The organism is Nonomuraea sp. NPDC050022 (assembly GCF_044460705.1).
GTDB lineage: Bacteria > Actinomycetota > Actinomycetes > Streptosporangiales > Streptosporangiaceae > Nonomuraea.
Genome location: NZ_JBITKE010000008.1, coordinates 328,404 through 559,089, shown reverse-complemented (window position 1 = coordinate 559,089; position 230,686 = coordinate 328,404). Strand labels below are relative to the sequence as shown.

The following is a 230,686-nucleotide window of genomic DNA, read 5'->3' as shown; positions in this document are numbered from 1 at the left end:
GCAGGGAGATCACGCTCATAGTGGAGCGGCTGCGGCGCGAGGACGAGCTGCGGCAGGTCGGCAGCATCCACGAGACGTCACTGCACACGCTGACCATGGTCGGCCTGGGCACCTACGACCAGCCCTCGTCCACCTTGCGCGGTCAGGCGGCGAGCGACCTGTCGGCGCTGGAGAAACTGCGGGACACCCCGCGCGCCGCCGCCGGTTCCATCGCCCTGGACGCACTGCTGGACGAGGTGGCCGAGCGGGTGACGGGCCTGGAGGTCCATCGGAGCCTGACGCCGGAGACGGTGCCGGGGGAGGTCGCGGAGAGCTTCGCCCGCGCCGTCACCGAGGCCCTGGCGAACGTCGCCCGGCACTCCGGCGTACACCAGGCGGAACTGCTCTCCAGCAGGCGCGACGGCGAGATTCGCGTGGAGGTCGCCGACGAGGGCCGCGGGTTCGACCAGGACCGGCTGCCGCCCGACCGGTTCGGCGTGCGCGGCTCGATCCTCGACACGATGCGGTCCCTGCCGAACGGCGGCGCTGAGATCTCCTCCGGCGGCCAGGGCACCAGGGTGAGCCTGTGGTGGCGGCCGTGACCGAAGAGATCGAGCAGGTCGCGCAGCGCTACGCCCGCTACACCGCGATCGGCGCCGTGATGATCGCCATGCTCTGGCACACCGGCTACGACCTCACGGTCACGATCACCGGCTGGTACGACTTCCGCTGGCCGGTGGTCGCGGCGGCGGCCTGGCTCCTGTACACCGCGATCGCCGTGCTGGCCGCGGTGGCCCTGCTGCGTACCTCCAGCGGCCCGGCCCGGGGACGCGAGCTAACCGTGCCCGTGCTGGCCCTGGACATCGCGGTGATCGTGGCCTGCTACCCCAAGGACCTGATCGGCCCCATCAACTGGGGCTGGGGCTCGGTGGGCTGGCTCGGCGTCATGCTCCTGTGGAACCGGCCGCGCGGGCGGGGCGAGCTGTTCGTCTTCCTCGCCGCCAACGCCGGCATCATGCTGGCGGCGATGGCCGCGACCGGGACGCTCGACCGCGTCTCCATCGCCAAGTACCTGATGGTCGAGGTCGGCAGCATCACCCTCCAGCTCGGTTACCTGGCCGGCTGCCACACGCTGCGCGTGCGCGCCGAGGACGCGGTGCTGCTGGCCCGCCGGCTCGCCGCCGACGACGCCTGGCGGGTCTCCGCCCAGCGCATCCACACCGACCGGCTGCGCAGGTACGACGCCATCCGCGACGTGGCCGAGTCGCTGCTGAAGCAGCTGGCCGACGGCGCCGATCCCGGCGATCCCCGCGTCCGAGCGGACTGTACGGCCGGCGCCATGCGGCTGCGCCGCCTCATCACCGAGCGCGAGGACGTACCCGACGCGCTGGTGTCGGCGTTGCGCGAGCGCATCGACGCGGCCGAGCGGCGCCAGGTCCTGGTGACGGCGCCGCCGTTCGGCGAGAACCTGCCCGACCTGCCGGAGGGCGTACGCGAGGACCTGCTCAGAGCGCCGATCCGGGCATTGGACGGCGCCAGGTCGCGGGCCAGGGTCACCGTGTCCGCGATGTCCACGATGATGAGTGTGGCGGTCGTGGCCGACAATGATGATCTGCCCATCAGCACCACCCCGGTGCACGAGCCGAGCGGCGTCGTCGTCACCTATCAGCGGCAGGGAGGGGAGTTATGGGTCAACAGCATCTGGCAGGGCCCGTGACCGTCGCCCTGGTGGAGGATCACCAGGTCGTGGTGGACGGCGTCAGGTCGTGGTTCAGCCCGCCGGGCCCGGTGCGCCTGGTCGCGCAGGGGTCCACGATCGAGTCCGTCCGCGGGGTGGCCGCCGACGTGCTGATGCTCGATCTCAACCTCAACGGCACCTTGGTCGTCGACCGGGTCGCCGAGTTATGCGGGGGCGGGCAGCGGGTCATCGTCTTCTCCGAGCACGAGGAGCCGGAGATCGTGCGCGCCGTGCTGGACGCCGGGGCCTCGGCGTTCATCGGCAAGGGACGGGCCACGCGGGAGTCCTGCCTGGAGACCATCTTGGAGGTGGCCGCCGACAAACCGAGCATGACGCCGCCGATGGCGCAGGCGATCGCGACCGACGAGGGCCCGCACCGGCCGCAGCTGTCGGACAAGGAGCGGGCCGCGCTGCTGTTCTGGTTCCAGTCGATGTCCAAGGCGTCGGTGGCCGCGCGGATGGGGATCAAGGAACGGACCGTACGCCAGTACATCGACCGGGCCCGCGTCAAGTACGCGGCGGCGGGACGGCCCGCGCCCACCAAGGAAAAACTGCTCATCTGCGCCATCCAGGACGGCCTCGTCCGTCCTGACGAGGTGACCGTCTACACCTCCCTGGCCGCGCGGTCAGGAGGGGAACCGCGCGGCCAGGAGAGGTGACCTAGGAGAGCCGTTCGGGACCCCTTCTCGATGGGATGATGCCGTTGCACCATCGAGAACATGCCCGCCCTTGTTCCCGGCGACCCGCGCCAGCTCGGTGAATACTGGCTCGCGGGCCGGCTGGGGGAGGGCGGCCAGGGTGTGGTCTATGAGGCTTACGACCCCGCCGGGCAGCGGGTGGCGATCAAGGTGCTGCATCCCGGCGCCGGGGCCGAGCTGCGGGACCGGTTCGCCAAGGAGGCCGCGGCGACCCGGCAGGTGTCGGCGTTCTGTACGGCCCGGGTGCTGTCGGTCGAGCTCGACGACCCCCGCCCGTACATCGTCAGCGAGTACGTCGGCGGCCCCAGCCTGCGCCGGGCGGTCACGACCGCCGGGCCGTACCGGCCGGACGACCTGCACCGGCTGGCCACCGGCATCGCCACCGCGCTGACCGCGATCCACGAGGCCGGGGTGATCCACCGCGACCTGAAACCCGACAACGTCCTGATCGGCCCCGACGGCCCGCGGGTGATCGACTTCGGGATCGCCAGAACGTCGGAGATGTCGCTCACCCCGACCGGCCAGGTCGCCGGGACACCGGCGTTCATGGCCCCGGAGAGTGTCATCGGCCAGCGCGCGAGCCCGGCCGTGGACATCTGGGCGTGGGGCGCCGTCGTCCTGTACGCGGCGACCGGCCGGGACCCGTTCACCGGCGAGAACCTGGCGGGGCTGCTGCACCAGATCCTCGCCGCCGCCCCCGACGTGTCCGGGCTGGCCGAGCCGCTGCGCGCCCTGGTCACGGCGGCCCTCGCCAAGGACCCGGGCGAGCGCCCCAGCTCCCGGAGCCTGCTGCTGGCCCTGGTCGGCGGCCGGGACGTCGTCTCACGCGACGGTGGCCGGGATGTCGTCTCGCGTGAAGGTGGCGGGGATGTCGTCTCGCGTGAAGGTGGCGGGGATGTCGTCTCGCGTGAAGGCGGCGGGGGTGTCGTCCCGCGCGACGACGACGGTGGGACGCGGGCGTTGCTGGCCGAGGGCAGCCGGGCCGCCGACGTGATCAGGCCGCCCGCCCTGCTCGCGCAGCCCCCCTTGGAGCTGGTGGCCGAGCAGATCTACCGGCGGCTGCGCGGCACCGACCAGGCGGTGGTGCCGCAGATCATGCTGCGCCTGGTCACACCCGGCGAGGGCGCCGAGGACATGCTGCGCAAGGTGCCGGCCGGCGAGCTCGACGACGGGGTCGTCGACCCGCCCAGGCTGGACCGGGTGCTGCTCGGGTTCACCCGGGCCGAGCTGGTGGTACGCGACGGCGACACGGTGTCGCTGGCCAACGCGGCCCTCCTGCGCGCCTGGCCGAGGATGCGCGGGTGGATCGACGCCGACCGGGCGGGCCTGCGCATCCACCGCAGACTCGGCGAGGCGGCCCAGCGGTGGGACGCGCACGGCCGCCGTACCGGCGACCTCTACCAGGGCGGCTCCCTGGAGGCCGCGCTGAGCTGGGCCGCGACAGGCCGCCAGCACGTGACGCTGAACCTCCTCGAGAACGCCTTCCTGGAGGCGGGCCTGGCCTACAGCCGGGTCCGGGCCCGTCGCAGACGGCAGGTCATGGCGGCGCTGGCCGCCATGCTGGTCGTCGCGCTGGCCGCCACGGGCGTGGCCGCCGGACAGCGGGCGGCGGCCGTACGGGAACGGGACATCGCGGTGGCCCGCAAGACCGCGATGCTCGCCGAGTCGCTCCAGACCTCCGACCCCGTCAAGGCCATGCTGCTGAGCGTGGCGGCCTGGCGGATCGCGCCGGTCCAGGAGGCGCGGGCCGTGCTGTACAGCGCGCTGGCGCAGCGCGAGCTGACCGTGCTGCCACCTCCCGCCGCCGGGGCGGACGCGCGCTTCGACCTCAGCGCCGACGGCCGCGTGCTGGCCGTCGCCGACGCGGGCCGGGTGACCCTGCGCGAGGCCGGCCGGACGATCCGCACGCTCGACGGCGTGGGTACGGGCGTCCGCGTGATCGCGCTGAGCGGCGACCAGACGAAGGTCGCCGTGTGCGGCCCCGATGGCGTCCGCGTCTGGGACGTGGCGACGGGCCGGGCGGGCCCACGCATCGCCGGGACCGCGCTCGGCGCGATGCTCAGCCGCGACGGGCGGCTGCTGGGCCTGGCGACGGCTGAGGGCAGGGGCGAGGTCCGGGACGCCCGTACCGGCAAGCTGGTCATGGGCACGCGGGACGAACGGATCGACCGGATCACCCTGTCCGACGACGGCCGCTACGCCGCCGCCACCTTCACCGACGCCCGCTACGAGCTGTGGGAGCTCGGCTCGGGACGCCGGATCGGGGGAACGGGCGGCGCGGTCGCCTTCGGGCCCGGCACGGCCGCGATCGCCACGGGCGGCGAGATCCGGCTGTGGAACCTGGCCACCAGACGGTTCCGTCCGGACTCGCTCGTCGACGGCATCACGGCCGCCTGGCTGTCCTTCAGCGCGGACGGGCGGCTGCTCATCTCCTACGACCGTACGGCCATCGCCGTCTGGGACGTCGCGACCGGCGAGCCGACGCTGCACTACCCGCTGACCGACACCTCCGGCATGCCCTCGGCCCGGCTCGACGCCGGGCACACGCGGCTCAGCTACCTGCTGGGCAGGGGCGCGATGGCGGTGCTCGACCTCACGGCGGGTTTCCATGCGGTCGGCGCGGCCGCCGCCGCGGCGTTCGACCCCGCCGGACGGCTCGCCGCGCTCCAGACCCCCGGCGGCCTGGTGCTGTGGGACGTCGCCGCCGGCCGGTCACTGGGCACACTCGGCCATCACCATCCCACCGCCGACGCCTCCGACCACACAGAGGGCACCGACGCCGCCGCCGACCACAGCGGCCACACCGACCACGCCGAGGACACTGACGCAGCCGCCGACCACGGCGAGAACGCTGACGACGCCGACGGCGCGTACGCCCTGGCGTTCAGTCCCGACGGCCGGACACTAGCGGCCGGATCGGCCGGGACGACCACGGTGACCTTGTGGGACGTGGCGAGCCGGACCGAGATCGCGCGGCTGCCGGTCGGCGGCCGCCAGTACATCGACGGCCTGGCCTTCAGCCCCGACGGACGGACCCTGGCCGTGTCCCCCGCCGAGGGCCGGGCCGAGCTGTGGGACCTTAGCGGTCACCGGCGGCTCGCGGACCTGCCGAGGGACGGGTTCGACGCGATGGCCTTCCGGCCCGACGGCAAGACCCTGGCGATCGGCGGCAGCGACGCCGCCCTCATCGACCTCACCGCCGGGAACGTCCTGCGCGATCGGCCGTTCGGCGGCAGCGTCGACGGGGCGAGGTCGCTGGCCTACTCCCCGGACGGCGCGACGATCGCGGTCGGCTTCCGGCAGCTCGGCGTCGACCTGTGGGACGGGCTCGGCCGCCGTCAGCTGGGGCGGCTGGCGCCGGGGCGCGGCGAGTTCGACACGGTCATGGCGATCGCCTTCCAGCCGGGCGGCGCCATCCTGGCCACCGGTGGGAGCAGCGGCCGCGTCCAGCTGTGGGACGTGGCGGCCCGTACCTCTCTGGGCGATCCGTTCAAGGCCCACGCCGGCGGGGTGCTGGCCCTGGGATTCTCCGCCGACGGCCGGCAACTGCACAGCATCGCGGCGGACGGCACCATCTACGCCATCCCCGTCGACCCGGCCTTGGCCGTGGCCCGGATCTGCGCCCGCGCGGACGCCGACCTGACCCCGGCCGAGTGGGACAGGTTCATACCCGAGATCCCCTTCAGAGAGGTGTGCTGATCATGGCGACCCCGAGGACCACCCCGCGGACGATCCTGTGGAAGCTGCTGCGCGACGACGGGATCATCGAGTCGATGGACATCACGCCGGCCCCGGTGATCTCCAGAGCGCCGCTGGTCGTCGAGGTCGCGACCGCCGGCGTACGCCGCCTCGACGGCCTCCTGTACGGCCCCGGCGGGGAGCGGGAGAGGCTCGCGTTCGAACACGTCGAGAGCGGCGAGTTCGGCGACCTGTGGCGGGCGGAGGCCGTGGTGAAGACCGTGGGGGTCTGGCGGGCGCGGGCCGGCGCGCGCGGTGACGCCGTGGAGGACACCTTCACGGTGGCGACCGACGACCAGGCGGGCGCGGTGACGCGGATCGACGCGTTCAGCCTGGCGCCCGATCCGGTGCCCGAGGGCGACGAGCTGACCTTCACCGGGGTCCTGCGAGCAGACGACGCGAGACCCGGCGGTCGGCTGATCCTGCTGGAGTTCCGCGCCGACCAGGAGTTCGCGTGGACCGAGATCACCCGTACGGAAACAGGGGAGGACGGGGAGTTCAGGGCGGTCGTCATCGCCCAGAACTCCGGCTTCTGGCGGGCGGAATTCCCCGGCTCCGGCACACCCAGCTCCGGGAGGCCCGGCACGGGGAGCGGTCTGTCCGCCGACGCCGAGGCGCTGCGCGGCTCGCGCAGCGCCCAGCAGCACTCGGAGGTGGAGAAGAAGGGTCTCTACCAGGTATCTCACACGGTCAGCGGCCAGTCGGTCCCGAAGAACACCACCGTCCGGCACACCGGCACGGTACAGAAGCGCGACAGCGTCAACGACCCCTGGAGCACGCTCAACAACGAGACGGCCGAGCTGCTCTTCAAGGGATCCGGCACCAACCGCAAGAGCGTCACCAAGGGCAAGGGCAGATACCTGATCAAGGCCAAGGCGGTGAGCAGCGGTGCGTGGGGGGTGAAGATCTCCAGCTCCGCCAACGAGTTCGCGGAGATCAGGGTGACCGTCAACTGAGTCCGCCCCTCGCCTGATGAACCCGCACGGCGCCCTGCGGCTCGTCGAGGTGATGAGGGTCGGACACAACGATCCGGTCATGCTGAACGGGCACGAGCTGATCCGGGCCGTGGTGGAGCTGGCTGAGCGGGCCTAGCAGGCAGGGCCCGGTGCAGCCCCATCGGCTGCACCGGGCCCGTACCGGTTGAGTGGGATCAGTCGCGATAAGTCCTGACGTAGTCGAACCGGGCCACGGCACCTGACTTGTTCATCGAGACCAGCCCGATCTTGAGCCGCTCCTTGGCCGGCAGCGTCCACACGCCGTTGTGGACCCAGTGCTCGCCGTCCCTGCTGGTCGCCGCGCGCACCTCGGTCTCGCCGTGCGTGGTGTCGGCGTGGTGGGACAGCCGCAGCCACATCGTGTCAGCGGTCGGGCCACCGAACATCGGGCCGTTGAAGACCGCGGTCGGCGGGATGGTCGTCGGCCGCTCCCCTTCCTTGGCGAACTCGCTGAGCTGGACCACCGCCCCGTTGCCCCGCTGTAGCGGGACCACCGAGTGCACCATCTTGAAGTACCGGTCGTCATTCTCGTACAGCAGGATCCCGGCCTGCTGGCCCGCTTGCGCAGGCGCGAAGTCGATCTTCGTCTCCACCGTGTAGTCGCCCTCCGGCGCGTCCCGCAGCAGCACCGAGGCGGTGTTGGTGCCTTGGTACAGCTCGGCGTTCTGGGTCGGCCAGGACAGCGCGCCGCCAGTCATGGTGACGCCGGCCGCCGGGCCGCGTACCCACTGCCACGGCGAGCCGGGGACGGCGTCGCCGTCGAAATCGTCGCTGTAGGCGGGCAGCAACGGGCCCGGCTCGGGGTCGGGCACCCGCTCGGTGACGGGGGTGTACAGCTTCGCGGCACCGACGTTGTCGGCATCGGCGCCGCCGCCGCGCGCGACCGCGCCGACCGAGCCGTGACGGGCCGCGGCCTCCGGCAGGCGGCGGGTCTGCTCGGCGGCCGGGTCACCGAGCTGGTCGGCGCTCACCTTGACCCTCAGTTCGGTACCGCGCAGCTCGGCCACCACGTTGTGCCAGGTGCCGAAGTCGAACCCGGCCGGCAGCGCCGTCACCGACCTGCCGCGGCTCCTGCCGCCGATCACCACGTCGGTGACCAGCGCGCGGCTGTCCCGGTCCAGCCAGGCCACGACGTTGTTCTCGCGGTTGGCATAGGCGAGGGTGAGGCCGACGGCGCCGGCGGTGACGCGCAGGTCCGCCTGCGCCCGTACGTCGGCGGTGGGGGCCTTCTTCGCAGAGACCAGGTACGCGGTGGCGCTTCCGGCGTGGCTCGCGTACCCCCGCGCGTCCTGATCGGTCCGCACCGACCAGCCGCCCTCGGCCCGCCAGCCGGTCAGGGAGCCGTCGTTGAACGTGCCGCCGGCGGCGAAGGAGGCCACCGGCGCGGGCTGGGCGCCTTCGGACGGTCCGGCTCCGGCGCGTACCACCGGCCAGCCGTCGATCCAGTCCAGCCGGTCGATCAGCAGCGGGCGCTTGCTCAGGCCCGCGAGCCGCCCGCCGCCGATCGGCGGGAAGTCGGGGTCGGCCGTCGAGATGCCGTGGTAGACGAGCCAGTCCTGGCCGGACAGGTCGGTCTGGAAGCCGCTGTGTCCCGGGCCGGCCCAGCGGTTGCCGTTGGCGCCGACCACGATGGCGCCCTTGCTGGTCAGGTCCATCAGGTTGACGCCCTCGTCGTCCACGAACGGGCCCGACGGGGTGGTGGCCCGGCCGACCTTGACCTGGTAACCGCTGTAGGCGCCCTGGCAGCAGCCGGCGTCGGAGTAGAAGAGGTAGTAGAAGGCGTCATGCCGGACGACGTACGCGCCCTCCATCCGGCGCCCCCTGGCCACCTGGGTCGCCGCGCCTTCGACGCGGGTGGCGTCGGCGTTCATCTTCGCGACGCAGATGACGTCGTAGCTTCCCCAGTACATGTACGGGGTGCCGTCGATGTCGGTGAACTGCGCCTGGTCGATGTTGCCTGTGGGGCAGGTGGTCGAGGAGGGCAACACGTCACCCGCGTCGGTCCACGGCCCGGCCGGGGTCGGTGCCGTCGCCAGCCCGAGATCACCCCCGTTGGAGGACACCGAATAGTAGAGGTAGTACTTGCCGTTGATGTACCTGACGTCCGGCGCCCAGAGTCGCGCCGAGTTGTGCCAGGCGGGCTGGGTCTCCGGGGTGAAGACCTGCCCGGCGTACTCCCAGCGCACCATGTCCTTGGACCGCAGGATCGGCAGGATCCGCTCGCCGTCCTCGCCCTTGCTGTTGAACACCGGGTTCTGGGTGCCGTAGGCGTACCAGAACCCGTCCTTGCCGTGGATCATCGTCGGGTCGGGGAAGGTGTCGACCACACCCGCCGACACCGGGTTGGCGTACGTGCTCGGCGCTTGCGCCGCCGCCGGCGGGCCGATGACCAGGCCGGACAGCAGGACGGTGAGGCCGAGGGCCCGGCTGAGCCGCGACAAACGATCATGGGGTTGGGGCATGCCGCAGAGTCTGTCGGCGCCCTATTTTTCCGTCAATAAACCGGAAAAATACGCAAGACGCGGGCCGTGGTGGCGTGCAAGGCCGCCGGAGCGGAAACGTGATCCCGCCCCGCTCAGGGTTCTATCTGGTCGGCCACACAGGCCAGGTACAGGGCCAGGCGGGCTCGGTGATCGTCCGCCGGCCGGCCTGACAGCTGGGAGATCTTGTCCAGGCGGTAGAGCAGTGTGTTGCGGTGGATGTTCAGGACGGCCGCGGCCCGGACCAGGTTGAAGCCGCTCTCGCAGTACGCGATGACGGTCTGGCGCAGCATCGGCCAGTCGGGGCGGGCTCTCAGCCCGGCGGTGGAGACGCCGGCGAAGCGCGAGCGCGCCCTGCGCGGCGCGGCGGCCAGCAACTGGTGGACGCGCAGGTCGCCGATGGAGTGGACCTGGGCGTCGGCGTGGACGCGCGGCCCGAGGCGCAGCGCCGTGGCCGCGTCCTCGTAGGAGTCGTGCAGTCCGGGGACCGAGTCGGCGGCGACGCCGAGGCCGATCCCGACCCGCAGCCCGATCCGCTGGCGGATGTGGCCGGCGAGCGGCAGGCAGAGAGATCGGAGGCCGGTGCCGGCGGGCCGGCGGGGGAGCGCGGCGAAACGGCTGGAGGTCATCGCGGCGACGAGGTCCTGGGAGCCGGAGAACGTCTCGCGGATGGCACGGAGCAGCATCGAGCGGACGCCTGATCCGTCGTGGCTCGGCGCTCCCTCCCCGACGTCGACGATCACCGCGGTCCGCTCGGCCCGCAGGTCGTAGCCGAGTTCGCCGGCCCGCGCGACGAGATCTTCGGGGTTGACCACATCCGGGTCGAACCGCGCGATGTCGCGGAGCAGGTCCTCCACCGTCCGCTCCAGCAACAACCTGGAGCGCAGCCGCATCGACTCCTGCAGCATGATCTCCGTCTGCCGCTTGACCACCAGCCCGAAGCGCTGGACCCGGGCCGGTGATGCCGACCGTGCCCAGCGCCCTGCCGTCGATGATGATCGGCAGCGTGATGCCGGGCCGTACCCCCTGCAACCGGCGGGCCTGTTCCGCGGAGTGCGCCGCGGACTTCAGGGTCCGCATGACCTCCACCGACGCCTCATGGAAGGAGCCGATGCGGCGGGTGTCGCCGCTGCCGATGACCAGGCCGTCCGGATCGGTGATCAGCACGTTGAAGCCGATGATCTCGCTGGTGTCGCCGGCGATCCCCTGGGCGAGGGTGGGCGTGAGGACCGGTGGCCAGGGTTGTGACATGCGCGCCACCTCCATCGTGCGAATCGTACGACAAAGAACCGAAATATCCCGCTAACTATGAATTTATCGTCCAATGACGCTCGAATGAAGCTCGTCTACGGTGGGCGCAATACGAGTTCTGGGGGACATATCGGAAAGAGGTCGCCATGAGTCGGAAAAGCGGCGTTATAGTCGCATTGATCGCGATTAACATCCTTGTAGGGTGTGGATCCGACAAACCTTCCGCTAACTCCTACAACACTCTCGAACCGGGCGTGCTCAAGGTCGCCGTCCAGCCGTACATGCCCTACACCGCGGTCCGCGGCCAGGACCTCGTGGGCATCGACAGCGAGATCCTCCAGGCCGTCGCGAAGAAGCTGAACCTGAGGCTCGAACCTCAGGTCACCGACTTCAGCGGGATGCTCGGCAACGTGCAGGCCCGCAGGGTCGACATCTCCATCGGCGGTATCGCGTGGACGAAGGAGCGGCAGACCCAGGGCCTGTTCACCGACCCGCCCTACTACTCGCCGCCGGCGATGGCGGTGCACGGCGACCAGCAGTACGCCACGGTCGCGAACCTCGAAGGACTCCCGCTCGGCACCGTGACCGGCTACGTCTGGGTGAAGTCGATCCAGGCCATCCCCGGCGCCAAGCTGCACGCCTACCCCGACGCGCAGGGCGTGTTCAACGACCTGTCCGCCGGCCGTATCCAGGTGGGCTTCCTCGATCCGCTGCTGATCATCTATACCCAGCAGAAGCGCCCTGACATGCGGTTCAGCACCCGATACCTCACCGCCCCGACCGATGAGGAGGTCAAGAAGCAGGCGGCGTACGAGTATCTGCGGCCGTACATGACCAGTTTCTACATCCCCAAGGAGGAGCCCAAGCTGGAGCAGGCCGTCTCCCAGGCGATCAGAGGCATGTACGCCAGCGGCGAGATGGCCGCGCTGATCAAGAAGTACGGCGGCGACGCCCAGCAGTTCCTCAAGCCCTCACCGTGGATGGCCCAGCAGCGGCGCGGCGTCGATCGCCCGGCCGACTGGCAGCCGCCCAGCCTGTAACGGAGGCGCGACGTGTTCAAGGTTCCCTGGTCCGACTACACCGACGCGCTCCTGCAGGGGTTGCTGCGCACCGTGGAGTACGCGGTGCTGGGCTTCGCGGGAGCGGTCGTGCTCGGGCTGCTTCTCGCGCTCATGCGGCTGAGCGGATCGCGCCTGGTGCGGCTGCCCGCCTCGATCTATACCGAAGTCTTTAAGAACGTCCCGCTGCTGGCGATCATCTTCGTCACCTACTTCGGGCTGACCTCGATCGGCGTGCGGCTGGGCGCGATCGAGGCGGGCGCGCTCAGCCTGGTGGTCTTCTACGCCGCCTACCTGTCGGAGATCTTCCGGTCCGCGCTGGCCGGGGTGGACGGCGGCCAGCGGGAGAGCGCCCAGGCTCTGGGCATGAGCACGCTCGGCACGTTCGCCCACGTGATCTTCCCGCAGGCGCTCAGGCTCGCCCTGCCCGGCACCAACACGATGCTGGTGGACCTGCTGAAGTCCACCTCGCTGCTGGTGACGATCTCGGCGGCCGAGCTCATGACCCAGGCGCAGCTCATCACGTCGGACACCTTCAGGGCGCTGGAGGTCTACCTCGTCATCGCGGCGATCTACTTCGCGCTCTGCTATCCGCTGTCGCAGGCGTTGCTCTGGCTGGAACGGCGGGTCAGGGCGGGATCGCCGCTGCTCATGGGCAGGCGTCGCCGCCTGCGCAAGGCCCGCGCGCTGCTGGAGGGTTCATGACACCGCTCGTGAGGATCGACGGGCTGATCAAGTCCTTCGACGACCGCCGGGTGCTCGATGAGGTCAGCCTGGAGGTACGGCCGGGCGACATCGTGAGCATCCTGGGCCAGAGCGGCGGTGGCAAGAGCACCCTGCTGCGCTGCGTCAACCTGCTGGAACGGCCCGACGGCGGCATCATCGAGCTGGCCGGCGAACGGGTCCACCCGGCGGGCGGCGACCTGGCCAGGCTGCGCCAGCGCGTCGGCATGGTCTTCCAGCGCTTCCATCTCTTCCCGCACCTGACAGCGGTGGAGAACGTGGTGCTCGCGCAGATGAAGGCGGCCGGCGTCGGCGAGGACGAGGCGGTGGCGACGGCCGTACAGCTCCTGCGCAGGGTAGGACTGTCGCACCGCGCGCTCGCCTTCCCCGAGCAGATGTCCGGCGGCGAGCAGCAGCGGGTCGCCATCGCCAGGGCGCTCGCGCTCAAGCCCGCGGTGCTGCTGTTCGACGAACCCACCTCGGCCCTCGACCCCGAGTCGACCGGCGAGGTGCTGCGCGTCATGCGCACCCTGGCCGACGACGGCATGACCATGCTGATCGTCACCCACGAGGTGCCCTTCGCCAGGGAGATCTCCGACTGGGTGGCCTTCCTCGACCGGGGCCGCGTCGTGGAGGAAGGACCGCCGCAGAAGGTGCTCGACGACCCGCGCGAGGCGCGGACGAAAGCCTTCCTCGCCTCCTATGGGCCGGTACGGTGAGCGCGCCGCCCGTGGTCGTGATCGGCGGCGGCGCCGTCGGCCTCTGCACGGCCTTCTACCTGCGGCGGCAGGGCGCGGAGGTGCACGTCGTCGACCGGGGCCCCGTCGGCGGCGGCTCCTCACGGGGCAACGCGGGCTGGGTCTGCCTGAGCCACTCCGCGCCGGTGCCCGCGCCCGGTGTCGTCCGGTACGCCGTCGCCTCGATCGGCCGCCCTGACTCTCCGCTGTACGTACGGCCACAGCCGACGCTGGCGTTCGCCCGCTGGCTGCTGAAGTTCCGGCGGAGCAGCACCAAGGAGGCGTTCGAGCGGGGCTACGCCGCCGTCGCCCGTTTCGCCGAGCCCGCCTTCGAGCGCTACGGAGAGCTGGCGGCGGCCGGGGTCGACACGACCCTGACCAGACCCGGCCTGGTACACGCGTTCCTCTCGATGGAGGAGGCCACGCGCTTCCACCGCACCCAGCGTGCCATGACATGGGCGGGGTACGACGTACCCGACGAGATCCTCACCGGCCGGGACCTGCTGGACCTCGATCCCGCGCTCGGTGGCAAGGTCACGTCGGGCTACCGCGTGCGGGGGGAGGGCGTGCTCGACCCGACGGCCTTCGTCGAGTCGCTCGCCGCCCACCTGCGCAAGTCCGGGGTGAGCATCACCGAGCACGCGGCCGTGCGGGGATTCCGCAGGCGCGGCGGTCAGGTGGCCGCGCTGCGCCTGCCCGAGGGCGATCTCGACTGCTCCGCCGTGGTGGTGGCCGCCGGGTCCTGGTCGGCGGACCTGCTGCGCGGCCTCGGAATGCGGATGCCGCTCCAGGCGGGCAAGGGCTACAGCTTCTCGGTCGACCTCGACCCCGCCCCGGAGCACCCCATGTACCTCGGGGACAAGCACGTCGCGGTCTCACCCATCGCGGGCAGCACCCGCATCGCCGGGACGATGGAGCTCAGCGGCAACAACCGGCGCCTCGACTGGCGGCGCGTGGTGGCCATCGCCCGCGCCAGCCGCGACTACCTCGGCCCGTGGTACGACACCCCCGACGACCTGATGGCGCTCATCCGCGACCCCTGGGTGGGCGGGCGGCCCATGCTTCCTGACGGTTTGCCGGTGCTCGACCGGGTCCCCGGCACCCCCAACGCCTACGCGGCCACCGGGCACGGGATGCTCGGCATCACACTCGCTCCGGCGAGCGGCCGGGCGATGGCCGACTACGTCGTCACCGGCCGCCGCCCGGCCGAGCTCGGGGCCTTCCGCGGCGACCGACGCCGCGTCTAGGAGCCGCGGACGTTCCACCACCCGCGCGTGCATCGCCAGGACCTGCCGCGGTGAGCCCGGCTACCGGGCGGGCGACGTCGAGCCGTTGTGCGAAGGCCGGGCGCGAATCTGCAGCATGGAGCCCACGTGGTCCAATTCCAGGTGGACGATCTCGTTGGTGCCCGTTTCGAGGAGAGGTGCCGGGACGTACAGGGTCTGCTGAGGTCCTTGCTTCCAGTAGCGGCCCAGCAGGACGCCGTTGATCCAGACGTATCCCTTGCCCCAGCCGGGCAGCGCCAGGAACGCGTCCGCGGGCTCGGCCACCTCGAGCGTGGTGCGGAAGAACGAGAGCGGCTCGCTCGTCGCTCCCGGCTGGAATCTCAGCCGTGATATGTCCTCCAGCGGGATCGGCCGCGCCGTATATCCGTGCACGTATTGGTGGTGGTGCAGGACACCGCCGAGGATGCCCTTGCGCTCGCCGAGCAGCGGACCGTAGTTGGTCCGTCCCATCGATTCCACGAGGATCTCCAGGGCGGCGTGCCCGGCCGCGAGCAGCGCGGGAGGATCGGCGTCCCGCTCGACGACGCCCGCGAGGCGGCCGTCGACGAAGACGTGCGCGCGGTCGCGTACCTCGCGCAGGGTGAGCGGGTACGGTCCGCGCGGACCGGGAACGGTCGCCCGGTACAGGACCAAGCCGTGCTCCAACCCCAGGTCCTCGAACGTCGGCGGCATCGGCGCGGTGGTCTCCGGCCGCGCGATGGCCTCCAGTGCCTCGCGCAGCGGCACCGAATGGGCGGGGCGTAGCGTGGCGGGCGGCAGCGTGGCGGGTACGGGTGGCACGTCGGGGAGCTCGCCGCTGTAGCGGGAGAGCACGTCCCGGAGCCGCCAGTACTTCTCGGTGGGCGCGCCGCGCTCGTCGATGGGCGCGTCGTAGTCGTAGGAGGTCACCGTGGGCCGCCATGGGCCGGCGCTGTCGTCCCCGGTGCGGTTGGCGCCCGCCCAGGTGCCGAAGCTGGTGCCGCCGTGCGCCATGTACAGGTTCACCGACGCTCCCGCGGCCAGGATCCGTTCCAGGACGTCCGCGACGTCCCGCGGGTCACGGGTGACGTGTTCGTGCCCCCAGTGGTCGAACCAGCCGCACCAGAACTCCATGCAGAACAGCGGGTCGCCCGGCCGGTGGGCGCGCAGCGTGGCGAAGGCCCGCTCGGGCTCGGAGCCGAAGTTCACCGTGGCCAGCACGCCGTCGATCGTGCCACCGGTCAAGTAGTGGTCGGCCGGCCCGTCGGACGTACACAGGGGCACTTCGATGCCGCGGCTGATCAGGCCGTCCGCCAGGTGGCGCAGGTAGGCGTGGTCGCTGCCGTAGGAGCCGTACTCGTTCTCCACCTGGAGCATGATCACGTTGCCGCCCCGGGTGACCTGGCGCTCGGCCACCCGCGGGATCAGCCGGTCGAAGTAGCGGTCGACGTGGGCCAGGTAGCCGGGGTCGCTGGTGCGAAGGGCACCGGTCAGCCAGGTGGGCAGCCCACCGTTGTCCCATTCGGCGCAGATGTACGGCCCGGGCCGCACGATCGCCAGGAGTCCTTCGGCCGCCGCCGCGTCGAGGAACGCGCCGAGATCGTCCAGGCGGCGGAAGTCTCCCGGCCGCGGCTCGTGCAGGTTCCACGGCACGTAGGTCTCGACCGTGTTGAGGCCCATCGCGTGCACCATGGCCAGCCGGTGCTTCCACTGCTCGGGGTGCACGCGGAAGTAGTGCACCGCGCCCGACAGCACCCTGTACTCCGCGCCGTCCAGCCGGAATGAGCCGCCATCGACGGAGAAGTCACGCATCTCGCCGATCACCTGCTGATTCCGGCGGTCATGCCGTCGACGATGCGGCGGCCCAGCCAGAGGTAGAGCACGATCATGGGGTAGACCAGGATCACGATGCCCGCGAACATGCCGCCCCAGTCGGAGCTGTACTGCATGCTGCTGTACAGACCGAGGAGCGCGGCGGGCAGGTTGCGTTCCTCGGGGAGAGGAGCGATCAGCAGGGCCAGCAGGGTCTCGTTCCACAGGCCCATGACGTTGAGCACGAACACGGTCGTCAAGCCCGGCTTGGCCACGGGCATGATGACCTGAACGAACGCGCGGAGCGGGCCGGCGCCGTCGATCTCGGCCGCCTCCTCGATCTCGTGCGGCAGCGAGCGCATGTACCCGGTGAGCACGAACACCGCGAAGGGCACCGACAGCGCCACCTGGAAGACCAGCAAGGTGATGCGGTTGTCCCACCAGCCGGTGACCCAATCCTCCATGAAGGTGTAGACCGACAGCTTGATCACCACGATCGGCACCAGGATCGTCTGGATCGGGATGCTCAGCCCTATCGCGAAGTAGCTGATCGCGGGGCCGGCGACGCGCCGGCTTGAGCGGGCCAGCACATAGGCGGCGGGGGCGGACACCACCACGATCAGCACGGACCCGAGAAGGGTCAGCACCACGCTGTTCATGGCCGCGGCGGAGAATTCCGCCGCCTGCCACGCCGAACTGAAGTTGTCCCAGCGCAGGCTCTTCGGCAGGCCGAACGGATGCAGCCACACCTCGCCCGAGTCCTTCAGCGACTGGATGCCCACCCACCCGATCAGGGCGAGGTTGAAGGCCACCCAGACCCACAACGCGATCGCCGTGGCCCGGGGCAGCAGGATGTCCCCGATCAGACGTCTCATGACAGCTCCACTCGCTCACGTCTGGTGATGCGCCGGGTCAGCACGATCAGTACGGCCGTCACGAGGAGCGTCATCACGCCCATGGCGGCCGCGCTTCCCAGATCCGGCAGGCCGGCGCCCTTCACCACGATGTACTGCTGCACCGCGATCGTGCGGGCGGGGATCGGCGGCGCGGCGGCGGTTCCCGCGGTGGTGAAGGCCAGCACGATGTCGAAGATCTTCAGGCTGCCGACCACCCAGAGTACGGCGGCCACGGCGAGGACGTCCCAGGTCAACGGCAGCGTGATGTGCCGGAACTGCTCCCATTTGGTGGCCCCGATGAGCTGGGCGTCCTCGTACACATGCGTCGGGATGGCGTCGGCCGCCGACATCATCAGCGCGACGTAGAAGCCGGTGCTCGACCAGACCAGCCCGCCCACGACGCAGCGGAACACCATGTCGGGGCCGAGCCAGGGCCGCGGGTCCAGGCCGATCCACTCCAGCACGGTGTTGACCGCGCCCTCGGGGTTGAGCAGGAAGCCCACCGCCGCGCCGATCGCGATGATCGAAATGACCATCGGCAGGAAGACGACGGCCCGGATGAAGGCCCGCCCCTTGAGCTGCCTGAGCACGACCATGGCGAGGAACGTGGCGCCGAAGATCAGGACGCCGCCGACGACCGCCATCACGAAGGTGTTGGTGAAGGCCGTGACGAAGACGTCGTTGTGCAGCAGCGCCATGTAGTTGTCCAGCCCGCGCCAGGTCATCTCCGAGCCGGGCCCCGACCATTTGGTGAAGCCGACCCAGATCCCGAACAGCGAGGGTGCGACGAACAGCAACGTGTAGATCAGGAGCGCGGGCAGCAGAAAGGGCCAGAAGGCCCGTTCATAGGTTTTCATCCAGTCGCCAGGTGCTCGGCGGTGCGCTTCTTGCCCTCGCGGACGAACGTGGTCGCGTCGATCTTGCCGGAGAGGAGCTTGTCGTTCAGCGGCAGGAACATGTCGCCCCACCAGGTCTTGTCGGCGCCCGCGTAGTCGTAGCTCAGGTGCGTCTCCTTGGCCTCCAGCACCGCCTTCTGCACGTTGGCCATGTTCGCGGGCGCGGGCACGTCGCCGCGCGAGGAGATGTTCAGCGCCACGGTCGAGAACTGCTCCATGTACTTCTTCTGCAGCGCGAAGGCCAGGAACCTCTTGGCCGTGGCGACGTTCTTGCCCTTGGCGTTCACGCCCCAGCCGAGGGTGCCCACCTCGATGGACTTCTTGCCGCCGGTGGGTACCTGGAACGAGGCGACCTTGAAGCCGGGAGCCAGCTGGGGCTGGACCTCGCTGGCCAGCCAGGTGCCGTTGAGGTTCAGGTCGTACGTGCCCGCCGCCCAGGCGTTCTGCGCGGCGGGGAACTTGGTCGCCATGAAGTCCCGCTGGAAGTAGCCGCCCTTGGCGAGTTGTTCGACCTTCTTCGCGGTGTCGAGCACCTGGGGCTTGTCCCAGTTGGCCGGGTCCTTGGCCAGCTCGGCGAGGCTCCCGGCGCCGTTGGCGCCCACCAGCAGGCTGTAGAACCAGAAGACGTTGTAGAAGGCGATGGTGCCGTCCTGGCCGATCGGGGTGCGGCCGGACTTCTTGGACTCGTCGAGGAAGGCGATGAACTCCTCCCAGGTCTGCGGGTTCAGCCCGGGGTGCTTGGCCGCGTCGTACCAGATGGCGGTGGAGATGATCGTGTGCGGGAGGTAGGCCAGGCCGTTCTTGCCGGAGGAGGCCCGCCGTACCGGCTCGGGGAGCACGTCCTTGACCGTCTTACCCTCGCCGGGGACCTGCGCGTTCTCCACGTCGTCCATGGGGCCGATGATCTGCTGGGCGGTCAGCGTGTCGATGTCGCCGGTGGTGGTGTCGAACAGGTCGGGGCCTTGGCCGGAGGCCATCTCGGCGTTGAGGTTCTCGTTGCCGGTGCGGCCGACGAACTTCACGTCGACCTTGGTGCCCGTCTCCTTGGCGAAGTCGTCGAAGATCGCCTTGATGATCTTCGACTGGGGTTCCGCCGCGCCCCAGGACGAGCGGTACGACAGCGACTGCTGGGCGGGTTCGCCGCTGTTCTTCTTGCCACAGGCGGCCAGGCCGAGGGCGCCGATCAGGAGGACGGCCGTCAATTTACGCATGGTGGGGGGCCTTTTCTATCGAGACGACGGTACGGGTGTGCCTGGCCTGTTCCGCGGCCCAGACCACCCGGTGGGTGGCGAGGCTGGTTTGCGCGTTGGTCGAGACCAAGGCCGGGTCGTTGTCGCGGACGGCGGCGAAGAACGCCTTCAGCAGCGCCCCGTCACCCCCTCCGTGCCCGGAGGCGGCCGAGGCGTCCGCTCCGGCGAGGGCGTCGATCACCGACACCTCATTGGTGAGGAAGTCGTGCACGCGCAGCGTCTCGCCGTCGCACTCGATCGAGCCGCGCGTGCCGAAGATCCTGGTCTTCCTGTGCTCGAGCGCGCCGAAGGCGGTCATGGTGCAGGTGGCACTCGTGCCGTCGGCGAACTCCATGATCACCACCTGGCTGTCGACGACGTCGTTGTCGCAGGCGTAGACGCATCTGCCGTACGGGCCCTCGCGCAGGGCCGTGAGCACGCCCTCCTCGGTGAAGTCCCTGGTGATCGCGCCGAGTGGCCAGATGTGCCGGTTCGGATCGGCGAGGGAGTCCATGTAGAGCCGCTTGGCCGAGTAGGGGCAGGTGGGTTCGATGGAGCAGTCCAGGCATCGCTCGGCGGCCTTCGCGGGCTGGTTCTCCTTGGTGAAGTGGGCCAGCTTGCCGAAGGAGGAGACCCGCTCGGGCACTTCGCCCTTGATGTGCACGAGCCAGTCAAGATCATGGCAGGCTTTGGCGAGGAGCATCGGGGCCGACTCGGCCTCGTTCCGCCAATTCCCGCGCACGAAGGAGTGTGCCTGGTGCCACCAGCCGACCTGCTCCAGGTGCTGGATGTTCATGATCTGGCCGATCCTGCCCGCGTCCAGGAGCTCCTTGAGCCTGGTGGTGTAGGGCGTGTAGCGCAGCACATGGCAGACCGCCAGGATCACGCCGTTGCGGTCGGCGGCCGCGGCGATGGCCGCGGCGTCCTCTTCCGTCGGGGCCATCGGCTTCTCCAGCAGGATGTGGTAGCCCAGATCGGCCGCGCGTACGGCGGGCTCAAGGTGCAGGCGGTCCTGCGTGGCCACGATCACCGCGTCGGCCAGCCGCTCTCCGGCCAGCAGGTCCCGCCAGTCGGCGAAGACGCGTTCGGCCGCGATGCCGTGCTCGGCCGCGAACTCCGCCCGCCTGGCCGGGTCGGGCTCGGCGACGGCCACGACCTCGGCCGACCCGGCTTCGCGCGCCAGCCTCGCGTAACCTGCGCCGCGCAGGCCCGCTCCAATCACGGCAAGAGTGACCATTCGCATCCCCTATAGTGAGACTTACTAATGAAGGATGTTTTTATTTCTGCCGCATAGCATCTGTCAAGGGGGCAAGCATGACTATCCGCGGCGGCGACACCTCGCGGCTTCGCCGGATCAATCTCGTGACGACGCTCCGCACGGTCCGGGCGCGGGGGCCGCTCGGGCTGACCGACCTCGCCAAGGAGGCCGCGCTGTCCAGGCCGACCGTGGAGGGCCTGGTCGAGGAGTTGCTGGGCGCGGGCTGGCTCAGGGAACTGCCGCCGGAGAGCGGCCAGATGGGGCGGCCGGCCAGGTTGTTCGCCTTCCACGCGACGGGTGGTCACGTGCTCGGGATCGACATCGGCTCCTACACGCTCAGGGCCTGCGTCGCCGATCTGGACGGCACGGTCGTGGCCGCGCACGACGAGCGGACCGCCGCCGCCGCCGGTCGTGCCGAGCGCCTGGCCGGCCTCAGGAGGGCGATCGCGGGCGCCTTGGCGGCCGCCGGGCTGACCGCCGACAGCGTCGCCGCCGTCTGCGCGGGCACCACTGGCGTGGTGACCCCCGAGGGCGTGGTGAAACTGTCGGTCGGCCTGCCCGAGTGGACCGGCCTCGATCTGGCGGGTGAGTTGCGGGCGAGCTTCGACTGCCCCGTACTGGTGGAGAACGACTGCAACCTGGCCGCGCTCGCCGAGCGTTGGCGCGGCCAGGCCCGCGACATCGACGACCTGGTGTTCGTGCTGTCCGGCGTGCGCACCGGCGCGGGCATCCTGGTGGACGGCAAGCTGCTCAAAGGAGCCAAGGGCGGCGCGGGCGAGATCGGCGCGCTGCCGCTGATCGGCTGGCACCGCGCGCCCGTCCATCTGACCGGTTTTCAGGGTCTGCCGCCCGGCACGGCGCCACAGGACGCCGCCGCCCAGGTCTTCGCCGTGGCCAGGTCCGGCGACCCGGCCGCTCAGTGGGCGGTCGATCAGTACGCGCGCGACCTGGCCGAAGGCATCGCCGCGTTGGTGCTGACCGTGGATCCCGAACTGGTGGTGATCGGTGGCGGCGTCTCGCGCTCGGGCAACGTGCTGCTTGAGCCGGTGCGCCGGCACCTGGACCCGTTCTGCCTCGAACCCCCCGTGGTGGTGATCTCCGACCTGGGGGAGCAGGCCGTGGTCCTGGGTGCGGTACGGCGCGCGCTCGATCACGTCGACGCCCGCCTCTACGACTTCGACGCTCCCCTGCCCAAGCCATCCGCTTGAGGATCATCGCTGTCGCGGTGCCGCGGATGGCGCCCGTCGCCTGACCAAGGCGACGGGCGCGAATCTGCTTGCTCACCGGCGTGCTAGACGGCGGCTACCTGGGCTGACCGTTCGTCGCCGAACGGATGGCCGGCAGGTTGTAGAGCTCCAGCTCATAGACGGCGTACATGCTCCAGCGGGTGTAGTTCGCATCGTTGATCTTCAGGCGTAGCTTCCTGACGCCTTGCAGGTCGGGAAGATCGGCGGCCGAATACTCCATGACTCCGTCGTCATCGTCGTGCGTCCACCGGAACGCGGCGCCCCGCACCGCGGTCGTCCAGTCGGTGCCGTTGGCCGAGACCTCGACGTCCACATCGGTCAGGCCCTGCGGAATGCCACCACGGGTCGCGACGACGAGCGTGTTGAACGCCTTCGGCTCCTTCCAGTCCAGCACGATCTCGTGCGGGAACGGATTCGCGTCGGTGTAGCCCTGCTTGGCGGCGAACATCGTGCCGTATTCGCCGTCGACCATCTTCTGCGGGCCGTATTGCACGCCGCCGTCGCCATCGCGGGCGGCCGAAGCGGATACCGCCGAATAGCTTCGGGCGATGTTGGCCTCCGCCGTGTTCACCGCGCCCTTCACCAGCGTGAGCGCATAGGTCTTCGCGGTCTTGCCATCGCTTGCCAGCGTGCGGATCTCGACCTTGTTCTTGCCGTTCGCCACGTTGACGTCGACGCTCGCACCGTTGGCGACCGGGCTGCCGTCGACGGTGATCGTGCCGCCGGCGTCGGTCAGCGTCGGGGTCAGGCCGACTGTGCTCTTGCCCTCGTTGACGAGCAGCGTGTAGTCACCGCGATATCCCTCGAAGGAGAATTCCGAGACGTTGGTGAGCTTGAGATCCTTCAACGTCGCGTCGAAGTGCTGCTGCCCGGGCGCGAGTCGCACACGGAATCCGTCGAGCCGCACCTCTCTGTTCTCCAGGTTGGTGAGCTGGATCTGGTGCTTGCCCGGTCTCAACCCGGTCTTCTGATACGCGGTGAAGCGGTCGTACTGGACCGCCTCGTAGAGATCGAGCACCGTGGCCGGCCCACCGTCGACCGACACGGACACCTTTCCGGTCGTCGTGTTCTTCTCGAAGAACGCGTCGATACCGGTGCCCTCGAACTCGTAGGTCGCCTTGTCACCGGCGCTCTTGCCGATGTGCACGCTGCCGAGGTACGCGGACTGCCGCTGCCGCGGCGCCCAGCCGGCGGAGTAGCCGATGCCGCTGTCGGTGTTGTCGACCAGGAAGGTGTTCGGGACGTCCTGGCCCTCGTAGGGGCTGGTCGGCTGGGGAACGGCGCCGACAGGCTCGCCCGCGGCCGCCCGCACGAGGTAGCCGTGCAGAGCGTCGAGATAGGCCGGGTCGAGCGTGTAGCGCCGCGGGTCCTCCGGGCTGATCGCGCTGTCGACGATCCGCTGGGCCAAGGCCGGGTCGCGCTTCTTCAGGATGTAGAGCAGCTCGTAGTCCTCAAGACCGTCGCGCTGCGCCTCGAGGCGCACGCTGCTCTTCACCGTCAAGTTGGCCTTGTCGGGATAGACGATATAGGAGTCGCCCTTCCAGGGACCCACGTACCACGCGTTCCACGCCCAGTGCAGATGACCCTGCACGCCCTCACGCTCGAGGTCCCAGAACAGCATGCGGCCGGTCATCGTCGGCTGCGTCCAGAAGCGGTTGAGCCACGGGGGAGTGTTGACCTCGCACGTGTAGACCCACAGGTCCTGACCCGCGGCCTGTTGTGCCTTGTAGCCGGCCTTCTTGCGCTCGAACGCCGGTGTCAGCGGAACCCAGGTGTCGACATAGGGCTTGGTCCTGTCGTCGAGCAGGATGCCATCGGGATCGGCGTCCATGGTGCGGAAATCGGCGCCGATATCGGCATTGATCTGCTTGATCTTGCGCGCGACATAGGTCCAGAGGTTGCGCTGGTTGGCGGTGATGGGCTCGTCACTGATGTGCTGATACCACGTCAGGCCGTTCGTGTAGCCCTTGCTCTTCAGGTGCTTGTACAGCGCGGTCAGATAGTTCGTCAGGAAGGCGTCGGTGACCGGCAGACTGTCCGGCAGCTTGGTGTTCCAGCTGTCGTCAGGCTTCTCGTTGTCCGGCATCTTGTTCAGCGCGTGAACGAGATGCTGGTTGGCGAAGTTGGTGATCCCGCGCCGCTTGAACGTCTCGACGTAGCGGTCGAAGTTCGTCCAGTCGATGTCGCCCGGGATTCCCTTGACGAAGTCCGACAGCTCCGTGCCGGTGGACTGCAGGAACAGGTCGGTGCGGAGCCAGACCATGTTGGTGCGATATTCGGCGAGCTTGCGGGCGAACTCGTCCATGAGGCGGAACCACGCGTCGCTGTAGGTCTCGACACCGTAGTAATACTTGCCGACGTCGTAGGCCTGGCTGGCCGCACCGTTCCAGCTCAAGCCGTCCCAGGTGAAGCCGTTCGTCATCGTCCAGTGGTAATTGGTGAACGGTGACTTGTCGATCGTGGGGACCTCGACGTTGCTCACATTGACCTGGATCGGGACCGGGTAGGTGCCGCGAGTCGTCTCGACCGTCGCCGTACCGCGATAGGTGCCGGGCGCCGTGCCGCGGGGCACGAAGCCGGTCACGAAGACGGGCTGAGTCTGGCCGGCCTCGACCCAGGTCGCCTGGTCGTTGGACAGCGGGTCCGGCATGGCCGACTCGGGATAGAGCAGGTTGCCCTCACGGTCGGGGAAGAACGGGTTCGCCGCGACCTTGCTGTCGTCCTTGTAGGCGACGAAGTGGTAGCTCAGGTTGGCTCCCGCGATCGGCCGCTTGCCGCCCGCGGTCAGGTTGCCGAACCGTACGCGCTCGATACACAGCCGTTCTTTCGCGCGCACGGCGATCTGCGCGCTCTCGTACTCACCGCGGGCGGCCACGAGATCGATGGAGGTGCTCGGAATCTGCGGGACCGTCGTCGTGCGGTAGACGGTCTTCTGTGGACTCTCGACCCAGAGCTGTGCGGCCTTCGCACCGGCCATGGCGGCTGGAACGAAGGGGGTGAACGGTGCGAGCAGCAGGGTGGCGCAGAGTAACGGGATGGTTCTACGTCGCATGGCCACTTATCATGGGTTCTTGTGTAAGTCTGGGTCAAGAGGGAAAAATCTCCCCCGGCATGAGATTTGTCACCTCCCGTCCGGAAAGCCAGGAATTGGGGGATGCGAATGTGGGAACGCGATCGGGAATGGCACTGTGTCGAGAGCCTGCTGCGCACGATAGAGGGGGGCGCGGCCGGGACGCTGCTGGTGGACGGCGAACCGGGGGCAGGCCGGACCCGCCTACTCACCGAAGCCGCCCGCGCCGCGGGCGAGCGCCACATCAGCGTGCTCCAGGGCGGCCCGGGGGAGCTGGGCGAGCTGATCCCTTGCGGAATGCTGTACCAGGCTCTCGACCTGCGCTTCGAGCCCGCCGCCGGCGGTGATCCCGGCGACTCGCGGGCGCGTACCCTCGAACGCCTGAGATCCGGCCTCGAGGAACGGGCCACGGGACCGGTGCTGGTCGTGCTCGACGACCTGCACTGGGCGGACCCGATGACGCTGATGGTGCTGCGCGCCCTGCACCACGTGCTCGCGTCCCGGCCCATCGGCTGGCTGCTGAGCCGATCCACCGCAGTGGAACAGGGCCAGGCCGCCTTCCTGTTCGATCTCCTGGAGCGAGAAGGAGCCGCCAGAGTCGAGCTCACGCCGCTCTCGCCGGAGGCGGTCGTCGGGCTGATGACGCAGACGCTCGGGGCGTCACCCGAGCCGGCCCTGCTGGCACTGGCGGACGGCGCCGGCGGCAATCCGCTGCTGATCAGCGAGCTGCTCGCCGGTCTCCGGGACGAAGGGCGGCTGGGAGCCGGAGCCGTCCTGCCGCATGGATACGTTCCCCACCGGCTGCGCATGGTCGTCCGCCACTGGATCGAGGCGCTCAGCACGGGTGCCAGGAATCTGGTGGAGACCGTCGCCGTGCTGGGCCGGTCCTTCTCGCCGGAACAGGCCACGTCACTGCTGGGCACCACACCGGCCGCCCTGCTTCCGCTGGTCGAGGAGTGCATGGCGGCGGGCATCCTGGCCGCCACCCCACAGGGCCTCACCTTCCGCCACGAACTGGTCAGGTTCGTGGTCGCCACGCGAGTCCCGCAACCGGTACGGCACGCGCTGCTGGACCAACTCGGCGTCCGCACCCACGCCGAACCGGCGAGCCGGCCTCCGGATGTCCACGCCGGACCTTCGAGTCGGCCATCGGATGTCAACGCCGGGCCGGCAAGCCTGCCACCGGGCATCTACGCCGGACCGGCGAGTCGGTCGCCGGACGTCTCCGGCCCCGGCCCCGGCCCCGGCCACAGTTCCAGCCATGGCCCCGACCCTGGCCGCAGCCCCGGCCACCTGGTCGCCGTCATCGACACGGCGATCGCGGGGGGGCGGCTGCAGGAGGCCGAGCGGCTGGTCAACGAGGGCCTGGCCGATCGCGACCCGGCGGACGACGCGGCCGAACTGCGCTGCCTCCTGTCGGACATCATGTATCTGACCGGCCGGATCGAGGAAGCCCTGCGGCTGGCCGAGACGGTGCTGGCCGTGCCCGATCTGCCCGGCCACGTGCGCGACCGGGCGGTCCTGGTCCGGCTGTACGCCCTGACGCGCCTGCGGGGGTCGGGCACATCCGCCCAGGAGTACGCGTACGAGGTCCTGGAAGGCGGCGCCCGGCACGGTCCGGTGGCCACGGTCGCGGCCTTGGTCACGCTCGCGGTCGCCGAGTGGGAGGAGGGCCGGCTCTCCGAGGCACTGGCGTTCGCCGAGGATGCCCGGCGGCTGGCCGTCACGGACGAGCGGCCGGCCGGGACGGACGACTCGCCCGTGCATCGCTACGAATCCCTGCTCGTCTCCGCCGCGCTGCTCATGGACATCCACCGGCTCGACGAGGCCCGCGCCATCCTCCGGGAGGCCCGTGCGGACATGTCCGCCGACGGCCACCTGACCTGGACCGCGTACGCCTCCGCTCTGGAGGCGCGGGCCGAGCTCGCCGCGGGCCGTTTCGCCGACGCCGTCACCGAGGCGGAGAGAGCCCTGGACCTGGCCACCACCTTGGGCACCCCACTGCCCGCCACGGTGGCCAACGCCGTCCTCGCCACCGTCGCGCTACGGCGCGGCGACCTGCGCGCGGCGTCACGGTACGTCGCGGACGCAACAGGCGGCCCACTCGACGGCCATCCACGCCACACCCTGCTGACGGCACAGGTCGCCGAGGTACGCGACGGACCGCTGAGCGCGATGACGCTGCTCACGGCCCTTCCCGCTGCACGCGGGCAGGCGGATCTTCGCGCGCCACGCGGACTCGCGGACTCTCCCGTCCCGCGTGGGCAGGACTCTCCCGCCCCACCCGGGCTCGCGGACCTCCCCACGCCACTCGGCCGGCTGCGTTCGATGCTCGCCGTGGACCCTACGGCGGGTGCGTGGATGGTCCGCGTCGCCCTGGCCGCCGACGACCGTCCGGCAGCCGAGGCGGTCGTGGCCACCGTGGAGGCGCTCAGCAAGGGCAACCCGGAGTTCGCCGCGCTGGTCGCCTCGGCCGCGCACGCCCGTGGCCTGCTCGACGGCGACTGCGACGCCCTCACCCAGGCCGCCGAGCGGACGGACGACACGTGGGGGCGGGCCTCGGCCGTGGAGGACCTCGGCATGGCGCTCGTCGCGGCCGGGCGGCACGAGGAAGCGGCCGGCAACCTGGATCGCGCCCTCGAGATCTACCAGGACCTCGGCTCCGTCAGGGATTCGGCGCGCGTCCGTAAGCGGCTGCGCGGCATGGGCGTCCGTCACCGCCACTGGAGCTACGCCGAGCGGCCGGTCTCCGGCTGGGACAGCCTCACCGAGACCGAGCGGAACATCTCACTGCTCGTCGCCGACGGATGGACCAACCGGCGGATCGCCGAGCAGACCTTCATCAGCGTGCACACGGTGGCCTTCCACCTGCGGCACGTCTACCGCAAGCTGCAGATCAACTCCCGCATCGAGCTCGTACGCCTCGTGGTGTCGCAGGAAAAGATCGAGACCGGCCCGTCCGGCGTGGCAGGAGCCTGAGCCCGTATGACCGCGCAGACGGTGATGACTACACATCTGGGGGATGTGGCGGACGGATGCCCGGTGAAGCCTCGAAAGCGTACGCACTCGTAAGCGTACGCAGAGATATCCCGCCTGAACGCGAGGAGGAGCCGTGTCTCTAGCATCCCCGGGCCCGATCACCGCGAACCGGGTCCCGGTCGCCAGTTATCCGACGTACGCCGAGGCCGAGAAGGCCGTGGACTTCCTGTCCGACCACGGGTTCCCCGTACAGGGAACGCTCATCGTAGGCGTGGGACTGCGCTCGATCGAGCGGGTGGTCTCGCGCATGACGTACCTGCGCGCCGCCGGGTTGGGCGCCGCGTCCGGAGCCTGGTTCGGTGTGCTCATCGGCCTGTTCCTGGGGATCTTCTTCGCGCCCAGGCCCTCGGCCATGGTCGGCCTGCTGCTGTGGGGCCTGCTGTGGGGGCTGATCGCCGGAGCGATCTACGGCCTGATCTCGCACTCGGTGCACGGCGGCCGCCGGGACTTCGTCTCGGAGAGCGGGCTGGTAGCCGACAAGTACGACGTCCTCGTCGAATCCGAACACGTGGCCAGGGCCCAGGAACTGCTCGGCAAGACAAGCGGCTAGCAAAAAGAAAAAAGCGGCCAGCGAAAAAAGCGGCCGGCGAAAAAAGCGGCTAGGGGGAGCTCGCCATGGCGAAAGCAGTCGGTATCGATCTCGGTACGACCAACTCGGTGATCGCCGCCACGGAGGACGGTCAGCCCACGGTCATTCCCAACGCGGAGGGGTCCCGGACGACACCGTCGGTGGTGGCGTTCACCGACCAGGGCGAACGGCTGGTCGGCCAGCTGGCCCGCCGACAGGCCATACTCAACCCTAAGGGGACGATCTACTCCGCCAAGCGGTTCATCGGCCGCCGCTACAACGAGGTCGAGAGCGAGATCCACGCGGTCTCCTTCGACGTGGTGGAAGGGCCGGACGGATCGGTACGCTTCCAGGTCGGCGACAAGCAGTACGCGCCGGAGGAGGTCTCGGCCCTGGTGCTGCGAAAGCTCGCCGCCGACGCGGCGAAGTACCTCGGCGAGAAGGTGACCGAGGCCGTCATCACCGTCCCGGCCTACTTCAACGACGCCCAGCGCCAGGCGACCAAGGACGCGGGCCGCATCGCCGGGCTGGAGGTCCTGCGGATCATCAACGAGCCGACCGCCGCCGCGCTGGCCTATGGGCTGGACAAGAAGTCCAACGAGACCGTGCTGGTCTTCGACCTGGGCGGCGGCACCTTCGACGTCAGCATCCTGGACATCGGTGAGGGGGTCGTCGAGGTACGTTCGACCTCCGGCGACGGGCACCTCGGCGGCGACGACTTCGACCGGCGGATCGTCGACTACCTGGCCGATGAGTTCCAGAAGGACCAGGGCATCGACCTGCGCCGCGACCCGCAGGCCCTGCAGCGGCTGTTCGAGGCGGCGGAGAAGGCCAAGGTCGAGCTGTCGGCGGTGACCCAGACCACGATCAGCCTGCCGTTCATCACGGCGGACGCCGCGGGGCCGAAGCACCTCAACACCACGCTCATGCGCTCCACGTTCGAGCAGATCACCGCCGACCTGGTCGAGCGCTGTGTCCATCCTGTGGAGCAGGCGATGGAGGACGCCAAGCTCAGGCCGTCGGACATCGACGAGGTGATCCTCGTCGGCGGGTCGACCCGCATGCCCGCCGTGCAGAATCTCGTACGCAGGCTCACCGGCGGCAAGGACCCCAACATGACGGTGAACCCGGACGAGGTCGTGGCCATCGGCGCGGCGATCCAGGCGGGCATCCTCAAGGGCGAGGTCGAGGACGTCGTCCTGCTCGACGTCACGCCTCTCTCGCTGGGCGTCGAGACGCTCGGCGGCGTCATGACCAAGGTCATCGAACGCAACACCACGATCCCGGCCCGCCGGACCGAGACCTTCAGCACGGCCGACGACAACCAGAACGCCGTCGACATCGTGATCCTGCAAGGGGAGCGGGAGCGCGCGGCCGACAACCGGGTGCTCGGACGCTTCCGGCTGGAGAACATCCGTCCCGCGTCCCGGGGAGAGCCGCAGATCGAGGTCACCTTCGACATCGACGCCAACGGCATTCTCAACGTCACCGCCCGCGACAAGGACACCGGTGCCGAGCAGAAGATCACCATCACCGAGAGCTCCAACCTGGACAAGCAGGACATTGAGCGGATGGTCAAGGACGCCGAGCAGCACCGTGACGAGGACGCCCGGCTCCGGGAGGCGATCGACGCCCGCAACGAGCTGGACTCGGTCGCCTACCAGGTGGAACGCCGCCTGCAGGAGCTCGGCGACGGTGTCCCCGTCCACGAGAAGGCGCGTGCCGAGCAACTCGTCCAGGACGCCCGGCAGGCGGTCAAGGAAGAGGCGCCGCTCGACCGGCTGCGCGGCCTCAGCGGCGAACTCCAGCAGGTCTATCACGGGCTCGCGGTCAGCGGCCGGCCGGAGGGCCAGGCCGGCGTACCGCCGCAGGGCAGGACGGAGGCCGCTGCCGGCCGGGACGAGGACGTGATCGACGCCGAGTTCACCACATCCGACTCGGAGTGACATGAACGGCCACGAAGACCGGACGAACCGGACGGACCAGGCCGAAGCGCCGGCTCGGCAGGCACCGGGCGCGCCCGCGAAGGCGGACGCGCCCAGGTCCACGCCCGCGAAGGCGGACGCGCCCAGGCCCACGCCCGCCGACATGCCCGTGAAGGCGCCTGCGGAACCGCCTGCCGGGGCGCCTGCGGAGACATCCGCCGACGCCTCCGCGGAGACCGACGCGAAGCTCGCCGAACTGGAGGACCGCTGGCTGCGTTCGGTCGCCGAACTGGACAACGTGCGCAAACGCATCGCCCGCGACGCCGAACGGCTGCGGGCCGAGGAACGGGACAGGGTGGCGGCCGAGTGGCTGCCCATCCTGGACAACCTGGAGCTCGCCCTGGGCCACGCGGCCGGTCAGAAAGGCGAGGCGCGAGCCATCGCCGAGGGGGTGCGGGCCGTACGGGACCAGGCCCTGGCGGTGCTGTCCCGCCTCGGGTACGCCCGCCACGACGAGAGGGACGTGCCCTTCGACCCGGTCCACCACGAGGCGGTGGCCACCGTCGAACGGGACGACGTCGCGCCCGGCACCGTCGTCGAGGTGGTGCGTCCCGGTTACGGCGACGGCCAGCGGCAGCTGCGCCCCGCGGTGGTGGTCGTGTCGAAGAAGGCGGAGTGATGGTCGTCCGGCGGGACTTCTACGAAGTGCTGGGCGTCGACCGCAAGGCCGACCAGGACGAGATCCAGCGGGCCTACCGCAAGCTCGTACGCGCCAACCATCCCGACGTCAACAAGGATCCCGGGGCGGAGGACCGGTTCAAGGAGATCTCGGAGGCGTACTCCGTACTGTCCGATCCCCAAACGCGCCGCAGGTACGACGCGTTCGGTCCTGATTTCCGCCAGGTGCCGCCCGACATGGACCCCGAGCAGTACGCCCGCGCCCGCGCCGGGGGCGGCCGCCAGTGGCGTCCGGCGGGGGGAGAGGGCTTCGAGGGCGGCATCGACATCGAGGACCTGCTCGGCGGCATGTTCGGCGGCCGAGGTGGCCGAGGCAGCCGAGGCGGGCGCGGCTGGGGGCCGGTGCCCGGTGCCGACCAGGAGGCCGAGCTGACGCTGACGGTCGAGGAGGCGTACAAGGGCGGCAGCCGCACCATCACGCTGCCCGGCGGCCGGCGGCTGGACGTCACGATCCCTCCGGGTGTCACGAACGGCCGGCGCGTCAGACTCGCCGGTGAGGGCGGCCACGGAAGCGGCGACGCGCCGCGGGGCGATCTCTACCTCATCGTCCGGATCGCCGACCATCCCCGATACCGCGTCGAGGGACGCGACATCCACGCCGTCCTGCCGCTGGCGCCCTGGGAGGCCGCGCTGGGCGCCACGGTCGCCATCGACACGCCGGGCGGCGAGGCGAAGCTCAAGGTGCCGCCGGGCACCCCGACCGGCCGCCGCCTGCGGCTGCGCGGGCGCGGCATGCCCGACCCGCGCGGCGGCGGCGCCGGCGACTTCTTCGCCGAGGTCCGCGTCATGGTGCCGCCCCGGCTCACCGAGGAGGAGCGGCGGCTGTTCGAGCAGCTCGCCGCCGTCTCGGCCTTCGACCCGAGGGGGCGTTCATGACCTACGCACTCGTACGGCCGGCGCGCCTGGACCTGAACTCCTACGCGCGCGCCACCGGCCTGCACCCGGAGGCCATCCGCCGGCTCGTGGCGCTCGGCCTGCTCGAACCGGTCAGGGACGCCAGAGGGGAGCTGTGCTTCCCGCCCGCCCAGGTGGCCGTGGCCGCCCGGATCCAGCGGCTGCACCACGGCCTGTCGATCAACTACGCCGCCATCGGCCTGGTGATCGACCTGCTCGACCGGATCGAGGAGCTGGAAGCAAACCTGCGGCGCTTGTCTGAACGACACTAAAAGGGGGCTGGAGTGGACCCGAACCGGATGACGCAGAAATCGCAGGAGGCCCTGCACGACGCCCAGACCAAGGCCATACGCCACGGGCACACCGAGGTCGACGCCGAGCACCTCCTGCTGGCCCTGCTCGAACAACCGGAAGGGCTGGCACCCCGGCTGCTGGCGGCGGCGGGGGCGAACACGGACAGCCTGATCACCGACCTGGAGGCGGAGCTTTCGCGCCGGCCCAAGGTCAGCGGGCCGGGCACGACACCCGGCCAGGTCTTCGTCACCCAGCGGCTGTCCCGGCTGCTCGACAGCGCGGAGCGGGAGGCGAAGCGGCTCAAGGATGAGTACGTCTCCGTCGAGCACCTTCTCCTGGCCATGATCGAGGAGGGGACCTCGGGCGCCTCGGGACGGCTGCTGCACGGCCAGGGACTGACCCGCGACCGCTTCCTGGAGTCGCTCACCGCCGTCCGGGGCAACCAGCGGGTCACCTCCGCCATGCCCGAAGTGGCCTACGAGGCACTGGAGAAGTACGGGCGCGACCTGGTCGCCGAGGCCCGCGCGGACAAGCTCGACCCGGTCATCGGCCGCGACTCCGAGATCCGCCGGGTGATCCAGATCCTCTCCCGCAAGACCAAGAACAACCCTGTCCTGATCGGTGACCCCGGTGTCGGCAAGACGGCCATCGTCGAAGGGCTCGCCCAGCGGATCGTGCGCGGTGACGTCCCCGAGGGACTGCGCGACAAGACGATCTTCAGTCTGGACATGGGCTCGCTGGTGGCCGGCGCCAAGTACCGCGGGGAGTTCGAGGAACGCCTCAAGGCCGTGCTGAACGAGGTGAAGGCGGCCGAGGGCCGGATCCTGCTGTTCGTCGACGAGCTCCACACGGTGGTGGGCGCCGGGGCGACCGAAGGCGCCATGGACGCCGGCAACATGCTCAAGCCGATGCTCGCGCGCGGCGAACTGCACATGATCGGCGCGACCACGGTCGAGGAGTACCGCCGGCACATCGAGAAGGACGCGGCCCTGGAGCGGCGCTTCCAGCCGGTGCTGGTCGAGGAGCCCTCCGTGGAGGACGCCATCTCGATCCTGCGCGGACTGCGCGAGCGGCTGGAGGTCTTCCACGGGGTGAAGATCCAGGACAGCGCGCTCGTCGCCGCGGTGAATCTGAGCCACCGCTACATCGCCGACCGGTTCCTGCCGGACAAGGCGATCGACCTGGTCGACGAGGCGTGCGCGATGCTCCGTACCGAGATCGACTCCATGCCCGCCGAGCTCGACGAGCTGACCAGGCGGGTGATGCGGCTGGAGATCGAGGAGGCCGCGCTGGCCAAGGAGGACGACGCGGCGAGCCGGACCCGCCTCACCGATCTGCGCAAGGAGCTGGCCGACCTGCGCGCAGAAGCCGACGCGATGCGGGCGCAGTGGGAGGCCGAGCGCTCGGCCCTGCGCAAGGTCCAGGCCCTGCGGCAGGAGATCGAGTCCGTACGGCGGGAGGCGGAGCTGGCCGAGCGTAACTACGACCTCAACCGCGCCGCCGAGCTGCGCCACGGCAAGCTCCCCGAGCTGGAACGGCGGCTGCGTGGCGAGGAGGAGCGGCTGGACACCCGGCAGCACGGGCACCGGCTGCTGCGCGAGGTCGTGACCGAGGAGGAGATCGCCTCCATCGTCTCGCGCTGGACCGGCATCCCGGTGAGCCGGCTGAAGGAGGCGGAGCGCGAGAAGCTGCTGCGGCTGGACGAGATCCTGCACGAGCGCGTCATCGGCCAGGAGGAGGCGGTGCGGCTGGTGGCCGACGCCGTCATCCGCGCCCGCGCCGGCATCAAGGACCCCAGACGCCCCATCGGATCCTTCCTCTTCCTCGGGCCGACCGGTGTCGGCAAGACCGAGCTGGCCAAATCGCTCGCGGCGGCGCTGTTCGACACCGAGGACAACATGATCCGCATCGACATGAGCGAGTACCAGGAGCGCCACACGGTCAGCCGCCTCGTCGGCGCCCCTCCGGGCTACATCGGGTACGAGGAGGGCGGCCAGCTGACGGAGGCGGTGCGGCGCAAGCCGTACTCGGTGGTGCTGTTCGACGAGATCGAGAAGGCCCACGCGGACGTGTTCAACACGCTGCTGCAGGTCCTCGACGACGGGCGGCTGACCGACGCTCAGGGCCGTACGGTCGACTTCCGCAACACCGTGGTCATCATGACCTCCAACATCGGCTCCCAGTACCTGCTCGACGGGGTCACCTCCGACGGCGAGATCAAGCCCGAGGCGCGCGAGCGGGTGATGGGGGAGCTGCGCCGCCACTTCCGGCCCGAGTTTCTCAACAGGGTCGACGACATCGTGCTGTTCAAGCCGCTGACCGAGAACGAGATCGAGCAGATCGTCGACCTGATGTTCGACGACATCCGGTCGCGGCTGGCGGACCGGCGGCTCACCCTGGAGGTCACGGAGGCGGCGCGGCGGCTGATCGCCAACCAGGGATACGACCCGGTCTACGGCGCCCGGCCGCTGCGGCGCTTCATCGCCCGCGAGGTCGAGACCAGGATCGGCCGCGCGCTGCTCAGCGGCGACATCCCCGAGGGCTCGACCGTCACGGTCGACGTCGACAAGGGCGAGCTGACCGTCACCTTCCACGGGTCAGGGGGTTGAGCTTGCCGTGTGGTCCTCGTCGTAGATGTCGGACGCCGACCTGACGATGAGCGGGTCCGGGGTGCCGACCACCTCGTGGTCCTTGTTGTCGTAGTCGAAGCGGCTCAGCACGTGGCGCATCGCCTCCAGGCGTCCCCGCTTCTTGTCGTTGCTCTTGATGACCGTCCACGGCGCCTCGCGGATGTCGGTGTTGAGGAACATCTCCTCCTTGGCACTGGTGTAGTCGTCCCAGCGATCCAGCGAGGCCAGGTCCATCGGCGACAGCTTCCACTGCCGGACCGGATCGACCTGCCGGATGATGAACCGGGTGCGCTGCTCCGAGCGCGTCACCGAGAACCAGAGCTTGACCAGGTGGATGCCGTCGCGCACCAGCGCCCGCTCGAACTGCGGCACCTGCACCATGAACTCCCGGCACTCGGCCTCGGTGCAGAACCCCATCACCCGCTCGACCCCGGCGCGGTTGTACCAGGACCGGTCGAACAGCACGATCTCCCCGGCCGCGGGCAGATGGGCGATGTAGCGCTGCAGGTACCACTGGGTACGCTCCCGCTCGGACGGCTTCTCCAGCGCCACCACGGTGGCCCCGCGCGGGTTGAGATGCTCCATGAACCGCTTGATCGTGCCGCCCTTGCCCGCCGCGTCACGCCCCTCGAACAGGATCACCAGGCGCTGCCCGTTGGCCTTGACCCAGTACTGCAGCTTCAGCAGTTCGATCTGCAACAGCCGCTTGTCGTGGTCGTACTTCTCCCGCGGCAGCCGCTCGGGATAGGGATAGTGCTCACGCCAGGTGTCGACCCGGCTGCCGTCCGGCCGCAGCAGCACCGGATCGTCGTCGTCGCTGTCGTCCACCAGCAGCCCTGGGGTGGAGTCCAGCAGAGAAACCCGCTCCATAACAACCGACTTGCCCAAAAAACGCCCGGTAAAGCGGTATGTGCGAGGCGGACAGTTGAACGCTTGATGTCCGTCCGAGGTCGTCCATTCGACCGCCGGGGCGGCGCTGTCAGGGGCGTCAATCGCGCTGGCCGACACGCTCGGCGCAGTCAGGGGCGCTGATCGCCCTGGTCGACGCGGCGAGCGCTCAGGCGGTCGGGGTCCGGCCAGTGCACGCCGTAGGCCCAGCCCGCCAGCTCGAACCATCGGATCAGCCGGGCGCTGGGGTCGAGTTGCCCGCTGAGCACCCCGTGCCGCGCGCAGGTCGGCTCCACGTGGTGCCAGTTGTGCCAGCCCTCGCCGAGCGTCAGCAACGCCACCCACCGGACGTTCGACGAGCGGTCCCGGGTACGGAACGGGCGATCACCGAAGGTGTGCGCGATGGAGTTCACCGACCACGTGACATGGTGTACCACGGCGTAGCGGACCAGCCCGCCCCAGAACAACGCCGTCCACGCGCCCGCCCACGACATCGACCACAGCCCGCCCACCGCCGCCGGCAGCGCGAACGACAACGCCGCCACGGCCGGATAGGCGGCGTCGAACCGCCGCACGTCCGGGTCGGCCAGCAGGTCGGGCACCCAGTGCCGGCGGCTGGAGCGGTCGCGTGCGGTGTAGAACCAGCCGATGTGGGCGTGCGCCATGCCGCGCAGCAGGGCCAGGCCGCTGTCGCCGTAACGCCACGGCGAGTGCGGGTCGCCCTCGCGGTCGGCGTACTTGTGGTGCCGGCGGTGCTCGGCCGTCCACAGGGTGACCGGGCCCTCGACCGCCATGCCGCCGGCCAGCATGAGCGCGACCCGCAGCGGCCGGTTGCACCTGAAGGCGCGGTGGGTGAAGAGCCGGTGGTAGCCGATGGCGATCCCGAAGATGCTGACCAGGTACATCACCACCGCGATCACCACGTCATGCGGGCCGACGCCCCATCCCCAGGCGGCGGGCACGGCCAGGACGGGAAGCAGCACGGGCAGCACCACCAGGACGATCAGATAGACGGTCCGGCGGCCGGTGGTGGCCGTCACCGTCTCCGTCCTGCCCGAATCCGTCCTGCCCGAATCCGTGGCGTCCGAGCCCGCCCTGCCCGAATCCGGCTGCGGGATGGATGACGAGCTCACACTGCCTCCCATGATCGGCGAGGACGATTGGGCTCCTCATTCAACGGCCGCGTCCCCAGCGCACGGCAATGACCTGGAAGTGATGAACCCGTCACTCAGGGGAATCAAAACACTCCATAGGGTAGTCACCAAGAAATGGGTATCGCATGCCTAGTTGCGGCTACAGACCGTAATGATCTTTGTTCGCTCCGGCGTCGGACAGAAGGGCCATACGGCATGGGTGCTGTCGATCAGACAACCACGGGCGGCCATCTGGAGAGATACGACGAGGCGCTGGCGCGTGATCCGATCTCCGCGTTCGGCCTGGTCCGGGAGTGGTTGCGCAGCGACTGGCGGGCCCTGTTCGCCGAGCTGCGCGAGCGCCGCCCCATCTTCGTCACGCCCGCCTTCACGGTCGTGACCCGCTTCGCCGACGTCACCGAGGTGCTCTCCCGCGAGACGGTCTTCTCCGTACGCGCCTTCGGTCCCCGTCTCGACGCCGCCCTGGGCGGCCCCTTCATGCTGGGCCGGGACGCCACCCCGATGAACTGGCGGGACAAAGGGCTGATGCAGGTCATGCTCGACCCGCGCGACGTGGCCGGGGTGCGCGAGCTGGCCGGGCGCCTGGCCGACGAGCGGCTCGACATCGCCTGGCCGTCCGGCGGCGTCGAAGCGGTCCACGGGCTGTTCCGCCCCGTCGCCCTGGGCGTGTCCGCGACCTACTTCGGCTTCCCCGGCCCCGACGCGCAGACCCTGTCGCGGTGGACGCGGGCCATCGTCACCGACGGCTTCGCCAACTTCCTGGGCGATCCGAAGATCCAGGCCGCGTCGGTCCGCGCGGGTTCGGAGATGATCGCCTACCTGCGCGAGCGGCTCACCGAACGCCGGGCCGCGCTGCGGGCGGGACGGCGCCTGCCCGACGACGTCTTCACCCGGCTCGCCGCCACCGCCCTGCCCGCCGAGATCGGCGTGGACGACGAACGCATCCTGATCAACATGGCCGGCCTGCCGCTGGGGTTCGTGGAGAGCGCGCCCGGAGCCATGGTCGAGGCGGTCGAGCAGCTTCTGCTGCGCCCGGAGGTGCTGGCTCAGGCCATCGAGGCCGCCGGCGACCCCGACCCCGCCCCCTTCGACCGTCATGTCTGGGAGGCGCTGCGGTTCAACCCGTTCTTCAAGCTGCTGCCCCGGCTGTGCGAGCGCGACTACGTCCTGGCCGCCGGCACCCCCCGCGCCACGATGATCCCGGCGGGCACGCTCGTGCTCGCCGCGCCGGCCTCGGCCATGTTCGACGCGGACGTGGTGGCCGAGCCCGAGGAGTTCCGCCTCGACCGGCCGGGCCACCATCAGCTGTTCTTCGGTTTCGGTCAGCACGCCTGCCTGGGCGTGCATCCGGCCAGGGCCGTCATCTGCGAGGCCGTACGCCGGCTGCTGCTGCGTCCCGGGGTGCGCCTGCTCCCGCCGCCGGAGGGGCGGGTCGTCCGGGCCGGCGGGATCTTCCCCGACCGGTTCGTCCTCGGGCTCGGCGCCGAAGGCCAGGAACAATGACGATGGCCAAGCGCCGGACCACGGCGAAGAGCCGGACGACGGCGCGGAGCATCGCCACCGACGGGGCGGTCAACCGGCTTAGGTTCCTGGCGCTGACCAACGGCCGGCCATTCTGGGATCTCGTCCAGTCCATCCAGCCCGTACGGCGGCGCCTCAACGCCCTGCTGATCGACCAGGCGGTCCGCGAGATGCCGCCACGGCCGGAGCCGCTGAGCACGATGGCCGACTACACCTCATGGGCCTCGCTGACCGACCGCACCTACAGCGGCAGGCACCTGCCCCCGCTCGCGGTGCCCGAGAGCGCCCGGCCCACCCCCGAGAAGGCCGCAGACCTGTTCACCCGTGGCGAGAGCATGATCCCGTGCCCGCGCTCCACGGTGCTGTTCGCCTACTTCGCCCAGTGGTTCACCGACGGCTTCCTGCGCGGTGACGTCCACCTCCCGCGCGACCCCCGCAAGAACAGCTCCAATCACCACATCGACCTCAACCAGGTCTACGGCCTGCACGAGACGGCGACGGCGGCGCTCCGTACCTTCCAGGGCGGGCTGCTCAAGAGCCAGTTCATCAACGGCGGGGAGTTCCCGCCCTACCTGTGCGAGAACGGCAAGATCAAACCGGAGTTCGCCGCCCTGAGCGTCATCCGCTTCGCCGAGCTCACCGACCAGCAGCGCGACACCCTGTTCGCGACCGGGAGCGACCGGGGCAACATCCAGCTCGGCTTCACCATGCTGACGGTGCTGTTCCTGCGCGAGCACAACAGGGTGGCCCGCCTGCTCGGCCAGCTCTGCCCGCGCTGGGACGACGAGCGCCTGTTCCAGACGGCGCGCAACATCCTCATCGTGCTGCTGATCAAGCTGGTCGTCGAGGAGTACATCAACCACATCACGCCCTACCACTTCCGCTTCACCCTGGACTCGCGCCTGTCGGCGAAGCTGGCCCACGTGCCCTGGCACCGCGAGAACTGGGCCTCGGTGGAGTTCAACCTCGTCTACCGCTGGCACAGCCTGATCCCCTCCCAGCTGTCGGTGGGCGGCCACGACCTGCCGATGGCGCGGACCCTTCTCGGCGGCGCGCTGATCCCCGAGCACGGCCTCGGCCGGCTCTTCGAGGACGCCTCCCGCCAGCGCGCCGGCCGCGTCGGCCTGTTCAACACCGACCCCCTCCTGAGGGAGGTGGACGTGGCCAGCATCGCCGACTCGCGCACGCTCGGCCTGGCCCCCTACAACAGCTACCGCGAACACTGCAGGTTCCCCCGGGTGCGCGGTTTCGACCAGGTCTCCGGCGACGAGCGGGTCAGCGGCGCGCTGCGGGAGCTCTACCGAAGCGTCGACGACCTCGACCTTTACGTCGGCCTGTTCGCCGAGGAGCCCGGCAACCCGGACGCCATCCTGCCGCCGCTGCTCACGAAGATCATCGCCATCGACGCTTTCTCCCAGGCGCTGACCAATCCGCTGCTGGCCCCGCGGGTGTCCAACGCGGCGACCTTCTCCCCGCACGGCATGCGGATCATCGCGAGCACGCGGACGCTGTCGGACGTGCTGCACCGCAACGTCCCGGAGGATCCGAGCCCCCGCTTCGTCAGCATGACGCGACGGACGGCCCGATGAGCGGCCCTTCGGACGGCTCGATGAGCGGCCCTCCGGTCGGCCCAACGGGCGGCCCGTCGAGTGCCTCGGTGAGTGGTTGGGCGGGAGGCTCGGTGAGAGGTGGGAGCGACCCGGCCGCCGGGTCGATGCGTGCCGCGGCCCGTGAGCTGGTCGACATCGGGGTCACGATCCGGGAGGCGGCGGGCCACGCCACGGCCGCGCTCACCGACGGCGCCCTGCTGCGCGCCCTGCCGCACGCCCCCTCAGCGGGTTACCTGGCCCACCGCGCGCTGCTGCGCGCCATCACCAACGGCGCGGGGCTGGGCTACGCGCTCACCGGCGGCCCGCTGGGCACCCTGGCGGCCAAGCTCGGCGGCATGGCGGGCACGGAGAGCCTGGCCGTACGCGTGCTGGCCACCTCGCTGCGGCTGCGGATCGCCGCCGTCGCCCTCGACCACCCCGAGCTGAGCACCGACCCCATGCTCGGCCGGCTCATCGAGGCCGCCGCCGCCGACCGCGACCTGGAGGCCGTCCGCGCGCTGCGCGCCCTGCTCAAGGACCGCGGCGCCGTACGCGCGCTCAGCGCCCTCGCCCCGGTCTTCGGCGAGGTCCTCGCCCTGCGGGCGCTGCTCGACGAGAATCCGCTCAACGACGACACCGCCTGGCTGATCGCGACGGGCAAGGGCTACGCCACCGCCGACCCGATCACCGGCATGAGCAACAGGATGGTCGCCGTCCTCGACACGGGGGAGGGGGCGGCGCGCCGGGTCGAGCTGTCCGCGGCCGAATCCGCGCGGCTGAGCCCGCAGGGCTCGCTGCTCGGGTTCCTGCGCAACATCAGCGTGGTCGGTACGACGGGACGGGTGCTCATCCAGAGCGTGGCGGGCCTCGACGGAGCGGTGCGTCACGTCGTCCAGGCGCCCGGCATGCGGGCGGGACGGCTCGACGGCGAATCGCCCCAGGACCTGCTCGGCGCCTTCAGCAGCGCCGTGCTGGACAGCAGCCCCTACAGCCGCGCGCTGGCCAAGGCCATCGACGACTACGGTCTGCCCCAAGGCGCCGAGCTGGCACTCATCGGCCACAGCGCGGGCGGCGCGGCCATCATGAACCTGGCCCAGGACGCGGAGTTCTGCGCCCGCTACACCGTCACGCACGCCGTCGCGGTCGGCTCGCCCGTCGACTTCAAGCGGCCCGCCGACCCGCGCACCTGGGTCGCCAGCGTCACCAACCAGCACGACATCGTCCCCACCCTCGACGGGCAGGGCGCGGGCACCTGCTTCGACCTGCATCCCGACTGGTACGTCGTGGCCTACTTCGACGCCACCCACCTGTTCCCGCTCTGCCACAGCATCGAGCACTACATCGCCAACATCGCCGACGACCTGCCCGAGGCGCGTCGCCGGATCGACGGGCGGCTCGGGCCGTTCCGGGGGCAGGTCGTCCGCTCGCAGGCGTACCGGCTGTCCGACCGAGCCCCCCGCCCCGCCGGCTCGCCCTTCCTCACGGTGCCCACGTATGCCATGAACGGGATCGAGCTGCCGATCAGGTGCCACAACGGCAGCGGCCTCACGGCCTACTTCGCCGCGGACCCGGCCGGGGCGGCGGCACTGCTGGAGGGGACCGGGTTCGGGCCCGCCGTACGGGTCGGCGGGCGCGCCTTGGTCGCCGTGCACGCCTCCTGGGACCGGCGTACCAGCGCGGGCGGCGGCTACCGCGAGCTCCACCTCGGGATCGTCGTACCCGGCCCGTGGCGGTCGAGGTCGCCGCGCGTCTGGCTCGATCTGCCGCGCGGGGCCGACCGTCGGCGCTCCGGCAGCTTCCTGGCCGGCTCCGTGATCGACGCCGCCGCCCTCGGCGCCGTGGCGCCACAGCTGTGGGGCGGCGAGCCGTACCTGGTGCCGCTGGAGTTCGAGCTCACCTCCGGTTACGCGCGCATCGCCGTCGGCGGCCTCGACGACCGGCTGCTCACGCTGAGCGGGGTCCTCGGCCCCTGGCTGCTCGTGAGCGACCGCGACCTGGTCGGCTACGCGCGGGGGGCGGAGGGCGGCGCGCTGCGCTCCTGCGTACGGACTCGCGGCCTGGGCCGCCTGCATCCCGTGCCACGGCTCCGGCTGGCCGTGGCGCCGGGGTCGGCGCACCCGCTGGCCCGCCAGCTTCGGGAGCTGGGCCTCGACGGCGCCCGCCCGCTGCTGTGCCTGTCGGCCACCGCCCGCCAGACGCTCCGCGACGCCGCCGCCCCGCTTCCGACCCCCTGAGCGGCCGACCTCCCCTGAGCTGCCGCCCCGCTGCGCTATCGCCCCACGAGCGTTATCCGACCCCCGAACCGCCAGGTACCTGCGCTCCCGACTCCCTGAGCGGCCGACCCCCCGACCGGAGGACCGATGACAGCCGATCCCGCGGCGATCGCCGCCCACGCCGCACTCCTGCAGGCCGACATCCGCGCGCTGGCCGACTGCGCCGTACGTCTGCGCGAGATCGAGGCCAAGCTGGCCGGCGGGACGCCGCCATGGCTGCGCGAGGCGATCGACGCCCACGTCGCCGCCTGCGCGGCGGCCGCCGCCGACCTGACCACGGCGGCGGCGCACCTGCGCCACTACGCCGGGCGGGCGCGCCACTGACGCGCCCGCCCGCCGACTGTGCTCAGCCCGCCTCGTGTACGGCTCGGGCCGCGCTGAGCCCCGACTCCAGGGCGCCCTCGATCCACGCGTGCCACAGTGAGCAGTGCTCGCCGGCGAAGTGCACGCGGCCCTCCGGCGCCATGATCGCGTCATGCAGACTGCTCTGCTGGTGCGGCTCGAACAGGGCGAAGGCGCCGGCCGCGTAGGGGTCGTTGTACCAGGCGTGCGTGACGCCGAACTCGAAGTGGTCGTAGATGTGGGGATGGATCTTGGCGACGTCCTCGAGCGCCTGGTCGATCCGCTTCTGCGAGGACATCGCGCCCCAGCGCAGCGCGTCCTGGCCCCAGGTGTAGCTGGCCAGCATGATCGAGCGTTCGTCGGGGACGGGATGCGAGGGATAGCAGATGCGCCGGATCGGCAGGTCGGTGACCGTGGTGCCGCCGATGATGCCGTCGGTCTGCTCCCAGAACGGCCGCCGCACCTGGAAGAGGATCTTGGTGGAGGCGTTGTAGTTGAGTTCGCGGATGGCGCGCTGCTTGCGGCGGGAGAAGGCGGGCCGGGTCTCGACGTCGCGCAGCACCGAGAACGGGATCGTGCAGATGGCGTAGTCGCCGGTGAGCGTCGTCCGGCCCGATCCGGTCTTGAGGTGCAGGGTGACCGAGTGGTCGTCCTGCTCGATGGCGGAGACCTCGTGACCGAACCGGATGTGGTTCCTGAGCTCGTGGTAGAAGGCGGTCGGCAACCGGTCGGCGCCGCCCTCGATCTCCTGCATGTCCTCGAACGCGCGCCCGATGATCTCGCGGAACTGCTCGATGACCGCCGCGTTGAGGTTGGCCTCCCGGAAGCTCATGACGCCGTAGAGCTCGATGGCCCCCTCGGAGAATCCACGCTCGCGAAGGAAGCTGCGGATGGAGTAGCGGTCATATTCCGCGCAGATGCGGTCGAGCGCGTTCTCGCCCTCCTGCGCGTAGAGGTCGTGGATCTCCTGGGTGGCGGTGCGCCACAGGTCCTCGTAGGTGCGGCCATGCTCGTGCTCGGCCAGGCCGAAGTCGATGATGTCGGGGTTGTCGTTGAGCTCCTTGATCGTGGTCCTGATGCCCTGGATGTAGGCCAGGGCGCGGGGGTTGCCCATGACGAACGGCCGCAGGGTCAGCCCGAACCTCTCGCAGTAGGCGAGTGTGAGGTCGTGCACGCGTGGGATCCGCATCGCGCCCGCCTCGGCGTAGAGGCCGGGCGCGAATCCGCGCAGGGTGAGCACGCGCCCGCCGACCCGCTGCTGGGCTTCCAGGACGATGGGCTCGTGCCCCTGTCGCATCAGCTCGTAGGCGGCGACCAGACCGGCCATTCCGCCACCGATGATCAGTACGCGTTTGTGCGGCCGGCCGCCGGCGGCCAGTCCGTGCTCGGCCGCCGCGACCAGGTCCGCGGGCACTCTGAGGTCGTGACTCGGTCGTGGCGCTCCGGCGGCCATGAGCTCCGCGGGCATGGCCGTACCGAGCGCTGTCGACGGGTTCTCTTCCAGGGGGTCACACTCCTTCGTCGTCACCTAAAGCACATTTATGATCGCTCTAAGTGACGATGAGCGCCAGGGGTGAGCTCGTACGGACTGCGACCCGCGCGTTGTGGTCAGGGGCGGATGGCGCCGAGGAGGCGGGCACGCCAGTAGTCGTCGAGGTCGACCACCTTGACGACGTCCCCGGTCTGCGGCGCGTGGACCATCTTGCCGTTGCCCACGTACATCCCCATGTGGCCCAGCCCTCTGCTGAAGAGCAGGTCGCCGGGCCGCAGCTTGTCGAGTGACACGCGACGGCTCGCGCCCCAGCTCCACTGGGTGTACGTCGTGCGGGGGATCCCGACCCCCGCGGCCCGCCAGGCGGCCTGGGTGAGACCGGAGCAGTCGTAGGAGCCGGGACCCGTGGCGCCGTACCGGTACGGCTTGCCGACCTGGGCGAAGGCGAACTGGAGCGCGGCGAGGGCGTTGCCGGAGGCCGGCCCGGTGTACTTGATGCCGGTGCTGTTGGGGTTGCCGGTCTGGAAGGCACCCAGCTTGCGCAAGATCTTGGTCTGCTCGGCGATGAGCTTCTCGACCTCCGTCTTCTGCCCGCGCACCTTGTCGCGCGCCGCGTCGGTCTCGGCCAGGACGGTCTTGGCGTCGTCGCGCCGATCGCGCAGGTCCTTGGTGGTCGCCTCGTAGGCGCGGAGTTTCGCCGCCCTGTCCTGCGCCATCTGATCGAGGGCGGCCATGCCGCCCAGGGTCGCCTCGGGGGTGCCCTCGACGACGAAGCGTTGCCAGCCAGCGAACTCGCCGAACTGATAGTTGCTCACCGCCACCGCGGCGAGGTCTCTGCGCAGGGCGTCGGCCTGTACGCCCTTGCGGCCGACTTCGGCGTTGAGGGCGTCGTACTTCGTCTTGGCCTTCTGGTAGCTCTCGGTGGCCTGGTTGTACTCCTCGACCACCTTGTCGGCCTGCTCGTTCAGCTTGACCAGCTTGGCTCTGGCCTTGGCCTTGGCCTGCGGGGTGGGCGCCGGCTCGGCGACGGCGCTCCCCGGGGCGGTGGCGGCCCATGCGAGCGACGCCAGCGCCGCGGCCATAGCCATCCGCCCAAGCCTTGTCGGCACGGCCACTACGATGCCTCCTCGTAACAGTCCACCGTTGGCCGGAACCGTACAGAAGTGATGGCCTGTTCGGCGCGGGGACGGCCTGCGCGGTTCCGTACTAACGGCGATAGGGGTGTGGTGCGCCGACCCATGAGGAGATACGCGCACGAACCCCGGGACGTTCAGTGGGCAACCGAGCGGACATGAATGCGCCCCGGCATCGCGGGTGCGATGCCGGGGCGCCAGGTACTGCTATCAGCTTCGTGTCGCTGTCAGCTTCATGCTGCGGTCAGAAGTGGGACTTGACCCGGAAGGTGTCCTCGATGCCGCAGGACGGTCCGTTCTGTCCGTCGAAGCGGACGGAGTCGAAGAAGTCGCGGTAGGTGGAGAAGAAGTTGCCCTTGCCGCCCGGAGACGTCACCGCCGAGCAGCCGCCGTAATTGGCTTCGGAGTAGAGGTGGATCCAGGAGCTCGTCCGGTTCCAGTCGGACTTGCCCCGGTCGGCCATGTTCAAGGTGGCCAGATCCGGCGTGTCGCTCTGGATCTCGATGATGTCGCCCGTGCCGTCGAGGCCGGAGAACATGCAGTAGTTGCCGTCATGGCACCGGTCGTAGCCCGTGGCGGCCTGGGCGGGAATGGTCGGCAGGATGGCCAGCGCGGCGGCTGCGATCGGTAGCGCGAGCATCTGAAGCTTCTTGCCCATTGCCCCTCTTCACGTGAAACTTTCCTTCGATGATGGGTCGAACATACATGATGCGATCTTCCCGACGGAAGAGTTGTGATCGAGGGAAAGGCCGTGTCACACGGGCATGCGCGGCTCCGGCGTCACGGGCCGGGGTGCCTCCGGGGCCGCGAGGTCGGCCAGCCGACCGGCCAGCAGCGCGGCCAGGATCACCCCTCCCGTGACGAGCATGAACACCCAGAACGGCGTGCCCCAGATCGCCAGCTGCGCCTGGACCAGCGACAGGAACAGCACCGCGAGCACGGTGCCCGCCACGCCGCCCCGCTTGCCGTGCACGCTGATCCCGCCCAGCAGGACCGCGGCCAGGGCCGTCATGGTGGTGGTCCAGCCCGAGGCGGGGCTCGCCGCGTGGAGGCGGGTCAGCAGCGCCACTCCGCCCAGGGCGGCGAGCAGGCTCGACCCGCCCAGCCCGACGATGGCGCCGAGCCACACCGACTTCAGGCGCAGGGCGCTCCAGGCCAGCGCGCCGCCCAAGGACACGATGACGAACAGCACGAACCACACAAAGCCCGGAAAGTCACCGCCGGGCTGGAAGAAGACGGTCTGGCCGTCCGCTATCGCGATGACCACCGCCTCGCAGGCCACGGCCGCGCCGAGAGTCACGGCCCACGCCGGAGCCGAGAGCGCGGCGACGAACAGGCCCAGCACGAGCCCGCCGACCGTGGCGAGCACGATCGCGATGATCGCCGCGGCCCAGCCCAGTCCCTGTGTCGCCAGTGACGCGGTGACCATGCCGGTGAGAGCGGAGATCGACCCGACGGCCACGTTGGGCGTCCCGGCGCGGAACGAGAGTGCCAGCCCTGTCGCCACCAGCCCCAAGGGCCCGGCCTGCGCCAGCACGTTGACCAGATGCACGCTCGGCGCGCTCAGCAGCGCTACCACGATCATCCCGATCGTGGCGAGTCCGAGCAGACCTTCCCAGACGAGAACGACAACTCGCATAGGGGCGATCATCCTCGCGTGTATGACAGCAATTCAAGGGCATTCGGACGGGTTGCGGAGAGGGTAGCCCCGATGGCGGGCGTCGTCACCGGCGGCGCCACAGCTCGAGGTGTATCGCTCACGTGTTCTACCCAAAGACGCCAACTCTTGGTAGCGTTACGATCGCATATCGTGGTGGCGGGGGGTGGGCAGGGTGCAGGTTGGGCTCCAGCCCGTGCGGTACACGTGTCGATGCCGCCTGGTCACCCATCACCTGATGGGGGCGGTGGGTGAGTAGGCTCACCGCGACCGCTCCCTGCACCGCCCATGCCGCCGTGGTGGAGGCGAGCGGTGAGATCGTCGCGCAGGCGCTGCTGGTGCGGCGGGTGACCTGGTTGACCGCTCTGGCACGCGATGTGACCGCCCGTTTGGTGGTGGCCCGGTGGAATGCGGCTGATCTGGACGCTTTGGCCTCCGGGGTGAGGCTGGACGGGCGGGTGTTGCCGTCGAAGGGCTGGATGGCGCTGCACAGGCTCGGCTGGGGTGTGAGCCCGCCCTCGGGGGTGTACGTCGGTGATCGGGTGCTGCGGTGCGCACAGGAGCAGGCCGCCCGCCTGTTGCGGCTGGCGTTGCACCGGCGCCGTCTGGTGGCGGCGATCGTGGCGACGTGGCCGCAGGATACGGGTGCACGCACCGGCGCCGAGTGGGAGGCGTTGGGTGCGCTGCTGCCGGACGGGGTGACGGCGGCCGACATCCGCAACCGCACCCGGCAGGTTCGCGCGTATCGCGACGAGCATGGCGCGTTCCCGGCCGATCTGACCGAACTGGAGGAGCCGCCGAACGTTGCGGCGCAGGTCGTGCTGGCGGCGGCCGACCGGCAACTGCTCACCCTGGAGCGCCCCGGCGACGACGGCCGCAGCGCCCGGCTGCGGGTGCGGCTTCCGCTGGTGGAGTTTCCCGCCTCTTCCAGGGACTGGGCGTGGCATGTGCTGCCGGTCGCGCTGCCGCCGACGGTGCCGGCGGAGGCGGCGTTGTGCGCCCCTACCGTGCGGGTGGTCAAGGGGCGGGTGCGCGTCGACCTGCCGTTCCAGATCGCGGTCGGTTTCGCGCCGGCTACCGGTCATCGGGTCGGGTGCGGCTTGGACTGGGGGCTCAACGGGTTGCTGGTCGGCGTGGCGGGGCGTCTGGCCGATGTGGCCGATGGTCGGGTGATCAGTGATGGGCGGCCGCTGGTCTACGACGCGAGCGGCGTGTCGGCCAAACTGCACCGGCTGCGCGGCGAGCGTGAACACCTGGCCGCCAAGCACCGGCACCTGTCAAAGGCTGCTGGCCGGGATCACGCCTGCTGATCCCCGCTACCTCGCGTTGCGTACGGCCTGCCAGAGGCTCGGGGTCGAGCATGAGCGGTTGTGCGCCCGTATCCGGCATCTGAACAAGGCATTGACCTGGTCGGCGGCGCGGTGGGCGGTCGATCAGGCCGCCGCCGCGGGGGCGACGGTCATCTATCTGGAGGACCTGGCCACCCTGGAGGCGCGCGGACGCCGGGCCAGGGCGAACGCGCGCCTGTCGGGGCAGGTGCGCGGCCGGATCGTGCAGGCGATCCGGCACCTGGCGGCCAAGGACGCCATCGCGGTGGTCACCGTCGCGGCGCGTGGCACTTCCCGGTACTGCCCCCGGTGCGGGGATGGCACGTCGGTGCTCCAGCATTGCCCGGCCCCGGACCGGCTCACCGACAAGGGCTGGAGGTGGGCTTACTGCCCGGCCTGCGGCCTGTCGTGTGATCGGGACTGGGCAGCGGCCGAGCGGATCGTCTCCCGCGGCCTGCTCGGCCAGCACGCCACCCGCACCCACCGTTCCACCGGGGCGCGCACCATCCACGCCATCGTGGAGGGCAACGTGGCCCGCGCCCGCCGCACTCGCAGGCCCACCCGGGCGGCCCGCCGCGCCCGCCGCACCCGAACCGATCTGCACCCCCGCCCGGCAGCACGCGACAGAGCCAAGAGGCGCCCCACCCCGAAACGGCCCACCCGCGCCCAGGCCAGCCCACGCAACAACCCGATGACCTCCAGCCGTGTGCCCGACCGGCGCACGATGCCCGCCCCACCGCCCACCGGCGGTGGACAGCGTCCGGCGGGCCATGTACCCAAGCCGGGACGGCACCAGCCGTACCGGACAGGGCATGCCAGGAATTCTCACCATCGGACCGGCTTCCACCACGCCAAAGCCACCCCCGTGCTCACGCTCATCGAGCACGGGAACAGCCCAGGCCAGGCCACGCCCGTCCGAGTTACCTGACTCCTTCAGGGAACCACAGAGAATTCAAGACGCTTCGCCGCTGAACTGGATGTGAGGGTTGAACGTGAGAGGGCTTCAGATCCGCCGGACGCTCGTCACCTGGCTCGAAGACTGCGCACCCGCGGTGACCGCCACTCTCCTGTCGCTGTCGATCGGCGTCCCGCCGGTGCTGTGGGGGGTGGACGCCGTCTTCGCCTGGACGCATCGGTTCGGACCGGGCGTGGGTGTGCTGGCGGCCATGGTCACCGCGGCCGCGGCCGGCGCCCGGTGGTTGAAGAGAGGGGGACCGCGCTCAGCCGGAGAAGTGCAGGATGACGTATTCGTACTCACCCGGCGACGCTCGTTTGAAGGTCCCGTCTCCGTCCAGGTCGATGAAGACGGTCAGATACAGATCCTTCTGCTGGGCGGCCAGGAGCGTCGAGGCGCCGTCCTTGAAGACCGTGGAGAACAGGACCGAGTCCTGGGAGGCGGAGCTGTGCCCGACCCGGTCGCCGATCAGGTAGTTGTGGCCGCGGTTGTTCAAGTACAGCGTCCCCGACCCGTGCTCGTAGTCGGCGATGCCGGTCCCCGGCTTGAAGCAGGGATGGTCGGCCACCTTGCCGCCGTCGTCCACGGAGAAGACCGAGTCGTCCATCCACGCGCAGACCTGGGCCGCCGTGTCCTTGGGGAGGGTGGGGAAGCGCAGTTCGAACGGCCGGCGCTTCATGGTGACGGTGGTGACGGGCCGGTCGAGGTCGCTGATGGCCATCGGGCCGGCCACGTTGTCCTGCCAGAATTCCAGCCCCAGGCGCGGTGAGCGGGCCACCTGCGCCGCGGGGCTGGGTGTGGGCGTGGCCGTGGTGCTGGCCGTCGCAGTCAGGGACGTCGCCGAAGGCGACGGGCTGGTAGGGGTCTGCGGTGTCCAGTCCCGGGTGATGGCGACGGCCGCGGTCACCGTGAGGGCGATCACCAGGGCCCCCGCGAGCACCGCACCGGCGATCACGCCGCCACGCGCACGGCCCGGCTGTGTCGGGGTGGGCGTGGCGGGCTGCGGCGTGACCGGCCAAGGACCCTGCCGGGGTGCCGGTGGTGTCCCCTGAGACGGGGATGTGCCGTGCGAAGCGGGAAACGGTGTCCCGTACGAAGGGGGACCCGGCTGCTTGTTCATGAGCCCCAGCAGCACCTGCCGGGCGGTCGGCCGCCACGACGGGTCCTTGTGCAGGCAGGCGGCGACGAAGCCGCGTAAGGTCCCGGTCAGCAGGCCCAGATCGGGCTCGGCGTTCAGGATGCGGTTGATCACGGCGGGCAGCGGTTCGTGCCCGAACGGCGGCCGGCCGTTGGCCGCGAACGCCATGGTGCATCCCCACGCGAACATGTCCAGCGGCGGACCGGCGGGGTGGCCGGACAGTTGCTCGGGCGACATGTACGCCGGGGTGCCCACGACCCCGCTGACCGTGGCGGCGGTGGCGTCGATCGGGCGCGCGATCCCGAAGTCGATGACCCGGGGACCGTCGGCGGCCAGGAGCACGTTGGCGGGCTTGAAGTCGCGGTGCACCACCCCCGCCGCGTGGATGGCGCCCAGCGCCGTGGCGGTCGCGATGGCCAGCCGGTCCAGATCCGCGCCGCCCAGCAGCCCGTTGTCGCGCACCGCGTCCTGCAGCGACGGGCCGTCGATGTACTCGCTGATGACGTACGGAGGGTCGGCGTCGGGATCGGCCCCCAGGACGCGGGCCGTGCAGAACGGCGCCACCCGCTGCAGGGCCGCCAGCTCCCGATGGAAATGCCGCCGGGCGTCGGGGTCGTGGCCGAAGGGGGCGTGCAGGAGCTTGACGGCCGCCTGCTGCCCGCTGGGGGACGTGCCCAGGAACACCGTGCCCTGCCCGCCCTGGCCGAGCCGTCCCCGCAGGACGTATCCGGCGACTTCCCGGGGATCGTTCGAGCGGAGAGGTCGCATCAGGCCCTCTCGTGCGTCTGCATAGAGCCGATTGTGCCGGATCACGGTGTTGTGTGCCCATGCCCCCTCGGCGCCACGAGATCGGGGAAGTGCCGCGCGCCACATCCACTCGGGAAGTCACTTCCGCGTAATCCGCATATGTCATGATCCACGGGATCTTGTGGACCTTGTGACAGGAGAAGGATGATCGCACTGGCACGTCGTACGCTGCACGCCGTTCTCGCGGGCGGCCTGGCCGCCGCGGCGGTCTGGACGGCGGGCGCACCGGCGGAGGCGGCAGTGGCCGCCACCGTCTCGGTGGACTTCACCCAACCGATCCGGCCGATCGCCCCCACCGACTTCGGCATCGGGATCACCGGGTACGGCGAAGGTTCGTACATCACCAACGACACCAAGCACCGCGACCGGCTGCGCGCTCTCGGGGTCGGTCGGATGCGGATCGAGCTGCACTACCAGGAGCCCGGCAACCATGACAGCCCGATCGTCTGCGGGGGCTACAAATGCGCCACGGAGGTCTCGGGGGACGCCTGGATCACCGCCATCCGCGACCTCGGCGCCGAACCGGTGGTCATCCTCCAGGTGGACGGGCGGCAGAGCGCGGAGGTGAACCGCGGCGACGCGGTGGCCCTCTACAAGCACTTCGCGGCGACCGGTGAGCCGGTCCAGCGGTTCATCCTCGGCAACGAGCTCAACTGCGCGTGCACGCCCGACAAGCCGGAGATGACGGCGGCGGAGTACAGCAGACGCTTCAACCTGATCACCGACGCCCTGCGGGCCGAGAACCCCGCGGTCAAGGTGGGCGGCCCGGCTACGGCCTGGGACGACCGCACCTACATCAAGACGTTCCTCGAAGGCTCCGGCAGCCGCGTCGACTTCGTCGACTACCACGACTACGGCTCCGGCGACGATCAGATCACCGACGAGCAGCTCCTCGGCAGCGTGATCCGCACGTACGAGACCGACATCAAGGAGGTGAGCGCGCTCGCGGAGTCCATACTGGGCCGGAAGATCGACATTCAGATCGGCGAGTTCAACTCCGACCACAAGGACGACGACGGCCACCGCACGCTCACCCACTTCAACACGGTGTGGGGCGCGGCGGCCCTCGGGCAGATCCTGCACGCGGGCGCCAGCGCCTACCAGTACGGCGACAAGAACGGGCAGCTCGGCCTGACCAGCGAGAAGGGGGAGGGCAACATTCCGCGCAACGAGCCCCTGCCCATCTACCACGGCATCGGCATGTACACCGGTGAGGGACTGTTCCGGCCCTTCGGCAAGACCATCGTCCAGGCGAGCGCGAACAACGACAAGCTGCACGTCTTCGCCTCGGACCAGAGCAAGAACGTGGTCCTGGTCAACGTCGGCACCGACCCGATCGACGCCGCTCTCGCGCTGACCGGACTGACGGCGGGGACGGCCGCGATCTGGCAGAGCACATCGGACGCCTGGACCCCGCACCGGACCGGAACCGCCACCATCGCCGGGGGCAAGGCCACGGTGACGCTCCCGGCGGGCTCGGTGACGACGCTGGTGATCGACCAGCAGGGGCTGTCGGCGACGTACTTCGACAACGCCGACCTCACCGGCGCCACAGTCACCAGGATCGACCCCACCGTGAACTTCGACTGGGGCTCGGCCGCGCCGGCCCCCGCCATCGGCGCCGACACCTTCAGCGTGCGCTGGACGGGGAAGGTCGTGGCCGACAAGGCTGAGACGTACACCTTCATCACCACCAGCGACGACGGCGTACGGCTGTGGGTGGACGGCAAGCCGCTCATCGACAACTGGACCGACCACTCCAAACGCGACGACACCGGCCAGATCGCCCTGACGGCGGGTGCGCACGACATCAAGATGGAGTTCTACGACAGCGGCTACGACGCCATCGCCGAACTGCGATGTGAGAGCCCCACCCTGCCCCGCCAGGTCATCCCGACGGAGAAACTGCTCGCCGGATAGGCAGCCCCGCGCCCACCCCAGCCCAGGGGTGGGCCCGAACCGGCTGGTGCCAGGCTGTCTTCTTCCTCCCCCGGAGGGGGTATCCCTCCCAAGGACCCCAGCCACCATGGACCGTCACACAGACCGAGACGGTCGTGTGACGAACCATCCGGAGGTCACCGCACTTGACGCCCCGATCCGGGGGTAGGGCTTTCTTGCCCCGGAGGAGAGGTGCCCGGATGATCACCAGCTTGACCCGGCTCTGCGGCCTCGGTGTCGAGGCCGCGGAGACGTTCGCCCGCAACGGCCTGCTGCGCCCCGTGCCGCCCGCGAACCTGGCGCGCATGATCGAGGCGTTCCGGCACTTCCACGTCACCCCGGCCACGGGCGTGGCCATGGCCGCCGCGCGCTGGCCGGATCGCCCCGCCATCCACGACGAGGACGGCTCACTGACGTGCGCCGAGCTGGACGCGCGGGTGGCGGCGCTGGCCTCGGCCCTGTACGGCCGGTTCGGCGTCCAGCCGGGTCAGACCGTGGCGATCATGTGGCCCAACCACCGCGGCTTCGTCGAGGCGCTGGCGGCCGTGTCGCGGCTGGGCGCGGACCTGCTGCTGCTCAACACCGGCCTGGCCGGCCCGCGCCTGCGTGAGGTGCTGGAACGCGAGGACGTACGCACCCTGATCGCCGCGCCGGAGCTGCCGGCGGTGGACTTCGCCGGGACCCGAGTCAGCGACCTGAACGAGCTGATCGCGACCGCCGCCGGGCCCGAGCCTCCGGCGCCGCGCCGGCCGGGACGGCTGGTGCTGCTCACGTCCGGGACGACCGGCGTGCCCAAGGGCGCGCCGCGCCGGCTGTCGCTGAGCGCGCTGGCCGAGCCGTTCACCTCGATGCTGGCCACCGTGCCACTGCGCAGTGGCGAGCCGATCCTCATCGCGCCGCCGCTGTTCCACGGTCTCGGCCTGCTCTGGTACGGCGTGGCGCTGGTGCTCGGCTGCCCGGTCGTGCTGACGCGGCGTTTCGATCCCGAGACGGTCCAGCGCGTCCTCAGGCGCCATCGGGCCACGGCGATGGTGGCCGTGCCCGTCATGCTGAAACGGCTGCTCGCGCGCGGAGACGTCCCGTCGCTGCCGGATCTGCGCGTGGTGGTCTCCGGCGGGTCGGCGCTGCCGCCGGACCTGGCCACCGCGTTCATGGACGCCTACGGTGACGTGCTCTACAACCTCTACGGCTCCACCGAGGTCGGCTGGGTCACGCTGGCCACCCCCGCCGACCTGCGTGCCGCCCCGGACACCATCGGGCGCCCGGTGCGCGGGACCACGGTCCTGATCGCCGGCCCGGACGGCCGCGAGCTGCCCCCGTACGAGGTGGGCCGCGTGCTCGTGGGTGGCGGCCTGACCTTCAGCGGCTACTCAGGCGGCGCCGGCAGCGCCACCGGCACTGGCGGTGGCGGTGCCACCGGGGCCGGCGAGGCCGGTAGGGAGGCCGGTGGCCTGCTGAGCACCGGTGACCTCGGGCACCGGGAGGGGCGGGGGCTGCTGTTCATCGACGGCCGCGAGGACGACATGATCGTCTCGGGTGGCGAGAACGTCTTCCCGCAGGAGGTGGAGAATCTCCTGGGCCGCCAGCCGGGCGTCGCCGACGTGGCCGTCCTGGGCGTACCGGACGAGGAGTACGGCCAGCGCCTGGCCGCCTACGTGGTCCGGGCACCCGGCGCGAAGCTGTCGGCCGACGAGCTCAAGCAGGCGGTCAAGTACGAGCTGGCCGGGTTCAAGGTGCCGCGCGACATCGAGTTCGTGACCACCCTGCCCCGCAACCAGACGGGGAAGGTGGATCGGCGGAAACTGGCCGGTGGCACGATGAGCTCATGACGATCCCATCGCTCGGTCTCGACGAACTGCTCACCACAACACGAAGCGTGCGAAAGCGTCTCGACCTCGACCGCTCCGTCCCCATCGAACTGGTGCGGGAGTGCCTGGAGATCGCGCTGCAGGCGCCCAGCGGCGGCAACCGCCAGGGCTGGCACTGGATCGTGGTCACCGATCCCGAGCTGCGCGGGCGCATCGGGGACTACTACGCGCGCTCGGCGCAGGCGTACTTCGCCTCCGGGAGCGTGACCGCGAGCATGTCCCAGGACGACCCGGCCCGCGCCGAGGTCCAGCAGCGCGTCGCGGCGAGCGCCGTCCACCTCGCCGAGCACATGGGCGAGGTGCCGGTGCTGGTGATCCCGTGCATCCAGGCGTCCCGGCTCCCCGAGGGGAACCAGGCCGGGCTGTGGGGGTCGCTGCTGCCGGCGGCCTGGAGCTACATGCTCGCCGCGCGGGCGCGCGGCCTGGGCACGGCGTGGACCACCCTGCACCTGGCTTATGAGCGGGAGGTGGCCGAGCTGCTCGGCCTGCCCGACGACATCCGGCAGGGCGCGCTCATCCCCACCGCGTACTACACCGGGGACAGCTTCAAGCCCGCCTCGCGCCTGCCGCTCGACGACGTACTCCATCTGGATCGCTGGAGCGGGCCGGGCACCCAGACCGGCTGACGCGAACCGATCTGACGCCCTCAGAAAGGGCGTGTACAACAGTGCTTATGTCAGAGGAGCCATTGCGAGAGGGGCCATTGCAAGAAGGGCCATTGCAAGAGGGGCCATTGCGAGAGGGGAATGTGGATCAGGAGAGCCGGGAGGACCTGTCCGCCGTCGTCGCGGCGGTCCTCACCGGCTCGCGCCTGCTCGTCGCCATCGCCGTCCGCTCGCTCGGCGCGGTCGGGGACAAGGTCACGCTGCCGCAGTTCCGCATGCTCGTGGTGCTGGCCGGGCACGGGGCGACCAAGCTCGTCGCCATGGCCGAGCTGCTCAACGTCAACCCCTCCACGGCCATGCGGATGGCCGATCGCCTCGTCGCCGCCCGGCTGATCGTGCGCGAGGCCAACCCGCGCGACCGCAGGGAGAGCCTGATGCGCCTGACCCCCGAGGGACTGCAGATCGTGGACCAGGTAACCGCCCGGCGCGGTGCGGAGATCGCCGCGATCGTCTCGCGCATGCCGGCCGAGCGGCGCCGGGCGCTGGTCGCGGCGATGACGGCCTTCAACGAGGCGGGCGGTGAGCCGCCGGAGAGCGCCCTGCATCCGCTCGGCTGGCCGGACGTCTGAGAGAAAATCTTTGCTCAGGGCAAAAATTGCATCCTGCTATGAACGGCACCGCCCACGCCTGCGTACCTCCTTCTGAACAGTCCAGACCCAAAGGGGGTGACGGCGTGCGACTGCGACACCGCCGTCCCGTTCTCGTCATCAGTGGCGCCGCCATGATCCTGGCTCTCGGCGCGTGCGCCGGTCTGCCCGGCGCCCAGATTCCCAGCGCGACGGTCGTGCCGACCGGCGCGAGCGCGCCGCCCGTCGGGAGCGCGCCGCCCGCCGCGGCCGCGACGGTGAAGGACGACAGTACGTGGGCGACCAAGTGGGGCCCGTTGTCGGCGGCCGACCGGGAGCTGATCACCAAGGTCCGGCTCGCCACCCTGTGGGAGATGACCATGGCGCAGCAGGCCCAGACGCGGGCCAGCAGCGCGCGGGTCCGGCAGGTCAGCAAGGAGATCGCCGCCCAGCACAGTGTTCTCGACGAGCAGGTCCTCGCTCTCGCGGCCAAGCTCAAGGTGCAGCTGCCGATCAAGCCGACCGACCTGCAAAAGGAATGGATGGATGACATCTCCAGCCGGTCCGGCAAGGCCTACGACTCGACGTACGTGAAGTGGCTGCGCCTCGCGCACGGCCAGATCTTCGGCCTGATCGGCGCCGTGCGCGGCAGCACGCAGAACACCCTGGTCCGGCCCTTCTCCGAGAAGGCCAACGCGGCGGTGCTGAACCATCAGCGGCTGCTGGAGAGCACCGGCCTGACCAACCCCGACGCCTTCCCGTCCCCGCCGGCCTCCTGAGCCCCCGGTCAGGGCAGGCGCCCGACCTGGGTGGGCGCCTGCCCCGGCCGGGTCACAGCAGGCGGCCGACCCTGGCGAGCGCCTGCCCCGACCGGGTTACGGCAGGCGGCCGACCTGGGCGAGCGCCTGCTTCAGCAGCACCCCCTGGCCGCCTGTCATCTCCTGCTGGACCAGCGGGGACGCGGCCTCCTCCGGCGTGAACCAGACGAAGTCCAGCGCGTCCTGGCGGGGCCGGCAGTCACCGGCGACCGGGACGATGTAGGCGAGCGACACGGCGTGCTGGCGCGGGTCGTGGTAGGGCGTGACACCCGGCGTCGGGAAGTATTCGGCGATAGTGAACGGCTGCGGCGACGCCGGGACCTGGGGCAGCGCCGTGTGCCCGAGGTCCTTCTCCAGATGCCGCAGGAGCGCGTCGCGGACCCGCTCGTGGTGCAGCACGCGTCCCGAGACCAGCGCCCGGCTGACCGTCCCGTCCGAGGCGATGCGCAGCAGCAGGCCGACGCGGGTCACCACGCCGGTTTCGTCGACTCGCACGGGCACGGCGTCGATATAGAGGATCGGCATCCGCCCCCGAACCGACTCCAGTTCCTCCGGAGCGAGCCAGCCGGGCACAGTTTCGGTCTTTTCGGTCATCTGCCGATCGTACGTCCCAGCGTCCCATGATCCACGCGGACCCGCCAAGCTTCGGTAAAGCGTCTTCGGTTCCCTGTGTTACCTAAGTAAAACGGACATCGGCGTAGTCTCGTCGCACCCGACCGTGGCCGGGAAGTGATCTGGTGGAAGCCGAAGCCGCGTCCGTCCGGCAAGCCGGGCAGACCGTGGGTGAGAACCGCGTTGTCAGGGCCTGACTGCGCACTGCTGGAGGAAGTGCACCTCTTGGGCCACCGCCCCGCCGGACGCTGTCCCGTTGATGCGGACACCAACAGGGGCGGGGACCGAGCGCCAGTCAGGCACCCGGCTGTGACAGAAAATTACCCCACGATTACCACCCGTTGCGACTGATCGAGTCAGAGAAATCCAACAATAGTTCTCACGGTAACCACCGGCTCGCATGGCGAATGCCGACGACAGTTCATGCCCTGTGGCCCGAGGCGTCAGGCGCGCGGCCGTTCGGTAAGGAATCAGTTCATGAGCGATGTGTGGCGCCGGACCCCGATCAGCGCCGACGGCGTGATCGGCGCCGCCGCCGAGCACCCGGGGCGGTGCGATTCGCGCTACCTCGCCCGGCGCCGCGCGTTGGCCGAACTGGCCCGCGGCCACCGGGTGGGGGACCCGTCGCCGCCGGTGGACTACACCGACAGCGAGCACGCCACCTGGCGCCGGGTCCATCGCGCGCTCGAAGGCGCGCATCTGGCCCACGCGTGCCGGGCCGCGCTGGAGGCGCGGGAGGAGATCCGTGTCCCCGCCGATCGCATCCCGCCGCACGCGGTGGTCGGCGCCCGGCTGCGGCGGTTGACGGGGTTCGACTTCACGCTGGCCGGGGGAGTGGTGGAGAACAAGCGCTTCCTCGGGTCGATGGCCCGGGGCTACTTCCACGCCGTGCAGTTCGTCCGTCACCCGGCGGTGCCGCTGTACTCGCCGGAGCCGGACATCATCCACGACGTGTTCGGCCACGGCATCCATCTGGCCGCGCCGGAGTTCGCCGCGATCTACCGGCTGATCGGCAACGCCGCGACGCGGGTGGAGACGGAGAAAGCTCTCCAGATCATCAGTGATCTGTACTGGTTCACCCTGGAATATGGGGTTCTGGAGGAGGGCGGGAGTCCGAAGGCGTACGGGGCGGCGCTGCTGTCGTCGTACGGCGAGATCGAGCGGATCGGCCGCAGCCGGATCCGCGACCTGAACCCGCTCGACGTGCTGGCCACCCCCTACGAGATCTCCGGATACCAGCCCGTGCTGTTCCGCGCCCGCTCCCTGCCGCACGTCGCCGACACCCTCGCGGCCTTCCTCGACACCTTCGACGACGACGCGGCGGCGCGATTGCGGCCACAGGACTGAGAAGATCCGTCCGCCGACATCACGGCAGTTGTTTGTCGTACAGCCACGACGACAACAGCGGCCCGACGGGCAGGGCGGTGTGCCGCCGCATGTGCGCGATGAAAGCCTCGGTGGAGACGTTGCCGTGCCGGTGAGCGGTGGTCCAGTCCCGCAGGTGCCAGAAGAACGCCCGGTCGCCCAGCGTCCGCCGCAGCGCGTGCAGGGTGAGGGCCCCGCGCTTGTAGACGCGGTCGTCGAACATCACCGCCGGCCCCGGGTCGGCCAGCACGAAGTCCTGGGGGAGCACCTCCAGGCGGCGGCGCCAGCGGGCGGCCAGCTCGTCGGCCGTCTGCCCGCCGGACGCCTCCGACCACAGCCACTCGGCGTAGGTGGCGAAGCCCTCCTGCAGCCAGATGTCGTTCCAGGCGGCCACGGTCAGGCTGTTGCCGAACCACTGGTGCGCCAGTTCGTGCGCGACCAGCCGCTCGTGCCCGCGCCGGCCGTCGACGTGGTTGCGCCCAAAGATCGCCATGCCCTGAGCCTCGACCGGGATATCGAGGTCGTCGTCGGCCACCACGACGGTGCAGGTGGCGAACGGGTAGGGGCCGAACCGGTCGGTGAACAGCGCCATCATCTGGTCCTGGCGGCCGAAGTCGTGGCGGGCGCGCGTACCGAGCCGGGAAGGGTGGGCCAGGCGGGTGCGGCCCACGTCCGTGAACTGGTAACGCCCGACCTGCACGCTGGCCAGGTAGCTCGCCATGGGCTCGGCCTGCTCGTACACCCAGGTCGTGGTGCCGGCCGACCGGGACTTGCCGGCGAGCACGCCGTTGGCGACCACCTGGTACGGCGAGGCGGTGGTGACTGTGATCCGGTAGGACGCCTTGTCGTCGGGCCGATCGTTGCACGGGAACCAGGAGGGCGCGCCGATCGGCTGACCGGCCACCAGCGCGCCGTCGCTCAGCTCCTCCCAGCCCAGGCCGCCCCACGGGCTCCGTACCGGCCGGGGGCTGCCCGTGTAGCGAACCTCCACCGTGGCGGTGTCCCCGGCGAGCAGTGTCGCGGGCAAGCCGACGCGCAGCTTGCCGTCGCGGTGCGTGTAGCGGGCGCTGACGCCGCCGACGGTGACGCCGACCACGCGGAACTGGCCGAAGTCCAGGTCCAGGCCGTCTAGCGGCTCGCGCGCGAGCACCGACAGCCGGGCCGTGCCGTCCAGCCAGTTGGTCGACACGCGGTACTTCAGCGCCAGTTCGTAGTGCGCGACCCCGTACCTGAGGTCGCCGTGCGAGGGAAAGTACGACGTCATCGCCAGGCCGCGATGGGATTGCCGAACCATCGGGAGCCGTCGGGGACGCCCTCTCCGCGCATGACGAGCGAGGCGGGGCCGATCGTGGCGTCGGCGCCGACCCGCGCGGCGGGCAGGATCACGCCGTGCGGGCCTAGTGTCGCGCCCCCGTCCAGCGTGACGGTGTCCATGCTCATGACCCGGTCGTGGAACAGGTGCGTCTGCAGCACGCAGCCCCGGTTGACGCTGGCGCCGTCGCCGACGCTCACCAGGTCCGCCTCGGGCAGCCAGTAGGTGTGAAGGGTGACCCCATGCCCGATGCTTGCCCCGAGTGAGCGCAGCCACACGTTCAGGGGCGCTGTTCCCAGCCACGGTTCGGCGAACCAGGGCGCCGCCAGCACCTCCACGAAGTTGTCCGCCAGCTCGTTGCGCCAGACGAACGAGCTCCACAGCGGCCGGTTGCTCGCGGCGATCCTGCCCACCAGCGCCCATTTCGCGACGGTCGCCGCGGCCGCCGCGACCACTCCGGCCGCGAGGAACAGCACGCCGCCGAGCAGCGCGGTCACCACGAAGCCGTACGACGCCGCGAGCCACTCCACCGCCCCGGCGGTCAGCACGGCCAGTGCCACCGTGCCCATCGCGGGCACCACGCGGCAGAGCTCGACCAGCGCGCGGGCCACCTTCAGCCGCGCGGGCGGGTCGTAGGTGCGGCTCCGGTCGCCCTCCTCGGTGGTCCGGCGCAGCTCGACGGGCGGCATGCCCAGGTACGACGAGCCGGACTTGGCCTTCTTCGGCGTCGCGGACAGCACGCCCACCAGGCCGTCCTTGGGCACCTTGCGGCCCGGCGCGGTCATCCCCGAGTTGCCGAGGAAGGCCCGCTTGCCGATGCGCGCCGTCGCGATGTGCATCCAGCCGCCGTCGAGCTCGTACGGGGCCACCATCGTGTCGTCGGCCAGGAAGGCGCCGTCGCCGACGGAGGTCATGGTGGGCAGCGCGAGCACGGTCGACAGCTCCACGCCCCGGCCCACCTTCATGCCGAGCGCGCGCAGCCAGGCCGGCGTCAGCACGCTCGCGTACAGCGGGAACAGCCAGACCCGGGCCGCCGACATCAGCCGGCCCGTCGCCCACGCCTGCCACGCCTGGCGGCTGTGCACCGGATGGTGGCCGGGGCGCAGGCGGATGCCGAGCAGCCGCACGCTCACCAGCGTGACCAGGGCGAACACCGCCATTCCGACGACCGTCGCGAGCGGCACGCCGATCAGCGCGCCGGTGAGCGCCGCGCCGAGGGTGCGCGCGTCCCCGGCGTAGCGGGCCAGGACCGCCAGGCCGGACACGATGGCGACCGCGGGGAGCAGGCTGAGCACGACGGCCGACAGGCCGTACACCAGCACCCAGCGCCGGGAGCGGACGGCCCGGTCGGACGGCCGGGACCGGCGCGACTTGCCCTGCCGGGTGGCCGGGGCCCCGGCCCAGCGCTGCCCGGCCGGTACGGTGCCCGCGACCGCCGAGCCCGGGGCGATCTGGGCGTTCTTTCCGATCTTGGTGCCGGGCAGCAGGGTCGACCGGGAGCCGATCGTGGCGCCCGCGCCGATCCGGATCTCGCCGACGCGCACGATGTCGCCGTCGTACCAGTAGCCGCTGAGATCGACCTCCGGCTCGACCGAGGCGCCGCTGCCCAGCCGGAGCAGACCGGTCACCGGGGGAGCGGAGTGCAGGTCGGCGTCGGGGCCCACCTTGGCGCCGAGCATCCGGGCGTACAGGCCCATCCACGGCGCGCTGGCCAGGTCGGGGACGCCGAGCCTGGCGGCCAGCTGTTCGGCGAACCACAGGCGCAGGTGCACGCCGCCGCCGCGCGGATGGCGGCCGGGCCGTACGCGGCGCAGCAGCAGCCGGGCCGAGCCCGCGGCCAGGCCCATCCGTCCCGGCGGGGTGACGAACACCAGCCAGCCCAGCGCCACCCACCACCACGAAAGGGCAGGCGCCCAAGGCGGCGCGAGCAGGTTGCCGAGCGTCGCCAGCAGCACGATCCAGCGCATGGCGCCCGCCGTGAGCAGCGGCACCATCAGCGCGGCCTGCGCCACCGAGGCCCGCACGGGCATCGGCGTCACCGCCCGGCGGGCCGACTTGGCCGGGCCGCGCGTGGCCAGCAGCTCCGCCAGCCCGGCCAGCGTCGGGTGCGCGTAGACGTCGCCCACGGCCACGTCCGGGTAGTCGGCCCGCAGGACCGACACGAGCCGGGCCGCGGCCAGGCTCGTGCCGCCGTCGGTGAAGAAGTCGGCCTCCGGCCCGTCCGGCGCGACGCCGAGGACATCGCTCCATCGCTGGGCCAGCCAGCTCTCGACCGGGCTCAGCTGGCCGGGTGCGGTGGCCGAGGTGCCCGGGTCGGTCAGCGGCCAGGGCAGCGCGTCACGGTCGATCTTGCCCGAGGTACGCGTCGGGAGCGCCTCGACCATCGCCAGCCGGGGGACCAGCGCGGCGGGCAGTGATTCGGCCAGCAGCTCGCGGGCCTCCGCGAGGTCGAACCCCTCGCCCGCCACGAGGTAGCCGACGAGCAGCTGGTGGCCGCCACCGGCGGTCCGCACCGCGGCGGCCGCGCCCGTGACGCCCGGCAGCGCCTGCAGCGCGGCGTCCACCTCACCCAGCTCGATCCGCCGGCCGCCCAGCTTCACCTGGTCATCGGCCCGGCCGAGGAAGTAGAGCCCTTCCGGCTCGGCGCGGACGAGGTCGCCGCTGCGGTAGGCGCGTTCCCAGCCGAGTGAGGGCAGCGGCGTGTACTTCTCGGCGTCCTTGGCCGTGTCCAGGTAGCGGGCCAGGCCCACGCCGCCGATGATCAGCTCTCCGGTCTCGCCCATGGCCACCGGGTCGCCCGACTCGCCGACCACGGCCAGATCCCAGCCGTCGAGGGGCAGCCCGATGCGTACGGGCTCGGCGCCGGTGAGCCGCGCCGCGCACGCGACGACCGTCGCCTCGGTGGGGCCGTAGGTGTTCCAGACCTCTCGTTCCGGTACGGCCAGCCGCTCCACCAGCTCGGGCGGGCACGCCTCGCCCCCGAAGATCAGCAGCCGGATGCCATCGAGCGACTCGACCGGCCAGAGCGCGGCCAGGGTCGGCACCGTCGAGACAGCCGTGATGCCCTGCGCGGCCAGCCAGGGTCCCAGGTCCATGCCGGTACGCACCAGCGACCGGGGGGCGGGCACCAGGCAGGCGCCGCGCCGCCAGGCCAGCCACATCTCCTCGCAGGAGGCGTCGAAGGCGACCGACAGGCCCGCGAGCACCCGGTCGCCGGGGCCCAGCGGGCGCTCCTGAAGGAACAGGCCGGCCTCGGCGTCGACGAACGCGGCGGCGGAGCGGTGCGTCACGGCGACGCCCTTGGGCTTGCCGGTGGAGCCGGAGGTGAAGATGATCCAGGCGTCGTCGTCCGGCTGGGGCGCTCGCGGAGCGTGATCGTCGCGGGGGGCCGGCGACTCGGGCGACATGGTCCGTACGACCAGTCTGCCGGTCAGCTCGTCCGCCGGGTCGTCCGCCGGCTCGTCGGCCGGCTCGTCGCTCGCTCTGCCGGTCACGATCGCGGAGACGGCGGCCTCGGTGAAGACCAGCTCGGCGCGCTCCTCGGGGTCGTCGGCGTCGACGGGCACGTACGCGGCGCCGGCCGCGAGCACGGCGAGGATCGTGACGTACAGCTCGACGGTGCCGGACGGCACGCGTACGCCCACCCGGTCGCCGCGGCGGACCCCGGAGGCCGTGAGCTCGTCCGCCACCCGCGCCACCTCGGCGCGGAGCCGCCGGTAGTCGAATCGGGTGGTGCCGTCGTCGAGCGCGGGCTCGTCCGGGTGGAGGCGCGCGGTCTCGTCGAGGATGTCGAGCAGGGTACGGGGCGCCGAGGCCAATGGGCCCGCCGGATAAACGGCCCGTGAAGCAATTCTTAACGGCTCGAAACAGTCAATGTCTTCGATATGATCGACGTGTAGGAGATCGGCTGCGTATGGGCGCAAATACTGCTCCTCAAGTCAGGCGGAGCCGACCCTGCCGCATTCTGCCGCCCTTTGAAGGGCCCTGAAGGGCACACGCTGCGTCCGCCGCCTTTGTGGCTTTTGCGCCACCGCGAGTCCAACGGTCGCACATCGGGCGTATATTCCGATCCTGCGGGGGCGCGCGAATAGGAGTCTACTTTGTAAAGGCGGCGGGCGCGGTTGGTCCCGCGCTCACGCACGCTTGGCGATGGCGGTGATCCACGGCTGGACCAGCCGCGCCGCCAGCGGCCCGAACGCGGCCAGGATCAGCACATATGCCGCGGCCAGCGGCCCGAGATCGGGGTGGGCGCCGGCGCCCACCGCCAGCCCGGCGATCACGATGTTGAACTCGCCGCGGGGGATCAGCGAGATCCCCGCTCTGGCCCGTCCGGCCTTGCCGATACCGGCTCGGCGGGCGGCGTAGAAGCCGGTCAGCAACTTGGTGACCATGCTGACCACGGCCAGCAGCACGGCCAGCCCGGCCACCGGGCCGATCTTCGTCGGGTCGGTCTGCAGGCCGAAGAAGACGAAGAAGACGGCCGCGAACAGGTCACGCAGCGGGGCCAGCAGCGCCTGGGCGTCCTCCGCCAGCTCCCCGGACAGCGCGATGCCGACCAGGAACGCGCCGACCGCGGCCGACACCTGGAGCTGCTGGGCCACGCCGGCCACCAGCAACGCCAGCCCGACCACCTTCAGCAGCAGCACCTCGGAGTTGGGGCTGCGTACGAACGCCTCGATGAAGCGGCCGTAGCGCAGCGCGACCAGGAGCACCACGCTGACCGTGCCCAGCGCGATGGCCACGGTGACAGCGCCGCCCACCAGGCTCAACCCGGCCAGCAGGGCGGTCAGGACGGGCAGGTAGACGGCCATCGTCAGGTCTTCGAAGACCAGGAGCGACAGCACCACCGGTGTCTCGCGGTTGCCGATCCAGCCCAGGTCCGACAGCACCTTCGCGGTGATGCCGGAGGAGGTGGCGTAGGTGACCCCGGCCATCGCCACCGCCGCCACCGGGCCCCAGCCCAGAAGTAAGGCGCAGATCGCGCCCGGTGCCGCGTTCAGCACCAGATCCACGAGCCCGGCCCGGGCGTTGCCCTTCAAGCTGGTCACCAGCTCGTCGGCGTTGTACTCCAGGCCGAGGGTGAGCAGCAGCAGGATGACGCCGAGCTCGGCGCCGACGGAGATGAACTCCTCGCTGGTGGCCAGCGGCAGAATGCCGCCGGTGCCGAAGGCGAGTCCGGCGATCAGATAGAGGGGGATCGGGGAGATGCCGACGCGCAGGGCAAGCGCTCCCAAGATGCCAAGCCCCAGCAGAACCGCGCCGAACTCCAGGAACAGAATCGCCGTGTGATGCACTCGCGGCCCTACCCGTTGACAAAGATGTCGGCCACCGCGGCGGTGCTGTCAGCGCTGCCCACCACGACGACGATGTCGCCCGCCGCCAGGACGAAGTCCGGGCCAGGGCTGACCAGGACCTGGCCGGCGCGTACCGCGGCCACGATGGAGGCGCCCGTACGGGTGCGCACCCGCGCGTCTCCCATCGGCCGGCCCGCGTACGGCGAGTCCTCGGCGATCGGCAGCTTCTCGCTGACCAGTCCCTCGACCTCGCGGTGCAGGTCGTTGAGCCGCTGGATCACCCGCGGCGCGCCCAGCAGCTCGGCCAGCGCGTCGGCTTCCTCGTCGTTCAGCTTGACGGTCTCACACGCGCGATCGGGGTCGGCGGGATCGTAGATCACCAGGTCCCGGCGGCCGGTGCGGTGTGAGACGATGCCGATCCGCCGCCCGGACCGCGTGGTGAACTCGTGCCGCAGCCCGATCCCTGGCAACGCCGTCTGTTCGATCTCCACCGCTACCCCATCCGGTCAAGATTTCGATTACTTGGTCAAACCGTATCAATACTGCGGGTTGACAGCGGGGGGTCGTCTGGGGGGAGAGGCAGGCGGGACGGCGTCAACGCCGTGTTATCGTCCCACACCTGACAGTTGCCGATAGACCATCGGGGGAGCCATGGAACGCAGGTTCGCCGTGCGTGAGCAGCTGACGGGTGTGGTGCGGGCGGCCCTGGGGGCCGAGCGCCGGCTGGCCGACGTGACGCGCCTTAGAGGTGGCACGAAGAAGGGCGTGTACCGGCTCCTGCTCGACGACGGTTTCACCGCCATCGCCTATATCTGGGACGCGGCCGAGAACTACTGGCCCGGTCTTCAGGTCGACGATCCCGCGGACCCGTTCTCGCCCGCTTCCGGTCTGGAGTTGTTCGAGGCCGCTCGTCGGCGGCTGGACGACGCCGGGGTGCGGGTGCCGCGGGTCTATCTGGCCGACCGGAGCAGGGAGCTCTATCCGGCCGACATCGCGGTGGTCGAGGACGTGCCGGGCGGGACGTTGGAGACGCTGCTCCAGCGTGATCCGCGGGCGGCGGCTCCGGTCCTTGCGCGGCTGGCCGAAGCGCTTGAGGAAATGCGCGGTCAGGTGGCGCCGGGCTTCGGCAAGGTGGCCTGGGTCGACCGTGGCGGGGTCTCCGCGGGCCGGTCGTGCGAGCAGCTGGTCTTCGACCGGGCGCTCGTCGACCTCGAGGAGGGGGCCGCGCGGGACGGGCGGCTCGCGGCGGCTCGTGATCGGCTGGCGGGCGTGGTCCGGGAGCTGGCGGCGGGCGTGCGGCCGCGCTCGGCGCACGCGCTGGTCCATGGGGAGCTGGGGCCGGACCACGTGCTGGTGGACGCCGCCGGCCGGCCGATGCTGATCGACATCGAGGGGCTGATGTACTTCGACGTCGAGTGGGAGCACGCGTTCCTGCGCCTGCGCTTCCACGAGCATTACGAGTCGCTGCGCTGGGAGGGCCTGGATGAGCGGCGGTTGTCGTTCTACACGCTGGCGATGCGTCTGTCGCTGGTGGCCGGGCCGTTGCGGCTGATCGAGGGTGATTTTCCGGGGCGTGAGTTCATGCGGGGGATCGCCGAGCACAATCTGCAGCAGGCGCTGGCGTTCGTCGGCGGGTGAGCGGTCAGGCCGACTTGCCGTGGCGTTCCGGGCGGCGGCTGGGGTGGTCGTGGGGCACCAGAGTGGGATTGACGTTGTCGAGTATTGACGTTGAGAGTACGGTGTCGCGGTCGATGACGATCCGGGCCACGTCGTCGCGGCTCGGCATCTCGTACATGAGATTGAGCAGTGTCTCTTCGAGGATGGCGCGGACGGCCCTAGCACCGGTGCGGCGCAGGAGCGCCTGGTCGGCGATGGCGGCGAGGGCTTCGGCGGTGAATTCGAGGTCGATGCCGTCGAGGGCGAAGAGCCGCTGATACTGCCTGATGACCGCGTTGCGGGGTTCGGTGAGGATCCGGATGAGGTCCGCCCGGTCGAGTGGGTCCAGGGTGGAGATCACCGGTAGCCGTCCGACGAGTTCGGGGATGAGACCGAAGGTCAGCAGGTCGGCGGGGGTGACGTGAGATCGCGGGCCGGTTCTCCGGGTGGGGGCGTATCCGGCGCTGCCGCGCCCAGTGCGTTGTCCGATGAGGTCGTCGAGGCCGGTGAAGGCGCCACCCGCGATGAACAGCACATGAGTGGTGTCGATATGGATGACCTCCTGGTGGGGGTGTTTGCGGCCACCTTGGGGCGCGACACCGACGGTGGTGCCTTCCAGGATCTTGAGCAGTGCCTGCTGGACGCCTTCGCCCGAGACGTCGCGGGTGATGGAGGGGCTGTCGCTCTTACGGGTGATCTTGTCGATCTCGTCGATGTAGACGATGCCTGTCTCGGCCTTCGCGATGTCGTTTCCGGCGGCCTGAAGGAGTTTGAGGAGGATGGTCTCGACGTCTTCGCCGACGTAGCCGGCTTCGGTCAGCGCGGTGGCGTCGGCGATGGCGAAGGGCACGTCGAGCATTCTGGCGAGGGTCTGGGCGAGGTGGGTCTTGCCGCTGCCGGTGGGCCCGATGAGCAGGATGTTGGATTTGCCGAGTTCGAGGTCCTCGGTGTGCCGGACGCGTTTGTAGTGGTTGTAGACGGCGACGGCGAGTGTTCTTTTGGCGGCGTCCTGGCCGATGACGTAGTGGTCGAGGCGTTCGTGCATGTCCCGTGGTGTGGGCAGGTCAGGGGGCGGGGTGCGCTCGTCGGCCTCGATGAGTTCGGTGCAGAGTCCGATGCATTCGTCACAGATGCAGATGCCGGCGGGGCCGGCGATGAGCTTGCGGACCTGCCGCTGGGTCTTGCCGCAGAAGGTGCATGTCGGCTGGTCGCGTACCACTGAGGTATCTCCTCGATGATCAGAGGGTCGACGATCAGAGAGTGACGGTGAGGGCGGCCAGGCGCCAGGTGCCGGGGTCGGGGGCGCGCGGCGCGGGCTCGGCCAACGCGAGGCCGGGGTGGCGGCGTAGCAGGGTGGTGAGGGCGACCTCGGTCTGTACACGGGCGAGGGCGGCGCCGACGCAGAAGTGCGGGCCGTGGGAGAAGCCGAGATGCCCGGGTTGCCCGGCGGGCCGGGTGAGGTCGAGGCGGTCAGGGTCGGCGTAGGCGCGGGGGTCGCGGTGGGCGGCGGCGATCGAGGCGGTGACGGCGTCTCCCTTGGCCACGGGAGTGCCGCACAGTTCGGCGTCTTCGCGGGCGTAGCGGGGGATCGTCAGCAGGGTGGGGCCGCACCAGCGGATGAGCTCTTCGACGGCGCCCGGCATGAGGCCGGGGTCGGCGCGGAGCGCGGCCAGTTGGTCGGGGTGGGTGAGCAGCGCCTCGACGGCGTTGGCGATGAGGTTGGTGGGGGTCTGGCCGGCCATGACCAGATGCCAGATGAGGGTGACGAGCTCGGTGTCGCTGAGCCGGTCACCGTCTTCCGCCTGGGCCTCGACGAGGTCGGAGATCAGGTCGTCGGCGGGTTCGGTCCTGCGGCGGGCGACGGCCGCCTTGGCGCCCTCGATGATCGCGGGTATGGCGGCGGCGAAGGCGGGGCCCGCGCTGGTGACGACGGTGGCGCCGTACTCGCGCCAGCGGAGGCGGTCGGGCGCGGGGATGCCGACGAGCTCGCAGATCACGTCCATGGGCAGCGGCCGGGTGAAATGGGTCATCAGGTCGACGGGGCCGTGATCGGGCAGGTCGTCGAGGAGCGCCTCGACGATCGGCCCGATGCGCGGGGCGAAGTCGGCGGCGCGGCGGGCGGTGAAGGCGGGGGCGGCCAGCCTGCGTAGCCGCAGGTGCTCGGCGCCGTTCATCTCCGACATGGTGCGCATGTACGGCCGGTAGTCCTCGGGGACGTCGGGCCGCATGAAGCTGTCGCTTCTGATCTCGAATCGGGGGTCGCCGAGCATCGTCTTGATGTCGGCGTGGCGGGTCACGACCCACATGGGGCCGAAGCCGGGGGCGCCCACGCGGGCGATGGGGGAGATCTCGCGGGCGCGGCCGTAGGCGGCGAAGGGGTCGCGGTGCACGTCGGGGTCGGTGAGGTCGATGTGCGGTACGTCGCTGGTCATGTGTCCTCCACGCAGAATTTCGGATGATCCCATCATACGAATGGTGAAGGTATCTTGATGATGGATGTTCGGCAAACTCCGGCAGGTCGCGCAAAATCGGTTGCCCGGCCCGGCGGCCGTCTGTTGTACTCCCTCCCGGCAACCAGTCCACCCCACCCAAGGAGCACGCCGATGAGGCCAGCGTTCGTGTCCCCCGCGACGGCAACAGCCACCTATCTAGAGGACAGAACGCTTGAAACGCACGTTGAACTTGGGGATCTTGGCGCATGTAGACGCCGGTAAGACCAGCCTGACCGAGCGGCTGCTCTACGCCGCCGGTGTCATCGACGAGATCGGCAGCGTCGATGACGGCAGCACCCAGACCGACTCGCTGGCGCTGGAACGACAGCGCGGCATCACGATCAAGTCCGCCGTCGTCTCCTTCGTGATCGGCGACGTCACGGTCAACCTGATCGACACGCCCGGCCACCCCGACTTCATCGCCGAGGTCGAACGCGTGCTGAGCGTGCTCGACGGCGCCGTGCTGGTGATCTCCGCCGTCGAGGGTGTGCAGGCCCAGACCCGCGTGCTGATGCGCACGCTGCGGCGGCTGCGGATCCCCACCCTGCTGTTCGTCAACAAGATCGACCGCCGTGGCGCCCAGGACGACGGGCTGCTGCGGGCCATCGCCGAGAAGCTGACGCCCGCGATCGTGGCGATGGGCTCGGTGCGCGATCCGGGCACTCCAGAGGCGGCCTTCCGTCCGTACGGACCCGGCGACGCCGCCTTCACCGCGCGGCTGACCGAGCTGCTGGCCGACCACGACGACGCCTTCCTGGCCGCCTACGTCCATGACGAGACGGCCCTCTCCTACCGGCGGCTGCGCCGCGAGCTCGCGGCGCAGACCGGGCAGGCGCTGGCGCACCCGGTGTTCTTCGGCTCGGCGATCACGGGGGCGGGCGTGGACGCGCTGAGCGCCGGCATCGCGGAGTTGCTGCCCGCCGCCCAGGGCGAGCCCGGCGACCCCGTCTCGGGCACGGTCTTCAAGGTCGAACGCGGCCCGGCGGGGGAGAAGATCGCTTATGCCCGGATGTTCGGCGGAACGGTACGTGTACGGGACCGGCTGCGGTTCCACGACGGTCAGGGCGAGCCCCGTGACGATCAGAAGGTCACCGCGCTGAGCGTGTTCGAGCGCGGCGCCGATGTCCAGCGCCCCTCGGTCGCGGCGGGCCAGATCGGCAAGCTGTGGGGCCTGGCCGACATCCAGCTCGGCGACACGATCGGCGAACCGCCCGAGGACGCCGGCCGCCACCACTTCGCCCCGCCCACCCTGGAGACGGTCGTCGTCCCCGCGAGCGCCGCCGCGCTGGGCGCCCTTCGCGTGGCCCTCGCCCAGCTCGCCGAGCAGGATCCGCTCATCGACCTGCGCCAGGACGACATCCGGCAGGAGATCTACGTCTCGCTCTACGGCGAGGTGCAGAAGGAGGTCATCCAGGCGACCCTGGCCGCCGACTTCGGCCTCGAGGTCGGCTTCCGCGAGACGACCACGATCTGCGTCGAACGGCCGATCGGCGCCGGCGCGGCGGTCGAGTTCAACGGCAAGGCGCCCAACCCGTTCCTGGCCACCGTCGGGCTGCGCGTCGAGCCCGCTCCGGTGGGCACCGGCGTGCGCTACCGGCTGGCGGTCTCGCCCGGTGCGTTGCCGCTGGCCTTTCACAAGGCGGTCGAGGACACCGTACGAGAGAGCCTGAACCAGGGCCTGTACGGATGGCAGGTCGCCGACTGCACGGTCACCATGACGCACTCCGGCTATTCGCCCCGCCAAAGTCACTCCCACGCCGTCTTCGACAAGAGCATGTCGAGCACCGGCGCGGACTTCCGTCACCTGACGCCACTGGTGCTGATGAACGCGCTACGACAGGCCGGCACCAGGGTGCACGAGCCGATGCACCGCTTCACCCTGGAGGTCCCGGCCGACACGATCGGCGGCGTGCTGCCGGAGCTGGCCCGGCTGCGGGCCGTCCCCCGCACACCGGCCATGCGGGGCGCGTCCTGCCTGGTCGAGGGGGACATCCCAGCGGCCCGCGTACACGAGTTGCAGCAGCAGTTGCCGGGGCTGACCCGCGGCGAGGGTGTGCTGGAGTCCGCCTTCGACCGTTACCAGCCCGTCTCCGGCGCGGCACCGGCCCGGCCGCGCACGGACCACAACCCGCTGGATCGCAAGGAATACCTGCTGCACGTCATGCGGCGGGTCTGATCAGCGGTCAGGGATGCTTTCGGTGGATCAGTGGGGCAAAGGGGCAGATGTCGCTATTGTTAACTTCGCGCGCCTCAGCGTCACCTCCGGCGCCTCTGGTAACCACGGTCACCGAGGCAGAGCCCGAGAGACAGGCGAACGGGACAGCCACGGGGAAAGGCGCGCTGCACGGCGTCCCGTCCGTCGAACGGGGATAGGGACCGGGTCGCTTGTCCCATGCGGCGATCCATGAACGACGGGACTGGTCATGGCCACGCGGCGCGAGCGTCTTCGCTATTGGTTCGACAACACGATGTCGAAGGGCACTCCGGCCCTGATCGGCTGGCTCGCGCTGGTGACCGTGGTCATGGTCGGCAGCTTCGGCGTGCTCGTCTATGTGCTCGCGCGGGACGACCTGCCGCACCAGAACTGGAACGAGGCGCTGTGGGGCATGCTCATGCGGGCGATGGACGCCGGCACCGTGGCCGGCGACAACGAGGGCAGCCCGCTCTTCACCGTCCTGGGATTCACGATCACGATCGGCGGCCTGCTCATCGTCAGCAGCCTCGTCGGTGTGCTCACCACCGGCCTGGACAACAAGCTGACGGAGCTGCGCAAAGGCCGCTCCAAGATCGTGGAGTCCGGGCACACGACGCTGATCGGCTGGTCGGACCAGATCTTCACGATCATCCCCGAGCTGGTGGAGGCCAACGAGAGCGAGTCGAAATCCTGTGTGGCGATCCTGGGGGACCGCGACAAGCTGGAGATGGAGGAGGAGCTGCGCTCGCGGCTGGGCAGCACCGGCAAGACCCGGGTCGTCGTCCGCTCCGGCAGCCCGACCGAGCCGACCGACCTCGACCTGATGAGCCTCGACACGGCGCGGGCGGCCATCGTGCTGTCCCCGGCCGGTGACGACCCCGACGCGCACGTTGTCAAGACGCTGCTGGCGCTGACGAACCGCAACTGGCGCCGCCGCCGCCCGCCGATCATCGCCTCCGTCACGGACACGACCAACCTGGTGGCCGCCGAGCTGGCCGGGGGCGGCCACGCGCAGGTGGTCGACACCGACGACATCGCCTCCCGGCTCATCGTGCAGTCCTGTCGCCAGTCGGGCCTGTCGGTGGTCTGCACGGACCTGCTGGACTTCGGCGGCGACGAGATCTACCTGCGGCCCGAGCCGAAACTGACCGGCTTCCCCTATGGCGAGGCGCTGTTCGCCTACGAGACCGCCTCGCTCATCGGCATCCGGCACGGCGACGGGTCCGTGGTGCTCAACCCGCCGATGAACACCGAGATCACGCCGGACGACCAGATGATCGTGGTCGCCGAGGACGACTCCGCCATCCGGCTCGTCCGCAGCTTCCCGCCGATCGTCGAGGGCGCGATCACCCGCCCGGTCCGCCAGGCGACGCCGCCGGAGCGGACGCTGCTGCTGGGCTGGAACAGTCGCGCCCCGAAGATCGTGCAGGAGCTGGACCACTACGTCTCGCCCGGGTCGACCCTGCACGTGGCGGCCACCGCCGTCGAGGAGAGCGACAGCCTGGACCGGGCGAAGGTGGCCCTGCGCAACCTGGCGGTGAACGTCAAGGAGTGCGACACCACCGACCGGGTCACCCTGGAAGCGCTGGACGTGGGCACCTTCGACCACATCATCGTGCTGGCCGACGACCGGCTGGAGCCGCAGCACGGCGACTCACGCACGCTGGTGACGCTGCTGCACCTGCGCGACATGGCCTCGAAGTCCGGGCAGCGGTACGCGATCGTCAGCGAGATGAACGACGACCGCAACCGCCGGCTGGCCCAGGTCACCAAGGCCGACGACTTCGTCGTCAGCGACAAGCTGATCAGCCTGCTGATGACCCAGCTGTCGGAGAACCCGCACCTGGGGCAGGTGTTCCGCTTCCTGTTCGACTCCGCCGGGTCGGAGATCTACCTCAAGCCGGCGACGGACTACGTCCAGCCCGGAGTGTCGGTCAGCTTCGCCACCGTGATCTACTCCGCGCGGACGCGCGGCGAGACCGCGATCGGCTACCGCGTGCTGGCCGAGGCCGCCTCGCCACCCGCCTACGGTGTCGTACTAAATCCGGGTAAGTCGGCCGCTGTCACGTTCGGCCCTCGCGATCTGGTGATCGTCCTCGCTGAGGACTGAAGTCATCGGATGAGTTGACCGCCCGGAGGGTGGTGTTTCTTGACTATGGGCTCTGTCTCGTGTATTCGTCGGATGTCTGAGAGATCAGCCTTGTTGGCGTTACCCCCCGTCAGCCCAACGAGAGAGCGATCGCCATGCAGCGCCGCCGCACCCCCTCCAGAGTCTTATCCGCTTGCGCCGCCCTCCTTCTCGCCCTGACCGCCTACATCGTCGGCGCTCCCGCCGCCGGCGCGGAGGTCGAGCACCCGCGGCAGCAGTGGCTGCGCGACTCGACCGCGGGCCTGTTCCTGCACTGGGGCATGTTCACCGCGCCCCGCCACCTCGACTGCGCCGCCTGGGAGCGGGACGTCACCGGCGGTGGCTGGAGCCCTGACTACTGGGTCGACGAGGCCCGCAAGCTGGGCGCCTCCTACATCGTGCTGGCCACCTTCCACAGCAGGCTCGGCTACGCCCGGCCGTGGCCGTCGAAGATCCCCGGCAGCTGCGCCACCCAGCGCGACCTGCTCGGCGAGCTGGTGAAGGCGGGCCAGGCCAAGGGCGTACGGGTCATCCTCTACATGACCGACGACCCGCAGTGGCACAACGAGCAGGGCGTCGAGACGCTCGACTCCGCCGCCTACTCCGCCTACAAGGGCCGCTCGGTCGACCTGACCACCAGGAACGGGTTCGGCCAGTTCAGCTACGACCTGTTCTTCGAGGTCATGGAGAACTATCCGGACCTGGCCGGGTTCTGGATCGACAACGACAACGAGTACTGGGAGCAGAACCAGCTCTACGAGCAGATCCGGCAGAAGCGCCCGTCCTGGTTGCTAAGCAACAACAACGAGGACACCCCGATCATGGACACGGTCAGCAACGAGCAGAAGACCGGCATGACGCCGGCCTATGACTACCCGCAGGCCGCCTTCACCCCGATGCCGCGCCTGACCGAGGCCGACTACAAGCTCCCGACCACCGGCGACTGGTGGTACGACGGCGGCAGCCACCCCGTCGACTTCCGCCTCAGCACCGGCCGCTACGTCACCAACGCCGGCTCCTCGATGAAGTCGCTGATGGCCGAGACCCCGATGGTCAATGGCAGGTTCCCGCCGCAGCAGGAGGAGTTCAACAACTTCATGGCCGGGTGGGTGCCGCCGATCCGGTCTTCGCTGCAGGGGACCGAGGGCGGCGGCTACATGTACGGCGGCATGCAGCCGGGCTTCTGGAACGACGGCGCGCACGGCGTCGTCACCGTCGAGCGCGGCGCGAAGGTCCAGTACGTGCACGTGGTCACCAGGCCCAGGACCGATCAGGTGCGGCTGCGCGACAACGGCTACCGCGTCTCCGCGGTGAGCGATCTGCGTACGGGCGAGCGGATGCGGTTCGCTCAGTCCGGCGGCTACCTGACGATCCTCGGCATCACCAAGTGGGACGACTACGACACCGTGTTCAAGGTCGAGACCCGTGGCCAGGAGCACTTCTATCCCCAGAGCGCGCTCAAGGCGACCGCCACGTCCACCCGCGCGGGTCACCCGGCCGGCGCCCTGGTCGACGGCAGTTTCCAGAACTACTGGGACGCCGACGCCAAGCTGCCCGTCTCGCTCACCCTCGACCTCGGCAAGCGGCGCGAGGCCGCCTACCTGGCGGTCAACCAGCGCGAGGGGTCGCCGACGTACGCCCGCGAGTCGTTCGGCCGCCCCGAGGACTCGGCCCGGATCAAGGACTACCGCGTCTACGCCAGCGACGACGGCAAGCACTGGGGCAAGCCCGTACGTTCCGCCGCGATGCGCAGCGCACGCGGCGCGCAGTTCATCGACCTCGGCGGCACCCGCGCCCGCTACCTGAAGCTGGAAGTCCTCAACACCTGGGGCGGCCCGCAGGCGCCACGCTTCTACCAGGAGCTACAGATCGACGAGATCAAGGTGGCGTCGGCCTACCCGGTGGGTCTCGGGGCGGCGATGCCGCTGGAGGCGGAGCGGCAGGCCAGGAGCGGCTCGGCCCGGCCGGACCTGTGCCAGGCGTGCTCCGGCCTGGCCCGGGTGGTGGGGCTCGGCGGCGGCCCGCGCAACGCGGTCACCTACCGTGACGTCACAGTGCCGTCGGCCGGGACGTATCGGCTCGAACTCGATCACACCGCAGCCGCGGCCACCTCATTGTCGGTGAGCGTCAACGGCGCGGCGGCGGTGGAGGTGCCGGTGAGCGGCGACAACGCCGACGTTCCCGCCGCCACGGCGCTGGCGGTGCCGCTGAACGCGGGCGCCAACACGATCACGCTGTCCAGTACGGCCCGGCAGGGCCCAGGGCTCGACCGGATCGCCGTCGCGCCGATGCCGCCGGCCTCGGAGGTCCCGAAGACGACGATGACCGTGAACCCGTCCGGCTTGCAGTGGGTCGGTCCCGGGCAGCAGTCGATGAAGGTGTCGACGAAGCTGCGGCTCGACGTCGACGACGCGCTCGACCAGGTCAACCTGGCCCCGGTGGTGCCGGCCGGCTGGACGCTGACGGGCGCCGCCGCGACGGCCGCCACCCTGCGGCTCGGTCAGACGCTGGAGGGCACCTGGACCCTCACCTCGCCGCCCGGCCAGGACGTCACCGCGGCCGACATCCCCATCACCGCGTCCTTCCAGGTGCTGGGCCGCGCCACCCAGGTCACCAAGCAACTGCGAGTGCGGCCGCGCCCGGCTGACCGGGTGTTCATGCGGGAGGCCGAGGACTCGCGCAACCGGCTCGGCAGCTCGGGCATCACCAACTGCTCGCCCTGCTCGGGTGGGCAGAAGGTGCGCAACCTGGGCGGGGCGGCGGACGCGTACGTGCTGTTCGAGAACGTCACCGTCGACACGGCCCGCCAGTACACGCTGTTCATCGACTTCACGGTCAACGGCGACCGCTCGTACTTCGTCACCGTCAACGACGCCGCGCCGATCGAGGTGAAGGTGAGCGGCGTCGGCAACAACACCCCGTACACGACATCCGTGCCCGTCACCCTGCGGGCGGGCGCCAACACCATCAAGATCCACAACGACAAGGAGGCCGCGCCCGACCTGGACCGGCTGTCACTCGGCTGAGGCTGGTGCCCGCCCCGTGCCGCCGGTCTGCCCGGCGGTACGGGGCGGCTGCCAGGGCCAGCGGCCGTCCAGCTCGACCTGGAGCGAGACGCTCAGGAACGTGCGGACCGCGACGATGATGGCCAGCACCCCGACGCTCTGGAAGGTGGGGGAGACCGCCACGGTCTTGATGATGTCGGCCCCGACCAGGAACTCCAGCCCCAGCAGGATCGAGCGGCCCACGTTCCGCCGGAAGGCCTGGTAGAGGCCGGCCACCTGGCGGGACCGGGCCAGGCTCACACCGTAGGTGATGGTGGCGATGACCAGACCGGCCGCGATCACGGCCACGCCCGCGATGTCCAGCACCGTGCCGATGAGCTCGATGACGTCCTTCACCTGCACGCTGTCCCTCTCCCCGGCCCGCCGATACGTCCGGATCATGGTCGCATACGCTACTTGGGCGCGTTCGCGTCATCCGGGGGTGTACCCACCAGCGCGCACGTCCGTCACGTGAGCAGTCCCCGCACGCCCCGTCGCGTGAGCGGTCCCGCACGCCGGTCATGTGATCGGTCCTGCACGCCCCGTCATGTGAGCGATCCCGCAGGCCGGTCACGTGAGCAGCAAGGCGAGTGCGAGTGTCAGCAGCAGGGAGTCCAGCCGGTCCAGCAGCCCGCCCGCGCCCGCCAGCCACGACGCCGAGTCCTTGGCCCCGGCCCCGCGCTTGACCATTGACTCCAGCAGATCGCCCAGCGGGGCACCCACCGCCACCGCGATCGCCAGCGGGACGGTGAACGCCCCCAGCAGCGCCAGCGCGCCCAGCCCGACGGCCGCCCCGGCCAGCGCGCCGCTCCAGCGCTTGGCCGGGGACAACGGCGACAGGGACGGCCCGCCCAGCGACCGCCCGGCGAACGAGGCCGCGATGTCGCCCACCGACACCGCGACGAACACCGCCAGCACGACCGGGCCGAGCAGCACCACCCCCACCAGCGGAAGCAACCAGACCACCCCGAACACCCCCAGTGACGCCCTCCTGAGCCCGCCCGCCGCGTCACCCCCGAGCAGCGGCACGAGCAAGACGACCAGGACGGCGGCGACCAGCACCCGCGGCAAGTACGGCAGCGCCAGCCACGCCACCGGCGGCAGCGCACCCGCGACCGCCACGAGCACCACCCGGTCGGGAACGGCCAGCCCCACCAGCCCGCCGTACTCGGCGGCGAGCACCACCCCGGCCACGGCGGCGAGCACCGCTGCCCCACCCGGCCCGGCGTACAGGGCGGCCACCACCACGGGCACGGCCACCGCCCAGGCGCACCAGCGCAGCATGTACTCCCGCCGGCGCGACAGCGCGACGGCGACCCCACCGACGACGAGCGCGACGGCGATGTACGGGACGGCCGTGGCAGGTGTGATCACGGGGTGGCCCGCAGGCGGTCCAGTGCGGTGGCGACGGTGGTGACGACGCGGTCGTTGGCGTCGGGGTCGCGCACCGTGATCCGTACCGTCCGGCCCTCGAAGGCGGGGGACAGGGGCGACAGGTCGCGCAGGAACACCCCGTCCCGCCGGCACGCCGCCACCAGACCGGCCGCGGTCGGCCCGGACCGGGGCAGCGTCAGCAGGGCGAAGTTGGCGGCCGACTCGTGAACCCGCAGATCAGCGCCGAGACCGGCGAGCCGTTCGGCGAGGCCGGAGCGCAGGGCACGGGTCCGGCCCCAGCATTCGGCGTAGTAGTCAGGGTCGCGCAGGGCGTGCACCGCGGCGATCTGGGCGGGCAGGCTGAGCCCCCAGGGCGGGCCCCAGCGGCGCGACTCGGCCGCCAGCTCCGCCGGTCCGGCGAGGTAAGCCGCGCGCAGGCCGGATAAGGCGTACATCTTGGACAGCGATTTGCACACCACGGTATTGCCCGAGGCAGCGGCGTACCGCTCCAGTGACGGCGACGACGACGGCGACGACTGTGACTGCGACGACTGCGACTGCGACTGCGGCGACGACGGCGACTGCGATGGCGGCGGTGACTGCGATGGCGACTGCGACGGCGACGGCGACTGCCCCGAGTCGGCGTACTCGACGTACGCCTCGTCGATCCAGAACCGCGTCCCGCCCGGCGCGTCCGCGATCACCCGAAGCAGATCACCGGCATCGGTGTGGACGCCGGTCGGATTGTTGGGATTGACGATGACCACCAGGTCATAGCGCTCGCGCAGCGCGTCCCGCAGGCGGTCGAGGTCCGGCCGCCAGCCGTCGGCCCGGCGCAGCGGGAACCGGTCGGCGCGGCAGCCGATCACCTGCTCGACGACATGGGCGTACTCCCCGTAGACGGGGTCGGGCAGCAGGACGCGGGAGGAGGCGTCCAGCCAGCCGCAGAACGCGCGGAAGATCAGGTCCGACGAGCCCGCCCCGGTCGCGACGGAGTCCGGGGGCAGGTCGCGGCGTTCGGCGATCTCCTCGATGAGCCCTTCGGGGTAGGCCGGGGGAGAGGTGCGGACGAGCCAGCCCTGGTCGCCGCCCAGCAATTCGACCACGGCGGGAGCGGGCGGATACCAGGCGTCGAGCACGTCGGCGGGCACGACGTCGTCGCGCGCCGGCAGGCTGCCGAACCGGCGGCCCACCGCCCCGATCGAGGCACCACCGTGCTGGCAGGCGGGCGGTCCGGGCAGGAACGGCATCTCCAGACTCCAGCGCACCCGAGGCTCCAAAGCGCGCAGCAGCGGGCCGTGGTGCCGCCGCGTCCGTTCAGCCAGCTCGCTCACCTGCCCGGACAGCACTTCAAAGGTGACGGCCCCCGCGTGTACCCGGGTGCCGGTGCCGGTCAGCCCGGCGGCCAGGTACATCCCGAGGATCTCGGTCCGCCCCAGCGCCGCGACGACGCGGCCGCCGTGCGCGGCCACCCAGCGCAGCGCGGCGTACATGAGCAGCGGCGCCGCCGCCGAGCCCCGCCAGCGCGGGTCCACGGTCAGGATGCGGATCTCGAACAGGTCCTCCCTGTCCAGGACCGGATGCCCGGCGCGGCTGAGGTACTTGTCGATCGAATAGCGGCCCGTCCAGGGCGGCGTGACGCTGATGAACCCCACCGGCCGATCGCCGTGGGCGGCGACGATGTAGACGTTGCCGTCGTCGAGGGCGTCGCTCAGCCGTTCGGCCTGGTTGGGCGGGTGCTGGCCGAGCTCGTGCGCATAGACCTCGTGCCGCAGCCGGTAGATCCACTCTCTGTCGGACGCGGACCCGGGGCGGATCTCCAGCATGACCATGTCTAGTCCGACGTACGCCGACACCAGCCGGTTTCCTGGTGAATGCTAGGGGTGGGCGGCCAGCAGGCGGGCGCGGCTGTTGCTCAGGTGGACGCGGGTCGCGGCGCGCGCGCCCTCGCCGTCCTGGCGCTCGATGGCCGCGTAGATGTTCTCGTGCTCGACCACGATCTGCTCGAAATGCCCCTGCCCGGCGGGCGACAGCCGGTCACGCGGCACGATGATCATGGAGGGGCCGAACGACGTGATCAGGTCGGCGAAGTAGCGGTTGCCGGTCGCCAGCGCGATGCGGAGGTGGAACTGGAAGTCGGCGTTCACCGCCGTGCTCGGGTTGTCGGCGCTCGCGGCGAACCGGTCGAGCGCCGCCCGCAGGTCGTCCAAGCGTGGCCCCCCACCCCGGCGGGCGGCGAGCGCGGCGGCCTCGACCTCGAAGGCCATGCGGAAGTCGAGCAGGTCGACCACGTCATCGACGGTCAGCTCGCCGCTCTGGCCGAACTCGAACCTGGCCGAGCCCGGCCGCGCCAGGACGAAGCTGCCGCGGCCGTGCTGGGTCTCGACGAGCCCGGCGGCCTGCAGCCGCGAGATGGCTTCGCGGACGACCGTCCTGCTCACGCCGTACGTCTCCACCAGGCTGCTCTCGGTCGGCAGCTTGTCGCCGGGGTGGATGACGCCTTCCTGGATGCGCGCCGTCAGGTCGTCGACGAGGGTCTGGGTCAGGCTCGCCATCGCGGGGTCAGTCCTTTCTGGTGCCGAACTCGCACTGGTCCGCGGTCCACTTGGCGGCCTGCTCGCTCGGGGTCAGCCCGAGGCCGGGGCGGTCGGGCACGATCATCCTGCCATCGCGGATCTCCAGGCGCTCCTCGAACAGCGGCTCCAGCCACTCGAAGTGCTCGACCCAGGGCTCCAGCCCGTAGGCGGCGGCCAGGTGCAGGTGGATCTCCATCGCGAAGTGCGGGGCCAGTTGCAGGCGGTTGTGCTCGGCCAGCGCCGCCAGACGCAGGAACGGCGTGATGCCACCGATGCGCGGCGCGTCGGGCTGGATGACGTCGGCGGATCCGAGGCGGATGAGCTCGGCGTGCTCGGCGACGCTGGTGAGCATCTCGCCGGTCGCGATCGGCGTGTCGAGCGAGGCGGCGAGCGCCGCGTGGCCGGCGCTGTCGTAGGCGTCCAGCGGCTCCTCGATCCAGACCAGCCCGAACTCCTCCAGGGCCCGGCCCATGCGCTGGGCGGCCGGCCGGTCCCACTGCTGGTTGGCGTCCACCATGAGGGGTACGCCGTCGCCCAGGTGCTCGCGCACCGCGCCGACCCTGGCCAGGTCGATCCGGGAGTCGGGGTGGCCGACCTTGAGCTTGATGCCGCTGATGCCGCGTTCGAGCGCGGCGCTCGCGTTCTCGATGACCTGCTCGATCGGGGTGTGCAGGAAGCCGCCGGAGGTGTTGTAGCAGCGTACGGAGTCGCGGTGGGCGCCCAGCAGTTTGGCCAGGGGGAGTCCGGCGCGCTTGGCCTTCAGGTCCCACAGCGCGACGTCGAGGGCCGCGATGGCCTGCGTGGACAGCCCGCTGCGCCCGACCGACGCGCCCGCCCAGACCAGCTTCTCCCACAGTCGGGCGATGTCGCTGGGGTCCTCGCCGAGCAGGTCCGAGGCGATCTCCCTGGCGTGCGCGTACTGGCCGGGGCCGCCGGCGCGCTTGGAATAGCCGAAGCCGAAGCCCCGATGCCCGCTCTCGGCGCCGATCTCGGCGAACAGGAAGGCGATCTCGGTCATCGGCCGCTGCCGCCCGGTGAGCACTTTGGCGTCACTGATCGGGGTGGCGAGCGGTAGATAGACCGAGGAGAGCCGGATCCAGGAGATGCGGTCGGAGGTAGTCATGGCAGTCATCGTACAACTCGCCATGTCGTCATACAACTACTAGAACTCGCTGGTCCCCGACAGGTCCATGGGGGCCATGCGCTCGATGGCCAGCCTGGTGCGCTCCATCGCCTCGGTGATCTCCTTCGTCCGTTCCTCGGTGAGGTTGGCTATGGGCACCGAGCAGCTGATGGCGTCGGTCGGCGGGCTGGTGTAGCGCAGCGCGAAGCCGAAGCACATGACGCCGGCGTAGTTCTCCTCGTCGTCGATGGCGTAGCCGCGCCGGCGCGTCAGCTCCAGATCCCGGGTCAGGGCGTCACGGTCTACCAGCGTCTTAGGCGTCAGGGGAGTGAGCTGCGCGGGGATCGGCACCTCCAGGCCGGTGCCGAGCCGCTCGGCCAGCAGCGACTTGCCCATGGCCGTGCTGAAGGCGGGCAGCCGGCGCCCGACCCGGCTGAAGGGGCGCAGATACTGGCTCGACTCCTTGGTGGCCAGGTAGACGATGTCGCCCCGGTCCAGGCGGCCGAAGTGGATGGTCTCGTCGAGCAGCGCGCTGAGGTCGTTGATGTGCGGCTGGACGATGCGCAGGTACGGATCGGTGTCGAGATAGGTGGTGCCCGCCAGCAGGGCGCGGATGCCGATGCTGTACAGCGTCCCGCTCGCGTCGGTGCGCACCCAGCCGCGCTCGACCAGCGTGCGGATCAGCGCGTAGATGCTGCTGCGCGGCGCGCCGAGCGCGTCGCTGAGCTCGCGCAGCCGGGCCGGCCGGTTCTGTCGCGAGGCGAGGAGCTCAAGGAGTTCGACCGTGCGGGCGGCGGACTTCACGCCCCGCACGCCGCTCTGCGCCGTGCCCTCGGCCTCGTCTAGGGGGAGTGTCATCGCACCTCATCTGTCGGGGGACGGCCTGTTGACACATTACCAATTTTGGAGCGAGACTGCTCGCCACGTAACAGGCATCTACATATGGAGACAGGATGACCGCTACGTATACAACTGACGATGTACGCGCCAGGCTTCGGCGGGGCATGGAGACCGGCGTTCTGTCGTTCCCCCTGACGTCGTTCGACGCCGACGGGGCCCTGGACATCGAGGCCTTCCGCGCCTACCTCCGCGGCCAGATCGCGGCCGGTCCCGGCGCGGTGTTCCCGTGCTGCGGGACGGGGGAGTTCTTCTCCCTGGCCGAGGACGAGTACGAAAGAGTCGTCACGGCCGCGGTCGAGGAGGCGGCCGGAGCGCTGCCGGTGGTCGTGGGGGCCGGCTACGGCTGGGCCCAGGCCGCCAGGTTCGCCGCCATCGCCGAGCGGGCCGGGGCCGACGCGTTGCTGCTGATGCCGCCATATCTTGTGGAGGCGCCCCAGGAGGGCTTGGTCGAGCACGTACGGCGGGTCGCCGCCAGCACGTCGCTGCCCGTGATCGTCTACCAGCGCGCCCAGGTGAAGATAGCGGTGAGCAGCATCGCCGGACTGGCCGCGATACCGAACGTGATCGGCCTCAAGGACGGTCACTGCGACCTCGACCAGTTGCAGCGGCTCAAGCTGGCCGCGCCGCCGGAGTGGCTGTTCTTCAACGGCGCCGCGACGGCCGAGATGCAGGCCCGCGCCTACCGGAGCATCGGCGTGCCCGCCTACTCCTCCGCCGTGCACGCCTTCGCCCCCGAGATCGCCAAGGACTTCTTCCGCGCCTTCCGCGCCGACGACGACGAGCGGGTCGAGCTGCTGCTGAGCCGCTTCTACGTCCCCCTGGTCGAGCTGCGCGACAAGGGCATCGGCTACGGGGTCTCGCTGGTCAAGGCCGCGGCTAGGCTGCGAGGACTCCCCGTGGGCTCCGTACGCGCCCCGCTCGCGGACCCCCCTCCCGAGCACCTGGAACAGCTCCGCGCCCTGCTGGACACCGGCCTCGACCTCGTCCGGTAAGGAAGGAATCCCCATATGTCGCAACCCATCTCTCGGATCGTCAAGGCGACCGTCACGCCGATCCTGATCAGCGACCCGCCGCTGCTCAACGTCCTCGGCGTGCACCAGCCGTACACCCCGCGCACCATCGTCGAGCTCGAGACCGACAGCGGCGCCACCGGGGTCGGCGAGACCTACGGCGACACCGAATACCTGGAGGTGGCGCGCAACCTCGCCAAGGCCGTCATCGGCAAGCCGCTCACCGCGCTGAACGGGCTGCACGAGCTGGCCTACGACTCGGCGGGGCTGACGCCCGGCACGATCAACGAGTTCGACCCGGCCGGGCTGCGCGGCAGCCGTACCAACGAGAAGATCGTCCGCAGCGTGGTCTCGGCGTTCGAGGTCGCCAGCCTGGACACCCTCGGCAAGACGCTCGGCCTGCCCGTGCACGCGCTGCTCGGCGGCAAGGTGCGCGACCGGGTCGACTACAGCGGCTACCTGTTCTACCGCTGGGCCGAGCACCCCATGGAGGACGCGCCGCGCGACGACTGGGGCGCCGCCCTCGACCCCGAAGGCGTCGTACGCCAGGCACGGCGCTTCACCGACACCTACGGATTCCGCTCCTTCAAGCTCAAGGGCGGCGTGTTCCCGCCCGAGGAGGAGATCGCGGCCATCAAGGCGCTGGCCGAGGCCTTCCCCGACCACCCGCTGCGCCTGGACCCCAACGGCGGCTGGTCGCTGGAGTCGAGCGTGCGCGTCGCCGAGGAGCTCGACGGCCTGCTGGAGTACCTGGAGGACCCGACCACCGGCATCGACGGCATGGCGCAGGTGCGCGCCAGGACCGGCGCGCTGCTGGCCACCAACATGTGCGTCACCACGTTCGGCGAGATCCCCGAGGCGTTCGCCAAGGACGCCGTCCAGGTGGTGCTGTCCGACCACCACTACTGGGGCGGCCTGCACGCCACGCGCGAGCTCGCGGCACTGTGCCGCACCTATGGAGTCGCGCTCTCGATGCACTCCAACACCCATCTCGGCATCAGTCTCGCCGCGATGACCCACGTCGCCAGCGTCATTCCGGACCTGGAGTACGCCTGCGACAGCCACCGGCCCTGGCAGACCGAGGACGTCATCACCGAGCCGCACCGCTTCGTCGGCGGCGCCCTCGAGGTGTCCGACGCCCCTGGCCTCGGGGTCGAACTCGACCGCGACGCCCTGGCCGCCCTGCACGAACGCTGGAGCGCGCTCAGCGGTTTCCGCGACAGGGACGATGTGGCCGCCATGCGCGTGGCCGACCCCACGTGGGTCCAGCCCCCGCTTCCACGCTGGTGAAAGAGAGAACACTGTGATGAGAATGTCATCCACGATCGGCCTGCGCATCGGTGGCGCCCTGCTGGCAGTGGTCGCCATGTCCGCCTGCTCGGTCAAGGGCGGCGGTGCCGGCGACGGCGCCGCCTACCCCAGCAAGGCCGTGGAGTTCACCGTCCCGACGGAGCCGGGCGGCAGTACCGACCTGGTCACCCGCGCCCTGGCCAAGAGCATCGAGAAGCCGCTCGGCAAGCCCGCCGTGGTGGTCAACAAGCCGGGCGCCAACGGCAAGATCGCCGGTAAGGACGTCTTCAGCAGCAAGCCCGACGGCTACCGGGTGGCCGTGATGCCGCAGTCGCTGTTCGCCATCGGGCCGCTCATGGTCCAGGACCCCGACGCCATCAAGCTCGAGGACATGACCTTCGTCAAGGGACTGGCCGTCGAGGACTACGCACTGGTCGTGCCGGCCACCTCGCCGTACAAGTCGCTCAAGGACCTGCTCGCGGCCGACGGCATCAAGTACGGCACCACCGGCGCGGGGACGGGCAGCCAGCTGTCGCAGGCCCTGCTGTTCGGGGTGGCGAAGGTGAAGGCGACGCCCGTGCCGTTCGACGGCGGCGCCCCCACCATCACCGCGGTCCTGGGCGGCAAGGTCGACGCGGCGTCCGTGCAGATCGCCGAGGCAGCCAAGCACGTCCAGTCCGGCAAGCTCCGGGCGCTGGCCGTGTTCGGCACCAAGCGCGTCGAGGCGCTGCCCGACACGCCGACGGCCACCGAGTCCGGCTATGACGTCGTGGTGGACCAGCGCAGGTTCGTGGCCGGGCCCGCCGGGCTGCCGGCCGACGTACGCGACAAGCTGGCCGGCGCCATCGACAAGGCCATCGCCACGCCCGAGTACGGCGAGCTGCTGAAGTCCAACTACATCGGCCGTTGGGAGGTCGGCGGCGACGAGGTCAAGACGCAGCTCACCAAGGCCCAGGGCGAGTTCGCCGCGCTGACGAAGAAGCTTGGGATCGACCTCACGGGCCAGCAATGACCAGCGTCGTACCCGAGGAAGGCGTGCCGGAGGAGGACGGGCTTCCCACCCCGCCGACTCCGGCCTACGCCCGCCGGCAGAACATGGTCGCGGCGCTCGTCCCGCTCGCCATCGGCGTGATCACCGCGATCATGTCCTGGAGCCTGGGGGTGGGCACACTGTCCAACCCGGGCCCCGGGCTGTGGCCGCTGGCCGTCAGTGTCGCCATGGTCGTGACCGCGGCGGTGCTCGTGCTGCGGTCCGGGCCGACCGGCGAGGAGGAGACCTTCACCCGCGAGGCCCTGATCGTCGTCGTCGCGGCCGTGTCTCTCGTGGGCTACGCGCTGCTGTTCGAGCGGATCGGCTTCGAGATCCCCACCGTGGCGCTGCTCGTCCTGTGGCTGAAAGGACTCGGACGAGAGGGCTGGCGGATGACCGTGATCATCTCGCTCGGCTCGACCGCCGTCCTCTACCTGCTGTTCGTCACCGGGCTGGGCGTGTCACTCCCGCACATCCTGCCCTTCTGAACCAGATCGGCTGACCATGGATTTCTTCTCCCCGGTGATCGCCGGGTTCGGGGTCGTCTTCCAACCGGAGAACCTGTTCTACTGCCTGCTCGGCGTCACGCTGGGCATGCTCGTGGGCGTCCTGCCCGGCCTCGGGCCCGCCGCCACGATCGCGATCCTGCTGCCGGTCACGTACAACATCGAGCCGACGGCCGCGATCATCATGCTCGCGGGCATCTTCTACGGTGCCCAGTACGGCGGCACGATCACCTCGGTGCTGCTGCGGCTGCCGGGCGAGGCGTCCAGTGTGGTGACCGCGATCGACGGCCACGAGATGGCCAGACAAGGGCGGGCCGGCTCCGCGCTCGGCATCGCGGCGATCGGCTCCTTCATCGGCGGCACGGTCGCGGTCATCGCGCTCACCTTCGTCGCCCCGCTGGTGGCCGGGTTCGCGCTGGACTTCGGCCCCGCCGAGTACACGGCTCTGGCCCTGCTGGGCATCCTGCTGGTCTCGACGCTCGGCACCGGCTCCACGACCAAGAGCATCCTGATGGCCACCGTCGGCCTGCTCCTGGCGACCATCGGCCAGGACCCGCTGGCCGGCACCTCGCGTCTGACGTTCGGCAGCGACCAGCTGCTCGACGGCATCGACTTCGTGATCGTCGCGATGGGCCTGTTCGGCGTCGGCGAGATCCTCTACAGCCTGGAGTCACTGCGCGGTAAAAGTGCCCCGGCGCCCAGCGTCGGCTCCGTCTACCCCTCGCGCAAGGACCTCGGCGAGTCCAAGGGGGCCATCACCCGCGGCTCGCTGGTGGGCTTCATCCTCGGCATCCTGCCCGGCGGCGGGGCGACCATGTCGTCGATGGTGGCCTACGCGGTGGAGAAGAAGACCGCCAAGCACCCCGAACGCTTCGGCAAGGGCGCCATCCAGGGCGTCGCCGGACCCGAGACCGCCAACAACGCCGCCGCCACGTCCTCCTTCATCCCGCTGCTCACCCTGGGCATCCCGGCGAACGCCACCATGGCCATCATGTTCGGCGCGCTGCTGCTTCAGGGCATCACGCCGGGGCCGCTGCTGGTGCAGGAGAAGCCGGACCTGTTCTGGGGCGTCGTCAACTCGATGTACGTCGGCAACATCCTGCTGCTGGCCATGAGCCTGCCGCTGATCGGGATCTTCGTCAAGATCCTGCGCATCCGGGCGGCCATCCTGGCGCCGCTGACGATCCTGATCACCATGATCGGCGTCTACACCGTCCGCATGAACGTCTTCGACATGTTCCTGATGGTCGGCCTCGGGATCGTGGGCTACCTGATGAAGAAGGTCGGCTTCGAGCCGGGGCCGTTGGTGCTGGCCTTCGTTCTAGGCAGCCTACTGGAGTCGTCCTTCCGGCGCTCGATGCGCCTGTTTGACGGCCAGCTGACCGGCTTCTTCGGCCAGCCGATCGCCGCGACGCTGCTGGTGGCGATCCTGCTCATCATCGTCGTCCCGCCGCTGAGCCGGACCCTTCGCAAGCAACGTAGAAAGGCCGCAGCATGACGGTCATCGTGGGATATGTGCCCAACCCGCTGGGCCGGGTCGCGCTCGAGCACGCGATCGCGGAAGCCGCGCTCCGAGGGGCGCCGCTGAAGATCCTCAACGTCTCGCGGCCCGGCGCCTACGTCGACGCCTCGACCGCGGACGCGGCGGAGATCAAGCGCCTGGTCCCGGCGGAGGTGTCGTACGACTTCGAGCAGGTGGCCGAGGACGACGTCGCCGAGGCGGTGCTCGCGGCGGCGCAGGCGGCCTCGGCGAGCCTGATCGTCATCGGGCTGCGCAGGCGCTCACCGGTCGGCAAACTGATCATGGGCAGCAGCGCCCAGCGGATCCTGCTCGAAGCCGGCTGCCCGGTGCTCGCGGTCAAGGAGCCGGCCGCTCAGTGACGGTCCCCGCCGGGTTGACCGGCATCCATCCCGGGCCGGTGATGCGGCCGGGATGGATGCCGGTGGCCGGGAAGCCGTCACAGTGGGCGCGGTCGAGCCTCGATGGCGGCCTTCTGCCGGCCGTTGTACGCGATCGGCCTTAGTACTCGTAGGCCCCGGCTTCGATGGTGCCGTTCCCGCCCACCGGGGCTCCGTCCAGGTCGATGGGGTTGAACTTCTTGACGCCGAGACCGATCGCCGGACTCCCGCTCAGCAGCCGCAGGGGCCTGCTCGGGTCGGTGTCGAACTTCGGGTCCTTGCGCACGTTGGCGGTGCCGGCCGTCATCTGATATTGGCCGCCGTAGAAGACGTTGTGGTCGTTGGCGGTGAAGGTGGAGTCGGCGTAGGCGCTCTTCTTCCCGGCCACGACGATGTTCTGCGAGAGCTTGAAGTGCGCGTTCGTGCAGCTCGCGTAGCAGACGACGCCCTCGGCGTCGGGGTTGGGCAGGTTCATCGAGTTGTTGCGGAACACGGTGCCGAACACCGGGCCGTTCGTCTCGATCTCGCCGTCGTCCTTGACCGGGCCGCGGGTGACGATGCCGGAGCGGGTCCTGTCTCCGTAGATCCCGTTGTACTCGAAGACGTTGCCGGAGGTCCCGTCGGGGTCGTTCGTCGTTCCGTCGTCGTTGCGGCTGGTGCCCAGCTCGGTGAAGGTGTCGTTGTCGAGCGCGAGGTTGTGGTGGACGTAGTTGCGGGAGCCCATGAAGATCTCCACCGCCGCGCCGTCGAACTCGTAGTCGTAGCTGAAGGCCACCGATCCGGTGATGGTGTTCCAGCCGATGTTGGAGTCGTCGCCCTGCACCAGAAGCGCGAACGCGCCGGAGTCGTCGTTGTCGTTCTCCTCCTGCGGCGTGAGCTTGCTCATGAAGTTGTTGTTGACGAACTCGTTGCTGGTCACCGAGGTGTACTGGGCGCTCGTCTCGATGTAGACGCCCGCCGCCGCGCCGGTGATGTAGTTCTGCTCGATGACGTTGTTGCTGCCGCCTACCTTGATCCCCGCCCACGAGCAGCGGCCCTGGTCCGAGTCCACGCCGATCTGCAGGTTGTAGACCTCGATGTGGTCGCCTCCGAGGTACAGGCACGCCTCGTTGTCGTCCTTGAGCACCGGACGGGCGCCCGTGCCGTAGGCGTCGACGACGATCGGGTTGTCCTCATCGCCCGACTTGGTGATGGCCAGCTGCCCGGACCACGTGCTGCCGCGGCTGAGCATGAGTTTTTCGCCCGGCCCCAGGTCCGCCGTGCCAGCCTTGGCCAGCGTCTTCCACGCCGTTTCCGGGGAGTCGCCGGCGGCCGAGTCGTTGCCGTGGACGCTGTCGAGGTAGTAGGTGTCGATGTTATCCGCGGAGGCGGGGGCCGCGACGGCCCCCGCGAACGCTAACGCGAGGGCCGCCACACCCGCCGCGTACGACGTCATTCGGGTAGATAAGTTCCAGGCGCGCAACTGAGTTCTCAGCCTCCTGATCGCGGTGACGAAGCAGCCAGATGAAGATCATCTGGCGTGCGGGGTCACTGTAACCGCGATGCCTGGATAATTTCGACACCCAAAATGACCATTTTGTATCCGGAACGTGTAAGGAAGCCGAATACCCTCCCCAAAGGGGCGTTAGACGATCACCCTGCACACCAGGGCGTCGGACGTGCCCCGCCTGGCGCTCATGACGACCTCCGTGGTGAGGAACTTGCACGCCAGGTAGGGGTCGCCGGATCCGGCGTACTGCGGCGGGCCGCCGGTGCCGCTCGCGTAGCACCTGAGGCCGCCCGCCTCGTAGAAGCCGATCCACGAGGCCGAGCTGACCTTCGCGTGGCAGTAGTCGCCGATCGACGTCGGCCCGAAGGTGACGTCCATTTCGGCCGCCTGGGCGGGCTGGGCGAGGGTGATCAGGGTGGCGGCGGCGACCGAGGTCAGGGTGAGGACACGACGAAGCACGGCGACTCCAGATTCGGGGGGTGAACACTCAATCCGGAGTATCTGTTAGGAAAGTTTCTTGTGCAATAGGGGCGCCCTCGCGGAAAAATCCCGTCATTTGGCGGAAACCCGGTACCGTACCAGCCATCTCTGACGGATCACCGCATTTCGCAGGGCGGCAAAACAGCCCGCGGACGGCTCGCCACCCCACCCCCGTGCGCGCAGTCAGAGCCTCTGGAGGACCACGAACGGGTTTGTCGGTCGGGGTCGCTAACGTTCGGCGCAGTTGCACAGCAGGGGCTGGAAAACCCCTGCTCATTCGACGTTCGTGCACGGTGAAAGGCGGGGACCGTTGGGTTGGCTGGCAGCGGGCGACGGGTATGAGGTCGCCCTCATAGAGGGCCGGGTGGCGGCGCGAGCCACCTCCGGCCGGGCGGCGGGACGGCAGCTGAAGTCGCTGCCGAAGGCATTGCGCGATCACCCCGAGGTGGACCGGCTGCGCCGCTTCGCCGAGTGGCTCGACCGGCACGCCACCGCGTGCGTGGCGCAGGTGGACCTCTGGATGGTCTCCTCCCTGCCGGTGCCGACCGGGCTGCTGGCCCGCGTGTGGCCGGACGAGGCGTGGCAGTCGGCCCTGCGGGACCTGGCCGTGGTCGGTGACGACCCCGACGAGGTCGGCTTCCTGCGGGACGCCACCGACACCGGAGAGCTGCGGGTGGTCAACCTCGACGGCGAGACCGTACGCCTGTCGCCGCAGACGGTGACCCTGCCGCATCCCGTGCTGCTGCCCGACCTGGACGACCTGCGGGAGTTCGCCGCGGAGCTGGGCGTGGTCCAGAAGGTCGAGCAGATCCACCGGGCCACCTGGCGCAAGCCCGCCGACCTCAAGGCGACGGAGACGGCCGTGTCGGAGTTCTCCGGCGGCACCTACGACTCCAGGTTCGGCCTGGCCGCGCGGGCCACCGCGCTCGGCTACCGGGTCTCCGGCGGCTACGCCACCTGCCGGGTCCGCGACGGGGGCAGCCTCTCGGAGGCGACCGTGTGGATCGGCGAGCCCTACTGGGACGGCGAGATGACGACGGGCGATCTCAGCTGGCAGGACCTCGACGGCAGGACACTGCCGCTGCGCGAGGTCGGGCCGGTGGCCTGGTCGGAGGGGATGCGGATGGCCGCGGCGCTCTACGCCGGGCGGCGGGTCGAAGAGGGGAAGGACGCGTGAGCATGTCTCAGACCGCGGAAACGCAGGAAGGGTCTCAGGCCGCAGGGCCGCAGAAGGCGTCTCAGGCCGCTGAGCTGCTGAAGGCCGGGGGCGTGCTGCCGCTCGGCACCAAGGGCGGCGGCGAGCGGGCGGTGCCGATGACCGCCCGTACCTACCGTCATCCCGGGCTGGACGACCGGGTGGTCGTGCGGCTGGTCGCCGGGGAGCTCGGCTCGGCCGAGGACCTGGCCGCGAGCTTCCTGGGCCTGGCGCCCGACGGGGAGCCCGCCGAGGTCGGCCTGGGGCTGCGGCGCTCGCTCGGCTTCCCCGAGTGGGTGCTGGTGCACCACCCCGAAGACGGGCACCACGCGCTCGCCGTCGTGCCGGAGCTGGAGCGCGCGGCCCGGCAGGCGAAGTCCAAGCCGAAGGCCGCGCTCGACGCCTACCAGCAGCTGGCCGCTCAGCTGGCCGCGTCCGTGCCCCACTTCCTGCCCACGTTCTACGAGCAGAGCGGCCGGGTGTTCCTGGGCGTCGAGAACGCCGTCTACGCCGCGCAGATGTTCGCCAGCGCGCGCCGCGCCGAGGCGCAGCACGGGCTCGCCGTGGACGAGGACCGGCTCGACGAGGTGTTCCTGGAGTTCGCGCTGGCGGGGGCGCTGCCGGTCAAGGTGCTGTCCGGCTACGCCAAGGAGCTGGCCATCCGAGTGCCCGCCGACGAGGCGCTGCGCCGCTTCACGCGGCTGTGCGTACGGCGCACCGCGGGCGGGCTGCCGCCGTCGGCGCAGATGACGACGGACCTGCGCCGCCTGGCCAAGGCCGCCGGGGTCGACGTGGACGCGGGGGAGCAGACCTACCTGGCCGAGCTGCTCGCCCTGCCGGCCGCCCATCGGGCCGCGACGGGCTGGTGGAAGGCCCACCGTACGGGCATCGCGGCCTTGGCCTCGCGCGAGCCCGAGGTGCGGGTGACGTTGCTGAACATCATGCCGCAGGCCCGGGACGAGGAGCTGGCGGGCCTGTGGCTGGAGATCCTCGAGGCGTCCGGCGCCACCGCCGGGCTGGTCTCCGGCGAGGTGCCGGAGCGGCCCGGTGACGGCACCGTCGGCTGGCTCGAACGCTTCCTGAAGGCGCGCAACTACGGCTGGCGGGTGCCGTCCCGCCTGCCCGCCCTCTACACGCTGGTGGAGCGGGCGGCCGGCCAACTGCGCGCCGAACTGACCGGGCAGAAGCGGACGCTGACGGTCTCTTACGACGTCGACCTGCTCGACCTGCTGCTGGCCCTCGACATTCCGGTACGCGATCCCAATGACGGCGACTCGCTGCGGCTGGAGCCCTGGGCGAAGGGGGAGGGGCAGCGCGACCTGGTCGCCCTGGCCGCCGACGCCCGGTTCCGGCCCTCCTTCGAGCGCGCGGCCGACGGCTTCAGCGACGACGAGGACGGCCGGCGGGCCGTCCGCCTGCTGGCCACCTCCCCCGGCGGCCGGCCGATGCTGGCCGAATGGACCCGCAAGGTGGCCCTGCGATCCACCGCCGCCGGACTGCCGGACCTGCCCGACGCCCTGCGGCGGCTGGCCTGGCTGCCGGGCGAGGCGCTGGTCCTGGCCGAGGACGAGGTACGCCGGGCGGCGGCGGCGCAGATCGCGCCGGTGCTCGCCCGCACCCTGCGGGCCGGGCTGTTCGACGAGCTGGGCTGGCCGGCCTGGGAGGAGGCGGCCGCGTCGCTCGTACCGAAGAAGGACGTCGACGACATCGTCGTCGCCGACGCCTGGCCGTACCTGCTCACGGCGGGCGCCGCGCAGGCCCGGGTGCTCGGTCCCGAGGGCACCGTGCTCACCCATGACCTGCGCATCCCGGCCGGAGACTCCTGGAACGCCGTCGGCCTGCACTATGTGGACGGCGAGCTGCTCGTCTACTGGCAGTCCCGCGACCTCGACTTTCGGCTGCGCGGCTACTGGCACACCGCCCCTGACCGCCTCCACCCGATGGAGGGCGCCACCCACACCCGCGGGACGCGCATGGACTGGTACCGCGGCGACGACGCGGTCACCCTGCCCCTGCCCGGCGGCGGACGGACCACCGGCCAGGGGATGCTGCACCGCGGCGACACGGCACTCCCCGAGGAGTCGTCGGTGATCACCGACGGCACCTCCTACTGGGTATGGACCTGGGACGGCTCCGATCACGCCACCAACGGCTGGTACGAGTACGACCCGGTCAGCGGGCAGGTGGGCAGGAAGGGCATGCCCGCCTTCCTCGCCGACGCGCTCCGCGACGCCCCGGCCGGCAGCGAGTTCCACGCGGGTTGGCTGCTTCCCGCGCCCTCGGATGAGGCCACCCCCGTGGGCACTCCCGTGGGCGGGCTGTTCGGCTGGCGCGTGGTGCGGCTGCCCGACGGGTCGATGCGCGGTGAGGACGTCTCCGGCCGTACGGTCACCCTGGCGCCCGACGCCGGGACACCGGCGCGCGCCCTGATGTTCCCCGGAGACGACCGGCCGCGGACCATCGTCAAGGGGGGCTACCGGCTCAGCCTGGTTGATCCGGACGGCGTGGTCACGGCCGTGGCCCGCACGGACGACGCCCCCGGCCACTTCGCCAGTGGCAGCCTCATCCTGCCGCCGGTGCGCTACTGGTGCTACCTGCGCCCGAGGGATCCGGAGGGCTCCGCGGCCCTGCGCGCCCTCGACCTGGACACCGCGGCGGCCCTGCTGGCGGTCGCCGGGGAGGAAGACCTGGAGGCGCGGGTCCGTACGCTGCTTCCGCAGGTCAGCCATGACGCGCTCGTGGCCGGCATCGCGGGGGTCGTCCGCTTCGCCGGGACCCAGCAGACCTCGCTGCACACCGTCGCGGCCAGGCTCTCCGAGGCGCTCGCCGGCGGACACCAGGAGCAGGCGCCCGCCGGTCCTACGGACTCCCTGCTCGACGAGGCGCTCCGTGGGCTCGGCTACTTCGTCGAATACTCCTGGCGCCTGCGGGCCGACGGCGCCTTCCAGCAGATCCAGACGATCGGGCGGCGGCTGGCGTCGGCGTCGGCTCCGTCTGAGTCGGGAGTCTTGGCGTCTGGAGTGTCGGCGTCCGGGGGCTTGGCGTCGGGGCGTTTGGAGCCGGGCCCCGCAGGGGCGGCCCCGTCCTCGTCGAGGTTGGGCCGCACTCACCTGGACCTGCCGGAACTGCCGGGCTCGGGCCTGCGATGGGACCCCCTCCTCGACGAGGCCGCCGCCCTGGCCTTCCGCGTCGCGACGGTGACGGCCGAGGAGGAACACCGCGCCACGCTGCACGAGCTGCTCTGCGTACTGAGCGAGCTCGGACTGCCCACCACGGCCGATCCGTCCCGCTGGCGACGGATGGACCTGCACCTCGACAAACGTCTCCTGATCAAGCCCGACGGCAACTGGCGCGACGGCAACTGGCTCGGGACCCTGCCGCTGCAGGATGGCGCGTTCCTCGCCTTCGTGAGCTCCGGATCCCCGGACGACTCCGGCTGCGTATGGACGGCGCTGTTCCACGACCCGGCCGGGCGGTTCGACGTCCCGCACCCCTACACGGCCCGGTCCTCGGTCCCGGTCGGGGTGGCACGGGAGGCGGGCTGGCTGGAAGCGCTCTTCACCGAGCTGGCCGCGCGGGGACCGGCGCCCTGGCGGCCCGAGGCGGCCGAGGAGTTCGCCCGGCTCACCGGCGTCTCCGAGACGATGGCCCGGCTCATCGTGGCCGGTCTGCCGTCCGTGGACACGCACGAGCGCAACTTCCTCACCAAGGAAATCCGTACCACGATCGGCGTGAAGCTGGCCGACGCCACCGTGGCCAGGGACGAGCTGCGCAAGACGGACGCCGGCATCCGGCGGGCGGTCGTCGCGGCGCTCCTGCCCAGCGACCCGGCCCGGCTCTGGAGCGACGGCCCGGACGTGGCCGCCGCGGCGGCGCTGTGGAACGACAAGGTCGGGCCGCAGGCGGCGATTCCCGAATGGCTGCTCGGGGAGGCGGCTCGCGCGGTGCGGGGCAACTGGGACACGAGCCGGGCGCTGCGCGCGGTCATCGATCCGGCCGCCTCGCCGGAGCTGAGCCACGATCTGGCCTGGACCGTACGCGGTGACCGGGTCGCACCCGTCGACGACAACGCCACCGGGTTCACCACGAACTCGCTGGTCATGGCCGTCACCACCGCGCGGTGGCTGGCGTACCGGCTGCCCGCCGGAGATCCGATCCGGGCCGCGCTGCCGACGGCGCTGGCCGCGGTCCGCAACCGGCTGGCCAACGCCGACCTGATGCTCGACCTGGGCCGATACGTCGACCTGCCCGCGTTCAGGAAGGCGGCGGGAGCCCCGACCGAGACCGGCCAGGGCTACGAGAGATACGGCGCCGTCGTCATGGCCACCCATGACGACAGACCCGCTCCCGGCATCCGCGTGGCGTCGCTGGACGCGGCAGGTGAGGATCCGTACCTGCGCGCCCTGCTCGGCACCGAGGAGCCGTTCCCCGTCGAGATCGCGTTCCGGACCGCCCGCGACCCGCGGTTCGCGGCGCTGCTCGCCGATCCCGGCGACCCGGTGCGGGGGGAGCGGGACGCGGACGGGACGTGGTGGCCGCAGGATCCCACCCGGTCCGTGCCCGATCTGGTCATCGAGGTGGCGAAGGAGTACGGGCTCGGCGAGGACGCCGCGGCCCACTACCTGATGCTGCTGGCCCTGCCCGACCCCACCGACCGCAACATCGCCCGGTGGACGGGCTGGAAGCCCGCCCGGCTCAAGGCGGCCCGCGTCGAGCTGGCCGCGACCGACCTCGTCGTCGAGGCGAGCCGGAGCCGGGCGGCGCGCACGCTGTTCCTGCCCGGCGGGTGGGCGGAGCAGTCGGCGCCGCTCCTTCCGCTGGAGCAGTGGAAGCTGGCCATGTTCGACCTGACCACCTTTGATGGCATCCCGATCGAGCCCGTCGCCGACCTCTACGCCAAGGCGTGGCAGCGGGTGCGCGACGGCGACGTTCCGCGCTTCGAGGAGCTCAAGGTCAAGCGCGGACGGCGACGCTGAGCCCGCACCCTCCCCGACTCTCTTAAGGACTTCACCTCATGACTTTGACCGAAGACCGGGCTCCGGCCCGGCAGGTGCTCTCGGCCGAAGAGCGATACGCCGACGAGCTCGCCTTCCTCGCCTCCTACGACGACGGCCCCCGCCCGCCCGGCTGGGCGCTGACCCCGCGCGCGGTGGTGACCTTCATCTGCGGCAGCGGCGAGGAGACCCTGCAAGGGCCCACGTCCCGCATGAAGGTGGCCACCAAGTTCGTCGGCGAACGCGCCCTCGTCGAACGCTGCGTGGTGACCCTCGCCGGCGAACGCGGCCTGCTGCTGGTCGGCGAGCCCGGCACCGCCAAGTCGATGCTGTCGGAGCTACTGGCCGCCGCCGTCTGCGGCACCAGCGCGCTCACCGTGCAGGGCACCGCGGGCACCACCGAGGACGCCTTCCGCTACGGCTGGAACTACGCCCTCCTCCTCGCCCAAGGCCCCAGCCCCGCCGCGCTGGTCGACTCCCCGGTGCTCACGGCCATGCGCTCCGGCCGCGTCGCCCGGGTGGAGGAGATCACCCGCTGCCTGCCCGAGGTACAGGACGCCCTGGTGTCGATCCTTTCCGACCGGCGGGTCAGCGTACCCGAACTCGCCGGCACCGAGGACGCCCAGGTGGCGGCCTCGCCCGGGTTCACCGTGATCGCCACGGCCAACCTGCGCGACCGCGGCGTCTCGGAGATGTCGGCCGCCCTGAAGCGCCGGTTCAACTTCGAGACCGTCGACCCCATCTCCGACGCCGAGGCGGAGACCACCCTGGTCCGCCGCCAGGCCACCGCCGTGGTCCAGCGCGCGGGCGCCGCCTTCGGCGTGGACGACGCGGTGCTCGACGCGCTGGTCACCGTCTTCCGCGACCTGCGCTCCGGGCGCTCGGCCGAGGGCTGGGACGTGGAGCGCCCCGGCACCGTCATGTCCACCGCCGAGGCCGTGCAGGTCGCGGCCTCGCTGGGGGTCGCGGCGGCGTACCTCCCCAGAGGGGACGTCCTAGACCTGGTGCCGGGGCACCTGCTGGGCGTCGTACGCAAGGACGATCCCGCTGATCACGGGCGGCTTCTCGGTTATTGGGACGGGCCGGTGCGACGGCGGGCCGAGGACGGCTCCGCGATGTGGCGCCGCCTCTGGGACCTGCGGGAGAACCTCCGTTGACCACCCAGGACATCGATCCGCCCGCCAAGTCCGCGGGCGCCGTCCAGCCGGGCCAGTCCGTGGAGCCCGTTCGGTCCGTCCAGACCGCCGATTCCGGCCGGTCCATGCGTGCTGTGCAGCGGGGCGAGCCTGCGAGGGCCGTCCGGTCCGCCCAGACCACCCACTCCGCACGATCCGTACAGACCGCGCGGTCCGTTCAGCGGACCGACGACGATTGGGGCGATGATCCCAGGCGGGTGGTCGACGCGCTGGCTGCCTCCTCCCGGCCCTTCCTGCTGGGGGTGCGACACCACAGCCCGGCGCTGGCAGTGGTCATGCCCGCGCTGCTGGACGCCGCCGACGCCGAAGTGGTCTGCGTCGAACTGCCCGCGGACTTCCAGCCGTGGCTGACGCACCTGGCCGACCCCGGAACCGTCGCACCGGTCGCCCTCGCGGGGGCACGTGGCGACGGGGGCTTGGGTTTCTACCCGTTCGCCGACTTCTCGCCGGAGTTGGCGGCCATTCGGTGGGCTTGGAAGCGCGGCGCCGAGGTGCTCTGCTGCGACCTCCCGCTGTCCGACCCCGGCTGGCACGCCACCGACCAGGCCCCACTGCCGGGCCTGCCCGAGGGCTCCGGCACGCCGCAGGAGACGCCGGTGGGTACGGCCAAGGAGCCCAGCACGTCGTCGGATACGGCGGATCAGTCCGGCATAGCGGATGCGGCGGAGGATCCCGGAACACAGCCGGGGGCGTCGGCGGGTGGCGTGGGCTCACGAGGGATGTCCTTCGCGGAGGCGCTGGCCGCAGCAGGGACCGGCCGCGATGGGGACGACATGTGGGACCGGGCCGTGGAGGTCCTCGCCCCCGGCTGCGAACCCGAAGCCGTCCGCCGCGCCGCCCTCGGCGTCGGCTGGGCCTTGCGCCGGGACGCGGCGGCGGCAGGCGGCGTACCGGCCATGGACCTGGCCCGCGAGGCGCACATGCGCCGCGTCATCGCGGGCGCTGCGATCGGCGGGCGGCGAGTCGTCGCCGTGGTCGGCGCCTTCCACGCACCTGCGCTGACCTGGTCCGACACGGACAGTGTCACCGGCTCGTCCGCGGGCGACGGCTCGTCGTCGGTCACCTCGCTGGTGCCGTACGCCTTCGATCTGCTCGACTCGCGGTCCGGCTACCCGGCGGGGATCCGTGACCCGCGCTGGCAGCAGGCGGTGCTCGTGGCGGGCGGCGATCCCGAGCGGGTCAGGGACGGCGCCGCCCGCGCCATCACCGACCTGTGCCGGGAGCTGCGCGCCGCCGGGCACACCGCGGGCACGGGGGAGGCCGTCGAGACGCTGCGGCTCGCCTGCGACCTGGCCCGGCTGCGCGGCCTGCCCGCCCCAGGCCGGGGCGAGTTGCTGGAGGCCGTGACGACCGTGCTCGGCCAGGGCGAGCCCATGGGCAGGGGACGGGCTCTGGCCAAGGCGCTCGACACCGTGTTCGTCGGCACCGAACGCGGCCGGACCGCGCCTGGCACACCACGTTCGGGGCTCGGCCCGGCCGTCGAGGCGGATCTCGCCGCGCTCAGGCTCCCGTGCCCGGACGATCCCGAACGCCGTGAGCTACGCCTCGACCCGCTCCGCTCCGACCTGGACGCGCGCCGGGAAGTTCTCCTGCGGCGCCTGCTGGTCTGCGGCGTCGGCTACGGCGAGCCGATCGAGGTGGTGGGTACGGGCGATTCCACCGCGCTCACCACCAGATGGCGGATGGCCTGGACCCCGGCGGTACCAGCCCTGCTCGACCTGGCGGGCGTACGCGGCGTGACCCTCGCCCAGGCGGCGGCCGGCACGCTGCGGGAGACGTTCCGCCGCGAATCCGCGGAAGGGGGACCCACCTGCGCCCTGATCCTCGACGGGCTCCGTGCCGCGGCCGGCTGTGACCTGCCCGACCTGGTCGCGGACCGCCTGGCCGATGCGGCCGTCGCGCTGCCCGCCACCGCCACGCTCACCGAACTGCTCGATGCCCTCGACCTGCTGGAGGCGCTGCGCCGGCAGCACCTCCCCGGTACCACGCCGGAAGACCGGGAGCACGCCACCGAACTGGTCGGCACCCTGCTGGAGGCCGCGGTCCGCGCCCTGCCCGGTCTGGCGGGCAGCGACCAGCCGGAGGACGCGGTCGCCCTGGTCGCCCTCGCCTCCCGGGTCGGCGAAGAGCGCCTCGGGCTGCGGATGGACGACGCCTTGGCGGTGCTGGCGCGTACCGCGTCCCCGCTCATGCAGGGCGCGGCCCTGGCCGCCCGGGTGCTGCTCGACCTTGACAGCGCCGACGCGCTCGGCGACCGGGCCGCCGGCTGGGTCGACACCGCCACCGGCCCGGACGGGCGCCTGCGCCTGAGCCGCCTGCTGACCGGCGTACTCACGGCGGCGGGGCCACTGCTCCAGTCGGCGCCGGCGGCGCTCGACCCGCTCATGGACCGCGTGGACGGCTTGTCGGACAACCAGTTCCTCGACCGGTTGCCGGCGTTGCGCGGGGGGTTCGACACACTCAGCCCAGCCGGCCGTACGCGGTTGCTGGGGGCGGTGTCGGAGCGGCTGGGCGACCGGCTCGACCTGGCACTGGACGCGCCGCCCGCACTCCTCGCCCTCTGGACCGCCGCCGACTCCGCCGGCCTGGCCGCCCTGAACGCACTCCGGCTCCCCATGCCCGCCGTGGCGGGCGCGGCATCCGACAAGACGGACGTGCGGACCGTACCGGCTGGGCGGGAGGCCGAGGCAGCTCGCCGTGAGGAGGCGGAGGCAGCTCGCCGTGAGAAGGCGGACGCGGTCTTTTCCGAGCCGCAGTCGTCGCTGGGGGGCGAGGTGGATGCGCTCCTTCCCGAGTCTTCGTCGTCGCTGGGCGGCGCGGCTCTCTCCGAACCCCCGCTCCCGGTCGACGAGGATGGGCGGGCTGAGCGGAGGCTGCTGCCGGCTGACCGATGGCGGTTGCTGCTCGGGCGGGAGTCCGAGCGGCTGCCGGCCGACGCGCGCGCGTACGCGCGAGCCCTGGACGAGCTGTACGGCGCGGGGCGCGGGGAAGGCGCCAACGACTTCGGGCCGGGCGGAGACTCCGGCGGCAGGGAGCACCCGTTCCCCACCGCCCGTGAGTGGGGCGAGGAGCTGGAAGCCCTCTTCGGTACCGAGGTACGGGAGGAGGTACTGGCCAAGGCAGCCGATGCCGGGCGCATCGACGTGCTCAGCGAGCTCGACCCCGCCTCGGTACGGCCGTCCGTCGAACTGCTGACCTCCGTACTCTCGCTGGCGGGCGGCCTGCCGGAGCAACAGGTTGCCAAGCTGCGGCCGCTCGTACGCCGCCTGGTGGAAGAACTCACCAAGGAGCTCGCGACGCGGATGCGGCCCGCCATGACCGGGCTGGCGACCCCGCGCCCGACCCGCCGTCCGGGTGGGCGGCTCGACCTGCCGCGCACCCTGCGAGCCAATCTGTCGCACACGCGCCGCCTCGACGACGGCCGGCTCGTGGTCGTCCCGGAACGGCCGGTGTTCAGCACCCGTTCCCGGCAGGAGGCCGACTGGCGGCTGATCCTCGTGGTCGACGTGTCCGGGTCGATGGAGGCGTCGGTGGTGTGGTCCGCTCTCACGGCCGCGGTCCTGGCGGGCGTGCCCACGCTGTCCACCCACTTCCTGTCGTTCTCCACACAGGTGATCGACCTGACGGACCGGGTGGCCGATCCGCTGTCCCTGCTGCTCGAAGTGCGGGTCGGCGGGGGTACGCACATCGCCGCGGGACTCGCCCAGGCCCGGTCGCTGGTCACGGTGCCGAGCCGCACGCTCGTCGTGGTCGTCAGCGACTTCGAGGAGGGCTACCCGATCGGGGGCCTGCTCGGTGAGGTGCGGGCGCTGGCCGGGTCCGGTGTCCACCTGCTGGGGTGCGCGGCCTTGGACGACAGTGGCGTACCCCGTTACTCGATTCCCGTCGCCCAGCAGCTCGTGGCGGCCGGCATGCCCGTCGCCGCTCTCAGCCCGCTCGCCCTCGCCCGATGGGTGGGCGACCGCCTTAGGGGAGAGAACCGATGAATGCCCCCACTTCGCTACCGCCGGTGGCGCCGCAGGTGGTCGCCGCCGCGGTCGAGAGCCTCACGTCCCGGCTGCGCAAGAAGCTGGACGCGGCGGTCGAGCAGTACGCCGCCGTGCCCGTCGTCGCCGATGCCGAGGGCATCCGGATCAGCTGTGGCGAGGACGCCGTGGTCACGCTCTCGCCGGGACCGTCCGGTGCGATCGCAGACGACGGCCAGGCGCGGTGCAGCTGCCTCCTGGCGCCACGGTGTCTGCACCGCGCGGCCGTACTGAGTGCCTGCCCGGTGGCGGACCCGGAGGTAACGGAGGCGGATCCCTCCGACGGATCCCTCGCAGGTGCCGACCCGCTCGGCACCGACATGGTCGCGGGGTCCGCGCCCGTTGGGACACCCACGGACTCGGTCACAGAGCCCGCGCACGCGGCTATTGCCGGACAAAGTGCCGCGCAGGCAAGCACCACAGCGCCAGGCGCTACCCAGGCCCCAGGCCCGAACACCACTCAGGCCGCAGGTCCGAACGCCGCTCGGGCCGCAGGCTCGAACACCACTCGGGCCGCAGGCCCGAACGCGGCTCAGGCATCGGGGACGGATGCCGCTCAAGCCGCAGAGAGGAACCCCGCTCAGGGCACTTTGGGACCAGGTGTTGCGCAGGGAACCGCGGGACCAGGCGCCGCGCAAGTGCCGGTTACCGCGCCGGGTTCCGCGCAGGTGGCGGCCGCGTCAAGTCTGTGGACCGCCGCCGCGGCCATCCTTGCGGCCGGGGTGCCCGCGGCCGGTGCGGTGCCGCAGGCTGAGCTGCTCAGGGCCGCGCACTCGGCCAGGCTGGCCGGGTTGCCCAAGGCCGAGGCCGCCGCTCTGCGGGTCGTACGCGGGCTGCGGGCGGCCCGGGCCCGACACGAGAGCCACCGCCTCGCCGACCTGGTGTCCGCGCTGCGCGAGCTCCTGCTCATCGCGGGCCGGCTGGCGGGGGCCGATCCCGACCCCGCGCTGGTCGGCAGCGTGCGCCGAAGCTATCAGCCGGGCGGGAGCCTGCGGGTGTACGGCGTCTTCCGGGAGCCGGTGATCAGTGCCACCGGCTATGGCGGGGTGGTCACCCACCTCGTCACGGAGGATGGCCGATGGTTCTCGGTGGCGGACGTCAAACCGGGCGGTTCGGCCCGCGCCCGCGGGGCCGCCACCGCGCCCGTCTCGATCGGCCCCGCCATGCTGAACCACGCCCAGCTGGTACGGGCGGGACTGCTGATCACCGGAGCCACGATCTCCCCGGACGGGCGTCTGGGGGCGGGCGGTGGCGTGCGGGCTACCCCGGTGAAGGGGTTGCCGTGGACGGAGGGGCCGATGGCGGCCCTGTTCGCCCGCCCGCTGGCGGAGGCTGTCGGCCCCCGGCTCTCCGGGCACGCCTGGAGCGAGTCGGACACGGAGGATAAGGCTCGCGAACCAGTCGGATGCGACCTGGTGATCGTCGGTGCGGCGGGCGACCACGTACTCGCCCGCGAACTACTACCGGCGAGCGACCACCTGGGCGCCCCCGGAGTGGGACCCGAAAGCGACCACCTGGGCGCCTCCGGAGTGATACCCGACGGCGTACCATCGGCCGATCCCCCGAGCCCGGTGCGCGCGCATGGCCCGCTGATCCGGCTCGTCCCGGCCACCAGCCACCCCGACCTGGCCCATGTCGCCAATCTCCAGCGGCTCGCGTCCCGCCCCGGTCTGCTGGTGCGGGTGGTGGGCAGGGTGGATCCCGACCGGGCGGCCACCCTGCGCCCGCTCGCGGTGGGCCCGGTGCCGGGCGCCGAGGCGACGCTCCGCCTCCCGGCCGAATGGCACGACCGGGCCGATCTCGGGTACGACCGCCTGCAGGGCTCCCACCTCCCACGGCAGGACGCGTGCCTGCCGGGGCAGCCGGGCGCCGGGACAGAGGTGGACCCGGTGGCGAGCGCACCGCTCTGGCGGGTTCGACGGCTGGTCGAGCTGGGCGTCTCCGGCGGGCGACGCGCGGTGGCCGAATCGGCGCGTAACGGTGACTCCCACGCCTCGCTGCACCGGGCCGGGTTCCGTTCCGCCGCCGACCTGGTGACCAAGCTGACCGCGGAGGCCGACCGCAGGTCGCGCGACGTGTTCGGCCGGTTGGCGGACTCCGGCCCCGACCGGTACGCCTGGGCGTGGCTGGCCGCGGCCACCCACCTCGTCGCCACGGAACGGGCCATGATCCACTCCTCCTGGCAGGCGGATCACCCCAGGTGATCGGGTGCGTCACATTTTCGATCATGAGTCACCGATCTGCTACGCCGCGCCGACGGGTGGAGCACAACCTCGGGTTCGTCGATCTGATCGGCTCTTGCGCGGCGGCGGCGTCTCAGCGCAGGGTGAGGGTCGTGTCCGGTTCCAGGCGGCCCCCCGCCAGCGGCACCAGGCCAGGACGCTAGGGTAGGGGCGGCAGGCATCGCTGAGGGCAACGCCGCCGCCCTGACCATGGGCACGAGGGGGACCGGTTACCGGTCCTCCTACGAAGAGGCGTTCGCCGTCAACGTGCGTGCGCCGTACTTCCCCGCGGCGGCTCGGGCCCCCACCAAGCTCGCCGAGGGTAAAGGCAGCATCATCAGCTCGCTTGCCACCAAGATCGCCATGCCGGGAATGTCGACATACGGAGCAACCAAGTCCGCGCTGGAAGGACCCACCAGGCGCTGAGCTGCGGGTGCGGCCTGTGCCCGTAGGCAGTGATCAGCCCCCTGCCTACGCCCGATAGATATGTAGTTGATGAAATGTTCGCAAATGTGGGAGTAGAGCAATCCGGTGACTGATCCGACCATCATTTACACGCACACTGACGAGGCCCCTGCCCTGGCGACGTATTCCTTCCTGCCAGTGGTCCGGGCGTACGCCTCGCAGGCGGGTGTCGCTGTGGAGTCCCGTGACATCTCGCTGGCCGGGCGCATCCTCGCGGTCTTCCCCGAATACCTCAACGAAGATCAGCGGATCAACGACGACCTCGCGGAGCTGGGCGAGCTGGCCAAGACCCCCTTGGCCAACATCGTCAAGCTGCCCAACATCTCCGCCTCCGTCCCGCAGTTGAAGGCGGCCGTCGCCGAGCTGCAGGCCAAGGGCTACGCGCTGCCGGACTACCCGGACGAGCCGAAGACCGACGAGGAGCGGGAGATCCGCGCCCGTTACGACAAGGTCAAGGGCTCCGCGGTGAACCCCGTGCTGCGCGAGGGCAACTCCGACCGCCGTGCTCTCGCCTCGGTCAAGAACTACGCCAAGACCCACCCCCACCGGATGGGCGCCTGGACCGCCGAGTCCAAGACCAACGTGGCGACCATGGGCGTGGACGACTTCCGCTCTACCGAGAAGTCCGCGGTGATCTCCGAGGCCGGTTCGCTGCGCATCGAGCTGAAGGGGGACGACGGCTCCACCATCGTGCTGCGCGAGTCCGTGCCGGTCCTCGAGGGCGAGGTGGTCGACGCCTCGGTGATGCGCGTCGCCGCCCTGCGCGAGTTCCTCACCGCGCAGGTCGCCCGTGCCAAGGAGGAGGGCGTCCTGTTCTCCGTGCACCTGAAGACCACGATGATGAAGGTCTCCGACCCGATCATCTTCGGTCACGTGGTGCGCGCCTTCTTCCCGAAGACGTTCGCGAAGTACGGCGGGACGTTCGCCGCGGCCGGTCTGACCCCGAACGACGGTCTGGGCGGCATCTACAAGGGCCTGGAGAACCTGCCCGAGGGCGCCGAGATCAAGGCATCCTTCGACGCCGAGCTCGCCGAGGGCCCGAAACTGGCCATGGTCGACTCCGACAAGGGCATCACCAACCTGCACGTGCCGTCCGATGTCATCGTCGACGCCTCCATGCCGGCCATGATCCGCACCTCCGGCCACATGTGGGGCCCGGACGGCCAGGAGCACGACACGCTCGCGGTCCTCCCGGACTCCAGCTACTCCGGCATCTACCAGGCCGTGCTCGACGACTGCCGCGCCAACGGCGCCTATGACCCGGCCACGATGGGCTCTGTCCCGAATGTCGGCCTGATGGCACAGAAGGCCGAGGAGTACGGCAGCCACGACAAGACCTTCGAGATTCCCACCACGGGTACCGTCCGTCTCGTCGACCAGGCCGGCAACGTCGTGATCGAGCAGACGGTCTCCGCCGGGGACGTCTTCCGCGCCTGCCAGACCAAGGACGCCCCGATCAAGGATTGGGTGCAGCTCGCCGTCACTCGCGCCCGCGCCACCGGCGACCCGGCCGTGTTCTGGCTGGACGAGGACCGCGCCCACGACGCCGTGCTCATCGAGAAGGTCAAGCGGTATCTGACGGAGCACGACACCGAAGGCCTGGACATCCGCATCCTGTCCCCGGTCGAGGCGACCAAGCTGTCCGTGGAGCGCATCCGCCGCGGCGAGAACACCATCTCCGTCACCGGCAACGTCCTGCGCGACTACCTGACGGACTTGTTCCCGATTCTGGAGCTGGGCACCAGCGCCAAGATGCTGTCGAGCGTCCCGCTGATGGCGGGCGGCGGCCTGTTCGAGACGGGCGCCGGGGGCTCCGCCCCGAAGCACGTCCAGCAGCTGGTCAAGGAGAACTACCTGCGCTGGGACTCGCTCGGCGAGTTCTTCGCGCTGGTGCCGGCCTTCGAGCAGTACGCGAAGACGACCGGTAACCAGCGTGCCCAGGTCCTCGCCGACGCCCTCGACCGCGCCACGGCGACCTTCCTCAACGAGGACAAGTCCCCGACCCGTCGCGTCGGCGGTACCGACAACCGTGGCAGCCACTTCTACCTGTCCCTGTACTGGGCACAGGAGCTGGCCGGCCAGACCGCCGACGCCGACCTCGCCAAGGCGTTCGCCCCGCTCGCCGAGACGCTCGCCGCCAACGAGCAGAAGATCGCCGACGAGCTGATCTCCGTCCAGGGCAAGCCGGCCGACATCGGCGGCTACTACCAGCCGGATCCGGCGAAGGCCGCCGCGGTCATGCGCCCGTCGGAGACCTTCAACGAGGCGCTCTCGACCCTCGCCTGACCCACTGTCCGCGGTCCCGCAGATGGTCTCTGGCCGCAGCTCGGGGAATCTGGGCGGCGCTGCCGTCCGGTAGAACCCGGTAGGCCAGAGATCATCCTCAAGGCGGGTTCGGGGTAGACGAAAGGAGACGCTGCTCGACCAGTCGCGGACCGCGGGCTTGCCGATCGTACGGCGCATCGAAGGGGAGCGGCGCCCGTTTCCGGCGGTGGTGGAACGTGCCGCCTACCGGGTCGTACAGGAAACACTGGCCGATATCCACAAGCACACGGACCGGGCCTCGGCGGAGTGCGGCTGGGCTACACGCCTGCCGAACTCCTCGTGACCGTGACCAACGCGCCACCGCCCCGTCGCGCCGTCACCCGGCAGCAGGTGGGCCTGCGCGAGCGGGTCGAACTCCTCGGGGGCGAACTGAGCGCGAGCTGGGCGCCCGACGGCGGGTTCACCTTGACCGCGTGCATCCCCGCCCGCGATGGGGACGCCGCGGATCACCCGCATCCCCGCTCTCGAAGGAGGCGTCGCGTGATCCGGGTGCTGATCGTCGGCGGCGCAGCGGCCTCGCTCTCATTCTGACGCCATCCGGCACAGTACGCCGCCGGGTGGCGCACTGGCCTCGAACGCCCAGCCGAAAATTAATGTCCGGCAAACGCCCTCGCGATGCCCTGGAAAGAGCTCTCCGGCGGGCTGAAAATCTACAGATATGCAGAACTTACGACGTACCGCCATCGCAATCGCGGCATTTACCGCCCTCCTCGGAGCCGCCTCGCCCAGCGCTGCCGCTGCCTCGCAATCAACATCGTCCGCGGCCGGCGCCCTTGCCACTCCGCCGTGTGCCCAAGGATTGGTGTGCGCATGGACGGAGCAGAACTATGCGGGCAGCAGAGTTTCCTGGTATCCGCCTACATCGGGATACTGCTGGGGGACCGGCGGCGTGAGTCAGGCCTTTTACTCGGTGTGGAACGCGACTTCTTCTGTTGTTCGCGTCTGGGAACTTCCCAATTGCACCGGCCGCAATGCATTCGTCAATCCGCAAAGCGGGCAACCCATCACGCCGTTCCCGGTAAGGGCTTTGTCCCCCAGCGCGGACTGACGGTCGCTCCGGGGGCACTTTACGGCTCGTAGTGGACGTGGATCGAGGTGATCTGGTCGTTGAAGTCGGCGCCGACGTAGTTCACCTGGGTCCAGTTGTGCCAGTACGTGTGCTTGCCCTGATATGCCTCGTCGGTCCACACGTTGACGTAGTTGCAGCGGGAATGGCCCTGTCGCCACGAGGACATCGTGTCGTTGAAATCACCGAGATTGCGGATGCCGTAACCCGCGGTGTCGCAGGGGCCGGCCGTTCCGCTCCAGTTCTTCACGGTGCCTCCCATGTTGATGTCGGTGGCCAGTTGCAGGAGCAACGTGCTGGCGGTGGTGCCCGCGGCCTTGGCCGCCGCCTGCTCGGTGTCCGCGCATGCCTCGCGGACCACCCGGGAGAACTTCTCTCCCTGCTTGATCGGGTCCAGTAGAACAGAGCAGTAGCGCGTTGGGGCCGGCTTGGCAGCGGATGCCGACGCCGGCGCGGCTGTGGCGCCGCAGGTCACCAGTAAGGCGAGCGCGGCCAAGCTGAGCCTGCGGGTGCGGGTGGCTGTGAACTGGTGTGCCGAGAAATTCATGGGTGCTCCAGTTTCGCGATTTTCGGTCATTGCTGATTTTTTCGAGGGGCGCCGAAGCGCTCGCAATTCTTGCCATGATCGCCGGGATGTTCTTTACTTTTTCATCGCTACAGACCATCGGGCCAGGGCGCGGACCGGACACTTACCGGACGTTCTTGACTGGCATTGCGCCTGTCGTCAACGCCATCCATGGGTTTTCAGGCCGCTTGCTGATATGGGTTGATCAGCCGACGGCGATGGCCGTCAATAGGTCGGTACGGGCGGCGCGGCGGGCTGGCCCGCAGGAGGATGTTCTCCAGCGCGGTCAGGGTAGGCAGCAGGTTGAACGCCTGGAAGACGAACCCGATCCGGTCCCGGCGCAGGTCGGTCAGCCGATCGTCGGACAGTACGGAAAACTCGGTGTCCCCGACCCAGACCTGGCCTTCCGTTGGCTGGTCGAGACCTGCGGCCTCCTTCTCAAGAAGGGGACTGCTGCGGCGGCCGCAGGCGGAGCCGCATGGCGGGGTCGCGCGAAAGGGTGAAGCCCAGGGAGCGGTAGAGCGGTTCGCCCTCGGAGGAGGCGCGCAGGTCGATCGTCCGGATGTCACGGTCGCGATACCAGTCGAGCAGCGCGGCCATGCAGCTGCGCGAGTAGCCGCGTCGCCGGTGGGCGGGGTCGGTCACGACGTTGAAGACGTATCCGATCTCGCCGCTGGGGTTGCCCGGCCCCGGGAGCCGGTACTCCACGGTGCCGACAGCACACGCGGCCAGCAGGCCCGCCCCGTCCGGACGGCCCGCGATGTTTGGCAGCCCCGCCCCTTCCGGCAGCCCCGCCCCTTCCGGCGGCCCCGGCCTTTCCGACAAACCCGCCCGGTCCGCCAGGCCCGCTCCGTCCGGCAGCCGCGCCCGGTCCACCAGGGCCGGTCGGTCCACGACGAAGGCGACCAGCGTGGGATCCGGCTCGGCCAGTCGCTCGCGGAGCATCGCCTCCGCGGTCTCCTTCCAGCTGCCGTCGGCCGACCGGTGCCCTGCCAGCTGGGTCATCAACACTCCGCGCAAGCGGACCAGCTCCGCGGCGTCCGCCGCGGTCGCCCTGCGTGCCTCGTTCATTGGCCAGAGCCTAGCCGCGTGGACATGGAGCAGGCGATCTTCACCCGTTGACGGTCGGGTGGCGCGGGCGAGCCGTCCACGCGCGGCCTGCCGGCTTGTCCAGGGCCTCGGCGGGAATTCCGCCGCACGCCTTCATGGACTCCGGCGCGCGCCGGACCACAGAGCGGACCAAACCCCGGAGAGCTGCTTGCACTTAGTGCAGATGCGTCGTACGCGCCGAGGTCCTACTGTCTTGGAGTGACCCCCACGTCCCCGGGCGCCCGGACCACAGGCGGCGCGGACAAGGCCGAACGCCGGCGACGGCTGCGTCAGGCCGCCCTGACGTTGGCCGAGCAGCGCGGATTCGCCGCCGTGTCGATCGACGACATCGCGGCGGCCGCCGGTGTGTCCCGGCGCACCTTCTTCAACCACTTCGACACCAAGGCGGGCGCCCTGTTCGACCCGGCCCCCGGCGAAGCGGCCCAACTCGCGGATCTGTTCGTACGGGAGGTCGGCACCGACACGTGGGTCGCCCTGACCAGGGCTCTCAAGGCATTCCTAACCGCGGAGTTCCGGACGGTGTCCGCGCGGCGGCGCATCCTGGCCGGCCAGCCCGAGCTGAACCGCTTCCTCCCGGGGGCCAACGCTCATCTTGAGGAGCCCATCCTCGACTGGCTCGGCAGCCGCGGCATCACCGGCCTGAGTGCCAGGACGATGAGCGGCATGGCGCTCGCCTGCGTCCGGGAAAGCGTCATGGCGTGGGACTCCGAGGGCGGCCCGGCGCGGCTGTTCGAGATCCTCGACCAGATGTTCGCGCTGGCCGCCGCCGGTACAGCGGCCATCTGCGCCGCGCCGGCGGCATGCACGGACACCGCCATCGGCAAAACCACACCGAAGGCATGCACGGACACCGCCATCGGCAAAACCACACCGAAGGCGGGTCAGACCCGGAGCCGGATCCTGCTGGCCGCCGAACGTCTGTTCGCCGAGCACGGGGTATTCGCGGTCTCCAACCGCCAGATCAGCGAGGCCGCGGGTCAGAGCAACAACGCCGCGGTCGGCTACCACTTCGGCACCAAGGCCGACCTGCTGCGCGCGATCGTCGAGCACCACACCACGCTGATGGAGCGGATCCGCGAACGATTGCTGCGGACCAGGAGTGACAGTACGGATCTGCGCGACTGGGTCGCCTGCGTCGTGCTGCCGTTCACCGAGCATCTGAGCAGCCTGGAAACCCCGACCTGGTATGCCAGGCTCGCCGCTCAGATCATGACCGAACCGCAGCTACGCGAGCTGGCGGCCGCGGGACTGCAAGACGCGCCCAACTTCTACACGGTCGTCGGCGGCCTGCACAGCCGTCTTCCGGCGCTTTCCCCCGAGCTGCGCCGCCGACGCGACGACATGGCACGCACGCTGCTCGTGCACATCTGCGCCCATCGCGAGCGCACGCTGCCGCCCGACGTGGACGCGGCCAGGGCGGCATGGTCGGCCACGGCCGCCGAGCTGATCGATGCCATCGAAGGGCTGTACCTCGCACCGCGGTCAAACTTTAAAGCAGTCGTTTGACTTAATTTTCCGCATTCGGTTAGCTTCTCTCCGACGGGGCGATCATTCGCCGCTGCAAACGTGTCTGCCGCCTCGTCCGATCGGCTTCGCGCCGGACGATGTCCCGTGCCATCTCCTCAGGCGCGGCAATGACTCAGCGGCTCCCGCATCGGAAGGGCATGCATGGACCACTCTTCGCCGCCTGCGCGTTTCACAGTCGCGGAACTGGGCTTCGACCCGGAGGTGCTGCGCGCCAGGTACCGCCACGAACGCGATCGTCGGCTGCGGCCCGACGGCAACGCCCAGTATCAGGGCGCCCGCGGCAAGTTCGGCTACTACGCCGCCGACCCGTACACCGAACGCGCCGAGCGGGAACCGGTCCGCGACCGAGTCGAGGCGCTGGTGGTGGGTGGCGGCTTCGGCGGGCTGCTCACCGGGGCCAAGCTCCGTGAGGCCGGCGTGGACGACATCCGGATGCTCGACGAGGCCGGCGACTTCGGCGGCACTTGGTACTGGAACCGCTACCCGGGCATCCACTGCGACATCGAATCATCGATCTACCTGCCGCTGCTCGAAGAGGCCGGCTACCTGCCCACCATGCGATACGCACCCGGCGAGGAGATCCGCCGGCACGCCGTCGCGCTCGCCGAACTCTACGACCTGTACCGCGACACGCTGTTCCACACCCGCGTCACCGAGCTGCGCTGGGACGACGCCGCGGCCGAATGGCAGGTGCGCACCGACCGTGGCGACGACTTCAGGGCCCGCTATGTCGTGATGTCCGCCGGCACCCTGGTCCAGCCGAAACTGCCCGGCATCCCCGGCATCGAGACGTTTCGCGGGCACACCTTCCACACCAGTCGCTGGGATTACGGCTACACCGGCGGCGGCCAGAACGGCGGCCTGCACGAGCTCGCCGACAAGCGCGTCGCCGTGGTGGGCACCGGCGCCACCGGGATCCAGGTCATCCCGCACCTGGGGCGCGACTCGCAGCACCTGTACGTCTTCCAGCGCACCCCCTCGTCGGTCGACGTGCGCGACAACCGCCCCACCGACCCGGCCTGGGCCGCTTCGCTCAAACCCGGCTGGCAGCAGGAGCGGATGAGGAACTTCCTCACCGTCGTCACCGGCGGGCTCGCCGAACGGGACCTGATCGATGACGGCTGGACCAGCACCGCACGGCTGCAACGTCACCTGATGGCCGGCACCGTCGACACCGACCTGTCACCCGAGCGGCGCGAATACCTCGACGAGATCGCCGACTTCCAGAAGATGAACCAGATCCGCGCCCGCGTCGATGAGATCGTCGGCGACCCGGCCACCGCGGAACTGCTCAAGCCCTGGTACCGCTACATGTGCAAGCGGCCCACCTTCAGCGACCACTACCTGCAGACGTTCAACCGCCCCAATGTCACTCTGGTCGACACCGCCGACCACGGTGGCATCACCGGGATGACGGAGTCGGCGGTCGTGGTCGGCGAGCAGGAGTACGAGGTCGACTGCGTCATCTTCGCCACCGGCTTCGAGGTCGGCCTCTCCGGCATCGTCTCCGGCTCCCTGCCGGTGTACGGCCGGGGCGGCGCGGCCTTGCTCGACACCTGGCGGCGGCAGGGCCCTCGCACGCTGCACGGCTTCTACAGCCACGGCTTCCCGAACCTGTTCCACCTGGGCTCCCTGCAGAACTCCTCCGCGGTCAACTTCGTGCACATCCTGCAGGAACAGGCCACCCACATCGGCGCCGTGGTCGCCGAGGCCCGCCGACGTGGCATCGCGTCGGTCGAGCCGACCAGTGACGCCGAGGACGCATGGGTCACCACCATCCGGGAGCTGGCACCGGACAACAGGGCGTTCCAGGCCGAATGCACGCCGGGCTACTACAACAACGAAGGCAAACCACGCCCGGTCAGCCAGACGTACGGGCCAGGCCCCGTCGCCTTCCACGACCTGCTGCGCCGCTGGCGCGCCGAGGGCGGCATGGACGAGGTACTGGCGGGCAACCGATGAACCGCCGGAAAGTCGAGCAGCTGATCCGGGCGCGCCCGCTGTGGGGATCCAACGGCATGGCCTTCGGATCCGACGGACGCCTGTACGTGGCCCAGTTCCTCGCCGGGCAGATCAGCGCCGTCGACCTGGCCACCGGCGACGTCGAGGTGGTCGTGCCATCGGACGGGCCACTGCAGGCCCCCGATGACCTCGCCTTCGACACCGACGGCGCGATGTACGTGACCGACCTGGTCCCGGGCCGGGTGTGGCGACGTGACCCGGCCGGAGACTTCGTGCTGGTCACCGATGAGATCACCGCACCCAACGGCATCGCCTGCGTCGGCACCCGGGTGTTCGCCAACGAGATGATCCCGGGCGGACGCCTGCTGGAGCTGTCCCCGGCAGGCGAGGAACCCACGGTGCTCACGGCCGGCCTGGCCATGGGCAACGCCATGCAACTCGGCCCGGACGGGCGGCTCTACTACCCCCACATGCTCACCGGTGAGGTGTTCCGCATCCCGCTCGACGGCGGCGAGCCGGAACTGGTGGCCGCGGATGTCCCGGATCCGGTCGCCGTGCGCTTCGATCGCGGTGGCGCCCTGCTGGTCCTCTCCCGCGGCGCGAGCGGGATCGTCACGCGCGTCGACCTGGCCGGCACAGGTGACCGGTCCGCCATCGTCAGCGAACTCAACGCCCTGGACAACGCCGCCTTCGACGCCGACAACCGGATGTTCGTCTCCAGCTACGCCCACGGCGGCGTCGCCGAGCTCATGGCCGACGGACGTACCCGCCAGATCGTGCCCCGGGGACTCGGGGGCCCCTTCGGGGTGACCATCGATCTCGGTGGCGGCATCCACGTGGCCGACCACTACCGCCTCACCCAGCCCACCGACCAACAGGGCGAAGCAGACCAACAGGGCGAAGCCGACCAATCTGGCGAAGACGTCACCACCACCCAGCTGCTGAACTTCGTGCACGGCGTGGCCGCCGACGGTGACCTGCTGCACACCACCTCCCAGTACGGGCACGTCCGCACTTACGACCGGCGCTCCGGCACGGTGCGCACCAGGGCCAGCGGCCTGAACCGTCCGCTGGGCATCGCCGTGCGCACCGACGGCACCCTGGTGGTCGCCGAATCCGGCACCGGTCGCGTCGTCGCGATCGACCACGACGACCAGGTCAGTGTGCTGGTCGAGGGCCTCGGCCGCCCGGTCGACGTGGCCGTCGACGCCGACGAGCGCTGCTACATCAGCGACGAGCGGCTCGCCGCGGTGTACCACGTCGAGGACGGCGTACCCCGGCTGCTCGCCGACGGGCTCGGCACCCCGCAAGGCATCACCGTCAACGACGGCACCGTGTACGTCGTCGAGACCACCCACCGCCGGCTGCTCGCCATCGACCTCGCCACCGGCGACGTCGAGATCGAAGCCGACTCTCTTCCGGTCGCGTCCGCGGCCGGCCCGACCCGCCCCGAACCCGACCTGTTCATCCCGCCCGGCCTGCCCGGAATACCGCGACCGTTCGCCGGAATCGCGGCCGCGGCGGACGGCTCCCTGATCATCGCCGCGAACGGCGACGGCAGCGTTCTGCGCGTGAACCCCGAATGCGTGAACCCCGAAGAGAGCGCACCATGAGCTCCAGCCCCGACAGGACCCACCGGCAGATCCTCGAAGCGCTCAGCGGACTGCTCCTCGCCCTGTTCGTCTCGACACTGGCCAGCACCGTGGTCTCCACCGCGCTGCCGCGCATGCTCTGTGTGCTGCGTGGTTCCCCCACCCAGTACACCTGGGTGGTGACCGCCACCCTGCTGGCCGCCACCGTCGCCACCCCGATCTTCGGTAAGCTCGCCGACCTGTTCTCCAAGCGGACACTGATCCAGATCGCCGTCCTGATCTTCATCGCCGGCTCGATCGCCGCCGGCCTCTCCCAGAACGCTGGGCAACTGATCGCCGCCCGCGCCCTGCAAGGCGTCGGCGTCGGCGCGGTGCAGACCCTGGTCAACATCGCGATCGGCGCGCTGGTGTCGCCCCGGGAACGTGGCCGCTACGCCGGATACCTGTCCAGTGTCACCTCGATCTCCACCATCGGCGGCCCGCTGCTGGGCGGCTTCATCGTCGACACCTCGTGGCTGGGCTGGCGCTGGTGCTTCTTCGTCGGCATCCCCGTCGCGATCGTCGCGCTGATCATCCTGCAGCTGACCCTGCGACTGCCGATCTACCGCCGCGACAACGTGAAGATCGACTACTGGGGCGCCACGCTCATCACCGCTGGCGTCAGCCTCCTGCTGATCTGGGTCTCCTTCGTCGACGACGCCTTCGCCTGGGCCTCCTGGCAGACCGCCGCCATGGTCGGTGGCTCGATACTGCTGCTCGGCGTCGCGCTCTGGGTCGAATCCCGGGTCTCCGAGCCCATCGTGCCGCTGCGTGCCATCCGGCAACGCGCCACCGCCCTCGCGATCCTCGGCAGCCTCGCCGCCGGCACCGCCATGTACGGCGCGACCGTCTTCCTCACCCAGTACTTCCAGATCAGCCGCGGCCACACCCCCACCGAGGCCGGCCTGCTCACCATCCCGATGATGGCCGGCATCCTGATCTCCTCGATCGTCGGCGGCCGGCTGGTCACCCGTACCGGAAAGCTCAAGCCGTTCCTCATCACCGGAACCATCGCTCTGACCGCCGGATTCGTGATCCTCGGCCTGCTCGACCAGCACACGCCGATGCCGCTCATCGGGTTCGCGATGGTGCTCGTCGGCGCCGGCGTCGGCCTGACCCTGCAGAACTTCGTCCTCGTCGTGCAGAACGCCGTCGCGCTGACCGACATCGGCGCCGCCAGCGCTACTGTCGTGTTCTTCCGCTCCCTCGGCGGCACGGTCGGTGTCGCCGTGCTCGGCGCGGTCCTGGCCCGTCAGGTCGGCGCCGGCACGGCCGACGGCGTGCCACCGGCCACCGCCTACGGCGACGCCACCGGACACGTCTTCCTCATCTCGGCCGCCGTCGCCGTCGTCGGTGTGGTCGCCGCGCTGCTGCTCAAGCCGATCACCCTGCGTACGAACGCGGACGCGCGTAAGCCGCAGGCTATGGAAGCCGTGGTGAAAAGCCAGAAATGATCAATAGGGTGGACCCTTGGACGTCAGCTGCGGGCAGATGTCGCGATAGGGGGCACCTGTCAGATACTGGTCCCACTCTTGGGGGCTCAGCGTGCGACCCGCCCGCCCGCACACGAGCTCGGCGACGCGGTCCCCAGCGACCGGTATCTGGGCGATGGTCCCCGATTGGTTGCCCGAGACATACAGCATGCCGTCGTCGGCGCTGAACGCCAGCCGGTCGAAGATGTCGATGGTGAACGAGCCGAGCCGCTGCCGTGAGGCGACGTCCCAGATCTGGGCGGTGTACACGTCATCGAAGGTCTCACCGATGGACCTGCTGATCGCTGCCAGCAGGGTGCCGTCATGGCTGAAGAGCACGGATTCGACCTCGGCATGGCTCGCCACGCGCATGGCGGGCGACAGTTCGACGCCCTTCGCGCTGTCCCACAGCTCGATCGTGCCTGTGCCGAGGGCCAGGAGCGGCGCCGTGGGGCTGACCGCGATGCTGTAGCCCGCCCGGTTGAACCCGGTGCCGACGAGCTTGCCGGTGTCCAGGTCGAGCACCCTGCCGGTGGTGGTCACCATGGCCGTGCCGTCGCGGGTCGAGGCGACGAGCCCCGTGCCGGTGTCGAGCTTGTGCCGGGTGAGCACGCGGCCGCTGTCGGCGGCCAGGACGATCAGCTCGTTTCCGGCGTCCCGCTGGCTCATCTCCACGAGCGAGAGCACCAGCTTGCCGCCATCGGGAGTGAACGCCGTCGAATTGACGGACCGCTCCTTGGGAATGGGATAGTGCCAGAGCCGCCTGCCCGTGGCCACGTCCCAGACGGAGACCCCCGAGCCCTCGCCGGTGGCGGCCAGCCTCTTGCCCGCCGGATCGAACAGCGAACCGGTGGTGCCCTCGCTGCCGGCCAACGGCACGCCCAGGCGGCGCGTGTCCCAGACGCGTGTGGGTGCGTCGTCCTTCTCGGCGGCGATCAATCGGCCGTCCTGGCTGAACCCGCCGACCTCGTACCCGCTCGGCAGCCTGCCGCGAGAGACGCGGGAGCCGATGCCGAGGGTGATGATCGAGTTTTCGAGCAGGTATCGGATGGTCTTGCCGTCAGGGTCCGGCCAGGCCTCGTCCGGCTCGCCCTCCGCCACGTAGGTGTAGAGATCATCGCCTTTCTCGGCGTCCCACAGGTGGATCGTCCTGCCCTCGACACCCAGCAGCCTCCTGCCGTCCCGGCTGATCCGCAGAGACGTGGCCAAGAAGTCGTCCGAGGCCGACTCCTGCCAGAACGGCCGATCCTCGTCGGGCAGTTTCCTGGCTGTGCGCAGATCCCAGGCCACGATGTCGCCGTTGGCGCACAGCAGTCGCCGGCTGTCCGCCGTGAACGTCGCGGCGGTGCCGCACTTCTTCGGCATCCGGGTGTCCACGGTGAGGTCAGGCAGGCGGATCAATTTCAGCCCGCCCTGGTTGATGCCGATCCCCGCGATGTAGGCGCCAGAGGGCGCGATGGCCGGGCCGGAGTCGGCCTCCAGCCGCGGAGCGTAGGACCTGCCCGTCCGGGTGTCCCACAGGAACACCATCGTGGTCTCGCGCATCACCGCGACCAGGCTCTCATGCGCGTCGAAGACCACGTCCACGCCGGGGGACCCCGCTGCCACGCGGTGCTCGTGCAGCTTCTTGCCCGTCATGGTGTCCCAGGAGTACGCCGTGTCCCGGCTGACGATCACCAGTGTCCTGCCGCTCGGGCTGAGGGCGGCCACCGACGGCAGCGCGGCGAATCCGCTCGGCCACTTCCAAGAGGTCGTCTGCCGTCGCGAAGGGACGTCGTAGACCCGTACCCCGTCCTCGTCGGCGATGACCCGCGTGCGCCCGTCGGCCGCCGCCGCGGCCGCGGAGACCCCTTTGGCGCCCGGGTCGCGGAAGGCCATGCTCTCCGGCATCGTCAGCGAGGTCATCAGACTCTGCCTGGTGTCGGGGCCCGAGGCCAGCCGCCAGCCGGCCACGCTGAGCAGCATCGCCTTGGCCGGGTCGGTGGTACGCAGCTTGTCGGCCTCGGCCGCGACCTGCCGTCCTATGGCCTGGTCGCGCTGCCGGGCCACCACGCGACTCTGCTCGGCGACCTGCCTGCCCTGCACCACCGCGACACTTCCCGCGGCCACCGCCACCGCCAGCAGTACGCCCAGCGCCACCGTGGTCAGCCGCCTGCGGCGGATGTTCTTCCTGGTCAGCTCCGTGCCCGCGGCAAGGAAATCACGCTCCCTCGGGGTCAGCGTGACGTGCCTGCGCCCGGTGGCCGCCCAGGTCAGCGCGTGGTCCAGGCTGCTGCCCCGCAGCAGATCGCCGTCCTTGCGCCCGTTCTCGGCCCACTGGCGCGCCGCGTAACTGATCTGACCCAGTACGGCAAGGCCGTCACGGTCACCGTCCACCCACATCCGCAGCCGTGGCCAGGCACGCAGCAGAGCGGGATGCGCCAGCGCGACCGCCTCGTCCTTCTGCGTCACCAGGTAGGAGAAGGCCCGCAGAATCCGCTCGATGGCCTGGACCTCCGGCTCCGAGCGGCCGGCGAACAGTTCGTCCTTCAGCACCCAGCGGACGCTCTCGTGCCCGTCGTCGGTGACGGACACCATACGGAGGAAGACCTCGGCGGCCAGTTCCCGCACCTCAGGCGCGAGCGCGCCGTAGGCGTCCTCGGCGATCGTGCCGAGCGCCGGATCGGCGGTGCCGGGCACGTGCACGCCACTGGCCGCACGGCTGCCCGCGGTCAGCAGCCCGCGCATGTCCGAGTCGCCGCCGCTGACCAGCGCGAGGAGCAGGTCGCGTGCCGAGGGCCGGGCCGAAGGGTCCTTCTCCAGCGCGGCGGCCACCAGCGAGGTCAGTCGCGGCGGCAGCTCACTCAGGTCGGGCCGCGCCGACAGTACCCGGTGCATGACCCCGCCCAAGTTGTCCGCTCTGAACGGGTCCTCGCCCGTGGCGGCGAACACCATGATCGCACCCCAGGCGAAAACGTCGGCGGGCGCGCCCGCCCGCTGCCCGGTGAACACCTCAGGCGCCATGTAGGTGGGCGTACCGGACACCTCACCGGTCTTGGTCAGCGACATGTCCAAGGTCCGCGCGATGCCGAAGTCGATCACCCGTGGACCGTCGGGGCTGAGCAGCACGTTGTCCGGCTTGAGGTCTCGGTGTATCACGCCCGCGTCGTGCACCGTGGTCAATGCGGTGGCGATCGCGGTGGCCAGCCTGTGCAGGTCGTCCCCGGTGAACTTGCGCCCCTGGCCGACCGCCTGGCGCAGGCTCGGCCCCGGCACATACTCGCTGACGATGTACGGCTTGCTGCCCGACATGTCGGCGGCCAGCACCCTGGCCGTGCAGAACGAGGCCACCCGGCCGGCGGCGGTCGCCTCCTTGGCGAACCGGTCGCGGCCCTCGTCGCTGGCCGAGTGGAGCACTTTGAGCGCGACCCTGCGCCCGTCACGATCGTAGGCGTCGTACACCACACCTTGGCCTCCGGAGCCGAGCCGGCCCGCGAGCCAGTACTCCCCGATGTGCTCCGGATCTCCCGCGATCAGTGCTTCCACGGCGGGTTAGATGCCCGACCGGCCGGCAAAGTTCCCGCGTCGGATCGATGCCGGTCGGCCGGCGCACGGCGAGCCAGGTCAGGTGCGGGTCCAGCGTTGGTTGGAGCCGCCGTTGCACGTCCAGATGGTCAGCTTGGTGCCGTTGGCGGTGGCGTTGTTCGGCACGTCCAGGCATTTGTTCGCGCCGACCGCCGTGATGGTGCCGTCGGAGTTGAAGCGCCATTGCTGATTGTCCTGGCCGTTGCACTCCCAGATGATGACATTGGTGCCATTGGCGGTTCCCCTGTTGTAAACGTCCAGGCACTTGCCGCCGTAGACCCGCAGCTCACCGCTCGCGGTCGGCGCCCACTGCTGACTGGCCTGGCCGCCGCAGTCCCAGATCTGCGCCTGCGCGCCGTTGGCCTGCGAGGCGTCGACGACGTCCAGGCATCGGCCCGAGCCCACCCCCTTGATCGCGCCCGCGGGCGGCGTGACGATGCCTCCTCCGGTCACGACGTACATGGCCGCCCCATGCCCGGGGACCGACGCGCTGATCGCCCCGGACGAAGTGGACGTCGTGTGCGCCCACAGGTCGCGTACCGAGTAGGAGGACGCGGTCCCGAGCCCCAAGGCGGAGGCGGTGGTGGAGACGGTCGAGGTCGAGGTGCCCCGGTTGAGCAGCACGACCGCGACCGAGCTGTTCGACATCGGTTTGCGCCAGACCTCCAGGTTCCCGTTGTCGCTGATCTTGTGGCCCTGCCTGCCGCCCCAGTCCTGGTCGACCGCGATGACCTCGGTGTTGGTGAGGATCGTGCGCGTGTCGGCGCTCATCGTGCGGATGTCGTTTCCGGCGAGGAGCGGCGCGTTCAGCAGCGACCACAGACTGAAGTGCGCGCGGCCCTCGGTCCCCGTCACCCCGCCGACGCCCACCTCCAGCATGTCGGGGTCGTTCCACCCGCCCGGGCCCGAGTAGGCTTCGAGCCCGACCTGCTGGTCCAGGATGCCCATGATCGAGTTCCAGTTCGCCCCGATGTCACCGGTGTCGCGCCAGGAGTTGCCCACCGGCATCCCCCAGGTCCACACGCTCTCCTGCCCCCAGTTGCACAGGCTGTACACGATCGGACGGCCGGTGGCGGCCAGTGCGTCGCGCATGGCCGTGTACCGCTGCTGTCCGTTCATGCCCTTGTGGTCACCGCAGTTGTCGTACTTCAGGTAGTCGATCCCCCAGGACGCCCACAGGGCCGCGTCCCGCCGCTCGTTGCCCAGGCTGGCCGGGTACCCCGCGCACGTCGTGGTTCCGGCCGAGGAGTAGATGCCGAGCTTGAGTCCTTTCGAGTGGACGTAGTCGGCCAGGGCCTTGATGCCGTTGGGGAACTTCTGCGGATCCGGCACCAGGTCGCCGCTGGAATTGCGGCTCTTGGTGGACCAGCAGTCGTCGATGTTGACGTAGGTGTAGCCCGCCGCCGCCATGCCGCTGGAGACCATGGTGTCGGCCGACTGGCGGATCAGGCCGTCGTTGACGTTGCAGCCGAAGCTGTTCCAGTCGTTCCAGCCCATCGGGGGTGTACGGGCCAGACCGTTGTCCAGCGCGGCGGCGGGCGATGCCGCACCGCCGATCGCGACGATGGAGCCGGCCAGGAGTGCCGCCGCCGTTACCAGGCCAAGAATTCTGCGCATCTCATCCCTGCCTACTGGGTGTCAAGAAGATCTCGGTCTGCCCTCGCTCTTCGCGGGCGCTCTCGTGACGGTCGCGGGAGCTGTGACGGCGCGCAGGCGGACGGCCGGCCCCGGAGAGAGATGTCATGGGTCGGAACGGCTCCAGCGCTGGTTGGCGGCGCCGCCGCAGGACCAGATCTGCAGCTTGACGCCGTTGGCGGTGGAGTAGTTCGGCACGTCCAGGCATTTGTTCGCGCCGACCGCCGTGATGGTGCCGTCGGAGTTGAAGCGCCACTGCTGGTTGCTCTGTCCGTTGCAGTCCCAGATCACCACCTGGGCGCCGTCGGCGCTGCTGCGGTTGTACACGTCCAGGCACTTGTTGCCGTAAACCCGCAACTCGCCCGCGCTGGTCGGCGTCCAGCTCTGGTTGGACTGACCGTTGCAGTCCCAGATCTGCACCGCCGCGCCGTTCGCCTGCGAGGCGGCGGAGACATCCAGGCATCGGCCCGAACCCACGCCTCTGATCGCCCCCGCACCTGGCGTGGGGTTGCCGCCCCCGGGTTGGCCGATGCTGCCGGATACCGACTGCAGCGCGCTGTACCAGGCGGCGGCCATCTTGTCGTATCCGCCGGCGGTGGGGTGGATGCCGTCGATCAGGTCGGAGGTGGTCAACTTGCTGTGCATGTCGACCAGGTGGACGTGCTTGCCGCTGTTCACCTTGCTCTGGACGATGCCGGGGATCGCCGCGTTGAAGGTCCGGGCGGCGGACTCCTGACCGGAGTTGGACAGCGGGATGATGGTCGCGACGAGGACATCGGCGTCCGGCACGGCTGTGGTGATGTGGTCGATCAGCGTGGACAGTCGCTGCGGGGCACCGGCCAGGTTGTAGTTCTGCAGGACGTCGTTGGTGCCGATGTGCAGCAGCAGCGTGCGCGGTGTGTACGTACGCAGCCAGCCGGTGATGTTCGCGTCGATCTGGTCGATCCGCCACCCGGGATGACCCTCGTGATCGTGGTCACCCAGGCTGCCCGGCCCATTGAACTGCGAGCCGACGAAGTCGACCGTGTAGCGGCCGGCGGCCAGGCGCTGCCACAGCCCGATCCGGTACCCGCCCGGCACCTGCGTGCCCTCGGTGATCGAGTCGCCCAACGGCATGACCCGCACCCCGCCGTTGGACTCCGCGCCGGCGACCCCCGCCTGTGTCGCTACTCCCGCTACCACCAAGGCGACGGCCGTGAGCGCGACGGTCCACCATCGTCTCCATGTACGCATGCTCAACGCCTCGCCACTGTCAGCGAGCAGGGAGCGTCGATCGGTAGTGTTCGCGCTAACATACTGGATCCTTAACCTCGTGAACGAGTTCTCGGAGTACGGATACGGCAGCCGAGGGTGAGCCGGAAGGACTCCTCATCTGCCAGAACGTGCGAAAAGGGGGAGTGCGTCGCTCCCGTTTGCCATTGTGAGCGCTAACAGTCCATCGGGACCCAGAGCTCCTTCCACGTACACCGACTGAGATGGTGTGGTGTGGCGGAGCAAATATGACGTGACAAGATCCGTCAAGGGTCCGCCCCCTCCATCACGGTTCCGCCGCTCCCCGGAGCGGCCCGATCTGGCCTGACGGCGTGCGGTCCCGCTGCCACAGCGGGGCAGGTGATGAAACGTTCATCCCTTGGCGGCGTGGCATGACGATGTCCCAGCCGCCGCGCGAACGCGGCCTGGCCGTGTCCTACATCGCGGGGCTGACCAGTCCTGTCTGGTAAGCGATGACGACCAGTTGCGCACGGTCGCGCGCACCCAGCTTCGCCATGGCGTGGCTGACATGGGTGCGCGCGGTGGCCGGGCTGAGAAACAACTCGGTACCGATCTCGCTGTTGCTCAGGCCCTGCCCCACCAGGGCCAGCACTTCGCGCTCGCGCCCGGTCAGCACCGCGAGCCGGTCCTCCGCGGCCTGCGCGGCTGTTCGGCGCGCGGTGAACTGGCCGATGAGGCGTCGGGTGATCCGCGGCGCGAGCAACGCGTCCCCGGCGGCGACCACCCGGATGGCATGCAGGAGCTCGGCCGGTCCGGCGTCTTTGAGCAGGAAGCCGCTGGCACCGGCCTGCAAGGCGTCGAAGACGTACTCGTCGGTGTCGTAGGTGGTGAGAATGAGGACCCGGACCTGCTCCAATCCGCGCGTCTGGGCGATCCGGGCGGTGGCCTGAATCCCGTCCACCTTCGGCATGCGGATGTCCATGAGCACGACGTCGGGGCGGGTGGCGCCGGCCCGCTCGACGGCTTCCGCGCCGTTGGTGGCCTCTCCCACCACCGTGATGTCGTCCTCGAGGTCGAGCAGGACCTTGAACCCGGAACGCACGAGACCCTCGTCGTCGGCGACGAGCACCTTGATCGGAGCGTCGGTCAACGGTGAGCCGGCCGCCGCGTTCACAGGCGCGACCCGGTCGGCGCGAGGGGCAGTCGTGCCTTGACTTCGAACCCGCCGCCCGGAAGCGGCCTGGCGTCGAGTTCTCCGCCCAGCAGTTGACAGCGCTCGCGCATGCCGAGGATCCCGCGGCCGGGCGCCGGCTGGGCGGGGGCCGAGCCGGCGGTGCCGGTCAGCTGCCGCGCCGGTGGGTGCGCAGCCGTGGGCTCATCACCTGAGGTGGCACGGCGGCCCTCGTCGGTCACGCGGATCTCCAAGACCTCCAGCCCGGGGTTCAGCGCGACCGTCACCCGGGTCGGGCCGACGTGGCGGATCACGTTGGTGATCGATTCCTGAAGGATCCGATAGGCGACACTGCCCACCGCACTCGGCAACGGCGCCGCGGACGAGGTCTCCTCGAGCTCGATGTCGAGTCCGGCCGCGCGGGCCTTGGCGGCCAGTTCGTCGATCTGCCCCAGCCCGGGGTACGGCACGCGCCCGTCGTTGTCGTCACCGTCGTCGTCACGGAGTACGCCGAGGATGGCCCGCATCTCCCGCAGCGCCCGGGAACTCGTCTGCTCGATCGCTCGCAGCGCCTCGCGCGCCACTTCCGGCCTCTTGTCGAGCACGTGCGCGGTGACACCGGACTGGACGTTGATGATCGCTATGGCGTGCGCGACGGTGTCGTGGACCTCGCGCGCGATCCGGAGCCGTTCGGCGTCCACCCGCGCCCGCGCCTCCTCCTCGCGAGTCCGTTCGGCCAGCTCGGCGCGCTCCTGAGCTTCGGCCGCGATGACCTGCCGGGACCGGACGGACTCGCCGAGGGCCGCGCTCATGACCGCCGCGCCGATCCGGAAGTACACCCAGCCGATGGCGGCGCGTGGCTCGATGTCGGCCGCGGCGACCAGCCAGGCGATGGCGAGCACCGAGGTGCCCACGCCGGCGATCACCAGCGACCGGCGCCCGTCCCCGTAGGCGGCGACGGTGTACAGGGCGACGAAGAGCCCGAGCCAGCCGGGCCCGTCGGGGAAGCCAAGGGTGTAGTACACCAAGCTAGCGACCGCGGCGGTGACGAAGACCGGCACCGGCCACCGGCGGCGGACGACGACGACCACACCACTGGCGACCAGCAGGACATATCCCAGGTTTCCGAGGTCGGTAAGGGGGCGCTGCACCACCTCGCCGGTGTTGCGGACTATCGTCCCCTGAACCTGCATCACGGTGATGAACAGCGCGAGCAACACATCCTGCGCCGGCACCGGCAGGCGCAACGACACGGCGCGATGTTCCATGCCGTGATCCTACGGTTCCCGCGCGTGAGAAGACTCCGCTCAGAGGCGCGGCCGCCTACGACGACGGGCGTACCGAGGCACGAGTCGGCTACGCGGAACTGCGTAGTGGCCGCCATCCGCTGCCGGAGGCCGCGGCCGCCTCGACGGCGCGATGATCGATTCCGCGAACCTTCCCAGACGCTCGCTTTCGTCACCGGCACCGGCGATCCACCGCGCTGGACACGCTGCGGGCGTCCGTCATCCGACCGAAAGGAAGCTCAATGTCCGTCCTGCTGGTGCTTGCCGCACAGGCGACCTCGCCAGTTTGTACGACGCAGGCAGAATGCGCGGCCCAAGGTGTGGATACTTTCATCGGAACCCCCGCGCGAATCTGGGCCAGTGTGGCCGCACTGGTGGCGCTGGGCGGCGTGGTCATCGGCTGCCTGGCGCTGCGCTCCGCCCGTCGTACCGGCAACGGCGGGAGGAGGGGAGCCAGCGTGGCCCTGGTGGTGGGGCTGACCGGCGGGCTCAACGGCGCGGTGAAGCTGGCTGTCGCCGACGGCGGTCTCGGCACCGGCAACGGAGTATTCGGGGCGGCCGTGGCCCTGGTGCTGGGGCTGGTCGGTGCGGTCCTCGGCGGGCTGGCTCTGACCCGCTCCCGCCAACCCGAGCTGAGCGACTGACTCCAGCGAATACAAGCCCGCGATCGAGACCCTGACGACCGTACACACCTCGATCATCGCCCAGCCGGTTCTGTTCGCCTGTACGCACGGGATCGGCACACCCTGCCTTACCAGTCCGACACCTACGCCAAGGCCGCGGTCAACGTCTGCCGAAAGGTGAACGCCGCGGCCGCTACAGCAGGAGGCTGACGTGTTACACGTGATCGGCGCGGGATTCCCGCGTACCGGAACCAGATCGATGAAGGCCGCGCTGGAAAGGCTGGGATTCGGTCCTTGCTACCACATGGCCGAAATCGGGAGCAATCCCGAGCACGTCGACCGGTGGCTGCCCGCCGCCTCCGGCCTGCCGCTGGACTGGGACAGCGTGCTCGACGGCTATCCATCCACCCAGGACTGGCCGGCGAGCTTCTTCTGGCGCGAGCAGGCGGAGGCCTACCCGGACGCGAAGGTCGTCCTGACCGTCCGCGATCCGCATCGCTGGTATCTCAGCATGCAGACTCTGATCGCCACCCGCCGGGACGTGCCGCCGGATCTTCCTGAAGCGGGGGCCGCGGTACTCAGGACGATGGAGAGGCTCCGCCCGGTTCTCGATCTCATCGGAGAGTCCACTTTCGGCGACACCTGGGATTTCCAGCGGGGCATGCCCGACGAGGAGATCGCGGTAGCGGCGTTCCACCGTCACGTGGCCGATGTCCAGAAGAGTCTGCCCGCGGATCGCCTCCTGGTGTTCGACGTCCGCGAGGGCTGGGAGCCGCTCTGCCGGTTCCTGGGCGTCGACGCTCCCGCCGGCGAGCCGTTCCCGCACCTCAACGACTCCGAGACCATGCAGCGCGCGCTGCGACAACTGTTGACCGATGGCGGCATCGACTCGGCTTTCATTTCCGGCACGCCCGATTGAACGGCATCACCGCGCCTGCCGACCCCCGTCATACATCAGAAAGGATCTTCATGTCCCTCCGTAACTCGCTAGCCGCCGCGGCCGCGCCCGTTTTGGTCCAGCCCGTCGATGCTTACACCTTGACCGCCGGGCGTCTCTGGTCCGCGGTGGCCGCGCTGCTGGGGCTGGCCGGCGTCGTCATCGGCGGGCTGGCTCTGGCCCGCTCCGCCGGTCGTATCGGCACCGGAAACGGGAGAAGGGGGGCCATCGTCGCCCTGCCTGCGGGGCTGGTCTGCACGGTCATCGGCGGACTGGTTGTGGCCGCCGCCGACGGTGGTCCCGGCACCGGCTACGGAATAGTCGGGGGCTACGTGGATCTGGTGGTCGGCCCGATCGCCATGGTCCTCGGTGGGCTGGTTCTGGCCCGCTCCCGCCGCAAGGCTTGAAGCCCACCGACGGAGGAGCTGACGCGGCCTACTTGATCGCGCCCGCGCCGATGCCCTTCACGATGTGACGCTGCGCCAGCAGATAGAAGATCACCACCGGCACGATCGAGATGGTCGGGCGGCCAGGAGGATCAGCTGCTGTGGCGTCTCGGCGGAGGTGAAGGCGGTCAGACCGCGCTGGACGGGCATGAGGGAGTTGTCGTCGAACAGGACGAGCGCCATGAGGTACTCGTTCCACGCCCCCAGCCCCGTGAACACGCCCTTGCCCGCGAAGTCGAGTCGCGCGAGCGCGTACCCGGCGAGGCTGGACACCAGCAGGATGCCGAGGACGGCGGAGCCCGTGTAGATCACGCTGTTGCGCAGGTAGACGCCGAGCTCGCCCTGGACCCACGCGGTCACGTAGTTGCCCCACTGCGGGTCGGCGGGCAGGAAGCTGTCGTTCGACAGCAGCTCCGTGAGGCTCTGCAGTGATCCGGACAGCATCCACAGCAGGGGGAACAGCGCGATCAGTGCGGCGACGCCCAGCAGTCCGTACAGGCCGACCTTGTCGAGGCGTATCCTCCGACGAGGTTCTGAAGCGATGGACATCTCGTCGGCACTTCCTGTCGTCCGGCCGCTCATACGCGGGACCTCCGTCTGGTGATCGCGAGCTGGATCACGGACAGCAGTACGAGGGCGCCGCCGAAGATGACCGACATGGCCGCGGCGCTGCCGTAACGCCAGTTGACGAACGCCTCGTTGTAGATCGCGAGGGTCGGCACCATCGTGTGCTGGCCCGGTCCGCCGTTGGTCAGCACCTGCACGGTCCCGAAGATCTGGAGCGCGGCGAGCAGGGTCAGAAGACTCACGATCGACGTGACCGGTGCCAGCTGTGGCCAGGTGATGTACCGGAACTTCGACCAGCGGTTCGCGCCGTCGAGGTCGGCGGCCTCGTACAGTTCCTTCGGCACGTCCTGCAGCCCCGCGAGGAAGAGCAGGAAGCCGAACCCCCCAGTGAAACCAGACGAACACCGCCGCCACGACGGGCAGCGCGGCGGCCTTCGCCGCCCCACGGGAACCGCGAGTCGCGACGTCGTCATGACGTGCGGTCCTGCGCCGCCTGGACCTTGGCGAGTACGTCGTCCACCATCGCCTCGCCCAGCACCAGGCGCTGGGACTCCGCCTTGATCGCGGTGATCACGTCAGGCTTGAAGGTCGTCGACATGACCTGCATGCCCTTCACCCCGGCGGCGAAGCCCGCGAGTTGGTCGGGGATGTCCTCGCCGGCGAGGAGTGCCGGGTTGCTGGGCAGGATGCGAGCGACCTTGGCGAACACCGCCTGCTGCGCGGGCTCGGTCAGCCACTTCACGAACGCGAGCGCCTGCTCAGGATGGTCGCCCCTCGGGTTGATCACCGCGCCCTTCCCGGGGACACCCGGCGAGCGCGGCTCGTGGACGCTTCCGGGGGCCTTGGGCAGCCCGGTGGAGAAGTAGTCCTCGGCCGGCCAGATGCCGCGCATCAGAGCCGAGACCTACGAGCGCGTGATGCGTGATCAGGGGTTCGCCGACGAGATCGCCGTCGCCGCGACCTCCTACTCCGAGGAAGGCGGCCATCGCGGCGCCCGCGAGTTGCTGAGCCGCTCTCCGCGCCCCACCGCGATCTTCGCCGGTTCCGACGAGGCGGCTCTAGGCGTCCTGGCCGCGCTGCACGAGGCCGGCCTGTCCGCCCCGGGCGACGTCTCCGTGGCCGGCTACGACAACACCAGGCGCACGACGCGATGATCGCCCGTGACCGTGAGGCCACCGCGGACGGCGTGGCGACCGCTTATTTCCCCGGGGGCGCGTACGAGTACCGCAAGATGTTCTCCGCTCCCGAGGAGCACCGGGGCAAGCGGATCATCCTGGAGTTCGAGGGCGTCTACCGGGACGCCACCGTGTTCGTCAACGGAAACTACGCCGGGCAGCGCCCGTACGGATACTCGCGGTTCTTCATAACGGGCGTGGTGCCGGACTCGGGCGCGTCGGGCGTGGTGCCGGACTCGGGCACGTCGGACGTCGACGCCGTGGAGGTCGCCTTCGGCATCCGGTCCTTGCGCTTGGACCCCGAGCACGGGTTGCGGATCAACGGCGAGACGGTCAAGCTGCGCGGCGCCTGCGTGCACCACGACAACGGACCGCTGGGCGCCGCCACGTTCGCCCAAGCCGAGGAGCGCCGCGTGCGGCTGCTCAAGGACGCGGGTTTCAACGCGATCCGCATGTCCCACCATCCGATGAGCATCGCGATGCTCGACGCCTGCGACCGTCTCGGCATGCTGGTGGTGGACGAGGCGTTCGACATGTGGACCTGGGGTAAGAGCCCGTTCGACTACAGCCTCGATTTCCCCGAATGGTGGGAACGCGATATCGAGGCGATGGTGGCCAAGGACTACAACCGGGCATCACGGCTGACGTCGGCGACCTCGCCTACATCACCGTCACCTTGGTCGATGCGGCCGGGACAGTGCACACCGCGGCCGACCGGCCCGTACGCGTGGAGGTCTCCGGCGACGGGACGCTGCTCGGCTTCGGCAGCGCCGACCCGTCGAACAAGGAACGGTTCGACGCGACCGAGCACCACACCTACCAGGGCCGCGCACTCGCCGTGGTGAAGCCGACCGCACCCGGCGCCATTCGCCTGACCGCCGTCGCCCCAGACTGCGACCCGGCCGAGGTACTGGTCAGGGTCGAAAACCGGACCGGTGACCCGCGGGCTGGATCCAGCAGCGTGTCGGTGGGCTGCGGGCGACCAGTCCCGGCTGGGCGTCCTTCGACATCCGCCCGGTCGTCGATGACCGCGTCACCTGGGGCCGCATCTCCCATGGCACCGTCCGCGGCCTCGCCACGGTCGAGTGGGCGCGCACGGGGGACCAATGGGACGTCGGCCTCCAGGTCCCCGCCGGTGCGACCGCGCGGCTCGTCCTTCCCGGCGGCCACAGTCGCCAGTTCGGCGGCGGCTCACACACATTCTTGACTGATCTGTACAGAAGCCGCTAGCTTCAGCTCATGGGCAGACCCCGGGAGTTCAACGACCATGCAGTAGTGGACGCCGCGATGGAGGTGTTCTGGGAGAAGGGCTACGAGGCGGCCACCACCCAGGACCTGTGCGCGCGCACCGGGCTCGGCCGCGGCAGCCTGTACAACGCGTTCGGCAGCAAGCACCGCCTGTACGAGGAGGCGGTCCGCCGATACGCGCAGACCAAGGGCGCCGCCCAACTGGCGATGCTGGCCGAACCCGGATCGGTGCGGGAGCGGCTGCGGGAGATGATGCTGGGCGTCATCGACGCCGACCTGGCCGACCCCGGCCGGCGTGGCTGCCTGGCCCTGAACGCCGCCACCGAGCCGAGCGGGCGCACCGGTGACGTCGCGGCGCTGGTACGCCGGCAGTTCACCGACCTGGAACAGGAGCTCTGCCACCTGGTGGCGGTCGGCCAGCGCACGGGCGAACTGTCCGCCGACCGGCCGCCGCTCCAGGTGGCTCGGACATTCCAGAGCGCGTACTACGGGCTGCGCACGCTCGCGAAGGTGACCGACGACAGGAACGCCCTGCTGGACGTCGTGGAAGGGGCGCTCGCGGCCCTTTAAGCCCCGCGGCCGACGGCCCACGTATCACGCTGCCCATTTTTTGTACTGATAAGTCAACTATTAGAGGTGAACCGCATGCCCGTCCTCTCCCTCATGCTGTGCGTGTTCGGCATCACGACCGGCGAGTTCGTGATCGCGGGGATCTTGCCGGACATCGCCGATGACCTGGCCGTGTCGATACCGGCGGCCGGACTGCTGGTGACGGCCTACGCCATCGGAATGATCATCGGCGGCCCGGCGCTGACGGCGCTCACCGCGCGCTTCGACCGCAGACCGCTCATCCTCGTCCTCCTCGCGGTGGTGATCGCCGGGAACCTCGCCTCGGCGCTCGCGCCCACATACGCCGTGCTCTTCGCGGCCCGGATCATCACCGCGCTGGTGACCTCCACGTTCTTCGCCAACGCGATCGTCATCGCGGCGTCGACCGCCCCGCCGGACAAGCAGGCGTCCACCGTGTCCAAGCTCGTTTTCGGGATGAACCTGTCGATGATCCTCGGCGCGCCCATCGGCACGTTCATCGGCAACGGCTTCGGGTGGCGATCCACCTTCGTCACCATCGCCGTGTGCTGCGTGCTCGGGTTGCTGCTGGTGCTGCGCTTCGTACCGGATGTCCGGAACGCCACGCCCGGCACCTCCGCGCTGGCCGAGCTCCGGGTATTGCGCGGCGGTGAGGTGCGGCGCGCCATCGCGGTCACGGCGGTCGGCAACGCGGGGCTGCTCATCGTGTTCACCTATTTCGCGCCGCTGCTCACCGGCGTCACCGGATTCGCCGCCGACGCGATCGCCGTGCTGCTGCTCGTGTACGGCGTCGGCGCCGCGGTGGGCAACTTCGCCGGCGGCTGGCTGTCCGACCGGGCGCTGATGTCCTCACAGCTCAGTCTGCTCGCCGTGCTCGCGGCGACGCTGGTGCTGATGTGGGCGGTCAGCGGCGGTACGGCGATCACCGCGGTGCTGGTCTTCGTGATCGGCGCGCTGGGCTTCTCCGTCATTCCCGGCATGCAGACCCGGGTGCTGACCACCGCGTCCGCGGCGCCGACCCTGGCCATGGCGGTGAACGCGTCCGCCTACCAGTTGGCCGCGGCCTTCGCCGCCTGGCTCGGCGGCCGGGTCATCGACGGCGGGTTCGGGCTGCGGTCGCTGTATCTCGTCGGCGCCGCAGTCACTGTGGCCGGGATCGTGGTGAGCTGCTACGCGTGGTTCCGGGACCGGTCGAGCGGCAGGGTCCGCGCCGTCGAACAGGTCTGACCTTCGGGCGCGGGTCACACGAGGTCGCGGCGGCTGGCCTGGGCGCCGGCCTGGAAGCGGGTCTCGGCGTTCAGCTGGTCCAGGAGGTGACGCAGGCGGCGGCGCAGGCTGCGCGGGCTGGTGCCGAGCTGGCGGGCGATGGCGTCGTCCTTGAGCCCGGCCGCGAGCAGCGCCAGGAGACGCCGATCCTCGGTGCCGAGCTCCGTCGCCTCCGGCCCCCCGTCTAAGGGCTCCGCCTCGACCCGCTCCCCACCGGCGAGGTCCGCCGCGTCGGCGGGCTTCTGCGTCGCCGGTGCGTCCTGCCACAGCTCGGGGCGTACCGGCAGCGCCTCCCGCCACAGGCGCTCGAAGAGCTCCACCAGGGCCACCACCATCGTGGAGCCGCTGATCAGCACGCCGCGGGTCAGCGGCGGGTCCATGTGCATCGGCATGACCGCCCGCCACCGGTCGACGATCGCCATCTTGAACGGCAGCCGGGGCAGGACCCGCGCCTCCTCGCCCGCCTTGATCAGGCTGCCCACCTCGTCGAGCGCTCCCGCGTGGTCGAACGCCTCCGGCACGTAGATGGTCCGGTAGCGGACGCCGCTGCGCAGCAGGTCGGTCTGCAGCGGGTTGTGATAGTCCAGCACGTAGGGCGGGCAGTCGAAGGTCAGGACCTCCTCCTTGGCCTCCTGCTGCAGCCGGACGTACCAGCGGGCCTGCTCCTCGGGACCCGCGAGGACCTCGAACTGCCCGCCCTCCTCCGGATCCTGGCCGACGGTACGGAAGGCCGCCTCCAGTTCGTCGGCCGTGTCGGTGAGCTGATCCAGCTCGCTCTGCAGGCCGCGCACCAGCGAACGGATCGCGGTCCCCGGGTTCGTCACCGTCCACCGAGGCGAGCGCCCCCACAGACGGCTGACCAGGCCCTTGGCGCGGAGCCTGCTCAGCGACGCCTGGATGCGTCCCGCGCCCTCCCCGCTCCGCATGACCAGCTCCTGCACCGTGATGCCGGGGCAGGCCAGCACCCCACGGTAGATCCGCTCATCGAACGCGCTGATCCCCACGACCTCCAGCGCCCGGCTGTCCTCAAGCATGCTCATGATCTTGGCCACTTCCGGCAGTTGCCGCAATAGGCCACTTAAATCACCTTGTCATCAAAAGTCACAAAGAATTAGAAAGCGGAGGTGCTTCAGAGAACCGCGCTCCTGGGTGTCGTGATCACGGCCCTGATAGCGGCCGCCGCTCCGGCCCAGGCCGCACCGACGCCCGCTCCGTCGGCCACCCCGAACCCCGCTCCTTCGGCCACCCCGACCGCGGCCCAGTCCGCCGCGAAGGCCGGGCCGCCCAAGACCATCACCCTCCTCACCGGGGACAAGGTCGTCCTCCGTACCTTCCCCGACAAGCAGACCCAGCTGGACGTCCAGTCCGGCCCCGGCCGGGAAAAGATCAACTTCATTCACCGCCGGTCCAAGGACGGGCTCAGCATCGTCCCCGTCGATGCGCTGCCGCTGCTGGCCGCGGGCCGGCTGGACCCCCGGCTGTTCAACGTCACCCGGCTCGCCGCCCTCGGCTACGACGACGCCACCAGCTCGGCGCTGCCGCTCATCGTGACGTACCCGGACCAGACCGCCGCCGCCACGCTGCGCGTCGCGGGCGGGCGCCCGCTGCCCGCGATCAACGGGATCGCCCAGAGCGAGCCCCACGCCGCGGCCGGCACGCTCTGGAAGTCCCTGACCGGGCAGCAGGCCAGGGCGGCGGCCGCGCCCGCGAAGGTCTGGCTGGACGGCAAGGCCAAGCTGTCCCTCGACGTCAGCGTCCCGCACATCGGCGCGCCCAAGGCGTGGGCGGCCGGTCAGACCGGCAAGGACGTCAAGGTCGCGGTGATCGACACCGGTTACGACCCCGGCCATCCCGACCTCCAGGGGCTGGTGGCCAAGTCGGAGAACTTCACCTCCGAGCCCGACGTCCGCGACCTCAACGGCCACGGCACCCACGTCGCCTCCACGATCGCCGGATCCGGCGCCGCCTCGGACGGCCGGTACAAGGGCGTCGCCCCCGGCGCCAAGCTGCTGATCGGCAAGGTCTGCGTGCAGAGCGGAGACTGCCCGGACTCGGCGATCATCCAGGCCATGACCTGGGCGGCCGAGAACGGCGCCCGTGTCGCCAACCTCAGCCTCGGAGAGGCCGACACTCCCGGCGACGACCCGGTGGAGCAGGCCGTCAACAGCCTGTCGGACAAGTACGGCACGCTGTTCGTCATCGCCTCGGGCAACGACGGCCCGCAGACGGTCGGCTCGCCGAGCACCGCTGACAGCGCGCTGTCGGTCGGCGCCTCCTACCGCGACGACGACACGGTGGCGCAGTTCAGCAGCACGGGCCCGCGCGCGTTCGACGGCGCGGTGAAGCCCGACCTGATCGCGCCGGGCGTGGACATCGTCGCCGCGCGGGCCGAGGGCACCTCCGCCGGCTCCCCGGTCGACGACTCCTACACGGCACTGAGTGGTACGTCCATGGCGACGCCGCACGTGGCCGGAGCGGCCGCGATCGTCGCCGGGCAGCACCCCGACTGGAAGGCCGCCCAGATCAAGGCCGCGCTGATGGCCTCCACCGCGCCCGGCGACGAGCTGGGCGCCTACGTCCAGGGCTCCGGCCGCGTCGACGTCGCCCGCGCCGTCACCCAGCAGGTCACCGCCGAGCCCGCCGCGCTGAGCATGGGCGACATCGAGCTGCCCAGCCCCGCGCCCAAGGAGAAGACGCTCACCTACCGCAACGACGGCGACGCCGCCGTCCGGCTGAACCTGAGCGTGCTCGCCAAGGACGAAAAGGGCGCGGTGGTGACGCCGTTCAAGCTCGGCGCCACGACAGTGGAGGTGCCCGCGCACGGCACCGCCCAGGTCAAGGTGACCGCCACGGCGGGCCCGACCGGCCTGTTCAGCGGCACGGTCATCGCCGCGAACGCCGACGTCTCCGTACGCACCGGCATCGGCATGCGGGTCGCGCCGGAGAAGCGCGCGCTCAAGCTGCGCTACACCGGCACGGACGGGCAACCCGTCCAGAACGCCTTCGCCGGGGTGATCGACCTCGACACCGAGGAGCAGCGCAACTACGACATCTCCGGCGGCACGCTGGACCTCCGGCTGGACAGGGGCCACCGCTACACCGTCGTCGGCCTCATGTTCGACCACGACGGCACTCTGGTGATGTCCTCCGATCCGGAGTTCACCCTTGACGCCGACCGTACGGTCGCCGCCGACGCCCGCAAGGCCAAGCCGGTGGACGTGCGTACGGAGGAGCCGACCGCGCGGCTGGCCGTCGGCATGCTCGGCATGCTGCAGCTCATCGACGGCCAGCCCCTCGGCGTGGACGTCGATCTGGCCGGCATGTGGGGCGCGGACCGCGTCGAGGGCATCAAGGCCATCCCGACGACGCGTACGGTGAGCAAGAAGTTCGCATACTACCGCTGGACCCAGTGGGCCAAGCCGAAGGGCGACGGCGGCTACGACGACAGCCCGTACTTCTACCACCTGATGAAGGCCGAGCCGCGGATCCCCGCCGACCCCGGCTACCGCCCGCGCCGCCGCGACCTCGCCGAGGTCGATTCCACCTATGCCACGCAGAACGACGTCAAGTTCGGCGAGCACTTCGCCCTGCCCGTGCTGTACGGGACGGAGCTGGCCTGGACGCCGTACGGCCAGGTCTCCCGGTTCTCGCTCCCGTTCCACCGGACCGAGTACTACACGCCCGGCGACACCGGCTGGTATCCCTCCTTCATCCAGTACCGGACGCCGCCGGACGGTTGGAACGACACCGACCAGTTCTTCTTCGGGAAGACCACCGTCTACCGCGCCGGTAAGAAGACCGACGACCGGTGGAACACCGGTGTCTTCGCCGCCGCGCTCAACCCCGGCGGCGACTACACCTGGCGACAGGAGAACACACTGCAGTTCGCGGCGGGCCTGTTCGAGGACGGCACGGCCGATCGCATCTCCTACGGCGAGTACACCGCTCCGCAGGCCCGGCTCTACCGGGACGGCAAGGAGATCTACGCCGCCGACTACCTTCCCGGCACGGTCGACGCGCCCGCGGAGACGAAGGAGAGCGAGTACCGGCTGACCATGACGGCCGACCGCGTACCGGCCCAGACCCAGGTGTCCACGCAGGTCAGCGCCGAGTGGAAATTCAGGTCGAAGACCCCTCAGCCGGGCAAGCGGCAGGTGTTGCCGCTGCTGACCCTCAAGATCAATCCGGAGCTGGACGATCGCAACCGGGCCCCGGCCGGGCTCGCGCGCATCCCGCTGCGCGTCCAGCGTCAGAACGGCTCGCCCGATCTGAAGTTGCGTACGCTCACCGTGGAGATCTCCTACGACGACGGCCGCACCTGGCTGCCGACGCTGGTGCACCCGGCGGCCCAGGGTACCTGGGCCGCCGAGACCTGGCACCCGATCAGCGCGCGCGGCAAGTTCGCCTCGCTGCGGGTCAAGGCCGTCGACACCGGCGGCAACGGCTTCGCCGAGACCATCACCAGGGCCTACAAGATCAAGTAGCCCGCGCGGACGCCCCGCCCCGCCTGGACAGGCGCGGCGGGGCGTCTTCGTGTCCGTGCCTTGGTCATGCGGCCCGCAAGGTGGAACGTTCCCGTCACGCGGGCTCCAGGTCGAACTGGTCGGCCCGCTGCGGTACGACCATCGCGATCAGCGCGCCCAGCACCGTGGTGCCGATCAGCAGCCCGAACGCGGCGGTATAGGAGTAATGGTCGACCAGCCAGCCCATCAGCACCGGCGCCAGGACGCCCGCCACCTGCCCGCCGACGTTGACCACCCCCATTCCCGAGCCGATCACCGCGGGGGGCAGCGCGCGTACCGGCATACCGAGGATGCCCATCATCGACAGCCCGGCCACCGCCATGGCCAGCGTCTGGAACAGCGTGAACCCGGCCGCGGTCTGCGCGCGCAGCATCAGCGCCAGCAGCACGGCGGTGCAGAGCAGCAGGGGGATGACGAAGAGCCGGCCCCGGTCGTGGAAGTAGCGGTCGAACAGCCAGCCGCCGAGGATGATCGTCGCGGTCATCACCAGGCCGGGGATGGCCGCGTACAGGCCGGTGTTCAGCAGCGAGACCCCGCGCGCCTCCAGCAGGTAGCTGGGCACCCAGGTGATCATCCCGTACCCGAGCATGTTGGTCGCGCAGAACAGCGCCGCGAACTTCCACACCGCCGGTGCCCGCAGCACGGAGGCGGGCGGGGGAGCGGGGCGCGACAGGTCGCCGGAGCCGTTCAGTTCGGCGGGCAGGGGCGGGGGGAGCAGCGCCCACAGCAGCAGCCCGATCGCCACGCCCGCGGCCGCCGTCACCCAGAACGTGGGCCGCCAACCGAACGCCAGCAGCAGCGGCGCCACGACCAGCGGCGCCAGGCCCGCGCCCAGCTGGGTGGCGGCCAGCATCGTGCCCGCCGCCGTGGCCCGCCGGGCGGGCGTGGTCCGCTCGGACAGCGCCTTGAAGGACGCGCCGGGGAAGATCCCCTGCCCCACGCCGAACAGCGCCCGGATCACCAGCAACGCGCCCAGCCCCCACGCCAGACCGGTCAGCGCGGTGAACGCCGACCACAGCGCGAGCGAGACGACGAGCAGCCTGCGCGCCCCGACCCGGTCGGCCAGCAGCCCGCCGGGGATCTGGCACAGCAGGTAGACCAGGGCGAACACGGTGATCAGCGCGCCCTGCTCGGTCTTGGTGAGGGCGAACTCCGCCCCGATGAACGGCAGCGCGACCGCCATCATCACCCGGTCGATGTAGTCGACGACCCAGACTCCCATGAGCAGGCCGACGGTGAGGGTCGCGGTCTTCCTGACGTCGAGCGTGTACGTACTCCCCAAGGCGACCTCCGGTGATGCGGGCGTTCCGCATTCTTCATACAGACCAGCCGGTGGTGCTCGGGACTGTTCGATGATTCGTCCGGAGAGGCTATCTCAGGTGGCTTCGGTCAGGGATTGGGTCATTCGGCCGAGCGTACGCTGCAGGTCGGCCAGCTCGCTCATCCGCAGCCCGGTGGCGCCGAGCACGTGCTCGGGCACCCGCAGGGCCGACTGCCGTAGCTCCGCGCCCGCGCCGGTCAGCCGCACCATCACGGAACGCTCGTCGCCGGCATTGCGCTCCCGCTGGACGAGCCCGGCCGCCTCCATCCGCTTGAGCAGCGGTGACAGGGTGCCGGAGTCGAGCCGCAACGCCACTCCCAGCTCCTTGACCGTCACCGGCTCCCGCTCCCACAGCACCAGCATCACCAGATATTGCGGATAGGTCAGCCCCAGCTCCGCCAGCTCGCGCCGGTAGAAGCCGTCGAGCGCGCGGGACGCGGCGTGCACGGCGAAGCACACCTGGTTCTCCAGCAGCAACGCGTTCATGACCCCAGCATACCCGGGGTTGACGGCAGGCAATTAAATTGTGCACAATCAAGTTGCACGCAATCGATTAGGAGCGATCATGGGCACCCTTTACACCGCCATTGCCACCGCGACGGGCCGCGAGGGCCGCGCCGTCTCCTCGGACGGGCGCCTGGACGTCACGCTCTCCCCGCCGAAGGAGCTGGGCGGGGCCGGCGCCGGCACCAACCCCGAGCAGCTCTTCGCCGCCGGCTACGCCGCCTGCTTCGCCAGCGCCCTCGCCCTGGTGGCCAAGCGCATGAAGGTGGAGGCCGAGCAGGCGTCGGTCACCGCCGAAGTGGGCCTGGCCCCCAACGGCGACGGCGGCTTCACCCTGGAGGTCGCGCTCCGCGTCGAGCTCCCCGACCACCTGCAGGGTGAGACCGGCCGCGCCCTGGTGGAGGCCACGCATCAGGTGTGCCCGTACTCCAACGCCACCCGCGGCAACATCCCGGTGACCCTCGTCATCGAATAGGCCCTACCGGCGATTTCCGTCCTTGGCGGGCCCGAGCAGCACCGGCAGCACCACCGGTCCTTCGGTGATGAACGACGGGCTGTAGACGATCTGATCCTCCCCGACCGCCAGACGCAGCTCGGGGAACCTGCCGAACAGCGAGGACAGCGCGATGCGGGCCTCAAGCCTGGCCAGCGGCGCGCCCAGGCAGAAGTGCGGCCCGCGGCCGAACGCCAGATGCGTCTCCTGGCCGCGCGCGATGTCGAACCGCCCGGCGTCCCCGCCGAACCTGGCCGGATCCGTCCCCGTGCCGCCGATCCCGACCATGATCGGCTCCCCGGCCGGGATCGTCACCTCGCCGAGGCGCACGTCCTTCAGCGGGTAGCGGAACATCACGTTGATCACCGAGTTCCGGGTGCGTAACCCCTCCTCGACCACCTGCGCCCAGGCGTCCCGCGTGCCCGCCAGGGTGAGCTGGTCCCGGTCCGCGCACAAGGCGATGACCGTGTTGGCGAGCAGGTGCACGGTGGTCTCGTGGCCGGCGATCAGCACCAGCCACAGGATCCCCACCATCTCGTCGTCGGTCAGCCGGTCCCCGTCGTCCTCCTGCGCCCGGATGAGCCCGGAGGTGAGATCGTCCCCCATGTCGCCGCGCTTGCGGTCGATGAACTTGGCCAGGTAACCGAGCAGGCCGGCCCCGGCCGTGCCGGCTTCCTCCGGGGTGGCGGTGTGGGACAGGAGCACATTCGTCCACTCGCGGATCTGGTAGCGCTCCTCCTCGGGCACGCCGAACAGCTCGCAGATCACATTGACCGGCAACGGCTCGGTGAAATGGCGGACGAGATCCACCACCTCGCCGTCGTCGGGCAGCCGGTCGAGGAGTTCGTCCGTCATCTCCTGGACACGGGCGGCGAGACCCTGCACGCGTGCCGGGGTGAAGGCCCGGTTGATGAGGCCCCGCAGCCGCCGGTGGTCCGCTCCGTCCTTGGTCAGCAGGTGATCGCCCTCGATGACCTGCCGCAGCGGCCAGTCAGGAGGGATGGTGCCGTCGTGCAGCGCGGGGCAGTTGCGGGCGTTCTTGCTGAAGAGCGTGTCGTCGTTGGCGAGGACCTCGTTCACCATGTCGTACGAGGTCACGGCCCACGCTTTGACCTTGCCCGGGAGCTCGATGGGGATCACTGGCCCGTGCTCATCGCGAAAGCGGTGAATCGTGCTGGACGCTCGCTCGCCGGGAACCGGGATTCGTAGAGGAGAGGTAGTCATTGAGAGGCCTCCAAAATGTGAAATGTCCTCCCAACTGTCTGCGATGGGCAAGATCCGGAAAAGATGAGTTAGACGTCACCGCAGGACCCGCAACTCTTACCCGACCGCGTCAGAGGCGGGTGGTGAGGTGAGTCAGGGTCGCGCCGAGGGGTGCGTCCAGGGTGAGTACGGCTTGGGCGTCTCCGCCGGTCGGCCCCTGGTTCACGATGGCGATCGGGATGCCGAGCGCGGCGGCCTTGCTGACGAATCGCAGGCCGGACCGTACGGTCAGCGACGACCCGAGGACCAGGAGCGCCCGCGCCGCCGCGACGAGCGCGAAGCACTCATCCACCCGGGCTCTGGGTACGTTCTCGCCGAAGAACACCACGTCGGGCTTGAGCAGCCCGCCGCAGGCTGCGCAGTCCACCACCTGGAACCCTTCGACCTGATCGTCGGTGAGCGCGGTGTCACCGTCGGGGTTGATCTGCCCGCTGGCCGCCCAGCCGGGATTGGCCGATCGCAGGCGGGTCTCCAGTTCGGTGCGGCGGGTTCGCTCGCGGCAGGACAGGCACACGACCCGGTCGAGCCCGCCGTGCAGCTCGATCACCCGCCGCGCTCCGGCCGCCTGGTGCAGACCGTCGACGTTCTGCGTGACGATGGTCTCGATCAGCCCGCGCCGTTCCAGCTCGGCCACGGCGCGATGCCCGGTGTTGGGTGCGGCCAGGACGATCTGCCGCCAGCCGGCGTGGCTGCGCGCCCAGTATCGCTGCCGCGCCTCGGCGCTGCCGACGAAGCGCTGGTACGTCATGGGCTCGGCCTTCCGGGCGCGACCTGTGGGTCCCCGGTAGTCCGGGATTCCCGATTCGGTCGACAGTCCTGCCCCGCTGAGCACCACCATGCCGCCCCTGGCCACCAGCTCGATCAGGGAGTCGAGCGCGCTGCCGCGGGTTTCCACACTTTCGGTCACAGCACTATGGTGCCCGACTCGTCACGCCGTGCCGTATTCCGGTAACCGGAAAGGGTTCTCCGGTTGGGCTAAAGTGAGAGGCATGTCCACCGAGCCGTCTCAGATGCCGTACGCGCCCGCCGACGCACCCGGGCAGCCCGCCGAAACGCCGGGGCCGCGGGCCGGCGCGCCTGGGCCGCAGGCCGAAACGCCTGGGCCGCGCGCTGACGCACCTGGGTTGCGCGCCGATGCGCTGCACAACCGCAACCGCATCCTCGAGGCCGCCCGCGAAACCTTCGCCACGCTCGGACTGGACGTGCCGATGGTCGAGATCGCCCGGCGCTCCGGCGTCGGGATCGCGACCCTCTACCGCCGCTTTCCCACGAAGGAGTCGCTGGTCGTCGAGGTGTTCGCGGACGACCTCCACGCGTGCGCGAAGGTCGTCGACGACGCGCTCGCCGACCCCGACCCGTGGCGCGGCTTCCGCACCGTCATCGAGAAGGTGTGCGCCATGCAGGCCGTCGACCGTGGATTCACCGCGGCGTTCCTGTCGAAGTTCCCGGACGCGATCGCCTTCGAGCACGAACGCGAATGCGCCGAGCGGGGCTTCGCCGAGCTGGCGCGGCGGGCCAAGGAGGCCGGGCGGCTGCGGGCCGACTTCGTCCAGGACGACCTCACGCTCCTCCTCATGGCCAACAGCGGCATCGTGACCGACTCGCCCGAGGCGGCGCTGACCGCGTCCCGGCGGCTGGTGGCCTTCCTGCTCCAGGCGTTCCGCGCCGAAGGCGCCGACCCCCTGCCACCGGCCGCCCCGCTCGGCCTGGACCAGGTGCTCCGCCCGGCGACCTGAGGATGGGCAGCCCGTCGAGATGTGGGAGCGGCTGGGCCTGCCGTTGTTCCGGGCACGCACCTTTAGTGCGTTCTTGGAGAGGATTTGTAGCGCGGTCACCGAACATTCTCCTTGACCTGCCCCCTTCCCTAAGGAGAACGTCGTGCCGGACATCGTGCTCATGTCGGACTCGCGGGTCGCCGAGATCCGGGTGGAGGATCGGGGCGAGCCGCTGGTGGACCTGCGAACCGTACCGGGCCTGCTGGTGGACGAGCGCCAGGCCGACCCCGACGGCGCGTACGCCCACGTCCGCCGGGGGCATGTCGAACGCCTCCTGCGTGCTCAAGCGGGCCTTCCCGACGGTCTGCGGCTGCTCATTGTGGAGGCGTACCGGCCGCCCGCGCTGCAGGAGCGGTATTTCTCCTCATATGCGGCCAGGCTCGCCGAGGCCAACCCGGACTGGCCGGAGGAACACGTCTACGTGCAGGCCAGCCGTTCCCTGGCCCCGCCCCACATCGGCCCGCACGTCTGCGGCGCGGCCGTCGACCTCACCCTGTGCACCGAATCCGGCAAGGAGCTGGACATGGGTACAGAGGTGAACGCGAGCCCCGAGGAGAGCAATGACGGCTGCTATACGGCAGCGCACAATATTTCCGCTCGGGCTCGCTCGAACCGTGGCATCCTCGGTGGCGTCCTGAGCGAAGCCGGTTTCGTCAACTACCCGACGGAGTGGTGGCACTGGTCGTACGGCGATCGCTATTGGGCACTGTGCACCGGTGCCCCCGCGGCCCTGCACGCCCTGATCGACTGGCCACTCCCAGCCGGTTGATCGTGCAGGACCGCGGCGCCGTCATCGGACAGCCGCTAGAGGCGGGCGGCCTCTTCCAGGGCCTTGATGTCGATCTTCCGCATGCCCAGCATGGCCTTCATGACCTGCTGCGCCTTGGCCGGGTCGGGGTTGCCCAGCAGCTCGGGCAGTACCTTGGGGACGATCTGCCAGGACAGGCCCCACCTGTCCTTCAGCCAGCCGCACTGCGATTCCGAGCCACCCTCGGTGAGCTTGGCCCACAGCTCGTCGACCTCTTCCTGCGAGGCGCAGTCGACGTACAGCGAGATCGCCTCGGTGAAGGCGAACTCCGGGCCGCCGTTCAGCGCGACGAACCGCTGGCCCGCCAGCTCGAACGACACCGTCATGGCCGTCCCCGCCGGACCCGGCCCGGCGTCGCCGTAGCGCTGGACCTCCAGGATCCGCGAGTCCTCGAACAGCGAGGTGTAGAAAGCCGCCGCCTCTTCGGCCTGATTGTCGAACCACAGGAACGTGGTGATCTTCTGCATGATGCGCTCCTCCGAGTGCGGGAGTCCGGAACGGTGAGTCCCGGGCTGTCCTGTCACTAACGCGTCGAACACATCGACGGCGATTCGACACGGCGGCGCCAGATTTTTTCCCCGATGCCGAGCGATCGTGTCGTCGCAGCTCCAGGGGCAGGTCCAGAGCGGCTCCAGGGGCAGCTCAGGGCAGGGATGCCTTGGTTCCGGCGATGATCAGTTCGAGGCCGGCGCGGAAGGTGCGGTCGCGGAACTCTCTGGGCTGGGTGGCGATCGAGCGGGCCTGTTCCTCGGTCGTGTAGCCGTTGACGTAGGCCATGACGGTGTCCACGGCCGCGGCGGCCGTGTCCGCGGGGACGCCCGCGGCGGTCAGGGTGGCGATGAGATCGTGGTAGAAGGCGACGGCCTCGCTGCCCGGGTTCTGGAAGGTGGACATGAGGCGCGCCCCGTCGCGGTGGGCCAGCATGAGCTCCCGCGTGCCGATCGCGAGGAGGCGCAGCCGCTCGTCCCAGGGGCCGTCGAGCGGCGGCACGGCCTCGCCCGGCGGGACGGCCAGGTGCGCGACCATGGCGTCCAGCAGGGCCTGCTTGCTCGGGTAATGCCGGTACAGCGCGCCTGCCCGCACGCCGAGCCGGCTCGCCAGGAGCCGCATGGTGAGACCGTCCAGGCCGACCTCGTCGAGCAGCTCGATCGCCGCCTGAAGCACCTGGGCGCGTCGCTCACTCATCGAATCCTCCAAGACGTGGTTGACAATGCGGCTCTCTGTACGTGAACAATGTACACGTGAACGTCGTTCACGTCGGAACGGCGTCGGAGACGGAGGGTGTCATGACCGAGCAAGGCGTGGGACGGGTGCTGGTGATCGGGGCCGGGCTCGGCGGGCTGACGCTCGCCCACGCGCTCGTCCGAGCGGGCCTCGACGTGCGCGTGTACGAGGCGGACGACGGCAGCGGCGAGCGGTTCCAGGGATACCGGATCGGGCTGGCGGAGCCGGGGCTGACCGCGCTGCGGGCGAGCCTGCCGCAGCGGCTCTACGAGCTGGTCGAGGCCACCAGTGGGGACCTGACCGGGCCGGGGCTGCTGTTCGACGAGCAATTAACGCTCCTCAGCCGCGACCTGGAGGGGCCGGTGGAGGGAAGCAGGGCGGTGGACCGGCAGGTATTGCGGCGGATCCTGCTCGGCGACCTGGGCGACCGGGTCACGCACGGCAAGCGGCTGACGGGCGTCGTGGAGGGGGCGGCCGCGCGCTCCGCCCACGGTGCGGAAAGGGCGGGCGGGAGCGCGTCCGCGCGTTTCGCTGACGGGGCGGGCGGGACCGTGACCGCGCGCTTCGCCGACGGTACGGAGGCCACGGGAGCGGTGCTGGTCGGCGCCGACGGCGGCAACTCGGTGGTTCGGCGGTATCTGGCGCCCGAGGTCGGGCTGGTCGACGCGGACCTGTGCGGCGCGATGGGGCGCACCACGATCACCGACCGCTTCCTGCGGCTGGTGCCGGGGCGCGGCACCATGGTGAAGGGCCCCGGAATCACGCTGATGCTGGGCCGGATGCAGTTCGACAGGGAGCCGTCCGCGGCCGCCGCCGAGCTCGTCCCCGGGCTGGAGATGCCGTACCGGGACAGCTATGTACGGTGGGTGCTCCTTGTGCCGCCGGAGCACCCGGCGGCCACCAATCCGGGGTCCGCCGGGGAGGACGCGCGCGAGTTGGTGCTGGAGCTCCTCGAGGGCTGGCATCCCGACCTGCGGGATCTGGTGCGCTCCGCCGACATGAGCGCCGTCGGCCGGTCCAAGATCTATGACCGCCCGATGCCGCCCTGGCCGGTGGGCCGGGTCACGCTGCTCGGTGACTCCGCGCACCTGACACTGGCCAGCGGCGGGAACGGCGCGAACACCGCCATGCAGGACGCCGTACGGCTGAGCGCCCGGCTGGCCGAGGTCCACCGAGGCGAGCGGGACCTGATCTCGGCGCTGGGGGAGTACCAGGACGACCTGCTCGAACGCGGGAACGCGGCGGTGCGGGTCGGCAAGGAGGCGCTGAAGAGATTCGTCCCCTCAGGGCCGCAGGAGGCTGCCCGCTGATCCGTCCCCCAGGCCCCCAGGAGACGTGGGCTAGCGGTCTTGTTTACCTGCTTCTGGAGACTCTTGTCCGGGGTTCGATTGACCTGTCCGGATCACTCCTGGTCAGGTGGTGATTACGGAGCGGAGGGGGATGACATGGCCGACAATGTGATCGCGCGCAAGCCTGGGGAAGGCGACGCGTTCTGGGTGCTCGGCGGTCTCTACGAGGTCAAGGCCGCGAGCGACGAGACGGGTGGCGGCGTGACGGTCATAGAGATGACCGTCCCGGCCGGAATGGGCCCCCCGCCGCACACGCATCCGGGAACGGAGATGCTCTACATCCTGGAGGGGACGGTCCGCGTCTACATCGACGACGAGGTGGTGGAGGGCGGCCCGGGTTCGTTCTTCTACATCCCCGACAGGACGTGGGAGCGCTTCGAGCCCCTCACGGACGCGCGCATTCTCGTGTTCTACGCGCCCGGCGGCATCGAAGGGTTCTTCACCGAGATCGGGGAGCTGGCGCCGACCCGGCAGGCTCCACCGGCGGACCATCCCTTGCCCAGTCTCAAGGCCGTGACGCAGGTCGGGCTGCGTTACGGACTGGAGATGAGACTGCCGGACTGACCCGAATGGGCGCAGGCGTCGGCCTCGCGCTCTCCCGAGGGCTGACCGAGGCCATGGGCGGCACCCTCGTACCGGAGGAGACGCCCGGGGGAGGGCTCACCATGACCCTCACCTCGCCCGTCTCGACATGAGCTATTTTTTGGGCTTGTCGTTGCCACGGCGGCCGGGCAGGCGCATGGTGAGCAGCCGCGCGCGGGGTGCGACCCGTTCGGCGAGGTTGAACATGGCCTCGGTCCGGGTGCGGTCGGCGTCGAGGTGGGTGAAGAGGTTGACGCCCAGGTAGAACGTGATCGCCGCGTACGCCAGATCGCGCGGCGGCAGCAGCCTGGCCAGGGGCGATCCGCCGATGACCCGCTCCAGGGCCTGCTCGATGAAGTCGATCCAGGGCTCGGAGCGCGCGGTGATCTCCGCGCGGAGTTCGGGCCGGGCGATGCTCGCGCCGACCATCTCGGAGAACAGCGTGATGTGGCCGCCTTCGAGGTCGGCCCGGTAGATGGCGCTCGCGGTCTCGACGAGTTCCTCGAGGTTCTTGGCCTTGTCCACGGCCTCCCGGTAGGTGGCCATGCGCTGCTCCGACGAGCGGTCCAGCGCGGCGAGCAGCAGCGCGTCGACGCCGCCGAAATGGTAGAAGACCAGCGCCGAGTTGACCTCCGCGGCCTTGGCGATGGCTCGCGCGCTGGTACCGGCGTAGCCCTGGCTCCGGATCGTCTCGGCCGCGGCGTCGATGAGCCGGTCTCGGGTCTCCGCGCCCTGCTGTTGCTTCTCGGCCACCCGCACCCCCATTGACAGAATCCCGCGTCCTCATCGTACAGTTTAATCGCCTGATTAAATCTACTGGTTAAGGGGGCGGATGGAGCCTGAACGCCAGCCGCAGGTGAGGGCGCGGTGGACGCTGGCCGGGGTGCTGGTCGCGCTGTTCGCGGCGATGTTGCTCGACAGGGTCCTGCACGAGGGGCATCTGGAGCAGACGGCGCTGTTCTACGTCGGCATCCCGGCGGTGATCGCCGTCACCGTCGCCCTCACCGCGCGGCCGCGCAGCACCATCGGCATGATCATGGCGTCCATCACCGTCGCCTTAGCCCTGGCCGGTCCGCTGCTCGGGGAGGGGATCGTCTGCCTGGTCATGGCCGCGCCGCTGTTCTACCTGGTCGGCCTGCTCGTCGGATTGCTCATCGACGAAGTCCGGCGCCACCGGGGCAAGGGCCGGATGAACCTCCTTCTCGCGCCGCTTCTCGTCGCCGCCACGCTGGAGGGCACGGCGGTCTCGCTGCCCCGTGACAACGAGGTGAGCGTCACCGGGGCGATGGCGGCGACGAACCTCGAACGGACGGCGGCGAATGCCGAACAGGCGGCGGCGAACGTCGAGCGGGCGCTGGCCGCCGAACCCCGGTTCGGGCCCGTGGAGTCGCGGTTCCTGTCGCTCGGCTTCCCCCGGCCGTTACGGGCCGAAGGCACCGGGCTGGCCGTCGGCGACACCCGGAAGATCATCTTCACGCCGCGCCGCTCGCTGGGCATCGGCGCGCCCTTGGAGCCCCGGTCCATGACCCTGCGGGTGAGCGAGCGCATGCCGGGGCGGGTGGTGTTCGCCGTGGTGGAGGACACCACGCTCGCGCGCTGGCTGGACCTGCGCCGGGCGACGTTCGACTGGCGAAGCGGCCGTCTGACGGTGACCTTGGCCTACCGCCGTACCTTCGATCCGGGCTGGTACTTCGGCCCGCTGCAGAGCTACGCGCTGTCCGAGGCGGCCGGCTACCTGGTCAAGACGTTCGCCGGATGAGTGATCCCACGCTCATCCGGGGTGTCGCGCTCTTCGTCCCGATGGCCGCCGTCTGGATCGCGGCGGCCGTACGGCGGCCGGGGGAGCGGGATCTCGCCGCGATGATCCTGGCCACGGCCTGGAACCTGGTCAGCCTCACGGTCGTGAACGTCGTCGCCGCGTACGCGGGCTGGTGGCGCTTCGCCGCCGAGGGCGCCGTGGTGGCGGGCGTCCCCGTCGATCTTCTGCTGGGCTGGGCGTTGCTGTGGGGCGCGCTGCCCGCGTGCGTGGCGCGGGCGTACCCGCTGCCGCTGGTCCTGGCGGGGTTCGCCTGGCTGGATCTGGGGGTGATGCCGCTGGCCGAGCCGGTCGTGGCGCTGGGTCAAGGGTGGCTGTACGGGGAGGCCGCCGCGATCGCGTTCTGCCTGCTGCCCGGCCTGCTGCTGGCCCGCTGGACCGCCGCGGACCGGCGGCTCACCTGGCGCGTGTCGTTCCAGGTGGGCCTCGTGGGCGGGCTCATGCTCGGCGTGCCCGTCGCGCTGACCGGCGTATGGCGGCAGCCCGAGTGGGTGATCGGGCTGCTGGGACAGGTCGTGGCGGTGCCGCTGCTGTTCGGGTTGGCCGCCGTCCGCGAGTTCGCCGTCGCCGGGGGAGGGACGCCGGTGCCGTACGATCCGCCCAAACGCCTGGTCACGAGCGGGCCGTACGCCTATCTGCGCAATCCCATGCAGTCCTCGATGGCGGGCGCCTACCTGCTGCTCGCGGTGCTCGACCTGCGCTTCGCCGCCGCCGCGGTGAGCTGCGTCGCCTACGGCGCGGGGCTGGCCGCCTGGCACGAGGGGACCCAGCTCGTGTCGCGGTACGGCCAGGACTGGACGGACTACCGTGACCAGGTACGCGCCTGGCTGCCCCGCAGCCGCCCCTACCCCGGTCTGCCGCCCGCAGACCTTCACGTGGCCGCGACCTGCGAGCGGTGCGACGCGGTCGGCCGGTGGTTCGTCCGCCGGCGGCCCGTCTCGCTGCGGATCCAGCCTGCGGAAAGGCATCCGGGGGGTTTGCGGCGGATGACCTACGAACGTGCCGACGGGCTGCGTGCCCAGGGAGTGGCGGCCTTCGCCCACGCGGCCCAGCACCTCCACCTGGGGTGGGCGCTGCTCGGCTGGGTGCTCCTGCTGCCGGGGGTGGGGTGGTTCGCCCAATTGTGCGCGGACGCCTTCGGCGCCGGCCCCGCCCGGCCCCGAGCCACCGGACCGGCGGAAACCTGACGCCCGCACGGCCGTGGGGGCCACCGGACCGGCAGTGACCTGACACCCGTTAGGCCCCGAGATGCCTACCCGACCACTGGCGTGCGACTGTGACCGGCATCACATTTTTCACCTGTCCCCAGAAGCGTGGCCTGTTCGTCCTATGCCCGACAAACCGGTTACGTGGAGGTTCAAGGTCATGAGTAAGGTGATCGTCATCCAGTTCGTCTCCCTCGACGGGGTCATGGAGGACCCGGACGGGTCGGCCGGCTCGGCGCAGGGAGGGTGGGCGTTCCGCCACGGGCCCGAAAGCGTGGCCGGCGACAAGTTCGAGCTGGGGGAGGTGCTGGACACCGGAGTCATGCTGCTGGGCCGGGTCACCTGGCAGCTGTTCTCGCGCATCTGGTCCCCCAGGCAGGACGAGTTCTCCCAGAAGATGAACGCCATCCCCAAGCTCGTCGCCTCACGCTCGCTGGACCACGTCGAGGGGTGGCACAACTCCACCCTGCTGCGGGGGGACCTGGCCGAGGAGGTGGCCAAGCGCCGGCAGAGCCAGGACGTTGTGATCGCGGGCAGCGCTAGCATCGTCGATGCGCTGCGGACCCACGACCTGATCGATCAATACCGGCTGCTGGTCTTCCCGACAGTGCTCGGCGCGGGTCGACACCTGTTCGACCAGCCCCTCGGTTTGGACCTCGTGTCCGCCGAAAAGGTCGGCCAGGCCGTCCGCCTCGTCTACGACCGTACTTCCGGGATTGGAGAGCACCGGTGAAATACGCCCTGCTGATCAATGAGCGCCCCGGGGCGTACGAGGGTCTCAGCGAGGACCAGCGCGCCGCCATCAGCGCCGAGTACATCGCGCTCATGAAGGACGAGCGCATGCTCGGGGGCGAGCGGCTGCAACCGGCCGACACCGCGACCACCGTCCGCGTCCAGAACGGCGAGCCGCTGCTGACCGACGGGCCGTTCGCCGACACCAAGGAGATCTTCGGCGGCTTCTACATCGTCGAGACGGACGATCTCGACTCCGCGCTGGAGCTCGCCGCCCGGATCCCGGCCGCCCGCCTCGGCGGCTCGGTCGAAGTACGGCCGCTGGTGGAGTGGTAGGCCGTGCTCGAGGAGGTCTTCCGCGACCAGTGGGCACGCGTGTTCGCGGCCCTGGTGAGCTTCCTCGGCGACGTCGACCTCGCCGAGGAGGCCGCGCAGGAGGCGTTCGTCATCGCCGCTGAGCGCTGGGCACGCGACGGGCTGCCGGACAATCCGGGGGCCTGGCTCGTGGTGACCGGCCGCAACCGGGCGATCGACCGCCTTCGCCGCGACCGTACTCGGGCGGAGAAGACCCGGCTGCTGGACCACCCCATGCCGGAGGAGGTCACGATGGACGAGACGACGATCCCCGACGAACGCCTCGAACTGTTCTTCATGTGCTGTCACCCCGCCCTGGCGACCGAAGCCCAGGTCGCGCTCACACTGCGCGCGCTGGGCGGTCTGTCGACTCCGGAGATCGCCCGTGCGTTCCTGGTGAACGACGAGACGATGAAGCGCCGCCTCTCCCGCGCGCGCAACAAGATCCGGGCGGCCGCGATCCCCTTCGCGATTCCGCACGAGCGCCTGCTGCCCTCCCGCCTGAGCGCGGTCCTCGCGGTGCTCTACCTGGTCTTCAACCAGGGGTACGGCGACGGCCGGGCCGACCTCGCGGCGGAGGCGATCCGGCTGGGCCGGACACTCCTCGACCTCATGCCCGACGAGCCCGAGGCGGCGGCGCTGCTGGCCCTGATGCTGCTGCACGACTCACGTCGCGCGGCCCGTGTTCGCGACGGCGAGATGATCCTGCTCCACGACCAGGATCGCCGCCTGTGGAACACCGCCCAGCTCGAGGAAGGGCGGGCGCTGCTCGACCGCGCCGTCAGGTCGGGTGCTTCCGGCGCCTATACGGTGCAGGCCGCCATCGCCGATCTGCAGACCGAGGAACGCATCGACTGGCCGGCCGTCGCCGCGCTCTATGACCGCTTGCGGCAACTGACGGGCTCGGCGGTCGTCGAGCTCAACCGGGCCGTGGCGATCGCCGAGGTCGAGGGGCCGCGGGCGGCTCTGACGATCCTCGACGCGCTCCACCTCGACGACTACCGCTACTTCCACTCCACCCGGGCCGAACTCCTGCGGCGTCTCGGCGACTCGGTGGCGGCGCGGGCGGCATACCTCAGAGCCCTCGACCTCGCCACCACCGAGGCCGAGCGTCGCTTCCTCAGCGGTCGTCTCGCCGAGCTGTGACTCGCCTCGCGACCTCGACGGCGGTGGTCGGCTGCTCGCGCGTCTATCGTGCGCGGAGCGAGGTCAGGGTCGATGGCGGAGGGCGGTGGCGAGGTCGTCGAGGTGCGTGGCGACCGGGCCCAGGGTGAGCAGCCCGCTGTCCGCCCCGGCCGGCTCCGCCGCCGCCGGAGTGAGCTCGGTGTGGGCGCGCTCCATCGTCTCCCGGTCACCGGCGGCGATAGCCGCCCGCGCGATCAGGCACCACAGGGCCTCGTACAGCAGGTCGCGGGGCGGGTCCGGAACCAGGCGCAGAGGTCGCCTCCGCCCCCGATGTTTGTCCGGTCGCGGCGAGCCGCAGCGCCCGGTACCACTGGACGAACACCCCCACCAGCGGCAATTCATGCCGCCGGGCCAGCAGTTCGGCGGCGGTCGCGTGCCCGTCGGCGCCGGGGAAGTCCGCTAGCGCGCTGCGGGCTTGGAGGCGGATGAGGTGCCCGAGCACCTCGAAGGTGACCAACCCATGCCGGGCGGACAGGGCGACCAGCTCGGCGCCGATCTCGTCGCGGCGCGGCGCGAGCCCCGCCCGGTGGAAGGTCTGCATGAACACCCCGTTGAGGGCGAACGCCAGCAGCCGGGATCGTCCAATTGGCGGGCGATCTCCTCGGCCTGCCGGGAGGCCTGGGGTCCGCGTGCCGCGCGGGTGCCGCGCGACTCCAGGGCGATCGTGGCCAGGAGCCGCGCCCGCGCCGCCTGGTGCGTGCCGGGTGGGAGAGCGGTCAGGGTGCGTTCGGCTGCCGCCACGATCTGTGCCGCCTGTGCCGGGTCGTCCGAGCGGGTCCAAATCGCCGGTACGTCGTACGCGCCGATCACGCGGGCGGTCAGCTCCGCGTCGCCCAACTCCTCCGCCGCCGCGACGGCCATCCCACGATAGCGTCGGGCCTCCTCCAGGCCGCCGCCCCCGGTCACCGCCAGATTGCGCAGCAGGCCCACCGTCGACTCCAGCCGCGCTCGCGAGCCGGACGCCACAGTGCGGTCATAGGCGGCGGCCGTCTCTGCCCGCACCCGGCCTGTGGCCTCGGTCGGGTCGAGGTGGCCGGCTTGGTGGAGGATGTCCGTCTCCAGGCGGCGCAGTCCCGGGCCTGGATCCACTCCCAGCTGCTCGACCAGGAGCGTACGCGCCCGGCGCAGGACCGCGAGCGCGTCGCCCTGGCGTCCACCGCGTCCGGCTCGGCGCGCAGCGCGTACCCCGGCCCCTCGGTGACCAGCAGCCGGGCCGCGGCGCGGGGCGGGCGTTCGGGCTCCAGCGCGCGGCGCAGGGCGGCCACGAAGGTGCGTACGGCGCCCACCGCGCCTGGAGGGGGATCGATCCACAGGTCCTCGACCAGGCGGGAGACCGGAACGACGCGGCGGCGGGCGACGATCAGCCGGGCCAGCACCGCGCGGTGCCGCGGCCCTTTCGGAGCGACCGCGCCCCCGGCTCGTCCCAGGCCACCACCGGCCCCAGAAGGGGGTGTCCGTCCCTGGGACTCCAGCCACGACGGACCGTCTTCCTCTTCTCCACCGAAGGAGGTATCCCTCTCAAAGACCCCAGCCACCACGGACCGTCACAAAGATCGAACCGGTCGTGTGACGAACCACCCGGGAGACCATTGCGGTCACCCCGCCACCGCCCTCCGCCCGTTTCCGGTCCGGTACGGCCTGGGCGCGTTCCGGTTGGCCTGTCGGCTTGAGCCGCGAGAGTCTTGGCGCCAGGAGTGGACCTTCCCCCTGGGTGAAGGGGCAGCATCGTGGTGCCGGTCGCTCTGGCCGGCGCGAGGAGGGCGGGTATGGGGCTGCTGACGATCGGGGCGTTCGCTCGGGCCGCGCGGTTGTCGCCGAAGGCATTACGGCTGTACGACGAGCTCGGGCTACTCCGCCCGGCCGCCGTGGACGGGGAGTCGGGTTATCGCTTCTATGATCCGGCGCAGCTGGAGCGGGCCCGGTTGATCGTCTGGTTGCGGCGGCTGGGGATGCCCTTGGCCGGCATCCGTCAGGTGTGCGATCTGGAACCGGAGGCGGCGGCCGAGCAGGTCGCCGGCTATTGGGCGCAGGTCATGGCCGCCACCGCCGTACGGGAGCAGCTGGCCACCTTCCTCGTCGATTACTTGTCGGGAAGGGGCAGCGCCGTGGAGGACGCGGAAGCAATGATCGGGATCCGTTATGCGGCCCGGTCGGAGTCGGGGCTGGTTCGTACGAGCAATGATGACTCCGTGTACGCCGGCACCCGGCTCCTGGCGGTGGCCGACGGAGCCGGGCCGGGCGGCAACCTGGCGAGCGCGGCGGCGATCGAGGCCCTCAAGCCGCTGGAGCTGGCGGCCGTACCCGCCGGGGATCTGCTCGGCGCGCTGGCTGATGCGGTGACCCATGCCGATCGGGCCCTTCAGGGCATCGCCGAGTCGACATTGTCCGGTGAGGCGATCACGACGCTGACCGCGATGCTGTGGTCGGGCTCCCAGCTGGCGCTGGTGCACATCGGTGACACGCGGGCGTATCTGCTGCGCGACGGTGAGATCTTCCAGATCACCCACGATCACACCTATGTGCAGGGGCTGGTCGACGAGGGTCGTCTCAGCCCGGAGGAGGCCGCCTCGCATCCGCAACGCTCGTTGCTGGCCCGTGCGCTCATGGGTAAGGGAGGGGCGCAACCGGACCTTTCGCTGCATACGGCTGTCGCCGGCGACCGTTATCTGTTGTGCTCCGATGGTCTGTCCACTGTCGTCTCGGCAGAGGCACTGCACGGTGTCCTGAGCAGTATGGAGGGGCCGGAGCAGGTTCTCGACGAGCTGGTCAGGCTGGTGTACGCCGCTGGGGCACCGGACAACGTCGCCTGCGTGGTGGCCGATGTGGTGATGCTGTGACCGGCCTGGCCCCTCGCTCCCATGGCGGCGCGTCGGTGGTCCGTTCCTTCGGCGCGTACACGATCGACCGGCGGCCCCTGGCGATCCCCGCCTTTCGGCGGCTGTGGGTCGCCTCGGCCGTTTGCGCGGTCGGCGGCTCGTTCAGCGTGGTCACGGTGCCGACGCAGTTGTTCACGATGACCGGCTCGTCCGCGGCCGTCGGCGGTGCGGCCGTGGTGTCGTTCGGTGCTCTGGTCGTCGCTTCGCTGGGGGCCGGAACTCTCGCCGACCTCATTGACCGGCGGTTGCTGCTGCTGGTGGCTCACTGCGGGCTCGCGCTGACCTACCTGGCCTTGTGGGCTCAGGCGGGCCTGGGAAATCGCTCCGTCGCCGTCCTGCTGGTGCTGGCGGGGTGCCAAGGGCTGGCCTTCGGGGCGATCATGGCGACGATGGGCGCCGCGGTGCCCCGCCTGGTGCCCGCCGAGCTGCTGACGGCGGCCAACAGTCTCAGTTCGCTGGCCCGGTACACCGGATCGGTCGTGGGGCCGCTCCTGGCCGGTGTGCTGATTCCGGTGGTGGGGCTCGGCACGCTGTACCTGTTCGACGCCGTCGCGTTGTCGGCCGTCATATACGCGGTGATCAAGTTGCCGCCGATCCTGCCCGACCCGGCCCGCCCGGTGTCGCGGGGCGGGCCGTACGGCGCCGCCAAGTCCTACGGCGGCTCAAAAGCTTCGACAGTGCGGCGGCCGTCGATTCTCGGGCAGACGTTCGCCGGGTTCCGCTACCTGCTCAGCAGCCGGGTGCTCGTGGCCGTGCTGGCGGTGGACCTCGCCGCGATGGTCTTCGGGATGCCGTCAGCGCTTCTTCCGGAACTGGCGCAGCGCACCTACGGCGGACCCGTGGGAGGAGGCGTGGAGCTGGGTCTGCTCTACGCCGCCTATCCGGCCGGCGTCTTCGTGGCGGGGCTGATGTCGGGGACGTTCACGCGCGCCCGCCGGCACGGTGCCCTGATGGCGTCGGCCGCCGCTGCCTGGGGAGGGACCGTCGTCTTCCTCGGGTTGGCGCCGCGGCTCTGGGTCGCGCTTACGGCCCTCCTGCTCGGCGGTGCGGTGAACTTCGTGCTCAGCACCTTCCGCAACGCCATCTCCCAGGCGTACACCGACGACGCCATGCGCGGCCGGATCCAGGGATCTCTCACCGTCGTCCTCATCGGTGGCCCCCAACTGGCCAATCTGCTGCACGGGACCGCGGCGGCGGCTTTCGGCCCGCGGGTGACGATCTGCGTCGGCGGGCTGCTCACCGTGACGACCGTCGCCCTGATCGTACGGGCGGTGCCTCGGCTGTGGCACTACGCCGCCCCAGGGACAGGTCACTGACAGTGGCACTACGCCGCCCCACGGACCGACCCAGGACAGAACAGCGTCTCGCCAGGCGGGTGACCGGGCGCCTATAGTTAGTTAGGTGACTGACTCGAAAGGCTCCCGGTTGAAGACGGCGACCGCCAAGCGGCAGCGGCTGATGATCGCCGCCGCCCGGGTCGTGCACCAGCAAGGCGCGGAACGTACCACCATCGCCGACATCGCCCGCGCCGCCGACGTGCCCGTGGGCAATGTGTACTACTACTTCAAGACCAAGGACGAGCTGGTCTCGGCCGCGCTCAGCGAGCACGTTCGGCAGCTGGGGATGCTCACCGAACACCTGGAGAGCCTCGGCGGCCCGCTGGAGCGGCTCAAGGGCCTGGTGGAGGCGTGGGTCAGCCAGCGCGAGCTCGCGGCCCGCTACGGCTGCCCCACCGGAACGCTGGCCGTCGAGCTGGACAAACGTGACGAGGGCGGCCTGGACGTGGAGGCGGGCAAGGCCATCCGGCTGCTGCTGGACTGGGTCGAACGGCAGTTCCGCGACCTGGGGCTGCCTGATCCTGACGGGCTCGCCCTGACCCTGGTGGGCGCCTATCAGGGCATGTCACTGCTGGCCAACGCCCTGCGCGAGCCCGACGTCATGACGCGGCAAGGTGCCCGCCTGGTCGCTTGGCTGGACTGCCTGCCGGGCGACGGCTGCCCAGAGCGGCCCGGCGACGGTTCTCAAGCGCGCTGATAAAAGGCATCCCGATAAAGGACATATCGCTAAAGAAATGCTGATAACGACATTTAGTGGGTGGAAAGTGGGGCCGTCAGGTTCTGTTTGTCGAGCGAGTAGAGCGTAGCCGCCAAGCGCCAATAGATCATGACAAAGGAGTCGCCAGTTGCTTGTAGGAGGCGTTTCCGGACGTCTCGTGCAGAGCAGGATTTGATCGACATGTTGGCGCCCTGGGGGCGGGGCGAATTCGATAGGGGGTCGGCCATGGGAATGAGCCGATTTAATGCTATACGGGCGGGCACAGCCGCCGCGATGGTCACCACGGCGCTGGCATGGGCGACCTCCGCCCAGGCGGACACGTGCGCGGAGTCGACCACCTGCTCCACGACGGTGACGTTCACCGTCAACGCGGGAGAGGGACTGGAGATCAGCGTGCCCGACGGGCCGGTCAGCCTCGGCAGCGGTCAGCCCGGCGACCAGGTCAGCGGGCAGCTCCAGGTCGTCACGGTCATGGACCAGCGGGCCGCGCTGAACGCCACCTGGACGGCGAGCGTGTACGGCACGCCGCTCACGACCGGCGGCGGTACGAGCGCCGAGACCGTGCCGCTGAGCGCGCTCGGCTACTGGTCGGGGCCCGCTACGGCCACCACCGGTGCGGGAACCTTCGTGCCCGGCCAGCCCACCGCCGCCGACGCGGAGGTGCTCGACGAGGTGTACACGGCCTTCAGCAAGATCAACGGCGCCGGCGACAACTCCGCCAGCTGGAACCCGACCATCGTGATCAACGTCCCCGCCCAGGCGGTGGCCGGTACCTACACCGGCACCATCAGCCACTCGGTCGCCTGAGCCGATGACCAGACGCCCCCGGCCGCACCGGAGCCGATCGCCGCTCAGCGGCTCGAATCGGCTCCGGCGGCGCTCTTCCGGCGGGCGCGCAGACGGCGGAAGGTGATGATCAGGACCGTCCCGGCGGCGAGGGCCGCGAGGCCGGGGAGGACGAGGATCAGCGCCAGCGGGGAGTCCGACGCGGCGGCCAGGCCCCACGACCCCGCCTTGCGCGGGAAGGTGAGCGTTCCGGTCTCCGTCCGGTCGATCCGGCCGCTCTTGAGCGTGAGGCTGAACTTCCACGGCCCGTCGGGAAGATCCTGTCCCAGATGTACGGAGACATTCCCCTGCTGGCCGGGGGCGAGGGTCGTGCCCCGCTCGATCGGGAAGGGCCCCGCGCTCAGAGAGCTCGGCCCATCCGTGAGCGACAGCCTCCCTTGGAGATCGATGGCGCGTTCGCCGGTGTTGGCGATGGTGGCCACGATCTTCGGCTGCCCGTCCTCGGCCCGCTGGGGCAGAATCTCGCCGATCTTGAAGTCCGAGGGTGGCTCACCGCCCGGACCGACGTCGAGGTAGGCGCGCAGTCCTACGCGGTTGACGAGGGTGATGCCCTCCTGCTGCCCCGCCCCGGGCGAGGAGATCTGTGCCCAGATGACGGCGTACCGCTCGCCTTTGGGAGCCCACGCGGGAATGCCGACGGTGGCCTTCACCGACGTCCTGCCCTGTGGCGGCAGGTCGGTGGCGGCCTGGTTGAGCTTGATCCAGGAGCTCAGTTCGTTCGGCGTGCGTTCGGGCTCGAAGGTGAAGCGGCCGTGGCTGATGCCGGCACCGGCGGTGTACAGCTGCACGTGCTGGGTTTTGTCCGAGATGTTGTACACCTCGAAGCGCCGGGTGAACGTGGTGCCGGGATTGACGTGGTCGACGATGAAGGCGTGCGCGCGCGGGTCGTCCATCCGGTTGGCGGGGATCTCCAGCAACCTGATGCCGATGCTGTCCTTGCCGGAGGGGCGCGCCGCGCCCCGGCTCGAGTCCGCGATCGCCGGCGCGCTGAGCATCGCGTACGCGAGCAGCGTCACGGGGACGAGCCGGGGCAACAATGAAGTGGGCATCTGGGCTAGGCGACGGAGTGGTTCACCGTGCCGGTGTAGACGCCCGCCACCACTTGGTCGGGGACGTTGATCACGATGGTCGGGTTCCAGGTGGCGGAGTTGTCGCCGGAGCCGGTCGTCTTGCTGAAGGCGGTGCGGGAGGCGTCCAGCGACTGCGCGGCTGCCGCGTTCACCTGACCGGGAACGAAAGTCCCGGTCCCTGTGGTGGCGGTCGCCCCGCCGGACCAGTACAGGACAGCCGTGTTGGGAACGGTCTCGGCGGCGGTGCCGCCGCCCGTGGTGAAGCCTCCCGACGCGGCGATCACGGACGACACCCAGGTGGCGCTGAGCGCGGCGCGCTGGTCGGCCACCGTGACCGAGCCGAGCTGCGTGCTGATCTGGCCACCCGAGCTGCCACTACCGAGGTTGGCCGTGTCGGGTACGGTGATCTCCAGCCCGCCCTCGGCGGCCACGGTGAAGGTCACCGTGGTGGAGCAGGTGGTGGACGCGGCACAGGTGTCGGCCTGTGCGGGCGGCGCCACCGCCACGGTCGCCATCATGCCGGCGATGCCTATCAGGGAAAGGCCCAGACGGCTTTTGAACACTGCTGTCTCCTTCATTGCATTTCCCGCCCTCTCTGGGCCGTTCTCAGCACATTCTCCTCAGTGATCAGATTTCGGAAACCGTTCCCGAGGGCACCTGGAACACTTTTGGCGATCAAATGACGACAATCGGAAATTAGCAATTCACCGTGTGGAGCCATGTGTGAGGAATAACGGTGGTTATGCCGATTTGTCCCTGCACTCTGGTTCACAACGGCATCGGCGTCCCCGGATCCGAGAGCTCTTGTCGTTGTCTTTACGTGGGAACCGCCGCCCACGGATCTGGCGGGGGAACGAAGACAGCGGCAAGTGATCTATGATGCCGGTCCACCAGCACTCTCACGCCCCGCCACCAGCACCTTCACGCCGGGGCCTCCGCCCGTACGGACGTCGGCGGCAGTGAGACGGTGACCCGCAGGCCGCCGTCGGGCCGGGCTCGCAGCTCCAGGCGGCCGCCGTGCGCGGTGGCGATGGCCGCGACGATCGACAGTCCGAGCCCGGAGCCGTCGCCCGAGCCGGTCCGGTCGGTGCCGAGCCGCTCGAACGGCTGGGCCAGCCGCGCCACCTGCTCCTGGTCGAGGACCGGCCCGCCCGTCTCCACGACGAGCAGCGCGGTCGCGCCGTCGGACGTGGCGGCCAGGCGGATCCAGCCGCCGTCGTGGTTGTGGGTGATCGCGTTGTCGATCAGGTTCTCGGCCAGGCGGGACAGGAGCGTCCGGCTGCCCGACGTCCACGCGCTGTCGTGGACGTCGCCGTCATCGACGGTGAGGTTCTTGGCGGTGATGTCGGCGGTTCGGGCGGCCAGGGCCGTGGACACCGTACGGCCGAGCGAGACTTCCGCCCGGTCGGCCAGGGCACCGTGCTGGGTGCGGGCGAGCACCAGGAAGCCTTCCAGAAGCCGGTCGACCCGGTCGAGTTCGGTGCGGAGCCGCTCGGACAACACGACCGTCTGCGCGGGTACGGGTTCCGGCTTGGCCAGGGCCACATCCAGCGACGCCCGCATGGTCGCCAGCGGGGTACGCAGCTCGTGAGAGGCGTTGGCGACGAACCGGCGCTGCGCGTCGAAGGAGCCCTCCAAGCGTTCCAGCAGGTCGTCGATGGTATCGGCGAGGTCCTTCACCTCGTCGGCCGGGCCCGGCACGGCCAGCCGCTCGTGCAGGTTGTCGGCGGAGATCCGCCGGGTGGCCGCGGTGATCGTCCGCAACGGGCGCAGCACCCGGCCCGCCACCATCCGGCCCAGCACGATCGACACCACGGCCATGACGGCCAGCGCGACCGCCGAGCCGATGAGGAGCCGGCGTGACTGGAGCGCCTGGACCTCTGACAGCTGACTCTGGAGGCGGGCGATGAGCTCCTGGGCGGCGCCGGGCGTGAGCCGCTCGACCGGCGCTGTCCCCACAGGGGAGGTGACCCGCGTCCCCAGGCTCACCAGGTTGGTGATGGCCAGCAGCCCGATGCCGGACAGGAGGAACAGGGCGCCGTACAGGGCGGTGAAGCGCAGCCGTACGGTCCCGTCCCGCAGTTTCCTCATGACTCCAGCATGCTGTTTCGCACCTAACAACGACATGACGGCCTCGGTTCGGCCCACGTTATGGCGTCTTGCGTACAACCGAACCCATGCGAGCAACCATCGAGGTCGCCGGGCTGCGTAAGCGGTTCGGCCAGACCATGGCGTTGGACGGGATGTCCTTCACCGTGGAGCCGGGGCAGGTCACGGGCTTCGTCGGCCCCAACGGAGCGGGTAAGTCCACCACGATGCGGGTGATCCTCGGCCTGGACGCGGCCGACGAGGGCACCGCACTGGTGGGCGGGCGGCCGTACACGGGCCTGCGCGACCCGCTGCGTCACGTCGGTGCGCTGCTGGACGCCGCCGCGTTGCAACCCAGCCGCACCGGCCGCAACCACCTGCTGTGGCTGGCCCACTCCCAGGGGTTGGGCGCCCGGCGGGTCGATGAGGTGATCGAGCGGGTGGGGCTCGGGTCGGCGGCCGGGCGCCGGGCGGGCGGCTTCTCCCTGGGCATGCGCCAGCGGCTCGGCATCGCCGCCGCGCTGCTCGGCGACCCGCCCGTGCTCATGCTCGACGAGCCGTCCAACGGCCTCGACCCCGAGGGCATCGTGTGGATGCGCGGCTTCCTGCGGGCGCTGGCCGCCCAGGGCCGGGCCGTGCTCGTCTCCAGCCATCTGATGAGCGAGCTCGAGGACACCGCCGACCATCTCGTGGTGGTGGGTCGCGGCCGGGTCGTCGCCGACACCAGCGTGGCCGGCCTGATCGCCGCCGCCTCCACCGGCCGGATCGCGCTGCGCACCACCGCGCCGTCGGAGGCGATGGCGGCGCTGGCACACGCCGGCGCCGCCGTGGCCGCCACCGGCCGCGACACCCTCACGGTGGCCGGGCTGGCGGGCGAGCACGTCGTGGCGGTACTCAACCGGGCCGCGGTGCCGTTCTCGGAGGTGTCGGCGCATCGCGCGACGCTGGAGGAGGCGTACATGGAGCTGACCCGCGACGCCGTCGAGTTCCGCGCCGCAGGGCAGGAGGCGGCACGATGAGCGCCGCCACCTACCGCTCCGGCTTCGCGCGGCTGCTGCGCGCCGAATGGACCAAGTTCCGGACGGTCCGCGGCTGGGTGCTCGCCATGGCGGGCGCGGCGCTGGTCACCGTGCTGCTGGGGCTGCTGTCCGCCTCGGGCAGCCACACCTCGTGCGGCGGCGCATGTCCCGCCGTACCGGTGGGGCCGGGCGGCGAGGCGGTGGAGGACAAGTTCTACTTCGTCCACCGGACGCTGGACGGAGACGGCAGCATCACCGTCCGCGTGACCTCGATGACCGGTCAGAAGCGCCTGCCCGACCTCACCCCGGGGGGCCGGAACGTCGTCTCCGGCCTCGTGCCGTGGGCGAAGGCCGGAGTCATGATCAAGGAGAGCATGAAGCAGGGCTCCGCCTACGCGGCGGTGATGGTCACCGGTGCGCACGGGGTGCGGATGCAGCACGACTTCACCCAGGACGTGGCCGGCCGGCCCGGCGGCGTCTCCCAGCAGTCCCCGCGCTGGCTGCGGCTGACCCGTTCCGGCGAGGATCTCACCGGCTACGAGTCCACCGACGGCAGGCAGTGGACCCGCGTCGGCACCGCGCGCCTGGCCGGGTTGCCGGACACGGTGCAGGTCGGGCTCTTCGCCGCCTCCCCAGGCGACCTGACAGTGACGCCGGGCGATTTCGGCGGGTCCAGCGCGGCCTCCCGCTTCGCCGAGGCCACCGCCGTCTTCGACCAGGTCAGTCTCCAAGGCTCGGCCGCCAGTGGGGCGTGGCACCCCGACGACGTGGGCGTCACCCTGAACCCCGACGGGTCGGCCCACCATCCGGGCGGCTTCAAGGAGTCCGGCGACACGTACACCGTGACCGGCGTCGGCGACATCGCGCCGCTCTCGGACGGTCAGCAGATCGAGAACACTCTCACCGGCGTACTGACCGGGCTGATCGTGGTGATCGTGGTGGCGGTCATGTTCATCACCACCGAATACCGGCGCGGCCTGATCCGCACCACCCTGCTCGCCGGCCCGCGGCGCGGCCGGACGCTCGTGGCCAAGGCCCTGGCCATCGGCGCGGTCACCTTCGTCGCCGGACTGGCCGCGGCCACGGCGGCGGTCACGCTCGGCGAGGGGATCCTGGTCGCCAACGGCAACTACGTCCTGCCGGTGGCGCCGTTCACCGAACTGCGCGTCATCGTCGGCACGGCGGTGCTGCTCGCCGCCGCCGCGATCCTCGCCCTGGCCGTGGGCACGTTGTTCCGGCGCAGCGTCGCGGCGTTCATCACCGCCATCGTGCTGATCGTCGTCCCGTACATCCTCGCGACCGCCTCGGTCCTGCCCGCGGGCGCGGCGCAGTGGCTGATGCGGCTCACCCCGGCCGCCGGCTTCGCGATCCAGCAGAGCATTCCGGCGTACGCGCACGTGCTCGGCAACTACACCCCATCGGGCGGCTACTACCCGCTGGCGCCCTGGGCCGGGCTCGCCGTGCTCTGCGGATACGCCGTGCTCGCGCTCGGCCTGGCCGTCTTCCAGCTACGTCGGAGGGACGCATGAGACGACATCTGCAGGCGGAGTGGACGAAACTCCGAACCGTGGCCGGCACCGGCTGGCTGCTGCTCGGGCTGGTCGCGCTGACCGTCGCCGTGAGCGTCGTGGCGGCCGCCGCCGTGTCCTGCACGTCGGCGGGCTGCGCCTACGACCCGGCCAAGATCAGCCTGTTCGGGGTCCAGGTGGGCCAGGCGATGGTCGCCATCCTGGCCGTGCTGGCGATCAGCGGCGAGTACAGCACCGGCATGATCCGCACCACTCTGGCGGCGATGCCGCGCCGGGCCACCGTGCTGGCCGCCAAGGCGGCCGTCGTCACCGGGCTGACGCTGGCCGCGGGGACCGTCGCGGTGCTCGCGTCCCTGCTGGTCGGGCGGCGTGTCCTGCTTGAGAACGGCTTCACCCGCGGGCCGGGCACCCCGATGCTGTCCCTGCTGGAGGGGCCGATGCTGCGCGCGGCGTTCGGCTCGGTCCTGTATCTCGCGCTGATCGCCCTGCTCAGCCTCGGCATCGCCGCCGCCGTACGGGACTCGGCCACGGCCATCGGGGTCGTGCTCGGCCTGCTCTACATCCTCTCGATCCTGCCCTTCATGATCGCCGACCCGGACTGGCAGAAACTCCTCTGGCAGCTGTCCCCGATGAACGCCGGGCTCGCCATCCAGGCGACCACCCATCTGTCCACCCTGCCCCTGAGCCCATGGGCGGGACTCGGCGTCCTGGCCCTCTGGGCCGCCGCGGCGCTCCTGGGCGGCGGGCTGTCGCTACGGCTGCGCGACGCCTGAGCCACACCCGCCCGCACACCGGCTGGAACGTGGTGGAACGCCCCAAAGAGCACAGAGAGGTGCCGCAAGGAGGCGGCGCGGCGCAGGACGGGGCGGAGGAAAAACCCCATGGAGAATCTCTTTCGATTGATGCTCACACGGCCGGCCGTGGCGCAGGGTCCGGATAATCCCAGCATCCCGCTGAGCCAGGACACGCCGTTTCAGCAGTCACTGCGGGAGGCCGTCGAGGCACCCCAGCGGCGTACTGCCATAGAGGAGGCCGCCACGGCGTTCGTGGCGGGACCGGAGTTCATCGGCGACCGGCGGACACCCCGCTGGGCGCCGAGCTCGACGAGCTGGCCGACCGGCTGGACGAGATGGAGACCGTCGACCGGAGCGCCTCACCGCTGGGTTGCGACGGATGGTAATTGTGAGGTGGTTTTCTGTCACAGCCGGGTGCCTGACTGGCGCTCGCTCCCCGCCCCTGTTGGTGTCCGCATCAACGGGACAGCGTCCGGCGGGGCGGTGGCCCAAGAGACGCACTTCCTCCAGAGGTGCGCAGTCAGGCCCTGACAACGCGGTTCTCAACCACGGTCCGCCCGGCTTGCCGGACGGACGCGGCTTCGGCTTCCACCGGATCACTGCCCGGCCTCCGCCGGGTGCGACGAGACTACGCCGACGTCCGTTTTACTGAGGTAACACAGGGAACCGAAGACGCTGTCGACCCGCGAGGCGGAACAGGCGCGGCGGCAGCAGCACGAGGCGGCGGTGGCCGCGCGCCAGGAGGAGATCGACGGACTGCTGGCCCAGCACACGAGCGACCACCTCCCCGGCCGCCGAGACCACCGAGGAGATCAACGCGCCGGTGGCCCAGGCGTTGCTGCAGACGGCCGCCCCGGTGCTGCGCGGCCGTACGGACTTCCAGCCGACGCCGCTGACCGAGGTCGGCTTCGTCCTGCTGCCGACGGCCAACGAGCAACTGTCCGCGGCCACCCGCACGCTGCTCACCGACCGCGGCCTCGACCTGACCGCGGTGCCGCTCGACCGGCTCACCCACCGGCTGGAGGCCGACCTGGCGGCGACGGCGGCTCGGCTGGAGGCGGTGGCGGGACACCGGGTGCGCCAGTCGCTCCTGCGGGTCGGCGACGCCCTCGTCACGGTCCAGACGCCCGTGACGACCGGCTGGGGAACGCTCGGCACGGGTGGCTCCCTACCCCTGCCGACGCTCCCGCTGGACGGGCGCGTCCCGCACACCAAGGGCGAGGTGGCCCCGGCCGGCATCGCCGACCTGCTGGTGGTCAAACAGCAGCTGACCGGATACGAGTCGGCCGACGTCGCGCACATCGAGAGCGTGCTGCGCGGCGAGCGCAAGCTACGCGACCACAGTCGCCGCGACACCACCGAGCTGATCACGATCAACGAGCAGGAGACCAACACCAGCGAGGACCGCGACCTGCAGACCACCGACCGCTTCGAGATGACCCGGGAGACCGAGCAGACGGTCAAGGAGGACGTCGCGCTGAAGGCCGGGCTGAACATCTCGGGCAGGTACGGCCCGGTCGTGGAGTTCGCCGCCGGCGCCGAGGGCTCCATCGCGCGCGGCAAACAGGAGGCCACCAAGTCGGCCGCCAGGTTCTCGCAGGACGTCACCGAGCGGACTTCGCGCAAGATCGCCGAACGGGTGCCTGATCAAGCCCCCGGACTTCCCCCTCAACCCGGCGCAGATCGACGAGATCAAACAACCGCGGGCGCGGCGATCTGTACGAGGTCGACCACATTCTCGAGCAGCGTTTCTGGCGCAACGATCCGCGGGTGAGCACAGCGTTCGACGAGAAGGGCGAGGGCATGGCCATGGTGATTCCCAAGAATCCGGCGGTGGTGGCGAAGATGCCGGGAAGAGCCATCGCTTATGTGCACACCCTCAAGACCCGCCCGCTCACCGAGCTGATGCCGAACGGGCGGGAGGCGGAGTTCACCGTCCAGCAGATCTTCGACGCCCACATGTGGGTGCTGGAGTCGTTGCGGGTCGACCGCTCGGTGACGTCGGGGGATCGCCTCCTGGGCGACTTCCGGCTGCTGGCCAGGGCGCGCCGCGAGCGGCTCGAACTGCGCATGCCGTCCGCCGCCACCTTCACACCGCAGGGCGGCTGGCCGGTGCTCGTGGGGGTCCAGTGAGACAAGCGACAGGGCGGGGGAGTAGCGCTCTAAGGCGTCTGCCTTCCCGCCCGCCACTCCGGCGCGAGCACCGACCAGACCTCCATGTCGAGCCGCTTGCCCCGATACGCGTAGCTCTCGCGCAGCACGCCGTCCTTGGTCATCCCGAGGCGCTGGGCCACCGCGACGCTCGCCGCGTTCTCCGCCGAGACGATCCACTCCACGCGGTGGATGCCCCGCTCCTCGACGGCCCAATCGATGATCACGCGCGCGGCCCTGGTGACCAGACCCTTGCCCGCCGCGGACGGCTCCAGCCAGCAGCCCACCTCGGCCGTACCGTGCTCGATGTTCATCGTCCGGAAGAGGACTCCGCCGACCAGCTTGCCGTCCGTCCAGATGCCATAGATGCGGCCCACGTCGGCCGCGGCCTTCTCGGCGTACGCCCGCAGGTACGAGCGGCTCGACTCCAGGTCCGTGACGACGTCCGGCAGCGCGATGTGCTGGCCGATGAACTCCCGCCCCCGGTCCATGTGGGCCAGGAACTCCGCCGCCCGCCACGGCTCCAGCGGGCGTAGCTCCGCGCCGTCGTCACCCAGGGATATTGCGTACATAGCTCACCTCAACGGTCGAAACCATCCCAAACGGTGAACGGATCTTCTCACAGGCGGCGCGACGTCATCTCCCGGCACCGTCAGGCGGCGTCGCGCTCGCGACGGCGTGAGCCGCGCCGCGTCCGCGGGCTCGGGCGACGATCTCGCCCGCCTGAACGCGTACCGCGGCCTCAGTGGCGTCGCCGATGTCCGGGAGGCCGACGGCCGAGGCGATGGTGGCGTGGTCGTCGAGGACGAGCCGGAAGCCCGGCCGGGCCTCCGGCTCGAACACCCGCCGCAGGCACCCGGTGAGGTCGCCGACCCTGAGCCGTACGAGACGTCCGATCTCGGCGGGATCGTCCGTCACCACCGCCACGGTGATCTGGTCGCCCGGCCGGGCGGCGCGGACGGCTTCCTCCGCCGCCTCCAATCGTCCGGCCCCGAGGACCACGAGCACGCCGTCGGCGTCGAACCCGACCCGGCGGCCGGTGATCTGATCCGGCAATTCGGCGGGCGGCTCCCAGCGGTCCTGGACAGACTGCGCGGGCGCGACGAAGGGCAGGTGCGGCGGATCCCACGTGTCGGCGAGGTCGAGGCCGGTCAGGTGCTCGCAGGCCCGCGCCACGTCGAAGGGGTCGGCGAATCCGGGTGCCGTGTCGGCCAGGTGACCGGCCCCGTTCAGCAGTGTGAGGACCAGTTCGGCCAGTCGTACGCACCGCGGGTGGTGCGGCGGGCGTGACTCCAGCGCGAGAGCGAGCAGCAGCGCCTCCAGCCTGGTGACCTGCGCCAGCGCGGTACGGCCCGGCTCGTCGTCGAAGACCCCGGCCAGCGAGCGCAGCCGCAGGCTTCCGTCGGCGGGCGTGTCGCCGGCCAGCGGCAGGCGTTCGAGCCAGCTACGGGCGAACGCGCCCATCGCCTCGGCCAGACCGGGTGGCGACGGCGCCTCAGGGGCGTCCGCGTGCCCGATCGAGCCGACAGGGGCGTCGGCGTGCTCGATCGAGCCGACCAGGACCGCCAGGTAGAGCGCGCGCTTGCTCGGGAAGTTCGAGTAGACCGCGCCACGGGTCAGCTCCGCCCGCTCCGCGATCCGGTCGACCTTGGCGTCGGCGTATCCACGCTCGCCGAACTCCGCCCGCGCGGCCACCAGGACGGCCGCCCTGGTGCGCTCCTGCTGCTGCGCCCGGGTCAGCCTGACCATCGCGACCTCTTCGTCCCCGTCATGGTCACAGGATACTAAGGGCATTCGGATGCATATATCATCTGAGCCTGGCGCGGATGAGCTGCACGGTTGTGACCGGTATCCATCTTGTCCGGGTATTCCGGACTGATCGGCATCACGGGTTGAGGTCTTGAACAGGATTTGCTCACCCGCGAACCTGATGCGTTGACCGGAGCCGATCTCCTCCACGAAGTAGTCCCAGCCGAAGTTCGGCCCTGAAGTGTCGATCCGGATGTCGATCGCGGCGCTCAGCGAGCGGTAGAACTCGGCCACTCATCCAGCGGAGTGCTCGCTGACCTTATGCCTCAGTGCTTCCCGGGAGGTGGAGGGCCTCCATCATCATGGAAACCACCAGAACTCGGCTTGACGTCCACCGGCGTAGCGTCGGTGTCATGAGAGGGATGGCGGTCGGTCTGGCTGGACGACCTGAGCCGGGAACCGCTGGTTTCAGGCAGTTTGGCGGATCTGGTCGCGCGGGACCACGTGGCGGAGGTCACCACCAATCCCACCATCTTCGCGAACGCCATATCGCGCGGTGATACGTACAACGCACAGATGAGCGTTCGAGGCGAGATGGGACCGGCCGCGCGAGCAACCGGCCACCACCCTACGAGCAGCCGACAGAAGTGCTGGACATGGCCGTTGACATGACGTATTTGATCGCCGGAGCAGGTCTGGCGGGGGCGAACCGAGCGGGAGGAGATCTACGTCCACCCGCAGCCGTGGTACGGCGAGCACGACGTCGATCTGCTCCTCGGTACGGCGATCACCGGCATCGACCTCGCCAGACGCGAGATGAGGCTGTCCGACGGCACCCGGATCGGCTGCGCCAAACTGCTGCCGGCCACCGGCTCCTCCCCACGGCAGCTACCGATTCCGGGCGCCGACCTGGATGGTGTGCTCTACCTGCGCCGGGTCGAAGACAGCAACCGGCTCAAGGCGGTCTTCCCAACCGCGTCCCGGGTCGCGATCATCGGCGCCGGCTGGATCGGGCTGGAGACCGCGGCCGCCGCCCGCGCCGCCGGAGCCGAGGTGACCGGCCTGGAGAGCAGGGAGTTGCCGCTGCCGCTGCCGCGGGTGCTCGGCCGCGAGATCGCCGAGGTCTCGGCGGGCTGCACCGCGAGCACGGGGTCGACCCGCGCTGCGGCGTGCGGGTCGCCGAGATCGTCGGCCGTACCGTACTTCTTCGCCGTCAGTACGACCCCGGGATGGAGTATTCCGGCTACGTCGAACCTGACGGATATGAGGAGGTGATCTTCCGCGGTGACGTCCAGACGCACCACTTCGCCGCGTTCTGGCTGCGCGGCGGGCGAGCGCTGGCCGGTACGAACGTCAACATCTGGGACGTCAACGACGCCATCCAAGATCCCGTACGCGCGGACACCAGCGCGCTGGGCGACGCCGAGACACCACTGGGCTCTCTGGTCGGCGCTTCGCCCAAAGCAGGAGACGGATGAAGGTGCCCGCCATACAGGGACGCGCACGACCGTGAGGAGGCAACCATGGCTGGCAAGGGCAGGGGCAAGGTTCAGGTGCGCCGGGTCTATGAGGAGCCGGCTGGAGACGACGGCACCAGGGTGCTGGTGGACCGGATCTGGCCGCGAGGGCTGACCAAAATCAAGGCAGGCCTCGACGAATGGTGCAAACAGGTCGCTCCATCGACAGAGCTGCGTACCTGGTATCACCACGATCCCGAGCTCTTCGCGGAGTTCGGCCGCCGCTACCGCGGCGAACTGGCAGATCCCGAACGGGCAGCCGCGGTAACGCACCTGCGCGAGCTCGCGAACAGCGGAGTGCTGACCCTGCTCACCGCGACCAAACAGCCGGAGATCAGCGAGGCCGCCGTGCTCGCCGAACTGCTCCAGCAATGACCACGGCCGCCGGCAGGACGGCCGTGCTCGCAGGGCCGCTGGCAGGATGGCCGTGCTCGTAGGGCCGATACGCACAGGCATCAACCGACAGCACCCACCACCAAGCCGGGAAGCGGTGTTTCCCACCCGACCACATGCAGCGCATCCCATGCCAGCCGTTCGGCTCGTGCGCAGTCGGGTCATCGACGACATCTACCGCAAGGCAGGACTCCCACTGCGCGGCACCGTCCAGTTGGCCGCCCCAGGCGGCGGGTGGTCGCGGACTAGGTAAAGCGGGTTCGACGTCGCCGGGAAAGGCACAGGGCGAGGACCAGAGAGGCCACGACCGTCGTGGCGAGGCCGATGATGAGGATCCACGGCCAAGACGAGTCGATCAATGCCGGGATGCCCCAGCTGGCGGGTTTGCCGGGGAACAGGAGCGTCGCGGTGACGGTGCGGTGGACACGGCCGCTTTCCAGCAGGAGTTCGACCTTCCACGGGCCGTCGGGCAGCCGTTCGTCGAGCACGACGGCGACCGGCGCACTCGCGTTGAGCGCCAGCGTGGTGCCCAGCTGGGCTGGGAACGGTCCGGCGCCAAGTCCGCCGGGCCCCTCGCTCAGCCGCATTTGCCCGCTGATGTCCAGGGCGCGCTGGCCGGTGTTGTGCACCGTGGCCTGGACCACGGGCATGCCGTCGGCCGTGCGGCCAGGGGTCAGCCGGTCGATGTGGAAGTCCGATGGCGGGTCACCACCGGGGCCGACGTCGAGATAGATCCTGATACCGACCCGGTTGACCATTTGGACGTTGCGAGCGGCGCCGGGTGCGGCTGGGGCGGTCGCCTCGGCGAAGATGGCGCCGTACCGTTCTCCCTTGGTGGCGGTCTGGGGAATGGTGATCGTCGCCTTGAGCGGGATGTGGCTGTGCGGCGGCGCGACCAGCTCGGTGCGGTTGATGGACACCCACGAACTCAGCTCGTTGGCGTCGCGCTCCGGCGACGGCACGAACTTGCCGTCGCGGATCTCCGCCGCACCGGGATAGACCGCGATGCGCTGGGGACTGTTGGAGGTGTTCTCGATTTCGAAGCGTCGGGAGATCTTGGAGCCGGGGTTGATGTGGTCGACGATGTACAGGTAGGCGCGGGGATCGTCGCGACGGTTGGCGGAGGCCTCCAGCAGCTTGATGCCGATGACGCCGCGTGGGGCGCGGTCGGACGGGTCCGAGCCGCCCGATCCGCCTTGTGCGAGGGCGGGGGCGCTGATCGAGCTGAGCAGCAGCGTCAGCGCCCCGAACGAGGAGAGTAGCAGCGAGGAGAGTAGCAGCGAGGAGAGCGGCGGCGAGGAGAGCGGCGGCGAGGAGAGCGGCGGCGAGGAGAGCGGCATGGTGCGCAGGCCCACGTGGTCAGGTCACCGTGTGCGTGATCGTGCCGGTGTACTGGCCTGCCACGTTGCTCAGGGCGGTTGCGATGGTGATCAGCGGGTTCCACGTGGCCGAGTTGCTGCCGGTGCCGCCCGAATGGCTGTAGGCGGTGCGCGAGGCGCTCAAGGCCTGTCCCGTCGCGGGAGGTGGTGCGGCACAGCCGGTCTGGCCGGCGGTGAAGGTTCCGTTGCCGTTTGTGGCGGAGGCGGTTCCCGAGCAGTAGGACACGCTGGCGTTGGAGATGGTCTCCCCGGGGTCGTCGCCGCCGCCGGTGGTGAAGGCCGTCGAGGTCACGGACGCCGTCCAGGTGGGGGTGGCCGAGCCGCGCGCGTCGTTCACGGTGACCGCCCCCAGCTGGCCGGAGGAGTAGCCGCCCGGTGCCGCGTCATTGGTCAGGTCGACCGTGCTGTTGGGCACGGTGATCTCCAGCGCACCCACGGTCACATCGAAGGTGACCGTGGTGTTGCACGCCGTGTTGTTGGCACAGGTGGCGGCTTCGGCCGGCATTCCGGTCAGCGTTCCCACCGTCATCACCCCCGCCAATCCCACCAGGCCGGTCCGCAAAAGCGCTTTCATGCTGGTGAATTCTCCTTGAACTCGCAGACATCGAAAACCCCCGGCCCGCTCCGGGTGCAGGATGTGGGAACATTAACACGGAGCGAAAGCGACTCCTTTGCCGATACAGTCAATCGCCCCACCAAAAAACGCCAAGCCTTCGAATGCCGTGATTGACCTGGCCGCAGCCCCCGTTCTATGAGGTGCCCGCCCAAATACTGCATAATGTTTGGCGATGAATTTACCGGACGCGGGGATTGCCCTACGAACGCGGCCCGCCATTCGCCACTTAGACTGCCGACGGCATTCGCTCGTCGCCTGAACGGTCGGCGGACCGGCTCATGCAGATTCATCGGAATCGAGGGAGATACGTGGGGACATTCGCCTCGCTGATGGCGTCGATCGTCGTGAGCCTCGGGCTCGGTGCTCCCGCGGCCCCCGTGGCCGCCGCCGGTGCCATCGGTGCCGCGACGAACTCCACGTTCGCCTTGCACGTCAACACCCTCACGATCACCGTGCCTGCCTCGGCCGGCCTGGGAAACGGCAGTCAGGGCAACTCGCTCAGCGCCAGCATGGGCACGATCACCGTGGAGGATACCCGTAACGGGTCCATGACCTGGACGGCGACCGTGACGTCCACCAACTTCACCACCGGCGGCGGGAGCGCAGGCGAGACGATCGCCAAAGGCGACGTCGCGTACTGGTCCGGCCCGACCACCAGCCAATCGGGCGGTGGCACCCGCGTCCCGGGGCAGCTCACCGCGGCGGACAAGGTTCCGCTGTCTTCGCCGGTGATCGCGTTCAAGGGGACCAAGGCGCCGCTCAGCACCACCACCAGTTGGCAGCCGAAGCTCGTGATCAGTGTCCCGATCGCGGCCATCATTGGCCACTACACCGGCGTCATCACCCATACGGTTACGTGATCACTCGCTTCCCGCCATCGCGCGGGCCCCGGTTCGACATCTTCATAGGGGCTCGTTGCGGCGAAGCCGACATTTCCCACTAACCGCCCGCCCGCTGCTTTGGCAACGCGCCGGTGAATTGGCGGACTCATGACCGGCCACAAACGAAGACGGCCGAGGTGGAACGGTGGCGCCGGGAGATATTGGGACGGCTGAGCCGGGCGGAGGTGAGGAATGTCCGATGTATCGATATTCGGCGGTGTTCGCGGCGGATATTCGAGCATTCCAGACATTGCTTGTGGCGGTAAAAGCGCTCATCCAGCCGATATATTTCCATTCTTCCTGAAAGGGGATGTCATGCGTCGACGCTCCAGAATCCTCGGATATCCACTCGCCGTCATGGCCCTGCTCCTGGCGGCCCACATACCAGCCGCCGCATCCGACGCCAAGCCACCCCACCTCCCCTCGCCCCTACGCCCCTGGGTCAAGCTCTGCCTCACGCTCAAGCAGCGGCCGCACCATAGGCACATCCGGTGCATCTTCCCGCCCGCCGACCGGCACGCGAACGTCCCGATGCGCATAGCCGACTCCCTGCGCACACCGACGATCAACGAGAGCTCCGTACCGACTTACCAAGCGAGCCCTGTCGGAATCACCTCCGGTCCGGACGGCAACATCTGGTTCACCGAGAACAACGGCAACAAGATCGGGAAAGTCACCCCGGGCGGCGTGTACACCGAATACAGCCTGCCCAACGCGGACTCACAGCCCGGCCACATCACCACCGGACCTGACGGCGCCGTGTGGTTCACCGAAGCGAACGCCAACAAGATCGGGCGCATCACCACGTCCGGGACGATCACCGAATACAGTCTGCCCACTTCCGGCGCCTACCCATGGGGCATCACTTCCGGTCCGGACGGCAACCTGTGGTTCACCGAGACCAACGTCGACCAGGTCGGAAAGATCACCACGTCCGGGACGATCACCGAATACAGTCTGCCCACTTCCGGCGCCTACCCCATGTTCATCACCACTGGCCCCGACAGCAACCTGTGGTTCACCGAGCCCCTTCTGGGCAGTCTCGCGAAGGTCACCACCAGCGGAACCGTCACCGAGTACGCCGGTCCCTCTGGCGCGTTGCCCATAGGGATCGTCACTGGATCCGACAGCAACCTGTGGTACACCGACGCCCAAGGAAGGATCGGCAAGGCCACCACCGCCGGGAGTTTCACCGACTACTCCCTCAGTGATCCCAACAGCTTCCCCTGGGGAATGACCCTCGGCCTGGACGACAACGTGTGGTTCGTCGAACAGAGCGCCAACAACGTCGCCAACATCACCACAACCGGCACCATCAGCGAATACGCTCTCCCGACCAGCTACGCCGGCCCCATGCAGATCGCCGTCGGATCAGACGACAACCTCTGGGCCACCGAGAACCCCGTCGACCAGCTCGCCATCGTCACCCCCTGACCAGACCGGCCGGCAGCCGCATCGCCTGCGTGCCGCGGCTGCCGGCCGACCTCCCGTCCGAAGATTTCGCATCCGGTGGGCATATCCCGGACAGGAACTGCTCGCAGCGCCGCAGTGGCGCTGCGGACCGGGATCTCCATCCCCAGGAGCTCACGGTAGAAATCCACGCTGACGTCCAGATCGCGGACGAACATCACCACCGACGCCAACTGCACTCGGGGGGCCCTTGGAAGGGAGGCGATGGAACGTCATCGGGCCGGGAAGTAGGCGTAGGCGTCCACGGAGACGGTCACCTGTGAGGTGCCCTCGTTCCTCAGCACGACCGTCCCGTCCTGCCGCAGTGCGGCCGTTGTGAAGCCGCTGGTGTCCTTGTTCGCCGGGTACGCCACCACCCGGGCGGTGTTCGGGTTGCTCTGGGGCACCACCGAGACGATCCCGGCCGCGCTCGCCTTCGCGGCGACGGACAAGCCGACGGCGGCGACGCCGGACGAGGGGATGTCCGGCACTCCGGTGAACCTCAGCACGCGGGTGCCGCCCGCGGTGATGGTGACGGCTTTGGCCACCGACGCCGGCCGGATCGCCTTGGTGGTCGATCCTCGCTGGGCCGAGGTGTAGTAGCCGCTCACGTCGACGGAGATCTCCACCGTGCCGGCGCCGAGATTGTGCAGGTTGATCTTCCCGTCGGGGCCGGGCTTGACGATGGTGAAGAACTGCGCCGCGGTGTTGGCCGGGTAGTCGATGTTGGCGTCGATGGGATAGATGTCCCCGGCGGCGTAGACCCGTATCGTCCCGGTGGCGGCGCTCTTGACCATCACCGTGAGCGCGACCATGTCCACCCCGGAGGCGGGGACGCCGGACATGCTGGAGGTGGCCAGCTGGACGTTGCCCCAGGCCGGGATGACGGTCCGCTCCGCCGGCCGTACCGGGGAGATCGGCATGTAGGTGCCGCCCACGGCGGCGTCGGCCGCCGCGCGGGTGTGGCCGTGGACGTCGAGCGTCACGCGCACCGGCGCGCCGCTCCTGTTCACCACCTTGACCTTCCCGTCCGCGCCGACCTTCGCGATGACCATGGTGGAGGTGTAGCGGCTGCTGTCGTAGAAGAGCACGTTGCTCTCCGGCTCCGCTTCGTCGGAGGGGTACACCGCCAGGGAGCCCGAGTTGAACCAGTCGCCCTTGGCGGCGATGTTGAGCGCGACCGCGCGGATCCCCGTCGCGGGCAGGCCGGCCACGCCGGCGACCTGCACCGACATGCTGGAGTTGGCGCTGAGCTGGACGCTGTCCAGAATCCGGCCGCGCGTGTTGAAGTACTGGTCGGGCCCCGGCCTCGGGGTCGCTCCCAGGGCGGCGTCGTCGAGCTGGATTCGTGGAGTGGTGGCGCCGGGATAGCTGATGCTCCTGCCGTTCTCCTTGAGCATCGACTCCAGCTCGGTCACGCTCGCGGTGGGGAAGGCCTGGCGCAGCACCGCCAGGGAGCCGGCGACGTGAGGGGCGGCCATGGACGTCCCGCTCATGGAGCGCCACGCGTCACCGGGCACCGAGGAGATGATGTCGGTTCCCGGAGCGAAGAGGTCCAGGAGCGGGCCGCGGTTGCTGAAGGAGGAGACCGCGTCGTCGTTGGTGGTGCTGCCCACGGCGATGGCCGAGGAGACGCAGGCCGGAGCGCTGATCGCGTCCGTGTAGCCGTCGTTGCCCGCGGCGACCACCGTGGCCACCCCGGCGGCCAGGAGGTTGTCGATGGCCAGCTTGCGGGGGTCGCCGTCGCAGGGCGCGGTGTTCCGGCCGCCGCCCAGACTCAGGTTGGCCGCCACGATGGGCAGCTCGCCGTTCAGCTCCCGTACCTTCTCCAGCCCGGCCAGCTGGGCGCTGGTGAAGCTGAGCACGCACGGCGTCCCGCCCAGCCCGCAGAAGTCCTCGCTGTCGAACTTGCTGAAGACCTGGATGGCCACGATGTCGGCGGTCGGCGCGACGCCGCTGCCGTCGTCGCCGTCCAGGCCCTCGCCCGCGACGATGCCGGCCACGTGCGTTCCGTGGTCGCAGTCCAGCGCGGCGTCCGCGCACGGGCCGCTCTCGGAGTCCGCCGAGCCCGGCCCGTCCTGCTGGTCCGCGCCGTTCGGGCACAGGCTGGTGGCCGAGTAGTCGGGGTCGATGGGGGAGAAGCACGCCTCGGCCACGACCCGGCCGCCCAGGAAGGGATGGTTGACCGCCACACCGGTGTCCAGCACCGCCACCGCGCTTCCCTCGCCCGTCAGACCGGCCGCGCGCGTGCGGTCGGCGCCGATGAGCGGGATGCTCTGGCCGAGTGTCGGCGGCACCGGCCGGTCCTCCGACACGCTGACCACGCCGGGCTGCGCGGCCAGCCGATCCAGTGCCGCCTGGTCCGCGCGCAGCGTGACCACGGGTAAGACGGACAACGTCTGGAGCACCTGCCCGGCACTCGCGGCGGCCGGCAGGTCCGCGCGGGCCTTCGTCACCACGTTCACCCTGACGTGGGCGCCACCCGCGAGTTTCTGCGCCAGGCCGGGCTCCACCCGCGGGCCCGCCGCCTCCTGCGGGCTCAGCGCCGACGCGGAGACGCCGGGGGAGAGCGCCATCGAGGAGAGCAGGATCGCCGCCAAGGCGATGATGCGGCGAATCGGACGTCGGTTCATTTACGGTCTCCGCTTGAAGGAGTTGCGGAAAGAACATGGTGGTAGGCCGCGGACGCCACCACGGGGCGCTTTCTGCGGTGGTGGCGTCCGCTGACCCGTTAGTCCCTGGTCGCGTTCGCGCCGTTCCTGGGGTTGCCCCTGCGCACGCCTTGCCGGTACGTCCACGCGATGTTCCTGCAGAGCGGTCGCACGAACCGGTTGTAAGCGGAGCACGTCCAGTCACGCAGGGTCGTGTAGAAGAGGACGTCTACATCGGTCTTACGGCTCCAGTCGAGGTAGTACGGGTAGTACCACCTCTTCAGGTTGTTGCCGATCAGTCCATAGCCGTAGTCGTGCATGTCGCAGGCCGAGCGGAAGTTGAATCCCGACGGGGCGTCCGGCGAGTTGGTGCAGTGGTCGTAGGCGATGCCGACGACCCAGCGCTTGGTGGGCAATTGCCTCCAGAGCGGCTTGTGCCAGCCGTAGTGCGCTGCCCAGGCCGCGCACGCGCGGCTGTAGTACAGCCAGTGCACGGCTGCCCAGCAGGAGGCCGGGTAGGACATCGGGCCCGCGACATCGCCGCTAGGGGTCCCGCCCGGAGCGGTGGGGTCGAGGGCCGGCGGCGGGCTGTCGGAGGCGTCCGGCCACCTGGTGGTGGAGGTGGCGGTAGCGGCGGGCAGCGCGGACTCGCCGGTGTAGACCAGCGACCAGGCGCCCGACTGGCGCGAGTCGATGGTGCTCAGCCGCCCGGTCGTGTCGTAGACGTACGTCGCCGGCGGGATGCCGCTCTCGCGCGGATCGGCCATGCTGCGCAGCAGGCCGGAGGCGTCGTACGTGTAGCCGGCCACGGTCTCCGGTGCCGCCGAGCCGGACGTCTGGGTGATCTGCTTGAGGCGGCCCGCGTAGTCGCCGAAGGCCGTGCCGGTGGCCGTGGTGGACGTCGCGTAGGTGAAGGCCAGGACGCTCTGAGGCTCCTCGCCGGCGGCGGGCTCGGTGACGGTGGCGACCCGGCCCTGTGCGTCGTACTTCACGGTCGAGGTCCCGAAGGCCTTCGTGCCGACGTCCGTCACCCGCCAGGTGTCGCCCTGGGAGACGCCTGTCTGCTGCCAGGTGTAGACCTGGTCGAGGTCCGCCGAGCTGATCGGGTTGCCGATGTCGTCGGTGAATCTGTCGTCGCCCGCCTCCGTCGTGCCGAGGCCGGTGGCGATGGTCTCGCTGATGGCGCTGCGCATCGCGCCGGCCGTCGCGTCCCACCGGGTGGTCTCGGTGAGTTTGGCGCCGCCTTCGGCCTCGTAGCGCCGTACCCCGCCGCCGTCGGGGAAGGAGACGCTGCTCTTGAGCGCGTATCGGGCCTTCTCCCCCGAGTCGAGCTCGGTGACCTGGACGGCGTCGCTGAGGACTTCGAGTTTCCTGCCGGTCATGCCGCCGAGGAACTCGGCCTGCCAGCCCGGCCCGAACACCGACAGGTCGGCGCGGGAGGCCGGCACCGCCTTCGGCTGGGCCAGGCTGCCGTCGATGGCGGCCACGCCGTGCTTGCGGCCGATCGCCCCCACCGAGGCGTCGATCTCGTTGAGCTCGAAGGTCTTGATGTCGCCGAAGTACTGGCCGGGGCCGACGGGCTGGTCGCTGTCCGACGCCGTGGCGGCGACGGCCGCCTGCCCGGGAAGGACGGTCAGCAGGGGCAGGATCACCACGGTGACCGCCGTGACGATGGCTAATCGCCTCATGAAGCTCTCCTTACGTCGTTGGGTAAAGACGCTCGCGGTCCCGCTGGACGAGTGCCGGGGGTCGACGATCACTCTTCGTGGAGCGCGGGGCTCCCCTGCGAGGAGGGGACTTCGAGGAAAGGAATGGTGCTCGAAATCTATGGAGAGATCGGCGGCCCGTCTTCAATCCCTGGTTTGAACCAGCGGTCCACCATCCGCGGTAGCCGCTTCTACTCCGTTCGCTGACACCGGGGGTGTGGCCTACCACGGAAGTCGCAGACGCGCCTCTTTGCCATACCGGCAACAGAATTTGCGGCTGCGGTCCATGGGGTCGCATAGTTCGTCGCGGAGGTGGTCAAGGTGACCGATGAGCTGAAGGACGGCTATGACGTGGTGGTGGTCGGCGGTGGCGCCGCGGGGTTGAGCGGGGCGCTGATGCTGGCTCGGGCGCGGCGGTCGGTGGCGGTGATCGACGCGGGAGCCCCGCGCAACGCACCGGCGCAGGGCGTACACGGGCTGCTGGCCCGGGAGGGGATCCGGCCGGCCGAGTTGCTGGAGCGCGGCCGGGCCGAGGTTCGCGGCTACGGCGGTCACGTGGTGGCCGGGGAGGTCGCCACGGCGGTGCGGGACGCCAAGGGGTTCACGGTGACGCTGGCCGACGGCAGGTCCGTCCGGGCGCGTCGGCTCCTGGTGGCCGCCGGGCTGGTCGACGAACTGCCGGACGTGCCGGGGCTGCGGGCTCGGTGGGGCCGGGATGTGATTCATTGCCCGTACTGCCACGGCTGGGAGGTTCGTGACCGGGCCATCGGCGTACTGGCCAGTGGGCCGATGGCGGTGCACCAGGCGCTGCTGCTGCGTCAGTGGAGCGCCGATGTCACGCTCTTCTCCCACACCATGCCGCCGCCGGACGAGGAGGAGGCGGAGCGGCTGGCCGCTCGCGGCATCACCGTGGTGCCCGGCGAGGTGGCGTCCCTGGAGATCGTCGAGGACCGCATCGTGGGCGTACGGCTGGGCGACGGCACGCTGGTCCGCCGCGAGGTGATGGCGGTCGCCACACGGATGGTGGCGCGCGCGGGGTTCCTGGCGGCGCTCGGGCTGCGGCCGGTCGAGCATCCCACGGGAGCCGGCGAGTACATCCCCGCTGACGCGACCGGCCGTACAGACGTGCCCAGGATCTGGGTCGCGGGCAATGTCAGCGATCTGGTCGCGCAGGTGGGCACCGCCGCGGCGGCGGGCGCCACCGCGGCGGCCCAGATCAACGCCGACCTGATCGACGAGGAGACCCGAGAGGCGGTGGCCGCCTACCGGGACCCGTTCTCGGCCGAGGCCGAAGCGCGTCTGTGCGAACTGGCGATGGGCGAAAGCCGCCACGGCCTGTGAACTATCGTGGCTGGCCGCCGTCCTCGTGGGACATATCATGACATTTCGTGATCCGTACCTGGCGTGGCCGAGTCGCGCGTACGTTGCGCGGTGAGCTCGCGTACATTCGCGGCAGCTGGCGCGGGCTGGCCACCAAGGGCTCCCACCAACGGCTGCAGGCCCGCCAGATCGGCAAAGCCACCCTGGCCGCCGTGCTGGCCTGGTTTCTGGCCAGCCGGCTGCTGCCGCACGAGAGCATCTGGATCGCCCCCGCCACGGCCGTGATCATGGTGCACGCCACGGTGTACCAGACCCTGACCAACGGGTTACGCCGGGTCGCCGCCGTGGCCGCCGGGGTCATCCTGGCCGGCAGCATCGGCTCCCTGATCGGTCTGACCGCGCTCAGCCTCGTCCTGGTCATCCCACCCGCGCTGCTGGCCGCGCGCTGGCGCCGGATGGGCAGGTACGGCTCCGACGTGGCCGCCACCGCCGTCCTCATGCTCTCCTTCGGAGCCGCCTCTCAGGAGCGCTACCTGCTGGCCTACATCATCGCCACCGCCATGGGCGCGGTGAGCGGGGCCGCCATCAACACCTTGCTGTGGCCGCCGCTGTATCACCGCCGCCCCGACGCGGCCTTCCGGCGCCTGGCCGAACAGGGTGCCGCGCTGCTCGGCGACGTGGCCGACGGGCTGCGCCAAGGCTGGGACCTGTCCGGCCTGGCCGAGTGGCAGGCCCAGGCCACGCGGTTGACGGAGCGCCTGGACGCCGCCGAGGCCGCCGTGGCGGCCGGCGCCGAGAGCCGTCGCTACAACCTGCGCCGCCTCACCGCGCCACCCGGCCGCGACCACACACCGCAGGGCTGGGCCGTGAGCGGCAGCCTGCTCACCGACGCCCACCGCATCATGATCCTCTTGACCGACGGACACGGCCCGACCATGGTCGCGCCTGCCCAGGGCCCTCACTGAGAACCGCGACCGCGAGGTCAGTGGCGTTCCTGACGCGGCAGCACCACCTCGGCCGTGATCAGCTGGAGGGCGGCGGCCGCCGGGATGGCCAGCAGCGCGCCCACCACGCCGAGCAGCGCACCGCCGATCAGCGCGGCGACGATGGTGGTCGCGGGGGGCACGTCGACGGAGGACTTCATCACTCTCGGCGCGATGAGGTAGTTCTCGATCTGCTGGTAGACGATGAAGAACACCAGGGTGGCGATGGCCACCGGAAACGACACGAACAGTGACACCAAGATGGCGATGGTCGCCCCGATCCCGGCGCCGATCAGCGGTATCAGGTCGGTGATCGCCACGATGATGGCCAACGGCAGCGCGTAGGGCACGCCGGCGATCGACAGGAACATGAACGTGGTCACCCCGGCGATCAGGGAGATGAGCAGGTTCCCGGCCACGTACCCGCCGACGCTTTTGAAGATCTGATCGCCCAGCATCTGTACGCGCGGCCGCCGGCTCTTGGGGACCAGCCGGTAGCCGACCCGGGTGATGGAGGGCAGTGCGGCCAGGAAGTACAGCGTCAAGATCAGTCCCGTGATGGCGGAGAAGACCGCGCTGACCACGACGCTGGCCGCGCCGAGCAGCCCGCCGAACAACTGCTGTCCGACCTGCCCGCCGGTGAGGTAGGCCTGTGCCTGTTCCAGCAGGCCGAAGCGCTGATCGAGCTCGCGCACCTGCGCGTTGTTCTGCAACTGGCTGATGTAGGTGGGTAACTGCTCGACGAACTGGCCGCTCTGCTGGGACACGGCGGGCACGACCGCGATGACGAAGACCGCGAAGAACGCGATCACCGCGACGAACACCAGGGTGATCGCCAGCCAGCGCGGCAGGTGCCGCTCTTCCAGCCATTCCACCATGGGGTTGAGCCCCACCGCGAGGAACAGCGACATCACGATCAAGATCAGTATCGAGACGGCGGCGGTCAACGCCTGGACCAGCAGCCAGGCGGCCAGTACGCCGAGCGCGGCGGTGAAGCCGAAGAGGAAGGGGTTGCTGCCGAAGGGACGGCCGGGGCGGCCGAACGGTAACGGCGAGGGTTCCTCTCGAACGGCCCTGGCATCGCCCGGGGCCTGCGCGGTGGGGTGATCAGAGGGTTCCGGCACGGGTGCTCCTCTGCCCGGAGGTATCGCTTCATACCGTGCCGGGGGTCACAGCTTGCCGACGCGCGGCCATGCATCGGACAATGCCGATCACCAGCGCCGATCACCAGCGCCGATCAGCGGGACCGATCAGCGGGGGCTCAGGGAGGCGGTTCGTGGATTTTCGCCCCGGTCCATCCCCTCGAACAGCGCCGCGGCCCGCCCGGCCGTCTCCGAAGCCCAGCGCCCGGTGCTGAGCAGCCCCAGGGCCAGGACGCCGACGCCGAGCCCGAGCACCAGCCACCACACGCCGTGCTCCGCGCCGGTGAACGCCGTGCCGCCATGAGCCACGGATGAGCCGATGATCGTGCCGGAGATCGCGACGCCCAGGCTGGTGCCGGTCTGCCGGCCGGTGGAGGCCAACGAGGCGGCCACCCCGGTCATCGAGCGGGGCATGCCGGACACCGCCGTGTTGGTGATCGGCGGGTTGACGGTGCCCAGGAACACGCCGAACAGCAGATAGATCGCGAGTACGGCCGGCAGCGGGGTGGCCGGTACAAGCCAGAGCGACGCCCCGCCGCCCAGCGCCAGCGCGGCCCCGGCGACCACCAGCGGCAGGCGCGGACCGCGCGCTCCGACCACCCGCCCGGTGAGCGGGGACAGCACCACGACCAGCCCACCGACCGGAAGCAGGCACAGCCCGGCCGTCAGCGCCGACATGCCGCGTACGTCCTGCAGATACTGGGTGGTCACAAACAGGAACGCACCGAACCCGCACAAGGCGAACAACGCCATCAGAATCGCCGAGCTGAACGGCACACTGCGAAACAGGCGCAGCTCCAGCAGGGGGTCGGCACGGCGCGTTTCGTACCCGAGGATGCCCAGCACGCCGAGCGCGGCGACGGCGAGCAGGCCGAGGATGACCGGCGAGGTCCAGCCCGAGCTGCCGGACTCGATGATCGCGTAGACGACACTGCCCAGCACCAGGATCACCAGCGTCTGGCCCACCGGGTCGAAGCGGCGCGCACGGGCGGCGCGGGACTCGGGAACGAACAGCGCCGTGCACACGATCGCGGCGGCCACGATCGGCACATTGATCCAGAAGATGGAGCGCCAGCCGAAGCCGTCGACCAGCGCGCCGCCGAGGATCGGACCCAGCCCCAGCGACAGACCGGACATCGAGCCGAAAATGCCGATGGCCCTGGCCCGTTCGGCCGGGTCGGGGAACGTGGTGGCGGTGATCGCCATCGCCACCGGGTTGAGCATCGTGCCACCGACGGCCTGGAGCGTACGCGCGGCGATCAGCCAGCCGATGCTCGGCGCCAGGCCGCACATCAGCGAGCCGAGCCCGAAGACGGCGAGGCCGACCTGGAAGGTCCGCCGACGGCCGACCCGGTCGGCGGTGGACCCGGCCAGCAACAGGAAGGCGGCCAGCACCAGGGTGTACGCGTCGACCGACCATTGCAGGCCGGACACCGAGGTGCGCAGGTTGTGACGGATCGCGGGCAGCGCCACGTTGACGATGGAGATGTCCATCACCACGACGATGATGCTGGCGCAGCAGATGGCGAGCACCAGGTATTGACGGCGCCGGCTGAGGCCGGGCACGTCAGGCGGTATCGGCCCGCGTTCGCCGGCCGTCGCCTTCGGCCGCATTGAGTCACTCATGACCACGACGCTAGGATTTAGAGCATGCTCGAAGTCAAGCGGCAGCCGGAAGTCGAGCCGCAGCCGGTCGAGTCGCAGCCGGAACCCGAGCCTGCTCCCTCTATCCCCCCTGCCCGGTCTATCCCTGACGCCGGCCTGAGCATCGCCGAGGCCGCTCGCCTCACCGGGGTCAGCGCGCACACCCTGCGCTACTACGAACGCGCCGGCCTGGTCGTCACCGCCGTCGACCGCACCGCCGGTGGCCGGCGGCGCTATCGGAAGCTGGACCTCGACTGGATCACCATCTGCACCAGGTTGCGGGCCACCGGCATGCCCATCAAGGCCATCCGGCGCTACGCCGAACTCGTCTCCGCCGGACACGGCAACGAGGAGGAACGACTCGCCCTCATGGAGAGCCACCGCGCCGACGTGCTCGCCAAGATGGCCGAGCTGCAGGAGAACCTCCGGCTCATCGACCACAAGATCGACGTCTACCGGGGCCGGCTCGCCGCCGGCGACGCCGACCAGCTCTGGGCACCCAAAGCACCCAACCGCCAAGCGGCCGACCGACAAACGCCCGACCGCCAAGCAGGCGTCAACTGAGCGTGCTGGAGCGAACGTGCATGGCCGCTATGTCATCAGCGGTCGAACCAGCGGGCCGCTGAAGGCGTGAGCAGCATGATGACGAGCACCAGCGGTAGGAGCATGGCCGGGAGCAGCGTGGTCCAGCCGAAACCGCCGTCGATCGCGTTCTTGAGGAGGGAACCACCGACCGAGACCCCTTCGACGGCGATGGCACCCCAGCGCACGAGCTTACGTCGCGAAGTCCAGCGGGCGAGCAGCCAGCACATGAACGCAGTGATCACGGCGCTGTAGAGCAGCAGCAGGAGAAACGGCCCGCTGAAGGCGAAAGCGACCGTGCCGATCATGATGGCGAGCCCCAAGAGGCTGAAGGCCACATCGAGGGTCAGGACGAACATGGCGACTCGCATGGCGGTCGGCATACGCTCGACCGGGATCGCGTCCGTCACATGATCAGCGTAATCGCTTCGATGCCGGGGCGCGATCACTCCCAGGTCACGGAGTCCGGGTCCTCGTCATGGGCCCAGTCTCTCTCACTTTGGGACTCGCTCTGAGATCCCGGGCGCCTGCGGCGGCGATCTCCTCAGACGCCACCGGTCGCCCGGCGGCGGCTCCGCGGAGAGCGGATCACCGCTGGGAGGGGGTCAGGACGAGGCGTTGGCCGGGGGCGGTCGGGGTGTTCCATGCCTGCTCGACCTGGTCCAGCGGCATGGGCAGGGGGTCCACGGCCAAGGCGCCGGAGGCGATCTCCGCGGCGAGGGACGGCAGTTCGGCGATGATGCCGGCGGTGGTCAGGGAGCCCTGGCCGCTGCCCATGATGTTCAGGTTCGCCGCGCGCAGCAGGTACGAGGGCAGGGTGATGTCCTGGCCGGCCATGGAGCCGATCTGGACCCAGGCCAGGGCCTTGGACCGGTCGGAGCGGGCGGTCAGCAGGGCGGGCATGGCCTGCTCGGTGGGCCGGCCCCACAGGTAGTCGATGACGACGTCAACGTCCGCGGCCGCCCGCGCGAGCCGCTCGGCGACATCGTCGGAGCCGGAGCCGGAGCCGGAGCGGGAGTCGGAGTCGTCGAGCCTGACCACCTCGTCGGCCCCGAGGCTCTTCAGCAGGTCGAGACGTCGCGGGTCGCGGCCCGCGCCGATCACGCGGGCGGCGCCGAGGTGTTTGGCGATCTGGACGGCGAGTTGCCCGGCGTTGCCGGTGGCGCCCATGACCAGGACGGAGCCGCCGGGCGGTAAGGACACGCGGCGGCGTAGCGCTACCCAGGAGGACATGCCGGGGTTCATGGCCGCGGCCACGGCGGCCGGGTCGGTGCCGGTCGGCAGGGTGATGGCACGGCGGCGGTCGACGACGGCGTGTTCGGCCATGGTGCCCAGCGCGGCGTCGGGGGCGGCGAAGTAGAGCAGTTCGCCCTGCGGGGTACGGCCGACGGCGTCGATGCCGGGCACCAGGGGCAGGGTGCCGTCGGAGGTGTAGTGGCTGCCGTTCGCCGCCGAGCGCACCCGTGGGTGCAGCCCGGCGGCCAGCACGTCGACCAGGACCTCGTGCTCCCCTGAGGGGATGGGGGTCGGGAAGGTGTCGAAGCGGGGCGGGGCGTCGAAGGCGCGGACGACTGCGGCGCGCATGGGGGTTCTCCTGTCATAGTTGGTTTGCGGCGCGTACTACTTTTGAAAGTAGTTTGTGCCACGTACTAGGTCAAGTAGGCTGACCCCATGACGACCGATTCCACCCCGGCCGACGGGCCCCTGAACGCGGTGGACGCCCTGGTGCAGCTGTCGTTCCTGATCCAGCGGGTCCTGTCCGAGGCCGGCGCGGAGCACGACCTGTCGATCATCCAGATCAGGCTGCTGGGCATCCTGCGCGACCGGCAGTGCGGCATGCTCGAACTCGGTGGCTACCTCGGCCTGGACAAGTCCTCCATGACCGGCCTGGTCAGCCGCGCCGAGAAGCGCGGACTGGTCCAGCGCTCGCCTTCCCCCCATGACGGCCGCGCCGTGCTGGTCCGCCTCACCCCCGAGGGCAAGCGGTTCGCCGAGGAGTGCGCCGCCGAGATCGGCCACCGCGTCATCGGGCTCATCGGCCACCTCTCCGCCGCTCAGCGCGCCCAGCTCACCCAGCTCGCCACTGCCGTCGTGGGGATCCGGCCCGCATCGGGCTGAGCGGATGTCGTTATCCCCGTCGTATATACCCTCGGGGTATAGTGGCGACCCATGAGCGTCCCCCTTGCCCTGCTCGGTCTGCTGGAACGGGAGCCGAGCCATGGATACGACCTGAAACGCGACTACGACACCTTCTTCGGCCGCGGCAAGCCCCTGCCCTTCGGCCAGGTCTATTCCACGCTCGGCCGGCTGGTCAGAGACGGCAAGATCACCGCTGGGCCGAGCGAGCCGGGCGACGGGCCCGACCGTAAGCGCTACGCCATCACCCCGGTGGGCGCGGGCGAGGTCGAGGAGTGGCTGGCCGAGCCGGTGGCGGCCGAGCCGTACCTGCAGACCGTGCTGTTCACCAAGGTCGTGCTGGCCCTGATGCTGGGCCGCGACGCGGCCGGTTACCTGGACGCCCAGCGGGCGACGCATCTGCGGCGCATGCGCGAGCTGACCGAGATCAAGCGCGCCGGCAACCTGGTCGACGCGCTGCTGGCCGATCACGGGCTGTTCCGCCTCGAGGCCGATCTGCGGTGGATCGACGTCACCCAGGCCCGGCTGGACGCGCTGACGGTGGCGGTGCGCGAGCGATGATCGTCAACCCGGTGCTGCGGGCCGAGGGGATCAGCCGCGCCTTCGGCAACACGCCCGCGCTGCGCGAGGCCAGCCTGTCGGTGAGCGCGGGCGAGGTCCTGGCCGTCATGGGGCCCAGCGGTTCCGGCAAGTCGACGCTGCTGCACTGCCTGGCCGGGATCTTCACCCCGGACAGCGGCGAGGTGTGGTTCGACGGGCGGCGCCTGGACACGCTGAACGACGGCCGCCGCAGCGAGTTACGGCGCACCGCCTTCGGCTTCGTCTTCCAGTTCGGCCAGCTCGTGCCGGAGCTGACCGTGGCCGACAACGTGGCGCTGCCGCTGCTGCTCGGCCGTACCCGCCGCCGTCGCGCCTACGCGCGGGCCGCCTCCTGGCTGGAACGGCTGGAGTTGGCCGAGCTGGGCGGCCGGCGTACGGGGGAGCTGTCCGGCGGGCAGACGCAGCGGGTGGCCATCGCCAGAGCGTTGGTGACCGGGCCGCGGGTCGTCTTCGCCGACGAGCCGACCGGCGCGCTCGACTCGCTCACCGGCGAGCACGTGATGGAGCTGCTGGTGAGCCTGGCCCGCCAGGAGGGGACCACCGTGATCGTGGTGACCCACGACGCCCGGGTGGCCGCCTGCGCCGACCGGGAGGTCGTCGTCCGCGACGGCCGGGTCACCGACCCGTACGCCAGCGGGATCGTCCGATGATCCGGCTGGGCCTGCGGCTGTCGCTGAGCAGCGGCAGGGAGGCGGCGGCCAGGCTGGCGCTGATCGTCGGCGGGGTGGCGGCCGGCGTCGCGGTGCTGCTGGGCACACTGTCGCTCTTCAACGCCTTCCAGGCCACCAACGACCGCCCGTGCTGGGAATGCACGCGCGGCACGGCGCCCAACGGCTGGGCCCTGGACGCCACCGCCGACGGCGCGCTGTGGAACCTGCACGAGGACTACTACGCCGGCCAGACGATCACGAGGCTGGACGCCGCCGCGCTCGGCGCCCGGGCGCCGGTCATCCCCGGCCTGTCCCGCATGCCCGCTCCCGGCCAGTACTACGCCTCGCCCGCGCTGGCCAGGCTGCTGGACTCGGCGCCGCGCGAGCGACTCGCCGATCGCTTCCCCGGCACCCGTGCCGGGCTGATCGGCCAGGCCGGGCTGTCCGGGCCCGACGAACTGGCCATCGTGGTGGGGCGAACATCGGGGCAGGTCGCCGCCATGCCCGGCGCCGCGCAGGTCGACACGGTGGCCACCGAGCCCGCGGCCGACGGCTACGCCGACATCTACCGGTTCGGCTTCGGCGTGGGCGCCATCGCGCTGGTCGTCCCGCTGCTGGCGCTCGTGGGCACCGCCACCCGGCTGGCGGCCGCCCGCCGTGAGACCCGCCTGGCGGCGATCCGGCTGGTGGGCGCCACCTCACGGCAGATCAACGTGCTGGCCGCGGTGGACGCCGCATTGGGCGCGCTGCTCGGCGCGCTGGCCGGCCTGGCGCTTTTCCAGGTGGTACGGCCCGCGCTGGCCAGGGTGCGGATCACCGGTGTCCGCTTCTTTCCCGAGCTGATCGCCCCACATCCTTGGCAGTACGCGGCCGTGCTCGCCTGCGTGCCGGTCGCCGCGGCGGGCGCCGCCCTGTGGTCGCTGCGCCGGGTGCGGATCTCACCCCTCGGAGTGGCCAGGAAGGGCGCGGCGGCTCCGCCGAGGGCGTGGCGGGTGATTCCACTGCTGGCCGGGCTGGGGCTGTTCGCGGGCCCGGTGTTCCGCGGCGACAACGACCTCGACACCGTGCCGGCTGTGGCGGGGCTCGCCCTGATCATGGTCGGGCTGATCCTGGCCGGTCCCTGGCTGACGATGCGGGCCGCTCGCCTGGCCGCCCGGCGGACCCGGAGCGCGGCGACGCTGCTGGCCGCCCAGCGGATGGCCGCCGACCCCAAGGCCGCCTTCCGCGCGGTGAGCGGACTCACGCTGGCGGTGTTCGTCGGTACGGCGCTCGCCGGCATCGTCCCCGCGGTGCTGTCCGGCCAGCGGGCCGTGGCCGGGGGAGCGCTGAACCACGTACTGCGCGCCCAGTTCGACCGGCCCGGCACCGCGGGTCTGTCCCAGCCGGCGCAGAAGGACGTGCTCGCCCGGCTGCGCGGCTTCCCGGGCGTGAACGTACTGCCGATCTACGCCTTGGCGGAGCCGGCGGCCGCCCCTATGCCCACAGATGGCCCGCCGCCCCCGCGAACCGCCGTCGAATGCGCGAGCCTGGCCCGCTTCCCCGTGCTCGGACGGTGCCCGGCGAACGCGCACGCCGTGGCGGGCGTCTTCAACCGCGTGGCCGGCGCCGACAACCCGCTCACCATCGACAAGATCCTGCCCGTCGCGGGAGCCGGCAGCCGATCCGTCCCCACCACCACCGGCCTCGCCATGGAGGCGATCCTGATCTCCACGGCCGACCCGGCGGCGGTGGAGCGGCTCCGTACGCTGCTGGCCGAGCACACCGTCGAAGCCCCGATGACCTTCGCCGAGGTCGCCCAGGTCAGAGCGACCCTTTACACCCAGGGCCAGAACATCGCGCTGGCCGTCGTCGCCCTGACCCTCATCGTCGGCGGCTGCGGCCTCGCGGTGGCGGTCGGCGGCGGGCTGGTCGAACGCCGGCAGCCGTTCACCCTGCTGCGGCTGGCCGGCACTCCCACCCGCACCCTGGCCGGGGTGGTGCTGCTGGAGTCCGCGCTGCCGCTCGTCCTGGCCGCCGTGCTCGCCGCGGGCGCCGGGTTCGGCGTGGCCGAGCCGCTCATCGGCCAGCTCGCGATGAAGAAGACCGCCCTGGCGCTGCCCGGCCCCGTCTACTTCGCGACCGTCGGCGGCGGCCTGACCGCCTCCCTGCTGGTGATTCTGGCCGGCCTGCCGCTGCTCAGGCGCCTGACCGCGCCCGACAACGCCCGTTTCGAATAGGAGCCACGTGAAGCTCATATCGCGCTTGGTCGCGCTGTTCGTGCTCGCCTCCGCGGTAGTGGTGGTGCGCGCGACAGCGCCGCCCGCCGCCGCTGCCGCCGACGAGCGCTACTCCGCCACGATCCGGCGCACCGAGTACGGCATCCCGCACATCTCCGCCAAAGATTACGGCGGCCTCGGGTTCGGGTACGGCTATGCCTTCGCGCAGGACAACTTGTGCGTGCTGGCCTCGTGGGTGGTGACCATGCGGGGCGAGCGGTCCCGCTACTTCGGCGCCACGGCCATGTCCGACGACCCGGTCCGCCCGGTCACCAACCTGTCCAGCGACGTTTACTACAAGAGCGTCACGGACTCCGGCGTCGTGGGGCGCCTGCTGGCCCGGCCCGCGCCGGTGGGGCCGGGCGCCGAGGTGCGCCGCCTGGTCGACGGCTACGTCGCGGGATACAACCGCTACCTGGCCGACACCAGGGCGGCGAACCTGCCCGATCCCACCTGCCGGGGCAAGGCCTGGGTCGGCCCCATCACCGCCACGGACATCTGGAACAACCTGCTCGACCTCAACCGCATGGTGGGCAGCGCCGGGCTCAAGGACGCCATCACCGGGGTGCGCGGGCCCGAGGCCGACGGCCCGGACCGGAGACCGCCCGCGGGCAGCAACGGCTGGGCGCTGGGCCGTCAGGCGACACGCGACGGCCACGGCATGCTGCTGGCCGACCCGCACTTCCCCTGGAACGGGATCCGCCGCTTCTACCAGGTGCAGCTCACCATCCCCGGCGTGCTCGACGTCTCCGGCGGCAGCCTGTACGGCACCCCGGTCGTCCAGATCGGCCACAACGCGAGCCTGGCCTGGACCCACACCGTCTCCCACGCCCAGCGCTTCACCGTCTACCAGCTGAGGCTCGCGGGCGATCGGAGCAGCTACCTGGTTGACGGTCACGCGGAGCCGGTCGGCCGCCAAGAGGTGGAGGTCACCCTGCAGGACGGCACCACCAGCGGCCACACGCTCTACACCTCGCGCTACGGCCCGGTGCTCGCCGTCGGCCAGACCGACAAGGTCGCGTACGCGCTGGCGGACGTCAACGGCGCCAACCTGCGCGCGGCCGACGAGTGGCTGGCGATGGGCAGGGCGAGGAACCTCACCGAGCTACGCGCGGCCCAGAACACCTACCAGGGCATGGCGTTCGTCCACACGCTGGCCACCGACGTCGGCGGGACCGCCTACTTCGCCGACGCCTCGGTGGTCCCCCACGTCACCGACGCCAAGGCGCGCCGCTGCGCCAAGCCTTCGCCCATCCCGGGCCTCGAGGCATACGTCCTGGACGGCTCGACCTCCGCGTGCCGGTGGGGCAAGGACGGCGACGCCGTGGTGCCCGGCATCTTCGGACCGGCCGAGCAGCCCAGGCTGACCCGCGCCGACTATGTGGCCAACTCCAACAACACCTTCTGGATGACGAACCCGTCGGCGCCGCTGACCGGCTATCCGCTCGCGTGGGGTAAGGCGCGTACCGAGCTGGAGCCGCGCCCCCGGGTCAGCCTGGACATGATCGCCCAGCGGCGATCCGGCGCCGACGGCCTCGGCGCGCCTGGCTTCACCCTGGAAACGCTGCAGGCCACCGCGTACGGCAAGCGCAACCACACCTTCGAGCTCATGCGCTCGGACCTGCTCCGGATGTGCCGGGCCAACCCCGAGCCGACCACCTCCGAAGGCGAGCGGGTGAACGTGCGCGAGGCCTGCCGGACCCTGGCCGACTGGGACGGGCGCGCCACTCTGGACGGCCAGGGTGCCATCCTGTGGCGGGAGTTCTTCACCCGGCTTGAGGGTCCCACCAAGCCGGGAGAGCCCAGGTACAGCCCCTGGCGGGTGCCGTTCGATCCCGCGCGTCCGCTGACCACCCCTCGGGGGCTCAAGGGCGACGATCCCACGGTGCGGCAGGCCCTGGCCGATGCCGTGTTCTTCTTCCAGACCAACCGCGTCCCCCTGACGCTGACTCCGGGCCAGGCGCAGCGCTACGCCTCGATCCCGCTGCCCGGCTGCACCGAGGGGGAGGGCTGCTTCGACAGGGTGCGCATGAGGGGTCTGCTCGGCGCCGACGGGCGTTACCCGGAGGTGGACACCGGCTCCAGCTTCATGATGGCCGTCGAGCTCACCCCTGACGGGCCGCGTACCCGTACCGTCCTGACCTACTCCCTGTCCGCCAACCCCGCCTCGCCCCACCACACCGACCAGACGGTCCTGTTCTCGCGCCGTCAGTGGGTCACCGAGCGCTTCACCGAAGCCGAGATCGCCGCCGCACCGCAGCTGAAAACCGCCACGGTGCGAGGGTGACGGCTCAGCTCAGCCGTCGAGGCGCACGGTGACGGTGACGCGGCCCGCTCCGTCGCGCCGGGCGACCGCGTGCCCGGTGCGCTCGGCGCCGTCCAGGTCCAGCGATATCGGGCCGCCCTCGTCCAGGAAGTTGCGCCACCACTTCTTGGCGTCCGGCATCTGCACGCCGATGGTGACGACGTCGTCCGCCCGCCGGTAGGCGACGGGTGTGCTGAAGACACGTCCTGAACGACGTCCTGTGTAGGTGACGATCGTAAGATGCTTCCGCACCAGCCTGCCCCAGCGAGGAGAGGAGCGCAGCGCGCTCGCGCAGGCGTTGACACGGGTGACCACTTGCTTCGGCAGGGGTCCTTTGTAGGGCACGAATCCTCCATCCCGGTAACTGGAGGGGCTTTTCCAGTTACCGGGATACCGTAGCACGGTAAGTGGAGCGCCCCCTCCACCTGAAGGGGGCCTACCGTCCGCGACGCAGCCCGCGCAGGAAGTTCCACAGCGCGGAACGGGGCGACCCTTGACCGGTGGCGGCCTCACCCGCCGGGGATGGCTGCGCGTCCACGGGAGCGGGGGCGGTCGCGGGGACGTGGGGGCCGGCGAGTTCGTACTGGACGGGCAGGGACCGCAGCGCCCGCATGAAGGGAGAGGGGCGCCAGGGCAACTGGTCGGCCGGTAGCGCCAGCTTCATCTTGGAGAACCTGTTGAAGAGCCGGCGTACGGCGATGGTGGTGATCTGGGTCGCGAGCCGCTGACCCAGGCAGCTGTGCGGCCCCGCGCCCCAGGCGAGATGAGCGCGGGTGCTGCGGATGGCCTGCCGATCGATCGCTCCGGCGAATCGCGGGTCGGCGTGCGCGCCCGCGACCGAGAGCATGACCGGATCCCCGGCGGCGATCGTGTAATTGCCCAGTTTCACGTCCGTCATCGGGAACCGGAAGGTCAGGTTGGCCATCGGCGGATTGAGCAGGGCGACCCGGTTGACCGTCTCGTCGATCGAACCCACCGACAGGCTCTCCCGGACATCCGGATTGGAGATGACCTCGACGACCACGTTGCAGACGAGGCTGGCGGTGAAGTCCAGCAGGCCGGGCAGCATGAGCAGTTCGCGGGCCAGCTCGTCCAGCGTGAAGTCCGGCTTCGCCTCGATCATGTAGGAGGGCAGGTCGTCCCCGGGGCTCTCGCGCTTGCTCGCCGCGAGCTCCGTCATGGCGGCGTACAGCCGCTCGAACGCCGCGGGCGCGTCCGGCCCGGCGTCGATCATCCGCCAGAGATCCATCACGACGTCCTCGCCACGTGAGGCGGCGAAGCCGAGCATGCGGTTGGCGACCATCAGGGGGAGTGGCCGCGCGTACTGCGCCGCCAGGTCCGCCCACCCCGTGGCACCGCCCTCCGCCAGCGTGTCGAGGAGGTCGTCGGCGTACCGCACGATCGAACGTTCCAACTGCTGCGCCTGGAGGTGGCCGGGGTTCTGGAACGGCGCGAGCGCGCTGGTCCACGCGCCCCGCAACTCGCGCTGCGTCGCGCCCTCCTGGAAGGCCGAGCTGTTGACCTGGAAGACGGGCAGCAGCGGCCAATCCGCCGGTAGCCGCCCCTCGATGTTGGCCTGCCACCTGTCGACGTGCTTGCTCCAGATGCCGCCCGTGTTCTGCAGGACACGCAACACTTCCTCATAGCCCAGGACGAACCAGACCGGCACCCCGAGGAGGTCGACCGGGGCGACCGGTCCGTACGTGGCGCGCAGGCGTTCGTGCACGAGGGCAGGATCGGCGTCGTATTCCCTGGTCAGCAGCGGTTCTATGGACGTCGATGGTGGTGTTTGCGCAGGCTGCTGGGGCCACGAGCCATGGGTCACGGGGACGAACTACCTCTCTGGTCGCTCCCGTCGCCACGTCGGTGCAGACGTAACAGCACGAGTGATGCGCTCTGGGAGCTTTCGGCCGATTCACATAAGAGGTCAGTAAGCATCACGTATCCCGCTGGTCATGGCAAGAGTCCAGCCCGATGGACGGCTCCGGGGGCACCAGCTCCTTACCTGCCCCTTTCCGGGGGCGCCGGCTCCTTACTGCCTTCTTGGATCGCACTCCAAAGTCCTAGAAGTCTAGATAAATGGAGTGATCGTGATCGAGTTCCATCTGGACGGAGCGCTATCGGTCTCGCGCCCCGAGGCTGGCCTGGTCGGCGGCGGTACGGCCCGCCGCCCAGCCCTCCCGGTCCCAGGACGTGCGGACCGCATGCGAGACCAGGTTCGGGAACATGCGCTCGACCGCCTGCTCCACCTCCTGTTCGCGGGCCGCCAGCACCGGCACCAGGTCGGTGCCCCGGCTGGCGCTCTCCTGCGACACCGTCTCCGCCTCCGCCTCGTACGCCGTCGACTCCGCCTTGGCAAGCAGCGCCCGCACCCGCGTGAGCGTCTTCTCGCTGACCGCGTGCGAGCGTGCCTGGACCGTACGGCGCGCGGCCCCGGGCGGTGGGCTCAACGACTCCAGCCGGGGCAGCCCGGTCAGCGACCCCAGCAGTTCCAGCACGCCGGAGACGGTCATCAGACGGCCGGCCCCGTCGCGCGCCTGCCGCGCCGCCAGGTAGCCGCCCTTCCACCACACCGCGGCCTGCAGGCCGGCGAGTTGGTCGCGCCAGCGCTCATCCACCGTGGCCGGCGCGTAGGCCCGCATCTCCCAGGCGATGAGGTCGGCCGCCGCCCGCCCGTGCCAGTCGGTCAGCCGCCTGGCCGCGATCCTGACCACGTCGGCGGGCTGCCAGCCGTTGCGCCACAACCCCGAGATCGCACAGGTCACGACCTCCACCAGCACGCGATCGGTGTCGTCCCGGTCGGCCAGGAAGGCGGCGGCGGAGTCGAAGGACGCCTGATCCTCGCGGGCAAGCGCCTCCATCGCCGCGCCGATCAGCTCATTGGCGTTACTCACACATGCCGTCCACCTTAAAGAAAGTCCGCCAGAACCCTACCGTGACGGAGCACCGTCCCCTGCTCACCGGCGCGGCGGAAGGCGGCGAGGTCCAGACCGACCCCGGCTGTGTTGTCGTCCCGACCGGCGCAAGTTGGCTTGAGTCCCGGTCCTCAAGCTGCGGAGAATGCTTGTCCGCTCTTATGCCACCCGGTGCAGGGCACGCTGGGGCGTGCCAGCATCGTGCTGACCGTCGGCACCCATGTTTCGGTGCTGCCGCAGCTGTATCACGACAGCGACAAGCGGCCGCGCGGCTGGTGCTGAAGGCGGTGCGGACGACCAGCCGGAAGATCGGCAAGGCCCGGGCTGGGACCTGACCCACATGTGGCTCACCGTGACTCACGATCAGACGACACGACTACAGATGCGGGTAAAGCCACAGGTCAGTGTGGTAGGGCGGGCGAGACTTGAACCCACGACCTACGGGATTATGAGTCCGTGGTTTTGCGTGTCACGCGTTGATCCGCCAGCAGTACGACCAGATCGTGAAGTACACCACCGCCCTACGCCTGGGCACCGCCGAGGCCGAGGAGGTCCTGCGGCGCTTCACCCGCGGCGGGCCCAAGCACCCCACCTACCGGGCGATCGAGGAACTGGGCCGCACGGTACGTACGGCGAGTGGCAGAAGCGGCCCACCGACGCCGGCCGGCGGGACCTGTCGCCACTGTTCTGGACCCACGTGAACCCCTACGGCCGATTCGAGCTGGACATGAACTCCCACCTCGACCTCGCCACCGCGGTGGCGGCCACTCTTCCCGGCCCCCGAACCCCGCCCGAGGCGGAAACCGCCCGATCGGCGGCTGAAGGTGCGACAGGGTCTGCATCCTGAAGACGCCTGCCCCGACGTCGTCGGCGGGCGGCTCGATCGTTGACCGGAGCGAGGCCGCCATCGGCGATCCGTCTGCTTCGGCCATCAGGAGCGGTCGTACGGCGGTTCTCGATCGGATTGATCTCGGGCTGGGATGTGCCGGCGCCAGCATGTCTGCGCCTTCACGTCCAGGCCAGATGCCTCATTCAGGTGGTGAGACCGGCGCTGGTCAGCCAGATGTGTTCGCAGGTCGAAGATGCTTTTTGTAAATTCTCGCGGGATTCCTGCGAGGCGTGGTAGAAGGTCCGCTCGATCATCCAGCACAAGGCGCGTGCCATCGCTGACGCTTGTTCTGGTTCGGTGCCGGCCTGAACGCCGGCTCGTTCCAGGACAGCGGTGATGGCCGTGATGAACAGGTCAGCCGTGTGGTTCCACAGCTCGCCGATCTCCGGCACGGTCAACGACAGATCGATCGCCGTGCGCATGACCAGACCGTGCTCATCCCACAGCTCAACCGTGCGCTGCATGGCTGCTGCGATGGCCTGGCGCGGCTCGTCGGTCTCTGCAGTGGCCCGGGACCGCTCCCACAGATGCTCAACGGTTCGGGCCACGAGTGCCGTGACCACTTCTTGTTTGGAGCCGAAGTAGAAATACAGAGCGCCGCGGGTGATACCGGCGCCCTGAGCTATGTCGCCGACAGTCATGGCGTCGTAGCCCTTTTGCACCAGTAGAGCTTCGCAGGTGTCCAAAATGGCCCTCTCCCGGACATCGCCCTTGCGTTCGGTGGCGCGCCGGCTCCGCGCGGAGTGGTGGCTGGGCATCAGAGCTGAGCACCCTCGGCAAAGTCGGTCGTACGGGAGAGGGGCTCCCATGCGCGGATGTCCTCGTCCACAGCCTTCCGCGCGGCAGTGACCAGTCGCAGCGCATCCGAGCCAAGGACGAGGTGGGCCGGCGGCTGGTCGACCGACGCGATGTGCACGACGGCCTCCCCGCCCTTGGCCGGATCGCCCAGCTGGTGCCCGCTGGCCTTCTGCCTCGCTTCACGGATGGGGGTGAACAGCTCGTCGTAGTCGTCGATGGACCGCGCGGTGCGTGTCATGGACCGTCCGGCCCAGTCGGTACGGAAGGAGCCGGGCTCGATCGCCGTTACGTGGATCCCGAACTGTGCGACCTCCTTGCCCAGTGCCTCGAGAATGCCTTCCAGGGCGAACTTGCTGCCGCAGTAGGCGGACATGCCGGGCACGGCCATCAGCCCGCCCATGGAGGTGACGGCCATCAGGTGTCCGCGGCGCCGCCGGCGCATGTGGGGCAGGGCCGCCTGCAACGTGGCGACTGTCCCGAATACGTTGACCTCGAACTGCCGCCGCACGCCGGCCAGCGGCGTCTCCTCGAAGGTGCCCTCCAGGCCGTAGCCCGCGTTGGCAACGACGACATCCAGGGGGCCGACGCTCTGTTCCACCTCCGTGATCACGCTCGAGACGGCGGCGTCGTCGGTCACATCCAGGATGCGGCCGTGAGCGTACCCGGGTTTGAGCCCTTCGAAGGCCCGCAGGTCCTCCTCGGAGCGGACCGTGCCGACGACGGTGTGACCGGCGGCCAGGGCGGCTTGGGCGAAGGCACGTCCAAGGCCCGTGCTGACGCCGGTGATGAGCCAGTTCTGCCTCTGCATTGTTCCTCCTGAGGAGACTCGCGAGGAACTGGACTGCTCCCCATCTCAAAGTCTACACGGTGTCGATTTTTATCATCACCACGTAGATTCTGGCAGTGCGTGCGGGGCGGCGGGTCCGTACATGACGCGCCACGACGGACCGTTGTCTTCCCCTCCGCGGGGGTGCCTCCCGAGGGACGCCGGCCGCGACCGACCGTTGTCTTCCTCTCCCCGCAGGGGGCATCCCTCTCAAAGAACCCCAGCCACCACGGACCGAGACGGTTGTGTGACGAATCCCCCGGGGGCCCTCAGGTGGCCGGGTCGGCGATGCGGTCGAGCCACTCTTCCAGGAGGCGCTGCTCCGGTTCGGTGAGGACGGTGGTCCCGGGCAGGACGGCGCGCAGGGTGACCGCGGCGGTGACCGGTCCGGGGGATACGGCCGCCGGAGCGTCGGTGGTGATCGCGGCGATGACCGCCTCGCGGGCGAGGACGGACAGCTCCGGATCGCGCCGGTCCGCCGGCATGGTGATCAGGGTGACGGTCGTGCCGAGACCGGCCGCCTGGACGAGGTGGGCGGCGCGTTCCTCGCTGACGCGCAGCCGGCCCGCCTCGGCGATCCGGCGGATGTGCGCGGCGAGGACCTCTTCGCCGGCGACGGCGGCGGGCGGGGCAGCGGCCCCGAGGCGGGGCTCGTTCATGAGTAGATACAGGGCCGGATTGGCCAGGCCGAAACCGATGTGCAGGTCCCAGCCGGCGCGGAGGTCCTCGACCGGGTCCGCGATGTGTTCCCGGCCGGTCTTGCTGCTCAGGTAGGCGGCGAAGCCCTCGGCCGCGACCGCGTCGAGCAGGCCCCGCATGTCGCCGAAGAGCCGGTAGATGGTCGGCGCCTGCACACCGGCCGCGGCGCCCACCGCGCGCGTCGACACGGCCTCCCGGCCGCCCTCGGCGAGCAGCTTGGCCGTGGCGCCGAGGATGCGTTCGCGAGGGCCGCCCCCGGCGTCGAAGTCATCGGCATCCATGGTGGCAACGATAACAGATTCGCGTTAGCATCACTATTTATCAGTGATAACGTCCATCTCGTTAGCAGTGATGCGCGGGAGTCGATCTGACCCCGGCGACCCTGCTGCGAGACGACAACTGGAGGTCATGATGATCATCGTCACCGGAGCCGGCGGACAGCTCGGCCGGGCGATTCTGGAGGATCTGCTCGAACGCCTCCCCGCCGAGAAGGTCGCGGTGAGCGTCCGCGACCCTGAGAAGGCACAGTGGTTGCGGGAACGGGGCGTCCGCGTCCGCCGGGGTGACTACGCCGAGCCCGCGAGCCTCGCCCACGCCTTCGAGGACGCCTCCCAGGTCCTGATCGTGTCCGCCGCCGCCACCGGCGACACGGGGCTCAGCCTGCACCGCGCCGCGATCACGGCGGCCAAGGCGGCCGGCGCGCGCCGGATCCTCTACACCAGCCACATGGGCGCGAACCCGGCCTCGCTCTTCGCGCCCATGCCGGACCACGCCGCCACCGAGGCGGCGCTGGGGGAGTCCGGCGTCCCCTACACCTCGCTGCGCAACGGCTTCTACGCCGTCACGACGCTGATGCTGTTGCGCGAGGCCCTGCGGACCGGCGAACTGGCCGCGCCGCAGGACGGGCCGGTCTCCTGGACGGCCCACGCCGACCTGGCCGAGGCCGCCGCGATCATCCTGGCCGACGAGGGCCGCTTCGACGGCCCGACCCCGCCGCTCACCGGCTCCGAAGCCCTCGACCTCGCCGATGTCGCCGCGCTCGCCGCCGATCTCACCGGACGCCCGATCAGGCGCGTCGTCATCACCGAGGAGCAGTACGTGGCGAGCCTGCTCTCCCATGGCGTGCCGGAGTCGCGGGCACGGATGCTCGTGGGCATGTTCGCCGCCAGCAGGCAGGGCGAGTTCGCCCAGGTCGACCCGGCGCTGGCCGACCTGATCGGCCACCCGCCGACGCCCCTGCGGGACGTCATGAAAGCGGCGCTCACAGAAGGCTGACGCGGGTCGACACTGGGCCGACGCGGTTGCGGAGGACTAACCCCGTGCCAACGCTGGGCTGACGCGGCCGCGAAGGCCCGACGCGGGTCAATGCCGGGCCAACGCGGGCTAACGCAGACGCGACTCGATGGCCTCGATGATGCGCGGGCGGAGTTCGGCGGCGCGGATGACGGCGTCCACGGAGCCGACCTCGACCGCGCGCTGGATGTTGTGCACCCGGTCGAACTCCGTGGCCACCTCACCGAGCTTCTCCGCGCGGACCGACGCGCGGAGCTCGTCGAGCTCCGCGGTCAACGCGGCGCGCTCGGTGCCGGCGGCGGCCGCGGTGCGCGCCTCCAGGTCCCGTACGCGCGGGTCGGCCGCGGTGCGGACGTTGACGTCGCCGGAGAACACCACCGCGGCGGCGGGGGCGCCGCCGAGCACCGAGGCGAACGAGCCCTCCAGCGCGAGCACGGTCATGTTCGGGTTCAGGGCCTTGGAGAACACCACGAACGCGCCACCGTGGTAGCGCGAGATCACGCAGAACACGATGGGCCCGCGGAAGTTCACAATCGCGCGGCCGATCTCGGCGCCGTACTCCAGCTGCAGCTTCCGCATCGACTCCGGCGAGCCGTCGAAGCCCGACAGGTTCGCCAGCACCACCAGCGGCCGGTTGCCGCTGGCCGCGTTGATCGCCCGCGCGGCCTTCTTCGACGAGCGCGGGAACAGCGTGCCCGCGGTGTAGGTGTCCGGGCCGTCGGTGGGCGGGAACCCGCGCCGCGGCACCGCCCGTGACTCGATGCCGAGCAGGCACACCGGGATGCCGCCGAGATGCACGTCCTGCACCGCCGCGGTGTCGGCGTCGGCCATGCCCGCCCAGCGTTCCAGCACCGGGTGGTCCTGGTCGGACAGCGCCCGCATCACGGTCCGGATGTCGAACGGCTTCTTGCGGTCGGGGTTGGCCTCGGTGGAGAAGATCTCGCCGACGGTGGTGAAGTCGCTGTCCGGCAAGGAGTGCGGGAAGTCGGAGATGTCGCGCTCGACGGGGTCGGTGGTCTTCGCCCGCCGCGGCCCCTGCTCGCCGGGCGCGACGTAGGTGTGGTCGTAGTACGACATCAGCACGTCCCGCGCGGCGGCCAGGTTGGGCGCCCAGTACTGAGCCTGCCCGTTCGGGCCCATCACGCGGTCGTAGCCGCCGATGCCGAAGTTGTCCTCGGCCGACACGCCACCGGAGAAGTCGAGCGACTGCTTGCCGGTCAGCACCATCGCCGAGTCCGGCGTCATCACCAGGATGCCCTTGGTGTGCATGAGCATCGTCGCCTCGGCGTTCCAGTAGGGCTGCGCGCCGACGTTGATGCCCGCGACCACGATGTTGATCTCGCCGCCGTCCTGGGTGAACTCGACGATCCGCTTGAGCGCCGCGGCCACCCAGTCCATGTTCTCGGTGCCGGACTTCATGGAGATCCGGGCGCCGGCCGACAGCGCGTACCACTCCAGCGGCACCCGCATCCGCTCGGCCAGGTCCAGTGCGGCGATCACGCGGCGGCACTCGGCCTCCGACAGCGCGCCGAGCGACTTGGTCGGGTCGCCGAGCAGCAGGACCCTGGTGACGCCCTGCGGGTGCCGGCGGGTCGGCGTGGTGATCACGCCCGCGACGATCGCCGCGGTGTTGCGCCCCTTCGGCCGCTCGACCGGCACCAGCGCGTGGTCGTCGTCGAGGTCGTACTCGGCGAAGTCGCCGAGCCGGCCGGTCAGTTCGTACGGGTAGACCGTGTTGCGGCTGCTGGCCCGCAGCACCTTCTGCCGGTAGTCGTCGAGCGGCTCGACCGGCTCGTCCGACGGCTCGCCGATGGTCAGGTCGGTGCCACCGGTGGCGTCGAAGGTGATGCGCACGGCCATCTTCGTCAGCTCGCCGGTCGTCCGGTCGCGCTGCCGCGCGATGAACAGGATCTCCTCCAGACCGGCGCCCACGGTCGTCGGCCGCACGCGCGCGGCGATCATCTCGATCTCGGCGCGGGTGATGCCGCTCGGCGGCCAGACGTAGACCACGATCCGGTTGGTGTTGAAGCGCTTCTCCGACGGCCGCCGCGACTGCGCGCGGCGGATGGAGTCGAGGCAGGTGGCGATGGTGTCCTCGGCCGTCGGCAGCGCGACCAGCCGGCCGTCGTGCTCGCGCAGCTCGGTCAGGTCGCGCACCTGCGCGAAGGCGACGAGGCGGTCGTCCGACGGGTTCTCCCGCGCCACGCACTGGAAGAGGTAGACCTCCTCGTCCGAGGACGGCAGCCGGGTCAGGTCGAACTTGCTCAGCCGCTCCAGCTGCATCCGCTGCGCGATGTACGGGTGCAGGCCGCGGATCAGCCGCTGCTCGGTCATCCCGGTGTCCGACGGACGGAAGGTGAAGTGGTGGTGCATCACCGTGCCGCCGCTGCCCGCGACGGTGGCGGTGAGCCTGCGCACCTGGCTCGGCAGCGGGTGCGCGCTGACGACCTCGTGCAGCGCGGCCGCCATCGCCTCGGAGCCCTCCGGCTGCCTCTCCCAGGCGAGATAGATGTCGGCGTCGACGGCGTCCTCGCCGCTCACCAGCTCCGCGAGCCCGCGCAGCGCGCTGCCCAGGTCCTCGAAGGCGACCGCGGAGGAGACCACGCGGGAGCCCGCGCGCTCGGCGACCACGAACGTGCAGCCCGCGGCCTGGCTGGTGCGGACGCCGGTGAGACCCTTGTTGCCGTAGTAGCGCCGGGTCAGCACCTCCAGCATGATCGCGTTGTCCAGGTCGTCGCGGGTGAGCCGCTGGCCGAGCAGGCGTACCAGCGGCTCGGTGGTGCGTACCATCTCGGCGATGCGCTCGGCGCGGTCCGGCGCGTCCGGGTGCGCGTCCAGATGGCGCAGGTGCTTGCGCACGTCGGAGTAGACGCGGGCGCGGTTGCGGCGCAGCAGCGGCTGGGCGAACCAGGCGAACACCACGCCGCGCGCGAGGTCGGAGACCACGGGGAAGCGGACCTGGGTCGCGGCCAGCAGCCGCTCCAGCGCGAGACCGGCGGGCTCGCGCAGCGTCTCGTCCGGCGGCGACTCCCGCAGCCAGGCGCGCAGCAACGTCGTGACGACCGCGGCGTCGGCGGACGCGCGCTGCTGGGCGAGGAAGATCCGGAACACCGCGGCCTCGAGCTCGGGAGAGCGCTCCAGCTCGGTGACGCCGTAGTGCCCGAGCGCCTTGGCGAGCTTGGCCTGGAAGGCCGCCGGCAGCCCGGCCCGCTCGACGTCGAGGCTCTGCAGGTAGGTGTGGAAGTACTCGCGAGCGCTGTAGACGTGGCCGGCGCCGCCGTCCTCGCCCGCCGGCCGGTTGCGGCTCAGCTCGGCGAGGTCGGCGAACACCTCGACGAGGGCGAGCTCTTCGGCCAGCGGCCGATGGCCCTCCTCGGTGGCCGCCCGGCGCGCTGTGAGGTAGTCCTCGAGCACCCCGCCTTCGTCGTGCGGGTCGACGTCGAAGCCCAGCAGCAGGCTGCGCAGGTCCTCCTGGCCGCGCGCGGCGCGCTTCCACGCCGGGATCTCGCCCGGCGCGGCGGGCAGGTCCAGCTCGACGGACGCGGCGGCCGAGGTGCTCGCGGCCTCGGCGGCGTCGTCGGCGAGCGGCTCCAGCCGCAGCAGCGGCGCACCGGTCTCGACCTGGCTGCCCACGGAGACGACGCACTCCTTCAGCCGCGCCTTGAACGGCGCCCGCAGGACCGTCTCCATCTTCATGCTCTCCAGCACCAGCACCGGAGCGCCCGCCTCGACCTCGGCGCCGACCTTCAGTGGCGTGGCGACGACCAGCGCGGGCGCGGGGGAGCGGACGACGCCGCCCTCGTCGCGGCTGACCCGGTGCGTCACGCCGTCCACCTCGACCAGGTGGATCGGCCCGTGCGTGTCGGTGAGCAGGCGGTAGGGGGTGCCGTTGACGATGATCCGCCCGGTGTGCCGGTCGAAGCGCTCAAGCTCGACGTCGGCGGTGCGGACGTCGTCACCCGCTTGGACGCCGACGCGGAAGCGGTGCGCGCCGACCCGCGCGACGCGCACGCGGTAGCCGGCGCCACGCAGCTTGAGGTCCAGCGGCCGGCCGCTCTCGTGCTGCACCTGCGGGCGGCCGCCGAACGCCGTGGACAGCAGCCGCTGCCGCTCGGCGCGTTCCTCCTCCTCGTACGCCTCGATGGCGGCGGCCGCCAGCGCGACGGCGGAGTGCCGGTGGGAGACGAGCCTGCCCTGGCCGCGGACGCGGTCGATCCAGCCGGTGTCCGCGCTGGCGTCGATCACCTCGGGCTGGTCGAGCAGGTCGAGCACGAAGCTCTTGTTCGTCGCGCCGCCCTCGATGATCACAGTGGTCTGCGCCATGGCCCGGCGCAGCCGGCCGAGGGCCTCGTCGCGGTCGACGCCGTACGCGATGATCTTCGCGATCATCGAGTCGAAGTCGGCCGGGATGGTGTCGCCCTCGCTGACACCGGTGTCCACGCGGATGCCCGGCCCGGCGGGCAGGTCCAGCCGCGCGATGCGGCCGGGGGAGGGGGCGAAGTCGCGGTCGGGGTCTTCGGCGTTGAGCCGGGCCTCGACGGCGTGCCCGCGCTCCACCGGCGGCGCGCCGTCGAGCCGGCCGCCGGATGCCACCCGCAGCTGCGCCTTGACCAGGTCGAACCCGGTGGTGGACTCCGTGATCGGGTGCTCGACCTGCAGGCGGGTGTTGACCTCGAGGAAGGCGAACAGCTGGTCACCGGGGTGGTAGAGGAACTCGACGGTCGCCGCGCCCCGGTAGTCGACCGCGACGGCCAGCCGTTCGGCCGAGGCCTTGAGCTCGGCCGTCTGCGCGGGGCTGAGCACCGGCGAGGCCGACTCCTCGATGACCTTCTGGTTGCGCCGCTGCACCGAGCAGTCGCGGACGCCGAGCGCCCACGCGGTGCCCTGGCCGTCGGCGATCACCTGGACCTCGACGTGCCGGGCGCCGGTGACCAGGCGCTCCAGGAACACCACGCCGCTGCCGAACGCCCGCGCGGCCTCCTGGCTGGTGCGCTCGTAGGCGTCGGCGAGCTCGGCCTCGTCCGTGACCACGCGGATGCCGCGCCCGCCGCCGCCCGCGGTCGCCTTCAGCATCAGCGGGTAGCCGATCTCGGCCGCCGCCGCGAGGGCGGCGTCCAGGGTCTCGACCGCGCCGCGGCTCCACGGCGCGACCGGCACGCCGACCTCCTCGGCGAGCAGCTTCGCGCCGATCTTGTCGCCGAGCCGGCGCATGGCCTCCGCGCTCGGCCCGACGAAGGTGACGCCGATCTTCTCGCACAGCTCCGCGAACGCCGGGTCCTCGGCGACGAACCCCCAGCCGACCCACGCGGCGTCGGCCCCGGTCTCCACCAGCGCGCGCTCCAGCGCCTTCAGGTCGAGGTACGGGCGCTCGGACGCCGGACCGAGATCGTAGGCGAGGTCGGCCTCGCGCACGAACGTGGCGGCGCGGTCGACGTCGGTGTGCAGCGCGACGGTTTGGATCGGTGTCGCGGTCTCCGCGGCCAGCTCCCGGACTGCGTGGATGAGCCGCATCGCGGCCTCACCACGGTTGACGATGGCGACACGACTGAACACCCGACCGAGCCCTCCTGTTGACTGTGCGCGCCTTCCCTGTGGCACCCCCCGCACCTGTACAGCCTTGCCTCTGCCGGCTCGTAGGGAAATGTCGCAGAGGGAGCACACCAAGGCTCCACAGTTGTAGGGAACGACCAAAAGCACGCGTGCGCGAGCGCGCCAGGTGGCCCTAGGTTACCGTGCGGCCACCACAGCGTGACGCCGTACGGCCTCGGCGAGGCCCGCTGCGGCGAACGCCGCCGCCACCAGCACGGCGCTGACCCACAGAGGCGAGTGGTAGCCGAGCCCGGCGGCGATGGTGGCGCCGCCGATGGCGGGACCGGCCGCCGCGCCCACGTTGAGGGCCGCGGTCGCGAAGGAGCCGCCGAGCGAGGGCGCCTGAGCCGCCGCGTACAGAACCTGGGCGATCAGCGTCGAGCCGACGGCGAACGACAGGGTCCCCTGGACGAAGACGAGCAGCAGCGTGGCGACCGGGCTGCCTGCCGTGGCGGCGAAGAGCGCCCATCCGGCGAGCAGGGCGATCCCGCCCGCGATCAGGACCAGCGTCGGCCGCGTGTCGGACAGCCGCCCGCCGATGGTCACCCCGGCGAACGACCCGAGACCGAACAGCGCCAGCACCGCCGGCACCCAGCCCGGCGAGAAGCCGCTCACGTTGGTGACCAACGGGGTCAGGTACGTGAACGTACAGAAGGTGGCGGCGTTCACCAGCGCGGCCAGCGCCAGCACGACGAGCAGACGCGGGCCGCGCAGGGCCCGGAGCTCGCGCCCCGCGCGGGGGTCCACCGTCGCCGGTGCGAGGTCCGGCACCGATCGCAGCACGGCGAAGACGGCCGGCAGGGAGATCAGGGCCACGGCCCAGAACGCCGACCGCCAGCCGAACGTCTGACCGAGCGCGGCACCGGCGGGCACCCCTGCGATACAGGCGAGCGTGATGCCGCCCAGCAGGATGGAGGTGGCCCGCCCCTTGGCGTTCGGCGCGACCATGCCGGCCGCGGTCGCGAGCCCCACGGCGAGGAAGCCGGCGTTGGCCAGCGCTCCGAGCACCCTGGTCACCAGGAGCACCGAGAAGCTGGAGGTGAGCGCGCCGGCTACGTGCACGAGCATGAACGCGACCAGGAAGACGAGCAGCGCCCGTCTACGTGGCCAGCGCATACTGAGCACCGCCATCAGCGGCGCTCCCACGATCATTCCCGCGGCGAAGGCGGACGTCAGCGCGCCGGCGGCCGGGATGGACACGTTCAGTTCAGCGGCGATGTTCGGAACCAGTCCGGAGAGCATGAATTCGGACGTTCCTTGGGCGAAGACCGCCAGTCCGAGGATGTAGATGGCGAAGGGCATGAGCGAAAGACTCCAGGCCGCGTTGAAAGGGCATCACAGGACGACGCGGCGCGCACCAGCGCTCAGCAAGGGGCGCTACCGCGTGAAAGGAGGGACCAGGTCCGGCACCACGACAGGGGCGGAATTCCTGGAACGAATCAGTCCGTATGACGGTGATCCGGCGGCGGGAGTGACGAAAGGGCGCGCAGGCCTCAGGGGGCGGCGCTGCCGCGTGACATCACGAGAAGCCACCGGAAGAACCGGTGGCTAGCGTCTTGACGCCTCAGGACTGGACATTGGCCCCACGATAGTCAAAAGTCACAGAACTCGTCCACCGCATAATCGCTTTTGCCCAGACGCGGGTTTTTCGCACCTGGGAAGTGAGCATGATGCGCACGACCCCTCGGTGGACGTCCGGAGGGGGAGAAGCGATGAAGGGGTACGACTTCGAGGGAGCGGCACTGGAGCTTGGTGCCCTGGTACGCGAGGACGGCACCGCCGACTCCGCCGAGCGGATCCGCATCCCCCTGAGCATGCTGAACCGGCACGGACTGGTCGCCGGCGCCACGGGAACCGGAAAGACCAAGACCCTCCAGCTCATGGCGGAGCAGCTCGTCGCCCAGGGAGTCCCGGTCTTCCTCGCCGACATCAAGGGCGACCTGTCGGGCCTGGCCTCGCCGGGTACGGCCTCCGAGCGCGTCACCCGGCGCGCCGCCGAGGTGGGTGAGACCTGGCAGCCCGCGGCCTGTCCGGTGGAGTTCTTCTCCCTGGGCGGTCTGGGAGACGGCATCCCGATCCGCGGCACCATGACCGCCTTCGGCCCGACCCTCCTGGCCAAGGTCCTCGGGCTCAACGAGACGCAGGAGTCCACACTCGGACTGATCTTCCACTTCGCCGACAAGCAAGGGCTGCCGCTGCTCGATCTCAAAGACCTGATCGCGGTCATCCGGTATCTGACCACCACGCCGGAGGTGCTGAGCGGCATCGGCGGGCTGTCGGCGGCGACGGCCGGGGTCATCCTGCGCGCCTTGACCAACTTCGAGGCGCAGGGGGCGGAGGCGTTCTTCGGCGAGCCGGAGTTCGACGTGCGCGACCTGCTCCGGGTGACGCCGGACGGTCACGGGGTGATCTCCGTTCTCGAGCTGCCCGCCGTACAGGACCGGCCGCAGCTGTTCTCCACCTTCCTGATGTGGCTGCTCGCCGACCTGTTCCACGAGCTCCCCGAGGTGGGGGACGTCGACAAGCCGAAGCTCGTGTTCTTCTTCGACGAGGCGCATCTGCTGTTCGACGATGCGTCCAAGGCGTTCCTGCAGTCGATCGCCCAGACCGTACGGCTGATCCGGTCGAAGGGCGTGGGCGTCTTCTTCGTCACCCAGACGCCGAACGACGTGCCGACGGACGTGCTGGCCCAGCTGGGCGCGCGCGTGCAGCACGCCCTGCGCGCCTTCACCCCCCAGGACGCCAAGGCGCTCAAGGCCACCGTCTCGACCTTTCCCTCGTCCTCCTACGACCTGGAGCGGCTGCTCACCGAGGTCGGTATCGGTGAGGCCGTCGTGACGGTCCTGTCCGAGACGGGCGCGCCGACCCCGGTTGCCTGGACGCGCCTGCGCGCCCCTCAGACGCTCATGGGACCGTCGAGCCCGGACGTGGTCCAAGGCGTCATCGCCGCCTCGCCGCTTCAGCCGAAGTACGGTACGGCGGTCGACCGCCAGTCGGCTTACGAGATCCTGTCCGCGAAGCTGGCCGAGCCTCCCAAGGGCCCAGAAGCTCCGCGCGAGCCGGAGCGGGCCAGGCAGCCGGAGCCGAAGCAGTCCATGCTGGAGCGGGTGCTGGAGTCGAAGGAGTTCCAGTCCCTGGCGCGGTCGGCGGCCTCCAGCCTCGGCCGGGAGATCACCAGATCCATCTTCGGCACCGCCCGTCGCGGGCGACGCTGAATCAACGCACGCGGACCGGGCCCGAGGTTTCAGGCCAGTGCGGCGGCGACCCGCTGCCGGAGCAGGGCTTCGTGGCCGGGGTCGGTGCACAGGGTCGTGGTCAGCCCCGTCTTGGCCGCGTCGGCGAGCACGGCCAGCAGGGTCGCGAGCTGCCCGGGAGGTTCGGCACTGAGCAGTTCCTCGGCATGCCCGACGATCAGGGTGACCGCGCCGACATCGCGCAAGGAGTCGGTCAGCGCGTCCCAGTTGCGGCCGAAGTGGCCGGGGAGGCGCAGGGCGCGTGCCACCTCCTCGAAGAAGGCGGCACGCGTCCGGCAGGCCCGCCCATCCACCAGCGCCGGCGCAGGGTCGGTGGACACTGTCAGCCAGTGCGGCGGCGGATGTGCGGCGGCGGTCATGGCGGTCCTAGAGCCGGTAGAAGTCGGTGTAGTGGTTGGGGGAGAACCACGTCACACCGCTGCTGCGGTTGACGACGATCCGGTACGCGTCACGCGCGGCACCCCGCGCCCGGGAGTACACGTCGTACTCATAGTAGGTGGCGCCGCTGGGGAGCTGGCCTTCCCGGTTGTAGAAGCGCCCGCCGGTGTAGTTGTACCTGCCGTCCGTCCAGGTGTACCAGCCGCTGCTGGTGGGGTAGTTCTTGGCAGCCCAGATCGAGTTGGCCGAGCGTGCGTCGGCGCAGCGGGAGATGGTGCAGGAGTTGTAGACCGTGGCGTTGGCTGGGGTGATGCCGACCAGGCCGACGAGGGAGGTGATGGCGGCGAGGACGACGGTCAGTCGTACCGGCCAGGAAGGGCGGGGGCGCGGCTGTGTGTGCACGAGGCCTCCTTCGGGGGGTGACAGACATGGTCATGTTCGCCGCTCAACTCAGGTCAAATCAAGGCAAAGAATGCCAAGGGAAAGGTGAACACTTCGCGGACGGCTCCTGCTCAATCACTCTGTACCCGGCGGGGCGGCTATGTCGGTAGCCGCGCCGGCATAACGGCGGGCCAGGCGCGCGAAGGCGTCCTTGAGCTCGGCCGGGCCGACGACCTCGATGTCGGCGTCGAACCTGCCGAGGACGGCGGCCAGGTCGGTCCAGGACCACGAGCCCACGACGAGCCGGCAGCGGTTCGGGCCGAGCTCCTCGACGACTCCGTCGTGAGTGAAGCGGGAGACGGCGGCGGCTGGTAGGTCGAGGATCACCTCGCCGCGACAGGGCCAGTTGCCGGCGCCGTCGAGGCCCCGGAACTTGCTGGTCACGAAGGCGACCAGGTCGCCTCCGGGCAGCTCGCGCGGGGTGAAGCGGGGCCCTGCGGGGGTGCGCGGGGTGATCCGATCGGCGCGGAAGGTGCGCCAATCCTCGCGGTCGAGGTCCCAGGCGACGAGGTACCAGCGCCCGCCCCACGTGACGAGATGATGGGGCTGCGCCCGGCGCGGCGGGGTCGGCACGCCGTCGTCGTCCACACCGGGCGGGTAGTCGAAGCGCAGCACCTCCCGGGCGTGGACGGCGGCGCTGATCGCCATGAGGACGCCACTGTCGACCTGTGGGCCCGGTCGGCGCGCCGGCCGCTCGACGGCGGTGATCTGGAGGGTGTCGATCCGGTGGCGCAGCCGTGCGGGCATGACCTGCCGGACGGTGTTGAGCGCGCGCGCTGCGGCTTCCTCGATGCCCGCCCCACTGGAGGTGGCGGCGGTCTGGAGCGCGATGGCCAGAGCGACGGCCTGCTCGTCGTCGAACAGCAACGGGGGCAGCTCCGCGCCGGCGTCGAGCCGGTAGCCGCCGTCGGGCCCCTTGAAGGCCAGGATGGGATAGCCGAGCTCACGCAGGCGGTCGACGTCGCGGCGTACGGTGCGCGGGCTGATCTCCAGCCGCTCGGCCAGCAGCGCCCCCGGCCATTCCCGGCGCGTCTGGAGCAGCGAGAGCAACGACAGCAGTCGCGCGGAAGTCTTCGGCATGACCTCATTTTGCCCGGAGAAGAGGCCACTCCCTGTCCGCTTCCTCTGCGACTGTTGTCGCATGCCAGACAACGACAACGACTCGAAGGGCCCGAACGCCGTGACCGCCACCACCACACCCCCCGCGACCCTCGACGCCGAGCGGAGCGACCTGCTCGCCGCGATCGCGACCGCGCGATCCGCGGTGACCAACGCCGTCCGCGGGCTCAGCGACGAGCAACTCGGCGAGCGCCCGACGGTCAGTGAGCTGTGCCTGGGCGGGCTGGTCAAGCATGTCGCGTCCATGGAGGATACGTGGCTGCGCTTCGTGGTCGACGGCCCGTCGGCGATGAGGTACGGCCTGCCCGAGGGTGTCACCTGGGGCGACATCGCGGCCGGCACCGCACGCGAGATCCCGCAGTGGATGATCGACCACCAGAACGAGTTCCAGATGCTGCCCGGCGACACGCTGGCCGGGATCCTGGCGAGTTACGAGCAGGTCGCCGCCCGCACCGCGGAGATCGTCGCCGCAGTCCCCGACCTGTCGGCGACGCAGCCGCTACCGGAGGCACCCTGGCACGAGCCGGGCGCGGTGCGCAGCGTGCGCGCGGTGCTGATGAACGTCATCGCCGAGACCTCCCAGCACGCCGGGCACGCCGACATCCTGCGCGAAACGCTCGACAGTCAGAAGTCGACCTGAGCGGCGATGACCATTCTGGACACCCGGGCGCTCAACCGCGCGACGCTCGCCCGGCAGATGCTGCTCGATCGCGCCGACGTGCCGGTGCTCGACGCCGTCGCGCACCTGTGCGGCCTGCAGGCGCAGGAGCCGCAGGAACCGTTCGTCGGGCTCTGGTCGCGGTTGCGGGCGTTCGACCCGGCGGCGCTCTCGGACCTGCTCATCCGGCGGGGCGTGGTGCGTACCCACCTCATGCGCCGCACCGTGCACCTCCTGACCGCCGACGACATCCTGGCCTGGCGGGGCCGCCATGACGCCATGCTGCGTCAGCGCGTACTCGGGACCTATCGCCGCGAGCTCGCCGGGGTGGATCTCGACGAGCTCGCGGCGGCAGGACGGGCGGTGATGGCCGACGACGAGCCGCGCTCGATGAGCGAGCTCGCGCGGGCGCTGGCCGAACGCTGGCCAGAGCCGGGACCGCGGGCGCTGGGCGAGATGCTGGTCGCCGCGCTCATCCCGATGGCGCAGCTGCCGCCGCGTGGGGTGTGGCGTGCGCGGGCGGGAGTACGCAACGTCCTGCTCTCCTCCTGGCTGGGGCGCGAGATCGACTCACCGGCCCGGAACGGCTCCGATCCGAATGGCTCCGATTCGGTCGGCTCGAATCGGGCCGGCTCGAATCGGGTCGGCTCTGATCCGGTCGGCTCCGATCCGGTTGGTGAGGCGCTGGTGCGGCGCTATCTGGCCGCGTTCGGTCCGGCCGCCTCGGCCGACATACGGGCTTGGTGCGGCCTGGCCGGCCTGCCGGCCGCGGTGGCCGCGATACGAGAGGAGCTGGTCACCTTCCGGGACGAGCGCGGCCGGGTCCTGCTGGACCTCCCCGACGCGCCGCGCCCCGACCCGGACACTCCGGCCCCGGTACGGTTCCTGCCGGCCTTCGACAACGCGCTCCTCGGTTACCACGACCGCGGCCGGATCATCGACGACGCCCACCGCCTCCTGTCGGTCGCCGGGGCTCGCGTTGTCCTGGTCGACGGCCGGGTCGCCGCGACCTGGACTGTCCAGGCGGGCACCGTGATCGTCACCCCGCTGGGTGGCTTCTCCCGAGCCGACCGAGCTGAGGTCGGCGAGCAGGGGCAGGAGCTGGCGGCGTTCCTGTCCGACGGCGAGAGCGACCGCGTACAGATCGACGTGTCTCCTCGCTGACCGCTACACCCGCGAGCCGCTTCTCCTGAGCCCGGGAGAGGGCTCAGGCGACGCGCGGGTGTAGCGTCTGACCAGACGAGTCGATCATGAAGGAGGCCTCCCGCTGGAACCGCGCGGTGCGCGGCCGGACATGTCCCAAGGTGGGCGTCTCGGCAGATACGGCGCTGTGGCGAGCGCGCTGGCGTCGCGCAGTGACCGGCAGCTCGCCGAGTCGCTGCGGCAGGCGCGGGAGCTCGGCTCGGGGATAGGTGGCACCTCCGCGTTATTGGACGTCGGCGGCGTGCCGGTCTTCGCGAAGCGGGTGCCGCTGACCGACGTGGAGCGCCAGGCGGACAACGTGATGTCCACGGCGAACCTGTTCGGGCTGCCCCCGTTCTGCCAGTACGGAGTCGGCTCGCCGAGCTTCGGCGCCTTCGACCTGTCCGCCCGCGAGAGTGGATTTCTGGCCGCAACGCGACGCATGACACCGGTTACGCGCTGATGCAGCTGGTCAACTGGCTCGTCACCAACATCTGCGGGGTGGCGGTGCCACGAGAGGGCGGGCCCGTGCGGCGCAACGCGTACATCCGCGCGTGCGCGGCCGGTGCGGACCCCGCCGGTGCTCCGCCGGCCGTCGCCGCGGTGATCCGCCGGTACGCCCCTGTCGCGGCAGTCATGAACGACTTCTACTGGGAGTTGTTCGGCATCGATCGCACGACGCCGTACCCGGCGGAGAAGGTCGAAGGCGTCCTGAGCGCGCTGCGCTGAGCGACCGCCTCATCGCCGGTCCTCGGGTACGGCACAGCCGTGCACCATGACCTCGACCACGTTCTGGACGGCTTCCCTGCTGACGCTCCCCGGCGGCGCGGCGACCAGGGTGAACAGCGCACCCCCGTAGAGCGCTATCAGGGCCGGGATCCTCTCGCGCGGGATGGTGAGGCCGAGCTTGTCGTGGTGGCCGGCGGTGAGTAGCGACGCCGTGTCCAGCAGGCTCGCGAGTGCCGAGGCGAGCACCGGTCGGCGCGCGGCCTCCATCTGCAGTTCGAAGATCGCCACGTAGCGGTCGCGCAGGGTGGTCGCGGCGGTGAGCAGCGATTGCGTCCACAGGTCGACCAGCGTCGTGGGCTGCTCGGTGGCGCGGTCGATGGCCTGGTCGGTGTCGGCGTGATGCAGGTCGACGATGCGCTCGGCGGCGGCCACCAGCAGTGCTTCCCGGCTGCGGAAGTAGTTCGAGGCCGTTCCTGGTGGCAGGTCCGCCTGCTTCTCCACTGCGCGGTGGGTCAGCCCATGTACGCCCGAGGACGCCAGCAGCTCGATGGCGGCAGGCGGCGGTGGGGCTGCATCGCGTGGGCCACGAGGTGACGCTCTTCGAACGCGGCGCGGAGCTCCGGGAGGCGGGCACCGGGATCGTGGTCATGCCCAACGGGCTCCGCGCGCTGGAGGCGCTGGGGCTGGCCGGCGATGTTCGCGGGCACGTCATGCGGGCGACTCATTGCGGATTGCGGGACCGGCGGGGACGGCCGCTGCTGGTCACCGACCTGACCCAAGCGCAGAAGGAGATCGGGACGCCCGTCATGATCGAACGAGCGGAACTGCACCAGGCGCTACGCGCCCCGCTACGCCCCGAGCTGGTGCGCACCGTGACCCTGGTCGAGCGCCTGGAACCCGACCCCACCGGGGTGACCGTGATCAGCGACGGCGGCCCCGTCACCAGAGCGGACGCGGTGATCGCGGCCGACGGCATCGGCAGCAGGCTGCGCGCGCAGCTCTTCCCCGGCCATCCCGGGCTGCGGCGGACCGGCCGGCTGGACCTGCGCGGCATGCTGCCCCGCCCTCCCGGTCTGGCGCCGGAACTGCTGGCCAGCCAGCTGGTCGACCGTCGCAGCGGGGCGATGTTCGGCCTTTTCCCCGTCGGTGAGGACCGCCTGTACTGGTTCACCGACTCCCTCCTGAACGGCACGCCGCCGCCCGACGCGGGCGAGGCGCGCAAGCAGATGCTGTCCTTGATGGCCGACTGGCACCCTCTCGTCACGGCACTGATCGAGGCCACCCCGCCCGCCGACATCTATGTCGACCCGATCGCCTGCCTGGCCGAACCCCTGCCCTCGTACGCGGCCGGCCGGATCGCGCTCCTCGGCGACGCCGCGCACGCCATGTCACCCGACCTCGGCCAGGGCTCCAGCCAGGCCTTCGAAGACGCGGCCGCGCTGACCCGCCACCTGACCGGCGCCGAACCGGTGGACGTCGCCCAGCGGCTCCTGCGCTACGACGCCGAGCGCAGGCCCAGGGCCAACGGCATCATGCGGGGGGCGTCCCGGCAATCGCGGCTGACCTCCCAGACCGGCGCCGCCGCCTGGCTGCGCGACATGTTGCTGCGCGCCGTGCCGTCCCGGATGGCCACCCGGCAGCTCGCCGCCCTCTGGCACGCCTGAGAAATCGCATCAAAACAGTTTGATGTATTGTCGAGTACGTGGCGACGTCCGATCGAGTGCCGGTTCCGCTGCTGATGCGCATGGCGGCGCACCCGCTGCGCTGGGCGCTGATGACCGAACTGGCATCCAGCGACCGCCGCGTACGGGAGCTGGTCGCCGCCGTCGACGAGCCGCAGAACCTGGTGTCCTACCACCTGGGCCTGCTGCGTACGGCGGGGCTGGTCGTCGCGCGGCGCAGCAGCTTCGACGGCCGCGACAGCTACTACCATCTCGACCTGGCCGGCTGCGTAACCGCGTTCAGCGACGCCGCCATCGCCCTGCATCCGGCGCTGGTGCCCACGGACCGTGGGCGGCCGAGGGGCGGCTCGGTGTTGTTCCTGTGCACCGGCAACAGCGCGCGTTCCCCGATGGCCGAGGCGCTGCTGCGGCGCCGAGTCGACGGCGTCGAGGTCACCAGCGCGGGCAGCCATCCCGCAGCGCGGCTCCATCCGAACACGGTGCGGGTCCTGCGCGAGGACTACGACATCGACCTCGAAGCCCGGCGGCCGCAGTCGCTGGACGAGGTCGCGGGGCGGCGCTTCGACTACGTGATCACGTTGTGCGACAAGATCCGCGAGGTCCCTCGCGACCACGGATCGGCCGCCACGACGCATTGGAGCCTGCCCAACCCGTCCGACGCCGCGGACACCGACAGCGCGACCTACCCGGAATTCCGGCGTGTCGCGAAGGAGCTCGATACCCGCATCAGATTCCTGCCTCTGTAAGCACGCACAACGCTTGCGTGAACATGAACACGACAAGGAGACCTGACCATGACGACCTCACCGACCGAACTGGCCAGCGTCCGCTACCTCAACGACGACGTGCGGGCCGCTGTCGACTTCTACACCACCCACCTCGGCTTCAGCGTCGCCTTCGACGCCGCACCCGCCTTCGCCGACGTCAGGCGCGGTGCGCTGCGGCTGCTCCTGTCCGGCCCGACCACCTCCGGCGCCCGCGCCACGCCCGATGACGCCGCCACCGCCGGCCGCAACCGCATCCACCTCATCGTCGACGACCTCGACGCCGAGATCGACCGGCTACGCGCCGCTGGACTGACCTTCAGAAGCGAGCCGGTGTCCGGTCCCGGCGGGCGCCAGATCCTGCTCGCCGACCCCGCTGGTAACCTCATCGAACTGTTCCAGCCCGCCCCGAGCCCCGCGTAAAACTGAAAGCACCTTCCATGCTGATACGCCGCCGTGCGCTCCGTACTCCGAGGCTGATCGGGATGGTCGTGCTTCTCGCGGCGTTCGCGACGATCGCGCTGTTCGTCCCCTATCCGGACGCCGAACAGATCCGCGACTGGGCACGGGCCGCCGGTCCGTGGTTCCCCCTCATGTTCTTCCTCACGCATGCGCTGGTGACCATCGTCTTCCCGCGCTCACCGTTCTCCCTCGGCGCCGGACTCCTGTTCGAGCCGGTGACCGGCATCGCCATCGCGATCTCCGCGACCTTGGTGAGCGCGGCGCTGGCCTTCCTGCTCGCCCGCGCGATCGGTCGCGACGCGGTCGCCGCGCGGTTGACCCACCCGGCGGTCGCGGCGGTCAACCGGCGCCTCGCCCGTCGTGGCTGGCTCGCCGTCGGGTCACTGCGGCTGATCGGTCCGGTTCCCTTTCCGCTGGTCAACTACTGCGCGGGCGTGTCGTCGGTCCGGCTCGTGCCCTTCCTGATCGCCACGGCCGTCGGTGTGGCTCCCGGCACGATCGCGGTCGTCCTTCTCGGTGACGCGCTCACCGGACGTACCGATCCTGCGCTGGTCGTCGTCACCGTGATCTGCGGTGCGATCGGGTTGGCCGGCCTGCTGGTCGACGGTCGCCTCGGCGTCGAGCAGCAGGACGCGGAAGATCCGGCCGGGGCCAAGTGAGCCAGGACGAGCCCGGAGCGCACGGGCAGGACCCGGCGGCGGCCCGGCGTCGGCTGCGTGAGGTGACGCTGGTGTTCCTCAAGCTGGGCATCATCGCCTTCGGCGGCCCGGCGGCGCACACCGCGATGATGCGCGACGAGCTGGTACGCCGCCGCGGCTGGGTCAGCGACCAGCGGTTCGTGGACCTGATGGGCGCCACCAACCTCATCCCCGGCCCCAACTCCACCGAACTGGCCATCCACCTCGGTTACGACCGGGCCCGCTGGCGCGGCCTGATCGCCGCCGGGGTGTGCTTCATCCTCCCGGCCGCGCTTATGGTCACGGCACTGGCCTGGGCGTACGTCACCTACGGCAGCACGCCGGCGGCCGAGGGTCTGTTGTACGGCATCGTCCCGGCGGTGATCGCGATCATCGCGCACGCGCTGTTCGGCATGCTGCGCACCGTGGTCAAGACCGTCTGGCTGGGCGTGCTGGCGGTCGCCGCACTGGCCGCGTACCTGCTGGGCGTCAACGAACTGCTGGTGCTGGCGGCCGGGGCGGCGCTGGCCGCCACGGCCCGAGCCCTGCGCCGGCCGCCGGACCGGGGCGCGGCCCACGGGGTGCTCGCGGCTCCACTGCTGACGTTCGGCGGGTCCCCGGTGATCGGCGGGTTGCCGGTGTTCGGCGACCCCACGGGCGGCCAGCTGCTTCAGCTGTTCGCCACCATGCTGAAGATCGGTTCGGTGCTGTACGGCAGCGGCTACGTGCTGCTGGCCTTCCTGCGCGGCGACTTCGTCGACCGGCTCGGCTGGATCACCAACCAGCAGCTCATCGACGCCGTGTCGATCGGCCAGGTCACCCCCGGTCCGGTGTTCACCACCGCCACCTTCGTCGGCTACATGATCGCCGGGCCGCCGGGCGCGTTCCTGGCCACCGTGGCCATCTTCCTGCCCTCGTTCGTCTTCGTCGGCCTGCTCACCAAACTCACCGACAAGCTCCGCTCCAGCGAGTGGACCTCCGCCCTGCTCGACGGCCTCAACGCCGCCGCCCTCGCCCTCATGGCAGGGGTGTCCTACGAACTGGGCCGGACCGCGATCATCGACCCGCTCACCGCGCTCATCGCCGTGGTCACGCTCGTACTGTTGTGGAAGACGCGGCTCAACAACGCCTGGTTCATCGCCGGCGGCGCCGCCATCGGCATCGCGCACGCCCTGCTGTTCTGACTCCCGGTCCCGCCCCGCCATGTGCGCGGGGCGGGACCGACGCTGAGCGAGTCAGGGATTGTGGAAAGCGACCTCGGGGTTGGCCGATGACGGCCCGCTGAGCAGCGGTTGCTTCTTGCCCTTCAGGTGCAGGTCGAAGAAGGCGCCGACGTAGGCGCGGGTGAGCTCGAGGGAGCGTTGCGGCGACAGCTCGTCGGGAGCTGACATGCCGACCGCTTTCTGCAGGATGGTCAGGTCGGTGAAGCCGGTGTGGCTGGTATGGGCCACGGTGAGCCAGCGCTTCCAGCCGCTCATCTTGGGCCAGCTCGCATCCCAGGTGTCGTCCTTGCCGGGGACGTGGTCGGCCTGGCTGCCCAGCAGCAGGAAGGGCCGGTCGAGCGTGACGGCGGGGTGGAAGGTGCCGTCCAGGTTCACTCCAGCCCGTACGCGCTTGTCGACGGCCATGGTGGCGGCACTGGCGTCGCCGCCGAGGGAATGGCCGGCCATGCCTATCCGCTTGGGAGCGATCATGCGGGACTTCTCCCAGGCGGGGTGCCGGCCGGCCAGCTCGTCGATGACGAAGGAGACGTCCTTGGTCCGGTTCTTGGTGATGGTCGCCTGCCCGCCTTCCGGAGGTTTGGGCTGGTCGCACAGAGGGGCGCAGGTGATGATCTGCCCGTCGGGCAGGGTGGTGCCGGAGGACTCGTAGGCGTGGTCGACCAGCGCGATGACATAGCCGCGGCTGGCCAGGTCTTCGGCCAGGAAGGTGAGGCTGGCGCGCGGGAGGCCGAGGCCGGGGGAGAGGACGACGAGTGGATACCGGCCGCGCTTGGCGAGCGCGCCGGTGTGGGCGTAGGTGCGGGTGGCGCTGACGGTCTCGGGAGGGAGTTCGACGCCGGGTGCCTTACGCCGCAGCAGCGAGGCGGCCTCAGCGGTGGTCATGTAGGGGGCGGGGTCGCCGGTGGCGGAGCGGGCGGGATAGTACATCGACACCATGAGCCGGCGCGGGCCCGAGTCGGGCACCCAGGGGTCCTTACGGCTGCTGTCGACCAGGTACAGGATGTCGCGACCGACCGCGTCGGGGCCGGTCGGGCGGGGGAGTTCCAACCGGACGGCGGTGGGGGCCGGTTTTCCGGACACGGTCGCGGTGAGGGCCGGGTTTCCGGTCGCGGTCGCGGTTGTCGTGGTGACGGCCACCGCGATCAAGGTAAGGCAGGCCGTCAACGGAATGGCCAGCAAGCAGGTCCGAATCGACTGCACTGTCATGCGATTTCTCCTCATTAGGGCGCTCATACGTCACGCCGACGTACGACGATCAAGGTCACGACGGCGGCGGCCAGCGGCCAAAGCGCGAAGGCAGCCCAAGAGCCGGCCACCGTCGGCAGAGCGGGGTCGTCACGGAGCTGGGGCAGGCCCAGGCAGGTACGCCAGACGTAGAAGGGGACCAGGGCGTACAGGTCGTTGAGCCACTGGTGGACATTGGGCTGGAAGAAGGTGGGCAGGATGACGAGCGCGGCGCAGACCGCGACGACGGCGGCGGCGGTGTGCCGCAGCAGCGCGCCGATCCCCAAGCCGGTCAGCGCCGTTGATCGGCTCGTCGAACAGCAGCACGGGCGGGTTGCCCAGCAGAGCGGCGGCGATGCCGAGCCGCTGGCGCATACCGAGCGAGAACCCGCCGATCCGGCGGCGCGCCGCTCCGGCCAGGCCCACCTCCTCCAGCACCTCGGCCACCCGGCGGCGGGGCAGGCCGTTGCCGACCGCCAACGCGCGCAGGTGAGCGGCGGCGGTGCGGCCGCCATGGACGTCGCCCGCGTCCAGCAGCGCGCCGACATGACGCAGCCCGGCGTGGTGGCGGGCGAAGGGGCGGCCGTCGATGGTGGCGGCGCCCGCGGTGGGGCGGTTCAGGCCGAGGATCATGCGCAAAGTGGTGCTCTTGCCGGCGCCGTTCGGGCCGAGGAACCCTGTGACGTGCCCCGGTCGTACGGCGAAGGTGAGGTCCCGCACCGCCGTCACCGCGCCGTAGCGTTTGGTCAGTCCGTTGACTTCGATCACCCGGTCAACGCTGTCGCAGCTCGCAGACGCGCCGCATCTGGCCGTGGGCCGGTTTCCGCGGCGCGGGGGTGGCCTGCGGGCATACGCCCACAGGCCGATGCCCGGCCCGAAGCGGGTGACTACGATCGGCCGGGTGCGCGACAAAACGCCCAGACCGCCACTTTGGTCACGGTTGCCCTCCGGCATGCGGGCGCTGCTCATCTGGGGCGGCGTCGCGGCCCTGGTGCCCCTGCTGTACGCCGTGACGCTGACCGACGGTGAAGACCTGTTCCCCGTGGGGGCGGCGCATGCGGGGTTCACCGTCGCCATGGCCGTCCCCTTGGCCTGGGCACGGCAGCGGCCTGCCACGGTGCTCGCGCTGCTGCTGGCCGAGATCGTCGTGGCGACGTCCCTGGGTTATCCGGCCCAGGGGGTCTGGCCGCTCTTCCCGGCGGCCGACGTCATGGTCTGCCTCCTCACCGCCACCCGATCGCGCCGCGCGGGCCTGGCGGCGGCGGTCGTCGCGTTGCTGGTGCAGCAGACGGCCTGGCAGCTTGACCTGCTGCGCGACGGCCTGCGTGCCTCGGCGCCGGGCTTCCTCGCGCTGTCGCTCCTGCTCGGCCTGGCGGTCTTGGTCGCCTGGCTGGCCGGGATGTTCATCAGGCAGCGGCGCGAGTACGACCGGGCGCTGCGCGCTTACGCCGAGGCTCGGGCGGTCACCGACGAGCGGCTGCGCATCGCGCGAGAGCTGCACGACATGGTCGCGCACAGCATCGGCATCATCGCCATCCAGGCCGGCGCGGGCGCCCGGGTGATCGACAGCCGACCGGATCAGGCGCGCCAGGCGCTGGACGCGATCGAGGACACCAGCAGGCAGACGTTGAAGGGGCTGCGGCACCTGCTCGGCGTGCTCCGCACGACCGAGCGCGGGCATCCCGGCCCGACCGAGCGCGGGCATCCCGGCTCGGCTGGGCGCGAGCTTTCCGGCCCGGCCGGGCGCGGGCGCCCTGGCCTGGCTGAGCGTGGGTATTCCGGCCTGGCTGAGCCGGCTGCTCCCGTGGGACTGGCCGACGTCGACCGGCTGGCCCAGACGACCATGGCCGCCGGTGTCCGCGTAGAGGTTCGCCGGCACGGAGAGCCACGCCCGCTGCCCGCCGCCGTCGATCGGTCCGCTTTCCGCATCATCCAGGAATCGGTCACCAACGTGCTCCGCCATGCGAGCACGGACCACTGCCGGGTCGTGATCGACTACGGGAAAGAGGAACTACGCATCGACGTCATCGACGACGGACACGCTGCTCTCTGTGAGGGCGACAGGCACGCCCTTGCCGGTGAAGAGGACGGGCATGCCGCTGTCTGCGAGGGCGATGGGCATGGGATCGTCGGCATGCGCGAACGGGTCGCCCTGTTGAACGGATGCCTCAGCGCGGGCCCCCGGCCAGATGGCGGTTTCCGCGTCACCGCACGCCTGCCGCTCGCGCCGAGCGGCCTCGGCCAGGACACGGACATCGACCTGGTGGAGGCCCGGTGATGATCCGTATCGTGCTCGCCGACGACCAGCCGCTGATCCGCGCGGGCTTGCGCATGGTCATCGATGCCGCCCCCGATGTCGAGGTCGCCGGAGAGGCCGGAACCGGAGCTCAGGCCGTCCAGCTCGTCCGCCGGCTGCGCCCCGACGTCGTGGTCATGGACATCCGCATGCCGGGCATGGACGGCATCGAGGCCACCCAGACCATCCTCGCCGAGTCCCAGACCACCCGTGTGATCATGCTGACCACGTTCGACGACGACGACAACGTCTACGCCTCCCTGCGCGCCGGAGCGAGCGGATTCCTGGTCAAGGACATGGCGTTGGACGACATCCTGTCCGCCGTCCACGTCGTCGCCGCCGGAGACGCACTGATCGCCCCCAGCGTCACCCGCCGCCTCATCGAGGACTTCGCCCGTGGTCCGGCCCGCGCCCCGTCTCCCGAGGCGCGGCGGCTCGCGGGCGTCACCGAACGCGAGCACGAGGTGCTGGCCCTGGTCGGGGGTGGCCTGTCCAACGCCGAGATCGCCACCCGGTTGCACATCAGCCCTGGCACCGCCAAGGCACACGTGGCCAGCCTGCTTGCCAAGCTGAGCGCCCGTGACCGAATACAGCTGGTCATCATGGCCTACGACGCGGGCCTGGTGTTCCCGTCCCGTTGACAGGCCGGCCTGCTGCCGTCCGGCGGGTTCACGACGGACGTCAGTTGACAGGCCGGCACCCCTGCCGGGCGGCGAGTTCATGACGGACGTCAGCGCTACCTCGGGGGCAGACGGCTCAGGAGTCGGACCGCGGTCGCCGTCTCCTCCTGACTGCGGACTGACTACGGACTGACTGCGGACGAAGTTTCGCGAGCAACTCGCCGCCCGTTCTTGTTCGACGAGCCGCTACCTTCGCCGACGGCTGCGGCCTGGCGCGGTGTCGGCGAAGCGATGGCCGGCGGGCTCTGCAATGGCGCGTGCCGGGACGGCGACACGGCGTTCCGAAGCTGTCCGTCGCTCTGCGCATTCCTTCCGGCGAACCTGGGGGCTCGGGCCCGACCGCAAGTGCGCCCGGGGGTTGCCGGCTCGGCCGCGGATGCCGTACCCGCAGCCCACCCTCTGATTACCGGGCGCCTCATCGGCGGTTGAAAGACAGGCTCAGAAGGCGTTGACGAGGACGACGTACACGGCGGTGCCGAGTCCGACGCTCAGGATGGTGCGGCGGCCCGAGGCGAGGTGGACGACCGCGGTTACGGCGACCGCGAGCAACGCGTACAGCGTCGCGCGCGGGTCGGCGGTGATGGTGCCGTGCAGGGCGGTCAGGGCGAGGATGGCGAGGATGCCGACCGGCATCCAGGCCGACAGCTGCGCCACGGCGGCCGAACCGCGCAGCGTGCGCAGCGCCGCGAAGGGGACGGCGCGCAGCGCGAAGGTGATGGTGGAGACGATCGCGAGGACGGCGAGGGTGTAGGCGATGTCAGGCATCGTCGGCCTCCGGGACGGGTCGGCGAGTGGTGAGCGCGTGGCGGGCCAGCAGCAGGGCGACGAACAGCAGCAGGGCCGTGAACATGGCGACGCCTGGGGTGACGATGAGGGCTGCCGTCACGCTGGCCGCGGCGAGCAGCACGGAGGGGATCTCGCGGCGGGAGCGGAACGCGTCCAGGGTGAGCACCGTGAACAGGGCGCACAGGGCGAACTCCAGGCCCTTGATCGGTGCGGGCAGGGCCGCGCCGATGGCGACGCCGACCAGGCCGCCGCCGACCCAGTAGGTCTGGCAGGAGATCTGCATCGCCAGCAGCCGGGGCGCGGAGCGTTCCGCTTCGGGGAGGGAGGCGTTGACGGCGTACGCCTCGTCGATCATCGCGTACACGGCGTACGCCTTCGCCCACCGGTTCTTGACCAGGTGAAGCGGGAAGGAGAAGGCGTAGAAGACGTGCCGGAAGTTGACCACCAGGACGGTCAGCGCGACTGCGGCGAGCGGTGTGACGGTGGCCATCATGCCCACCAGCAGGAGCTCCAGCGAGCCGGCGAAAGCGGCCATGGACAGGGCGGGGGCGAGCCACCAGGGCAGGCCGGCCTGGAGGACCAGCAGGCCGAGGGCGATCCCCAGCGGGAAGATTCCCAGCCCCGCGGAGAAGGAATCGCGCACACCTGCGGTGATCTGCTGGCGCCGGGTGGTGTGGGCGGGGGTCACCGCGGTCGGGATCAGTACATCTTGCACCCTTCTAGGGTGCCGGAAAACGGCTGTTATGTGGTTGCTGATATTGCTCAGCCAGTGGTCCGCGGTGCAATATTCTTTCGTGGATTCGATTGACAGAGCAATCATCGCCGAGTTGGAGCGAAACGGGCGGCTGACGAACGTGGAGCTGGCCCAGCGGGTCGGGCTCACCACCGGGCCGTGCCTGCGGCGCGTTCAGCGGCTGGAGGCCGAGGGCGTGATTCGCGGCTACCGAGCGGTCATCGACGCCGCCGCCGTGGGCCGGTCCTTCGAGGTCCTGGTCGACCTGACGCTCGACGCCCAGGACGCGGACACGGTCGACCACTTCGAGCAGACCCTGGCGCGGGCCGAGGAGGTCGTCGAGCTGCGGCGGCTGTTCGGCAGTCCCGATTACTTCGTGCGGGTGGCCGTTGCCGACCTGGCCGCCTATGAGGCGTTCCTGAGCCAGTACGTCATGACCATCCCGCGCGTCCGGGGCATCACCTCGCACTTCACGCTCAAGAACCTCAAGCCGGCTCCATAGCGCGCACAACATGCCCAGCCCCGCCGGGCCGGGCATGTTGTGCGCGGGGTCAGCCGTAGCGCTCGGTGCGCAGTGAAACTCCACGACGGCACGTCGACGAGGTAGATCTCCTTCACGTCGCCTTCGGTGTACTCCTGGAAGATCCCGTTCCGGTCGGTCGCGCCCGAGCCGGCGTACTGGCCGAAGAAGTCGGTGCGCCAGCCTCGGCGCGGCGGCCGGCCCGCCAGGCGTTCGACATCCTGCGCGACACATGACCTCGCGGTGCCGGGCGGGCCTCAGATCCTCGTCGAAGCTCTGGCGGTCGCGGCGATGTGCTCCTCGGCGGTCATGCCGAGGTCGGGGTCCTGCCGGTTGAGGTCGTGCTGGTCGTCGGCCCATCGCTGGTAGTCCCGCCGTACGGTGCGCTCGTCGGAGTCGACGACGCGGGCGATCTCGGCCCAGGTGACTCCGGCCAGCACCGCGTGGTGGACGTTGGCGGGATGACGCACGGTACGCGCGATGCACTCCGCCAGCGCCAGCAGCTCGATGTGCTCGGCCACGGTAAGGGGAGGACGGTCGTCGGCTCCGTGCCGGGCCGGGTCATAGAGCCCTCGGGTCACCAGCTCGATCCGGGCGCGGGCCGACGCGTGCTTGGCGGCCAGCTCGTCGTAGCGCGCCAGCTGCTGACTGACAGGCATGTCGTAGCGAGCGTCGCGCCAGGTCGCGATCTGTTCGGACACGGTGCTTCTCCAGGGTGACTTAGGGGCGTGGTGACGAGCACGGCAGGAAGCCAGAGCGCCGCCCCGGCTGATCGACGCTGCCATGGCATCCTGTGGATACGGGGATGATGACATGAAACGTACGCGGAAGGCGTCGAGGCGCTGGACGGCCGCGGCCGGCTCGGCCGCCTCTTCGACCGGTCGCCCTACACCGCGATCTTCAATGTCACGGGCAGCCACGGCTGACAGCCCAGCGTTATGTCATGCGTTCGAGCCAGCGCAGGAGAAGGGCGACCTCGGCCGGTTCGAGGGCGTCGGCGCCCCCGAGGCCGAGTTGCGCGTGAAGGCGCAGCGCGGCGGTACGCAGCGGGTCGGCGTCCTCTTGAGCGGTTGTCTCGGTGAGCACGTGCGAGAACACGGCGTCGCGCATGCGATGGGACAGCGCGGGGTCGTCGAACAGGGCCGGGTCGGCGAGGTGGTTGAGGGCGTTGCCGATGCTCGCCGACAGGATCAGCTGGGCGGCGGTCCGCGGCTCGACCTTCAGCGCGCCCGTCGCCGCGCACCGTACGAGCGTCGCCACCAGCAAGTCGAACACGCGATCGCGAGCAGTAGAGTGAGACCACGGCCGGGGAGTGAACATCAGCTGGTAGAGGGCAGGATTCTCCCTCGCGAACGCCATGTGGCCGTCCCAGCCGGCGCGTAGATCGGCCACCGGGTCGGCCGTCTGTTCTTGCGCGGCCTTGAGCGTGGCGTACCTCTCATATCCGTGGTCGGCGATGGCGTCCAGAAGTCCTCGTTTGTCGCCGAAGAGCCGGTAGAGCACGGGCTGGCTCACACCGACCGCCTCACAGACCGCCCGCGTGGCGATCTCGTTGTCCGAGGAGGTCGCCAGCTGACGCTCCGCGGCTTCGATCATCGCCGTGCGAAGGGAGTCCGTTCCTGTCATGCGACCGATGATACGCCTCAGCGCTAGCGACGATACGAAGACCGTGCTACCGTCATGCCATATCGACGATATCGCTCATGCGTATCGACGATACGAATGGAGGAGTTTCCATGAACGAGCAGCGCATAGCAGTGGTCAGCGGCGGCTCCCGCGGGATCGGCCGGGCGATCGCGACGACTCTGGCGGCACAGGGGTCCGCGGTCGTCGTGGGCTACCAAGGGTCGGCCGCGGCCGCCACCGAGGTGGTCCAGGAGATCACCGCGGCCGGCGGCCGGGCGATCCCGGCGCAGGCCGACGTGGCGGACGAGGCCGCGGTCGCGGCGATGTTCGATGAGGCGGAGAAGGTCTTCGGCGGGGTCGACGTCGTCGTGAACTCCGCGGGACGGCTGTCGCTGTCCCCGATCGCCGACCTCGACCTCGACGACCTTGACGCCCTGCACCGCACCAACATCCGCGGCACCTTCGTCATGGCGCGGGAGGCCGCGCGTCGCGTGCGCGCCGGAGGCTCGATCGTCACCATGTCCACCTCGGTGGTGGGCATGCAGCTCCCGAATTATGGGGCGTACGCCGCCAGCAAGGGTGCCGTCGAGGCGACGACGCTCATCCTGGCCCGCGAGCTGCGCGGGCGGGACATCACGGTCAACGCGGTCGCGCCCGGGCCGACCGCCACCGACCTGTTCCTCGAGGGCAAGGACGAGGCCACGATCGAGCGGCTCGCCAACCAGCCCCCGCTCGCGCGGCTCGGCACCCCGGAGGACATCGCCCGGGTGGTCGCCTTCCTGACCGGTCCCGCGGGGCATTGGGTCAACGGGCAGGTCGTGCGCGCGAACGGCGGCATCATCTGACGTCCGCCTCCTGTCAACTCTTCATCACCCACACGAAAGGGAAACACCATGCCGTTCGCCAACCTCAAGGTGCCCGCCGACACCCTGACCCCCGAATCCAAGAAGAAGCTCATCGACGCCGTCACCGACGCCTACGCGGCCGTGTACGGCGAGCGGGCCCGGGCGAACACCCTGGTCCTCATCGACGAAGTCCCCGACGGCGGCTGGGGGCTCGGCGGGGACATCCTCACCGCTGAGATGCTCGGCCGAAGCTGAGCACCTGTCCCAGCCATCAGGCGCATTCGTGCAGGTAAATGGCTATTTTGGGGTGGTATGTTCGTTCCATGAATCCGGAAGACCTCGCCAATCTCGCGCACCTGCGCCGAGCGCGCGATCTGATCGACCGGGAGTACGCGAAGCCGCTCGATGTGCCGACGATGGCCCGCCATGCCCTCATGTCGCCGGGGCACTTCTCGCGACGGTTCCGGGCGGCCTATGGCGAGACGCCGTACAGCTATCTCATGACCCGACGGATCGAGCGGGCGATGGCGCTGCTGCGCGAGGGGATGAGCGTGACCGACGCGTGCATGGCGGTCGGCTGTACCTCGCTCGGCTCGTTCAGCTCGCGGTTCACCGAGGTGGTGGGGGAGACGCCGAGCGCGTACCGAGGCCGGGAGCACGACGCCGAAACGGCGATGCCCGCGTGCGTGGCGAAGGTGCGCACGCGGCCGACACGAAACCCGCCGAGCAGGATCGGAGAAGCGGGTCGCGTCGCCGCCGCCTAACGTTGGCGACATGACCATCGCACTCCGCTACTGCCACATCACCGTCAACGACGTGGACGAGTCGCTCACCTTCTACCGTGACGCCCTCGGCCTTGAGGTGCGCAACGACGTCGCCTCCGGCGGGTTCCGCTGGGTCACGCTCGGCAGCGCGACCCAGCCGGACCTCGAAATCGTGCTCTCCGAACCACACGCCGGCCGTTCCCAGGCCGACGGCGACGCCCTGCAGGAACTGCTCACCAAGGGCGTCCTGGCGATGATCATCTTCAGCACCGACGATCTCGACGCGACCTTCGAACGGGTCCGGGCATCCGGCGCCGAGGTGCTGCAGGAGCCCATCGAGCAGCCCTGGGGGCCGCGCGACAGCGCGTTCCGCGACCCCTCGGGCAACCTGGTGCGGATCCAGCAGGCGCCCAAGGCGTAAGCCCACGCCTCCCGCGGGCGACGCCGTCCGCGGTGCCGGCGAGGAAGCCTTCACCGGCACCGCTTCGCCGTACCCGCGGGTAGGCGTGGAGGGATGTTTACTTGACGGGCGCGTCGAAGGTCCACACGGCGCGAGCGCCGGGGCCGACGGCGAGGGTGGACCGGCCGATCCGCTCCTCGGTCATGGACAGCAGGGGCTTGTTGAGCGACATCTGGATCTGCTTGAGGCCGGCCTGCTCGCGCGCGACGGAGTCCAGCTGGATCCGGGTGCCGCCGCCCTCGGCGACGACGCCGCCGCCGGGAAGCGTCCGGATGGTGAAGCCGCCGGCGCGCAGCAGCGGTACCGTGTTGGCGAGGTCGCGAGCGGGCACCCCGATGCGGATGGAGGTCACGTCACGCATCAGGTGGTCGCGGTAGTCGTCGGGCAGGTAGCGCTCCCGGCCGACGTCGCCGGGGAAGCTCTCGGGCTCGGTCTTGCTGCGCGGGTCGGCGAAGTACTCCGGCAGGTATTCCATCGCCCACGGGTCGAAGGCGTCGTACTGGTCACCGGTGGTACGGATGGTGTCGAACCACGGCACCTTGACCCCGTCGCCGAAGTCACGGGTCTGGCGGTACGGGAACGGATTGGCGATCCCCGCGGCCTTCAGGCGCTCGGTCACCGTGGAGAGGTCCCCCGCGCGCTCGACCGAGGTCCCGAGCCCGGCGGAGCCGAACTCGGCGTCCTGGCCGGGCAGGTCACCCACCGAGAACAGCTCCAGATAGGTCTCGCGACCCTTCAGGTAGCGGCCTTTCCAGGTCAGCCCACCACCGGTCGTGGTGCGGACCTCGAAGTTGGCGAACTTCCGGAGGTAGTCGGAGTTCTCGACCGCGTCGGCGGTCTCCTTGTCGACGACGCTGTAGGCGTGGTTGTAGAAGAGCAGCTGACGGTCGGGCTTCGGCTGGCTCTCGTCGGCCATCGCCGCGCTCGCGCCGCCGGTGACCGCCCCGGACAACGCGACGGTGAACGTCGCGGCGAGGACTGTGATCGTCCGTAAGGTTCGGTGAATCAGCATGGACGTGATCTTAGGTTGGGAAGATCACACCCACTGAGGATTTGACGAACCTCTAACATTGCGCCGGAACCATGCCCGCCGCCCTCGCGAATCCGCAGGTCAACCGCCATGCTGCCCGGCCGCTCTGTGTTATGCGCGTCGCTGCCGCCCCATGCGATGATCGCTACATGCCGTCGTCACGTACGTCCGCCGCCCTGACCGGTTTAGCCCTGGCCGTCCTGGTCGCCGGATGCGCCGATCCGGCCGCCGACCGGGTGTCGCTCATCAGCGCACCCCAGCCCTTGACGTCCGCGCCACTGCCGTCGCTGACGATGGTCCCGTCGCCGCCCTCGCCCATGGTGTCCTCGGGTCCGGTACGGCACCCGTTCCCGATGGCGACCTCCTTGGCCGAGCCCATGGCGACCGGAGCGCCCCTGACCGCGACGGGCCCGCCGCGGTTCTTCGTCTCCGCGCGCACTCCGCTCACCCACTTCCCCGGCAGGTCCAAGACCGCTGTCTTCACTCCGGTGCCGCCCGCCGTGCACAACGCTAAGACCGGGGCGTTCATCGCGAACATCCCGCTGCCGCCCGGCGTCGAGAGTTCCTGGCACCTCGTGGCCGCCGCCCGGGACAACCGCACGTTCGCGGTCGCCGGCTGGACCGAGCCGAAGAAGCCCCGCATCTGCTTCTTCCTGGTACGCCTTGGCGAGGACGGGCGGCCCGGAAAGCCGGTGGCCATCACGCAGACAGACCCCGACGACCTGACGTTCGTCTACGACCTCGCGCTCAGCGCCGACGGCACCCGGCTTGCCTACTCCACGCCGCTCATCGGAGGTGGCGCCAAGATCTCCGTGCTCGACGTCGCCACCGGCCGGCGCCGGGACTGGAAGACGATGGCGCACTCGATGGTGACCGGCCTGTCCTGGGCCCCGGACGGCCGCTCGCTCGCCTGCGTGCTGGATGGCCGGGCCATCGCCTTGCTCGACCTCGCCCGCCTGGGCGCCGACCCGGAAAGTGCCGCGCCCCGGATCATCAAGAACACCACGGGAGTCATGCTGATCGAGTCGGTGGCCCACACCCCCGACGGCAGCGCGCTGATCTACGCCTTCGGGCATGTCGTCGAACGCGTCCCCGTGGCAGGCGGGCCGGCGCGGACCCTGGCCCGGCCGGAGCTGCCGCCCGGCGCCTCACTGAGCCTGCGCTTCAGCGTCGACGGAACCGGCGAGCACCTCCTGTACGTGCACGACTGGCGCGCCTACCGGATCGGCCTCACCGACGGCGCGGCCACCTCGGTGCCGATCACAGTCGACCAGCGTCCGGGTGAGGGCGACCCGCCGCGCGCGGCCTGGTGACCACCGGGCTTCGCGAGCTCGGCGGGCCAGGTAGAGGTCAGCCGGCTTCGGCGGAGTCGAGATGGCGGGTGTCACCGAGGCTGACGACCTGGCGGTTGTGGAAGAAGTCGTCTTCGCGCAGCGTGGTGATGCTGCCGGACGGCGCCCGGAAACTGGCATGGCCGACCGACTCGATCGGCATCTTGATCCAGGACGCCACGACGAATGTCAGGGAGCCACCGTGAGTCACGATGATCTGGTGTTCGCAGGGGCGCCGCAAGATCTCGTCCATGGCCGCGTAGATGCGCCGTGCCCACACCGCCTTGGTCTCGGCCCCCTCCACGCCCTCGTCGTGTTCCAACCGCTCCCCGACCGCCGGCGGCGGGACGAATCGTCGGTCCAGCCACTCCTGTGGCCTTCCCCCCGCCTCTCCGTAGGATTTCTCCCGCAGCCTGCGGTCCAGGATCGCTTCCACATCGAACAGCTCGGCAACCTTTTCAGCCGTTTGCCGGGTGCGCCGCAGATCCGAGGAGAACAGTTCCACTTCGGCACCGTCCGGGATCTGGGTCCGCAGCGCCTGGGCAATGGAGGCCGCCGCGCTGAGACCGGCCGGCGTCAGCCGCGAATCATGCCAGCCGCCGACGACCCCCTCGACGTGGTGCGTCGCCTCCGGATGAGTGACGGCGTAGATGGTGCGCATGAGTGAGCTCTTCCCATAGTGGACAGTTCCGGGATGATCTTAAGAGCCGCCCTACCGGTGATCGGTGTCGGTGGTGTAGCGGGCGGCGACCTCGGCCGCCTTGCGGGCCAGGGCCT

196 protein-coding genes and 6 pseudogenes (2 of these 202 only partly in view) are annotated in these 230,686 nt (G+C 70.5%); 117 read left to right on the top strand and 85 right to left on the bottom strand.

Going from position 1 to position 230,686, the window contains the following annotated elements; translation table 11 throughout:
* The 5 genes in view from ACIBO2_RS34840 to ACIBO2_RS34820 are tightly spaced (at most 60 nt apart) and all read left to right on the top strand, a layout consistent with a single transcriptional unit that may run on beyond the window.
* Positions 1–581: the 3' portion of an ATP-binding protein gene (locus ACIBO2_RS34840; RefSeq protein ID WP_358552310.1), read on the top strand. Its footprint begins 574 nt before the window's first position; only the last 581 of its 1,155 coding nucleotides appear in the window; its start codon lies beyond the left edge, outside the window; its stop codon occupies positions 579–581.
* Positions 578–1,696: a hypothetical protein gene (locus ACIBO2_RS34835; RefSeq protein WP_397302448.1), complete on the top strand. Its 1,119-nt coding sequence runs from the start codon at positions 578–580 to the stop codon at positions 1,694–1,696. Before ACIBO2_RS34840 ends, ACIBO2_RS34835 begins: the two co-directional genes overlap by 4 nt.
* Positions 1,666–2,376, top strand: coding sequence for a sigma factor-like helix-turn-helix DNA-binding protein (locus tag ACIBO2_RS34830; protein ID WP_358552306.1), 711 nt, complete (start codon positions 1,666–1,668; stop codon positions 2,374–2,376). The genes ACIBO2_RS34835 and ACIBO2_RS34830 overlap by 31 nt, the downstream gene beginning before the upstream one ends.
* A 60-nt stretch (positions 2,377–2,436) precedes the next feature.
* Positions 2,437–6,114: a WD40 repeat domain-containing serine/threonine protein kinase gene (locus tag ACIBO2_RS34825; RefSeq protein WP_397302445.1), complete on the top strand. Its 3,678-nt coding sequence runs from the start codon at positions 2,437–2,439 to the stop codon at positions 6,112–6,114.
* Between the two features lie 2 nt (positions 6,115–6,116).
* Positions 6,117–7,109: a hypothetical protein gene (locus tag ACIBO2_RS34820; RefSeq protein ID WP_397302442.1), complete on the top strand. Its 993-nt coding sequence runs from the start codon at positions 6,117–6,119 to the stop codon at positions 7,107–7,109.
* A gap of 194 nt (positions 7,110–7,303) precedes the next feature.
* Here the strand turns inward: ACIBO2_RS34820 and ACIBO2_RS34815 are convergent, their stop codons facing one another.
* The 3 genes and pseudogenes from ACIBO2_RS34815 to ACIBO2_RS34805 all read right to left on the bottom strand — a co-directional run.
* Complete coding sequence (locus ACIBO2_RS34815; RefSeq protein WP_397302439.1) at positions 7,304–9,610, bottom strand: family 43 glycosylhydrolase; 2,307 nt, start codon at positions 9,608–9,610, stop codon at positions 7,304–7,306.
* A gap of 113 nt (positions 9,611–9,723) precedes the next feature.
* Positions 9,724–10,560 (bottom strand): PucR family transcriptional regulator, encoded by an 837-nt coding sequence (locus tag ACIBO2_RS34810; protein WP_397302436.1) that lies wholly within the window; start codon positions 10,558–10,560, stop codon positions 9,724–9,726.
* 64 nt (positions 10,561–10,624) lie between these two features.
* Positions 10,625–10,879 (bottom strand): annotated as a pseudogene (locus ACIBO2_RS34805) (sugar diacid recognition domain-containing protein); the annotation flags it as partial.
* A 254-nt stretch (positions 10,880–11,133) separates the two neighbouring features.
* Between ACIBO2_RS34805 and ACIBO2_RS34800 the strand changes: the two are divergent.
* Genes ACIBO2_RS34800 through ACIBO2_RS34785 form a run of 4 tightly spaced genes read left to right on the top strand, consistent with a single transcriptional unit; the run spans position 11,134 to position 14,644 of the window.
* Entirely contained in the window at positions 11,134–11,919 is a 786-nt protein-coding gene (locus ACIBO2_RS34800; RefSeq protein WP_397302433.1) for a substrate-binding periplasmic protein, read from the top strand.
* Between the two features lie 12 nt (positions 11,920–11,931).
* Entirely contained in the window at positions 11,932–12,642 is a 711-nt protein-coding gene (locus tag ACIBO2_RS34795; protein WP_358552294.1) for an amino acid ABC transporter permease, read from the top strand.
* A complete protein-coding gene (locus tag ACIBO2_RS34790; protein ID WP_358552292.1) occupies positions 12,639–13,379 on the top strand; it encodes an amino acid ABC transporter ATP-binding protein in 741 nt (246 codons plus the stop codon). The genes ACIBO2_RS34795 and ACIBO2_RS34790 overlap by 4 nt, the downstream gene beginning before the upstream one ends.
* Positions 13,376–14,644: an NAD(P)/FAD-dependent oxidoreductase gene (locus ACIBO2_RS34785; protein ID WP_397302430.1), complete on the top strand. Its 1,269-nt coding sequence runs from the start codon at positions 13,376–13,378 to the stop codon at positions 14,642–14,644. Before ACIBO2_RS34790 ends, ACIBO2_RS34785 begins: the two co-directional genes overlap by 4 nt.
* A 60-nt stretch (positions 14,645–14,704) precedes the next feature.
* Here the strand turns inward: ACIBO2_RS34785 and ACIBO2_RS34780 are convergent, their stop codons facing one another.
* The 5 genes from ACIBO2_RS34780 to ACIBO2_RS34760 are packed head-to-tail and all read right to left on the bottom strand — an operon-like array spanning position 14,705 to position 20,711.
* A complete protein-coding gene (locus ACIBO2_RS34780) occupies positions 14,705–16,453 on the bottom strand; it encodes a beta-galactosidase family protein (RefSeq protein WP_397302427.1) in 1,749 nt (582 codons plus the stop codon).
* Positions 16,454–16,461: 8 nt separating this feature from the next.
* Positions 16,462–17,328, bottom strand: coding sequence for a carbohydrate ABC transporter permease (locus tag ACIBO2_RS34775; RefSeq protein ID WP_397302424.1), 867 nt, complete (start codon positions 17,326–17,328; stop codon positions 16,462–16,464).
* Positions 17,325–18,206 carry a sugar ABC transporter permease gene (locus ACIBO2_RS34770; RefSeq protein WP_358552284.1) on the bottom strand — a complete coding sequence of 294 codons (882 nt, stop codon included), beginning with the start codon at positions 18,204–18,206 and terminating at the stop codon, positions 17,325–17,327. The genes ACIBO2_RS34775 and ACIBO2_RS34770 overlap by 4 nt, the downstream gene beginning before the upstream one ends.
* Positions 18,203–19,456, bottom strand: coding sequence for an ABC transporter substrate-binding protein (locus ACIBO2_RS34765; RefSeq protein ID WP_397302421.1), 1,254 nt, complete (start codon positions 19,454–19,456; stop codon positions 18,203–18,205). Before ACIBO2_RS34765 ends, ACIBO2_RS34770 begins: the two co-directional genes overlap by 4 nt.
* The gene (locus ACIBO2_RS34760; RefSeq protein WP_397302419.1) at positions 19,449–20,711 is read right to left on the bottom strand and encodes a Gfo/Idh/MocA family protein; all 1,263 of its coding nucleotides are present in this window, start codon (positions 20,709–20,711) and stop codon (positions 19,449–19,451) included. The genes ACIBO2_RS34765 and ACIBO2_RS34760 overlap by 8 nt, the downstream gene beginning before the upstream one ends.
* A 77-nt stretch (positions 20,712–20,788) precedes the next feature.
* Here ACIBO2_RS34760 and ACIBO2_RS34755 point away from each other — a divergent pair, with 77 nt between their 5' ends.
* Positions 20,789–21,940: an ROK family protein gene (locus ACIBO2_RS34755; RefSeq protein ID WP_397302416.1), complete on the top strand. Its 1,152-nt coding sequence runs from the start codon at positions 20,789–20,791 to the stop codon at positions 21,938–21,940.
* Between the two features lie 94 nt (positions 21,941–22,034).
* Here ACIBO2_RS34755 and ACIBO2_RS34750 read toward each other — a convergent pair whose 3' ends face one another.
* Entirely contained in the window at positions 22,035–25,031 is a 2,997-nt protein-coding gene (locus tag ACIBO2_RS34750) for a glycoside hydrolase domain-containing protein (RefSeq protein ID WP_397302413.1), read from the bottom strand.
* A gap of 102 nt (positions 25,032–25,133) precedes the next feature.
* On the opposite strand from ACIBO2_RS34750, the gene ACIBO2_RS34745 reads away from it, so the two are divergent.
* From ACIBO2_RS34745 to clpB, 7 genes are all read left to right on the top strand, one after another.
* Entirely contained in the window at positions 25,134–28,028 is a 2,895-nt protein-coding gene (locus tag ACIBO2_RS34745) for an AAA family ATPase (protein ID WP_397302410.1), read from the top strand.
* Positions 28,029–28,161: 133 nt separating this feature from the next.
* A complete protein-coding gene (locus ACIBO2_RS34740) occupies positions 28,162–28,638 on the top strand; it encodes a general stress protein (RefSeq protein ID WP_357954175.1) in 477 nt (158 codons plus the stop codon).
* Between the two features lie 65 nt (positions 28,639–28,703).
* Positions 28,704–30,602 (top strand): molecular chaperone DnaK, encoded by a 1,899-nt coding sequence (dnaK, locus tag ACIBO2_RS34735; RefSeq protein ID WP_358552273.1) that lies wholly within the window; start codon positions 28,704–28,706, stop codon positions 30,600–30,602.
* Position 30,603: 1 nt separating this feature from the next.
* Positions 30,604–31,260, top strand: coding sequence for a nucleotide exchange factor GrpE (gene grpE, locus ACIBO2_RS34730; RefSeq protein ID WP_358552271.1), 657 nt, complete (start codon positions 30,604–30,606; stop codon positions 31,258–31,260).
* Complete coding sequence (locus ACIBO2_RS34725) at positions 31,260–32,195, top strand: DnaJ C-terminal domain-containing protein (protein WP_397302405.1); 936 nt, start codon at positions 31,260–31,262, stop codon at positions 32,193–32,195. Before grpE ends, ACIBO2_RS34725 begins: the two co-directional genes overlap by 1 nt.
* Complete coding sequence (locus ACIBO2_RS34720) at positions 32,192–32,485, top strand: chaperone modulator CbpM (protein ID WP_358552267.1); 294 nt, start codon at positions 32,192–32,194, stop codon at positions 32,483–32,485. Before ACIBO2_RS34725 ends, ACIBO2_RS34720 begins: the two co-directional genes overlap by 4 nt.
* A 27-nt stretch (positions 32,486–32,512) precedes the next feature.
* The gene (clpB, locus tag ACIBO2_RS34715; RefSeq protein ID WP_397302401.1) at positions 32,513–35,116 is read left to right on the top strand and encodes an ATP-dependent chaperone ClpB; all 2,604 of its coding nucleotides are present in this window, start codon (positions 32,513–32,515) and stop codon (positions 35,114–35,116) included.
* Here clpB and ppk2 read toward each other — a convergent pair.
* Complete coding sequence (gene ppk2 / locus ACIBO2_RS34710; protein ID WP_358552263.1) at positions 35,105–36,007, bottom strand: polyphosphate kinase 2; 903 nt, start codon at positions 36,005–36,007, stop codon at positions 35,105–35,107. The genes clpB and ppk2 overlap by 12 nt on opposite strands.
* A 149-nt stretch (positions 36,008–36,156) precedes the next feature.
* Positions 36,157–37,065, bottom strand: coding sequence for an acyl-CoA desaturase (locus ACIBO2_RS34705; protein ID WP_397302566.1), 909 nt, complete (start codon positions 37,063–37,065; stop codon positions 36,157–36,159).
* Positions 37,066–37,374: 309 nt separating this feature from the next.
* Here ACIBO2_RS34705 and ACIBO2_RS34700 point away from each other — a divergent pair, with 309 nt between their 5' ends.
* The 4 genes from ACIBO2_RS34700 (at position 37,375) to ACIBO2_RS34685 (ending at position 42,886) form a co-directional block, all read left to right on the top strand.
* Positions 37,375–38,682: a cytochrome P450 gene (locus ACIBO2_RS34700; protein ID WP_397302396.1), complete on the top strand. Its 1,308-nt coding sequence runs from the start codon at positions 37,375–37,377 to the stop codon at positions 38,680–38,682.
* A gap of 2 nt (positions 38,683–38,684) precedes the next feature.
* Positions 38,685–40,289 carry a peroxidase family protein gene (locus ACIBO2_RS34695; protein ID WP_358552257.1) on the top strand — a complete coding sequence of 535 codons (1,605 nt, stop codon included), beginning with the start codon at positions 38,685–38,687 and terminating at the stop codon, positions 40,287–40,289.
* A gap of 92 nt (positions 40,290–40,381) precedes the next feature.
* On the top strand, positions 40,382–42,523 hold the full coding sequence (locus tag ACIBO2_RS34690; protein WP_397302393.1) for a hypothetical protein: 2,142 nt from the start codon (positions 40,382–40,384) through the stop codon (positions 42,521–42,523).
* A 126-nt stretch (positions 42,524–42,649) separates the two neighbouring features.
* Positions 42,650–42,886 carry a hypothetical protein gene (locus ACIBO2_RS34685; protein ID WP_397302390.1) on the top strand — a complete coding sequence of 79 codons (237 nt, stop codon included), beginning with the start codon at positions 42,650–42,652 and terminating at the stop codon, positions 42,884–42,886.
* Positions 42,887–42,908: 22 nt separating this feature from the next.
* Here ACIBO2_RS34685 and ACIBO2_RS34680 read toward each other — a convergent pair whose 3' ends face one another.
* The 4 genes from ACIBO2_RS34680 to ACIBO2_RS34665 form a co-directional block, all read right to left on the bottom strand.
* Positions 42,909–44,432, bottom strand: a complete 1,524-nt coding sequence (locus tag ACIBO2_RS34680) for a flavin monoamine oxidase family protein (protein ID WP_358552251.1) — start codon at positions 44,430–44,432, stop codon at positions 42,909–42,911.
* Positions 44,433–44,512: 80 nt separating this feature from the next.
* The gene (locus ACIBO2_RS34675) at positions 44,513–45,505 is read right to left on the bottom strand and encodes an NlpC/P60 family protein (protein ID WP_358552249.1); all 993 of its coding nucleotides are present in this window, start codon (positions 45,503–45,505) and stop codon (positions 44,513–44,515) included.
* Positions 45,506–45,773: 268 nt separating this feature from the next.
* Positions 45,774–46,187, bottom strand: coding sequence for a peptidase inhibitor family I36 protein (locus ACIBO2_RS34670; protein ID WP_397302387.1), 414 nt, complete (start codon positions 46,185–46,187; stop codon positions 45,774–45,776).
* 96 nt (positions 46,188–46,283) lie between these two features.
* Positions 46,284–47,168 carry a hypothetical protein gene (locus ACIBO2_RS34665; RefSeq protein ID WP_358552245.1) on the bottom strand — a complete coding sequence of 295 codons (885 nt, stop codon included), beginning with the start codon at positions 47,166–47,168 and terminating at the stop codon, positions 46,284–46,286.
* Positions 47,169–47,437: 269 nt separating this feature from the next.
* On the opposite strand from ACIBO2_RS34665, the gene ACIBO2_RS34660 reads away from it, so the two are divergent.
* Both ACIBO2_RS34660 and ACIBO2_RS34655 read left to right on the top strand, forming a co-directional pair.
* Positions 47,438–48,496, top strand: a complete 1,059-nt coding sequence (locus ACIBO2_RS34660) for a hypothetical protein (protein ID WP_397302383.1) — start codon at positions 47,438–47,440, stop codon at positions 48,494–48,496.
* Positions 48,432–49,442, top strand: a complete 1,011-nt coding sequence (locus ACIBO2_RS34655; RefSeq protein ID WP_397302381.1) for a zinc ribbon domain-containing protein — start codon at positions 48,432–48,434, stop codon at positions 49,440–49,442. The genes ACIBO2_RS34660 and ACIBO2_RS34655 overlap by 65 nt, the downstream gene beginning before the upstream one ends.
* Before the next feature lie 292 nt (positions 49,443–49,734).
* Here ACIBO2_RS34655 and ACIBO2_RS34650 read toward each other — a convergent pair whose 3' ends face one another.
* On the bottom strand, positions 49,735–51,375 hold the full coding sequence (locus ACIBO2_RS34650; protein WP_397302378.1) for a serine/threonine protein kinase: 1,641 nt from the start codon (positions 51,373–51,375) through the stop codon (positions 49,735–49,737).
* Positions 51,376–51,558: 183 nt separating this feature from the next.
* Here ACIBO2_RS34650 and ACIBO2_RS34645 point away from each other — a divergent pair, with 183 nt between their 5' ends.
* From ACIBO2_RS34645 to ACIBO2_RS34625, 5 genes are all read left to right on the top strand, one after another.
* On the top strand, positions 51,559–53,334 hold the full coding sequence (locus tag ACIBO2_RS34645) for a PA14 domain-containing protein (protein ID WP_358551960.1): 1,776 nt from the start codon (positions 51,559–51,561) through the stop codon (positions 53,332–53,334).
* Positions 53,335–53,552: 218 nt separating this feature from the next.
* On the top strand, positions 53,553–55,181 hold the full coding sequence (locus ACIBO2_RS34640; protein WP_397302375.1) for an AMP-binding protein: 1,629 nt from the start codon (positions 53,553–53,555) through the stop codon (positions 55,179–55,181).
* Positions 55,178–55,846 (top strand): nitroreductase family protein, encoded by a 669-nt coding sequence (locus ACIBO2_RS34635; protein ID WP_358551956.1) that lies wholly within the window; start codon positions 55,178–55,180, stop codon positions 55,844–55,846. Before ACIBO2_RS34640 ends, ACIBO2_RS34635 begins: the two co-directional genes overlap by 4 nt.
* 122 nt (positions 55,847–55,968) lie before the next feature.
* Positions 55,969–56,454: a MarR family transcriptional regulator gene (locus ACIBO2_RS34630; RefSeq protein ID WP_358551954.1), complete on the top strand. Its 486-nt coding sequence runs from the start codon at positions 55,969–55,971 to the stop codon at positions 56,452–56,454.
* 104 nt (positions 56,455–56,558) lie between these two features.
* Positions 56,559–57,230, top strand: coding sequence for a DUF4142 domain-containing protein (locus tag ACIBO2_RS34625; protein WP_397302370.1), 672 nt, complete (start codon positions 56,559–56,561; stop codon positions 57,228–57,230).
* A 96-nt stretch (positions 57,231–57,326) separates the two neighbouring features.
* Here the strand turns inward: ACIBO2_RS34625 and ACIBO2_RS34620 are convergent, their stop codons facing one another.
* Positions 57,327–57,863 (bottom strand): NUDIX hydrolase family protein, encoded by a 537-nt coding sequence (locus tag ACIBO2_RS34620; protein ID WP_225296815.1) that lies wholly within the window; start codon positions 57,861–57,863, stop codon positions 57,327–57,329.
* A 495-nt stretch (positions 57,864–58,358) separates the two neighbouring features.
* On the opposite strand from ACIBO2_RS34620, the gene ACIBO2_RS34615 reads away from it, so the two are divergent.
* Entirely contained in the window at positions 58,359–59,228 is an 870-nt protein-coding gene (locus ACIBO2_RS34615) for a phenylalanine 4-monooxygenase (protein WP_397302367.1), read from the top strand.
* 19 nt (positions 59,229–59,247) lie between these two features.
* On the opposite strand, the gene ACIBO2_RS34610 is transcribed toward ACIBO2_RS34615, so the two are convergent.
* The 4 genes from ACIBO2_RS34610 to ACIBO2_RS34595 form a co-directional block, all read right to left on the bottom strand.
* Positions 59,248–60,510 carry a M1 family metallopeptidase gene (locus tag ACIBO2_RS34610; protein WP_358551948.1) on the bottom strand — a complete coding sequence of 421 codons (1,263 nt, stop codon included), beginning with the start codon at positions 60,508–60,510 and terminating at the stop codon, positions 59,248–59,250.
* The gene (locus ACIBO2_RS34605) at positions 60,507–64,376 is read right to left on the bottom strand and encodes a Pls/PosA family non-ribosomal peptide synthetase (RefSeq protein ID WP_358551946.1); all 3,870 of its coding nucleotides are present in this window, start codon (positions 64,374–64,376) and stop codon (positions 60,507–60,509) included. The genes ACIBO2_RS34610 and ACIBO2_RS34605 overlap by 4 nt, the downstream gene beginning before the upstream one ends.
* Positions 64,377–64,691: 315 nt before the next feature.
* Positions 64,692–65,852: a cation:proton antiporter gene (locus ACIBO2_RS34600; protein ID WP_357954116.1), complete on the bottom strand. Its 1,161-nt coding sequence runs from the start codon at positions 65,850–65,852 to the stop codon at positions 64,692–64,694.
* Between the two features lie 8 nt (positions 65,853–65,860).
* A complete protein-coding gene (locus tag ACIBO2_RS34595; protein WP_358551944.1) occupies positions 65,861–66,343 on the bottom strand; it encodes a cation:proton antiporter regulatory subunit in 483 nt (160 codons plus the stop codon).
* A gap of 160 nt (positions 66,344–66,503) precedes the next feature.
* Here ACIBO2_RS34595 and ACIBO2_RS34590 point away from each other — a divergent pair, with 160 nt between their 5' ends.
* Complete coding sequence (locus ACIBO2_RS34590; protein WP_358551942.1) at positions 66,504–67,490, top strand: phosphotransferase; 987 nt, start codon at positions 66,504–66,506, stop codon at positions 67,488–67,490.
* A gap of 4 nt (positions 67,491–67,494) precedes the next feature.
* Here ACIBO2_RS34590 and clpX read toward each other — a convergent pair whose 3' ends face one another.
* Positions 67,495–68,727: an ATP-dependent Clp protease ATP-binding subunit ClpX gene (gene clpX, locus ACIBO2_RS34585; RefSeq protein WP_358551940.1), complete on the bottom strand. Its 1,233-nt coding sequence runs from the start codon at positions 68,725–68,727 to the stop codon at positions 67,495–67,497.
* 34 nt (positions 68,728–68,761) lie between these two features.
* Positions 68,762–69,940 carry a cytochrome P450 gene (locus ACIBO2_RS34580; RefSeq protein WP_358551938.1) on the bottom strand — a complete coding sequence of 393 codons (1,179 nt, stop codon included), beginning with the start codon at positions 69,938–69,940 and terminating at the stop codon, positions 68,762–68,764.
* Positions 69,941–70,172: 232 nt separating this feature from the next.
* Here ACIBO2_RS34580 and ACIBO2_RS34575 point away from each other — a divergent pair, with 232 nt between their 5' ends.
* The 3 genes from ACIBO2_RS34575 to ACIBO2_RS34565 all read left to right on the top strand — a co-directional run bounded on the left by ACIBO2_RS34575 (position 70,173) and on the right by ACIBO2_RS34565 (position 77,348).
* Positions 70,173–72,176, top strand: coding sequence for a GTP-binding protein (locus tag ACIBO2_RS34575; RefSeq protein ID WP_397302360.1), 2,004 nt, complete (start codon positions 70,173–70,175; stop codon positions 72,174–72,176).
* 247 nt (positions 72,177–72,423) lie between these two features.
* A complete protein-coding gene (locus ACIBO2_RS34570) occupies positions 72,424–74,304 on the top strand; it encodes a potassium transporter TrkA (protein WP_358551934.1) in 1,881 nt (626 codons plus the stop codon).
* Positions 74,305–74,438: 134 nt separating this feature from the next.
* The gene (locus tag ACIBO2_RS34565) at positions 74,439–77,348 is read left to right on the top strand and encodes a CBM35 domain-containing protein (RefSeq protein WP_397302356.1); all 2,910 of its coding nucleotides are present in this window, start codon (positions 74,439–74,441) and stop codon (positions 77,346–77,348) included.
* On the opposite strand, the gene ACIBO2_RS34560 is transcribed toward ACIBO2_RS34565, so the two are convergent.
* The 6 genes from ACIBO2_RS34560 to ACIBO2_RS34535 form a co-directional block, all read right to left on the bottom strand.
* On the bottom strand, positions 77,337–77,768 hold the full coding sequence (locus ACIBO2_RS34560) for a DUF1622 domain-containing protein (protein WP_358551930.1): 432 nt from the start codon (positions 77,766–77,768) through the stop codon (positions 77,337–77,339). The two genes, ACIBO2_RS34565 and ACIBO2_RS34560, sit on opposite strands and share 12 nt — an antisense overlap.
* Before the next feature lie 168 nt (positions 77,769–77,936).
* On the bottom strand, positions 77,937–78,740 hold the full coding sequence (locus ACIBO2_RS34555; RefSeq protein ID WP_397302354.1) for a phosphatidate cytidylyltransferase: 804 nt from the start codon (positions 78,738–78,740) through the stop codon (positions 77,937–77,939).
* Positions 78,737–80,596: an aminotransferase class I/II-fold pyridoxal phosphate-dependent enzyme gene (locus tag ACIBO2_RS34550; protein ID WP_397302351.1), complete on the bottom strand. Its 1,860-nt coding sequence runs from the start codon at positions 80,594–80,596 to the stop codon at positions 78,737–78,739. Before ACIBO2_RS34550 ends, ACIBO2_RS34555 begins: the two co-directional genes overlap by 4 nt.
* A 21-nt stretch (positions 80,597–80,617) precedes the next feature.
* Entirely contained in the window at positions 80,618–81,295 is a 678-nt protein-coding gene (locus tag ACIBO2_RS34545) for a FadR/GntR family transcriptional regulator (protein WP_357954095.1), read from the bottom strand.
* Positions 81,296–81,302: 7 nt separating this feature from the next.
* Entirely contained in the window at positions 81,303–82,439 is a 1,137-nt protein-coding gene (locus ACIBO2_RS34540) for a mandelate racemase/muconate lactonizing enzyme family protein (RefSeq protein WP_358551924.1), read from the bottom strand.
* Positions 82,440–82,478: 39 nt separating this feature from the next.
* Entirely contained in the window at positions 82,479–83,297 is an 819-nt protein-coding gene (locus tag ACIBO2_RS34535) for an IclR family transcriptional regulator (RefSeq protein ID WP_358551922.1), read from the bottom strand.
* A gap of 95 nt (positions 83,298–83,392) precedes the next feature.
* Here ACIBO2_RS34535 and ACIBO2_RS34530 point away from each other — a divergent pair, with 95 nt between their 5' ends.
* Genes ACIBO2_RS34530 through ACIBO2_RS34505 form a run of 6 tightly spaced genes read left to right on the top strand, consistent with a single transcriptional unit; the run spans position 83,393 to position 89,056 of the window.
* Positions 83,393–84,331, top strand: coding sequence for a 5-dehydro-4-deoxyglucarate dehydratase (locus tag ACIBO2_RS34530; RefSeq protein WP_397302347.1), 939 nt, complete (start codon positions 83,393–83,395; stop codon positions 84,329–84,331).
* Positions 84,332–84,346: 15 nt separating this feature from the next.
* The gene (locus ACIBO2_RS34525) at positions 84,347–85,639 is read left to right on the top strand and encodes a glucarate dehydratase family protein (protein ID WP_358551918.1); all 1,293 of its coding nucleotides are present in this window, start codon (positions 84,347–84,349) and stop codon (positions 85,637–85,639) included.
* A 22-nt stretch (positions 85,640–85,661) separates the two neighbouring features.
* Positions 85,662–86,651, top strand: a complete 990-nt coding sequence (locus tag ACIBO2_RS34520; RefSeq protein ID WP_358551916.1) for a tripartite tricarboxylate transporter substrate binding protein — start codon at positions 85,662–85,664, stop codon at positions 86,649–86,651.
* Positions 86,648–87,157: a tripartite tricarboxylate transporter TctB family protein gene (locus ACIBO2_RS34515; protein WP_358551914.1), complete on the top strand. Its 510-nt coding sequence runs from the start codon at positions 86,648–86,650 to the stop codon at positions 87,155–87,157. Before ACIBO2_RS34520 ends, ACIBO2_RS34515 begins: the two co-directional genes overlap by 4 nt.
* A gap of 16 nt (positions 87,158–87,173) precedes the next feature.
* Entirely contained in the window at positions 87,174–88,673 is a 1,500-nt protein-coding gene (locus ACIBO2_RS34510) for a tripartite tricarboxylate transporter permease (RefSeq protein ID WP_397302343.1), read from the top strand.
* Positions 88,670–89,056: a universal stress protein gene (locus tag ACIBO2_RS34505; protein WP_358551910.1), complete on the top strand. Its 387-nt coding sequence runs from the start codon at positions 88,670–88,672 to the stop codon at positions 89,054–89,056. The genes ACIBO2_RS34510 and ACIBO2_RS34505 overlap by 4 nt, the downstream gene beginning before the upstream one ends.
* 139 nt (positions 89,057–89,195) lie before the next feature.
* Here the strand turns inward: ACIBO2_RS34505 and ACIBO2_RS34500 are convergent, their stop codons facing one another.
* The gene (locus ACIBO2_RS34500; RefSeq protein WP_358551908.1) at positions 89,196–90,509 is read right to left on the bottom strand and encodes a hypothetical protein; all 1,314 of its coding nucleotides are present in this window, start codon (positions 90,507–90,509) and stop codon (positions 89,196–89,198) included.
* A 189-nt stretch (positions 90,510–90,698) separates the two neighbouring features.
* On the bottom strand, positions 90,699–91,022 hold the full coding sequence (locus ACIBO2_RS34495) for a hypothetical protein (protein ID WP_397302337.1): 324 nt from the start codon (positions 91,020–91,022) through the stop codon (positions 90,699–90,701).
* A 331-nt stretch (positions 91,023–91,353) separates the two neighbouring features.
* Here ACIBO2_RS34495 and ACIBO2_RS34490 point away from each other — a divergent pair, with 331 nt between their 5' ends.
* From ACIBO2_RS34490 to ACIBO2_RS34450, 9 genes are all read left to right on the top strand, one after another.
* Complete coding sequence (locus ACIBO2_RS34490) at positions 91,354–92,220, top strand: DUF4132 domain-containing protein (RefSeq protein WP_358551904.1); 867 nt, start codon at positions 91,354–91,356, stop codon at positions 92,218–92,220.
* A 2-nt stretch (positions 92,221–92,222) separates the two neighbouring features.
* Complete coding sequence (locus ACIBO2_RS34485) at positions 92,223–97,214, top strand: DNA-binding protein (RefSeq protein ID WP_397302335.1); 4,992 nt, start codon at positions 92,223–92,225, stop codon at positions 97,212–97,214.
* Positions 97,215–97,252: 38 nt separating this feature from the next.
* Positions 97,253–98,389, top strand: a complete 1,137-nt coding sequence (locus ACIBO2_RS34480) for an AAA family ATPase (RefSeq protein ID WP_358551900.1) — start codon at positions 97,253–97,255, stop codon at positions 98,387–98,389.
* Positions 98,386–102,414: a DUF5682 family protein gene (locus tag ACIBO2_RS34475; RefSeq protein WP_397302331.1), complete on the top strand. Its 4,029-nt coding sequence runs from the start codon at positions 98,386–98,388 to the stop codon at positions 102,412–102,414. The genes ACIBO2_RS34480 and ACIBO2_RS34475 overlap by 4 nt, the downstream gene beginning before the upstream one ends.
* Positions 102,411–104,657, top strand: coding sequence for an SWIM zinc finger family protein (locus ACIBO2_RS34470; RefSeq protein ID WP_397302328.1), 2,247 nt, complete (start codon positions 102,411–102,413; stop codon positions 104,655–104,657). The genes ACIBO2_RS34475 and ACIBO2_RS34470 overlap by 4 nt, the downstream gene beginning before the upstream one ends.
* Positions 104,658–104,885: 228 nt before the next feature.
* On the top strand, positions 104,886–105,101 hold the full coding sequence (locus ACIBO2_RS34465) for an SDR family NAD(P)-dependent oxidoreductase (protein WP_358551896.1): 216 nt from the start codon (positions 104,886–104,888) through the stop codon (positions 105,099–105,101).
* Between the two features lie 105 nt (positions 105,102–105,206).
* Positions 105,207–107,426 carry an NADP-dependent isocitrate dehydrogenase gene (locus tag ACIBO2_RS34460; protein WP_358551894.1) on the top strand — a complete coding sequence of 740 codons (2,220 nt, stop codon included), beginning with the start codon at positions 105,207–105,209 and terminating at the stop codon, positions 107,424–107,426.
* Between the two features lie 285 nt (positions 107,427–107,711).
* Positions 107,712–107,996 carry a hypothetical protein gene (locus tag ACIBO2_RS34455; RefSeq protein ID WP_397302324.1) on the top strand — a complete coding sequence of 95 codons (285 nt, stop codon included), beginning with the start codon at positions 107,712–107,714 and terminating at the stop codon, positions 107,994–107,996.
* Between the two features lie 127 nt (positions 107,997–108,123).
* The gene (locus ACIBO2_RS34450; RefSeq protein ID WP_397302323.1) at positions 108,124–108,513 is read left to right on the top strand and encodes a peptidase inhibitor family I36 protein; all 390 of its coding nucleotides are present in this window, start codon (positions 108,124–108,126) and stop codon (positions 108,511–108,513) included.
* 19 nt (positions 108,514–108,532) lie between these two features.
* On the opposite strand, the gene ACIBO2_RS34445 is transcribed toward ACIBO2_RS34450, so the two are convergent.
* Positions 108,533–109,078 (bottom strand): hypothetical protein, encoded by a 546-nt coding sequence (locus ACIBO2_RS34445; protein WP_358551888.1) that lies wholly within the window; start codon positions 109,076–109,078, stop codon positions 108,533–108,535.
* A 2-nt stretch (positions 109,079–109,080) separates the two neighbouring features.
* Here ACIBO2_RS34445 and ACIBO2_RS34440 point away from each other — a divergent pair, with 2 nt between their 5' ends.
* The gene (locus tag ACIBO2_RS34440) at positions 109,081–109,599 is read left to right on the top strand and encodes a hypothetical protein (protein WP_397302320.1); all 519 of its coding nucleotides are present in this window, start codon (positions 109,081–109,083) and stop codon (positions 109,597–109,599) included.
* Here the strand turns inward: ACIBO2_RS34440 and ACIBO2_RS34435 are convergent.
* A complete protein-coding gene (locus ACIBO2_RS34435) occupies positions 109,535–110,167 on the bottom strand; it encodes a GNAT family N-acetyltransferase (RefSeq protein ID WP_358551886.1) in 633 nt (210 codons plus the stop codon). The genes ACIBO2_RS34440 and ACIBO2_RS34435 overlap by 65 nt on opposite strands.
* A 237-nt stretch (positions 110,168–110,404) precedes the next feature.
* Between ACIBO2_RS34435 and ACIBO2_RS34430 the strand changes: the two genes are divergently transcribed.
* From ACIBO2_RS34430 to ACIBO2_RS34415, 4 genes are all read left to right on the top strand, one after another.
* Positions 110,405–111,712 (top strand): TetR family transcriptional regulator, encoded by a 1,308-nt coding sequence (locus tag ACIBO2_RS34430; protein ID WP_397302317.1) that lies wholly within the window; start codon positions 110,405–110,407, stop codon positions 111,710–111,712.
* Between the two features lie 162 nt (positions 111,713–111,874).
* Positions 111,875–113,695: a flavin-containing monooxygenase gene (locus tag ACIBO2_RS34425; protein ID WP_397302314.1), complete on the top strand. Its 1,821-nt coding sequence runs from the start codon at positions 111,875–111,877 to the stop codon at positions 113,693–113,695.
* A complete protein-coding gene (locus ACIBO2_RS34420; protein ID WP_397302311.1) occupies positions 113,692–115,308 on the top strand; it encodes a hypothetical protein in 1,617 nt (538 codons plus the stop codon). Before ACIBO2_RS34425 ends, ACIBO2_RS34420 begins: the two co-directional genes overlap by 4 nt.
* A complete protein-coding gene (locus ACIBO2_RS34415; protein WP_397302308.1) occupies positions 115,305–116,780 on the top strand; it encodes an MDR family MFS transporter in 1,476 nt (491 codons plus the stop codon). Before ACIBO2_RS34420 ends, ACIBO2_RS34415 begins: the two co-directional genes overlap by 4 nt.
* On the opposite strand, the gene ACIBO2_RS34410 is transcribed toward ACIBO2_RS34415, so the two are convergent.
* From ACIBO2_RS34410 to ACIBO2_RS34390, 5 genes are all read right to left on the bottom strand, one after another.
* On the bottom strand, positions 116,781–120,323 hold the full coding sequence (locus tag ACIBO2_RS34410; protein ID WP_397302305.1) for a protein kinase: 3,543 nt from the start codon (positions 120,321–120,323) through the stop codon (positions 116,781–116,783).
* A 78-nt stretch (positions 120,324–120,401) separates the two neighbouring features.
* Positions 120,402–121,979: a ricin-type beta-trefoil lectin domain protein gene (locus tag ACIBO2_RS34405; protein WP_358551876.1), complete on the bottom strand. Its 1,578-nt coding sequence runs from the start codon at positions 121,977–121,979 to the stop codon at positions 120,402–120,404.
* A gap of 123 nt (positions 121,980–122,102) precedes the next feature.
* The gene (locus ACIBO2_RS34400; RefSeq protein WP_358551874.1) at positions 122,103–123,230 is read right to left on the bottom strand and encodes a lectin; all 1,128 of its coding nucleotides are present in this window, start codon (positions 123,228–123,230) and stop codon (positions 122,103–122,105) included.
* 454 nt (positions 123,231–123,684) lie between these two features.
* Positions 123,685–124,383, bottom strand: a complete 699-nt coding sequence (locus tag ACIBO2_RS34395; protein ID WP_358551872.1) for a response regulator transcription factor — start codon at positions 124,381–124,383, stop codon at positions 123,685–123,687.
* Complete coding sequence (locus tag ACIBO2_RS34390) at positions 124,380–125,648, bottom strand: sensor histidine kinase (protein ID WP_358551870.1); 1,269 nt, start codon at positions 125,646–125,648, stop codon at positions 124,380–124,382. Before ACIBO2_RS34390 ends, ACIBO2_RS34395 begins: the two co-directional genes overlap by 4 nt.
* Positions 125,649–125,908: 260 nt before the next feature.
* Here ACIBO2_RS34390 and ACIBO2_RS34385 point away from each other — a divergent pair, with 260 nt between their 5' ends.
* The 3 genes from ACIBO2_RS34385 (at position 125,909) to ACIBO2_RS34375 (ending at position 127,633) form a co-directional block, all read left to right on the top strand.
* Complete coding sequence (locus ACIBO2_RS34385; RefSeq protein WP_397302299.1) at positions 125,909–126,310, top strand: DUF6223 family protein; 402 nt, start codon at positions 125,909–125,911, stop codon at positions 126,308–126,310.
* Positions 126,311–126,548: 238 nt separating this feature from the next.
* On the top strand, positions 126,549–127,208 hold the full coding sequence (locus ACIBO2_RS34380) for a sulfotransferase family protein (protein ID WP_397302296.1): 660 nt from the start codon (positions 126,549–126,551) through the stop codon (positions 127,206–127,208).
* A gap of 50 nt (positions 127,209–127,258) precedes the next feature.
* Complete coding sequence (locus tag ACIBO2_RS34375; RefSeq protein ID WP_358551864.1) at positions 127,259–127,633, top strand: DUF6223 family protein; 375 nt, start codon at positions 127,259–127,261, stop codon at positions 127,631–127,633.
* Between the two features lie 90 nt (positions 127,634–127,723).
* Here the strand turns inward: ACIBO2_RS34375 and ACIBO2_RS34370 are convergent, their stop codons facing one another.
* From ACIBO2_RS34370 to ACIBO2_RS34360, 3 genes are read right to left on the bottom strand one after another with little or no spacing between them, the layout of a single operon-like run.
* Positions 127,724–128,221, bottom strand: coding sequence for a hypothetical protein (locus ACIBO2_RS34370; protein WP_397302293.1), 498 nt, complete (start codon positions 128,219–128,221; stop codon positions 127,724–127,726).
* Between the two features lie 29 nt (positions 128,222–128,250).
* Complete coding sequence (locus ACIBO2_RS34365; protein WP_358551860.1) at positions 128,251–128,712, bottom strand: sugar ABC transporter permease; 462 nt, start codon at positions 128,710–128,712, stop codon at positions 128,251–128,253.
* Positions 128,709–129,131: a hypothetical protein gene (locus ACIBO2_RS34360; RefSeq protein ID WP_397302289.1), complete on the bottom strand. Its 423-nt coding sequence runs from the start codon at positions 129,129–129,131 to the stop codon at positions 128,709–128,711. The genes ACIBO2_RS34365 and ACIBO2_RS34360 overlap by 4 nt, the downstream gene beginning before the upstream one ends.
* On the opposite strand from ACIBO2_RS34360, the gene ACIBO2_RS34355 reads away from it, so the two are divergent.
* The 6 genes and pseudogenes from ACIBO2_RS34355 to ACIBO2_RS34330 all read left to right on the top strand — a co-directional run bounded on the left by ACIBO2_RS34355 (position 129,121) and on the right by ACIBO2_RS34330 (position 132,477).
* Positions 129,121–129,393 carry a substrate-binding domain-containing protein gene (locus tag ACIBO2_RS34355; protein ID WP_397302287.1) on the top strand — a complete coding sequence of 91 codons (273 nt, stop codon included), beginning with the start codon at positions 129,121–129,123 and terminating at the stop codon, positions 129,391–129,393. The genes ACIBO2_RS34360 and ACIBO2_RS34355 overlap by 11 nt on opposite strands.
* Positions 129,390–129,929: pseudogene (locus ACIBO2_RS34350) on the top strand (glycoside hydrolase family 2 TIM barrel-domain containing protein); the annotation flags it as partial. The gene ACIBO2_RS34355 and the pseudogene ACIBO2_RS34350, both read left to right, overlap by 4 nt.
* 68 nt (positions 129,930–129,997) lie before the next feature.
* Positions 129,998–130,264: pseudogene (locus ACIBO2_RS34345) on the top strand (hypothetical protein); the annotation flags it as partial.
* Between the two features lie 101 nt (positions 130,265–130,365).
* Positions 130,366–130,644, top strand: coding sequence for an alpha-L-rhamnosidase C-terminal domain-containing protein (locus ACIBO2_RS34340; protein WP_397302563.1), 279 nt, complete (start codon positions 130,366–130,368; stop codon positions 130,642–130,644).
* 9 nt (positions 130,645–130,653) lie between these two features.
* On the top strand, positions 130,654–131,232 hold the full coding sequence (locus ACIBO2_RS34335; protein ID WP_358551854.1) for a TetR/AcrR family transcriptional regulator: 579 nt from the start codon (positions 130,654–130,656) through the stop codon (positions 131,230–131,232).
* Between the two features lie 75 nt (positions 131,233–131,307).
* Positions 131,308–132,477 (top strand): MFS transporter, encoded by a 1,170-nt coding sequence (locus ACIBO2_RS34330; protein WP_397302285.1) that lies wholly within the window; start codon positions 131,308–131,310, stop codon positions 132,475–132,477.
* Positions 132,478–132,491: 14 nt separating this feature from the next.
* On the opposite strand, the gene ACIBO2_RS34325 is transcribed toward ACIBO2_RS34330, so the two are convergent.
* A complete protein-coding gene (locus ACIBO2_RS34325) occupies positions 132,492–133,550 on the bottom strand; it encodes a TrmB family transcriptional regulator (protein ID WP_397302282.1) in 1,059 nt (352 codons plus the stop codon).
* A 90-nt stretch (positions 133,551–133,640) separates the two neighbouring features.
* Between ACIBO2_RS34325 and ACIBO2_RS34320 the strand changes: the two genes are divergently transcribed.
* The gene (locus ACIBO2_RS34320; protein ID WP_397302279.1) at positions 133,641–137,000 is read left to right on the top strand and encodes a S8 family serine peptidase; all 3,360 of its coding nucleotides are present in this window, start codon (positions 133,641–133,643) and stop codon (positions 136,998–137,000) included.
* A 94-nt stretch (positions 137,001–137,094) separates the two neighbouring features.
* On the opposite strand, the gene ACIBO2_RS34315 is transcribed toward ACIBO2_RS34320, so the two are convergent.
* Both ACIBO2_RS34315 and ACIBO2_RS34310 read right to left on the bottom strand, forming a co-directional pair.
* Entirely contained in the window at positions 137,095–138,321 is a 1,227-nt protein-coding gene (locus tag ACIBO2_RS34315) for an MFS transporter (protein WP_358551846.1), read from the bottom strand.
* A gap of 93 nt (positions 138,322–138,414) precedes the next feature.
* Entirely contained in the window at positions 138,415–138,846 is a 432-nt protein-coding gene (locus tag ACIBO2_RS34310; RefSeq protein WP_358551844.1) for a MarR family transcriptional regulator, read from the bottom strand.
* Positions 138,847–138,925: 79 nt separating this feature from the next.
* Here ACIBO2_RS34310 and ACIBO2_RS34305 point away from each other — a divergent pair, with 79 nt between their 5' ends.
* Entirely contained in the window at positions 138,926–139,339 is a 414-nt protein-coding gene (locus ACIBO2_RS34305) for an organic hydroperoxide resistance protein (protein ID WP_358184384.1), read from the top strand.
* 3 nt (positions 139,340–139,342) lie between these two features.
* Here the strand turns inward: ACIBO2_RS34305 and ACIBO2_RS34300 are convergent, their stop codons facing one another.
* Together ACIBO2_RS34300 and ACIBO2_RS34295 are read right to left on the bottom strand one after the other, a co-directional pair.
* On the bottom strand, positions 139,343–140,581 hold the full coding sequence (locus ACIBO2_RS34300) for a cytochrome P450 (RefSeq protein ID WP_397302275.1): 1,239 nt from the start codon (positions 140,579–140,581) through the stop codon (positions 139,343–139,345).
* A gap of 109 nt (positions 140,582–140,690) precedes the next feature.
* Entirely contained in the window at positions 140,691–141,527 is an 837-nt protein-coding gene (locus ACIBO2_RS34295; RefSeq protein WP_397302272.1) for an NAD-dependent protein deacetylase, read from the bottom strand.
* 82 nt (positions 141,528–141,609) lie between these two features.
* On the opposite strand from ACIBO2_RS34295, the gene ACIBO2_RS34290 reads away from it, so the two are divergent.
* Both ACIBO2_RS34290 and ACIBO2_RS34285 read left to right on the top strand, forming a co-directional pair.
* Positions 141,610–142,356, top strand: coding sequence for a TetR/AcrR family transcriptional regulator (locus ACIBO2_RS34290; RefSeq protein ID WP_397302270.1), 747 nt, complete (start codon positions 141,610–141,612; stop codon positions 142,354–142,356).
* Between the two features lie 142 nt (positions 142,357–142,498).
* Entirely contained in the window at positions 142,499–143,164 is a 666-nt protein-coding gene (locus ACIBO2_RS34285) for a M15 family metallopeptidase (protein ID WP_358551836.1), read from the top strand.
* A gap of 35 nt (positions 143,165–143,199) precedes the next feature.
* Here ACIBO2_RS34285 and ACIBO2_RS34280 read toward each other — a convergent pair whose 3' ends face one another.
* Together ACIBO2_RS34280 and ACIBO2_RS34275 are read right to left on the bottom strand one after the other, a co-directional pair.
* On the bottom strand, positions 143,200–143,670 hold the full coding sequence (locus tag ACIBO2_RS34280) for a VOC family protein (protein WP_358551834.1): 471 nt from the start codon (positions 143,668–143,670) through the stop codon (positions 143,200–143,202).
* Positions 143,671–143,845: 175 nt separating this feature from the next.
* Positions 143,846–144,388, bottom strand: coding sequence for a TetR/AcrR family transcriptional regulator C-terminal domain-containing protein (locus ACIBO2_RS34275; RefSeq protein WP_358551832.1), 543 nt, complete (start codon positions 144,386–144,388; stop codon positions 143,846–143,848).
* A gap of 101 nt (positions 144,389–144,489) precedes the next feature.
* Here ACIBO2_RS34275 and ACIBO2_RS34270 point away from each other — a divergent pair, with 101 nt between their 5' ends.
* The 3 genes from ACIBO2_RS34270 (at position 144,490) to ACIBO2_RS34260 (ending at position 146,471) form a co-directional block, all read left to right on the top strand.
* Positions 144,490–145,737 (top strand): NAD(P)/FAD-dependent oxidoreductase, encoded by a 1,248-nt coding sequence (locus ACIBO2_RS34270; RefSeq protein WP_358551830.1) that lies wholly within the window; start codon positions 144,490–144,492, stop codon positions 145,735–145,737.
* A 135-nt stretch (positions 145,738–145,872) separates the two neighbouring features.
* Entirely contained in the window at positions 145,873–146,340 is a 468-nt protein-coding gene (locus ACIBO2_RS34265; RefSeq protein WP_358551828.1) for a cupin domain-containing protein, read from the top strand.
* Positions 146,341–146,345: 5 nt separating this feature from the next.
* Positions 146,346–146,471 (top strand): hypothetical protein, encoded by a 126-nt coding sequence (locus ACIBO2_RS34260; RefSeq protein ID WP_358551980.1) that lies wholly within the window; start codon positions 146,346–146,348, stop codon positions 146,469–146,471.
* Between the two features lies 1 nt (position 146,472).
* Here the strand turns inward: ACIBO2_RS34260 and ACIBO2_RS34255 are convergent, their stop codons facing one another.
* Positions 146,473–147,123, bottom strand: coding sequence for a TetR/AcrR family transcriptional regulator (locus tag ACIBO2_RS34255; RefSeq protein ID WP_397302264.1), 651 nt, complete (start codon positions 147,121–147,123; stop codon positions 146,473–146,475).
* Positions 147,124–147,190: 67 nt separating this feature from the next.
* Between ACIBO2_RS34255 and ACIBO2_RS34250 the strand changes: the two genes are divergently transcribed.
* The 5 genes from ACIBO2_RS34250 (at position 147,191) to ACIBO2_RS34230 (ending at position 151,611) form a co-directional block, all read left to right on the top strand.
* Entirely contained in the window at positions 147,191–148,117 is a 927-nt protein-coding gene (locus tag ACIBO2_RS34250) for a hypothetical protein (protein WP_358551824.1), read from the top strand.
* Complete coding sequence (locus tag ACIBO2_RS34245) at positions 148,114–149,361, top strand: isoprenylcysteine carboxylmethyltransferase family protein (RefSeq protein ID WP_358551822.1); 1,248 nt, start codon at positions 148,114–148,116, stop codon at positions 149,359–149,361. Before ACIBO2_RS34250 ends, ACIBO2_RS34245 begins: the two co-directional genes overlap by 4 nt.
* Positions 149,362–149,539: 178 nt before the next feature.
* A complete protein-coding gene (locus tag ACIBO2_RS34240; RefSeq protein ID WP_397302261.1) occupies positions 149,540–150,112 on the top strand; it encodes a dihydrofolate reductase family protein in 573 nt (190 codons plus the stop codon).
* Positions 150,109–150,447: a YciI family protein gene (locus ACIBO2_RS34235; protein ID WP_358551818.1), complete on the top strand. Its 339-nt coding sequence runs from the start codon at positions 150,109–150,111 to the stop codon at positions 150,445–150,447. Before ACIBO2_RS34240 ends, ACIBO2_RS34235 begins: the two co-directional genes overlap by 4 nt.
* 3 nt (positions 150,448–150,450) lie before the next feature.
* Positions 150,451–151,611 (top strand): RNA polymerase sigma factor, encoded by a 1,161-nt coding sequence (locus ACIBO2_RS34230; protein WP_397302258.1) that lies wholly within the window; start codon positions 150,451–150,453, stop codon positions 151,609–151,611.
* A gap of 63 nt (positions 151,612–151,674) precedes the next feature.
* Here ACIBO2_RS34230 and ACIBO2_RS34225 read toward each other — a convergent pair.
* Positions 151,675–153,151, bottom strand: a pseudogene (locus ACIBO2_RS34225) (BTAD domain-containing putative transcriptional regulator).
* 265 nt (positions 153,152–153,416) lie between these two features.
* Between ACIBO2_RS34225 and ACIBO2_RS34220 the strand changes: the two are divergent.
* The 4 genes from ACIBO2_RS34220 to ACIBO2_RS34205 all read left to right on the top strand — a co-directional run bounded on the left by ACIBO2_RS34220 (position 153,417) and on the right by ACIBO2_RS34205 (position 157,388).
* Entirely contained in the window at positions 153,417–154,487 is a 1,071-nt protein-coding gene (locus ACIBO2_RS34220; protein ID WP_358551816.1) for a MerR family transcriptional regulator, read from the top strand.
* Complete coding sequence (locus ACIBO2_RS34215; protein ID WP_397302255.1) at positions 154,484–155,842, top strand: MFS transporter; 1,359 nt, start codon at positions 154,484–154,486, stop codon at positions 155,840–155,842. Before ACIBO2_RS34220 ends, ACIBO2_RS34215 begins: the two co-directional genes overlap by 4 nt.
* An 85-nt stretch (positions 155,843–155,927) precedes the next feature.
* Positions 155,928–156,560 (top strand): TetR/AcrR family transcriptional regulator, encoded by a 633-nt coding sequence (locus ACIBO2_RS34210; RefSeq protein ID WP_358551812.1) that lies wholly within the window; start codon positions 155,928–155,930, stop codon positions 156,558–156,560.
* Positions 156,561–156,854: 294 nt separating this feature from the next.
* Entirely contained in the window at positions 156,855–157,388 is a 534-nt protein-coding gene (locus ACIBO2_RS34205; protein WP_358551810.1) for a hypothetical protein, read from the top strand.
* Between the two features lie 44 nt (positions 157,389–157,432).
* Here ACIBO2_RS34205 and ACIBO2_RS34200 read toward each other — a convergent pair whose 3' ends face one another.
* The 3 genes from ACIBO2_RS34200 to ACIBO2_RS34190 all read right to left on the bottom strand — a co-directional run bounded on the left by ACIBO2_RS34200 (position 157,433) and on the right by ACIBO2_RS34190 (position 160,588).
* On the bottom strand, positions 157,433–158,476 hold the full coding sequence (locus ACIBO2_RS34200) for a hypothetical protein (protein ID WP_358551808.1): 1,044 nt from the start codon (positions 158,474–158,476) through the stop codon (positions 157,433–157,435).
* A 5-nt stretch (positions 158,477–158,481) separates the two neighbouring features.
* Positions 158,482–159,060, bottom strand: coding sequence for a hypothetical protein (locus ACIBO2_RS34195; RefSeq protein WP_358551806.1), 579 nt, complete (start codon positions 159,058–159,060; stop codon positions 158,482–158,484).
* A 358-nt stretch (positions 159,061–159,418) separates the two neighbouring features.
* Positions 159,419–160,588, bottom strand: a complete 1,170-nt coding sequence (locus tag ACIBO2_RS34190; protein ID WP_397302250.1) for an ATP-binding protein — start codon at positions 160,586–160,588, stop codon at positions 159,419–159,421.
* An 86-nt stretch (positions 160,589–160,674) separates the two neighbouring features.
* Between ACIBO2_RS34190 and ACIBO2_RS34185 the strand changes: the two genes are divergently transcribed.
* The 5 genes from ACIBO2_RS34185 to ACIBO2_RS34165 all read left to right on the top strand — a co-directional run bounded on the left by ACIBO2_RS34185 (position 160,675) and on the right by ACIBO2_RS34165 (position 166,060).
* Positions 160,675–161,604, top strand: coding sequence for an ATP-binding cassette domain-containing protein (locus tag ACIBO2_RS34185; protein ID WP_358551802.1), 930 nt, complete (start codon positions 160,675–160,677; stop codon positions 161,602–161,604).
* Positions 161,601–163,133 carry an ABC transporter permease subunit gene (locus ACIBO2_RS34180; RefSeq protein WP_397302246.1) on the top strand — a complete coding sequence of 511 codons (1,533 nt, stop codon included), beginning with the start codon at positions 161,601–161,603 and terminating at the stop codon, positions 163,131–163,133. Before ACIBO2_RS34185 ends, ACIBO2_RS34180 begins: the two co-directional genes overlap by 4 nt.
* The gene (locus ACIBO2_RS34175; protein WP_397302243.1) at positions 163,130–163,906 is read left to right on the top strand and encodes an ABC transporter permease; all 777 of its coding nucleotides are present in this window, start codon (positions 163,130–163,132) and stop codon (positions 163,904–163,906) included. The genes ACIBO2_RS34180 and ACIBO2_RS34175 overlap by 4 nt, the downstream gene beginning before the upstream one ends.
* Before the next feature lie 844 nt (positions 163,907–164,750).
* Positions 164,751–165,701, top strand: coding sequence for a hypothetical protein (locus ACIBO2_RS34170; protein WP_397302241.1), 951 nt, complete (start codon positions 164,751–164,753; stop codon positions 165,699–165,701).
* Positions 165,698–166,060 carry a hypothetical protein gene (locus ACIBO2_RS34165; RefSeq protein WP_397302238.1) on the top strand — a complete coding sequence of 121 codons (363 nt, stop codon included), beginning with the start codon at positions 165,698–165,700 and terminating at the stop codon, positions 166,058–166,060. Before ACIBO2_RS34170 ends, ACIBO2_RS34165 begins: the two co-directional genes overlap by 4 nt.
* 29 nt (positions 166,061–166,089) lie before the next feature.
* Here ACIBO2_RS34165 and ACIBO2_RS34160 read toward each other — a convergent pair whose 3' ends face one another.
* Both ACIBO2_RS34160 and ACIBO2_RS34155 read right to left on the bottom strand, forming a co-directional pair.
* On the bottom strand, positions 166,090–166,650 hold the full coding sequence (locus tag ACIBO2_RS34160; protein ID WP_397302235.1) for a GNAT family N-acetyltransferase: 561 nt from the start codon (positions 166,648–166,650) through the stop codon (positions 166,090–166,092).
* Positions 166,651–166,714: 64 nt separating this feature from the next.
* Positions 166,715–167,827 carry a helix-turn-helix domain-containing protein gene (locus tag ACIBO2_RS34155; RefSeq protein ID WP_397302232.1) on the bottom strand — a complete coding sequence of 371 codons (1,113 nt, stop codon included), beginning with the start codon at positions 167,825–167,827 and terminating at the stop codon, positions 166,715–166,717.
* Between the two features lie 438 nt (positions 167,828–168,265).
* On the opposite strand from ACIBO2_RS34155, the gene ACIBO2_RS34150 reads away from it, so the two are divergent.
* From ACIBO2_RS34150 to ACIBO2_RS34135, 4 genes and pseudogenes are all read left to right on the top strand, one after another.
* Positions 168,266–168,499, top strand: a complete 234-nt coding sequence (locus ACIBO2_RS34150) for a hypothetical protein (RefSeq protein ID WP_397302561.1) — start codon at positions 168,266–168,268, stop codon at positions 168,497–168,499.
* A gap of 45 nt (positions 168,500–168,544) precedes the next feature.
* A pseudogene (locus ACIBO2_RS34145) lies at positions 168,545–169,102 on the top strand (FAD-dependent oxidoreductase); the annotation flags it as partial.
* Positions 169,099–169,305 (top strand): hypothetical protein, encoded by a 207-nt coding sequence (locus tag ACIBO2_RS34140; protein ID WP_358551785.1) that lies wholly within the window; start codon positions 169,099–169,101, stop codon positions 169,303–169,305. The pseudogene ACIBO2_RS34145 and the gene ACIBO2_RS34140, both read left to right, overlap by 4 nt.
* Positions 169,306–169,350: 45 nt before the next feature.
* Positions 169,351–169,719 carry a DUF488 family protein gene (locus ACIBO2_RS34135; RefSeq protein ID WP_358551783.1) on the top strand — a complete coding sequence of 123 codons (369 nt, stop codon included), beginning with the start codon at positions 169,351–169,353 and terminating at the stop codon, positions 169,717–169,719.
* Positions 169,720–169,982: 263 nt separating this feature from the next.
* Here ACIBO2_RS34135 and ACIBO2_RS34130 read toward each other — a convergent pair whose 3' ends face one another.
* Both ACIBO2_RS34130 and ACIBO2_RS34125 read right to left on the bottom strand, forming a co-directional pair.
* Complete coding sequence (locus ACIBO2_RS34130) at positions 169,983–171,092, bottom strand: hypothetical protein (RefSeq protein WP_397302228.1); 1,110 nt, start codon at positions 171,090–171,092, stop codon at positions 169,983–169,985.
* A 4-nt stretch (positions 171,093–171,096) separates the two neighbouring features.
* Positions 171,097–171,690: a hypothetical protein gene (locus ACIBO2_RS34125; RefSeq protein ID WP_397302226.1), complete on the bottom strand. Its 594-nt coding sequence runs from the start codon at positions 171,688–171,690 to the stop codon at positions 171,097–171,099.
* A gap of 350 nt (positions 171,691–172,040) precedes the next feature.
* On the opposite strand from ACIBO2_RS34125, the gene ACIBO2_RS34120 reads away from it, so the two are divergent.
* The gene (locus tag ACIBO2_RS34120; RefSeq protein ID WP_397302223.1) at positions 172,041–172,592 is read left to right on the top strand and encodes a hypothetical protein; all 552 of its coding nucleotides are present in this window, start codon (positions 172,041–172,043) and stop codon (positions 172,590–172,592) included.
* Between the two features lie 336 nt (positions 172,593–172,928).
* Positions 172,929–174,047, top strand: coding sequence for a virginiamycin B lyase (locus tag ACIBO2_RS34115; RefSeq protein WP_358551775.1), 1,119 nt, complete (start codon positions 172,929–172,931; stop codon positions 174,045–174,047).
* Here ACIBO2_RS34115 and ACIBO2_RS34110 read toward each other — a convergent pair.
* From ACIBO2_RS34110 to ACIBO2_RS34100, 3 genes are all read right to left on the bottom strand, one after another.
* Entirely contained in the window at positions 173,954–174,244 is a 291-nt protein-coding gene (locus tag ACIBO2_RS34110; protein ID WP_358551964.1) for a VOC family protein, read from the bottom strand. The genes ACIBO2_RS34115 and ACIBO2_RS34110 overlap by 94 nt on opposite strands.
* 51 nt (positions 174,245–174,295) lie before the next feature.
* Complete coding sequence (locus ACIBO2_RS34105) at positions 174,296–176,695, bottom strand: S8 family peptidase (protein WP_397302220.1); 2,400 nt, start codon at positions 176,693–176,695, stop codon at positions 174,296–174,298.
* Between the two features lie 98 nt (positions 176,696–176,793).
* Complete coding sequence (locus tag ACIBO2_RS34100) at positions 176,794–178,401, bottom strand: phospholipase A2 (RefSeq protein ID WP_397302217.1); 1,608 nt, start codon at positions 178,399–178,401, stop codon at positions 176,794–176,796.
* Between the two features lie 339 nt (positions 178,402–178,740).
* Between ACIBO2_RS34100 and ACIBO2_RS34095 the strand changes: the two genes are divergently transcribed.
* Positions 178,741–179,760, top strand: a complete 1,020-nt coding sequence (locus tag ACIBO2_RS34095) for an NAD(P)/FAD-dependent oxidoreductase (protein WP_397302214.1) — start codon at positions 178,741–178,743, stop codon at positions 179,758–179,760.
* 47 nt (positions 179,761–179,807) lie between these two features.
* Positions 179,808–180,704: an aromatic acid exporter family protein gene (locus ACIBO2_RS34090; protein WP_397302211.1), complete on the top strand. Its 897-nt coding sequence runs from the start codon at positions 179,808–179,810 to the stop codon at positions 180,702–180,704.
* 17 nt (positions 180,705–180,721) lie between these two features.
* On the opposite strand, the gene ACIBO2_RS34085 is transcribed toward ACIBO2_RS34090, so the two are convergent.
* The gene (locus tag ACIBO2_RS34085; protein WP_358551765.1) at positions 180,722–181,846 is read right to left on the bottom strand and encodes an AI-2E family transporter; all 1,125 of its coding nucleotides are present in this window, start codon (positions 181,844–181,846) and stop codon (positions 180,722–180,724) included.
* 126 nt (positions 181,847–181,972) lie between these two features.
* A complete protein-coding gene (locus tag ACIBO2_RS34080; protein WP_397302208.1) occupies positions 181,973–183,490 on the bottom strand; it encodes an MFS transporter in 1,518 nt (505 codons plus the stop codon).
* Between the two features lie 24 nt (positions 183,491–183,514).
* Here ACIBO2_RS34080 and ACIBO2_RS34075 point away from each other — a divergent pair, with 24 nt between their 5' ends.
* Positions 183,515–184,072, top strand: coding sequence for a MerR family transcriptional regulator (locus ACIBO2_RS34075; protein ID WP_358551761.1), 558 nt, complete (start codon positions 183,515–183,517; stop codon positions 184,070–184,072).
* A 35-nt stretch (positions 184,073–184,107) separates the two neighbouring features.
* Here the strand turns inward: ACIBO2_RS34075 and ACIBO2_RS34070 are convergent, their stop codons facing one another.
* Positions 184,108–184,500 (bottom strand): hypothetical protein, encoded by a 393-nt coding sequence (locus ACIBO2_RS34070; protein ID WP_397302205.1) that lies wholly within the window; start codon positions 184,498–184,500, stop codon positions 184,108–184,110.
* 178 nt (positions 184,501–184,678) lie between these two features.
* Positions 184,679–185,674: a zinc-binding alcohol dehydrogenase family protein gene (locus tag ACIBO2_RS34065; RefSeq protein WP_397302202.1), complete on the bottom strand. Its 996-nt coding sequence runs from the start codon at positions 185,672–185,674 to the stop codon at positions 184,679–184,681.
* An 87-nt stretch (positions 185,675–185,761) separates the two neighbouring features.
* Here ACIBO2_RS34065 and ACIBO2_RS34060 point away from each other — a divergent pair, with 87 nt between their 5' ends.
* Genes ACIBO2_RS34060 through ACIBO2_RS34040 form a run of 5 tightly spaced genes read left to right on the top strand, consistent with a single transcriptional unit; the run spans position 185,762 to position 192,018 of the window.
* Positions 185,762–186,208: a MarR family transcriptional regulator gene (locus ACIBO2_RS34060; RefSeq protein WP_358551755.1), complete on the top strand. Its 447-nt coding sequence runs from the start codon at positions 185,762–185,764 to the stop codon at positions 186,206–186,208.
* Between the two features lie 51 nt (positions 186,209–186,259).
* Positions 186,260–186,787 (top strand): PadR family transcriptional regulator, encoded by a 528-nt coding sequence (locus ACIBO2_RS34055; RefSeq protein ID WP_358551753.1) that lies wholly within the window; start codon positions 186,260–186,262, stop codon positions 186,785–186,787.
* On the top strand, positions 186,784–187,476 hold the full coding sequence (locus ACIBO2_RS34050) for an ABC transporter ATP-binding protein (RefSeq protein WP_358551751.1): 693 nt from the start codon (positions 186,784–186,786) through the stop codon (positions 187,474–187,476). The genes ACIBO2_RS34055 and ACIBO2_RS34050 overlap by 4 nt, the downstream gene beginning before the upstream one ends.
* The gene (locus ACIBO2_RS34045) at positions 187,473–189,692 is read left to right on the top strand and encodes an FtsX-like permease family protein (RefSeq protein ID WP_397302198.1); all 2,220 of its coding nucleotides are present in this window, start codon (positions 187,473–187,475) and stop codon (positions 189,690–189,692) included. Before ACIBO2_RS34050 ends, ACIBO2_RS34045 begins: the two co-directional genes overlap by 4 nt.
* Positions 189,693–189,699: 7 nt before the next feature.
* Complete coding sequence (locus ACIBO2_RS34040; RefSeq protein ID WP_397302195.1) at positions 189,700–192,018, top strand: penicillin acylase family protein; 2,319 nt, start codon at positions 189,700–189,702, stop codon at positions 192,016–192,018.
* A 9-nt stretch (positions 192,019–192,027) separates the two neighbouring features.
* On the opposite strand, the gene ACIBO2_RS34035 is transcribed toward ACIBO2_RS34040, so the two are convergent.
* The 3 genes from ACIBO2_RS34035 to ACIBO2_RS34025 form a co-directional block, all read right to left on the bottom strand.
* Positions 192,028–192,381: a hypothetical protein gene (locus ACIBO2_RS34035; RefSeq protein WP_358551745.1), complete on the bottom strand. Its 354-nt coding sequence runs from the start codon at positions 192,379–192,381 to the stop codon at positions 192,028–192,030.
* 91 nt (positions 192,382–192,472) lie between these two features.
* Positions 192,473–193,762 carry a cytochrome P450 gene (locus ACIBO2_RS34030; protein ID WP_397302192.1) on the bottom strand — a complete coding sequence of 430 codons (1,290 nt, stop codon included), beginning with the start codon at positions 193,760–193,762 and terminating at the stop codon, positions 192,473–192,475.
* A gap of 391 nt (positions 193,763–194,153) precedes the next feature.
* Entirely contained in the window at positions 194,154–194,930 is a 777-nt protein-coding gene (locus tag ACIBO2_RS34025; protein ID WP_397302190.1) for a DUF2786 domain-containing protein, read from the bottom strand.
* Between the two features lie 497 nt (positions 194,931–195,427).
* Here ACIBO2_RS34025 and ACIBO2_RS34020 point away from each other — a divergent pair, with 497 nt between their 5' ends.
* Entirely contained in the window at positions 195,428–195,652 is a 225-nt protein-coding gene (locus tag ACIBO2_RS34020) for a Tn3 family transposase (RefSeq protein WP_397302188.1), read from the top strand.
* A gap of 331 nt (positions 195,653–195,983) precedes the next feature.
* Here the strand turns inward: ACIBO2_RS34020 and ACIBO2_RS34015 are convergent, their stop codons facing one another.
* From ACIBO2_RS34015 to ACIBO2_RS34005, 3 genes are all read right to left on the bottom strand, one after another.
* On the bottom strand, positions 195,984–196,598 hold the full coding sequence (locus tag ACIBO2_RS34015; protein ID WP_397302186.1) for a TetR/AcrR family transcriptional regulator: 615 nt from the start codon (positions 196,596–196,598) through the stop codon (positions 195,984–195,986).
* Positions 196,598–197,446, bottom strand: coding sequence for an oxidoreductase (locus tag ACIBO2_RS34010; protein ID WP_397302183.1), 849 nt, complete (start codon positions 197,444–197,446; stop codon positions 196,598–196,600). The genes ACIBO2_RS34015 and ACIBO2_RS34010 overlap by 1 nt, the downstream gene beginning before the upstream one ends.
* A gap of 287 nt (positions 197,447–197,733) precedes the next feature.
* Complete coding sequence (locus ACIBO2_RS34005; protein WP_397302180.1) at positions 197,734–198,444, bottom strand: TetR/AcrR family transcriptional regulator; 711 nt, start codon at positions 198,442–198,444, stop codon at positions 197,734–197,736.
* Between the two features lie 127 nt (positions 198,445–198,571).
* On the opposite strand from ACIBO2_RS34005, the gene ACIBO2_RS34000 reads away from it, so the two are divergent.
* Entirely contained in the window at positions 198,572–199,438 is an 867-nt protein-coding gene (locus ACIBO2_RS34000; RefSeq protein WP_397302177.1) for an NAD(P)H-binding protein, read from the top strand.
* Between the two features lie 108 nt (positions 199,439–199,546).
* Here the strand turns inward: ACIBO2_RS34000 and ACIBO2_RS33995 are convergent, their stop codons facing one another.
* Both ACIBO2_RS33995 and ACIBO2_RS33990 read right to left on the bottom strand, forming a co-directional pair.
* Entirely contained in the window at positions 199,547–205,009 is a 5,463-nt protein-coding gene (locus ACIBO2_RS33995) for a carboxyl transferase domain-containing protein (protein WP_358543092.1), read from the bottom strand.
* A gap of 174 nt (positions 205,010–205,183) precedes the next feature.
* Positions 205,184–206,347 carry a Cmx/CmrA family chloramphenicol efflux MFS transporter gene (locus ACIBO2_RS33990; protein ID WP_358543095.1) on the bottom strand — a complete coding sequence of 388 codons (1,164 nt, stop codon included), beginning with the start codon at positions 206,345–206,347 and terminating at the stop codon, positions 205,184–205,186.
* A gap of 410 nt (positions 206,348–206,757) precedes the next feature.
* Here ACIBO2_RS33990 and ACIBO2_RS33985 point away from each other — a divergent pair, with 410 nt between their 5' ends.
* Positions 206,758–208,260, top strand: a complete 1,503-nt coding sequence (locus ACIBO2_RS33985; protein ID WP_358543098.1) for a helicase HerA-like domain-containing protein — start codon at positions 206,758–206,760, stop codon at positions 208,258–208,260.
* Between the two features lie 29 nt (positions 208,261–208,289).
* Here the strand turns inward: ACIBO2_RS33985 and ACIBO2_RS33980 are convergent, their stop codons facing one another.
* The 3 genes from ACIBO2_RS33980 to ACIBO2_RS33970 all read right to left on the bottom strand — a co-directional run bounded on the left by ACIBO2_RS33980 (position 208,290) and on the right by ACIBO2_RS33970 (position 210,198).
* Entirely contained in the window at positions 208,290–208,658 is a 369-nt protein-coding gene (locus tag ACIBO2_RS33980) for a barstar family protein (RefSeq protein WP_358543101.1), read from the bottom strand.
* Between the two features lie 7 nt (positions 208,659–208,665).
* Positions 208,666–209,079: a ribonuclease domain-containing protein gene (locus ACIBO2_RS33975; protein WP_397302172.1), complete on the bottom strand. Its 414-nt coding sequence runs from the start codon at positions 209,077–209,079 to the stop codon at positions 208,666–208,668.
* 114 nt (positions 209,080–209,193) lie between these two features.
* Positions 209,194–210,198: a WYL domain-containing protein gene (locus ACIBO2_RS33970; RefSeq protein WP_358543108.1), complete on the bottom strand. Its 1,005-nt coding sequence runs from the start codon at positions 210,196–210,198 to the stop codon at positions 209,194–209,196.
* A 61-nt stretch (positions 210,199–210,259) separates the two neighbouring features.
* Here ACIBO2_RS33970 and ACIBO2_RS33965 point away from each other — a divergent pair, with 61 nt between their 5' ends.
* From ACIBO2_RS33965 to ACIBO2_RS33950, 4 genes are all read left to right on the top strand, one after another.
* The gene (locus ACIBO2_RS33965) at positions 210,260–210,877 is read left to right on the top strand and encodes a DinB family protein (protein ID WP_397302169.1); all 618 of its coding nucleotides are present in this window, start codon (positions 210,260–210,262) and stop codon (positions 210,875–210,877) included.
* Positions 210,878–210,883: 6 nt separating this feature from the next.
* Positions 210,884–212,059 (top strand): winged helix DNA-binding domain-containing protein, encoded by a 1,176-nt coding sequence (locus ACIBO2_RS33960; protein ID WP_358543113.1) that lies wholly within the window; start codon positions 210,884–210,886, stop codon positions 212,057–212,059.
* Between the two features lie 166 nt (positions 212,060–212,225).
* Positions 212,226–212,540 (top strand): hypothetical protein, encoded by a 315-nt coding sequence (locus ACIBO2_RS33955; RefSeq protein ID WP_397302165.1) that lies wholly within the window; start codon positions 212,226–212,228, stop codon positions 212,538–212,540.
* Complete coding sequence (locus tag ACIBO2_RS33950; RefSeq protein WP_397302162.1) at positions 212,540–212,806, top strand: hypothetical protein; 267 nt, start codon at positions 212,540–212,542, stop codon at positions 212,804–212,806. The genes ACIBO2_RS33955 and ACIBO2_RS33950 overlap by 1 nt, the downstream gene beginning before the upstream one ends.
* 9 nt (positions 212,807–212,815) lie before the next feature.
* Here the strand turns inward: ACIBO2_RS33950 and ACIBO2_RS33945 are convergent, their stop codons facing one another.
* Complete coding sequence (locus ACIBO2_RS33945) at positions 212,816–213,349, bottom strand: TetR/AcrR family transcriptional regulator (protein WP_397302558.1); 534 nt, start codon at positions 213,347–213,349, stop codon at positions 212,816–212,818.
* Between the two features lie 20 nt (positions 213,350–213,369).
* Between ACIBO2_RS33945 and ACIBO2_RS33940 the strand changes: the two genes are divergently transcribed.
* From ACIBO2_RS33940 to chrA, 5 genes are all read left to right on the top strand, one after another.
* The gene (locus tag ACIBO2_RS33940; protein ID WP_397302159.1) at positions 213,370–214,470 is read left to right on the top strand and encodes an FAD-dependent monooxygenase; all 1,101 of its coding nucleotides are present in this window, start codon (positions 213,370–213,372) and stop codon (positions 214,468–214,470) included.
* 38 nt (positions 214,471–214,508) lie between these two features.
* Positions 214,509–215,234 (top strand): ArsR family transcriptional regulator, encoded by a 726-nt coding sequence (locus ACIBO2_RS33935; RefSeq protein WP_358543125.1) that lies wholly within the window; start codon positions 214,509–214,511, stop codon positions 215,232–215,234.
* Positions 215,235–215,282: 48 nt separating this feature from the next.
* Positions 215,283–215,675 (top strand): VOC family protein, encoded by a 393-nt coding sequence (locus ACIBO2_RS33930; RefSeq protein WP_358543128.1) that lies wholly within the window; start codon positions 215,283–215,285, stop codon positions 215,673–215,675.
* A 62-nt stretch (positions 215,676–215,737) separates the two neighbouring features.
* Entirely contained in the window at positions 215,738–216,373 is a 636-nt protein-coding gene (locus ACIBO2_RS33925) for a TVP38/TMEM64 family protein (RefSeq protein ID WP_358543131.1), read from the top strand.
* Entirely contained in the window at positions 216,370–217,575 is a 1,206-nt protein-coding gene (gene chrA / locus ACIBO2_RS33920) for a chromate efflux transporter (protein WP_358543134.1), read from the top strand. Before ACIBO2_RS33925 ends, chrA begins: the two co-directional genes overlap by 4 nt.
* A 51-nt stretch (positions 217,576–217,626) precedes the next feature.
* Here chrA and ACIBO2_RS33915 read toward each other — a convergent pair whose 3' ends face one another.
* Entirely contained in the window at positions 217,627–218,820 is a 1,194-nt protein-coding gene (locus tag ACIBO2_RS33915; protein ID WP_397302154.1) for an alpha/beta hydrolase family protein, read from the bottom strand.
* 294 nt (positions 218,821–219,114) lie between these two features.
* Positions 219,115–219,606: pseudogene (locus ACIBO2_RS33910) on the bottom strand (ATP-binding cassette domain-containing protein); the annotation flags it as partial.
* A gap of 133 nt (positions 219,607–219,739) precedes the next feature.
* On the opposite strand from ACIBO2_RS33910, the gene ACIBO2_RS33905 reads away from it, so the two are divergent.
* Both ACIBO2_RS33905 and ACIBO2_RS33900 read left to right on the top strand, forming a co-directional pair.
* Positions 219,740–221,116, top strand: coding sequence for a sensor histidine kinase (locus tag ACIBO2_RS33905; protein WP_397302151.1), 1,377 nt, complete (start codon positions 219,740–219,742; stop codon positions 221,114–221,116).
* Complete coding sequence (locus ACIBO2_RS33900; RefSeq protein ID WP_358543919.1) at positions 221,116–221,775, top strand: response regulator transcription factor; 660 nt, start codon at positions 221,116–221,118, stop codon at positions 221,773–221,775. Before ACIBO2_RS33905 ends, ACIBO2_RS33900 begins: the two co-directional genes overlap by 1 nt.
* A gap of 477 nt (positions 221,776–222,252) precedes the next feature.
* On the opposite strand, the gene ACIBO2_RS33895 is transcribed toward ACIBO2_RS33900, so the two are convergent.
* Together ACIBO2_RS33895 and ACIBO2_RS33890 are read right to left on the bottom strand one after the other, a co-directional pair.
* Entirely contained in the window at positions 222,253–222,579 is a 327-nt protein-coding gene (locus ACIBO2_RS33895; protein WP_397302148.1) for a branched-chain amino acid transporter permease, read from the bottom strand.
* A complete protein-coding gene (locus ACIBO2_RS33890) occupies positions 222,572–223,315 on the bottom strand; it encodes an AzlC family ABC transporter permease (protein ID WP_358543145.1) in 744 nt (247 codons plus the stop codon). Before ACIBO2_RS33890 ends, ACIBO2_RS33895 begins: the two co-directional genes overlap by 8 nt.
* A gap of 79 nt (positions 223,316–223,394) precedes the next feature.
* Between ACIBO2_RS33890 and ACIBO2_RS33885 the strand changes: the two genes are divergently transcribed.
* A complete protein-coding gene (locus ACIBO2_RS33885; RefSeq protein WP_358543148.1) occupies positions 223,395–223,835 on the top strand; it encodes an Lrp/AsnC family transcriptional regulator in 441 nt (146 codons plus the stop codon).
* 275 nt (positions 223,836–224,110) lie between these two features.
* Here the strand turns inward: ACIBO2_RS33885 and ACIBO2_RS33880 are convergent, their stop codons facing one another.
* Positions 224,111–224,554 carry a hypothetical protein gene (locus ACIBO2_RS33880; protein ID WP_397302143.1) on the bottom strand — a complete coding sequence of 148 codons (444 nt, stop codon included), beginning with the start codon at positions 224,552–224,554 and terminating at the stop codon, positions 224,111–224,113.
* 235 nt (positions 224,555–224,789) lie between these two features.
* A complete protein-coding gene (locus ACIBO2_RS33875; RefSeq protein WP_358543154.1) occupies positions 224,790–225,479 on the bottom strand; it encodes a TetR/AcrR family transcriptional regulator in 690 nt (229 codons plus the stop codon).
* A 110-nt stretch (positions 225,480–225,589) separates the two neighbouring features.
* On the opposite strand from ACIBO2_RS33875, the gene ACIBO2_RS33870 reads away from it, so the two are divergent.
* The 4 genes from ACIBO2_RS33870 (at position 225,590) to ACIBO2_RS33855 (ending at position 227,509) form a co-directional block, all read left to right on the top strand.
* Entirely contained in the window at positions 225,590–226,324 is a 735-nt protein-coding gene (locus ACIBO2_RS33870; protein ID WP_358543157.1) for an SDR family oxidoreductase, read from the top strand.
* A 48-nt stretch (positions 226,325–226,372) separates the two neighbouring features.
* Positions 226,373–226,579 carry a tautomerase family protein gene (locus tag ACIBO2_RS33865; protein WP_357650494.1) on the top strand — a complete coding sequence of 69 codons (207 nt, stop codon included), beginning with the start codon at positions 226,373–226,375 and terminating at the stop codon, positions 226,577–226,579.
* A gap of 68 nt (positions 226,580–226,647) precedes the next feature.
* Complete coding sequence (locus tag ACIBO2_RS33860; protein WP_358543160.1) at positions 226,648–227,088, top strand: helix-turn-helix transcriptional regulator; 441 nt, start codon at positions 226,648–226,650, stop codon at positions 227,086–227,088.
* Positions 227,089–227,098: 10 nt separating this feature from the next.
* Entirely contained in the window at positions 227,099–227,509 is a 411-nt protein-coding gene (locus ACIBO2_RS33855; RefSeq protein ID WP_358441415.1) for a VOC family protein, read from the top strand.
* A gap of 97 nt (positions 227,510–227,606) precedes the next feature.
* On the opposite strand, the gene ACIBO2_RS33850 is transcribed toward ACIBO2_RS33855, so the two are convergent.
* On the bottom strand, positions 227,607–228,560 hold the full coding sequence (locus ACIBO2_RS33850) for a DUF5829 family protein (protein WP_397302138.1): 954 nt from the start codon (positions 228,558–228,560) through the stop codon (positions 227,607–227,609).
* Positions 228,561–228,727: 167 nt separating this feature from the next.
* On the opposite strand from ACIBO2_RS33850, the gene ACIBO2_RS33845 reads away from it, so the two are divergent.
* A complete protein-coding gene (locus tag ACIBO2_RS33845; RefSeq protein WP_397302135.1) occupies positions 228,728–229,891 on the top strand; it encodes a WD40 repeat domain-containing protein in 1,164 nt (387 codons plus the stop codon).
* 37 nt (positions 229,892–229,928) lie between these two features.
* On the opposite strand, the gene ACIBO2_RS33840 is transcribed toward ACIBO2_RS33845, so the two are convergent.
* Entirely contained in the window at positions 229,929–230,570 is a 642-nt protein-coding gene (locus ACIBO2_RS33840) for a histidine phosphatase family protein (protein WP_397302132.1), read from the bottom strand.
* A 51-nt stretch (positions 230,571–230,621) separates the two neighbouring features.
* Positions 230,622–230,686: the final stretch of a YafY family protein gene (locus ACIBO2_RS33835; RefSeq protein WP_358543174.1), read on the bottom strand. The gene runs 943 nt beyond the window's last position; 65 of the gene's 1,008 nt are visible here — the last part of the coding sequence; its start codon lies off the right edge, out of view; the stop codon is at positions 230,622–230,624.

Coding starts and splice junctions, on each gene's coding strand:
- ACIBO2_RS34830 (WP_358552306.1), top strand. CDS start 1,666: ATGGGTCAACAGCATCTGGCAGGGCCCGTGACCGTCGCCCTGGTGGAG.
- ACIBO2_RS34825 (WP_397302445.1), top strand. CDS start 2,437: ATGCCCGCCCTTGTTCCCGGCGACCCGCGCCAGCTCGGTGAATACTGG.
- ACIBO2_RS34820 (WP_397302442.1), top strand. CDS start 6,117: ATGGCGACCCCGAGGACCACCCCGCGGACGATCCTGTGGAAGCTGCTG.
- ACIBO2_RS34815 (WP_397302439.1), bottom strand. CDS start 9,610: ATGCCCCAACCCCATGATCGTTTGTCGCGGCTCAGCCGGGCCCTCGGC.
- ACIBO2_RS34790 (WP_358552292.1), top strand. CDS start 12,639: ATGACACCGCTCGTGAGGATCGACGGGCTGATCAAGTCCTTCGACGAC.
- ACIBO2_RS34780 (WP_397302427.1), bottom strand. CDS start 16,453: ATGCGTGACTTCTCCGTCGATGGCGGCTCATTCCGGCTGGACGGCGCG.
- ACIBO2_RS34775 (WP_397302424.1), bottom strand. CDS start 17,328: ATGAGACGTCTGATCGGGGACATCCTGCTGCCCCGGGCCACGGCGATC.
- ACIBO2_RS34770 (WP_358552284.1), bottom strand. CDS start 18,206: ATGAAAACCTATGAACGGGCCTTCTGGCCCTTTCTGCTGCCCGCGCTC.
- ACIBO2_RS34765 (WP_397302421.1), bottom strand. CDS start 19,456: ATGCGTAAATTGACGGCCGTCCTCCTGATCGGCGCCCTCGGCCTGGCC.
- ACIBO2_RS34760 (WP_397302419.1), bottom strand. CDS start 20,711: ATGGTCACTCTTGCCGTGATTGGAGCGGGCCTGCGCGGCGCAGGTTAC.
- ACIBO2_RS34755 (WP_397302416.1), top strand. CDS start 20,789: ATGACTATCCGCGGCGGCGACACCTCGCGGCTTCGCCGGATCAATCTC.
- ACIBO2_RS34750 (WP_397302413.1), bottom strand. CDS start 25,031: ATGCGACGTAGAACCATCCCGTTACTCTGCGCCACCCTGCTGCTCGCA.
- ACIBO2_RS34745 (WP_397302410.1), top strand. CDS start 25,134: ATGCGAATGTGGGAACGCGATCGGGAATGGCACTGTGTCGAGAGCCTG.
- dnaK (WP_358552273.1), top strand. CDS start 28,704: ATGGCGAAAGCAGTCGGTATCGATCTCGGTACGACCAACTCGGTGATC.
- grpE (WP_358552271.1), top strand. CDS start 30,604: ATGAACGGCCACGAAGACCGGACGAACCGGACGGACCAGGCCGAAGCG.
- ACIBO2_RS34725 (WP_397302405.1), top strand. CDS start 31,260: ATGGTCGTCCGGCGGGACTTCTACGAAGTGCTGGGCGTCGACCGCAAG.
- ACIBO2_RS34720 (WP_358552267.1), top strand. CDS start 32,192: ATGACCTACGCACTCGTACGGCCGGCGCGCCTGGACCTGAACTCCTAC.
- clpB (WP_397302401.1), top strand. CDS start 32,513: ATGACGCAGAAATCGCAGGAGGCCCTGCACGACGCCCAGACCAAGGCC.
- ppk2 (WP_358552263.1), bottom strand. CDS start 36,007: ATGGAGCGGGTTTCTCTGCTGGACTCCACCCCAGGGCTGCTGGTGGAC.
- ACIBO2_RS34700 (WP_397302396.1), top strand. CDS start 37,375: ATGGGTGCTGTCGATCAGACAACCACGGGCGGCCATCTGGAGAGATAC.
- ACIBO2_RS34695 (WP_358552257.1), top strand. CDS start 38,685: ATGGCCAAGCGCCGGACCACGGCGAAGAGCCGGACGACGGCGCGGAGC.
- ACIBO2_RS34685 (WP_397302390.1), top strand. CDS start 42,650: ATGACAGCCGATCCCGCGGCGATCGCCGCCCACGCCGCACTCCTGCAG.
- ACIBO2_RS34670 (WP_397302387.1), bottom strand. CDS start 46,187: ATGGGCAAGAAGCTTCAGATGCTCGCGCTACCGATCGCAGCCGCCGCG.
- ACIBO2_RS34665 (WP_358552245.1), bottom strand. CDS start 47,168: ATGCGAGTTGTCGTTCTCGTCTGGGAAGGTCTGCTCGGACTCGCCACG.
- ACIBO2_RS34650 (WP_397302378.1), bottom strand. CDS start 51,375: ATGCGACCTCTCCGCTCGAACGATCCCCGGGAAGTCGCCGGATACGTC.
- ACIBO2_RS34645 (WP_358551960.1), top strand. CDS start 51,559: ATGATCGCACTGGCACGTCGTACGCTGCACGCCGTTCTCGCGGGCGGC.
- ACIBO2_RS34640 (WP_397302375.1), top strand. CDS start 53,553: ATGATCACCAGCTTGACCCGGCTCTGCGGCCTCGGTGTCGAGGCCGCG.
- ACIBO2_RS34635 (WP_358551956.1), top strand. CDS start 55,178: ATGACGATCCCATCGCTCGGTCTCGACGAACTGCTCACCACAACACGA.
- ACIBO2_RS34620 (WP_225296815.1), bottom strand. CDS start 57,863: ATGACCGAAAAGACCGAAACTGTGCCCGGCTGGCTCGCTCCGGAGGAA.
- ACIBO2_RS34615 (WP_397302367.1), top strand. CDS start 58,359: ATGAGCGATGTGTGGCGCCGGACCCCGATCAGCGCCGACGGCGTGATC.
- ACIBO2_RS34610 (WP_358551948.1), bottom strand. CDS start 60,510: ATGACGTCGTACTTTCCCTCGCACGGCGACCTCAGGTACGGGGTCGCG.
- ACIBO2_RS34590 (WP_358551942.1), top strand. CDS start 66,504: ATGGAACGCAGGTTCGCCGTGCGTGAGCAGCTGACGGGTGTGGTGCGG.
- ACIBO2_RS34580 (WP_358551938.1), bottom strand. CDS start 69,940: ATGACCAGCGACGTACCGCACATCGACCTCACCGACCCCGACGTGCAC.
- ACIBO2_RS34570 (WP_358551934.1), top strand. CDS start 72,424: ATGGCCACGCGGCGCGAGCGTCTTCGCTATTGGTTCGACAACACGATG.
- ACIBO2_RS34565 (WP_397302356.1), top strand. CDS start 74,439: ATGCAGCGCCGCCGCACCCCCTCCAGAGTCTTATCCGCTTGCGCCGCC.
- ACIBO2_RS34560 (WP_358551930.1), bottom strand. CDS start 77,768: ATGATCCGGACGTATCGGCGGGCCGGGGAGAGGGACAGCGTGCAGGTG.
- ACIBO2_RS34545 (WP_357954095.1), bottom strand. CDS start 81,295: ATGGCGAGCCTGACCCAGACCCTCGTCGACGACCTGACGGCGCGCATC.
- ACIBO2_RS34540 (WP_358551924.1), bottom strand. CDS start 82,439: ATGACTACCTCCGACCGCATCTCCTGGATCCGGCTCTCCTCGGTCTAT.
- ACIBO2_RS34535 (WP_358551922.1), bottom strand. CDS start 83,297: ATGACACTCCCCCTAGACGAGGCCGAGGGCACGGCGCAGAGCGGCGTG.
- ACIBO2_RS34530 (WP_397302347.1), top strand. CDS start 83,393: ATGACCGCTACGTATACAACTGACGATGTACGCGCCAGGCTTCGGCGG.
- ACIBO2_RS34525 (WP_358551918.1), top strand. CDS start 84,347: ATGTCGCAACCCATCTCTCGGATCGTCAAGGCGACCGTCACGCCGATC.
- ACIBO2_RS34520 (WP_358551916.1), top strand. CDS start 85,662: ATGTCATCCACGATCGGCCTGCGCATCGGTGGCGCCCTGCTGGCAGTG.
- ACIBO2_RS34515 (WP_358551914.1), top strand. CDS start 86,648: ATGACCAGCGTCGTACCCGAGGAAGGCGTGCCGGAGGAGGACGGGCTT.
- ACIBO2_RS34510 (WP_397302343.1), top strand. CDS start 87,174: ATGGATTTCTTCTCCCCGGTGATCGCCGGGTTCGGGGTCGTCTTCCAA.
- ACIBO2_RS34505 (WP_358551910.1), top strand. CDS start 88,670: ATGACGGTCATCGTGGGATATGTGCCCAACCCGCTGGGCCGGGTCGCG.
- ACIBO2_RS34500 (WP_358551908.1), bottom strand. CDS start 90,509: ATGACGTCGTACGCGGCGGGTGTGGCGGCCCTCGCGTTAGCGTTCGCG.
- ACIBO2_RS34485 (WP_397302335.1), top strand. CDS start 92,223: ATGTCTCAGACCGCGGAAACGCAGGAAGGGTCTCAGGCCGCAGGGCCG.
- ACIBO2_RS34480 (WP_358551900.1), top strand. CDS start 97,253: ATGACTTTGACCGAAGACCGGGCTCCGGCCCGGCAGGTGCTCTCGGCC.
- ACIBO2_RS34470 (WP_397302328.1), top strand. CDS start 102,411: ATGAATGCCCCCACTTCGCTACCGCCGGTGGCGCCGCAGGTGGTCGCC.
- ACIBO2_RS34465 (WP_358551896.1), top strand. CDS start 104,886: ATGGGCACGAGGGGGACCGGTTACCGGTCCTCCTACGAAGAGGCGTTC.
- ACIBO2_RS34450 (WP_397302323.1), top strand. CDS start 108,124: ATGCAGAACTTACGACGTACCGCCATCGCAATCGCGGCATTTACCGCC.
- ACIBO2_RS34445 (WP_358551888.1), bottom strand. CDS start 109,078: ATGAATTTCTCGGCACACCAGTTCACAGCCACCCGCACCCGCAGGCTC.
- ACIBO2_RS34435 (WP_358551886.1), bottom strand. CDS start 110,167: ATGAACGAGGCACGCAGGGCGACCGCGGCGGACGCCGCGGAGCTGGTC.
- ACIBO2_RS34425 (WP_397302314.1), top strand. CDS start 111,875: ATGGACCACTCTTCGCCGCCTGCGCGTTTCACAGTCGCGGAACTGGGC.
- ACIBO2_RS34420 (WP_397302311.1), top strand. CDS start 113,692: ATGAACCGCCGGAAAGTCGAGCAGCTGATCCGGGCGCGCCCGCTGTGG.
- ACIBO2_RS34415 (WP_397302308.1), top strand. CDS start 115,305: ATGAGCTCCAGCCCCGACAGGACCCACCGGCAGATCCTCGAAGCGCTC.
- ACIBO2_RS34405 (WP_358551876.1), bottom strand. CDS start 121,979: ATGCGCAGAATTCTTGGCCTGGTAACGGCGGCGGCACTCCTGGCCGGC.
- ACIBO2_RS34400 (WP_358551874.1), bottom strand. CDS start 123,230: ATGCGTACATGGAGACGATGGTGGACCGTCGCGCTCACGGCCGTCGCC.
- ACIBO2_RS34390 (WP_358551870.1), bottom strand. CDS start 125,648: ATGGAACATCGCGCCGTGTCGTTGCGCCTGCCGGTGCCGGCGCAGGAT.
- ACIBO2_RS34385 (WP_397302299.1), top strand. CDS start 125,909: ATGTCCGTCCTGCTGGTGCTTGCCGCACAGGCGACCTCGCCAGTTTGT.
- ACIBO2_RS34380 (WP_397302296.1), top strand. CDS start 126,549: ATGAAGGCCGCGCTGGAAAGGCTGGGATTCGGTCCTTGCTACCACATG.
- ACIBO2_RS34375 (WP_358551864.1), top strand. CDS start 127,259: ATGTCCCTCCGTAACTCGCTAGCCGCCGCGGCCGCGCCCGTTTTGGTC.
- ACIBO2_RS34370 (WP_397302293.1), bottom strand. CDS start 128,221: ATGTCCATCGCTTCAGAACCTCGTCGGAGGATACGCCTCGACAAGGTC.
- ACIBO2_RS34365 (WP_358551860.1), bottom strand. CDS start 128,712: ATGACGACGTCGCGACTCGCGGTTCCCGTGGGGCGGCGAAGGCCGCCG.
- ACIBO2_RS34355 (WP_397302287.1), top strand. CDS start 129,121: ATGCCGCGCATCAGAGCCGAGACCTACGAGCGCGTGATGCGTGATCAG.
- ACIBO2_RS34360 (WP_397302289.1), bottom strand. CDS start 129,131: ATGCGCGGCATCTGGCCGGCCGAGGACTACTTCTCCACCGGGCTGCCC.
- ACIBO2_RS34335 (WP_358551854.1), top strand. CDS start 130,654: ATGGGCAGACCCCGGGAGTTCAACGACCATGCAGTAGTGGACGCCGCG.
- ACIBO2_RS34330 (WP_397302285.1), top strand. CDS start 131,308: ATGCCCGTCCTCTCCCTCATGCTGTGCGTGTTCGGCATCACGACCGGC.
- ACIBO2_RS34325 (WP_397302282.1), bottom strand. CDS start 133,550: ATGCTTGAGGACAGCCGGGCGCTGGAGGTCGTGGGGATCAGCGCGTTC.
- ACIBO2_RS34310 (WP_358551844.1), bottom strand. CDS start 138,846: ATGAACGCGTTGCTGCTGGAGAACCAGGTGTGCTTCGCCGTGCACGCC.
- ACIBO2_RS34305 (WP_358184384.1), top strand. CDS start 138,926: ATGGGCACCCTTTACACCGCCATTGCCACCGCGACGGGCCGCGAGGGC.
- ACIBO2_RS34300 (WP_397302275.1), bottom strand. CDS start 140,581: ATGACTACCTCTCCTCTACGAATCCCGGTTCCCGGCGAGCGAGCGTCC.
- ACIBO2_RS34290 (WP_397302270.1), top strand. CDS start 141,610: ATGTCCACCGAGCCGTCTCAGATGCCGTACGCGCCCGCCGACGCACCC.
- ACIBO2_RS34280 (WP_358551834.1), bottom strand. CDS start 143,670: ATGCAGAAGATCACCACGTTCCTGTGGTTCGACAATCAGGCCGAAGAG.
- ACIBO2_RS34275 (WP_358551832.1), bottom strand. CDS start 144,388: ATGAGTGAGCGACGCGCCCAGGTGCTTCAGGCGGCGATCGAGCTGCTC.
- ACIBO2_RS34270 (WP_358551830.1), top strand. CDS start 144,490: ATGACCGAGCAAGGCGTGGGACGGGTGCTGGTGATCGGGGCCGGGCTC.
- ACIBO2_RS34265 (WP_358551828.1), top strand. CDS start 145,873: ATGGCCGACAATGTGATCGCGCGCAAGCCTGGGGAAGGCGACGCGTTC.
- ACIBO2_RS34260 (WP_358551980.1), top strand. CDS start 146,346: ATGGGCGCAGGCGTCGGCCTCGCGCTCTCCCGAGGGCTGACCGAGGCC.
- ACIBO2_RS34255 (WP_397302264.1), bottom strand. CDS start 147,123: ATGGGGGTGCGGGTGGCCGAGAAGCAACAGCAGGGCGCGGAGACCCGA.
- ACIBO2_RS34250 (WP_358551824.1), top strand. CDS start 147,191: ATGGAGCCTGAACGCCAGCCGCAGGTGAGGGCGCGGTGGACGCTGGCC.
- ACIBO2_RS34245 (WP_358551822.1), top strand. CDS start 148,114: ATGAGTGATCCCACGCTCATCCGGGGTGTCGCGCTCTTCGTCCCGATG.
- ACIBO2_RS34240 (WP_397302261.1), top strand. CDS start 149,540: ATGAGTAAGGTGATCGTCATCCAGTTCGTCTCCCTCGACGGGGTCATG.
- ACIBO2_RS34220 (WP_358551816.1), top strand. CDS start 153,417: ATGGGGCTGCTGACGATCGGGGCGTTCGCTCGGGCCGCGCGGTTGTCG.
- ACIBO2_RS34205 (WP_358551810.1), top strand. CDS start 156,855: ATGGTCACCACGGCGCTGGCATGGGCGACCTCCGCCCAGGCGGACACG.
- ACIBO2_RS34200 (WP_358551808.1), bottom strand. CDS start 158,476: ATGCCCACTTCATTGTTGCCCCGGCTCGTCCCCGTGACGCTGCTCGCG.
- ACIBO2_RS34190 (WP_397302250.1), bottom strand. CDS start 160,588: ATGAGGAAACTGCGGGACGGGACCGTACGGCTGCGCTTCACCGCCCTG.
- ACIBO2_RS34185 (WP_358551802.1), top strand. CDS start 160,675: ATGCGAGCAACCATCGAGGTCGCCGGGCTGCGTAAGCGGTTCGGCCAG.
- ACIBO2_RS34180 (WP_397302246.1), top strand. CDS start 161,601: ATGAGCGCCGCCACCTACCGCTCCGGCTTCGCGCGGCTGCTGCGCGCC.
- ACIBO2_RS34175 (WP_397302243.1), top strand. CDS start 163,130: ATGAGACGACATCTGCAGGCGGAGTGGACGAAACTCCGAACCGTGGCC.
- ACIBO2_RS34160 (WP_397302235.1), bottom strand. CDS start 166,650: ATGTACGCAATATCCCTGGGTGACGACGGCGCGGAGCTACGCCCGCTG.
- ACIBO2_RS34155 (WP_397302232.1), bottom strand. CDS start 167,827: ATGGTCAGGCTGACCCGGGCGCAGCAGCAGGAGCGCACCAGGGCGGCC.
- ACIBO2_RS34135 (WP_358551783.1), top strand. CDS start 169,351: ATGGCTGGCAAGGGCAGGGGCAAGGTTCAGGTGCGCCGGGTCTATGAG.
- ACIBO2_RS34125 (WP_397302226.1), bottom strand. CDS start 171,690: ATGAAAGCGCTTTTGCGGACCGGCCTGGTGGGATTGGCGGGGGTGATG.
- ACIBO2_RS34115 (WP_358551775.1), top strand. CDS start 172,929: ATGCGTCGACGCTCCAGAATCCTCGGATATCCACTCGCCGTCATGGCC.
- ACIBO2_RS34105 (WP_397302220.1), bottom strand. CDS start 176,695: ATGAACCGACGTCCGATTCGCCGCATCATCGCCTTGGCGGCGATCCTG.
- ACIBO2_RS34100 (WP_397302217.1), bottom strand. CDS start 178,401: ATGAGGCGATTAGCCATCGTCACGGCGGTCACCGTGGTGATCCTGCCC.
- ACIBO2_RS34080 (WP_397302208.1), bottom strand. CDS start 183,490: ATGAGTGACTCAATGCGGCCGAAGGCGACGGCCGGCGAACGCGGGCCG.
- ACIBO2_RS34075 (WP_358551761.1), top strand. CDS start 183,515: ATGCTCGAAGTCAAGCGGCAGCCGGAAGTCGAGCCGCAGCCGGTCGAG.
- ACIBO2_RS34065 (WP_397302202.1), bottom strand. CDS start 185,674: ATGCGCGCCGCAGTCGTCCGCGCCTTCGACGCCCCGCCCCGCTTCGAC.
- ACIBO2_RS34060 (WP_358551755.1), top strand. CDS start 185,762: ATGACGACCGATTCCACCCCGGCCGACGGGCCCCTGAACGCGGTGGAC.
- ACIBO2_RS34055 (WP_358551753.1), top strand. CDS start 186,260: ATGAGCGTCCCCCTTGCCCTGCTCGGTCTGCTGGAACGGGAGCCGAGC.
- ACIBO2_RS34050 (WP_358551751.1), top strand. CDS start 186,784: ATGATCGTCAACCCGGTGCTGCGGGCCGAGGGGATCAGCCGCGCCTTC.
- ACIBO2_RS34045 (WP_397302198.1), top strand. CDS start 187,473: ATGATCCGGCTGGGCCTGCGGCTGTCGCTGAGCAGCGGCAGGGAGGCG.
- ACIBO2_RS34015 (WP_397302186.1), bottom strand. CDS start 196,598: ATGCCCAGCCACCACTCCGCGCGGAGCCGGCGCGCCACCGAACGCAAG.
- ACIBO2_RS34010 (WP_397302183.1), bottom strand. CDS start 197,446: ATGCAGAGGCAGAACTGGCTCATCACCGGCGTCAGCACGGGCCTTGGA.
- ACIBO2_RS34005 (WP_397302180.1), bottom strand. CDS start 198,444: ATGGATGCCGATGACTTCGACGCCGGGGGCGGCCCTCGCGAACGCATC.
- ACIBO2_RS34000 (WP_397302177.1), top strand. CDS start 198,572: ATGATGATCATCGTCACCGGAGCCGGCGGACAGCTCGGCCGGGCGATT.
- ACIBO2_RS33990 (WP_358543095.1), bottom strand. CDS start 206,347: ATGCCCTTCGCCATCTACATCCTCGGACTGGCGGTCTTCGCCCAAGGA.
- ACIBO2_RS33985 (WP_358543098.1), top strand. CDS start 206,758: ATGAAGGGGTACGACTTCGAGGGAGCGGCACTGGAGCTTGGTGCCCTG.
- ACIBO2_RS33980 (WP_358543101.1), bottom strand. CDS start 208,658: ATGACCGCCGCCGCACATCCGCCGCCGCACTGGCTGACAGTGTCCACC.
- ACIBO2_RS33970 (WP_358543108.1), bottom strand. CDS start 210,198: ATGCCGAAGACTTCCGCGCGACTGCTGTCGTTGCTCTCGCTGCTCCAG.
- ACIBO2_RS33965 (WP_397302169.1), top strand. CDS start 210,260: ATGCCAGACAACGACAACGACTCGAAGGGCCCGAACGCCGTGACCGCC.
- ACIBO2_RS33960 (WP_358543113.1), top strand. CDS start 210,884: ATGACCATTCTGGACACCCGGGCGCTCAACCGCGCGACGCTCGCCCGG.
- ACIBO2_RS33950 (WP_397302162.1), top strand. CDS start 212,540: ATGCAGCTGGTCAACTGGCTCGTCACCAACATCTGCGGGGTGGCGGTG.
- ACIBO2_RS33930 (WP_358543128.1), top strand. CDS start 215,283: ATGACGACCTCACCGACCGAACTGGCCAGCGTCCGCTACCTCAACGAC.
- ACIBO2_RS33925 (WP_358543131.1), top strand. CDS start 215,738: ATGGTCGTGCTTCTCGCGGCGTTCGCGACGATCGCGCTGTTCGTCCCC.
- ACIBO2_RS33915 (WP_397302154.1), bottom strand. CDS start 218,820: ATGACAGTGCAGTCGATTCGGACCTGCTTGCTGGCCATTCCGTTGACG.
- ACIBO2_RS33900 (WP_358543919.1), top strand. CDS start 221,116: ATGATCCGTATCGTGCTCGCCGACGACCAGCCGCTGATCCGCGCGGGC.
- ACIBO2_RS33895 (WP_397302148.1), bottom strand. CDS start 222,579: ATGCCTGACATCGCCTACACCCTCGCCGTCCTCGCGATCGTCTCCACC.
- ACIBO2_RS33875 (WP_358543154.1), bottom strand. CDS start 225,479: ATGACAGGAACGGACTCCCTTCGCACGGCGATGATCGAAGCCGCGGAG.
- ACIBO2_RS33870 (WP_358543157.1), top strand. CDS start 225,590: ATGAACGAGCAGCGCATAGCAGTGGTCAGCGGCGGCTCCCGCGGGATC.
- ACIBO2_RS33865 (WP_357650494.1), top strand. CDS start 226,373: ATGCCGTTCGCCAACCTCAAGGTGCCCGCCGACACCCTGACCCCCGAA.
- ACIBO2_RS33860 (WP_358543160.1), top strand. CDS start 226,648: ATGAATCCGGAAGACCTCGCCAATCTCGCGCACCTGCGCCGAGCGCGC.
- ACIBO2_RS33855 (WP_358441415.1), top strand. CDS start 227,099: ATGACCATCGCACTCCGCTACTGCCACATCACCGTCAACGACGTGGAC.
- ACIBO2_RS33850 (WP_397302138.1), bottom strand. CDS start 228,560: ATGCTGATTCACCGAACCTTACGGACGATCACAGTCCTCGCCGCGACG.
- ACIBO2_RS33845 (WP_397302135.1), top strand. CDS start 228,728: ATGCCGTCGTCACGTACGTCCGCCGCCCTGACCGGTTTAGCCCTGGCC.
- ACIBO2_RS33840 (WP_397302132.1), bottom strand. CDS start 230,570: ATGCGCACCATCTACGCCGTCACTCATCCGGAGGCGACGCACCACGTC.